Below are 179,077 nucleotides of genomic sequence, written 5' to 3'. Positions count from 1 at the left end.
GTATTTGGACTTATTTTAAGCTGCTTAGCCTCAAAGTTTGGATTGGTTTTGTGCTGTAAACATCGTATTACAACCTGTATTTTAGTTTCATATGATATCTTGCTTCTTTTAGACACTATAAAAACTCCCATCATGGTAGAAGTAGAATTTTTGTTTTTTCTACTGTCTACTATGATGGGAGCATATCATTAATTCAGTGAACTGCTTCTTTTTCTTTATTAAATAAATCTGCTAGTGTTCTATGTGGCTTATCATTAAGGCTATACAGTAACTGTTCAGCTACTGCTCTACCCAATAAGGGTGGAACTGCATTACCTATCTGTTGATATTGAGAGTCTTTTGTTCCAGTAAAAATATAGTCATCAGGGAACGATTGCAATCGTGCTGCCTCTCTAATACTAATTGCTCTATTTTTCCTAGGATGTATCCACATTGATTTTCTTACATTTACAACGGTATTGCAAACATCAGTATAATCTAATCTTTTATATATTGTATTTTGAGTTCTTTTAGTATCAGTATAGGTTGATTTTAATGAATCATCTAAATCATGAAAATTTTGACCAGGTGTAAGACTTTTAAACCTTTTGAGAGCAGTTTTTGTTGATTGTGTGACAACATGATTTGAAAGAAACTCAACACCTGCGTTTAAATAGTTACTTAATGGATGGTCTAACCATTTGTTTTTTCTAATTTGTGTATCATCTGATGCACTAAAACTAGGGTGGAGTTCTTCAAGATCCTCAATAGCGTATCCAATAGTAAAAAAATCATCTTCAGATAAAATTGATGAAGGAAGTGATGGTTGTGAATTCAGATGTCCAATAATAAAGTATCGATTTCTTTCTTGTGGTACACCATATTGAGCAGAATTTAATACACCATAATCTAATAGATAACCAAGTGATTCAAAAGTTTTTAGTAAATAATCGATAACAGTAAAGGTAAAACCTTTAATGAAAATCCCCTTATCTTTTTTAATGAATGTTGTAGAGTACTCTATTTTTTTCTCAATAATTTCTTTGAATATTAAGGTTATGTTGTGTATTTCTATAATTTGTTTTGCTTGAGCAATTAAATTTGAATTAAATTCTTTGTATTTCTTTTTATATTCAAGACTTATTTTAAAATTTCTGATTAGATCTCTAAGTTCTTTGTAATCGTAATTATTAAAATGTTGATTCCAGTCTGGAAGATACCTATTAAAGAAATTGGAGTTTTTATCAATAAAGTCTTTAACATCTTTGTGTTTATTAGTGTATCTAATAAGGGATTTGAGTTTAGTAATTATTTTATTATCTGCAAACGGACTTAATATTTTTTTTTCATTAAATAAATTTATAAGCTGTTCATTAAAGAAATCTGTGTTGCCAATAAAGATATCTTCTTCTTTAATTTGAACACCTATTGAAGCTATATCCTCAAGTTCACCATTAGTTACGAAGAACTTATGTTTATCTGAACTAATAGCTTTTACATTTTCCATTACAAAAGCAACTGGCTGGATTTCTTTTATTGATCTTACAAACTCTTTAACTAGAAGGTTGTTATTTGAGAACAATTCGCTTTTTTGTCGGTTTGCATTTGAGAACCCCTGACATGGGGGACCTCCAATAATTAAGGAAACATCTTTAAGTTTAGGATATTTTTTATAATTCTTAAAATCAATATTTTTAATATCTTGAGTATTAACTTCTATTCTATGGTTTCGAGCATATGTTCTAGCCGCATTTTCATTAATTTCTACAGCCATTACAGTTTCAAACCTACCAGTTTGGTGAAATCCAAGACTTAATCCTCCGGCTCCAGCAAATAAGTCTAAAACCTTATACTTTTCCATATACTCCACCTTCAGCTTTAATAAAATTGATATTATATAATTATAAATCAATTATGTATAAATGTGCAGCTGTTATTTTATGAGATTCTAAACTAATCTAATTCGTTCATTGTAAAATGAAATGCAACCAGAAGGTATAACAAAAGCCAAGGTAATGCCGATGTAAAGATTAGGTCTGCAAACCAATCTAGACAAGGGGATTACCAATGGCTCACACACATCATACCAAGACGAAGAGAAGCTTTACACATCTAAGTGCAATTGACCGAGGTCGGATTGAAATTCTCCGAAAACAAGGCCATACACTCCAAGCCATTGCAGATGAAATTGGTTGCCATAAATCCACCATTTCAAGAGAACTTAAGCGTGGCAGTGTGTTGCAACGTCGTTCTAATTTAAGAGAACATTACGTGTATTCCCCGATCGGGGTCAGACTGTGTATGAAAAGAATCGTGTCGTTGTGGTGCGAAAATTAAGCTTTTACGTGTCTGTGCCTTCCTCACCTATGCCATAAAGTAAATCAAAAAGGAAGGTTGGTCGCCAGATGCGATTTGTAGCTATGCCAAGGCACAAAAGAAGTTTCATCAGGCTAGCGTTTGCACAAAAACGTTTTACCACTATATTGACCTAGGCTTACTTCCTATTCGAATATTGATTTACCTGTCAAGGTATCACGGAATACAAAAAAACCACGTCTTCGTCAGCACAAAAGAAGCTAGGAGCCAGTATGGAAATACTATTATTTAAACTAATTCCTTATTATAGTAACTAATGATATAATTAACAAAACACCTAAGTTCACTACCCATAAGCTCTTTGTTATAGATGCTGCGGATGTTAATATAGGTGTTTTTATTTTTATCTAAAGGGAGGCTAATTAATGAAATCAGTTTTTGAACCTAGTGAATTGGGATTACTATTAAAAAAGGTTATGTCGCTATTAATCGCATTTTTTCTTATCGCTCCTTACACAGGCAATGTTGCTTCTGCTAATACTGATCTTTCACTTAATAATGCTAAATTTCTTGAGAAAGAAGAAGTTTTACAGATTGTTCAAAATAATTTAGATGGGTATCTGAGTACAGATATTCAAACCTACGGGAAAAAGTTAATAGCTTCTAAAGATTTTTTACCATTGTACGATCTAGATCACAATATATTTGCATATATGGTGCCTATAATTGAGCAAGATCAAGAAGTAGGATACATTACTGTTGGTGCAATCGTAGATGGATATGCAACTTACGAAATTAACATTCAACCTCAGAAGACACTTAGTAACATAAGGGCTATGATGCAGAAAAATGAGGATGATATGAAGGGGAATAATGTTGAAATTGTCTTCATTCCACCTTTTGACTATCTTCTAAAAGTTTCAGATTCAGATGGTAATGATCGATATTTTGATCTAGCCATAGATGATCAAGATGTTACAGAAAAAGTAATTCAAAGAAAAGCTGATCTAGTTGAGGGTTATGCGCGTATTCGAAAACCACAAAACGAAGAGCATATTCAAAGTCTGCTAGAATCGACTTCCTTTACTACTACTGCAGTTCCAGTAGAAAATGTGGCACTAACTATTGAGAATAATTATGGAATGTTCATTCCAGTAGAATACTCCTCTGGCAATTACAGTTATGGTGGAGATCAAGGATGGTACAGCACCTCCACTAAGCGTGAAAGGGGCTGTGGTCCAGTTGCTGCTGCGAATATTACAAATTACCTAGCAAAGATTAAGAATTCTAGCCTATATGGAAATTTGTATGTTGGTAATACATCATCAAAAACCGATTTTGTCTCTCACATGGATAAACTATATTCTTATATTAATCCCGGTTTATTTGGGGAGATTTCAGTAAATAGCTTCAAATCAAGTGTAGAAAAATTTGCAAGTGACCGTGGTGTTTCTTTAAATGGTGTTACAAACTCTTCTTCCTTCACTCTAGATAATGTAGCTAATTATATAAAAGCTGGTCTCAATATTAACTCACCTGTAGCCACACTTAATACAAAGAAGTGGTCAGACTATGAATATGAATGGCATTGGATGACGATTACTAAATATTATCGGGATGGGAACGATAACCGTTGGATTGCTGTTTCTACCTGGGGACAGCGTCGAAGCATTGATTATCGAGTTCACTTTGATGCTATGAAATATGGATATTGGATGGGTGGGGTAATGTATTTTAATTAAGGCGGGACTAGTAAGTACTCTCTAAACAAAGAGCTATCCATTGTTAACAGGAGGTCGGCATCATTGAATAAAGGTATTCCCTTCCTATTTATTTTCCTATTCCTTATAATCGGCTGTACACCCTCCAAGAGTATCTCATCAGAACAACTAACCGATTTTAAACAAAGTATAAGGTCTCAATATAAAGAAATCACTGATTTACAAATTCAAATGGCTCCCACTCGAATAGAGTTTAACTATTTTATTGATAACAATGCAGATAGAGAGAAAGACAAGCAAATTTTCACATTGACAAAAGAGCTTGTTCTTACTGAGGAGTTTCAGAAAACTATAATCGAAGATACTTATTTTAAAAAATATCCTAAGGGTGACCAGCAGTCTTATCCTAAAATCATCATTCGTTTTCACACAGAACAAAAAGAAGAGGCTGATTATGAATATACCTCTTCTTATTATGGACCTGGAATCGAGGGAGAAAAAGATCGACCTATTGATAGCTATCAGACATGGTTTTTTAATGACTTTAAGAAAACGCCAGCCCCTGTAAAACCTTAGTTTAATGTTTATCTGCCCCATGATTGTATGTGATCATGGTTTTTTTTATATCTATAAACTCTTTTATTTTGATCTTAATTAGCATAGCCAGTTCAATTTCACTCCATAAATCCATTGATTTTTAAAATTAAAAGCCTTATCATACTATATGACTATAAATGAATTTTTAGTCATAAAATACCGAGGTGATAATATGGCGAAACGATTTAGCGAAAATGAAAAGAAGGTTATACAGGATAGGCTCCTAAATATAGCTGAAATATGTTGGGGGAAGTACGGAATAAAAAAAACAAGTGTGGACGAGCTTGTCCAAATGGCAGGTATTTCAAAAGGTGCATTTTATTTATTTTATGAATCAAAGGAGCTTTTATTTTTAGATGTTCTTGTACGTATTGACAAACGCATAAAAGATTCATTGCTTGAAGCATTAAAAACATCAAAGGAGTCGAAAAAGCAGGGCTTTATCAATGGAATCAAAAAAATGTTTTTAGAAGTCCAAAAAACGCCATGGATGCTAAACTTGCAAAACGGAGATTATGATCTTCTCATACAAAAGCTACCGGAAGAAACAGTTAAAGAGCACCTAACAGATGATGAATCTGACATCTCATTGATTCTAAAATCCGTTGATATTAATTGTGACACTAGTTTTGTATCCTCCGTGATGAAATCCATTTTTTTTACACAGCTACACAAAAAAGAAATCGGTGAAGAACAGTATGAGGAAGTGACACAGTTCTTTATCGAGAGCCTTGCAAATAGAATATTTGATCGGAGCTGAACCCATGAAATCAATATATAAAATGCCAGCAGGTAAAGAAAAAATACTTGCTATGTATGATAAGCTCCAATCTTCATTAGACGCAAAATTTGAAAGCCAATATATAAATACTCGATTTGGGAAAACACATATTTTAGTTGGAGGTAACGAAGCTGCTCCGCCATTGATTTGCTTTCACGGTGGAAATGTAGTAAATCCAATAACCCTTAAATGGTTTGAACCTCTTTCAAAGGAATACCGAATTTATGCACCAGATACTATCGGACATCCAGGAAAAAGTGATGAAATTCGTCTTAATCCTAGAACAGATGAGTATGCTGAGTGGGTTTGTGACTTTATGGATGGTCTGCAATTACAGAAAGCAAAGTTTATTGGGCCTTCATATGGGGGAGGAATACTTATAAGATTAGCCGCCTATGCACCTGAGCGTATTGAAAAAGCAGTGTTTCTTGTACCATCAGGTATTGCAGGAGGTAGAATGGTGGATATGATTGGAAAAATACTTTTACCCCTTGCTGTATATAAATTATTCCCCACTAATAAAAACTTGTACAAGGCTTGTGAAGCGATGTTTGATGAAGGAATAAATGATGATTTATTATTGCAGATAAAATATGTGTATGATTATGTCCGATTGGAAACTACATTTCCAAAGTTTGCAAATAAAGAGGAGCTAAGCGCTTTTACATCCCCAGCCTTATTAATTGCTGCCGAAAATGATGTGTTTTTTCCTGCAAAACATGTCATCCCAAGAGCACAAAAGATTTTTAATAATCTGAAAAAAGTTATTCATTTAGAAAATGCAAGTCATTTTCAAAATAACAGAAACCTCGAACTTATAATCAAAGAAATAAAAGATTTTTTAACAAATGATATATAACACAAACCAAAAAGAAGAGGCTAATTAAGATTACACCTCTTCTTATTATAAATTTTGACGAGGGAGCAAAAAATCGACCTACTGATCCCTATCAGAGACGGTTTTTTAATGACTTTAAGAAAATTTTCTAAGCTATCGACGTAACCGGATGCTTCACCTTTGCAGGGTACACGTTGTCACCAGTTGCTCTTACAAACAAACCATCATTAATAATCTGGCTTTTGAGTTCAATACCCTTATAATCAGGCGTGAAATGGAAGGTGGCTTTTACCGTATCATTACCGCCAATTAGAGCTAAAATATGTTGAATGGTGTTTTCATTCATTTCATTAATGCTAATAATATCAAAGATGTCCATGTGGTTATTTTCCTTGCTAAAAATCGCAATGACGTCTTCGTTTTCTAGGTAATAAATATGATCACAAAACACGTTTAGGCAATAATACATGAGAATACCCTTGGTGTTATTTGTTCCGAAACGCTGAGAGACAGGTAATCTTTGTGATGCAAATTTAGTAATTAAACGTAAGTCCTCTGGTTGGCTCACGTCTAGTTTTCTAATGCCAGTCTGCTCATGTGGGTTTGGTGTAAGGTTCGTAATGTTTTTAAAGTTCTTTGTAGAATCCAATGGGAAGTTGATTGAGAATATATGCTCTTCTACAGCTTCAAATCCAAATTTTGGATAAAACTCCAGCACGGTTTCATTGGCAAAGAGATACATAAAATCAACCTGATTCTCAAATTCCTCTATCACCTTGTTCATTAAATATGCAGACAACCCTCTTTTTTGATAGTCGGGATGAGTCATGACGGTTCCAATTTGGATTGCTTTTTTCTTCTCTCCATTAATCACTAACTCCAGCACGTTAACTGAAGCATTTGCTATAACCTTATCTCCCTCAACAAATGAAAAAGGTATGTATCCTTCACCCCAAAAACCTTGCTCATACCAGTCCTCAAAGCTTATATCAAAAGTACTCTTAGCGAGCTCAAAGAAACTTTTTCTAAGTACCTCATTGTTTTTATAATTCGTTACAAATGAAAATTCCTGCACGATTTTTGCCCCCTTAATTTTCTGTTTTGTTTTCTGTTTGGTTTTGGTATTACCTTCTGTATATTAACTAGTTTATCTCATACTTACTAGGTAAAGTATGATTATATTTAACAATTTTGATTATTGTAGCCAATCAGATGATCGATTTGCATCACGAAATATTATAATGTGAGCTATGTGTTAGCTAGCTCAATCTCCTTCTGGCGAAGCTTTTTTATATCGTTTATACTTGTAAAGTCAGTTTAATTGAGGAGTTGTCTAATTAATTATGAATAAAAAAGAAGTAGCACATATACGCAAGCAGTTTAAGTTGGATCACGATTTATTGCATATTTACGATATTCTTAACGTGTATATTATGAAGGAAACAAACGAGGTCTATCACTGGGAGCGCCATCCGTTTGAACTGGTAGATCGCGAGAAGCAAGAGCTATACATGGGTAATTTTAAAAAATTGCTGATGGGTGAATTGGATCAGAAATTGTTTGAACTGAAATTCCAGGAAGCGGCTGAGGAACCAGCTCAGGTGTTGCTTCACCAGGCACTGGCAACAGGAGATCCGGAAGAATGGCAGGATTTAATGATGCTACTAGTAGAACGAATGTTGGTGGATGCTAAATTTGAACGGGATATGGTGGTTACATTCATACGTGGACAATATTATTTGCCTACCCATGCTAGAAATGAAGCGACAGAAGAAAGCGAGAAAAATGAAGTGTTTGCCCATCCGTTTATTTTGTGCAGCGTGAATTCCACGGAGAAGCAGCGGAAAACGCTTTTGTTTGATTACGTGGAGAGAGAATTCAAATACAACGTAATTGTAGATCCTATTATCAAATTAAGCACTCCAGAGCAAGGGTTTCTGTACCCTAGCGTGACGGACAACTACTCCGATGTGAATCGTGTTTTATATTGTACAGGAAAATCGAATTTCCCAGACCCACATTTTGTTGAAAATGTATTGAATGGAGAAAGATCCGTGACCGCACTGGAAGAACGGGCGATCTTCGAAGATATTGTGAAGGAAGTAGCTGGTGAACAACTCGACTCGTCTACCATTGCACATGTGTATGAGGAGATCAACCGTGTTATCGAAATTAATGAAGAGTCCAAGGAGGAAGAACCTGCGAAGCTGGATTATAGAGATGTGGAACGTGTTTTGACAGCAAGCGGCGTGGACAATGTGACAACAGAGAAAGTCGAACGTGCATTCGAAACCATCGTTGACAACAAAAATTATGAGATGAAAGCGACCAGTGTTTTGCCGAAGTTTACGTCTAAATCTATTAAAATTGAAACCAAGGTGGCTACAATTTCGGTTAGCCCACAAGACCTGAGACATGTGAAACAGGTGAATTATCAAGGTAGACGTTGCATCATGATTGAAGTGGACGAAGATGTCGTGATCGAAGGTTTTACGCTCAATACAGAAACTTTGTGAGCTGATTTTTTTAGATGTGTGTTTCTCAATGACAACATATGAGTGGATTCAAAATTGTTTGATGGATAGCAAAATCAATCGCACAATAAGCAGAGTACTCTGACATTCAGGGTACTCCTTTTTGTACTGTGACACTGTTTCAAACTCAAATAAGTAGGATGTTACCCCAAAAAGTATATTCCATTCCTGCACTTGCCCGTTATAATGGTGTTAATAGAGGGGACGGGGGAAGGGGAACACAACCGACATGGGATTAAAATCGATATGTAAGCGCATTCAGAGAATTGGGCAAATTCATCATATTCACTTTCAGGATGATTGGAGTTTAAAAACAAAGCTGTACTTACTATTTATTTTTTGTGTGTTGATCCCTGTGCTGGCTACAAATGCTGTGTTTTATCAAAGTATTAAAGGGCAGATTGAGGCAAAGGAGCAAAGCCGGATCAATGAAATGCAGCAACGGATTCGCTTTAATCTACGCAACAGTCTAGACAATAGCTTATATGTATCGAATTTTTTATATACGGATGCAACACTAAATCGGTTTATGGAGTCTACCTATCGTAATCAGGAAGATTACTATCTTGCCTATTACGATATGCTGGGTGGCAACAATCTAGTTCGCTATTATTATAGCTATCAGCAAGTGAATCAGGTGACGTTTTATGTTGATAACGAAACTTTTGTGAATGGTGGCAACTTCATCAAGCTAAATGATGAAATAAGAAACAGTGAATGGTATCAAGCGCTGATGAACAGTGATAATCATATGATGATCTATTCTTATTTTGACAAACAGCAAGCAGAGATGTCACAAAGCCAAGGTGGGCGGAAGGTCAGCATCATTCGCAAATTAAATTATTTTGGGAAGCAGAAGGTAGAGAAGGTATTAAAGGTTGACCTCGACTACGCCTTTATTAACAAATCGCTAAAAAATGAGGGCGCAGGCGGGAAAATTTACATCGTTTCAAATGATCGCATTATTTTTTCGAATGATACAAGAATGAATGAGGCAAGAAAGCCGTATAACTTCATGTCCAGCATTGGGATGGATACGGAGCAATCCATAGAATCTATGCCTATCGTATCTGAGGACTGGCAAATTATTTTGCGCGGGGAGAAGCTGGATTTCTTGTCCGAAATTATGGACTCCAAGTTTAATCTAATGTTGCTTATTATACTTAATTTACTAGTGCCCACCCTGCTCATTTGGCTCATTTCCAGATCACTTGTGCATAGAGTAGATCGAATAGCGAAGCATCTGGATCAAGTGAAGCAGGAGAAATTCGAGGTCATCACAGGACCAGTAGGTAAGGATGAAATTGGGAGTCTAACTCATAGCTACAATATGATGGTGCTCAAAATTAAAAATCTAATCGAGATTGTATTTAAAGGACAGGTTGAACGACAAGCACTTGAGCTTTCCAAGAAACAAGCTGAATTAAAGGCGCTACAGAGTCAGGTTAATCCACACTTTATGTTTAATACGCTGGAAACGATTCGTATGCGGAGTCTGATCAAGGAGGAGCATGAGACCTCTGACATTATTCAGAAGCTGGCGCTACTGATGCGGCAGACGATCAATTGGGGCAACGATCTCGTTACGATTCAGGATGAGATTACGTTTGTAGAAAGTTATTTGGTGATTCAGCAATATCGCTTTGGTGAGAAGCTACAATTTGTGATTGATGTTGCAGAAACGGACATTTTGAAAATGAAAATTCCAAAGCTAACCGTATTAACCTTTGTAGAAAATGCCTGTATTCATGGCATTGAGGGTAGTATGAACGATGGTGTGGTGGAGGTTAGTTTTCATAAGCAAAACGACCAACTGCATATCATGATACGAGATACTGGGGTTGGCATGGAGGAAGACAAGCTAGTTTTGCTCCGCAATCTGATGCTTGATCCAAGTCTGGAGCGACTTAGCGAACTAAGTAGTATCGGTTTTATGAATGCGTATATTCGGCTTCGCATGTATTTTGATGACAGTATACAGGTGAACATAACTAGTGAGAGGTACAAAGGAACAACGATTATGATACAGATACCTCTTATACAAGCATCTTAGGGATAAGGAGTAATAATATGGAAATGATCAACGTGTTGATTGTGGATGATGAGCCATTTATTCGCCAAGGACTTGTTTTGTTAATCGATTGGAACGCGCTTGGATTTCAGATTTGTGGTCAAGCTTCTAATGGAATACAGGCACTGGAGTGTATTGAGAAAGTTCAACCAGATCTCATAATTTCAGATATTAAAATGCCAGAAATGGACGGCTTACAGCTCGCTAAGGTTTTATATGAAAAGTATGACGGCGAGATGAAGCTAGTGTTACTTAGTGGGTTTTATGAGTTTAAGTATGCCAAACAAGCAATTAAGTATAAGGTCAATGATTATATTCTTAAGCCAATTGTTAAAGACGAGTTACTTCAAGTGCTGACAACATTTAAAAAGGTTTTTCGAGAGAGAGCAGAAGAAAAGCGACAGCAGAAAAAACAGGAGCAACTGGTGTTGGCTCAGCATGTACAATCGCTCCTGCTTGGAACGGGAAATCGTGATAACGTCGCCAGTGTACAAAGCCAGTTCGGTCATGCGAATAAGTTCCGATGTATCATGATCGAAACGGAGTCAGGAAGTGAGCAACAGCAAGCGCAGTGGTGTCTACAGGTAGAGGCATTAGTGAATCAAAATGCTAGAGGACATGGACTTAAATCGTTCACTGGCGAGAAAAACAGGGTGTACCATATTGTAACCGATCTGTTGCTAAAGCGTGAGGGGGGATCGCTCCAGCAATACGTTGCCCAATTGTATACCGAGTTGAATGTGATCGAGGGATCAATGGAACCAACGGAACGGATGGAAGCAACGGGATCAAGGGGACCAGAAAAATCGAGGTCAGGGGTTGCCATGTATGTGGGTAAGGAGGTCAGTCGACTGGAGGAGCTACACGAGTCTTATTATTCTTGTAATAAGATCAAAAGCTTGCGTTTCTTTAGTGCATATGGACCGATCTACTATTTTGAGCAAATGGATACGACCGTTTTTAGTCATCAGCCTTCGGGAAAAGAAAAACAGCTTTTTGATGAACTCATTAAGGCAATTGAGGAATATCGTACAGGGAATATTCGCAGTCATGCGCAGGCCATCTTTCAATTTTTTTTAGAGGAACGAATCGAGCCGGGTATTGTGGGCATCCATCTTCATTATTTGGCGTACTCATTACTTGGGCTTGTTAATACGGACGAAGCCTCTGATCTAAACCCAGATGTAGAATGGATGCAATCCACGTTTCTTCAGGAAAATTATGCGATGCTGTCTATGGAAGAGAACATCAATAATCTGTGTCAATTTTCATACAAATGTGCTGAAAAGCTTAAGGAACGGCAGAAGTGGAATGCGATGGGGGTGCTTGCCCAGGTTGAGGCTTATATTCGCGAGCATTACATGGAGAGTATTAGCTTAAAGCTGCTAGGAGAGCAATTTTACATGAACAGCTCGTATCTAGGGCAGATTTTTAAAAAGCATTATGTTAAAAGCTTCAGTGATTATTTGAATGAGATCCGTATTGAGGAAGCCTCTAGACTACTCCGTAGAACAGATTACAGGGTATATGAAATTGCCACCATGGTAGGGTATCGGGATTCTGATTATTTTATTAATCGATTCGAGAAAATCAGGGGAGAGACGCCAGCCCAATATCGCAAAAGGGCACAAGCGTTATATACTTCAGATTCATCAACCTGCACTCCATAAGGGGGAGCAGGATTTTTATATAATTAGGTTGTGTCTGAAAAGTCATTACTACCTAGAATTATTGGGATTGTGTCTATAATTTGTCCTGTTGAGGAGTGTGCGTAACAATGATAATTTTAAATCAGCCTTTAGAAAGCGCTTTCTAAGGAGCTTCTGATCACATACTTGGCTGGAGGGGTCATGATGAAAAAGGATGTCAGAAAAAGATTTAGGCAGTTAATTTTATTGACTTTAATGCTTACGATCGTGCTTGCTGGATGTTCGTCGGGAACAAAACCAGCGGCTGAGAAAAGTGCTGATGGCAAGGAATTGAAGCAATTTTCCGCATTTTTTGCTGTACCAGGTAAGATTGCACCTGATGATAATCGGGTGATGAAAGCGATTGAAGAAAAAACGGGTGTGCGTGTAACGATGGATTGGCTTACGGGGCAAACTGCAAAAGAAAGAATTGGGGTTTTAATCGCAGGTGGCGAATATCCAGACTTTATCGATGGTAGTGATGGCACGCAGCAATTAGTGTCTGCTGGCGCACTCGTGCCACTTGAAGACTATATCGATAAATATCCTAATATCAAAAACTATTTAGGTGAAGACTGGAAAAAAATGAAAAACTCGACCGATGGTCATATTTACTTCATTCCACAATTCGGAAACATTCAGGGTGAATCGATGGAAGTGACGCATGGTGGAGAAGCGTTTTGGATTCAGAAAGCAGTGTTAGAATGGGACAATTTTCCGACGATCAAAACGTTGGACCAATATTTTGACTTGATTGAACGTTATAAGGAAGCACATCCAACGATGAACGGTCAGCCAACGATTGGCTTTGAAATTATTTCTTACGACTGGCGTTACTTCGCACTGGAGAATCCACCGTTATTCCTAGCTGGACATCCAAATGAAGGTGCCGCTATCGTTGATAAGGAAACGTTAACTGCGAAAAACTACAATACAATTCCAGAGGCGAAAGCTTATTTTAAAAAGATCAATGAAGTATATAGTAAAGGGCTAGTGGATACGGAGACATTTACAGCGAACTATGATCAGTACATTTCTAAAATTTCAACAGGACGTGTATTAGGCATGGTCGATCAAGGATGGCAGTTCCTTGATGCAGAGGCCTCCCTTGTGAAGCAAAAGCTGTTTGACAAAACGTATGTACCATTGTCCATTACTTTATCTGAAGATGTGAAGGGGCGTTACCGTCATAAGCCGATCCTGAACGTGAACGGTGGGCTTGCAATTACGAAGAGCTGTAAAGATGTTGAGGGAGCACTTCAATACATTAACGATCTGCTTGACCCAGAGATTGAAGTTCTAAGAACATGGGGACAAAAGGATGTAGATTATCAAGTGGATGATAAAGGTATATTCTCTCGTAACGAAGAGCAACGTGCGAATGCGAAGGATCCTGACTGGGTACTTGCGAATATGGGCAGTCCACTTGTCTATTTCCCACACCATGAAGGGATGACAGCAGACGGTAAAAACGCATTAGATCCAAAAGAGCAACCCGAAGAATACCTTGCAACATTAAATGATATTGACAAAAAAGTACTCAAGGCTTACGGCTATACCAAGTTTACTGATTTCCTAGAGCCTCCTACAGATAATGAACCTTGGTTCCCGATTTATACGTTCAACTTTGAACCTAATAAACCAGAGACGATTGCTAGACAAAAGATGGATGATGTAAAACGCAAATGGCTACCTAAAGTCATTATGACGGCACCTGCCCAATTTGATCAGGCATGGGAAGAATATCAATCCACATTGAAGCAAAGCGTAGATATTAAAGCTTATGAGGATGCGCTTACTGAAGAGGTTCGTAGACGTGTAGATTTATGGGGTTAATCAGTTGAAGGTCAGAGTAAAGGCTATGGGATATCCTATAGCCTTTCTTATTCACTGATATGACATATAGATAAAACTAGTAATTAAGGAGAGAGAAAGCATGGCCAAAAAGGAGTTGCAGCCTGCGGTAAATACCAGCCATATTCCTTCAGGGAAAAGCTGGTTACGATATAACTTGTTAAGGATGAAAGGTCAACGTCAATTGTTATGGATGTCTTTTCCCTTCATTATATTTATCGCCATTTTTGCGTACGGTCCTTTATGGGGTTGGCTGATGGCCTTTCAGAATTTTAGACCGGGCATTGGCTTTATGGAGCAGCAGTGGGTAGGGTTAGATCATTTTATGACGTTATTTACGGACCCTACATTTTTACGTGTCATTCGAAACACATTAGCGATGAGTTTAATCAGTTTGTTTTTAGGGTTTGTGGGTTCGATTGGGCTTGCGCTCTTATTAAATGAACTACGTTTCGTATTATTTAAACGTGTGGTGCAGACCGTTTCCTATCTTCCGCACTTTTTATCATGGATTATCGTGACAGGAATTGTGGCGAATGTATTATCAACAGAAACTGGAATTGTAAATATATTACTGATGAAATTTGGTTTAATCGATACACCCATCAATTTTTTTGCCGAACCTAAATACTTCTGGGGTATTGTAGGCCTGTCGAGCATGTGGAAGGAGATCGGTTGGGGGACAATTATTTATTTAGCTTCAATGGCGGCGATTAATCCGAGTCTATATGAGGCGGCTTCCATTGACGGAGCGGGTCGTTTCCGTAAAATGTTTAACGTTACGCTTCCAAGCATCAAACCAACGATTATTATCCTACTCATTATCAACGTGGGTAACGTACTGAATGCAGGCTTTGAGATTCAATATTTGCTGGGGAATGGACTTGTGCAGGATGTATCCGAGACGATCGACATCTTTGTTTTAAAATACGGGATTAATCTTGGTAACTACTCACTTGCCACCGCAGCAGGGATTTTCAAAAGTGTAGTCAGTCTGGTGCTCATCTTTATCGCCAATGGGATTGCGAAGTCTCTTGGTGAAGAGCGGTTGATATGATAAGGAGGTGGAGCTGTGAAGGTTTATAGTAGAAAACGAATAAAACGAAGTCTAGGGGATACGATTTTTTCGGTCACTAATGGCATTTTGATGTTACTTGTGATGGTGGTTACGTTATATCCATTTTTAAACACGATTGCCGTCTCTTTTAATAATGGTCTGGATACGATTCGCGGGGGAATCTATTTATGGCCAAGAGAATGGACGCTACAAAACTATGTTTCGGTGTTCCAAAATCCGCATTTGACGCAAGCGGCATTTATTTCTGTTGCTAGAACCGTAGTGGGGACGGTCGTGCAGCTCTTTTGTACAGCGATGTTGGCTTACGTGCTAAGCCGAAAGGAATATATGTTTAACAAGTTTGCCACAACGATGTTTGTAATAACGATGTATTTTAGCGGTGGACTAATTCCAGGTTATATGTTGATTAAACAAGTGGGACTTTTGAACAGCTTTTGGGTGTACATTATTCCAGGCTTAATTGGTGTGTTTAATATGATTGTTATTCGTACTTACATTCAGGGGTTATCTGAAGGGCTAATTGAATCGGCAAAAATGGACGGCGCTGGAGATTTTCGTATTTTCATGCAAATTGTATTTCCACTATCCAAGCCCGTATTAGCTACGGTCGCCTTATTTATTGCCGTAGGTCAGTGGAACTCTTGGTTTGACTCTATGCTTTATACGGCAGGTAACCGCAACTTGACCACCCTACAATATGAGCTGATGAAGCTATTATCCTCAGCAACTTCACAAGGGGGAACGGTCAATGTGGATCAATATAAAAATGTCACGAGCATGGTCACTCCTGTATCGATTCGAGCAGCGATCACCATCGTGACAGCGATGCCAATTATTTTGCTCTATCCGTTCTTGCAAAAATATTTTGTTACTGGACTTACGATTGGTGGGGTGAAGGAGTAACGTAAAGCATAGGCATAAGCGTAAGCATAAGCAATACAGTCAATTTAATTATGTGAATATTTAAACGTAGAACGTCTCTTAAATATTGAGTCTTTCCCTACTGTAGCCAGTAGCTATCGGTGGATGGAGTGATCTATTTGGGGGCGTTCTTTTTTATGAAAAAAATTATGGACTGCTCGAAGTTATTATTTTTGGATATATAGTAACAAACCATAATTTGATAAGTTAGTAATATTCATATAGAACAGAGGTAATTTCTTTTATTCTTTTAATCACCATGGTGTAGAAAGTAGGGAATGTCATGAGCAATTTAGTTGAAGAAAATCTTAGCACAATAAGACAACAGATGAAGATAGCTTGTCAGGCATCAGGCCGTGATCCGCAGGAAGTACAGCTATTATTAGCAACCAAAACAGTACCCCTTGAAAAGCTACAAATGGCGATGCAAGCAGGTGAGGTATTGTTTGGAGAAAACAAAGCGCAGGAGCTTCGAGATAAATTCCCGCTGATGGAGCAATACAATAAGGTAGAATGGCATTTTATTGGGCATCTACAGACCAATAAGGTCAAGGACGTCGTTAAATATGTGACGTTAATCCATTCTGTTGATCGTTTGAAGCTTGGTCAAGTGTTACATCAACAGCTCCTGAAGGAAAATCGAACCATGGATATATTGGTACAGGTGAATACGTCGTACGAAGAAAGTAAGTTTGGTATTGCGCCTGAAGCAGCGGTGGAATTAGTAGAGCAATTGTCACAGCTTGAAACCTTAAATATTAAAGGACTAATGACAATAGGAAAATTAGGGGCTACCAATGAGGAAACAAGAGGATGCTTCCGCTTATTAAAATCGATTCAATCTCAAATTAAACAAAAAAACATCCCACGTGTAGAGATGGATGTACTCTCCATGGGGATGTCAGGTGATTTTATGGTGGCCATTGAGGAAGGCGCAACGATTATTCGCGTTGGGACTAAAGTGTTTGGCGAGCGTTATTTGCCTGATAGTTATTATTGGAATGAGAATGTACATCTAAAATAATTTCTGCTAGTGAGGTAATTCCCGCTTCGATGGCGTCTTCATCTACTTTGGCAAAACCAAGCACCCAGCCCTTTCGTGTGCTTTCTAATCCATATTGGCTAAGTGGATAAATACGGATACCTCTTTCTAATGCTAGCTTTGTCACTTTTGCTTCATCAAAGGTTGAACTAGCTTCAAGTAACATATGGAGCCCAGTTTCAGCACCAGTAAGTGTAAAGTGCTCGCTTAAGCCGGTTGAAATGATCGCTTTGGTCATGGCAGCATGTCTACGGCGGTAAATATTACGTACTTTCCTCATGTGCCGCATGAACAGGCCACGCTCCATAAAATGGGTTAACGTTAGCTGCTCCATAATTGGTAGGTGGCGGTACGTTAATCCCTGAACACGGGCGAGCTGAGCAATCGCTTCTTTGGAGCCAACTAAAGCAGACATCCGAATGCCAGGAGCAATCATTTTGGAAAAGCTTAGCATGTACAACGTGTTTTGTGGGCGTTGACTAAATAAAGTAGGTAATGGATCACCACGATAGCGAAATTCGCTGTCATAATCATCCTCTACTATCCATAAGCCTTTTTCTGCCGCTAAATGTAGAAGCTGCTGCCTACGCGGCTCCGACATAATTACACCAACAGCACATTGATGTGAAGGCGTGACATAGACAAGCTCAGATTGAGGGTCAATGTGATCTACACACAATCCATGCTCGTCCACGGGCACAGGTACTACGTTCATATTACGGTATTTCATCGCCATCCATGCCGCAGGGAAGCCTGGGTCTTCAACTGAGACGGTCGCTCCTTCATGCAATAAGGCTTGGGCAATGAGATCGAGGCTATGCTGTGCACCTGAGGTTAGTAGGATTTGATCTACGCTAACATGAACCCCTCTTTCAAGGGATAAGTAACGAGCGATTTGCTCTCGTAAGGGCAAAAATCCATACGCATCACCATAAGCCCAGCTATCTATAGTTGAATCTGTGGACGCATGTAAAAAAGAACGTCGCCAATCCTTGAGAAAGTGTTCATCTAAATAGGGCTCGTGGGGGGTAAAGTCAATTTGAATTTCAGCTTGCTCACTAGTATTACTATCGCTATCATTGCCAAACCAGTTGCTTAAATGGCTAAGGGCAGAGTCTAATAACGGTAAAGGGGGCAAGGTAGGTCCTTTGTGGGATAGCTCTTCAGCTAGGTTGGCGTGATACGTCCATTCACTTACTCTTGTTCCACCACGACGAGAGGTTACAGTATACCCTCGACTATATAGCTCCTCATATACCGTTTGAATCGTGGAACGGGAAACACCAATTCGTTGAGCTAGCTCACGTGTGGGGAGAAGCAACTCACCTGGGGGCCATTTTCCAGTCGTAATATTAGAAATCGCTTGATCCAGTAGCTGCTGCCAAATCGGCCGAGGATCGTGACGGTTTACTGTAAGCAAGGCATTTCCCTCCAAATCAATCAATCCATTTCTAACTATATTATCGTGCAAAAATGTTGTAATTACAACGCATTAGAGAAAGGAAGATCACTATGAAAAGGTTAGCTCAGCAAGACAAAACGATATTTAATGCAATTACCCAAGAACTGTCGAGACAGCAGGATAAAATAGAGCTGATCGCCTCAGAAAACTTTGTGAGTGAGGCGGTGATGGAAGCAACAGGATCAGTTTTGACTAACAAGTATGCAGAGGGGTACCCCGGAAGAAGGTATTATGGTGGGTGCGAATATGTGGATCAAGCGGAGGATCTAGCCATTCAACGTGCAAAGGAGCTTTTTGGCGCAGCGCATGTAAATGTACAGCCTTATGCTGGGGCGCAGGCGAATATGGCGGTTTATTTCGCTGCTGTTGAAGTAGGCGACACCATCTTAGGCATGAATTTAGCGCATGGTGGACATTTGACACACGGAAGTCCAGTTAATTTTTCTGGTAGGCTGTATAACTTTGTGCCTTACGGTGTGGATGAGCAGACGGGACGGATTGATTTTGATCAGGTACGACGGCTTGCTCATAAGCATCGCCCACGTATGATTGTGGCAGGAGCTAGTGCTTACCCACGTACGATTGATTTTGAGCTATTTTCTCAAATTGCAGCTGAGGTTGGTGCGCTTTTATTTGTAGATATGGCGCATATTGCTGGAATTGTGGCGGCGGGGTTACATCCAAGCCCAATTCCTTATGCTCATTTTGTTACGACAACGACTCATAAAACCTTGCGTGGGCCAAGAGGGGCAATCATTATGTGCAATAGTGCATGGGGACAAGCCATCGATAAAGCGATTTTCCCTACTATTCAAGGGGGGCCATTTATGCATACTATTGCTGCCAAAGCTGTTGCTTTTGGAGAGGCGCTCCAGCCTGATTTTAATTTTTATATACAAAATGTACTGGAAAATGCTAAGGTGCTTGCTGAGAGCTTATTAAATGAGGGATTCACTTTGGTATCTGGAGGAACAGATAATCATATTGTGCTTGTGGACTTACGTTCTATTGGAAGTACTGGGAAGGAAGCTGAACGTCTATTAGATGAGGTTGGTATTACTGCTAACAAAAATACGATTCCACATGATACACAAAGTCCATTAATTACAAGTGGCATTCGCTTAGGTACACCTGCAATGACAACGCGTGGCTTAGGCGGGGGAGAAATGAAGGAAATTGCCAAGTTAATTGGGTTAGTCCTTAAAAATCCTGAGAGCAGTGCCATTAAGGAAAAGGTATCAAAAAGCGTGCAGGAAATGACGGCGCAATTCCCTTTATATGAACAATTACGGAGGAATTACAGCACACTATTTTAGAGAAATGGAAGTGAATTAGATGAGAGTTCATTATTTACAGCATGTTCCGTTTGAAACACCTGAAAAAATGGCGGATTGGGTACAGGATAATGGATTTACGCTAAGTGGGACTTTGTTATATGAGCATAATCAAATTCCGCTTCAATCGGAATTTGATTTGCTGATTGTGTTAGGGGGGCCGATGAGCGTACATGATGAAGTGGATTTTCCGTGGCTCATTCAAGAAAAGACATTTATTAAAGAGACGATAGCTCAAAAAAAATTAGTGCTTGGTATCTGCTTAGGAGCGCAATTAATTGCAGAGGTGCTTGGAGGGAAGGTCTACAAAAATTCATATACGGAAATAGGTTGGTTTGCTGTAAAAATGACAGCAGAGGCACAAGACACAAAGTTTTTGCGGAATCTCCCTCAGGAGTATACCCCTTTTCATTGGCATGGGGAAACATTTCAGTTGCCTGACACAATAAAAAGCGCCGCACAGAGTTTTGGTTGTGGCAACCAAGCATTTGAATATCAGGGTCATGTTGTTGGACTTCAATTTCACTTAGAGAGCAGTAATGCCAGTATTGAAAGGTTAATTAACCATTGTGGAGATGAAATGACGGCTGGAGAATACATTCAGCAGGCGCCTCAAATGTTGGATCAGACATCATTACTTCGTCAATCTAATGCTATTTTAGTGAAGCTACTTGACGCAATGTTGGAAAGCTATCGGCTATCGAAGTAACCAATATCAGCACCAACTTTCGTCAATTTGTATATTTTGTATCAGACGAAATTGAAAAAACACCAGATTTTAATGTCTGGTGCTTTTCACTCCTTGACTGCTTAGAATAATGCTAAAAATTACATGAAACATGTGTAAACTTGTCTTCTGTTTTATAAAATAATCCTTCGCTTACTTATTATAATAAGAAGTAGTCATTGGGATAAAGAAGCCGCCTTCTACAGGCTGATTAATATCAAACGAAATATTTTTTACACCCGTAATATTTACTTCAATCGTTTGTAGTCCTGAAGCAGGTGTGATACCTTCTACCTTTTTGAGCAAGGCGTTAGTGTCGATATCTCTAATTTCAAGTGTCTTCACATCCTGACCGATTGCGGCAAACTGCACGACAAGCTTTGAATATTTTCCGTTTGGACTAAGCGCTGTGTACTTAAATTGAGAGTTTGGTGCGCTATAGAGCACCTCGCTATAATCCTTGTCACCTAGCTTAGTAAGCTTAGGGTCCTTTGTATAAAGTGTGTTATTGTAGTCCTCTTTACTAATTGGAACGTTGGTTTGTTGTTGACCAGCATCATCACCACCGATAATAACTTCTTTCGCTGCTGCATCGTAGCCTACTGGCACATCAAGTAGAGAAGCTACTGATCTTACAGGTAAGTAAGTAACGCCCTTGTAAGTAATCGGAAGAATAGGTTGACCGTTGATGTCCTTTAACTGAACAATTTCTCCATGAGCACGAACCTTCAGATCCCCATTTAAAAAGGCCTTAATCTCTTGCAGATTGCCACTAGCGAGCGCACCCGCTGTAATCCCAATCAATAGAAGTAGTGAACCTCCGAGTGCAGTTAGCAGTTTTTTCTTCATAATTATCTCCTCTCTATGCAATGCTTTTTTTTTGAAGAGTATAACAAAGTTCGTATTTCTAATCAATACATAGTATAAATATCCAGAAGTGTAAATGTATCTTACTTCATATCGATCAGGGACGAAGACGATGTATATAATTTTTAGGCGTAAGTTGGCTGAATTGTTTAAAATCCTTGATGAAATGATTTTGATCGCAATAACCAAGCTCATAAATATGATCTAGGATATGGGGGTATTCGCTAACCTCTAGCGCTTGTACCACATGCTGAAACCGTATGATTCGGCTGAATAGCTTGGGAGACAACCCTACATACTTTTCAAAAATTTTGACCATATAACGAGTGGAATATCCACAGTCATTGGATAAATCTGCAATGTTGAGGTTTCCATTGGACTCAATAATTCTCTCCGTTGCATATTGTATCAATGGATTAATTTTTAGTTCATCCTTAATATAATCGATGTAATAGCTTTCAAATGCAGTAATCCGTTCCTCAAAATTAGTTGCTTCAGCTACTCTTGATAAGAGAATATCTGCATATGGCAATACATCCTGCACAGGAAACTCCTGACCACTAAACATACCAATAGGATGCTTGAAGAAATGCTCGGCATATCCTGGTAAAAAGCAGATCGAAAAATAATTGCACCCCTGACGAATAAAAAGTCCTTCGGTCCCTTGGTACAAATTACCGCAAAGGTTAGCGGAGGGATGTTCCGGATGACAGCAAATGACCAGATGGACACAGCCATCAGGGATAATCGTAGCTTGATTAATATAATTTGTATCTACATAATGTTCAGTAAAAATGAGGCCTCCGTTAAATAAAGGTGAGCCTTTGGAGCGTGCTTCAGAATAAGAACTTACCACATTCTCTAGCAGGGGTTGAGAAGGCTGATAAATCTTTGATTGGTGTGTAGGTGTCATGAAACATAGGCTCCTTTCTTCTGACGATCGTTCAACAATTAAATTAAACCAACTTAATCTATTGGAAATATAGATTTTATACTATTTTACTGGTTTCAAATTTGTTGTCAATGTCTTTAGTGATATAAACCAGTTCTTATTTTTACTATATTTCTGTGGGCTCGTATTTTAAAATCATTAAAACCACATGTGTTTACTGTATTTTATGAGTAAAAGGGAGGAATTAGAATGAGCAAGCCAAGTACAGCGCCATTTCGTTTTGATGTTGTAGGTAGTTTTTTAAGGCCCCAGGAGTTGAAGACGGCAAGAGAAAAGTTTGCTAAAGGGGAATTTACAGCAGAGGAATTAAAAGCTGTAGAGGACCAAGCGATTACTGATTTGGTGAAAAAGCAAAGGGAAGCGGGCTTAAAGGTAGCAACGGATGGGGAATTTCGTAGAAGCTGGTGGCATCTTGACTTCTTCTGGGGTTTACAAGGTGTTGGTAAAACAACTAATAATTCCACTAGTGTATTCAAAAGTGCAGCGACTCGGTCAGATTCTGCGGAGCTTACAGGCAAGATCAGCGGAGAAAACCATCCCTTTCTGGAGCATTTCAAATTTGTAAAACGTATTGCCGGTGAAGATATTGTAGTACGTCAGACAATCCCCTCGCCAACGCAGTTTTTTCATCTTTTAATTTCACCTAAAAATATAAACAATACGAAGCAATTTTATCCTGATCGAGAAGAGTTAATCCAAGATATTGTAAAGGCGTTTAAGAACGTCATCGGAGATCTGTATGATGCGGGTTGCCGTAATGTACAATTTGATGATTGCTCATGGGGGCAATTTTTTGAAGGTCGCTCTAATGCATTTGATCAGGATAGAAGCACGGATGAACAGCGTAAAGAAGAAAAGCTCAGAATTAACAACCTAGTGTTGGCAGATCGACCTGACGATCTGATTATTACCACGCATGTATGCCGCGGTAATTTCCGTTCATCTTGGGCAACCTCGGGCGGATACGAGCCAGTTGCAGAGGCTTTATTCGCTAAACAAAACGTGGATGCTTATTATTTGGAATACGATTCTGATCGTGCTGGTGGATTTGAGCCATTACGTTATGTCGGCAATGACAAAAAGGTGGTATTGGGCTTAATCACGTCCAAAACTCCAGAGCTTGAGGACAAAGCCGAGATTATTCAGCGTATTCGTGAAGCTGCTCAATATGTTGAACTAGATCGACTTTATTTAAGTCCACAATGTGGCTTTGCTTCCACGGAAGAAGGCAATATTTTGACAGAGGAAGAGCAATGGGCGAAGCTTCGACTCATTAAGGAGATTACGGAAGAGGTCTGGGGCAATAACTAGTACGCATTGAATAGTTAAATTTAATTGTCTGGACAATCTCTATCTGAGAGGGGGATTTTTTTGCAGGAAGTAAGAGTAAGCAGTACCTGGCAAAGAGCGGCTGTCTATTATGTGCGTATTCATACTATGGTCAAAGGCATGAATATTCCTCTGGAGATGGAATTTGATCAGCATGATGGAGAACAGGCAAAATATATGCTGTTGCTAGATGGAAGCGAACCTGTTGCCGCGGCTAGATTGAATATTATAGATAGCGATACAGCTAAAATTGAACGTGTCTGTGTTTTAGCTAAATATCAGGGTAACGGCTATGGACGTATCTTAATTGAAGCAACGGAGCGCTGGGCAAAGGAATTTCAAGCCAAGAAGATCATTATCACAAGCCAAGATCGAGCGGTAGGCTTTTATGAAAAACTGGGTTATCGTGCGGATTGGGATATTAGTTATGAGCCCTCCTTTATTAAGATTGTTTATATGGATAAATGGATATAACGGAAAGAGAAAATATAAGCCGGTACAGCCGAGGTATTAGTTCATGGGCTGTACCGGCTTTTTAATACTTCTTTTTATTTGGAAAATATAGAAAAATATATATTTTATCGCCGCTGAGGGCAGTTGTCAATAGCGAAAATCATAATTCGGTTGTTCTGATTTTTACTATCTTTGCAGGTCACATTGGTTTAAAATCTCTTAAAACACACATGAATACTTGGAATTGATAGGGGAGGTAATTTAATGACAAAAGAGATAAAAGCTACAGAAGGACAAAACCTGTTGTGTTGTACTGAGCCCTGTGGAGGGGAAACGTTGGGATGAGTCACGATATTGAGCAACGTGTATATCCAGAGAGCGGGGATGCTACTTCTAACCATAATAGCAAGAGTGATGGGAATGTTAGTGTGCCTAACTTGGTCATTTGCAATAACTGCAAGGATCGGGAATGGAGTCGTGTAGCTGAATTAATGAGTCATTTTGGTTTATCCAATGCCACACCAGAGATTCATCGGCAAGCATTTGAAAGCAGCTATGCCGTTACATTTATTTATGATAGTGGTACATTGATTGGTTTTGGGCGAGCATTGTCTGACGGAGTATCTCAAGCGGCCATATACAACATCGTTGTCGATGAGCGGTATCATGGCAAAGGATTGGGACGACTGATTATAAACAATTTATTGACCTTTGTTGGGCATTGCAACGTTGTTTTATATACGCACCCTAATACGGTGGACTTCTATCGTCGTCTTGGCTTCAAGTCGATGAAGACGGGGTTAGCACTGTATCGGAACGAACCACTTTTGAAGGAAATGGGATTTATAGAATAGAGGAGGAATATGAAATGGCAGAGGCAGAAATCCGAGTTAGACCTAAAGAAATTGAGCACGAAATTGATGAACGTGGATTTTTTGTACGGCAAAAAAATCGGTTTGATACTCCGTTTGGCGAAGGTGAAGATAAATTACCAGTAGAAGCGGGACGTTATCGCCTCATTTGGGCAAAAGGTTGCCATTGGTCAAACCGTGCTTCTATCGTACGTGAGCTGTTAGGATTAGAAGATGCTATTGGCATCAATCTAGTGGGAAGAGGCAAGCATGAAGTGGATTTGGGCTGGGAATTTGTTTACGACGAGAATGGCAAGGACCCTGTTTTAGATGTACAGTTTCTATCTGAGCTTTATGCGAATGCAGATCCAGAATATACAGGTAGAGCAACTGTACCCGCTGTGATTGACATTAAAACAAAAAAAGTAGTGAATAACGATTATGTGTGGCTAACTAATTACCTTGAAAATGAGTTTGCATCACTGCATAAACCAGGTGCACCTGATCTCTATCCAGAGCATTTAAGACTTGAGATTGACAAGTATAATGATTTCTTATTCGACAACGTTAACAATGGCGTTTATAAGGCGATGTTTGCTCAGACCATTGAGGCGTACAACCTTGCGTTCCACCATTTATACAAGGCATTGGATGAAATTGAGGAGCGTCTGGAAAATAATCGTTTCTTGTTTGGCGATTACGTAACGGATTCCGATGTTCGGTTGTTTGTAACTTTGGCTCGGTTTGATACCTATTATTTTAAAAATCTAGGGCCAATTCGCAATCGCATTGTCGACTTTAAAAATATCTGGGGTTACGCTCGTGATCTATATGAAATTCCTGCGTTCAAAAATAATTCTTATCTTCGTGATATGGCACAAAGTAATAAAAAGAGGGTTGGCATCTTTATCGATTATAACACTCGCTTTTGGGATCAGATCGATTATGAGGGAATTTGGTCCGAGCCGCAAAACCGCAAGGAAAAAAGTAGTGATCCAGAACATAAGTTTTTGACAAAAGAATAGGGGGATATAGAGATGAAAAAGTGGGGGAAAATCGGACTGGGCATTGTAGCAGCAACATTAACGTTGGCACTTGTGGCTTGCGGAAATGAGAAAGTAGCTGAAAAAGGTAATACAACAGCAAATAACACTCAAAAAACTAAAATCACGATTGCAACAGGAGGAAATCCTAAGCCGTTTTCTTATTTAAATGATAACAATGAATTGGATGGTTACGATATTCAAGTAGTGAAAAAGATATTTGAAGGTTTACCACAATATGATGCCACGATTGAAGCAACAGAGTTTGCTTCCGTATTTGCAGGACTAGATTCAGACCGTTACCAGATTGGTGCCAATAACTTTGCTAAAAATGCAAAACGAGCAGAGAAATATTACTTCTCAGACCCTATTTTCAAAAATCAGTATGTAATCGCTGTGGCTGAAAACCGTGACGATATTAAATCCTTTGCTGATCTTGAAGGGAAGTCAACTGAGGTTAGCTCAGGTGTTAACTATACTGTGGCGCTGGAGGAGTACAACGAATCACTTGCTAAAACCCCTGTGAAGCTAAAGTATACGGAAGCGGAAATGGTACCTATTCTTCAAAATGTGGAAAGTGGAGCCAGTGATTTTAACCTGATCGACAATTCAATGCTTCAATTATATATCAATGAATATGGGTTGAAGCTGAAAGCTATACCTTTGTCTCAGGAGGATTCAGACCGAATCGGCGTGCCTTACAGCTATTTGCTCCTCAGCAAAGGTAGCAACAGCGAACAACTACTGAAGGATGTCAACGCTCGAATCAAAGAATTGATCAAAGATGGCAGCATTACAGAAATCAGCCAAAAGTATCTGCATGGCGACTTTGCTCCAGAAGTGCAATAAGGGATCGTAGAGATGCCTAACATATTTGATGTAGAGCTTGTTTTTACGCTGATTCCAAAGCTGTTAAAATATTTGCCGGTTACGTTGTATTTGACCGCAATATCCATGCTAGCAGGGCTATTGCTGGGGCTCCTGCTCGCCATAATAAAAATGAAAAAAATACCTGTATTGTACCAATTGGGTACGGTGTTTATTTCCTTCACACGAGGAACGCCAATACTAGTTCAGCTTTACCTGACCTATGCTGGTATTCCGATTGTACTTAAGTACATCAACTATTATTATGAAACAAGCTATAATGTAAATTCAATTCCTGCACTTTTTTATGTACTATTGGCATTATCATTAAATGAAGCAGCCTACAGCTCTGAAATTATTCGCGGAGCACTACAATCTGTAGACAAAGGGCAAATCGAAGCCGCTCATTCACTGGGGATGTCCCCGTGGCAGGTGCTAAGACGAGTTATTTTGCCAGAAGCCTTTGTGGTGGCACTTCCGACACTTGGGAATGCACTAATCGGTCTGATGAAGGGGACCTCATTAGCGTTTGTCTGCTCCGTGGTGGAAATGACGGCTTATTCCAAAATTTTGGCTGGCAACAACCTGCGTTACTTTGAATCCTATTGTGCGTTGGCATTGATCTATTGGGGACTTACCATTATTATTGAACAAATTATTTCCTACTTGGAAAAGCGACTGGATATAGACTTAAGAAGCGCAAGAAAAAGAAAGGGGGATGTGATCCTTGATTGAAATTAGCGGTTTAACAAAATCCTTTCATGGACACATCGTTCTCAAAGAGCTAGATTTAACGATTAGAAGAGGGGATGTTGTAGCTATAATCGGCTCATCCGGTTCTGGGAAATCTACTTTTCTTCGCTCCATTAATTTATTGGAAACACCAGATTCAGGAAGCATTTCAATTGATGATTTCAAGGTGAATGTCGCTAAAGCATCCCGATCGGAAACACAACGGCTTCGCAAAAGTACAGCGATGGTATTCCAGCAATTTAATCTATTTCGTCAGAAAACGGCGCTTGAAAATGTGATGGAGGGTTTAGTTATTGTTAAAAAAATAGCGAAGGAGGAAGCGCGTAAAATTGCCCATCAGCAGTTGGCAAGAGTGGGATTGTCTGACCGGATTAATCATTTCCCTAAGCAACTTTCAGGTGGACAACAGCAACGTGTAGCCATTGCCCGCGCACTTGCGATGCAGCCAGAGCTATTGTTATTTGATGAGCCTACCTCAGCGCTTGATCCAGAATTGGTGGGAGAGGTACTGGATACGATTAAGCAGACGGCGGAGGAAGGCTATACGATGTTGCTTGTTTCTCATGAGATGAACTTTGTTCGCAAGGTAGCGACAAGGGTGTTATTTCTTGATAAAGGTGTCATTGTAGAGGACGGAACACCAGATGAGGTGTTTGGCTCGCCCAAAAGTGATCGGACGAAGCAATTTCTTGCCAATTACTATCGGGATTTTGAGCCAGAGTTTTCGATATAATAGATTTCATTAGAAAACCGATGGACATTTACGTTAAGTAAATATTCATCGGTTTTCTTTAGCTTTAAAATAAGAAAGGATTGATTATTGATTTGTAACTAAGTAAAGCAATGGATCATCAATGGATCGGAATTTCTACTGAAAATGGCGCGTGTACTTTCATTGGATAGGAGGAGAGCTGTATTTTAATTTCATCCTTTAATGCTGCACCATTTTCGATTGTATATGACATTCTAGGATAGTTTTTATCAGTTGATTCAGCGTGATCCATACGAGAACTTATTACTTCATAAGAATGATCTGCAGAATCTTTTACTTCAGTAAAATAAGGAATATAGCTATTTTTCATGTCGTCCAGAATATCAAGCTGGAGAATTAAATCTTTACCATCTACCGTACTTGTAACAAATTTAAGACCATTTGGGGCACCAATCAATTCTTTTGAATTTAAGTTAAGACGAAAATCTAATTCAGATCTGTCCATACCCGAGAAGCCAGAGCCTTTCAAAGTAAGCTTTTTAGGCATGGAAAAATACATGCTTTCGAAATGAATCGATCGAGTTCCCTCACCACTTGGAGAATTTGTCCTCCATATATGACCTTGTTCATCAATAAGCTGTAGCTCACTGAGACCAAATATTTCTTTGGTATTGCGTGGATCAAATTGCACATCCAGCACCAAATGAGTTGGATATATAGTTGCTTGTTTGATATGAATATTTTGTCCATCTAACGTTAACGTTTCATTTATATTAATATTTTTCTCCATACCTTTGGTTAAATTTTTATCAATTGGCGTCGTCACCTTCCACTGTGCTGAAAGCGTTTTGTCTTCTGGCGTGAGTACAACTGTGAGCTTGTCAGGAGGATCGATGTCACTTGGGAATTTAGCATCTAACACATCACTAAAAACTTGACCCTCTATAACAGAATTAGGAAGAGAACGAATAAATCCCACAGGTAATATTTTTCCGTTTTCATCAAGTAAATCGATTGAGTAGCTACTTTTAGGAGCGTCTTTTAACCCCTTAATCTTGTAGAAAATGACCATACGTGATTTGTCAGTAACAATGCCCTCGACAGTGAGAGAAATTCCGTCATGCTCGTCAGTAATACCTACCTTCTGTGTGAGAGCATGATTCATAGCCGTCATAACTCCTTTGTCCGGAATAATAATATTAACGATGCCCTCCATGCCTGGGAACTGCTTTACAAAGCCTGCAAATGTAGGAGAAATACGAATATATCCAGTAAATATCAAAACAAATACAGCAACTGAGATCGAGCTCATAACCCAGCGCATACGAATTTTATGTTTTCGTGTAGCTTGCTTAATTCCAGTATGGACAGCCAAGGATGTCGAAATACTGGGTACTGAAATTGTGTCATATTCTGTTTTGCGAGTCAGCAGTCTGGTTTCCAATAACTCATATGGATTGTGTTCATCAGTCATAGCTATTTTGCTCCTTTCGGTTCAAGTTGGTCACGTAGCTTGCCAAGGGCGCGGTGCAATCGTGATTTTACCGTACCAGATGGGATTTCGAGAATGTCTGCAACTTCAGTGAGTGAAAAACCTTCGAAGTAGCTAAGAATGATAATTTGCTTGTAATGTGGTTCTAAGTCGGCTACAGCTGTTGCGAGATCAGGGTCCTGTGGGCAATCCCAACTGCTAGGCTCCTCCATACCCGTATGAACATTCGTAATGGGTCTAAACCGATTTTGCCGTTTGCGTTCGTCTGCACAACAATTTAATAAAATACGGATCATCCACGTCCCAAAGTAGTTGGGTTCTTTTAATTTTTTAAGATTGCGGTATGCTCTGTAGGTTGATTCTTGTATGACTTCTAGTGCATCATCCTCGTTATGTAAATAAGCATAAGCAATTCGGTACAGACGGCTCTGATGCATTTCCATTAAGGCAGCAAAAGCTTCTGCATCCCCTTTTTGTGCCGCTAAGGTAAGTTGAGAAGGGGTCACATGGCGCCTCCTTTCATAGAGTAATTTAAAATAAGTAATTTAAACATTAGACAGTGAAAGTAGTCGAACGGTTCTTGTAATTATAAAATATTTATTCTTACTTCTTGGTGGAGTTAAGATTACAAATAAGGCTCTATTTAGAAATTAGTACTTAACAATGATAGAAGTCTGAAAGCTACGCTCCAGAGCGTTCTTGCGATTGTTGTTAAAATCATATTCCTTTTTATTAAAGTCTATTTATGGTTGGAATTTGATTTTAAGAGACACTCTTCAGAATCGCTCTGTCTCTTCGCTAGTTCGGGTCCCGTCAAGCACTAATTTTAAGATTGAGCCATACGTAATTTTTAAAAATTAAGATTACAAATAATTGTTTTTATATACGTAATTTAATAGAGTTAAAACAGAATAAATAAATTTAATTTCAAAAGTCACAGACATATGATGACTAGATCATATCGCTCAATAAGTGGCTCTGCAACGGATGTTCTATAAGACTACATGCTCAAGGGATTACAAAAAGTGAATTTCCACCAACGCAGACTAGAACACTTCCAACAACAAAAGAAAGCACTGCTTCAACAAATGTGTGTATAATTGCATGCTGGATACATTAGAAGTTGGCACATTTAAGGCGTTATCCCAAATTCACAATTATCTGTTTGAAGATATTTATGATTTTGCCGGAAAAGTGCGTGAGGTCAACATAGCTAAGGGGAATTTTCGATTTGCACCTGTGATGTACCTTGAAGCTGCACTTGAGAATGTTTCAAAAATGCCACAATCCACCTTTGAGGAAATCATTGAAAAATATGTTGAGATGAATGTGGCCCATCCTTTTCGTGAGGGGAATGGGAGAAATGCAAGAATATGGCTAGATTGCATATTGAAAAAGAAAATTAGACAAGTTGTTGACTGGAGTAAGGTGGATAAAGAAGATTATTTGCTCGCCATGGAAAGAAGCCCTATTAAAGACGTTGAAATTAAAATTCTCCTTCAAGCAGCACTTACGGATAAGATCAATGATCTTGAAATTTATATGAAAGGTATTGACGCAAGCTATCAATACGAAGGTTATTACATGTATAAGACAGGAGATCTGTACAACGAGTAGTAAACCAATGGTGAGTACCTGAGCTGTTAGAGCAAGACTAGAAGAAATTGCTAAATTAGAGGTTAAAATTAATGAAAAAGAGTCAAGATAGTGTTTCTTGGCTCTTTTTTGATTCTTACAGGTTTACTCCCAATAAGGTATACCATGAAAAAGAAACGATTCATTTTTTAAATAGGCTTTAACTTCTCGGTTAGCTAATTTATGAATATGATTTGGTAACCATTCATGAGCATCAGGAAGACCTAACCAGAAATTCATGGTTTCCAGTTGTCCAGCAATATAAAAACCTTCTAATTGTTCAATATAATTTTCAGGTAACGAATAGTACATCGAATAAGATTTAAGTAAATGTTCTCTAAGAACAGGGTGAATATAAGAAAATGTCCAGCCAAGATCAAATAAATAAAAACCAAAGCCACAAGCACCAAAATCGATAGGTCTACATTCTTGATTCTGAAATACAAAATTACTTGGAATCAAATCCGCATGAATCATACCCCAATTGCTAGTGGTTTTCTCAATCGAGTTCATCATTTGAATGATGCGTTGACCTGCATTTAATAGAGGTTCAACATCACCTGCATGAAGGAATCCTAACTTAGCTTGCTCCTTAAGCTTAATAAGAGAATTGAATATTCGATCGCTATCAAAGGTAGGACGTTCAAACAAAATGGGAGTATCCCATTGAGATGAATGTTTATGTAATTTACCTATCATTTCACCTATGTACCCAGCATCTTCTATTGTAGTAATGAACGGTTTTTGCTCGCCTTCCACCCATTCTACTATGGTGCATTTTGTATTGTTCGCATTTGTAATGAATTCGCCATAATTATTTTTAAGTGGTGAAGGTAGCGTGACATTGGTTTCCAAAGTTAAGGCGTGAAGCCATACCATTTCTGACCGAATCACCTTTTGTTCGGTCCATATATTTTCAAGTATTTCATTTTTTGATCTATGTAAACGAAGACTATAGACATTGTTTTCTAGGTCAGTTATTTTGTAGATCGTATTTGCGCTTTGCCCAATAAATTCAATTAATTTATATGTTATTGGATAGTGATGTAAGGCTTCCTGTGCGATGTTCAAATGATTGTCCAAATCCCAATCACTCCTTATAGAGTAATAACAATATAGTAACACCACTTATTTATTGAATATATGTAGTGTTTGATTATATTTGTTTTTAACCACGTTTTTGTTGTTTAAGGCTGTGTCCAAATATATACAATTAGTAGGGCATATGGTATATTACATGTGTTGTATCGTAGTTTTATAAATGTGTAGAGGAGCTGTTTCGTAATGAAAAACACAAAAACCGTTGAGGTATCCCATACTTAAAACTGAATAAGGGCGCATGACTGAATTTTTGTGGGGATTGTATCCCTTTTATTTAGCATGCCCAAAAAAGTAACCTTTCGTGAATATTGAAGCTTTGGTCAAAAGCAACGGTGCACACTTCTAGGTGTGTTATTTTTATGCTCATTTTTGTTTTATAATCAGACCGCAGCAGACAGCCATGAATGGCTGCTTGCTGCGGTTTTTTTGCATTGCGCCCTAGACAGTAATAAAAGTATGGAACGTAATTTAGTTTCTCGGACATGGTTTTACATTACAAAAAACAGGGAGGCATCCATGAACACTTTTACACGACGTGACTATGGCTTCACGCCACAACATGATTCACTATACACAGATGGAACCTATGCAAGGGTTACCGCTGTGCATAAACAACACTATAGCCTTATTACTGAGCAAGGAGAATGTCTTGCGCGATTGAAGGCAGGTATTTACTTCAACAATTGTACCGAAGAATTTCCTACCACAGGGGACTTCGTGCAAATTCAATATAATCCTGATGGTGAAAGCCTGATTATTAGAACGTTACCACGCAAATCGAAATTTGCTCGAAATGACTTATCGGGTCATACGGCTGACTTTGCAAAAACGATAAAAGAGCAGACGGTGGCTGCTAATTTTGATTATGTATTTATTATGCAATCACTAAACCATGACTTTAATCCCCGTCGGATTGAACGGTATCTGGCTTTATCATGGCAGACTGGGGCTATTCCCGTTATCATTCTGACTAAAGCGGATTTGGTTACCGATACTTCACAATATGTTGCTAAGGTGAATCAAATCGCAATCGGAGTTGAGGTTCATGTCGTTAGCGCTAAAACCGGTTATGGCATAGATGGACTTTCAGACTACCTTATAAAAGGGAACACAATTGTATTTCTTGGATCTTCCGGTGTAGGAAAATCAAGTCTTGTTAATAAGCTTGCAGGAAAGGAATTAATGAAGGTGAGCGACATCCGAGAGGATGACAGTAAAGGAAAGCATACCACTACCCATCGCCAACTTGTTCTTCTAAACAGTGGTGTAATGATCATTGATACACCGGGGATGCGGGAGCTTGGGATGTGGGAGGCCTCCGCAGGTATCCGTGAAGGATTTTCCGATGTAGAACATTACTTTGGGAACTGCAAATTTCACGATTGCAGGCACGTAAGTGAGCCGGGATGTGCCGTCAAAATTGCCATACAAAATGGGGAATTGCCACAGGAGCGTTGGGATAGCTATCTCGCACTCAGAAGGGAAGCGGCATTCGTAGAGGATAAAGCTGCATATATGCGAAATAAAGAAGCTCAGATGGTAGCTTTTAAAGTATTGGAGAGACAGCAAAAAAGAGGGGGAAAGCGTAAATGAATATAACCTATCAAGCAGCTGTAGCAACAGCACAAAGTGTTTTATTGCCTGAAATTAAAATATTATATAACTTAGAGGACTACTCCTTTTCCCAAATTGAACCCCATGAAGGCGGTAGAAATCTGGTCTACACCTGCTATAAAGCAGAAGCAAGAGATATGGTGATAAGAATCTCTTTTCTCGACGATCGCAGTAAAAAAGACTTTCTGGGCGAACTCGAATATATCCGTTATTTACACGAACATGGAGCAAGTGTATCCAATGTCATTCCATCCAAGAATGAGCGGCTTTTAGAAGAAATTCAGCATGAGGATCAGGTGTTCTTTATCTGTTTGTTCGAGTGGGCTACAGGAGAACAGCTTGCAGATAACCACTACCGTTATCGTGAGGGAGTACCACTGACAGAATACTTCTACAATTGCGGACAAACGCTTGGGAAGCTGCACCAATTATCTAAAGCTTACAAGCCCACCCATCGGAGATATGATTTCTTTGATAAATACAATAAAAACTATATTGAACAAATAGCTCCTAATTTTTTGTCGCCAGTGGTCAAGGAGAAGATGTTCCATATTCTTGAGCAATTGCAGGGACTTAATCGGCATTCTGATCATTATGGCATGGTACATTTTGATTACAGTGACGGAAACTACAACATTGATTATAGTAATGGGCAGATCACAGTATTTGACTTCGACAACTCCTGTTTTTGCTGGTATATGTACGATTTGGCGAGTGTGTGGGGACATGGTGTTGGCTGGATTCAATTCGAAAGTGATGTAAACAAACGAATTAAGTTTATGGAGAACTATTTTGAGACTGTGCTAGACGGCTATCGCTCTGAAACTGATCTTGATGATGTTATGCTAGAACAGTTACCTTTATTTCTTCAAACGACTATTTTAGAAAACCTGATCGACACATTTGAAGTAGCACAACAAAGTGGTGAACAAGTAGAGTGTGACGAAGAATTAATGTATCTTATAAAATGTTTGGAGGAAGACATTCCGTATAGAGGCTTTTTCCACAATATTTATTCAAGTGAAGCCCCTTTTCAATACGTTGAGAATAAAAGATAAGTAACAGATATGATCAGTGATGTATTGAATTAGGAAAAAAACCATCGGTTTTCTCTTAGTGTTGAAAGTAACATTGTGGAGGAACCGATGGTTTATAGCATTGAGGTTAATTTCTAGAGATATGCACCAAGTAGATAATAGGTGATATACTTTTAAGTAGATTAGTCCAAATTTTGGAGGAGAGCTGGGAGTGATGTTGCAATGAATATAGAAGCGGTTTTTGCACAGTTTCCTATCTTAAAATCAAAGGATGTTATATTGAAGAAAGTTGAAGATGATTATCTAGACGAAGTTTTTGAGATCTATAATAATGACAACGTATTTAAATACTGTGGCATAATACCTAAACATAATAAAGATACAGTGAAAAACATGATCGGCCATTTTGAAAGAGACTATAATAAAAGGACAAGAGTGAAGTGGGGGATATTTGCCAACTCTGAACCTGATCAGTTGCTGGGCATTATAGAAGCTATAGATTTTAATCAAAAAGTTAATAGCGTGACGATCGGCTACTATTTAGCAGAACCACATTGGGGAAAAGGGATTGCTACAGAGGCAGTAAAAATATTAGTTGATTTTTTGTTTACTGATGCTAACCTTAACAGAATTCAGGCTGAGGTTATGCCGGTAAATGAGAATTCAAAAAAGGTATTATTGAAGAATGGCTTCATTAAAGAAGGAACCTTAAGACAAGCAACAATTTGGGCAGGTAAAGGAGTTATTGATTTAGAAATATACAGTATTTTAAAACAAGACTATGTAAAAAATAAATAGATAGCTCTTGAATTTTGAGGTTAGAATTAAAATTATAGAGAAACTAAGAAAGCGTTCATTTTTAAATGAACGTTTTTCTGTATTTTCTATTTTTTTACACACTTTATTTACTAACATATGTTGTATTTATACGACATTTTTCGTACAATTTGATGAAGTAATTCTGCGCCACGTTAATGTGATTTATCTAATTAGATGTTAACAGGAAATTGTAGACACAAAAAGGGGAGAATCATGTGGAATCAAAGGAACTATCAAGAGGGCTTAAGCCCCGCCATGTTGAGCTAATTGCGCTCGGCGGTACAATTGGTGTTGGTTTGTTTATGGGCTCAGCGAGTACGATTAAATGGGCAGGTCCATCGGTGTTGCTGGCTTATTTGCTGGCAGGGATTATTATCTTTTTTGTTATGCGGATTATGGGTGAGATGCTGATTCAGGAGCCAGTTACGGGTTCATTTGCCACATTTGCTCACAAATATATTAGCCCTCTTGCTGGTTTCCTTACCGCATGGAGCTATTGGTTCTTATGGGTGACAGTGGGGATGGCAGAGGTTACAGCGATCGGCATTTATGTTGGTTACTGGTTCCCCGATATTCCACAGTGGTTACCAGCACTGATTGGTGTGCTGATTATTGCCGCGGCGAATCTGGCGGCTGTAAAGTTTTATGGCGAATTTGAGTTTTGGTTTGCCTTGATTAAAGTATCAGCAATTATCGTCATGATTGTAATTGGAACAGGACTTATTTTCTTCGGCTGGGGTAATGGTGGACAACCTATCGGTTTATCTAATCTGGTGACCCATGGTGGCTTTTTCCCTGGTGGGATTAAAGGTTTTTTGTTTGCATTATGTATCGTTACCGCGGCGTATCAAGGCGTAGAGATGGTTGGGATTACGGCAGGTGAAGCTGAAAATCCCAAATACACATTACGAAAAGCGATCAAAAACATCGTATGGCGTATTCTTATTTTTTATGTAGGGGCTATTTTTGTGATCGTTACGTTGTACCCTTGGAATGAGGTGGGCGAGACGGGAAGCCCATTTGTACTTACCTTTGCCAAAGTAGGGATCGTTGCTGCGGCGGGCATTATTAACTTTGTTGTACTAACGGCGGCGATGTCGGGATGTAACAGTGGGATTTACAGTGCAGGGCGCATGTTGTATACACTAGCGGAAAATGGACAAGCACCTGCCTTTTTTAAGAAGTTGTCTAAAGGCGGGGTGCCGCGCAATAGTATTGTGGTGACGATATCCTTATTACTGATCGGCGTTATTTTGAACTACCTGATGCCGGATTCCAAGCTGTTTCTGTATATTTACAGTGCAAGTGTGCTTCCAGGTATGGTGCCTTGGTTTGCTTTAGCATTTAGTCAGTTCAAATTTCGCAAGCGTTGGGGGAATGAGTTAGCAGAAAATAATTTTAAGTCGAAATGGTTTCCGATCAGTAACTATATTATTATCGTTTATTTAATTCTAGTTATTATCGGAATGGGCTTTAACCCTGATACTCGTTTGCCTTTGATTGTAGGTGCCACGTTTATGGGGATTGTGGTGATAAGTTATTTTGTATTTGGGTTAGGGAGTAAAAAGAGAACTTAGATTTAGCAATAATTAATAGTCAGGTGGCTAGAAGTCAACCCCCAAGAATGCTGTAATATCAACATTCTCGAGGGTTGTTTTTGTCTTTGCTTCACAAATGCGTAGTTTACTTCTGATCAGGTTTTGAATTGAGAACTGCATAGCTTCCAAGAGTAGCTAATTGAGCAGTATCCAAGAGGGTTTCATCCACTTGAGTCAAGACTTCTTTAGTTGCTGTCATGAGTTCATCTGAATTTACAGGAGAAGCGAAGCGAAGGGTCACCTGATATTCTCCTTTTTTTAATTCAGATTCTGTTTTTGTTTTATATTCACTAATGGATGACACTTCAAGTTGGTGTTGTACATAATAATCGTTTGAATTACTATCTCCTCTGAATTGATCTAGTTCTGAATCGATCCAGTAGTCTTTGTCAGCAATAGTATTCAGATTTCTAGCTGTTTCATCGTTAGTATTATACAAGTAATAAGGAATACCAGAGTTAGTTAGATTGTTGGTAGCATCTACATTTAACCATTCACTTCCAATTTTTACTTTATTCCATGCATGAGGTACACCGCTTGCGGTACCAGTTACTACGATACTTTCCAATCCCGCTAAATCAGAGAGTAACTTGTAAGTTGACGCATAACTAGCGCAAACACCAATTCCTTTAACCATAATACCGTATGTTGTGAATGAGTCATTAAATTGCGGATCTGTCTTTTTAAAATCATTTTTCTCAGCATTTTCCAAAGCAGCATCGTCATATTTGGCATTATCGTTCAAATAATCATATATCGCTTTTCGTTTCTCATCGTCACTCATACCTTGCTTGATGATTGAACCTACAATTTGCTTCGCTTTAGAAATGATTTCTTCTTGTTTTCTTTTAATCTCGTTAGCTGATTCACTATATTCAACAATTAGCGTTAAGGTTTCATAGTTATATTGATAACGCTCTACTCCTAGAATTAATGGGTTTTGGTATATGACCTTCTTAAATGCATCTTCAAGAGTTGTGAAATTTTGGGCCTCTGGAAATGCTTTTAATGATATTTCTCTCTGTCCAGCAATCAAATTTTTAGCTAAAACTTCTTCAAAGGCAGAATCCGCGTTAATCATCGAATCACCAGTAGCGGGTTCTGGTACAATCTCCTGATTACCTTGCTCTACATTATATTTTGTATTGGATTTTTGCTCATCAACAAGACTAGGTTCCGTATCTGAAATTGAATCTTGTTTTTCCTTCGTTGTATCTTCATTTAAAGTGTTATTATTACTTTCGGTTGAACTATTGCTTGAATCTTCTGATTTCGCTGGTTCCTGTTCCCCTGCTGAAGCTGCTGGCTCAGAGGAGGACTTTTCAGGTTGTGCTGATTCCATCTCTGATTTTTGTGTTTCTGGTTGTGCAGGTGCTTCTTGTTCTTCTGTTGGCTCTATAGCAGGTGCATTTCCATCATTAATTATTGTTGGTACATCAGGTGAAGGCACATAAGGTGTATTATTTTCTGGTAAAACGTTACCGCTATTGGCTGCAGCTATCGACTGCTTGGCAAGTTGATCTAAATCATCTTGTGTCACTCTTTCACTTTCCACATTTACATAACTTCTAAGTGCCGTATCTTTGATGTGAAATGGAATAACCGTTACGCCATAATCCTTAAGCTCTACCTCTGCTGTATCATAAATGACAGGTTCAGAAGAAATAGAACCGTCTATAAATTTAACATTTAACGTGCTTGGTAGCATGCTAGTATCACTATAGTTACTTAAATACGTCTTGTTATCTTCTTGCTTATCTATACTCTGAGGCAATTGTTTAGATAATGGGGCTGTTGCTATGCCTTTACTGAAGTTAGATTCCTTGTCTCCGTTAACGGCAGTAACATAGTATTCACCCTCTAACCCAAAGTTTTGATGTGAGGTAATATATTTGTCACTATAACCAAGCCCACCTTTACCTGGTTCAAGAAAGTCATTAAAGGTGGTTTCAGTTGTTGTTGCCTGTAATCTGGGAAGATTGCCTTCAAAAGCCTCCTCCGCCCCTTGCAAAGGAATGTTGCTTGTCTCTCTAAGAATTATTTTGGAGCGTTGATAAATCTTGTATTCAGTTGCTCCTTCAACCTTATCCCAGACTAGTGACAGACGTCTGTCCTTGTCGATGACATAATTTAAGTTAGGAACAGGAAGCTCTGATTTGACCGTGAACGGAATGATAATAGGCTTGTCTAGTAGTGTTAATTGCTCTGCATCTGGATCGTAGTTTAGGCGAATGTAATAGATTGGGGCGCCTCCCCAACTGCTTTCACCTCTTTTTTTCATAGACTCAGATGCTAATACACCCCAGCTCATTGGACGAACCGTAACAGTGTTATCAATATTGTCCGAAAAGGCATACACTTTACTAGCTTTATACGCTTTAATATCGGTATGTACAGAAATAATATCGTAGGACGTTAAATTTGATTTTCTTAAATCAGCTTTAAACTTAAATTTAAATTCCTCATCTTGTGCTATGTTATACATTGGCATAACTTCTTTGGTATCAACTGTACCGTATTTCTGTTTTAAAGTTAAAATAGTGGAACCTTTTTTGACATCGTCAGCTTTTTCAGGGGCTTTAGTTAAATTATTGCTTTGACATCCTGTAAGTACTAAAGTAACGGTAAGTATAATTGCAAATAGTCGTTTCATGCTGCACCACTTTCTCATTTTTTGAAATTGTTAGCTTGCTATACCTAAAACAATTAACACCTCCTAGTATTTTCCTGATAACATTTGCTAGTGTATGATCATATAGATGGATTGTCAAGATAAGAGAATAGGTACTCAGTGCTATGAAATGGAAGGAAAAGGGTGAAATATATTTTTAAGGTGGATAAAACATTTGAAGAGATCATTTGATACAATTGAAGAGCTAAAAAGAAGATATGAAGATGGAGGCAACCATGTCCTGGAGTAAATTAAAGCAACAGCTGGAGGAGTTTCTTAGTCCTTCATTAAGTGAGAGAGTGAAATACAGCGCCACAAGTTATCGCTATTTACCTGACAAGTCGGGCACTTGTTATTTAGTTGTAGATAAAAAGAACATACTTAATTTTAATGATACAGCCAACACAATAAAATGGTATCAGACCGAGCAGGATGTTAAAACTGATCCAGATATTCAAATTCCGATTAGTAATGAAGAAATCGAAGTGATTCGTAAAGATATGAACGGTTCTGTGCCTGAGGATCGTCTTGTTGTTATAGCCAAAGGGAGGAAGCTGTCCAAGCTTGCTAAAGACCTTTTGTTAGCCCAGTCCGCATTAAGTAAATCTAACTTTACCGCAGTAGCTACTAAGTTTCTATCTACTTCGATTGAGGACAGTCTAGAAAGCGACCATATTTTATTAAATGTGTTAGCATTGGTAGACCGACGTGTTGGGAAAAAACGTATTCAAAATATGGCTGACAGTATAAAGCTAAAGCATCCGATTGTGCAGTATTTTTATGAGTTAAGACTGGGTAAGTTATAAAATAAAGCTGGGCGGAACAACACTGAAGTGCATCATGTTCTCCGTCCAACTTTTCTTCACTTTTCGTCTATTTGGTTTATCCTATAGTTATTTTTTACTTGTATTAGGTAAGCACTTATTTAATATTATAGCCGCCATTGCTGCAGCCAAGATTGGTGAACCTAATAAATATTGCACAAAGGTAGGCAAGGAATACAAGTAATCCTTCGGAATTAGCACTAAAGCTAACGTTAAAATCATTGGAATAGAAATGACGTACATTTCTTTTTCTCCGATGTGCGTATTTTTCATGACCTGTATTCCGTTAATCGCGATAATGCCACACACGATCGCAAACACACCACCAATGACAGCCGTAGGAATCGATGCAATTAAAGCGGCAAGCTTACTGGAAAAACCAAATACAACAAACCATCCACCTACAGCAAGAAAAACACGTCGGCTAGCAATCCCCGTTATGGAAATAATACCTGCATTAGTTGAATACCCTGTAACTGGAGTTGAACCAAGTAATGAAGCGATAAGACAACCGATGCCTTCTCCGATGACCCCACGATTAATATGTTTATCCGTCAAAGGCTTATCAATCACATTACTAACCGCAAACCATGTTCCTGTCGTTTCTGCGAGTAATACAAGGTAAATAATGATCATCGTTATGATTGCAGAAAAATTAAAGGAGAAACCAAAGTCGGCAAAAGGAATTTGCGGCAGGCTAAACCATTTTGCATCCCCAACCGCAGAAAAGTTCAATACCCCCATAAAATTAGCAGAGATACATCCTGCAACTAAGGCAAACATAACAGACATAATACGAAAAATAGATCCTTTTTTACCTAATACTGAGCCTAAAACAACGAATAAAAGCAATACACCTGCAGAGATGAGTGCTAACATCACATTTTGATTAATATTTGCCCCAGAGGCTTGATATATGTTGTCTCGGATCGCGACAGGTAATAGGGATAAACCTACAATAAATATAATGGTACCGCCAACGATCGGGGGAATAAACGATTTTACGATTTTATTAAATAGACCTGTCATCCCTAACAAAATAACAAGACCCGCTCCAATTAAGCTCGCGCCTAAAACGGAATTCCAACCTAATTGTCCGCCACCACTAGCGGCATAAATACCTACAATCGCACCAAGTGGAACATAGGAAGGCCCTTGAGCAACAGGAAGCTTCATACAAAAATAGCTTTGAATTACGGTTGCGAGCCCTGCCGCGATAAAGGTGGATTGAATTAATGCACCTGATTGATCTGCTTGTAAGCCAATTAACATAGCAATGAGGAAGGGAACAACATAGACATCCATTGCTAACACATGCTGAAGACCTAAAAGGGTAGACTTACCAAACGATAGCTTTTCATCTGGTAATACTGTCAGTTGACTTGTATTATTTTCATTTGCTTGTTGCGTAGCTGACTGTGTTTTCACTGAGATGTACACCTCTGATTTTTATTTTGTAAGCTAAGAAGCTGAGAGATAGAACAAAAAATGAACGAGAAAATCTGATCTAATTTAAGAGATAAGTCTGTTTATAGAGTCTTTGAGTCGCGAGAGTGTACCTTTTCACCTTGTACCCATACCTCACGGATATTTTCAGGTCTACTTAAATACATGATTTTCTGGAAAATGCCATGCAAATCTTCTCTATTCGTATTTATATCCCTATTTTCTCCATTCTTGGCATTATTATTGTCCGTATTAAAAATAGGTAACTTAGCAGAAGGTAACGTAGTGTCAATGATCTGCACATCCCATGCATAGCTTGGCTGAATCCGACCAATCGGTAAGCTTAAACTTTCACCGCCACCCGCAGTAGCTAAATAAAAAGCCTCATCAACTGTCAGTCTTGAATTTGGAACCCCACGTTCCTCAGGGGATATTGCAGGGTTTACACCATCCTCCAGCATTCTCGATGAAATTACCGCTTGTCTTACATTATCAAATAAGCTAGGTGAAAATCCGCCTGAAATATCTGTCCCTAAACCAATGTCGATGCCTTTCGCTTGAAAGCGGGCAGTAGGAATGACACTATTAGAAAAATAAGCATTAGAAATTGGACAATGTGCAATAGCAGTTCCTGTTTCTGCAAAGAGATCAGCGTCTGCATCATCAAGGAAGTTGCAATGTGCCATCACTGCCTTGTCTCGTAGTAGTCCAAAGTCATGCAAGGCAAAGGCGTCATTTTTATGACAACGATCTTGCACAAAACGGTGAGCCCAATCGCTTTCACTACAATGAGATTGTACATGGGCATCATATTTAGCAGCGAGCTTGCCTAGTCCCTCTAGTGCTTCATCTGTACAACTTGGAATAAAACGTGGTGTTACAACAGGATACACACCTTGCTTCACATTTTTAGCAAGCTCCTGCACCGCAACTATAAAGTCCTCTGTATCTTGCAAAGCCGTTGCTGTGCTGGCGTCTCGATAGTAATGGGGTGTTTGCTCAGCATCATCCATAACAACCTTGCCAACGAGTGCCCGTTGCCCTTGTCGTGCACAGATTTCAGCGAGTAGCAAACTAGCTTCTTTATGCACTGTAGCAAAATACAACACTGTCGTGGTTCCATTGGCAAGCAATGTGCTGACTAAATCCTCATAAACTAGCTTTGCAAAATCTAAATCTGCAAATTTAGATTCCAATGGGAACGTGTACGTGTTCAACCAGTCATAAAGCGGAATATCTAAAGCTGTACCCGATTGTGCCCACTGTGGCGCATGTACATGTAAATCGATAAACCCAGGGAGTAAATATTGACCTTCATCTAAGCGATGAAAGCGGTCTGTGCCTTGATAGGCTTCTATTAAAGCTTGATATTCCTCATCCTGTGGTGCAACGACCTTTTCAATGATTCCATCCGCATTAATCGCAAATAAATAATCCGCTAAAATTTCGATTTCTTTGGGAGACTTACTGGAAAAAGCAGTTCCTTGAAACAATAACATATATTTATCCATAGATATCTCCTTAATGTTCGTATTTTTATGGTTTTTTGTTATTATAAATCTCTAATAGTGATTAGTCTATAGAAAAAGGCGAATATATAAATGATTGAACTATCAACTAGGGGATAATTTTAGGCTATCTGATCTAAATATTGGATACAAACAGGGGCTATATACCTAATCGGAATAATATTGTAAAATATCAGTTAAATGCTGGAAATATGATTTGAAGATGATAGAGACTTTCTAGGCGGTGGGAAAATGAGAGTAGCACATAATATCTCGGCGATAAATACATTAAATTCATTAAATAAAAACAATAAAGCTTCAGATAAAGCTGTAGGGAAGCTATCTTCTGGATTGCGTATTAACAAAGCGGGGGATGATGCGGCAGGGCTAGCTATATCTGAGAAAATGAGAGGACAAATTCGTGGATTAGCGCAGGCAGAAAGAAATACACGTGATGGTATTTCTCTAATTCAAACAGCCGAAAGTGGAATGCAAGAAATAACAAACATTTTACAACGACAACGAGAACTGATTGTGCAAGGCTTAAACGACACAGCAACCGACGAAGATAGAAAAAAGATTGACGAAGAAATTCATGCTCTTACAGCTGAGATTGATAGCATATCTACCAAAACAGAGTATAATACCATGAACTTATTAGGGAGAAATAATTATCAAATATTAGAGGATCGATCCAGTAATAATGTAGCTGTTTCTATTAGTGATCCTCCTACAACTAGCTCCACAGCTATTAATGTAGAATATAAACCACGAGGAACAAGTGAAGAACCTCGCCATTTAATAAGCGATACAGACACATCCAAGACGACAGATACATATTCGAATACGAACAATATTACCCCTATCTCTCTACCAGATGGAAGAACGGGTTATAACGAATATGAGGTTGATATACATACTTCAATACAAAGTGATACAAATACTAAAGTGTATGAATCGTTACTTGCCTCTGATGATCCCAAATATACTACATCAGCTTATTGGTATTCTGCGGGATCAAATGAAACATTGTTTGGTCCCAAAAATTTAGGCAGGGCTTATGGAACAATGTTTGAAAATATGGAAGCTAATGGAGTGAAAAGAAGTGTAGAATATACGGCAAGTAGTGGTGTTGGTTCTGTGCCTGCTGTTGATTATATGAGATTTTCTAATACGAATGTAACAATTACAAGATACAGAACAGTATTAGCGGATAATTCAATGGAAATTAAATATGTGATTAACAATACAGACTCATCTGATTCTAACATTAAGCTCAGTAATAAAATTGACCCACCAGTAAACTCAGTAATTATGGATGCGGACGGTAATCCTTTACCAGTTGGAAACAACAATTTCAATCCACCATCTGGAAACACATTTAGCATGACGGGAAGAGACGCAAATGCAGGTCTAATATTTGATGATGCGCTTGGTTTCACCTCGCCGACAACGCTTACAATCAATAATCCAGCTGGTGGTCAACCACAGATTGATTTTGAATGGGATTTAACGATCCCTCAAGGAACAAGTGTAACGCTTGGCTTTAAGTATGGCCCATTTTCGCTAAATTTAGATGTGTATGAACGAACACGAGAAACCGAAGTCACTAAACATATTGAAACGACTGTAACGACAAAAATTAAGGATATTGATTTTATCTCGCCAAAGTTAGATATCCAGACAGGAGCTAATAGCGGACAGACCATTTCTATTCCGTTATTTACTGTAGATGCTAAGGGATTAGGGATTTCAAACCTAGGATTGTTACCACCTTCTATCCCTGAGCAAGCGTTAGCCAAAACCGATGGAGCAGTAGCAAAGGTATCACATTATCGAGGGATTTATGGAGCGCTACAAAATCGAATGGAGCATTCTTTAAATAATGTAGGGAATTCGCTTGAAAACTTAACCTCCGCCGAATCCCGCATTCGTGATGCCGATATTGCTAAGGAGATGTTAGATTATACAAAGTCAAATATTTTAACGCAAGCGGCACAAGCGATGTTAGCACAATCTAATCAAAGCTCCCAAGCGGTGTTGCAGTTATTAAAATAAAATGATTTGTGTTCATACTTCAAAAAATAGTACAATCAAATAAGAATATTTGTTCCCTTTTTTTGAAGGAGTTGACGTCTATATGATTCAGTTGACGAAACAACAAGCACGACAATTTTTATTATTAAAGCATGGTCTAATGGATTCATATCGATTTCTTGGAAAACAAGGCGTTGTTGATTTTGTGCGACAGGTTGGATGTATTCAGTATGATCCTATTGATGTATGTGGAAAAAATGCTGAACTGGTATTGCAGTCACGAGTTAAAGGCTTTAATAAGGAAATGTTGGAGGAATTATTATATCAAGATAGACTGCTAGTCGATTATCCAGATAAAAATTTAGCGATTATACCGCTAGAGGACTGGCCCTATTTTGAGCGTTATAGACAAGCTGCCCGCCAACATGAACAGTCTTTTCCACAAATGAAGGAATTGAAGAGGCAAGTTTTGACTTCTCTCCAGAACAATGGCCCGTTAAGCTCACATGAATTGAAAGTAGATGGAGACTTTACTTGGCAATCCGCGATTCATTGGAGTGGTGGCACTAATGTATCTCGATCGATGCTTGAGCAGATGTATTCGGCAGGGGAGTTAATTATCCATCATAAAAAAGGCACACGTAAATATTATGATGTTGCCAAAAACTACATCCCATCCAATTTGTTAAATGCAGCGGAGCCGTTGGAGGATGAGCTTGAGCATTACAAATGGCGTGTACTCCGTCGAATCGGTGGTGTTGGCCTCTTATGGAACCGAGCTTCAGATGCTTGGCTTCATATTTGGGGATTAAAAGCGACACAACGGAACGAGGTTTTTCGTCAATTGCTAATCGAAGATGAGATTGTTGAAATAAATGTAGAGCCTATAAAGGATACACTTTATTGTCTTAAGGCAGACCTACCACTTGTAGAAGCGGTTATACAAAATACAAAATCAACAACCAAACAACGTTGTGAGTTAATTGCTCCGCTAGATAACTTAATTTGGGACCGAAAGCTGATCCATATGTTGTTTGACTTTGACTATACCTGGGAGATATATACCCCTGCATCTAAACGGAAATTTGGCCATTATGTGTTGCCTTTATTATATGGCGATAAATTTGTGGGAAGGGCTGAAATTGTTGCCTTGCGAAAAGAGGGCATCCTTGTTGTTAAAGGAATATGGTTGGAGAGTGGCATTAAGTTAACGAATAAATTACGGACATCCTTGAACCATTGTTTCCATAGATTTGCTCTGTTTAATGACTGTCAAGTTCTAAAGATAGAGTCTGAGTTTTAATCGTATAGAAGGAAGGCGCTCACAAGCTGAGCGTCTTTTTTTTCTCTGTTAAAATAAAAGGCTCAACTTAAGAATCGGTAATTGACAATAAGCTAACGAAGCGAAGGAGCAGGGAGATGGTGGAGAAGCGAACGCGCCCGCCTTTAAGGTCACAATTTCATCAATTCAATACATGTTATAAAGAAAATGGGGCCTTAACAGCGGTTGAAGCCACTCCCTGCTACGTAGCCTCTTACTTCATAATTGTCAAGGACTGATTATTGTATTGAGCCAAATAAAAGACTTCATAAAAAACATAAAACATGCAACAATACTAAACAAAGCTGCAAGAATTATAATCTCGATAACTTTTGCATCAGTGGTTAAGTCAGTTGTTATATCAATGGTTGCAAAGGTAAGCATTTGGCACTAGAATCCCAATATTCATGATGAGGGGAACATAATTATGCGCAAGAAATCTTTAGTATTTAAAATTAGTGCGGGGACTTCAGTCGTCATGATTGTTCTTCTTGCTGTCATCATTACAAGCAATCTCTATTCTCTCCATGTAATTAGAACCAATACGGTCAATTCAGCCATGAATGAAATGAATATTCATATCCGTGATATTAACCATTCTTTAAATAATGCAGTGAAGGATTTAAACGATGTCGCTTTGGATGGTGTAAATGACATTACGAGCCTGAATAATGGAAGTGAGTCAGAAAGATATTTTGCTGCGATGAGATTGTCTAGTATTTTGGCGGAAAGAATTAGCTCCAGTGCAACAACAGATGCACTTGCTGTGTACAACAAACAAAATGATAGCTTAATTCTATATAGTAGTGGGCGACTAACAGCACAAGATAAGGTAGCTACCTCCGATATGATTAGGAACAAGCTGAGTCAACAGAAATATACGCTTCAAGATTTATGGAGTACGATCTCCATTAATGGAAAGGTCTATTTTGTTAAAGGTTATGATTTCTCAGGTACTTTAATCGTATCTTTGGTTAATGCGGAGACCTTGCTGTCATTTATTAATGTGATGGATAATAATGCGGATCAGCAAGTTGTTTTAACGGATATGGCGGGCAATTTTTTATTTACAGCAGGAAATATGAATCTTTCAGACATCACCTATCCACTACCCAATGAAAGTCAAGTTGTAAATAAGCTCAACGGAAAATATTTAATGATTTCAAGTGATCAAGAGACAAGCTCTACGCGGCTGTCCATCATAATTAAAGAAAAAAGTATCCTGCTTGGACTTGGATATATTCAGTGGATTATCGTCTTTTTAGGTATCATATCCTTAGTGTTAATGCCCTTGACTATTAATTATTTGAGAAAAGAAATCATAATCCCGATTCGTGCACTTGTGGTTGGAACAAAACGATTAGAGCAGGGCAATTTAGATTATCAAGTCGAAGGAAACGGGAAATCACTTGAATTTCAAATTTTGAATCAATCGTTTAATTCGATGGTGATGGAGATCAAGAGCTTAAAAATAAGTCAATATGAAGAAAAAATTGAACTTCAGAAGGCAGAGCTAAAATACCTGCAAATGCAGATTAGACCTCACTTTTTCTTGAATGCACTTACAACCATTCACAGCTTAACGTACAAAGACAAAAATGAAGATATTCGGAAATTTATCGATGCGTTATCAAACCACCTTAGATATATGTTCAAGGGCGGTTTAAATAAAGTCCCGATTAGTGAAGAAATTGAGTATATTAAAAACTATTTTTATATGCAGGAAATTCGCTTTCCGAACAGCATTTTTTACGTATTTGATGTAGAACCTACAATTATGCAGGAGGCGATACCTCAGTTTATTATCCATACATTTATTGAAAATTCGTTTAAACATGCCATGACGTTGGATGAACCCCTTTCGATTTTTGTTAAAATTAATCAGATTAGTTTTGAGGGTAAAGCAGGTATTTTAATTGTTATTGAAGATTCTGGAGAGGGATTTCCAGAGGATATTTTGGAACAGGTAAACCATTCTGATGTGGTTGGCTCAATGGATGGCTATCAAATTGGCATCTCGAACATTAAACGAACATTATCGTTATTGTATGGGAAAAATAACCTGTTAAAAATATCTAATGTGGACGCATTAGGAGGAAAAGTTGAAATCATGATTCCGATGGAACAGGAGGACTAGCTGTGAAACTGCTTATCGTGGAAGATGACCTGCTTACTGCTGAGGTTGTTCGTGATTCGATTGATTGGAGCAAGCTTGGTATTCAAGATGTGAGGATTGCACATCATGTTGCTGGCGCACAAAAACGCTTTGAGGAGGAGCCACCTGATCTCGTTTTATGTGATATTGAAATGCCTAAGGAATCTGGTCTAGATTTATTAAAATGGGTGCGTTCACATCAATATAAAAGTGAATTTATCTTTTTAACGAACCATGAAAATTTTCATTTTGCCTCCACCGCCTTGGAATATAAAGCGAGCAGTTATTTAACCAAACCGTTTAACATTGAGAAAACAGAAATGGCTGTTTTAAAAGCGATCGAAAAAATTAATGAAGAAAATCGGCTTCAGCAGTATAGCGAGTATGGGCAATATTGGCTAGAAAATAAAAAAATAATTTTAAGGAATTTTTGGAGAGATCTTTTATTTTCTAAAATTCCATCTGAAAAATCAGCGATACAACATGAAATAACAAAAAGAAATTTGTCTTTGGACCCTGATGGTAACTATCATTTAGTGCTAGTGAGTGTATTAAAATCAGAAAATCCAACCGGTTCGTCCTTGGATGATCCTAGCTTTGAATATATTTTGAAAAAGATGTCTTCAGAAGTCATTGTTAGTGAAATGGATTTTCAAAATGTGATTTATTATTCAACGGACCGTAACCATTATGTTGCTGTTATTATCCATGACAAGGTGACGGACAAGCAGGTAAAAGAGAAGTGTGAGGAGTTTATTGAAATCTGCAAACAATATTTAAAGCGTATGGTCGCTTGTTATATATGTAGTAATGCTACGCACCAGTCACTCGCTAAGGATCGAAAGCGATTAGAGGAAATAGATCAAAATAACTTCACATTTCGCAGTAAAGTGTTTTATGAAAATGATGCGGAGGTTGTGAATTTTACAGGTCAATATGAGCTTGATGCTACAGCGCTAGAAGAAATGTTTGCAAAAGGTGAAAAGGTAAACATCATCAATTTTATTAAAGATAAGCTTGAGCTGTTGGCGGCTAAAAATAGCTTGGATGCATCAACGATGTATTCCATTCATCAAGATTTTATGCAAATTGTATATACGTTTTTATACAAAAAGGAGATTCAAGCACACAAGCTATTTTCAGATAAAATGTCACAGAAATTAAACGTAAGTGCCAACAATTCTGTTTTTGACATGATGAAATGGGTTCACTTTATTTCGACAAGAACATTAGATTACGTAGAGGAAGTAAAAAAATCAGAGAGCATTATTGATAAGGCGAAGCAATTTATTTTGGAGCATTATATGGAGGACATTTCTAGAAATGATGTCGCGGCAAGTGTTTTCTTAACGCCCGAATATCTTGCTAAATTGTTTAAAGCCGAGACAGGAATTGTGATCAAGGATTTTATTCACCAATACCGAATTGAAAAAGCGAAGGAATTGCTAAGAAACGGGGATACTAGTATTAGCATGATTGCGTCTCAGGTTGGGTTTGATAACTTTTCGTATTTTTCTACCGTTTTTAAAAAGCTAACAGGGGTGAGTCCCCAGACTTATCGCAAGGAGGATGGAGCCTAAGCTACCATCTTCTTTTTATAATCGCTTAAAAGCAAAAATGTTCCCCTTGTTTTTGAAAGCGTTTAATCTAGGGGAACCACTATAATTACATTATATAAAAAAAGCTTAACTTTAATTTATAACTGCTGAGGGGGATTCAGATGAAAAAATTTAAAAAGCTTTTGAGTGGGTTAGCTATTGTTGCACTTTCCACTTCATTATTATCGGCGTGTAGCAGCGGCAATTCCAAAAATTCCGCAGAGGATAAGCAAAGTAATCCGGATGAGATTGTCTATTCCTTTGTTACATTCAATAAAGTCCCTGAGGATACCAGTAAGGTAGAGAAAGCCATCAATGACATTACAATTCCCAAAATTAATGTAAAAGTAAAACTGAAACCAATGGGGGTTTCAAATTATGCACAGCAAGTCAATCTTGCAATTCAGAGTGGCGAAAAACTTGATATTTTCCATACTTTGGGCGACTTGAATCAATATATTTCTAAAAATATGGTGATGCCACTAGATGATTTGCTTGATAAAGATGGGAAAGAGACCAAGCAGATTGTAGGCGAGGATTTCTTGAAGTCCACACAATCCAATGGTAAAACCTATGCGATTCCAGCCTACAAAGGTTATGCGCTTGCTCCGAACCTAGTGTATCGCGAAGATATTATGAAGGAATTAGGCGTTTCACCAGATAATATCAAAAGTATTGATGATCTAGATGCCCTTTTTGCAAAGGTAAAAGCTAAATATCCAAATATGGTTCCAATTGCTCCTGCAAATCAGGGCGTATCTGGTGTTTTGAATACAATGGATAACATTGATTATTTGACGGATGACATCTTTAAGCCAACTGCGGTTTTAGTTGGGGATAGCACAAAAGTTGTGAGCTTCTATGAAACAGAACAGTTTAAAGAAAAAATCAAAATCGCGAGAGATTGGTTTAACAAAGGCTATATCTCTAAGGACGCAGCAACCTCTAACGTTTTAGCAACAGAACTAATGTCGTCTGATCGTGGTTTCTCTTATATTGCAAGTTATGCAGGACTTGAATCAGGTGCTCAAATTGCTGCTATGACCGGTAAACCTGTAAATATGGTAAGACTAGCTCAACCTTATCTATCCACGACAAGTGTGAATGCAGTGAGCTGGGCGATTTCTGCAAACAGTGAAAAACCAGAAGCAGCAATGAAGTTTATGAATTTAACGTTCTCAGATAAAGATATTGTTAATTTGATCGTGTTTGGCCTAGAAGGAGAAGACTACACTAAAATTGATGCAGATCATGTAAATTTCCCTGAAGGTAAAGATGCAAATACTGTCCCTTATACAGCGCAACTTAGCTCTGGGATTGTAGGTAACATGTTTAATCAGTTTGCATTGGAAGGCCAAAGTATCGAGGATATGAAGCTGATGGAGAGTGAAAATAGCTCCTCTGCAAAATCAAAAGCATTTGGCTTCACCTTCGATAGCTCTAGTCTAAAAGCGGAATATTCCTCCGTTATGAATATTATTAATCAATATTTACCTGGATTAAATACGGGTAGTCTTGACCCTGACAAAGAGCTTCCAAACATTATTAGAGCACTCAAGGATGCAGGTATGGATCGGATCGTGGCTGAGAAACAAAAACAGCTTGATGCATGGCTTGCCCAAAACAATAAATAAGAACAAGTCGAATGGAGTGAAGATTATTTAATCTTCACTTCATTTATCACAAGGAAGTGTTTTATTAACCACAGGAAAGGGATAAAAGATATGGCACAAAAAATTAGACGTAAAAGCGCCAAAAGCTCATTACCGTTACTGTTGCTTACCATTCCGGGAATGATCTACTTACTCATAAATAACTATATCCCGATGGCAGGCGTAGTCATTGCGTTTAAGAGCCAAAACTTCGCGAAAGGGATTTTTGGTGGAGATTGGATAGGTCTTGATAACTTCGCATTTTTATTTAAAACCAAAGATGCGTGGATCATGACGAGAAATACGATTTTATACAATTTAGCCTTTATCGTGATTGGTACGATCTGTGCGATCATCGTTGCACTTTTAATGACAGAGTTAACTAAAAAGTTTCTATCGAAGTTTTATCAAAATGCACTCATTATTCCTAGTGTTATTTCGACCGTTGTTATCTCCTATATCGTATTTTCATTTTTAAATTCGGATTCGGGTTTAATTAATAAAACAATTCTCAGTTTATTTAATCTACCTGAAATCTCATGGTATTCAGAAGCTAAATATTGGCCCGTCATTATCGTACTTGTTTTCATTTGGAAAACGGCGGGGTATTCCTCCATCGTCTACATGGCTAGCATTGCTGGGATGGATAAAAGTATTTACGAAGCAGCTAAAATCGATGGCGCAGGCAAGTTTAGACAAATTAAGGACATCACCCTTCCATTGTTGAAGCCAACCATTATTATTATGACCTTGCTGGCTGTAGGAAGAATTATGAATTCAGATTTTGGTCTATTTTATCAGGTGCCTATGAATTCAGGGGCGTTGTACAATACGACGCAGACGATTGATACCTTTGTTTATCGGGCGATGATGCAGCTGAATGATACAGGTATGGCTGCTGCTTCCGGATTATATCAGTCACTGGTCGGATTTGTATTAGTGATGGTAGCAAACGGGATTGTGCGAAAAATAGATTCGGATAACTCTTTGTTTTAGGAGGCAAAGCAGATGACAGAACTTCAAACGCGTGGGGAGAAAAGGTTTACGATTTTTGCCGAAGTCACAATTATAATTCTAGTTATTTTAAGTATCGCCCCCATTTTATTAATTTTTATTGCTTCATTTACACAAGAAAATGAATTGATTGCTAATGGGTATAGCTTTTTTCCAAAAGCTTTAAGCTTGGATGCCTACTCTTACCTAGTTTCAGAATCTAAAACGATTTTTAAAGCATATGGTGTATCTATCTTCGTAACGGCAGTAGGTACTTTGCTAGGTGTGCTTATCACAGCAATGCTTGCCTATCCGCTTTCCAGAAGTGATTTTAAATATGGAAAAATCATTTCGTTCCTAGTGTTATTTACAATGTTATTCAGCGGTGGTATTGCACCTGCATATATTATGTGGACAAGAATATTCCATATTAAAGATTCATTATTTGCACTCATGATACCCAATTATTTAATGAATGCATTTAACGTGTTTTTAATGACAAACTATTATCGTAATAATGTGCCAGGGGCTTTAATAGAGTCGGCTCAAATTGACGGAGCAAAGGAACTAAAAATCTTTTTCAAAATTATACTTCCTTTATCTACACCTGCGATTGCCACGATTGGTATTTTTACAGGAATCGCATATTGGAACGATTGGATTAACGGCTTATATTACATTACTAAACCACAATATTATGGAATTCAAAATTTACTAGTTAGAATGATGGACAATATCCAATACCTCAAATCTGGGGCGGCGGGTTCTGCGATTGGCGCTGTAGCAGTGCAACTGCCAAGTAATGCGGTACGGATGGCTTTAGCTGTAATTGGTGTACTTCCAATCGTCATTATTTTCCCATTCATGCAAAAGTATTTTATTAAAGGTGTCGTGGTGGGTGCGGTAAAAGGATAATAGGAGCATAATAGAAGAGTGTAATAATTTGTAAAATAATAGGAGGAGAAAATGTGATGAAGGTACAACAGGTGATTGATGAAATTTTAAATCAATTTGGTGGTATTAAGTTTGAACAAACGTGTGATCAGTTGATGAGCGGAAGTCCTGACACAGAGGTAACTGGCATTGCCACGACGTTTATGGCAACAGTGGAAGTGATTAATCAGGCGATTGAACAGGGAGCGAACTTGATTATTACGCATGAACCTACGTATTATACTGGACGTGATACGACAGAGTGGCTTAGTGATGATCCTGTATATTTACAGAAAAAACAGCTGATAGATGATCACAATATTGCGATTTGGCGTTTCCATGATCATATGCACGCAGCACCTACAGACTTAATTTATGATGGCTTGATCAAAGAAATCGGATGGAAGGATTATTTAATTGAAGGGCAACAATATCCCCATAGTTATGAAATTCCTGAAATGTCGTTAGTGGAGCTAAGTAACTTTTTTAAAGAAAAGCTAGACATGCAGGTCATTCAAATCGTGGGATCGCCAGAGACGAAGTGTAGACGAGTAGGCATTTTAGTGGGTGGCGGAAGTCTTGGACTTGGCACAGAAGAGATGCCGATGACGTTAATGCGGGAGAAAAATTTGGACGTGATGGTCTGTGGAGACATCATTGAATGGACGTTAACACCATATGTACGTGATGCTGCCGCACTTGGGATGAACAAAGCGATGCTGGTCTTAGGACATGAGCGTAGTGAGGAAGCAGGAATGAAATATATGGCGGAATGGTTAGCACCGATGCTTGATGGCGTACCCGTCCATTTTATAGACTGCAAAGAGCCGTTTACTTACTTGTAAGCAAAGGAGTTTTGGGGAATGTCGTATGAGGAAAAGGTGTTACCTGAACTACGGGATATATTGAATAATGCGCCAAGGTTTGATCTGTCTAAGGATTTAGATAAAATGAGAAGCTTTCAGCCGCCCAAACTGGAGGGCTCGCCAGATGTAAACATCACTACTCGTCATTTTCAAGGTTCAGAATGTGAGCTAAGGGTGAAAATTTATGAGCCAAAGAACAGAACCACTTCAGTTCTACCCGCCGTTTACTGGATTCATGGGGGTGGTTATGTATTAGGTAGCCCTGATGGCGATGATGGATTTTGTGAATACATGGTAAATGAGGTTCATTGTGTTGTGATATCGATTGACTACCGTCTAGCACCGGAACATCCTTATCCTGCGGCGATTGAAGATTGTTATGCTGGTCTGAAATGGGCTGCGGAGCATGCCGATGAATTGCAGATTGACGCTACAAGGCTTGCCATTGCAGGTGCAAGTGCTGGTGGTGGATTAACTGCCGCGTTGGCATTACTGGCTCGTGATCGTGGGGGACCAGAGATTACTTTTCAAATGCCTTTATATCCAATGTTAGATGATCGCAATGAAACGCCATCTAGTTATGAGATCAATGAAGAAAACATGCCGTTAGCTTGGAATCGTGAAAGTAATATTATCGCATGGAACATGTATTTAGGTACCCATGATCAGGTCGCACAGGATAATCATAGTGTTAGATTAGACGAGGTTTCCCCTTATGCGGCGCCGAGCAGAGCTACAGATTTGAGTAAGCTTCCACCTGCCTATACGTTTATCGGTCAGCTTGATCCTTTTAGGGACGAAACGATAGATTATGTTGCTAGACTTGCGCAGGCTGGCGTTGCTGTTGAGTTTCATTTATATCCAGGCTGTTTCCATGGCTTTGATGCGATTTTCAATGAGGTAGATATTAGCAAACGAGCTAGAAGCGAATGTATATATGCATTAAAAAAGGCTTTTAATTGTGGAGAAAAGGAGTAGATTTTGATGGCATTTTTTCAAGTGAACTTTTTTTCTAAGTCATTAAAAAGACAGGTTCCGTTTACTGCGTTTGTTCCCGTGGATACTTTTGACATTCCAGGCCAAGAGCCAGTAGAGCGGGGACCGATAAAATCCCTTTATCTATTGCATGGCTATGCAGGCAACCACATGGATTGGTCATTAGGAGCTAAAATTCAGGAATTATCACTGATTCATAATACCGCAGTATTTATGCCAAGCGGAGAAAATAACTTTTATTTAGACGATAGTGATAAAGGGGAGCTTCATGCTGAATTTATCGGCAATGAGCTAGTTGAATTTACGAGAAAAACCTTTCCGATTTCTTCAAATAGAGAAGATACATTTATCGGTGGATTATCAATGGGGGGATTTGGAGCATTACGTAATGGCTTAAAATATTCCCAGCACTTCAGTAAAATTATTGCTTTATCCTCCGCCTTGATCACACGAAATATCGCAGGTATTCCCGAGGATTTCAAAGACCCTATTGCAGACTATAACTACTATCGAAGAGTGTTTGGCGACTTAAATGAGCTACTTGGGAGCGATAAGGATCCAGAGGCCTTAATCCTTAATTTGAAAAAGGACAATGCAGATAATCCTGAGAATCCTGAGAAAGCAGTGATCCCTCATATCTATATGGCGTGTGGAACAGAGGACTTTTTGTTGAAGGAAAATAGAGCGTATCATGAATTTCTTGAGAATGAAGGTGTAGAGCATACCTACATTGAAGCGCCAGGGGTGCATGATTGGAAATTCTGGAATGAGTATATTGAAAAAGCGATGAAGTGGGCAACAGTATGATGCTAGAAGCAGAATTGGTGCTTGAGCTCGAAGTAGAATTAGGACAAACGCAAGAGGTAGGGGAGACGCCAAAAGGATTTTTAAGGCTAATTCCGATCACAGGTGGGACTTTTTCTGGGCCTAATATCAAGGGCAACATTTTATCAGGTGGGTATGACTGGAATACGACACGTCATGATCAAACAGCACATGCATTTGCTAAATATGCACTTCAAACTGATGATGGGGTTGTTATCTCTGTTGAAAATGAAGGTATATTGCCATCTGAGTCTGAACTTAGTCAAACCAGTCAAACTAATCAAACCAGTCAATCTGTTCACTCTAGTATGATTAAGACGACAACTCGTTTTGAAGTCGCGGATGGAAAATACGAGTGGCTGCGTAGTGGGGTTTTTGTGGGAAGCTTGGAAGCAGGAGCAGGTATAAGTGGAAGTGCAAGTGCAACGGAAAAACCTAGTGTATGCATAAAAATATATAAATTGAAATAGGTGTTGTGATGATTACATTTGACGAGCGTTTTACTTTTGCCAACAAAGAAAATGATCTGTTGTCCATCGGTGAGCTTTTAATCGATATGATCTCGGATGATTACGGTGACAATTTTGAATCTAGCACCTATCACAAATATTTTGGTGGATCACCCGCAAATATTGCAATGAACACACACAGGCTAGGTATAGATGCTAAGCTTGCTGCGGCTGTAGGTAAAGATGGGCTAGGGAGCTTTTTGATCGATCAGGTTCAGGGTGCTGGTGTTGATCCTTCCCTTATACAGCAAGTACAATCTGCCACAAGTATGGTGATGGTCACGAAAAGCATGGACACACCTGTCCCAATCTTTTACAGGGGAGCTGACTACCAACTAAGCTATACCAACGAGCTTGACCAAGCGATCAAAAACTCTAAAATTGTTCACTTCTCAAGCTGGCCTATTTCCAAAAGCCCTGCACGACATACGATAGAAAATGTGATTACAACAGCAAAGGAGCATGGTTCCTTAATTGGCTTTGATCCTAATTATCATCCCATGCTGTGGGACAATGGGGAGGATGGGCTTGCCTATATTAAGTCTATCGTTGGTAAGGTGGATATCGTAAAGCCTTCCGAAGATGATGCAGAACGATTGTTTGGAAAGGACACTCATTTAAATCAAATTGAAAAGTTTCTTACGCTAGGTGCCAAACTGGTCATCATGACCTTAGGCAAAGATGGCGCTATCGTCTCTAATGGTAAGGAAACTGTGGAATTTTCTACACTTGCTAATGAAATTGTGGATACTACCGGTGCTGGAGATGCATTTTGGTCAGGATTTTATGCTGGTATCGTAAAAGGATATACGTTAAGAGAAGCTTTGATGCTTGGTTTTGCAGTCAGCGCATATAAACTGAAGTTTATGGGGGCTGTCGTAGCTATGCCAGAGCTTGAGGAAATAAAGAAAATATATAGCTTATAGTGAAATAACAACTGAGCTGCGCTAATCAGGAGGAGAAATGTGACATGGCAGTAAAAAATAAAGTACAGCTTATTACTTATCCTGACTCTATGGGTGGAGACTTAAAAACGCTACATGAACTATTAAAAAAGCACTTTTCGGACATATTTAAAGGCGGCATTCATATTCTTCCTCCTTTCCCATCCTCGGGAGATCGTGGGTTTGCTCCACTTACGTACCTAGAGATTGATCCTGCTTTTGGAAGCTGGGAGGATGTTAGCGCTATTGGCGAAAGCTTTGATGTGTTGGTTGATTTAATGGTCAATCATATCTCTAGGCAGTCTAAGTATTTCCAAGATTTTTTGGAAAAGGGTAGACAATCGGAATATGTCGATCTGTTTATTACGTTAGATAAAATTTGGGAGGATGGACAACCGGTTGATGAGGACATCAGTAAAATGTTTTTACGTAGACCACTTCCGTATTCTACCTTCCAGATTACTAATACAGGTGAAGAAGAGAAGGTATGGACAACCTTTGGCAAAACCGATCCATCTGAGCAAATTGATTTAGATATTCATTCAGAGCAGGTAAAAGCGCTTTTTAGACAGTTTTTTGAAAACTTCAGTAAGCATAACGTCAAAATCGTGAGATTGGATGCAGTGGGTTATATTATTAAGAAGCTAGGGACAAGCTGCTTTTTCGTAGAACCTGAAATTTATGAATTTCTAGATTGGATTAACGAGCTTGCAAGCTCACTTGGTATTGAACTATTACCAGAGGTTCATTCCCACTATTCCATTCAGTATAAGCTAGCTGAGCATGGCTTTTGGATTTATGATTTTATTTTACCCTATACGATATTGGACACTTTAATCGGGCAATCGAACGAAAAGCTTTATCAATATTTGGAGAACAGACCTGCTAAGCAGTTTACGATGCTGGATTGTCATGACGGTATCCCTGTGAAGCCCGATATGGATGAGTTGATTGACCCAAAGGAAGCGAGAAAGCTTGTGGATGTTTGTCTGGAAAGAGGAGCAAACCTTAGCTTAATTTTATCTGATGAGCATAAGTCGGAGGATGGCTTTGATGTTCACCAAATTCGTTGCTCTTATTATTCCGTTTTGAATCATGATGATGATGCTTATTTGGCTGCCAGAGCCATTCAATTTTTTGTGCCAGGCATACCTCAGGTTTATTATGTAGGACTTCTTGCGGGTGAAAATGATACAGAAGCGGTTGAAAAATCAGGTGAAGGACGTGAAATCAATCGACATAACTTTACTGTAGAAGAAGTTGAGGACGCGGTACAAAAAAGTGTCGTTCAAAGGCTTATGCAGTTGATCCGCTTTAGAAATGAATATGATGCATTTAATGGGGAGTTTAGTATTGTTCCTTGCGCCCAAGATGAAATCATGTTTACGTGGAAAAAGGATACATTATGGTGTAGCTTGTTCATCAACTTGAAAAGCAATCATACTGTCATTAAATATATTGACGATAACGGGCAAGAAGTTGAGTATTTGGTTTAAATTTGTATATAAAGCGAGCGTCTCTTAAATGGGATGCTCTTTTTGTACTTAATGGAATTGCGGAGAGCATTGATCTTGATGATTAAACAATGTTACACTGTCATAGATTATTTATGTCAATTTTAAAGGTTTTAAAGAGTTATTTAACACAATTTTTGGACAACGGTCCTGTAGCTATAGAGGAGATTTGAAATGTTGAAGGAAAATTTTTGGCGTGATTTACCACGACCCTTTTTTATATTAGCACCGATGGAAGATGTGACGGATGTTGTTTTTCGTCATGTTGTAAGCAAAGCGGGGAAACCTGATGTGTTTTTTACGGAGTTTGCGAATACGGAAAGCTATTGTCATCCAGAGGGACATAAAAGTGTGCGTGGACGTTTAGCTTTTACCGAGGATGAACAACCGATTGTTGCTCATATTTGGGGAGATAAGCCTGAATTTTTTCGTGAGATGAGCATTGGGATGGCGAAAGAAGGCTTTAAGGGCATTGATATTAATATGGGTTGTCCTGTCGTCAACGTCGCAGAAAATGGAAAGGGAAGTGGCTTAATTTGCCGTCCTACGGTTGCCGCAGACATTATCCAAGCAGCTAAAGCTGGAGGCTTGCCTGTAAGTGTGAAAACGAGATTAGGCTTTACTGCAGTTGAAGAATGGCGTGATTGGTTAACTCACATTTTACAGCAAGATATTGTAAACCTATCGATTCATTTACGGACGAGAGAAGAAATGAGTAAGGTAGATGCGCATTGGGAATTGATTCCTGAGATTAAAAAGCTTCGTGATGAGATTGCACCGCACACGTTGCTAACGATTAACGGAGATATCCCTGACCGTCAGACAGGACTTAAGCTGGCAGAGCAATACGGTGTAGATGGAATTATGATTGGACGAGGTATATTCCAAAATCCATTTGCATTTGAGGTCGAACCAAAGGAGCATAGCAGCGAGGAGTTGCTTGATTTGCTTCGCTTGCACCTTGATCTTCATGATTATTATTCAGCCGAGATTCCACGATCCTTTAGTGCACTTGCTCGTTTCTTCAAAATATATGTGCGTGGATTCCGAGGGGCAAGCGAGCTTAGAAATAATTTGATGAATGCTAAATTGACAGATGGGGCGAGAGCGTTGCTGGATGAGTTTGGGAGAGAGAGTGGTATGGAGTAGTGATTAAAAGTATTGTGAATTTTCGCACAAAGAAGCCCGTCGTTAAAGCATAACGAGGGGCTTCTCCTACTTCTGTTTATGCTTATTTACCTATATACATCCAATTTCCCCCAGAGTACATTATATTACCAACCGACTGTACTTTAGTGTAACCAACTGAAAAGGTAATTTCCTCTGTATAAGTCTTTCCTCCTGCTGAAACTTTTATCACTGTTGGATACAGATAATTTGTCCCTGTAGATGAAGAGCGGATGTATTTTGTATAAACATCTGAAATGTCACCTACAGCTCTATAGTCATAAATTCCATTAGTTAAGTAACCTGTATCAAACCAGAATTGATCTGTTTTTGGTTGATATGAGAAATAACCATTGCTATCTGTTAGTATAGTTTGGTATATTCCACAGCCCCTTGTTAATGGCATATTAATTGTTACGCTTGTATTAGCAATTGGATTTCCTGAATCTGAAATTAATCTACCAGAAACTTTAAAGTCAACCCCAGTTACTATTTTATCTGGTAATGAGGAGGGGAAATTGTGAGAACCAAAGTGTTCGAATAAATATTCTGCGCCAGCTTGGCTTGCCTCTACATCTGTACTAATTGCTCGCTGATTATCTACCCACCAAGCTGAGGTGCTGGTTGGTTCATATATACCATTTATCGTTACATCAGTCATAGAGGCACTTTCTACTGCAACTGTAAGAATAGTCCAATCTGACCATGCGTTATTTTTATCTCCAACTCTGAACCATATTTCGTAATTACCAACTTCATTGAAAGATAGAACACAATTTGTTTGATCCATTTGTTTAACAAAATCAGTTAGTGGCGTGGTTACACCATCCTTAATTACCATTCCGCCAATATTGGCTATCTTATCAAGATTGTCAGATCCCGCCCAAGAGATCATCATTAATTGATTAGGGATTAGCTTGTTAGAAGAAAAGCTAATTTTGGCTGTTGGTCTTGCGCTTCCATCAGCTGGTTCTATATTAAATACATATTTTGCTGTATTTGACCATGCACCTCGTGAATCTTTCACCTTGAATGTAAGCTGATATTGTGCTGCGGTATTAAATTGAGTTGCAAATCCGATATTTCCACTTATTGATCCTATAATATCACTATTAGAAATACCTCCAACCTGCATATCTACAATATTATCCCCATCAGGGTCATAGGAATAGTTTTCACCATTGTATGACCATAACCATGCAATTTGTGTTTTAGTTGTAAGCTTACCATTTATCATTGACGCTGGATTAAGCACAACCATTCTCAAACCTGCAACTGGTGGTTGGTTTTCTTGGGCTTGAATATTTGAAAGTACTTTTGAATCATTAATAATGCTTTCTTGTATTTTAACATTTGAGAGTAGTTCATTGTTATTCAATGGAATTTCATTTAATTGATGCTGTATTTCAGTAATGCTAAGAGATGAGGGGACTTCATCTTTTGCAATTTCTGATGCAGATGCATTACTAATACTGTATACCAAGGAAAGACATAATATAGTACTTAAGAAAGTAGTTGTTACTTTAAAAAATAACTTTTTCATACTTATCCTCCTCTTATTTTAAACTTATCTACTACAGTAAAATAGAGTTATTCCTAGCCACTTTTAAAAATACTAAAAAATGAAATTCGCATTTTATCACCTGCTTTCTTTTTTGACATCTGTTTATTATATCGGCTATAAATTGGATTTTATTAGCATTAATAAATAATTATTGTATTTTAATTGATTATTATGGAAAATAGTAACTGGGTTACCAAAATAAAAAAAACGGCATTTCTGCCGGTTTTTTTATGTTAATGCACGCCTTTATCCTATCTCATATTTCCCTGCATCACATCAACCCAATTCCCATTATGCATCATCTCAGCATCCTCGCCATAAAATGCCTTCTTAGCTTCTTGATCACCAAGCAGATGATAACTCATCCACGCAGTTAAGTAGCCTCGATGATTACCACCATCACCTTCAATTGCAGTATGTGCTGCACCTTTTGCGATTCCCATCATAACCGGTGTGTTTTTGCTAGTGTGTTTTAAAGCTAGTTGATTGCTTGATCGTGGTGAAATAAGAAAATCTCGTGTTCCGCCCATAATGAGAAAAGGAACCTGAATACGTGCTGTATCGTACACATCCTCTGGATCACAATATTTCAAATCAGGCAGGGCAATCGATACGATCGTTTTAATTAACGATCCATTTTTAAAGTTAGTATGTGCATTAATAACCCCAGTTGAGCCTTGCGAATGTCCAGCTACGCCAATCTGATCTATATTTACTTTTTTATAAAATAAACTGTCTGCTTGTTGGTTTTGACCTACCAAGTATTCAATTCCCTCCATAATTTCCTTGCCTGTTCCTGTTGTTTTGCTATAGGAATCAATCACGATGAAGCCCCAGCTAGCAAGATGAGTAAGAATTTCGTTGTATCGATCAGGTGTAGCGTCCGTTCCATTCCCCCAAGAAATAATAGGGTACGTTTCGCCCACTTGAAATGCGGGATAATAAATTCTAAGTAAATCCTCACCATTAGTGCTCTTTACCTCTTCTATTTTTACATCATAGTTACCCTGTTGTGAATAATGCTGCTCAATACTTCCTTCCGCAAGTGCTGGCACGTTGGAATGGATAATTATTTGCAAGAAAATCGTGAGTGGGACTACAACGATAAGTAATACAGCGACTAACCATAAAATCCACTTTCGGTTCTTAAAGAAAGACATAGGTGTGACCTCTCGATCGTCTTATTATGTTTACTATTTTCTCTATTAATATACTTCTGAAAATGTATACGTGAAAATAATAGGTTATGATTCGAAAAAGAATAATATATTTTAGTTAACAGGAAAAAATTTTCATTTAATGGGTTTTAATGTATAATTGAAATATATTGAATTACAAATTAATACATATTTTATAAAAAGATGATATTTTAATAGAATTCTCCGGCATAATTTTTCCTATCAGATAGTTAAGCTCTAATTAGAATTGATTTGATGCAGAGCATTTAATCCGAAAGAAGGTGAAAAAATGAAGAGGGCTATTTTTTTAAGATTAATAGCTTTTAAATTTGAAGGTGGGTAGTAGATTAAAGTATGAATTAAGAGTTAAATAAAATCTGAAAAAAAATAATATTAAGGAAGGTGTGTTGGTATATGTTTAGATTAAAAAAGTTATTACCATTGATGGTAGCACTTATCATGATTTTTGGAATGAATTCTAATGTTTTTGCAACAGATGATGTACCAAATGTTAATGATGAATCAGAGGGAATAGTGCAAAAAATAAGCAATTCTGATTTTGATCAAGCAGAAAAAATGGAAGCACAGGATATACAAAAAATCACTGTAGATGATAGTAGCTTCCCACAACTAAATGTTAATACAAATTTTAAAATAGATACTCTAAAAAATTACAATAATATTGAAAATAATACTACACAAGGGATATCAACAAATAGCACCTGGCAGATTAATGACCCCGTTTTTGTTGGCGATGGAAAATTAACAGGGGCCTATGACATTTATTTAGTTAATGCTTCTAGTAATAGAACGGCAGCTTTAAAACTAGCTGCTAGCAGTTCTGAATTAATAGCTCAAATATTTATAGTTGACGCCCAAGGTAATTTGCAACCTTCTAATTTTATTGTTAATGCGAATAGCAGTGATAAATTTGGGGCTTTACCTTCTGGTACTTATGCCATTGTGATAGGATCATCCAGTGGTAAAGTTACTGGGACATACACCTTAATGTGGAATTGCTCTAATCCTTCTGGAGCCAAAAGTATCATTAATCGTACATCAGATCTTGCCCGAGTCGTTTTATTTTATAGTAACAATGAAATTCGCAGTAATGGTGATAATATCATAACCAATTTAAAATGGGAGGAACATGAAACATGGTATCTTCCTCTTGGGTATAGTGCAAGAGATATGTCAATTAGCGCGATAACCTCTAAGGGAACTTATTTAGCTTCATTTAATAGCAGTAAGCCGTATACGGCAAATAATGCCTTATTAATCGATGTGTCAAAAGGATCGTACCTCTACTTTAATAGTTATTATAGTAATGATAAAGGTGATGTAGTACATGTTATGAATTATATAGATCCTTCTGGCTTAAAGACACCAAGAACATTAGGTAATTCATCTACAGATTTTGACTGGGGTAATCACTATATTGTTATTAATCTTGATACGTTCGAGGTAGCTGAATTTTTAAGTCCATTTAATTATCATTATACAAAAGACGGCGGCAGAACATATTCATTAAATAACGTGACTAGAGTAGAATAAACACTTAATAAAATAGTGAAGATTGCTAATTAAAAAATAAACGAGGTTACTCTGTCATTTAGAGTAACCCCGTCTTACAATATAAAATCCTTCATATCAACTTGCATTACTTTTTACACATTTTGCTTTAGTTGATTTAGTTCTCGCCGTAGCTTCCTACGAAATCCTAAATTCGCTGTGTCTACAGCGTGATCAGCACTTTTTGCAGTTGCTGAACTACATCTTTTACATACTGTTACTGGTTTACCTTCCGAATTTGTCGCAGAATAAAGCAGCTTGATGCGAGTGGAGAGGCAGATTGGGCAAGTTCCTCTTCCTCTTGACGTTGTGTTCCATAAGCCTTTACCACGTTTTGTTTTAGCCATTAGGGCCTCCTATAACTGAATTATAATGTTATCATACTATTCAGCAATATCCAGTTAAAGGTAAACAATGATTATAGTCAAAGTATCCTGTTAAGGTCTTGGCTATTTATTATTTCTTATTATGCTCCGCTAATTGCACCTCAAAGCCGTCTGGGTCAAGTATATAGAAGAAACTTAAATGAGGATTAGGTGTAATGGGGCCACGAGCTACTTCGATGCCTTGGGTTTTTAAATAAATCATAGCTTCATCTAATGACTCCACCTCAAAGCCAAGGGAGATCCCACACTCTGGCTTCACCACTTGCTCACTTCCTTGAATCAGCTCTAGCTTCGCTTGCCCATCCATAATTAACATCGCGATTTGCTTTCCTCTGCTCTCGAATTTACGCTCAATAGGAAGTCCTAATACTTGGTTATAAAAATGTAATGAAGTCTCAAGATCTTGTACCCTAAGCGTAATCCAATTTAGACGTAAATTCATAGACTCAACACTTCCTTCTATAGCGCTCTTCAAATGTATACGCTAAATTCATGCTATTTTGATTCCATCAATGGCAATAAATATCCATAATTTTCTTCTCTCATTTTATCTAGCGGAATAAACTTAATGGAGGCACTGTTGATACAATAACGTTTACCACCACGATCGGCAGGCCCGTCGTCAAACACATGACCAAGATGGATGTCACCTGCTCGACTCCTAACCTCTGTACGCTCCATCCCGAAGCTAGTATCGGTTTTATACGTGACTACCTCAGGTGCAATTGGCTTCGTAAAACTCGGCCAGCCACAGCCAGAATCATATTTATCTACGCTAGTAAATAAAGGTTCACCCGTTGTAACATCCACATACAAGCCTGGTTCATAATTGTCCCAATATTCGTTACTAAAGGCGCGTTCCGTATTATTATTTACAGCGACGGCATACTGGGCATTGGTTAATCGATCCTTTAATACTTCGTTTGTTGGACGTGGATACATCGTAGGGTCAATCACGATTTCTTGTTTATCCAAAATACTTAAATCAATATGGCAATAACCATTTGGATTTTTTTCTAAATAATCCTGATGATATTCCTCAGCTAAATAATAGTTTTGTAGCGGTTTAACTTCTGTTACGATCGGTTTGTCATATTTCTTTTGCTCTTCGGCTACGGCCTGTTGAATGATTTTAGCGTCTTCATCTGACGTATAATAAATACCTGACCGATATTGAATACCTTGATCGTTTCCTTGCTTATTTAGACTAGTAGGATCAACCACTCTGAAGTAATACTCAAGCAATTTCTCTAGATTTACTTGTTTTGGGTCGTATTTTACATGAACGGTTTCAGCAAAACCACGGTCACCCCGAATAACATCTTCATAGGTAGGTTGCTCACCTTCTCCATTGGCATAACCAGAGGTTACATCTTGAACCCCATGAATTCGTGCCATATATGCTTCGACTCCCCAAAAACAGCCACCAGCTAAATACACCTCTTTTAACTCATCCTCAGAGACGGTTACTATTGGTTTTTGAGGCGAGGGGGCAGCAGCAATTTTGCTCTCAGCTTTACTACCGCATGCAGACAAAACGATAATCATTGTAAGAAGACATAGACCCAGCACACTACTTTTCATCAACTTCATATCGTTACTCCTTCCTCACTTCATTCCGTTCAAAGTCTCAACAATTTGCTCATTGTCAGCATGACCTGGTTGTGATTTAGCCAAAATACCGTCTGAGCCAATGTAAAATGAACTTGGATAAGCTCTGAGTCCAAACTGTTTAGCCCATTCCCCATCCTCATCTAACAAGACAGTCAAGTTACTGTAAGGTTGTCTGTTAAACCATTCAGCAAACTCCTTAGCGGATTTTTCCCCTTTGTAGTTAGGCGTTACGATCGTTATAACTTTAAAATCCTTTTCTTGACCGGCTAATGTATTGAGGTCTTCAAGACCTGCAAGGCAAATCGAACACCAAGAAGCCCAATATTTCACATATACTTTTTTACCTTGAGCATCCTTTAGTTGAAAGGAGTTGCCTTTTAAATCATTTAATACAAACTGTGGAGCGGCTTCCCCCTTGTTCATAGTAGCTTGTGCTCCCATATTATTGCTTTGTGAGGGCTGTTTGGTGCCACAGGCGGTTAAGGTGGCTAATAAGCTACCTATGATAAGCACGTAACCAAGCCATTTCCATGTACGTTTCATCTGTTGTTCCCCCTATTGTTCTCATCATTATTGAAACCAGCTTACAATCATATTAAGCCGATCAGTCATCAGCAAGACGCCCATCACAATAAGCATAAGGCCTGAGCCTACTTTGATTACACCCATATATTTATACAAACGACGCACCCGTTTAATAAAAAATTGTGAAGATAGTGACATGATCAAAAAAGGAATCGCTAAGCCTAATGTATAAAGGAGCATGAGTAATCCGCCATAAGTAGGGGAGCCCTCGCCCGCGGCAATACCAAGTATGGCAGCTAATATAGGTCCGATACACGGCGTCCATCCGAAACTAAATGTTAAGCCAAGTAGGAATGCGCCAACATAACTCCCTTTGTTAGCATGGTTACTAGATAGCTTTCGCTCTCGCTCTAACCAAGGAAATTTAATCCATCCTGTTTGGTAAATCCCAAATAAGATAACGATAGCCCCACAAATCGCAATAAACTTAGAGCTTGTAATTAAATTGCCAAGTACACCAGAACCAAAGCCAAGTATAATAAACACGACGGACAACCCGAGCACAAACAACAAGGTTCTTACAAAAAATCCAGCTCGAATCGTAACCGAGTCATGATTTATATTGCTGTCCTCATTTACGATATTTCCCGACAAATAGGATACATACACTGGCAGTAATGGCAAAATACAAGGGGAGAAAAACGAGAGTACCCCTGCTCCAAATACACCAAACAGGTATACAAAGTCGATACCCATACCTATCACCACCTAACTATGCTTAGTAATTGCTAAGGATCAACGACTGAAATAAATCGGAAGTGTAAACCAGAAGCAACTACCGTTTCCTATAGTGCTGTTCACCCCGATTTCACCACCATGGAGCTGGACGATGGATTCAGCAATGGCAAGACCAAGTCCTGCGCCACCATTATTTTTGCTACGTGCTTTATCAATTCGATAAAAACGTTCAAATATACGTGAAGTTTCTGCTTCTTCGATGCCTTCTCCTTCATCTATAACCGAAATTATTAAAAATTTACCCTTCTCTGTAGCGGATAAAACGATTTTCCCTTCAACTGGAGAGTACTGTATGGCATTTTGTAGTAAATTAGATAATACTCGCTTGATTTGTGCAGGCATCATCAGTGCAGCAGGTAATTTATGCGGTAAATCAATGTCGACATCCAGCTTTTTCTCAGCGAGGTGGAAAGAGAAGCTTTCCAGCGTACTTAGTAACAACTCATCTGCATGATATGGAATAGGCTCGAACACATCGCCTTTTGCTTCTATACTTGATAATTCAAATAAGTCCTGAATAAGCCCTGCTAATCGCTTTGTTTCTAACCGAATCGTTTTGAGGTAACGCTCAAACGTATCCTTGTCTTTAATGACATCATCCTCTAGAGCTTCTACAAAGGATTGGATGGAGGCTAACGGTGTTCGCAAATCGTGAGAGACGTTTGCAATTAACTCCCGTCTAGCAGATTCAGAGTGATGCAGATCGTTAAAGCTTTCCTCTAATTTGGAGCTCATCGTGTTAAATTGTGCTGCGAGAAGCTTGAACTCTTGGGGGCCGATTAAGGGGACTTTGCTATCGAAATCCCCCTCGGCAATTTGGATCGTTTGTTCTGTAATTTGCTGTATCGATTTCTCTAAAGGTTTTGTCATCAAATACTGAAGGATAAAGGAGAGGACGCCCACCCCAACGGTTACACTAGACAACCAATACAATTGCTCAATAGAAAGAAACATTCTATTATAGCTAACAAATAAACATACTAATAAGACACCAATCCCTGACAGGCTCGATAATAATAAGTAAGTACGTAGCTTCATGAGTTCCCATCACCTGCAAACTTATAGCCTATACCCCAGACTGTTTTAATATACTTTGGCTCAGAAGGAGTGGGTTCAATCTTTTCCCGTAATCTCCGAATATGCACGGTCACAGTCGTTGTGTCTCCCTCATAGCTAAAATCCCATATTTTACTCAAAATCTGTGTTCTAGAAAATACTTGACCTGGATGGCTTGCTAGTAGAAATAGCATATCAAATTCTGTTACAGTCAAATCGATTTCATGCCCGTTGATCTCTACTGTACGCTTACCAACGTCTATAGTAAGTCCTTCATATTTAATGGTATGTTCAGATGCCTTAGTTGGCGAGGAATTTACATAGCGCATTCGACGTAAAATTGCTTGTACGCGTAACACGAGTTCTCTTGGACTAAATGGTTTGGTCAAATAGTCATCTGCACCCATCGTCAGTCCCATCAATCGATCCTGCTCTTCGCCACGGGCGGTCAACATTACAATGGGGATATCTTCCGTTTGGCGAATCTCGTTGCAAACCTCCCAACCACTTTTACCCGGCATCATCAGGTCTAATACAATCAAGCTTGGACTTTGACTTTGCCATAACTCGATGGCTTCTACGCCGTCTTTAGCAGTAATAACTAAATAACCTTCTCTTTCCAAATATCTGCGACAAACATCCGTAATATTTGCATCGTCATCAGCGACTAATATTGTTTCCTTCACACTGAATCACCCCATTATTGAGAAAATTAAATTTGACTTCATCATACCATGGGCTGACGATGCTGCGCAGTCTGTTTACCTCTATTTCATTGAAGCTGTAGGCTTCATATACTGATTAACCAACTTTTTAGTTACATAAGTGCTACCCTTAGAAACTGTAGGGGCAGTATCCAGTTTAATTTGCTTCCCATTAACTGTTACTTTTTTTGATCCGATCCAAAGCTTAATACTTTGGCCCACAGGCTTCATGTCATCTTTCATGCCCATGTCATCCTTCATCATCATGTCGTCTTTCATGCCCATGTCATCCTTCGCCATCATGTCGTCTTTCATGCCCATGTTGTCATCTTTCATCATTCCATCCATCTTACCTTTGTAAACTAAAGTGACGGATCTTTCTTTACTGTTCCACTGTACACTATAGCCATACATTTCTGATGCCTGTCTTAAATTAAGTAGCTCCATTCCATTCTTTTTCATCATTTTGATTCCTGCGGCATTGGTTAATCCAGAAAATGTAAGTGAGAGGATTAATACCGCCATCATCAATAATGTTTTTCCACGATTTCTTTTCATCATTTTATTCAACCTCCAATATTGGTTTTCTTTCATGGTTAGATTAAATAACAGAGCTTACGATTCTCTAAGCTAAGTCTTACAATTTTATTACGATCATTTTTGGACTGCTCATTTTTGTGTTCTTTGGATAGATATAACCAATCCAATTGTTGATATACTAGCAAAAAAGAGAGATAGATGAAGAGGAGGTAGGAGAACGATGAGAAAACATACATCTCCTTTACTACGTGGGCGTGATTTAATATCACCAACGATTGCGGCTTTAATATCGGTTATTGTGAATTACGGAGGAACTTTTATTCTTGTATTTCAGGCGGCGAAAGTTGCGGGCTTAAGCCCTGAAATGACTGCATCATGGATTTGGTCGATTTCCATTGGGGTTGGTATAACTGGGATATGGCTAAGCTATCGATATCGGGAACCGATTATTACAGCGTGGTCTACACCAGGTGTTGCATTTCTAGTGTCAGCGCTGGCCGTCACTCCTTATCCAGAAGCTATTGGCGCTTACATGATTTCCGCAGTAGGTTTCATTATTTTAGGTTTAACAGGGATGTTTGAACGTTTTGTTCAGCTTATACCTTCCGGGATTGCTTCAGGATTACTAGCTGGAATTTTGTTGCAGTTTGGTATTTCTGCATTTGCGGGCGCAAAGATAGATCCGATCCTTGTCGTTATATTGTTTGCCTCTTATATTTTACTAAGGCGATTTACGTCACGTTATGCGATTGTAGGTATTTTAGTCATCGGATTGATTTATTTAATGAGTACAGGTAAGGCTGATTTCAGTGCCATTACTTTAACCATTGCATCACCGGTGTTTGTTGCTCCACAGTTTTCATTACATGCTTTATTAGGAGTTGCACTGCCGTTATTTATTATTACATTAACTGGGCAATACATGCCGGGTATGCTTGTCTTACGGAATGACGGTTTCAAAACGAGTGCAAATCCAATTTTAATTGCAACAGGCTTGGGCTCTCTGATCACAGCACCTTTTGGTTCACATGCCTTTAATGTAGCTGCGATTACAGCGGCGATTTGTACAGGGAAGGATGCACATGAAGATGCATCAAAACGCTATATTGCAGGCATTGCATGTGGAGTTTTTTATATTACTGTGGGCATTTTTGGGGTAACGTTAGCAGCTTTATTTCTAATTCTTCCTGCTACATTTATTGCAACATTAGCAGGACTCGCTCTAATTGGCACGATTGGTGGGAGCCTTGCTAATGCTTTGATAGAACCAAAGGGTCGTGAGACCGCATTAATTACGTTTTTAGCAACAGCAGCAAATGTAACCTTGCTTGGTGTTGGTGGTGCATTTTGGGGACTTGTTGCAGGGTTGTTAGCGCATCTACTGATTAATGGCAAAACTCCATCCTTTACTAGCTTTTTAAGAAGGTAAATTGTGATGAAGTTGTAAAATCAATAGTTTATTAAAGTTTTGATGTAAGCTCAAGCCATTCCCTCTTTAAGATGGCATATTGAAATGTATTTTCATATTTTGGTGTGCCATCTTCATTTTTAGTAAATGAAATGTACTCAATAAAGCAACCTTCCTTACGCATGCCTAACTTTTCGAGCAGTTTTTGTGACCGCAAGTTATCATCCTCAACATAGGCATACACCCTTCTGGCGTCTTTCTCCATAAAGAGATACCTCAAAAGTGCGTGAGCACTTTCAGTTGCATATCCTTTTCCTTCGTATTTCTCATTAAAGTGCCATCCAACACTATAAGTATCAGGATCTTCCTTCATCAAAAATAACTCGCCAATAAGCTGATTATTTTCCTTTAATGCAACTGCGAGATAAGTATCATCCCAACTTCTTTTTTTTACCTTTAGCAATGCTTCCTCAAAGGATGAATTTTTATCAATCAAGAAGCAGTTTACTCTAGGGTTTTCCGTATATTCAAACAATCCTTGTGCATCTTCTGTAGCAAAGTTTCTTAATATTAAACGATTGGTTTCAAATTTAAGCATAGGTAATGCCTCCTAATTATTTTCCCGTCTCATTTTCTGTTTTCGAAAAAATTTGGACTAACTTATCCTTATAAATATAACCGAAGATGAAAGCGACCACAGAGATGACAGAAATAATGATCGCTGATCCGTATTGTTCTAAATGAATCGTGGAGCCAACGGCGACTGAGCCGATAATCCATGGTAAACGTGCAACAAGCAAAATGATGAAGAAACGCAAGGAGCTTATTGACGTTAAAGCAGCTACGTATACGAGAAAGTCCTTTGGTAACCCAGGAATAACGAAAAAGATAAATAAAAATACGGAAAATTTCTTTTCATCCTTGATAAGTGCCATCCACTTGTAATCTTTTTTTTGTAGTAGCTTTTCAATGTAAGAGCGACCAATAAAACGAGTAAAATAAAAAGCCATCGCTGAACCTAACACCATGCCTACCGTATTATATAACGTCCCAAGACCAATACCATAAATGTAACCCCCTGCAATTTGGACGACTTCTCCTGGAATAGGTGCAATTACAATCTGAAGAACTTGAAAGAGAATAAACATAATCGGTCCCCAGCTTCCTGTAGAACGAATATATTCTCTAAAATTATCCATGGAGGATAATATTCTTAAAATTTCAGGCGAATAATAAATAAAAATGATGATTGAAATGGCTGTTAATATGAGCAAAGCTATTTTTAATATATTACTTTTTGATAAATGTCGCATCGCACTGCTCCTTACATGACGGTGATTATATTTTAAGTATAATTTGATTTCATTAAGAGTTATCTATATGATTTCTGAAGAATTCTTAAGTTTGATGTATTGACTGGTGAGGATCAAGACCAAACATTATACTGAACATGAACGGAGGGATCTTATGGGCAAGCAAATTTTAATTGCTGATGATAATAGTGAAATTAGAGAAATCGTTAAAATATTATTGGAAAGTGAAAATTATATCGTCATTGAGGCAGTGGATGGTCAAGATGCAATAGATAAAGTTAATGAAGAAATTGATCTTATCATTTTAGATATTATGATGCCTAATAAATCTGGTCTAAAAGCATGTGTTGAGATTCGTGAAAAAACGAGCGCACCCATTTTATTTTTAACGGCTAAAACACAAGATTCAGATAAACAGCTCGCATTTTCGTCTGGCAGTGATGATTTTTTATCTAAGCCTTTTTCCTATACTGAACTGGTAGCTAGAGTCAAAGCTTTGTTACGTAGATATTATGTTTATCGTGGAAAGGAGAAGGCAGAGGAATTTGATAAAATTATGATTAAGGACCTCATTGTGGAGCAAGAATCTAAAATGGTAACTGTGGGTGGAAAGGAAATTGCGCTCACGGAGATAGAATTTAACATTTTGCTCTTATTAGCTAAAAAAAGAAGAAAGGTATTTTCAGCAGAAAATATTTATGAGAGTGTATGGGGACAACCTTATTTTTATACGTGCAATAATACAGTTATGGTGCATATTCGTAATCTTAGAAGCAAGCTAGAGGATGATCCACAAAACCCTAAATATATTAAAACGGTTTGGGGGAAGGGGTATAAGGTTGAATAAATTACTTATTGGCAAAAAGCTGAAGCTTAAATTAGTATTTGCTGTACTATTTTCACTTCTTATTTTTGTAGGTTCATTCCTTGTTTTGGAAAGTGCAAGTGAAAGTATAATCAACAATTATATAAGCAAGTCGACCTTTGTAGAGAAAAGACAACAAGATGCATTAGACCGCTTTAGCACCTTTGTTCGTGATGAGCATATTTCAACCGGAGATCATGAGCGATTATCCGCATGGATCCGTAAGGAGAGATATTTAAATTTATATCTTTTTGTCGATAAAAAGTTAATTTACTCCTCAAATAATACCGAGCTAACTCCAGCTATGAATGAGCAACTTTTAACACAGCTTATTCCATCTAAAATACCCATCATAACCATTTCATTTGTGGATCAAAATGCGGAAGTGTACTTGGTTGGTTACTATGAATACCAGTATTATAACCTCATTCTTCTATTGTGCTTCTCTGTAGCGGGTATTTTATTTGTAGGCTCGTTTTTATTCATGATCAATAAAAAAACATCCTATATCGGTGTACTGGAGCGCGAGATCAAAATATTAGAGGGTGGCAATTTAGATTACTCCATTACTGTTTCAGGCAATGATGAGTTATCCTCGTTAGCACAAAGTATAAATGAGATGCGGCAATCGTTTAGGGACCGACTGGGCAGTGAAGAGAATATAAGGCAAGCCAATCGAGAATTAATTACAACGATCTCTCATGATTTGCGTACCCCACTTACCATTTTATTAGGCTACATGGACATTATTCAGCTTAATAAATATAAGACGCAAGAGGACTTATTACAATACATCCATAATAGTAGAGAAAAGGCGTATCAGATTAAAGCACTAACAGATAAGCTGTTCGAATACTTTACTGTTGCTTCTAACTCTGAGGAAGAGGAGATTGAGTTTGAAACGTATGAGGCATGTGCATTGATGGATCAACTCATCGAGGAGCAGCTATTTGTATTAAGTAATATGGATTTTGACTTTGAGATGGATACAAAACCTGAGGAAGGTTGGCTTGAAGTCAATTTGGTTTCTATTCGTCGTGTGTTTGATAACATATTTTCCAACATTCAAAAATATGCAAATCCGTCTCAGCCTATAAAAATTAGCTACTATATGGAGCAGTCGATGTTCCACTTACTTGTGCAAAATGCCGTTAAAAAAGTAGATAAGAAAAATGATAGTAATGAAATTGGCTTGGTTAGCTGCCAAAAAATGATACAACAGCTTAATGGGACACTAAATGTTGTTAATGATGAGGAATTATTCACATTACACATCACATTGCCTATTATTATGAAAAAATAAGATGGGAAATTAAAATATTTCCCTCTCTTTAACCATTCACTGGTTTTTCGATATGCACCATCACTTTAACCAAATATTCATCTGGATTTTGGATTGAGACCTCATCCTGTAAATATTCCTCGTAAGCATCCCCAATGATAACGTAATTATTTTTTTCAATATGATCAAAAATTTGTGGATAAATTTTATCTGTATCTCCATAGTCTGCTCTGCTATAAGAAACTAAGTAAAATCCCTTTGGCATATATGCCTGCTTGTGGAATTGGGTATTCATATAGCAATACATATAAGACATCTGATCCCCATGTTTCTTAAGCAAGCTTTCCTGCGGAATAATAACCCCAATTGGATATCCGAGCGGTGCATTTTCCTTCTGGAGACGGAATTGAAAATCATTCCATAGCTCTTCTGGAAATTGTTGTTTGTTGGTGTCTATACGAGTGCTTAAAAGGATCGGTGTTTTATTTTGCCAAATGATATTCATCTCATTAATATCCACATTCAGCGAATGCTCAATATTCTCAGCGCGTTTAACAATCATTTGCTGTGCTCGTTCCAGCTTTGCAATTTGCAATTGGATCAGTTTCTCCTGTTTATGAAAAAGTTCAAGTGTACTGGCGGGTGTACGTTTGCCTAAATGGACTTGAATCTCATCCAGCGACATGCCAAGCTCCTTAAAAATATAAATGACACCAATGGTATCTATTTGGCTACGGTGGTAGTAACGGTAACCATTGTCTGCTACCCATGCAGGCTTAAATAACCCAATTTGATCATAATAAATGAGTGTTTTACGTGGTGTTTCTACCATTTTTGAAAATGCACTTATCGATAATAAGTCGTTTTGATGCATAACTAAACTAACCTCCTAAAAGGAAAAAATAAAATTGACTGTATAGTAACTATACAGTTTATAATACCATTTATCCATTACAGATATGATGTAGGCAGCAGTAGAGAAAAAGTGTGACTATGTTGTGGGCTATCAAAAGGAGAGAGAAAAGTATGCTTAAAAAATTGCTGCAAAGTTTGAGGGAATATAAGAAGGATACATGGTTAACCCCTTTATTTTTACTTGGTGAGGTTGCAATGGAGGTTATTATTCCTTTATTGATGGCAGACCTAATCGACCAAGGGATTACGGGTGGAAATATGAATATGATCGTTAAATACGGTTTGATTCTTGTTTTATTTGCACTGGTGTCACTTTTATTTGGTGCCCTTGCAGGGAAATATTCCGCAATCGCCATGTCGGGTTTTGGGAAAAATCTACGTTATGATCTGTTTCGTCATGTCCAGCAATTATCCTATTCCAATATGGATAAATTTTCAACGTCGGGTATCGTAACACGCTTAACCACAGATATTTCGCATGTGCAAAACGCCTTTTTAATGATTATCCGCATTGCGTTTCGTAGTCCTGTGATGATGATTTTTGCAACGATCATGACTTATCGAATTAGCCCTACAATTGCGGGCTGGTTCCTAGTTGTCATTCCATTTCTAGCGATTGGTATTTTGTTGATTATGAAATATTCCTTCCCTGTCTTCGAACGTGCCTTTGATGGTTATGATGATTTAAATAAAGTCGTTCAGGAAAACGTACGGGGAATTCGTGTGGTGAAGTCCTATGTGCGAGAAGACCATGAAATTTCAAAATTTGAGGCTGTATCTCAAAAAATATTTACACTCATGACCAAAGCGGAACGCATCTTGTCCTATGAACTGCCGTTAATGAATGTCATTCTGTATGGTGTGATGCTCTTAATTTCTTGGATTGGCGCAAAGCTAGTTGTAGGTGGAACGATGACAACGGGTCAGCTTACGAGTGTATTCGCCTACTCCATGCAAATTTTGATGAGCTTGATGACACTCGGGATCGTCGTTATTTTTATCGCGATTGCCCGAGCTTCTGCTGGACGGATTAACGATTTATTAAAGGAGCAACCTGAGATTACAAGTCCTGCTTCACCAGTAACACAGCTTACAACAGGGGATGTAGAGTTTCGTAACGTGTCCTTTAGCTATTCAAGTAAAGCAGACAAATATGCATTATCCAATATCAATATTAACATTAAGTCTGGTCAAACGATTGGGATTATTGGAGGCGCAGGCAGTGCAAAATCTACACTGGTGCAGTTAATTCCACGTCTCTATGATGCAAGCGAAGGAGAAGTGCTGGTTAGCGGTATAAATGTGAAGGAATATGATCTTGGTGTGCTCCGAAGTCAAGTTGCGATGGTGCTGCAAAAAAACATTTTATTTGAGGGCTCGATAAAGGAAAATCTTCGTTGGGGCAACGAGTTGGCTACAGATGAGGAGCTAATTGAAGCATGTAAGGCTGCTCAAGCACATGATTTTATTTCGACCTTTCCGAATGGCTATGACACGCATTTAGCACAAGGAGGAAGCAACGTTTCTGGAGGTCAGAAGCAGCGGCTTTGTATTGCAAGAGCATTACTAAAACGACCTAAAATTCTTATTTTAGATGACTCCACTAGTGCTGTTGATACGCGAACAGATGCGATGATTCGTAAAGTGTTCAAGGAAAGTATTCCTGATACGACAAAAATCATTATTGCACAGCGACTCGCTTCCGTAGAGGATGCTGACCAAATTATTTTGCTAGATGAAGGGAAAATGGTAGATATCGGTACACATGAGGAGCTATTGGCCAGAAATGAAATTTATCAAGAGGCTTATTATACACAAATAAAGGGAGGTGAGGAGCATGTCGGATAACAAGAAGCTGGATAATACGGGAACAGAAAGTACAAAAACGGGAGCAGAGAGTACAAAAGCTGAAACTATCGAAACAGAGAATATAAGCTATATGAAGACGATGAAGCGGCTCTTATCCTATTTTAAATATTATAAGTTTAAGTCCTTTCTCGTGTTGGTGTTTGTATTAATCAGTGGTGCAGTCTCCGTCGCCTCCGCAACCTTTTTAAGGCTGCTTATTGATGACTATATCGTGCCGTTACTTGGGGATCAAAATCCAGTATTTAATGCCTTGTTCCAAGCGTTAAGTATTCTTGCCTTGATTTATGCAGCGGGTGTAATTAGCACGTTTGCGGCTAAAAGGCTTATGATTACAATTTCCCAACAGATTATGAAAAAAATTCGTGATCATTTGTTTGCGCATATGCAAAAGCTCCCTATTAAGTACTTTGACCGCAAGGCACATGGCGATATTATGAGCCATTATACCAATGATGTGGATACACTTAACATGATGTTAACGGACGGATTACCCCAATTGCTATCTACCTTTATTACGGTTTTAGTGGTGCTTGGCACGATGCTTTATTTAGATATCCCATTAACGATCGTTGTATTATTAGGTGCAGCACTTATGTTATGGGTTACCAAAAAAGTTGGCTCAAAAGCAACCGAACACTTTTTCAAGCAGCAGGAATCAATTGGTGTGGTAGATGGTTATATTGAGGAAATGATTCATGGTCAAAAGGTGGTTCAAGTATTTAGCCGAGAAAATAAAACGATTGAACAATTTGCGAAATTAAATGATGAATTGTTTGAAAGCTCTGCTACAGCTAATAAATATTCCAACATCTTGATGCCTGTTAATGCCAATATTGCGACCTTAATTTATGTGCTCGTGGCGATTGTTGGAGGCGCGCTGGCGATCTCTGGCTGGGATAAAGGATTGACGTTAGGAAGCATTGCTGCCTTTCTAAGCTTGTCCCGTAACTTTACGATGCCAATTGCCGAAATATCCTCACAGGTAAATATGTTTGTGGTGGCATTAGCAGGGGCACAGCGTATTTTTAATATGATGGATGAAAATCCTGAAGAGGATGAGGGGCGTGTCACACTTCAACAAGAAGGAAATGGTCGTGGGTGGTCATGGAAGCTGGAAGATGGCTCGCTCGTGCCATTAATGGGAAAAGTGGAGCTAAAGCAGGTATCCTTTTCTTATGATGGAAAGAAGCAAGTGCTTCATGACATTACGTTATATGCTAAGTCTGGACAAAAGCTTGCTTTTGTGGGGGCTACTGGGGCTGGGAAGACGACCGTCGCTAATCTATTGAACAGATTTTATGATATTACCGATGGTGAAATTATTTATGATGGAATCAATATTAAGGATATTAAAAAGGCGGATTTGCGCCGTTCATTAGGAATTGTTTTGCAGGATACGCATCTCTTCTCTGGAACGGTAGCGGATAATATTCGGTATGGCCGTCTAGATGCCAGTGACGAGGAAGTGAAGGAAGCGGCGAAGTTATCTTATGCTGCGAGCTTTATTGAACGTTTGCCAGAGGGATATCAGACAAAATTAGACGGAAGTGGAAACGGACTTTCTCAAGGGCAAAGTCAATTGCTGGCGATTGCTAGAGCGGCAATCGCGAACCCGCCAGTGATGATCTTGGACGAAGCCACCTCGTCGATTGATACTCGAACAGAAGCGTTAGTTCAATTAGGGATGGATAATTTGATGGAGGGCAGGACGGTATTTGTTATCGCCCACCGTCTATCTACAGTACGCAATTCTAATGCCATTATGGTGATGGAGCATGGACAGATTAAGGAACGTGGCGATCATACGCAATTGATTAGTGAGAAAGGAATATATTATCAGCTTTATACAGGCGCTTTTGAGTGGGAGTAAAATTGACTATACAAACGAAGAAAAGGGGAGAGCCAACATCATGTGGCTCTCCCTTTTACACGAAATTATGGCTCCAAGCCGGAAATTAATTGACCATTAACATATCCAGTTACTTTGTCATAGCTTGCAAATTGATTGCCTGTTGCTTTAAATGAATAATCGTTGGTTTGATCATAAGCAGACCAGTTTGCCTTAGAGAATCTGCTATGCACTTCTGCACTTTGTCCAGGCTGGAGTACCCCAGCGGCGCTCGTAAAGCCAACTTCCACATAATAATCTGCCCCTGTTACAGGCGTTTCCAATTTAACAAATGTGCTTGTTACATTTTCATTCCCAATCGTAGCCCAATCTGTCCAGAAGTTTTGCGCTTGCTCCCCATCGATTGTGTAATAATAACGAAGCTTGACATCCTTGAGCTGAATTGGCTCATCCCCTGTATTCACTAGCTTAAATTTAGGAGAGATTCCAGAGGTAGAGCTGCTTGTATCCCCGTTATAAAATTGTACGTCTAATTCTCCGCTCGGAATAGGAATGCTACTGTCAGTTACCGTAATGGTCAAGATTGCAGGTGTTCCGCCGCTAAATTGGAACGTAATGGCATGCTCCCCAACAGGTAATGAGGCAACATAATCCTTACTTAAGGTAACAGAACTCTCATTAGCTACATAATCTTGGCCTGCTACTAGTGCTACAGTTCCATTTGTAAGCTTCGTTAGTTCATGTCCATTTAGAGAGAGGCTGATGACAACATCCAATGGATCGGTTGCCCCTTTGTCAAAGGTTACTTGTTGTGGTGAGATTGTTGCGCTTGGTGAACTATCTGTCACCTTAACTTTAAGCGCAGGATCACTACCTTGGTTAAAGTCAAAAATAATGGAATGCTCACCAACAGAAAGTCTCTTTAGAAACTCCTTTTTGAGTAACACTGTATTTTGGTCCACAGTATAGTCAGTATTTTCGGTTAATGCTTGGTTACCAAGTTTGAGTCCATTCAAGGTGTTACCGTTAAAGTTGATCGTGATGACTTGATCCTCTTGATTGGTTGCATATTTATCAAATTCAATACTTTTTGGTGAGATCGTTGCACTTGGAATTGGGTTTTCAGCGTTTAAATCAGGCAACTCATCTAATGTAATGACATAGTCGCTTTGATAAAGCTCTTTTAAAGTCGCTTTGAAGTTATAAGCTTCATCCATTAGGAATTCACCATACCAAGGGCAGAAATATAACCAAGCTGCTTTTTCATCTAGCAAGTTTTGTAGGCTTGGAACGGTATCGTTTTCCGTCATTGCTACCATTTTTGTTCCCTTAGTCAAATCGACAAGCTGATAAAAGATCGAGCTAATTGCATCTTCATTAGGCACACCTGATAAGCCATCATCTCTGTTGTAGATCGTATTATATTTGTCAAAGCCTACAAGATCGACCTTATCATCACCAGGATACCATGCAGGAGAGGTGCTATAGACATAACTGTTATATGTCCAAATTAAGTTATGCAAGCCATAGGTTTCTGTCAGCTCTGTATAGAGCATATTCCACATATCCTTATAAACCTCGGCACCACCTGATGCCCACCAGAACCATGCCCCTTCACCATTTAATCCACCGTTGCCTTCTGCTTCATGATAAGGACGGAAGATAACAGGCACGTTATTTTCCTGCAAAATTTGCAGCTGCTCTGCGAGGTCGCTGATCGCCAATTGTAGATATTGATATTCCTTTGTACCTGGAATAACTGCATTTTTTGTATTAAAGTTTGTTTCTGTAGGCTTGTATGTGGCTTCCTTCCAGTCTACAGCTTCTCCAAGCTTATAGGTTGTAAAGTTCCTTGGTACATTAATATGCCAAGAAGCAGTTGCGATCCCACCACGGTTTTTAACCCAGTCGATCATACGCTCTGTTGTACCATCATCCCACCCATATAGTGGGTTATAGTTCATTAGATCAAAGCCACGGATTGCAGGATACTTACCACTTAAATTATAAATCCAGTCAAATTCAAGCTCATAATTACCATCATTCCCGCTACCGTATATTTCCTGTTGTCCTGAAAGCATATTTTTACCATAAACTTCGGTTAAGTAGTCCATCAGTCGTTGTGTTGAAGGTGTTGCCTGCTTGTCAGATAAAATAGGCTCTACGTTGAGCGGATCAAGGTCTGCGACATCCACTGTGAAACTGTCAAAGTACGCAAAGCCCCAACCGGCTTTCACTTGAATGGTGTTTATTCCTTTATTGAGCTTATGATAGCCAAAATTAAAGTTAGTCCATGATGTCGTGTAGGGGAGCATATAAGACCCTTTAGATTTGCCGTTAATATTTAAATATTGGAGTCGGCCTTCCTTGCTTAATTCTTGCATAAAGGAAGTGGAGATCGTATACATCCCTGTTTCAGGCACAGTAACATCAAAAGAGATCGTACCTGAGCTTTGCATCCACACAAATCCAGTTCCAGTGTAGCCAGGCTTAGGTACTCCATAAATATCTGTGGTGACTTTAAGATCTGGGGTAAGCTGCGCATCTTCCGCTTCTACCTTAATTAGGGGGTTGTCTGCATGCGCAGAAGGGGGTGAAATAAAGCCAACAACGCCAAATACAAGAGTCACTGCCAACATCACTGCACTTGCTTTCTTGAACCAATTCTTCATCGTCAAAACTCCTTTTCATTAAAATATGAAAATAGTTTCACTTTTGTTGATTCATGGAAGCGATTTCAATCTAAACATAGCATAAAGACCAATTTTTGTAAATATAGCAAATTAGTAATGGTTTTAAGGAAAGAAGCATGGAATTTAACAAGGGTAATTTAAGGAAAATGTATGATAATTCCATGCTATGTCATAGGAAGGTGATGTACGATGGTAGGAGCTTCGGACTATTTGCTAAAGAAGGTGGATGTCAATAAAACATCCTAATACAAGCTAAGTTAATTTCTAAGTTAATTGAAAAAAATGTGTTGAGCATTGATGCCAGTTTCACTAATATCAAGTAATCCAAATGAATATCTTTTCTCACGACGCTTATCGGTTGGTGAACCCGGGTTAAACAACAAAATGCCGTTTTCATTACGCATCAAGGGTTGGTGTGAATGACCAAACAAAATTACATCTACTTTTTGTCCTTCAAAGGCGAGTAACGCATTCCCATCGGTTCCTTTGCGAGAATAAGGGGTATGACCATGGATTAATCCAATCTTCTTTCCTTCCAAGGTTAACAGCTTTTGTTCCCCAAACCGTTCAATGATTTCATACCCATCATTATTACCCGCAATACCATCTACAGGGGCTAACTGGGCTAATTGATCATACACATCCATCACAACCCAATCTCCCAAATGCAAAATTAGATCAACCTTACTAAATTCCTCAATTAGTAGCTGAGGTAACTTTTTACCCGCGCGAAATATATGTGTATCTGATACGACGCCTATTCTCATCACTATCATCTCCTGTATGTTAAAATTAATAATATCTCAAGCTATGTAGCTATTATACCCATAATGAACTGTAAAGTTAAAATATACATATGAGGGGAACCAAATGAGAACTTCTTGTCTACGCTAATTGGAGTTGGAAGATTGATTCGGTAGAGGTTCTGAAAGAGATGGGGAAATGAAAATATTAAAATTAAATAGACTTGGGAATCGTATTGAACTCCGTATATCCCACATATCACCTTCATGATCAGAAGCTTAACATTAGTTAGGGTAACTTTTTTGAAGGTGTTATTTTTTTTAATCCGAATTTCGCATCAAAATAAGAATAAGTTTATGTACAATAATGAAAAAATCCATAACCATATTAAGATTGAGGTGGATAGGAAATGGAATTGCCGTTTTGGCTAAGTCAAGCAATACTAAATAGGTTAGATGAAGTCACGGCTAAAATTGAGAATGACTCCAAATTACGAGAGATACGACGGGAAGAGCGTAGGATGTTTTATGCAATGTTTGATAATGAAAATATAGTACAAACCCCTGAATTCAGAGCATGGGAAGATCAGCATCATTATAGACAGTCGTTAATTCAAGAAAAACTCTACAAGCAAGGCATGGAGGATGGGATACAGCTTGCTTATTCTTTATGGAAGAATGTAATAGAATTGTAAGTTTAAATAATTGATGACTGATATTATATTGGAATTAATGACAAATAGATGTATGATCAGGGCTCAACTTAGAAATCAGGACTTGACAATAAGCTAACGAAGCGAAGGAGCAGGGAGATGGTGGAAAAGCGGTAGCGTCCGCCTTTAAGGCCACACTTTTATCAATTGAACAAATGTTTAAAAAAAGTGGGACCTTAACAGCGGTTGAAATCACTCTCTGCTACGTAGCCTCTTACTTCTTATATTGTCTAGTTCTGAATTATTGTATTGAGCCTATATTAAATCTATTAGGTATGTATGAGGAGGGCAAAACATAATGACAGATATCCTTTTTAAGACAGAAGATTATATTTTTAGCTACAGAGTTGCGGGCATTCTGATTCATAATGGTAAAATACTATTGCAAAGACCTATTAATGATACTGGCTACTCCTTTCCTGGCGGACATGTCAGCTTTGGTGAAACCAATGAACAGACTCTTATTCGAGAATTTTTGGAAGAGATAAATGCGGATATTACTGTGAACGGACTGAGATGGGTAGGGGAGAACTTTTTTCCTTGGGGGGACAAGCCCTGCCACCAAATCTGTTTATTTTTCGATGTTTCTCTTAAAGATGAATCACAAATTCCACTGGATCGTAGCTTTTTTGCGATTGATGAATGGGGGAATGAGCAGGCTAAACTGGAGTTTTCTTGGATTTCACTAGATAAAATTGCGGAGATAGAACTTTATCCGTTGAATACAAAGAAGTTGTTACAGGCTTACAGCTCTGAAATAAAGCATTTTATATACAAGCAGCATTAAGCAAAAAAGTGAAAATTAAAATTCAGGAGGTTTTATTAGTGCTAGTAGAACATTTTTTGGGTAAAGCGGTGTGTACTACCTACGAGGAACTAGAGAGTATTTTGGAAGTTCGTACAGAGAAAGGTGTTAATGAATTTATAATATCTAGTAAAGAATATTATCCTTTTATTATGATGTCAGTAAAAGATGATTACGCTACAATAAGCTATTTTGATAAAGAAGATGAATCTAGCTTTGTATCCATTGGTTTTAATACCGATTTGGAGCAAGATGGAATTACTATATTTTATACTAATACGGATAAGGAAGAAATCGCCGTTGAGAATGGCTTCATACTTCCTTATTCTAAAGCAACGATGGTTATTAAAGAGTTTTTTGAAACGATAAGATTACCTAAATGTATTGAATGGGAAGAGTTATAGAACAAAATAAAAGAAACTGAGAAAAGTTGGGAATTCCTCAGTTTCCTCGTGACAATTGTTATTACTATTGAAATATATTAAGCACTTTTTTTCTCAGTTAAGCTATCTGTCTTTTTACGAATCGGGGAAATAAACCAATAGGTCATACCTACAAATAGTGATCCACCGACGATATTACCTAATGTAACAGGGATCATATTGTGTAGCCAACCAGCAAATGTGATCGTTTCTGGATGTTTTGGCAACATTAGTGCCAAGCTCAGCAAGGTCATGTTGGCAACACTATGCTCGTAACCACTCGCGATAAACGCATATAGACACCACCAGATAAGAACAAGCTTAGCGATATCCTCTTTGGTACGATTACTCATCCAGATCGCAAGGCACACAAGCCAGTTACACAAAATTCCGCGGAAAAACAACTCCATAATTGGGGCACTCATCTTTTTAGCTGTAGCCGCATAAATGAGATGCTCTGCACCAGCGGCGCTAAACAACCCTGAGCCTACAACAAGGAGGGAAAGCACACATGCACCAGCTAAATTAGCAAAAAATACGACGGTCCAATTCGTAAGCATATCGCCTACCGTAGTTTTTCTAGCTAATGTGCTTGCGGTGAAAAACATGTTGTTGCCTGTAAATAGCTCTGAGCCTGCAAAAATAACTAACGTGAGTGCTAGACCAAAGGACATTCCCATAACCATCGGTTGCAATGGTGATTTAACAGCAGCTAAGGGAGCACCAACGCTAAAAATAAGAATGATACCAAGTCCTACATAAGCCCCTGCAAGCATTGCCAATACAAAATAGCGGGAAAAGCTCGCCTTCATCATTTCTTTTTTCTTTACTGCAGCATCCGTAATTGCTTCTAAATTTTGCGTAAACATGATATCCCCTCCATAGTTGGACAGCTAAAAAAACGTAATTGTGCATTTTTTCACAATCTAATTTATATTTCATAGTTTGCTTGATATAAAAAGAATACGCTGTGCGTAGGATCACAAAAAATATAACAAAATTAAGACAAATAGACACTCGATATTAATACTAGTAAAATAAAAGAGCAAATTAAACTGAATATTATTATGTAAAAAATATTAAATCATAGCTTTGAAAGGAGCATCTATGGCTAAAAAGAGAAAAACATTACCCAAAGATTTTCCCGAATTGCTAGAAACCACTAATATAGAAACGTTAATGGCTATTTATGAAAAATGTGAGCTAGATGCCTATGATGGCTCTAATAAGGAGAGCGCATTATTTTTACGTCATATTCCAGATGAGCTTGTAAAGTGGCTTGTTGAACAAGGCGCAGATATAAACCATCGAGATACGTATGGCAAAACAGCACTTCATGCCAAGGTAGGACGTGGAGAGGATATCGCTTTGCTAGTTGAGCTTGGGGCAGATATTAATGCAACGAGTAGATGGGGGGATACCCCGCTACATATCGCCGCAGGTTATTTTAAAGCAGAACCAACTCAACAACTCATTAACTTAGGTGCCGACATTACAATTAAAAATGGAAACAATCACACGCCACTTGAGAGTGCATTAGCACGCTGTTCAAATATCGATATTGTGAATATGGTAAAGGTTGCACAGGTATTTCTAGGCGCTAATACACCAATGACTAAGTCTATGCAGGAGTCAGTTACGGCAATCGGAGAACGTTTTGAGTTTCATCGAGATAACTTTAATAAAGAATATTTACAAGAAACAGAGCAAGCACTAAATGAGCTGTATGCAATATTTGGTGTAACCCCAGTAGGCAAAATCAATAAGCATGATGGAGTTTCGCCAATTGTAGCGATTAGTGAGACATGGCAGCAACAGCACCATGAATTATGGGAATACCTTGTTCCGGGAAGTGGACATGCAGAGACGATTCAAGGCGAAGTCATTCGAATTACTGGTCGTGTCTCCAATGAAATTATGAATAATGGTGCCATCAACTGGGACAAAGAGTATAAAAAGATGCTAAAAGCCTTGCTTAATTATTTAGAGTTAGGGACACCTTTAAGCGCTGAGGATCTAGTATCAGCTACTCAAGCAGTTGCAGAACTGCAATCAGGAAACGGTGATGATGAACCCGCTTTATTATGCCATTTAGCGGTCAAATGGGTGCTAGATAATCCACAGCCGCTAAAGATACGTGAAGTGGACTATCGTCGGTAGTATATTAATCTAAAATCCAATACGGATATTTCAGTAAGTTGCGGACGACAGTATTCCATTTACTTAAATGATAAGTGGGTACTTGCCGTCCTTTTTATACTCCTAGAGTACATGAATGTCTGTTAAATATACTAAATACCCCTCATTACCTTTTATAAAATCGAACATAATTGTAAAATCGTTTAATTCCCCGCCACTTGTTAAATCGTATTCCGTACCGTATCCACTCTCATCCTTATATTCGTACAAATCAAACCGATGGTTGGAAGGAAGCGTAACCTCATTTGGATTATCAATCGTTAAGTAAGGCTCATCCTCCATATTAAGCTCTAGAAAAAGCGCTAAATCTTGCTTGCTCCAAGCATTGCTATGGTTAGAAGCATCGTCAAGCATCAGGTATGCCTCATCTACTTTTTTTGCGGATAATCGTGCTAGAAAGTCCTTGATAAAGCTTAAAAATACCTTTTCGTGTGCATGTTGTCCTTCGTTATTGTAAGGAATCATTAGAAAGCCTCCTGACCCTGATCTTTGTGTAACTTTCCTTGGATGATACCAGCTTTAAAGGAAAAAACCAATATGCCAATAAGAGTTGTATTATATTAATTCAGATTAGAGATAACAAGTAAAAAGTAGAAGCTAATAAATTATAAATTTTAAAAAAAGAAAGGATAAATTTCCCTAAATGTATGCTATTATTTTCCTATAAATATAAATTTAATAGGTCTTTCATGCTTTTTAGGAGGTTATTTTAGAGCTGAATATGTGAAATTATCCTTTTTTTTACTTAAATCACCTTGAGTAGTTAATAGGATGGGAATAGGAACATAGTTTCATATAGGTGAAAATTCCTAGATATGCGGACAGGAAATACATAGTAAGAGATGAGGGGAAATAGACATGCAAATTGAATTAAGAGTTTCTGATCTAGAGGAGCTAGGTTCAAAATTGCGAAGATCAGGAAATGAGATTGAGGGGATTCGCTCTGAATTACGGCGAGCAATGAGCGGGTTAAGCTTAAGAAGTCAAGGGCGAGCAGAAGTAGATTCCTCCTATCAAAGGATTGAAAGTATGCTCAAAGAACTAGAGCAAAGCTTGGATCGATATAGCCGAGGCGTCACGTTAAAAGGGAAAAATTTTGATGAAGCAGATGGTAAAGCACCTCCGTTTGAGTGGGGGAAGGTGTGGGATGTCTTCAAGGTGATAACTAGCATTGTCTTAGACTTTACTCCGATTGTGAGCAATATTAAAGCGGTGGTCGAAGCGTTAACTGGGCGTGACCTCATTACTGGAGCCGAACTGACTTGGTATGAACGTGCTTTAGGCTTACTGGGTCCACTAGGAAAAGGACTCAATAAGGGAGCAAAGCTACTTAAAGCTACTGATGAAGTCGTATCTGGTATTAACAAATTTACAAAAGCAACCCATGTAGTTGCAGAAACTGTGGATAATGGCAAAGGAATTGTGGAAGCCATCACTGGCGTAGATATGATCACAGGGGAAAAACTACAGCCTTGGCAACGTGCTTTAGCTGCCGCTGGAGTTACGGTTAGCGTAGGTGTAAATAAATGGGCGAATCAGAAAAACAATAAGTTCATGCAAGCCGCCAACGAGGTCACTGATGATTCAAAACGGATAACCAAGTCGCAAAATGGGTCACAAGGGGACATGGGATCAGGAAATAAGAAGGATGCTGGAGGGAATTCATCACATCAGAAGGACGGTTCACATACGGAAACCACTGCCCAAAATCAAGTTTCTAATCCTAATGAAACTCATGTACAACAAGGGACAGAAGTTACCCAAATAAGTGACCCGAAGAAAACCGAACAGAAGTGCATGAACGGGGACCCGGTGCATGTGGGTACAGGTCAGCAATTTATGATTCATTCCGCTTTAAAGCTGTATGGGGCGGCTACTTGGGACCTACAGCTCTTTTACAACTCTAACTTATTGCAAAAAAGTGAGCTTGGCTTAGCATGGACACATAACTATGCAATGCGTTTAGATTTTGAGAATGGACAACAAGTCAATCAAGAGGCAGAGTTAGATCCTAATCGTATGGACACAGGAGAGGAATTTAACCAAAAGGCGGAGGTGGATCCACCAGATGAAGCCAGTATGCCAAGACAATCCAGTGGATTAAGCGAATCCAGTATGCCAAGCGAAGCCATCACCATCTGGTGGACAGCAGGACGAAGAAACGTCTTTACGCGTCAAGAGGATGGGGTATACCGTTCAATGGATACCGATGTCCTTCTAGATGAGCTTACGCCAGTGGCAGAAGGATATGAATTAAAGTTAGGCTCTACAAGGGAACGCTACTATTTTAATAAAAATGGAATTTTACAGCGACACGTCAACCGAGTAGGAATGGCGTTACAAGCTACCCATGATGAACAAGGGGTATTGCAGTCACTACAGGATGAGTTAAGTGGGCGTGCTCTACAATTTAAATATGATCAAGGTTTACTTACTGGGGTCATCGATGGCCATCGTCAGATTTCCTTTGCTTATAATGAAGCAGGTTGGTTAGAAGAACTCACCGATACAGAAAACCTAGTGACAAGCTTTACCTGTGATGAAGCAGGGCGCATTTTAACGATGGCTACCAATGGTAAACGTGACTTTACGAACGTCTTTGATGCATTCCATCGGATTGTTAAGCAGATTGATGGTAAAGACAGTGTCACTACATTTGAATATGATGCACATAGTCGTCCAGGGTACTTTCTAACCACCGTCACGAATCGGGCTGGGGAAGTGGAGCATCATGTCTATAATGAGCGTCACCTTTTGCTCGAAATTAGTGGAGAAGAAGGAGTACTGCATCGTTACACCTACAATGAGCGTGGTCAGAAGCTAACAGAAAGTAATGCATTAGGGGAAACGGTCTGCTACACCTATGATGAAAAGGGACAACTCATAAGCTTCCAAGATGCACTTGGACAAGCAACAACGTATATGTACGACAATAGGGGCTTGCTAATCGAAGAGCAAAATGCACTTGGTGCAGTGACAAGATATACTTATGATGAGCAGGAGCGACTCACTCAGATTACACGCCCTGACGGAGTAAGCTGTCATTGGGAATATCATGAAAGTGGTGCACTGTTAGCTTATCACAACTTTGCAGGTGAAACAGTCCGTTATCAGTATGATGACACGGGGTACATCCAAGCGATGCAAGATGGAGAAGGTCGCCAAACCACAATATTGATTGACGAAGTAGGACGGATGGCAGGCGCACAGGATGTCTATGGGGGAACGCTACTTCGGAAATATAATGACGATGATAAGCTTGTTGAGGTCAAGGATGCATTAGGACGAACTTGGCGTTATCAATATAATTTGGATGGTAAAGTTACTGAAATCTCTGATCCTACTGGTGGGACAATCTCATATACGTATACTGCAATGGGGAAAGTCGAAACCACCACCGATCCACTAGGTAATACTCACCATTACACGTATGACGGAGAAGATCGACTGATCGCAGAAGAAGATGCTCGTGGTGGGATCACTCGGCTGCGGTATGATGGACGTGGACGTGTCGCTTCGGTGACGGATGCGTTAGATCGCATGATCACCTACAAATACGATGCAACTGGCCGCCTAGAATCTGTATTTGATGCGCTAGGTCAACCCGTCCAAACGTTAACCAATGATGCCAACGGTCAGCCGATTGCAATCAGTAACGCGCTTGGACATACAACAGAGCGTCGTTTTAATGCATTGTATCAACCTGTAGAGCAGGTTGCAGCAGATGGGATTAAAACAGAATATCACTATGATGAGCTTGCACGTTTGCAGGAGGTCATTGAAGATAGTGAGCAATGGCGAGCACGGTATACACAAAGCTATGATTTCGAGCATCGTCTAACGAAGTATCAAGATGCTAACGGCAACGAAACGACGCTAACGTATAATCGGACTGGACAGATAGTTGAAGAAAAAAATAGCACAGGACATGGGTTAAGTTATACCTATGATGACCGTGGCTGGCTTGCATCGAAGCAAAATGCACGTGGTCAACAAGAAGGCTACACGTATGATGCCGCAGGTCAACTAATCAGCATGACAGATGAAGTCGGTCAGCTTGAAATCCAGTATGATGAAGCTGGTCGCTGGGTGGAAGGGAAGGAAACACTCAGCCAAGCTTCACTCCAAACTAGGAATCAAGGGAAAGAACTTACACAAACGATCCGTCGTAGCTATGATGCTTTAGGTAGATTGATTGAGCAATGGGATGTATGGGGACAACGGATTGGTTATGCGTATGATGAAGTCGGCAACCTTACCCATCTGACGTATCCCGATGGCAAAGTGGTGGAATACCGTTATAACCTTGGTGGTGAGCTGACCGAGGTTAAGGACTGGGCAGGTAGATTAACACGGTATCGGTATGATGCGAACGGACATCTCATTGAAACGAATCGTTCTAATGGAACGAAAGAACGCCGTAGCTACGATGCGTTAGGACAGCTTTTACGTCAGCAGGATGCAACCCCACAAGGCATTTTGCTACAGGATTTAAAATACGAATATAATGAAGTCGGTCAAATTGTCCGAGAACAAAACAAGCAATATACGTACGACCAGCTTCGCCGTTTGATCAGTGGAGCTGACCAAGGTAAAATTACGTATTATCGTTATGATCTTGGTGGGAACCTGACGGAGCAAAATGAAGTAGATGCACAGACAGGGCTTGGAATTGAAGGAACAAGAGGGTTAACAGGAACAGGAGCCATAACAGGAACAAGAGAAACAAACATAGGCGACAAACTAGGTGGATTGGATCAAGGTTCATCTAACACAACGAATACAATGTCTGTATTCAGCTATAGCGCAGATAATCGCCTACGTCGTATTGGCAACTACCCAACAGAGCATGATGCCGATGGGAACCTGTTATACTTCACAGATGGTGAAAAAATGGCAGCGTATGAATACGACGCTCGTAACCGCCTAATCCAAACTGGTCGTATGAAATATCGGTACAACTGGCGAAATGAACGCATTGAAAGCATTTGGCGTGGTAAGGTAACACGCTATGTAGTAGATGATTTAAGCACATTTAGTCGTGTGTTAATGGAGTTAGATGGTGACGGGAATGTCCTTACCCGTTATGTATATGGGCTTGGTTTAATAGGTCGAGAAGACGCAGCGACAGGCACTTACCTAAGCTACCACAGTGATCTACGAGGAAGCACCACCATCCTAACCAATGAGCACGGCTTAGTCACGGATCGTTATGCTTATGGAATTTATGGTGAAGTAGACCATTTTGAAGGCAACACGTCCCAACCGTTCCAATATAACGGTAGAGATGGTGTCATGCACGATATCAATGGACTATACTATATGCGAGCACGGTATTACCATACAGAGCTGAAGCGGTTTTTAAATCGGGACGTAGTCCGAGGCGATATTACTGATGGGCAGACATTTAACCGCTATGCGTATGTAAATGGTGATCCAGTGAGGTATGTGGATCCGTTGGGATTAGCAAGGTTAGGGTGTGAGTTTTTTGAAGAAGCGAAGATAGCTAGAACCGGAGAAGATTGGAATGAGTATTTTAAGAAGCAATATGGCGATGGAAATGTTGCATGGGGAATAGAGGGAACGGGGAAAACCGGAGCATATAATCCTTATTTCTCAGGTGGGACTGGTCAAGGATTAGGAAAACTTGAAGGGATGGAGATAAACGTATCTCAAAAAGGGATCGACATCGTTAAAAACCATATTTCCACATTCGATTCATATGCTCCTAATCAAGCAATGATTCAACGACTAGAAAATGCTTTACAAAGTGGTAAACCATTGACGGGGGCAGATGCAAGTTTTTATATGCATGAAGTTTCTGAGTTTACAAAAATGAGAAAAGGTATGGATTACGATACTGCTCACGCATCTGCAATACAAAAGTATAACGTATCACCGTTTAGTGTGTATCATCCTGATGTTATTAAATCCATGCCGGGAGAATTTAATTCTTCATGGTTTAATTTTTGGGGGTTAGAAAAATGAAAGTAGAGTATGATTTGGGTAAATATAGAAAGGCAGTATTATGGAAAGATGAATTTCCAATACCGCCTAAAGAAGTGGATCATGAGTTGGAAACTTCATTACTATTAAGTAAACCCATAATTTCTGAAAATAAGAAACTAGCATTGGAGTTGAAGTTGCCAAGGAATAGTTCGTATTATGGATTACTGGGGGTAGAATATATACCTAATCATACCTCAGAAGTGAAAATTATTGTTAAACATAGTAACAAAAATAATATATTGTATAATTCTGAGTTAGGGCTAAACGAAGAAGTATATGAAGGTATCTCTACCGAATATGCTAAATCAATTATTAGCAGTACGAGGGATGGAATAATGGATTCCAATTGGCAATATGCAGGTAGCATTACTTTTGTTATAGGTGCCCATAGTATTGTTGGTTCTAGTGAAGCAGTTTTTTCAAAGGTTGTAAAGATTATATTAGCTTTATTGTCAAATGAACTCACTCTAGATTCTTCTTTAAGTGATGATTTTTTAATAAATGAAGAGTTAAACAACTAAAATCGTTGTTAATCTGTTTAAACCTTGATTGGCTAAATGCCTTTCAAGGTTTCTATTGTTGATCTTACCCAGTGACGAATGAAGATAAACTTCAATCAATAACACCAATATCCAATGAATTAATTAGATGAAGACTTTTTCATTTTAAATGTATGTACATTTAAGGCTTTATTTTTATAGCCGAAATAGCGGTATTCCGTTTTGTTGAACAGGTTAATTATGGTCAGATACTACCATGATTGATCTGTTCTTTACTATCTTTTTTATTATCTAACAGAGCATGATGCCGATGGGAACCTGTTATACTTCACAGATGGTGAAAAAATGGCAGCGTATGAATACGACGCTCGTAACCGCCTAATCCAAACTGGTCGTATGAAATATCGGTACAACTGGCGAAATGAACGTATTGAAAGCATTTGGCGTGGTAAGATAACACGCTATGTAGTAGATGATTTAAGCGCATTTAGTCGTGTGTTAATGGAGTTAGATGGTGACGGGAATGTCCTTACCCGTTATGTATATGGGCTTGGTTTGATTGGTCGAGAAGACGCAGCGACAGGCACTTACCTAAGCTACCACAGTGATCTACGAGGAAGCACCACCATCCTAACCAATGAGCACGTCTTAGTCACGGATCGTTATGCTTATGGAATTTATGGTGAAGTAGACCATTTTGAAGGCAACACGTCCCAACCGTTCCAATATAACGGTAGAGATGGTGTCATGCACGATATCAATGGGCTATACTATATGCGAGCACGGTATTACCATACAGAGCTGAAGCGGTTTTTAAATCGTGACGTAGTCCGAGGCGATATTACTGATGGGCAGACATTTAACCGCTATGCGTATGTAAATGGTGATCCAGTGAGGTATGTGGATCCGTTGGGTTTGAGTGCGGTAGATAGTTGTTTTACTGAGGGAACGGGCAGTCCTGTTTCATCAAAAACCATAATGTCGTTTGAGGAAGCGCTAGAAGCTCTCAATAAATCTAATCTAAGGCCAGGACAATCTGTAATCTCAAGAAGACGAGTGATGGAGATAATTGAAAATTACGACCCAGTAAAAGCAAATAGTAGTGTTTATAGCAATGGTACAACCTCTTTTGTTATTGAAGGACATCACACGACAGTGGCAAATACAATGCTTGGACGAGGTGGTAGTTTTAACATGAATACTCCTACAACACAGCTACCTTCAGCTACAAATGTATACTGGACCAAAAGATGGTATCAAATTTGGAGGAAGTCTATTAAAGTATTAGACTAATAAAAGAGAATGTAAATGTTTTGAAAGAAGTGATATATTTTGAGAAAAAATAATATCTATGGTGAAATATTATATATCGGACTTGTAGCAGAAAAAGGTCGGGTCTTTAATGAAATATGGAAATATAATTATAGAAAAACATTAAAATTGCATGTTTCTATGTGGCAAAAAATACTCATGAGAATGTGTGACACAGCATACAACAATGAGGATGAGCAATTACTAAGAGAATTTTTTGAATTATGTAAGAAAAGAAAGGATATAGGAAAATATTATAATACGCTAATTGAATCATTTTCTGAAATTGAACAAATAATAACTACTTGCACTGAAAACGTCGATAATACCCACGAGGAAACAGTGATCATTAGCTTAATGAATGATTTATTCTTGGAATTAACAGAGTTATTGAAGCCAAAACTAATAGTGGATAGAAAAAAAATTCATCTAGTGATAAGAGTGCTTCATAATCTTCCGAGATTCTTTTTACAAAATCCACAAACGTATATTTATGGGTTAAAAAATGTTGCTTCAAGTTTTTATGATGTCATAGAATATTCATTTGGAAACATGGATCAAGATATGAAAGATCGTTATTTTAAATACAAAATTACTTAATTATATAAGTTGTTTTAAAATATTTCTAAAAATAAATAAAAAATCTCCAACAATACTATTTGAAAAGGAAAATAAACTTCTTAAAAGATGATCTCTGTATTTTCAGGGTCATCTTTTTAACGTTCCACTGGTATGAATTGTGATGAGTATTCGGAGTAGAATTCCAAAATATTTTGAATAGTTTGAGTAATATACTAAAAATGGTAGGATAATAGCAGATGAAGATGATTACGCTTAGTATAAGTTGAATAGCAGGTGATCTATTGAAAATCCAAATAGAGTATGGTGAAAATATTATCGTTGCTGTGGTAGTTCGTAAAAAATGGAGCTGGTATGTCACTGAAAAAGAATATTGGTTCTTAGATTTAATAAAATTAGAAAAAGCATTTTTAATTAAAGGGTATCAACTTCCTAATCTAGGAGACTATTCCGATCGTTTTGATATTGGAGTACTAGATGAAAATTCCGCAGACAAATTTTTAAATGAAATAAGCGAATCCAAGGTAAGCTTGGTTGAATTGAGAGAATTAGTATTAAAACTAGCATGTGGTAGCAAAGAAAGTGAAAACTTTCCTACTGAGTTAACTCCATCATTATTAGTTGATTTTGATAATAAATTGTTGATGTCCTATTTCCCTGAACCTGCATCTTTTGAAAACTACATACCTGATGGTTGGGATGGAGTATATGAAAACTTCTTAGATAAAGTACCGATGCAAGAAAGATACTGGGTAATAGATGGAATAGATTATTTTTGTGGTAAATTGTAATAACTAGTGAAGAAAGATAGGATTACAAACCCCACCCCCAAGGAGCGATACACTTGAACAGATCAACCATACTAGAGCAGCTTCAATCCCAACTACATAGTGGCAACCACATTATTGGCGTAGGAACGGGGGCTGGCATTACAGCCAAATACGTAGCGCAAGGTGGAGCAGACTTTATTTTAACGTTGAATTCCGGCAGGTTCCGTCAAATGGGACGGAGTTCACTGGCTGGTTTTTTGCCCTATTGCAATAGTAATGACATGGTGATGGAGTTTGCTTCAAGGGAAATCATTCCTTTAGTAAGAAATGTGCCTGTACTATTTGGTCTAAATGCGAACGATCAAACTAAAAAAATGCCGGCCTACATCAGCAAAATTAAAGAGGGCGGTTTTGCTGGCATCAACAATTATCCCACTGTTGGTTTAATAGACGGAGTGTTCCGCGAAGCACTAGAGGAAGATGGTATCAGCTATGAGCGTGAAGTGGAGGCAATTGCGTTAGCCCATAAGCAAGGATTGTTTACGGTGGCTTTTGTATTTGATGAGCTTCAAGCTACGGCTATGTTAGAGGCGGGCGCAGACGTTATTTGTGTTCATTTAGGACTCACAGTGGGTGGATTACTTGGGGCTAAGAAGGTCGTTTCCTTAGAGACTGCTAAAAAGAAGGCATTACGGATATTTGACGTGTGTGACAAAATTAAGCCTGACATTATTAAAATGATTTATGGCGGCCCTGTAAAGACGCCGATTGATGTTCAATATATGTATAGCAACAATACGCAGATTATGGGGTACATTGGGGGATCAGCCTTTGAGCGCATTCCTTCAGAAAAGTCGATTACCTCGATAACACGCGATTTTAAAGCGTTGGGTAAGCTAGATGAAGACGATTTTATGGTTAAAATGTTAAATGGAATCACGAAGCATTATGACTATGTCGATTTTGTCAAAGAATATGTAGCACAAAACTACAATAATGAAATTGTGTTTTCCGATTTAGCTCAAGTTGCTCATGTTTCACGCAGTTATTTAAGTAGTTTGTTTAAAAAAGAGGTCGGCTGTAGCTTCCAATCGTATCTCGTAAATTTTCGCATTAACAAAGCAGTGACGTTACTTCAAGCACCACAGCTTCAATTATCTGAAGTAGCTGCAATGGTTGGGTATTCGGATTATGCCCAGTTTAGTGCCATGTTTAAAAAGCTTAAAGGTTGCTCACCTCGGCAATATCGCGCTAAACTACTTAAGGACTCTAAGTAACTCGATCTAACTTGAATTTAACTGACACCCTTAAAATTCTAATCTAACCTAATCACAAGTTTATCACACATGAAAGCATTTTCATGAATAGAAGGAGCCAGTATGATAAAGCTATAGCGATCGTACTGGTTTTTGTTTTTCCTTTTGTTTTTCCTCAAAACCAGCATCCTATATTCTAATTTTTTAGTTCAATCTCATTATAAAATTAATATAAGGAGGCAACAGGATGAAAACCATTGCAATTGCAGGCACATTTGACACAAAGGGTGAAGAATATCTCTACATCAAAGGGATCGCGGAGGAGCTTGGACTTCGTACCTTTATGATTCATACTGGTGTATTTGAGCCCGTTTTTATACCGGATGTGTCCAATGAGGAAATTGCTCAAGCTGCGGGCATGGACATGAAAACCCTTGCAAAGAAAAAGGATCGTGCTTTAGCGACAGAGGTATTGTCCAAAGGCTTAGAAAAATTAGTGCCAGAGCTGTACAAGCAAGGTAAATTTGATGGCATTATTTCCTTTGGAGGAACCGGTGGGACTTCCTTAATTACACCTGCGATGCGTGCTCTGCCGATTGGTGTGCCAAAGGTGATGGTGTCCACAGTTGCCTCAGGAAATACAGCGCCATATGTAGGAACTAGTGATATTATGATGATTCCTTCTGTTGTGGATGTAGCAGGGTTAAATTCAATTTCTACTAAAATATTTACCAATGCTGTGTTTGCTATCGCAGGTATGCTGAAATTTGAGCATAGTCACGAGATTGAGAAAAAAACCTTAATTGGAGCTACCATGTTTGGGGTAACGACACCTTGTGTGACCGCTGCCAGAAAATATATGGAGGATCGTGGCTACGAGGTGCTTGTGTTCCATGCAACAGGCGTGGGTGGACAGTCGATGGAGGCTTTGATTGACGCAGGTTTCATAGAAGGTGTGTTAGATTTAACGACAACGGAATGGGTCGATGAAATTGTTGGGGGCGTATTAAACGCAGGACCACATCGCTTAGAGGCGGCTAGTCGCAATCGGATTCCACAAGTGGTATCCGTTGGTGCGCTGGATATGTGTAATTTTGGACCGATGGATACAGTGCCAGAAAAATTCAAGGATCATACATTTTACAAGCACAATCCAACGGTTACGTTAATGAGGACAACTGTAGCGGAAAATGAGCAGGTAGGCAAAAAGATCGCTGAAAAGCTCAACATGGCAAAGGAACGTACCGTTTTAATATTACCACTAAAGGGAATCTCAGGCATTGATGTAGAGGGACAACCTTTCTACGATGTAGAAGCAGATCAGATGTTATTTGACACATTACGTAAACATGTTGACCCTTCTGTTGTTCAAATCATTGAGATGGATTGTGATATTAATGATCCAAGCTTTGCGGAAGCCGCGGCACAAAAACTAATTGATCTAATGAACGTTTAGGAGGAGCTATATATGAACAAATTAACTAGAACTGAAATTATGGCGAAATTTAAAGAAGAAGTGAAGCAAGGAAAAATTTTGCTTGGTGTGGGTGCGGGGACTGGAATTACTGCGAAAAGTAGTGAAGCAGGCGGCGCAGATATGCTTATTGTGTACAATTCTGGACGGTACAGAATGGCAGGACGTGGCTCTTTAGCAGGCTTGTTGTCTTATGGCGATGCCAATCAAATTGTAGTGGAAATGGGTTCAGAAGTATTACCTGTCGTCAAGCATACACCTGTATTAGCGGGTGTGTGTGGGACTGATCCTTTCCGCGTGATGGAAGTGTATTTAAAGCAACTAAAGGAGCAAGGGTTTAGTGGCGTGCAAAACTTCCCTACTGTTGGCTTGATTGATGGTGTATTCCGTCAAAATCTAGAGGAAACAGGCATGGGCTATGATCTTGAGGTAGAAATGATCCGCATTGCACATGAGTTGGATATGCTGACCACACCTTACGTGTTTGACCCTGAGCAAGCAAAAGCGATGGCAGAGGCAGGAGCGGACATTTTAGTCGCGCATATGGGCTTAACAACTAAGGGAACGATCGGCGCAAAAACAGCACTAACACTAGATGATTGTGTAGAGCGAATTGAAGCAATTATTGAAGCAGGACGAGCTGTAAATCCAGAGATTATGATTATATGTCACGGTGGGCCAATTGCGGAGCCTGAGGATGCAGCATACGTTATGCAAAAAACAAAAGGAATTGATGGATTTTTTGGTGCTTCGAGCATTGAGCGTTTTGCGGCAGAGAAGGGGATTAGAGAGCAAGCGGCGGCGTTTAAAGGAATTACAAAGTAATAGTTAAAGCAGGAGGGGCAAATTGCTCCTCTTTTTTCGTTGTGATCAGTTGTTGTGTCGAACGATTCAATCTTTTCCCAACTGTGATAAAGCAGGTTGAAGTATGCTTGAACTAAGCTCAAAATAGACTATAAATGAAGGAAGAAGAGTAACGAAGCTAACGCTGTACAAAGAACGAAACTAATAATTCTTGAAAAAATGGGGGGATAAGATTGGGGAATTACACCAGTAAAATCGGAAATCATGTATATGTAAAAGGTGGTTTAGAAGCGGTCAAGTTGTATAAAGAAGCATTTTTAGTCGAAGAAGAGGGAGAGCCTTGGTTAGATGATGAAGGTTTAATTATACATCAAACTCTTGTGCGGAATGGAGAACTTTTTTTAAGTGTCAGTGAGAACAAGTATTTACCTGAAGGATTTATGGAAAGTTATTCTACTGACGTGTGCCCAACCATGTTATTTTGTGTTTACTACCGTAATGAAGAAGACTTGCGTAGGACTTTTGAACTTTTATGCAAAGATGCAAAGAGATACACAGAGATACAAGCTGAAGGGAAGGACATGATTTGCGAAGTGATTGATAAATTCGGGGTATTTTGGCATCTTCGTTTTCCAAAAGATCAAAACGTATCTTTTATTCCCCAATAGCAGATGTGGAGACATGTTGACACCCTTGTTATTCACATTATTAGCAGAATTAAGCAGAATGAAAAGTATAAAGTAAGATTGAGGTGATCAAATGTTTCAAATTGGGCAATTCTCTAAACTGACGCAAGTGACGATCAGAATGCTTCGTTATTATGATGAAATGGGGCTATTGAAGCCAGCAACGATCAATCAACAGTCTGGATACCGATTGTATGCCGCAGCGCAAATCCCTACTTTAAATAAAATTGTTTATCTTAGAGACTGTGGCTTTAATGTATCAGAAATTGCTACAGCTTTAAGCTTAAATAATATCACTAAAGATGAATCGCTAGATCAGTCACTAGAGCAACCAGTGGATCAATCACTTATAGAGCATCTTGAAAGGAAAAGGCTAGAGGTAGAGCAAATAATTGAAGTGGAGCAGGAAAAACTGAGAAAAATAGAGATGGCCAAAAAAGAAATTTTTAATTCAAATGGCAACATGCATTATCAAGTTTCAATGAAGTCTATCCCTAGCTATTCAGTCCTTTCATTGCGTAAAACAATGCCAGATTACTATGCAGAGGGACAAATGTGGGAAGAGTTATCCAGCTTTGCAGCAAAAGAAAACCTTCAATTTTCTCAAAACACCGCTACTTTTTCTATTTATCACGATTTGGAGTATAAGGAACAGAATGTGGATATTGAATTATGTGTACCTGTCAAAAATTTCGGATTACACAAGGATAAAGGAGACTTTACATATCGAACTACAGAACCCATTCCTAATATGGCAAGTACGATGGTATACGGTGATTTTTCAAACGTAGCAGGGGCTTATATTAGTTTTGCACAGTGGTTGGAGCAAAATAGCCAATATCTAATGTTAGGCCCAACAAGGCAAATTGTACACTATGGACCATGGAATGAAAGCAACCCCGAAAACTACGTAACTGAAATTCAAATCCCGCTCTTGACCCTCACATGATGTGAGGGCTTATGTTGAAATTGGCAATCAACAAAAGGAGGAAAAAATATGAGTGAATTTGTAGTTCGACCTATAGGTACTGTTGGTAGTGATGGCAAAGGGACATGGCTAGAGGTGAAAAAGGAATATATTCCGGCTTTACAAGCTTTAGAAGGATTCAGCCATATTCAAGTATTGTGGTGGTTTAGTGATTTAGATGGTGAGCAATATCGATCTACATTACAAATGGATCAACCATATAAGGGTGCGCCTGAAACGATGGGAACCTTTGCAACAAGATCGCCCTTACGTCCCAATCCCATTGCGTTAACAACAGCGAAGATACTTCATATTGATAGTGACAACGGATTGATCCATATCACCTTTATCGATGCAAATGATAACACACCAATTCTTGATATTAAGCCATACACACCAAGCTTGGATCGTGTAGAGGCCCCACAGGTTCCCGCATGGTGTAGACATTGGCCTCAAAGCATGGAGAAGTCTGCTGATTTTGCATGGGAAGAAGAGTTTAATTTTTAAGCCATATAAGTTGTAGCATATTATTCAATATGTTAAGATAATAATAGAAATAAGGACGGTTGACAGGCCGTCCTCAGTACAAACAACTTGAGTGGGGAATCCTCCATAAGGTGTTAATTTAGGAAGAAGTGGCCCACAGGTTTGTCGACCTTGCAGTGGGTCACTTCTTTTTTCGTTCGATGTATGTTAAGAGCGCAATAATGAATGCTGCAAACATAATAACATCTGAAAAAGAGAAGTTCATACGGTACACCTCCTTTCTGGAGGAGCCGCACCCACTCAAGGTGTGTTGTACAAGTTAAATTATACCATAAGGGTCTGCTTAATAAGCAGGCTCTTTTTGTCATTCATTTGAAAAGAAAGTACTATATAATAAAGCAGAACAAAGCAGCAAGACACACATGGAGGTGGAATGATGAGTAAACCAGAAATGAATGTAGCTATCGTATGTGGACCAAATTGTGATTTGGAGGTACAAGCCATTCGCTCAACGTTGGAGTACTTAGGAGCAAGAGTGTTTGTGTATTGGGTAGGCAGACCTCTTGATTTTATTTCTGTATTGTCGGGAGACGATTTGTATCCAGATACAGATTTTATTTTACTCTGTTTCCATGGGGTGGATGGTCAATTTGTAATGCCAGAGTTAGCAGAGGAGATTTACGAAACAGATGAACCACGTGGAGACTTCGGTGTAGATCAGGTGGTTCGGTATGCAAACTTAGAAGGAAAAGTGGTATTGGCTAATGGATGCACATTAGGACTTCCAGAGACAGCAAAAGCGTTTTTACAAGCGGGTTGTAAAACATACATAGGTCCAGATGATTATCCAGATGGTAACATGGCTTTGATGTTTGCACTTCGATTGTTTTATGAGTTGATCCAAAATAAAAAGAGCGTACAACAAGCCTTTCATTTGACTCAAGCCATGGATGAAGAGATGAAGATGTACCGTTTATATGAATAACTGCCCCCAACCTTATAAGGTTGGGCTTTTTTTTGTATGTGCTTCAAAATTTTAATTTTAAAATTGACATAAATAAAATATTTAAAGTATGATGCATTATAGCGATAATGATTATCATTTTTAGTGAGAATAGGATGGGTCATATGTTGAAGTCAATGAGAAAAAAACTGCTGTTAAGCTTGTGTTTACTAGTTGGAATGACAGCGGTGTTAGCAGGCTGTACTACAGAGAAACAAGAAAATGCGCCTAGCGCTGGAATAGCATCAAACGAAAAGGTCGTTACGATGTCGTGGCCACGCGATATTGGACCGATGAACCCACATTTGTACAACCCTTCTCAAATGTTTGCGCAATCCATGCTTTTTGAGTCCCTTGTAGCCTATAAGGATGGAAAAATAGAACCTAATTTAGCGGAATCTTGGACAGTTTCGCCGGATGGAAAGGTATATACCTTTAAGCTTCGTCCAAACGTTCAATTTTCAGATGGAACCCCTTTTACAGCAAAAAATGTAAAGCGAAATTTTGATGCTTTTATGAACAATAAAAATATGCATACTTGGCTAGGCATGGTTAATAGGTTGGACAAGACGGAAGCTGTAGATGATACTACCTTTAAATTAACGTTAAAGGAAGCTTATTATCCAACTCTTTATGATCTTGCTGTTGTTCGTCCTGTTCGTTTCCTTGCGGATGCGGGTTTCCCTGACAACGGGGACACTTCTAAAGAAGTCAAAAAACCGATTGGTACTGGACCTTGGGTATTAAGTGAATATAAAAGAGATGAATATGCTGTATTCACGCCTAATGAGCATTACTGGGGAGATAAGCCTAAGGTTGAAAAAATTATAGTTAAAGTCATTCCTGATGGAGAAACCCGTGCACTTGCGTTTGAGAAAGGCGACTTGGATCTTATTTACGGTGAGGGTGTAATTAGCTTTGACGCTTATCAGCAGCTTCAGCAAACTGGCAATTACGTTACTAAACTATCAGAGCCTATTGGTGCAAGAGATTTAGTGTTAAATACGATGAATCCTAAGCTTTCAGACATTCGCGTTAGACAAGCGCTTCATCATGGCTTTAATAAGCAAGCGATGGTAGAAGGTGTTACGCTTGGAATGGAGGAGAAGGCAGATAACATTTTGCCACCTAATTTACCGTATGCTGATGTGGCTCCAATGTCAGTGAATTACAATGTAGAGCAGGCAAAAGCTTTGCTGGATCAAGCAGGCTGGACATTACCTGCAGGCAAAACAATACGTGAAAAAGAGGGACAGCCCTTACAGCTAGAGCTTATTTATGATAAAGCGGATCTAGTTCAGAAATCATTTGCGGAAACGTTACAAGCAGAATGGGCAAATATCGGTGTGAAGCTGGACATTACGGGTGTGGAATTAACTGTATACATTCAGCGAAGAAAAGCGAATGACTTTGATATGAATTTTTATTCTACCTTTGGAGCGCCGTATGATCCACATTCCTTTATGACGGCAGTCATTCAGAATGGGTATGGTGTATCAGACACATTAGTGGCTTTACCGATGAAGGCCGAGCTTGATAAAGAAGTCAAGGAAGGTATGTCTACAACAGATGAACAGCTCCGTACGAAGTTATTTGGTTCCGTGCTTACGACTTTACAGGAGCAGTCATCGATTATCCCGATTTCTTATATTAAGAAAATAGCACTTTATCAAAAACGTGTGGCACAATTTAATTTCCCGTCCAATCGTGACGAGCATCCTTTTTACGGGATTGATACTAAGTAGTCAAATAGGAGTTATGTCATGGGGCGTTATATTTTAAAAAGAATTAGTTCGATTATTCCGATTGTCTTGATCGCATCCTTTATCACCTTTTTGATGATTCATCTATCCCCTGTGGACCCAGCCGAAGCTTATTTAGCAGCAGCACATGTGTATCCCGATGATGAGGTGCTTGCACAAAAAAGACATGAGTTAGGATTAGACCAGCCAATACCTGTTCAATATGTACAGTTCTTATCCAAGATGGTACGTCTTGATTTTGGCTTGTCATATACATCGAATCAGCCGGTATGGCAGGAGGTTGCCTTAAGAATGCCGGCAACGATCCAGCTTGCCTTTAGTAGTATTATTCTGGCCATTTTGATAAGTATACCGCTTGGCTTTTTGTCGGCGGTATACAAAAATGGTGTGATCGACTATATCAGCAGGATGATTTCTTATATCGGCGCGTCCATTCCAAGCTTCTGGCTTGGATATTTGTTAGTTTTCTTGTTTGCCGTTAAATTAGATTGGTTTCCTGTCGAGGGAAGAGGAGGATGGGAGCATCTAGTGCTTCCCTCCATTACGTTAGCGATTTCCTTTGTTGCCGTCTATACTCGATTGTTACGTACAACAGTATTAGAACAATTACAAGAAGCCTATGTTAGATATGCACGAGCAAGAGGAATAAAAGAAAAGGTTATTATGCTGAAATATGTATTAAGGCTGGCGATTTTACCAGTCATTACAGGCTTAGGGATGAATATGGGGAAATTATTGACAGGAGCAGTCATTGTAGAGCAGGTATTTTCATGGCCTGGGTTTGGTCGCTTTTTTGTAGAAGCGATTATTGATCGTAATATTCCTGTTATTCAATGTTATGTATTTATGTCCGCGTGTCTAGTGATTGGATTTAACCTGATCACAGATCTTATTCACTTATACCTTGATCCTAGAATTGCGCGGAAAGGTAGGGCTGCACAGTGATTAGAAATTTATTTGATATTGCCAAGCGTTATAAAATCGCAACCGCCTGTGTTATCATTTTATTTTTGTTTGTGATAATAAGCATTTTTGCACCATGGCTTGCACCTAACGATCCTGTTTCCGTTGATTTAATTCATAGATTGCAGCGGCCTTCTTGGAAATACCCGCTCGGGACGGATCAGCTGGGACGTTGTACTTTATCGCGATTATTATATGGTGCACGTACCTCGTTAGGGTTTGCTTCCATGATCTTTGTATCCTCGCTTGGAATTGGTATAGTGGTGGGGATTATTGCGGGATACAAGGGAGGTTGGCTTGACGCGATATTAATGCGTTTTTGCGAAAGTGTGATGGCTTTTCCTAATCTAGTGCTTGTACTTGGGATTGTGGGCGTATTTGGTCAAGGAATGCTTCAGCTTGTCGTCGCCCTAATGATGGTGCAGTGGGTATATTATGCACGTATGATCCGGAATATGGTTGTTAGCTTAAAGGAACGCACCTTTATTGCTGCTGCTAAAATTAATGGCTCCTCCTCTTGGAGTATTATTAGAAGACACATTTTACCTAATATTTTGCCTTCCATTATTGTCATTGGTACGCTTGAAATGGGATGGGCAATTATGGATATCTCTGCATTGTCCTTTCTTGGGCTAGGCATTCAGCCTCCAACACCAGAATGGGGTGCGATGATCCTTGAAGGAAAATCATTTATCCGTAACCAACCGCAATTAATGATTTATCCTGGGCTCATGATTTTTATCGTAGTGATGTCATTTCATACGTTAGGTGAGACCTTATCAGAAAAATTAGGTGTAAAACGCGGATTATAGTGGTTAACAAAAAGGTCATAAAGGATGAGGGACATGGAACAAAAATCCCCTGTATTACAGGTGCAAAATTTGCAGGTCACTGTTCACACCACACAAGGAGAGCAGCCTTTAATAAAATCCCTTCATTTTAAGCTTGAGGCTGGACGTATTCTTGGGCTTGTTGGTGAAAGTGGCTGTGGGAAGACAGTGACGTCCTTAGCGATTCTGCAAATGCTGGATACAAAAGTGACAACGATCCAAGGTAGTATTTGCTTAAATGGGAAAGAGCTAAATGGGCTAAAACCGAAGGAAATGCGGCATATTCGTGGAAAAGAAATTGCACTAATTATGCAAAATCCAATGAATGCCTTTTCCCCTGTATCCACAATTGGTTCTCAATTTATAGAGACGATTCGTACGCATATGTCCGTAAAAAAGACTGTGGCTATGCAAATAGCAATCACCGCATTGGAAGAACTACATTTGCCACATCCACAGGAGCTGTTAAGACGATATCCGTTTGAGCTAAGTGGGGGAATGCTACAACGTGTGATGATTGCGTTAACGATGGTACTCAAGCCCTCTGTTATTATTGCAGATGAACCAACCACTGCACTTGATGTGAAAAATCAACGTCAGGTATTGCTTGAATTGGACCGTTGCCGACAGGAATATGGCGCAGCTATTTTGTTAATCTCTCATGATTTAGGTGTCATTGCTGAACTTGCGGATGAGGTGGCAGTGATGCAGCAGGGCATGATCGTGGAGCAAGGTGATGTTTACGAACTGTTTGACTCTCCAAAGCATCCTTATACTTCGTCTTTATTAGCGGCAAGACCTACCCTATCAATGAAATGACTATAGCAAGGATACTGAACACCAATAACGGCTAAGCATAACAGCTAATTAAAGGAGAAGAGGTGAGTGAATATGGCGATGCTTGAAGTTAAAAATATTACACATAGCTACACTTCCTCCACTTGGTTCAGAAAAAGCTTATCTAATAAAAATGTCATCCATAATGTATCCCTTCAAATTGAAGAAGGTACATGTATGGGACTTCTTGGGTCCAGTGGGGCAGGGAAAAGTACGCTTGGCAAAATTATTTTAGGGATGGAGAAGCCAAAGCAAGGTCAGGTGATTTTTCAAGGACAAGATGTGTATGCCTTAAATTCAAAGTCAAGCCGACAGTGGCGGCGTGATTTACAGGTCGTTTTTCAAGACTGTTATTCTGCTGTAAATCCTAAAATGACGGCAGGACAGATTATCGGTGAGCCTTTACATAACTACGAGACAATGACTACGCAAGAGCAAAAGCGGTATATCGGGGAGCTGTTGGAATGCGTGGGTCTACCCGCTACAGATAGTAGTAAGTATCCTTATCAATTCAGTGGAGGACAACTTCAGCGCATTAATATTGCTAGAGCAATTGCGTTAAAGCCAAAGCTAATTGTGTTAGACGAGGCGGTAAGCAGCTTAGATATGGTCACTCAAAGCCAAATTTTAAATCTACTACAGGATTTACGGATAACGTTTGGCTTGTCCTACTTATTTATCACGCATGATATTAAAGCTGCTTTTACGATCTCTGATAACTTAGCTGTAATGGAGAATGGGCAAATTGTAGAGCATTGTAAGGATAAGGAGCAATTTTTACAATCTACCCAACCTGCGGTAAAAAGCTTGCTAGATTGTATGGTTTTAGAGCATCCACGCGAGCGGTTAAAAAAGAATGTATTTACCTAAATTAGGGTTTTTCTATTCGTTAAGTAACGATGGAAAGCCCTTTTTTTATCTATTCATTTGATATTGCTTCCGATATTCAGAAGGCGTACATTTCATATATTGCAAAAAAGCTCGATTAAAATAGCTAATGTTATAAAAACCACATTGAGTAGCAATCTCTGTAATTTTAGACTCTGAATTAAGCAAGGCTTCACAGCTTTTACGTATACGCTGCTGGACGATATAAGTAAATGGAGACAACCCCGTTAGCTGCTTAAAGTAGCGACAAAAGGTGCTTTTATTTAGGTCAGCTTGGTTGGCAAGTAGCTCTAGCGATAGGTCGGAGTAAATATGATCATGGATATATTCCATTGATAATTTTAACTTGTGATGAAGCTTTATATAAGCGTTAGATAATTCGATATTGCGAATATGGTGATTAAAATACAAATTCCACAGCTGATAAAGTAAGCCATGTAGCTCAAGCTCCCATTTGTCAATATCTTCACGATTATAAAAGGAAATGATTTTTTTCAGAAAAAGTAATGCATCGTTTTGCCATGGTTGAGAACCTGTTAGGTGGCAAATATAGAGAGAGCCGTGGTGCGTCAATGGCTGGACAAAACGAGCATAGGACGCATGAGAGAAGGCTTCTGTAAATAATACAGGACTAAATAAAAAGGCGTAAAAAGAGATTTCCTTGTTATAGGTGTTCAGCGCATAATGAAGCAAGTTTTGAGGGATAAGTACGGCCTCGCCTGCTTGCAGTTGTATGTGTGTATCTTCGATTACTAATTCGAGTTCACCCTGCTCCACATACAGAAATTCTATTTCCTCATGCCAATGCTGATATAACCCTAACATTGTGTTAGCAGGTATATGTGTATAGTGGATGGAATAAGGCCGGTTAAAGGTAACATGGGTTACATTTTCTTTAAGCTCTGAATCGGTATAGCGAGTATCTAGCATGGAATGCCTTCCTCCAATCGCTGTTTAATCACAATGCTGATCTAATAAAGGGAAACTTTAATAACAAGATGCACTGAATATAGCATAGGAGATAGAAATGTCAATATAGTGTTAGTTTGTAAGCGTATAGTTCAAGCGTTTACCCCTTACTGCCAGCTATACTGAAAAAGTAATAATAACAGATATAGCAAATAGGAAATAAAGTATTGTGCATAGTGATTTTAGGCGAGAAAATTCATACAAGCTCAAGGAGGGAAATATGGGGAAAATTACGTTATATGAGGATAAATTAGTGTTTGAGCGTAAGGATGAATTAACGGTCATTGAGGCATATGGTGAAAACTGCTTACGTTGTCGTTCAACGAAAAATGCACGTCTGTCGGATGAGGCTTGGACATTGCTAGCACCACCTTCACAGGCACAATGTGTCGTTACTGGAAATGAGCAGGTAGCAACAATTACTAATGGCTTTATTTCAGCTACGATTGAGTCGGGCAACATCTGGCATGGAGGTATTATTTCTTATTTTAGAGAGGGCAAGCAAATTTTACGAACGAAATTTGAAGGTGATTATACAACAAGAAACATGCACCGTGAAGGTGATCATTATCAGGTTAAGGTGATCTTTGAGGCGAATGAAGGCGAGCATTTTTATGGGTTAGGTCAAGAGCAGGAGGATCAGTTTGATCGTAAAGGTAGCACCTGTAATTTGCTGCATTATAATACGAAGTCTGCGTTACCTGTTGTGTATTCTTCGCTTGGCTACGGATTTTTTTGGAACAATCCATCACCAGGACGTTGTGAATTAACAAACAATCATACGTTATGGTTATCTGAAAGCGCTTATCAGGCGGATTATTTGGTATATGCGGGAGAAACCCCTGCGGATGTCATGAAAATTTATTGTGATTTAACGGGTTATGCATCTGCATTCCCGGCATGGGCAGGCGGATTTTGGCAATGTAAGCTACGTTATGAGACACAAGAGGATTTATTAGAAGTGGCACGAGAGTATAAACGACGTAATATCCCGATTGATGCGATTGTCATCGACTATTTCCATTGGACGGAGCAAGGGGAATGGAGGTTTGATCCGACGTATTGGCCTGATCCTAAGGCGATGTGTGATGAACTGCTAGAAATGAACATTCGTCCGATTGTATCAATATGGCCAACGATTAATCCCAAAAGTGAAAACTATTTGGAAATGAGCGAAGCAAATATGCTTGTCCGCACCGAAAATGGACAATATGGCACGTTTGATTTTTATGGTCAGCAGACGTTTATTGATCCAATGAATCCAAAAACAGCGCAATTTGTATGGGATAAGGTGAAGCAAAATTATTATGATTATGGCATTAAGGATTTTTGGCTAGATGAAGCCGAACCAGAGGTACACCCTCAACAGTTTGGGCATCTGAAATTTTATTTAGGTAATGGTGCGCAGACCGCAATGCTTTATCCTTATTATTATTCGAAAATGTTTTATGAGGGCTTGCAGTCAGAAGGGGAAACTGAAATTATTTCCTTAACAAGAGCCGCTTATCCGGGAAGTCAGAAATATGGGGCAGCAGTTTGGAATGGCGACATTATGTCTACCTTTGAGGCATTAAGAATGAGTGTTAAAAGTGGGCTGTCGATGGCGATGAGTGGTATTCCTTGGTGGAACTCTGATATTGGTGGTTTTTTCTCAGGGGATATTGAAAGTAGCTATTTTAGAGAGCTGATCGTTCGTTGGTTCCAGTTTGGTTTGTTTAGTCCCATTATGCGACTGCATGGTGCTCGGACACGATCGGAAAATCATGTTCCGAAACACCCTGGCATTATTGAGCAAAGTGGTGGTGATAATGAAATTTGGGCCTTTGGTGATGATAACTATCCTATTTTAAAAAAGTTAATTGAGTTGCGCGAACGTATGAAACCGTATACAAAAAAATATATGGATATTGCAGAGCAGACTGGTAAACCGATCATGCGGCCAATGTTTTTTGACTTTTATGCAGATGAGGTTTGCTACACCTTAGAAGATCAATACATGTATGGTGAGGACATTTTGTTTGCACCCATCGTAAATCAAGGACAAACAGACCGTGATGTTTATTTACCTGAGGGACGTTGGGTGAATGTGTATGATCGTAATGTTTATGAAGGTCAGCAATATCTGAAATGTCATGCAGAGCTAGATCAGTTTATTGCTTTTGTTAAAGAAGGTAGTGAAGCGCTTCAAATCTTTGATGATTTGCTTTATTAATGTACTAGTTTGGTCTGAGATATTGGTATAATATTGAAAAGGAGACACTACCCTATGACAGTCAATTTACAGCATAATATATTCGTTTATACTAGGGAACCTCAAGATGACTATACAACTTCATTAGCGAATAGTATTCACTTCGCTATACGGCAAGGTGAAGAAGAGTTTCAGCCTTTAAATCGCAATTATGGTATTTTATTTGGCGAGGCGACAGTGAATGCACACAATGTGATTCAGGAAAAAGGACTTATTCAACCTTATCTGTTCCATTTGAAATCAGGTGGTTTTGGAATTATAGCTATACGCGTGGATTTGGAAGGGAATGAGGATGAGGAGAGTAAAGGGCAGATTGTTCTTTGGACTTCTGAAGATTTAATTCATTTTAATTCCGTCGGCTTAATCAAGCTACATGATCACTTATTTGTGAAGCAAGTGACGTGTGAATACAATGAAGCTGAGCAAAGCTATCAATTTTGTTGGTTGGGTAGTGATGATCAATATTATAGCAACACGATGACTAGTTTGGCACAACTAGATAGTATTGGCATAGCAAAACCCACATCGATACATCAAGAAGGTGCTCTAAAGCAATTATCTATTTCTTCTTTAGCGGATGCTCCGATTCACTCGGGGAATATGATTGCGGTTGATGATCGTATTTGGAATGCTGTTCAGGCGTATTGGATGCCCGTTCATCATATTGGAACGCAAGTGCCGATGAAGCTACAAATATCATCTAGCTCAGAACTCGATGAGATCAAAGCAACAGCGGTGTATTCAGATGGTTCCACTGCGCTAAAAAAAGTGAAATGGAGCTATGATCATGTTGATTTTTCTAAGTCAGGAACCTACACCATCACGGGTCAGGCTGTTCAACCAAGCTATTCGTTCCCGCTAGCTTCAGGATATGCCGATCCTGTCATTTTGCTCTGGAAGGATAAATATTATTTTATAGCTACGAATGATAACAAGGGTGATATAGGCATTTATGTAAGAGAAGCTGATACGATTGAGGACTTATTTGCAGCAGGCTATAATGAAAAATTAATTTTAGATCTAGATGAAGAAAAAGATTTTATACAAACGTTTTGGGCGCCTGAATTTCACTTTATTGGTGAAGAGTTATATATCTTATTTGCTGTAAGTGGAAAGCAATGGGGACCGCAATGCCATATGATGAAGCTCAAAAAGGAAGGGAATATTTTAAGTGCAAACGACTGGGAAACACCCATTCGCGTAAAAAAGGCAGAGGGTACCTTTCTTACAGAGTCAGGCATTACATTAGATATGACCTATTTTAAAGCGGATGGCTTAAGTTATGTAGTCTGGTCCTATCGTGAGCACATTGGGACACCACTGGATAGCGGATCTATGATTTATATTGCAACAGTGGATGAACAACAGCCTTATATTCTTACTAGTGATCCAGTCCTGATGACAAGGCCACTACTTAGTTGGGAAAATACACAAGGGACAATTAACAATGAAGGCCCTTACCCCCTTATTACGAACGATACAGTTTATATCACGTATTCAGGTGCGAATGCTTGCGGTTATACGTACGCATTGGGACTACTAAGCATTCCACGCGGAAGTAATTTACTTGATGCAAGGGCATGGAGAAAGGCAACAACACCAGTCCTCTCCTATTATTCTGCTGGTAGTGTATACGGACCGGGCCATAATTCCTTTTTTACAGATAAGGAAGGCAATACGATGATTATGTATCATGGGGAAACTGAAATTACGAAGCATGGAACACGTTGCTCTGCCATGCACAGAGTCCATTTTAATCAACATGGTGTACCACGATTTGATGTGGTAAGGGAAGCGGATCTCAAGGCAGAGTTAAGTCATGTGGAGCTTCAGGTTGAGGTAGTGAGTTAAAAGCTTTAAAAATTAAGGCTAGACAATAAGGAAGGTGGAGGCTATGGGACAGAGAGTTCTTCCGATCGTTGTTAAAACCAGATTTCTTTTAAGTTTTTTAGCATTTGTTGATGAAATCTAGTTTTAAATACGAACGTTCCACTTCTCCAGAATCTATCTGTCCCTTCGCTCACTGGGGTTGTTTGCCTAACATTTATTTAATTAATAAACCTTTTTAAATAATAGATATATTAAAGGAGATAAAAAAATGAAAAAGCAAGGTGTTAACCCGTATTTACCTTCTTGGGAGTATATTCCCGATGGGGAGCCGTATGTATTTAATGATAGAGTGTATGTGTATGGTTCTCATGATCGTGCGAATGGATACGCTTACTGCTTAAATGATTATGTAGGCTGGTCTGCATCAGTGGATGATTTATCTGATTGGTGTTATGAAGGTGTGTTACTTGAAGCAACAGATGTTGAGGATAATGCTGACCGCGATAGCTGTCTATATGCTCCTGATGTCGCGGTAGGTCCAGATGGTCGTTATTATTTGTATTATGTAGATAGTAAGCGCTCTATCGTGTCTGTGGCTGTCTGTGATACTCCAGCTGGTAGATATCAATTCTATGGTTATGTGCAATATGCAGATGGAACCTATCTTGGTAATCGAGAAGGGGACGAACCACAATTTGATCCGGGTGTGCTGAGAGAAGGCGATTGGACTTACTTGTATACTGGTTTTTGTGGAAAAGGGGATCGTTCACGTAGCGGCGCCATGGCGACAGTGCTTGGACCAGATATGCTAACCATTATTGAAGCGCCTGTCATTGTTGTGCCAAGTGAGCCGTATAGTGCGGGTTCTGGTTTTGAAGGCTTTGAGTTTTTTGAAGCGCCATCGATTCGTAAGCACGGGGATACGTATTATTTCGTGTATTCCTCCATCTCTATGCATGAGTTATGTTATGCGACAAGCAAACATCCAACAAAGGATTTTAAATATGGTGGCGTAATCATCAGTAACTGTGATATGCATATTAGCTCTTACAAGCCTGCTAATAAGCCCATGTTTTATGGCGGGAACAATCATGGTAGCATCGTTGAAATTAAAGGGCAATGGTACATTTTTTATCACCGTCATACCAATGGCACGAACTTTAGTCGCCAAGCTTGTCTGGAGAAAATACAAATTTTACCTGATGGCACAATACCGCAGGTGGAATTAACCTCATGTGGTCCCAATGATGGGCCTTTACAAGGGGTTGGTGAATATCCAACCTATATTGCTTGTAATTTATTTTGTGATGAGGAATCCGTATATACAGACTTTTCAGCTTCATGGATGAATAACCAATTCCCGAAAATTACACAAGATGGTAGAGATGGCGATGAGGAAATCGGATATATTGCGAATATGAAAAATTCGGCTACCGCTGGATTTAAATATTTTGATTGTAAAGGAATTAATAAAGTAAAAATCAAAGCTCGTGGCTATGCAACAGGGAATTTTGAGGTGAAAACGGCATGGGATGGTGACGTGCTTGGCTCAATTCCGATTGGCTTCTCTAATGTATGGAAGGAATATAGTGCAGACATTACGATTCCAGACGGAGTCCATGCGTTATACTTTACGTTTAAAGGCGATGGAAGCTGTCACTTTGCTTCGTTTACGTTAGAATAATTGCAGAACAGGAATTGGAAGATAACCTAATGGCTGAGTGTGATAAGTCATTGGGTTATTTTTACACTCTGATGTCATTTACTAATGAAGACGGGGGAAGAGCACAGTGAAAACTAACAACGTAAAAATAGAAAATATTCCTGCGGTCATATGGGGAAATCAATCGGAGCATATAATTATAGCTATTCACGGAAATATGTCGAATAAAAGTGATGTTCCCATTGAAATTTTTGCTCAGTTTGCGCTAGCAAAGGGATATCAGGTTTTAAGCTTTGACCTGCCTGAGCATGGGGATCGAACAAATGAAGGTACACCTTGCAAGGTACAGAATTGCGTTCAAGATTTAAAGAAAATAATGAGCTACGCTAAAGAGAATTGGAAGCAGATTAGTTTGTTTGCTAATAGTATTGGGGCATATTTTAGCTTGTTAGCCTATAAGGATGAGACGATCGAGCAAGCTTGGTTTTTATCTCCAGTCGTTGATATGCAGCGTATTATTAACAATATGATGTTGTGGTTTAATGTATCAGAAGAGCAACTTCAACGTGAACAGAGCATTGGTACTCCTATCGGGCAAAAGCTGTATTGGGACTACTATTGCTACGTGAAAGAACATCCAATTGTAAAATGGAATGTCCCTACTACCATTTTGTATGGTAGTAAAGATGATATGTGTGAACGGGATACGATTAACCAGTTTGTGAAGCATTTTAAATGTGAGCTATCTATCGTCCCAGAAGCAGAGCATTACTTTCATACCACTGAGCAGTTGGAAGCTCTTAAGGAATGGCTTAGAATGACGATGTGATGAGATGAACTTATAATTATGACAAAGTTATTTGGGTTCAATCTTGAAATTAGTGCTTGACCGCTAACCTAAGCTAGCGAAGAGACAGAGCGATTCTGAAGAATGTCTCTTAAAATCAAATTCCATCCATAAATAGACTTTAGTAAAAAGGAATATGATTTTAACAACAGTCGCAAGAACGCTCTGGAGCGTAGCTACCAGACTCCTAACGTAGTCAAGTACTAATTCCTAAATAGAGCCGTTATTTGTATATATAAATTACGATTAAAATATAAAGGAGCTCACACAGATGATCAAATCCCTTCTGTTTTCAATGCTATTATATCCTTCACCAACGATTACCTTTACAACAGAGGAAACACGACAATATGACCAATTGCTAGCAGCGATGCAAGAAAACGAAATCCTCATTGACTACAATCTTCCTTATCCTAAATATCGCTTTTTGCACTATTTATCCTTACAGGGTAATTACATATTTCATGGCTCAAATCATCTTAACATTGCTAGCTTTGAGCCTAGACAACAAACGTTGTATAACAACGAAATCACGTCTGCTATTTTTGCAACAACAGAGCCCTTATGGTCGATGTTTTATGCTGTATTTAATAAGGAAAAGATGATTGGTAATTTTAGAAATGGATGTATTATAGGACGCAACAAAAAATACCACTTTTATTCTTTAAGCAAATCCACCTTTGATACCGATCCTTGGACAGAAGGTATGCTGTATGTGCTTCCCCGCGGAGCCTTTCATAGATCTGGAGAATCATCAGGCGAAGCTGTAGCGGAAAAATTACAATTTGATGAGTGGATTTCACTTGCTCCTGTCTCACCAAAATGGAAGCTAAAAATAGCACCTGCTGATTTTTATTTTTTGGATAAGGTTGCTATCCATCCTGATAATGAGGCTTTATGGAAAAGCTGGCTACTCTATAAGGTAAGGGTAAGGACTAGATTGCGATCTCAATAGAGACTAGATTAGTTATTCGCTTATTTACGGTTATTTTTATACTCCAGTGGAGATAACCCAACCTTATTTTTAAATACACGACTAAAATAATACTGATTTTTATATCCAACCTTGATGGCTAGGCTACTTATTTTAATATTTGAGGCAACGTCATCCAATACTTCCTTTGCTTTATTAATTCTTAGCTCTGTTACGTAGTCAAGGAAGGAAAGTCCAATCTCCTGCTTCATCCGTTTACTTAGGTAGGTTGGGTTAATATGAAATAAGGAGCCTATCCGACTAATTGATAGTTCAGGGTCTTGATAATGAGCTTGAATATATTCGGTTACTTTATCAATAAATACTGTTCCATTTCCCGTAAAAGTGGTTGGAGTTGAGGTCTCAACTGGCTCATCAAGGACAGCATCAGGGTATAAATTTCGTAAATGCTTATCTAGTCTAGCTAGCAATTGGTTGAGATCACTTTTGGGAATGGGCTTGAGTACATAATCGAAGGCCTGTAGCTGCACAGCTTGACGTGCATATTCAAAATTATCATATCCGCTAATGACCACCACCACGATGGAGGGACACCGCTCCTTGAGCAATGAGATTAAGTCCAAACCATTCATATTTGGCATATTAATATCAACGAGGCAGACATGGACAAGTGGTAACGTCTCTAGATACTGTAAGCTTTCATTTGCATTTTTAGCCTCAGCAACAACTTCAAAAGGATAACCACTATCTCTAACAAAATGTGTTAGCCCCTGACGAATAATTTTTTCATCATCTACAATCATTAAACGCCATAATTTCATGTTGTATCACTCCCATTCTAGTGGCAATATGATTTTCATTGTTGTTATTCCATTATTACAGGTGACTTGAAGTCCATATTGTAGCCCACATGCTAATCTAATCCGATGGTTAACACTATATAACCCAAATCCAGTCGCAGTGTTATTTTGCTGATCCGCCAGCAAAGCCTCATTAATCTGAACCACTTTAGTTTGGGGAATCCCAAGTCCATCATTTTCGACTGTAATAATCATATTTTGTCCTTCTCTAAATGCATGAATAGATATCGTACACTTTTGATTTTCCAATGGCTTAATACTATGATAAATCGCGTTTTCTACTAGGGGCTGTAGCATGAATCGAATCACATTACACGATAGTAGCTCTTCATCATATTGTAGCTCGTAATCCAATATCTCTTCATAACGCACACATTGAATGTGAAGATAGCTTTCGACATGATAGAGCTCCTGCTCCAGTGGAATATATGGATCTCCCTTTCCTAATCCAAGCCGAAAGTAAGTGCTCAGAGCTTCGATCATCTCCACAATGTTATCTGCGCCATAATCGATCGCCATCCATTGAATTGTATCTAACGTGTTATATAAAAAATGGGGCTTGATTTGCTCATGTACAAGTCGCAGCTCCATTTCCTTCTTTTCCTGCTCAGATTGATAGAGTTGAACTAACATTTCGTTAAAGCTACGTCCTAAATCTCCAATCTCATCATTGTGGGATTCATCGGCACGAATCACCCGATTGCCCTTTTGTACATCCTTCATAATTTGCTGTAGCGCTTGAACGGGCCGCACAATCGAAGAGACAAGTAGGGTCAGCAGGATTAGAAATACCCCGCCAATGAGCAACCCAACAAGCAAAGCAGTTCGCTGCGTTTTAAAGACCGCAAGGGACAACTCAGAATTGGGAACCTCAAGGACAAGCTTCCAGCCAGGAACACTAGTAATGGTAGACTCAAATGAACTTACATTTTTGCTAGCTTCATTTTTAACATTTGCGAGTCTTTTATCATGAATACTTCCGTCTTGCTTGTCATCCGTATCTACAATTAATAATCCAAGCTGATCGTGTAACGAAATATCCTTGGCAATCTCTTTCATTTTATTTAAGGGTACCCCTGCGGCGATATAAGCAAGATCTTCATTGTCAGATGGATGGATACGGTACAAAATGACAACAATCTCTAACCCGTTTGCCTTGGAGACGATGGGATGACTAACAACATATTCGGCCTTGGATTCAATGATATGCTGGTAATATGGGCGGTTTAAAATTGAGAAGGGATGTCCATCTGCACCCCAAGAATAGCCTTTAAGATCCACGACACGAATGGATTCGTATTCCTCTCTTTTACGTAATTCAAGCTTATGTGTCTCGGCAAGTAGCTGTTCTCTTGACCAACGATGATCGATTGCTAAAGAGGCAAGTGTATTGATCTCTCCAATCCGTTGATTAAACCAATAGTTAATTTGCTCACTTCGCGCATTAACAACTTGTTGGGTTAAGCTTTTATTGAGGGGGACAACGGTATGATTCATTTCCATATATATAGTCATTAGTAGTGCTAGAAACAGTAGGACAAAACATGCCCCAGTATATAAAACAAGCTTTTTTTGGATCGAGTTCATTTCCTGTTGCCATCTCCTTAGTAGTAGGATCCATTTGTATAATTAAATATTTTTATATGAAGTCCGAAAAAGATAAAAAAAATCTAAATTGTGCAAATACATCCCTAAAGAACAATTTTATAATGGTCTTGTGCATATTTTCACATGAAACACGATTCATGTCTAGCTCAAAGTAAAAGCAGTCGTTTTGCTTATTGAGAATTCATTGTGAACTGCAAAATTAAATGAAGTTAAGGAGACATCGGGGAAATGAAGCAGAATTACACTCAAAAATTGTTATGCGTGTTACTAGCGGTTTGTTTGTTACTTGCATTATCTGCATGTGGTGGAAAGGATAATTCCTCTTCAGATGCAAATGGGGCTAAGGTAGTTGAAGGTATAGGAACAGGAAAACATGGCGAAATCAAGGTTAAGGTTACATTTAAGGATAACAAAATTACAGATATTGAAGTTGTTAACCATAAGGAAAATGAAGTGTTGGCTGAACCGGTATTTACTCAACTTAAACAAACGGTGATTAATGCGAACAGTTCAGAAGTAGATGCAATAAGTGGTTCCACGGTAACTAGTGATGGTTACTTAGCTGCAATTCAGGATGCAATTGCTAAATCAGGTCTCACTTTAGCTGTATCTGGTGCTGCGAGCAACACAGGCCAAGCTAAAGAGGAAGTAGACCAAACCTTTGATGTTGTCGTTATTGGTGCAGGAGGTGCAGGCTTTAGTGCTGCGATTGAAGCGAAGCAAGCTGGAGCAAGCGTCGTCTTGTTGGAGAAAATGCCAGCAGTAGGCGGTAACACGTTGATCTCTGGTGGGGAAATGAATGCACCAAACAACTGGGTACAGCAAAAGCTAGGCATCAAGGACGATTCAGCAGATTTATTTTACGAGGATACGTTAAAGGGTGGCGATAATTTAGGTACGCCTAATATGGTTCGTATTCTTGCTGACAATGCGTTAAAATCCGCTGAATGGTTACGTGATGAAATTAAGGTTGAATTTTTGCCTGATCACCTATTCCAATTTGGAGGTCATTCAAGAAAACGTGCACTTATTCCAGTTGGTCACACAGGTGCTGAACTAATTACTAAGCTTAAGGTGAAGACAGAAGCAGACGGAATTGTCATTAAAACAAATATGAAAGCAGAAGCTTTGCTTACTAATGATCAAGGGAAAGTAAATGGGGTTACAGCAACTTCAGCAAGTGGAGATAAAATTACTTTTCATGCTAACAAGGGAGTTATTTTAGCTACAGGTGGTTTTGGCTCTAATATTGAAATGCGTAAGAAATATAATTCTGAAATGGACGAAAAATATATGTCCACAGATTCACCTGGTACAACAGGGGATGGGATTACAATGGCAGAAGCGCTTGGTGCTAAGCTCACGAATATGAAATATATTCAGACTTATCCAGTATGTAACCCTGTTACCGGTGTGATTTCACTTGTTGCTGATTCTCGCTTTGATGGTGCAATTTTGATTAACCAAGAGGGTGAGCGTTTTGTCGAGGAGTTAGAGCGTCGTGATGTAATCTCCAAAGCAATTTTGGCGCAAAGTGGTGGATATGCTTATCAGCTATGGAATCAAAAAATTGGTGATATCGGTAAAACCGTTGAAGCGCACCAAGATGAATACGATATGCTTGTGAAGCAAGGTATGCTTCATAAGGCAGATACACTTGAGGAAGTGGCTGCATTCTTTAAAGTAGATATTGAGAAGCTAAAAGCTACGGTTGCAAAGGTGAATAAGTATGCCGAGACCAAAGATGATTTAGATTTTCATCATCGCGGGGGACTTGTATCATTAGAAACAGGACCATATTACATTCAAAAAGCGATTCCTTCTGTGCACCATACAATGGGCGGGATCGTGATTGATGAAAAAACACATGTTATGAATGAAGATGGAAAAGTCATTCCAGGTTTATACGCGGCAGGGGAAGTAACAGGCGTGATCCATGGTGCTAACCGTCTTGGTGGTAATGCGATTGCCGATGTCTTTACATTTGGGCGGATTGCAGGTCAACAGGTTGTTGCAGAAAATTAAGATTAGGATCTGAAATACCATCTATATATTTGCTATGAAAGGGGAGCAGTCCCTAAGCGAATATATAGGTGGTTTTTATTTTTTATAAGCTAAAGTATAAATTATCCAAAGGTTAGTCTTGAAGGGATGACATATTTGATCTATGATTACGATGGGATTTGGTTTGTGATCGTTTTTAGAGTTTGCAGAATTGGAGAGATTACAGTTGAAACTTGATGCAACAACAGGGAAAGTGACCAAAGATAAGCAAATGCTAGTATTGCGTGGACTTAATTTTTGGCAATATGCGATTCTCGCTGTATTAGCGCCTTTTTTACCATTGTATTTTGCAGGTCAAGGCTACACCTCCTCACAGGTTGGTTTTTTAATGATGATTGGTCCTTTTGTGGCTAGTCTTGTCCAGCCTATTTGGGGTTATATTAGTGACCGTCTGCGTACCGTTAAAGTGATCATTTTTATTTTATGGCTGATTGCAATTTTGTGTAGTGTGGGACTTTTTTATGTGTCTTCTGGTTATGTGGGGACGTTGTGCTTTGTGTTAGGCTTATATTTTTTCTTCCAGCCCTCCATGCCACTCATGGACAGTATTTCGGTACAATCTGCAACGAAGCGTGGCTCCTCCTATGGCTCTCTTCGCTTATTTGGATCGATTGGCTATACGCTTATTTCTTTAACAGGGGGTACTTTACTAGTCTTGTTTGGAGGTATTAATAAGCTTCCCTACTTGCTGTGGGCAGTATGGTTAGTGCCTTTACTGTTATTGTTTTTCCTTAAGGATGAACCCGCAGAGGGTGCAGGTATTACCTTTGGTGCATTACGTAAGCTGTTTATGGATAAAAGCTTTCTTTGGTTTTTGCTGCTTGTATTTTTAATGGCAGTACCACATCGTATGAATGATGTCATGTTAGGTCTGTATATGAAGGATTTAGGTGCCTCAGATGCGATGGTAGGTTGGGCTTGGGCGTTAGCGGCGATCGTAGAGGTGCCTGTGTTTGCGCTGTTAGGCAAACATCTGCATAAGGTGCATGAATTTACCTTGATTGGTCTTGTTGGTTTAGTGTATACCTTGCGATGGTTTATGTATTATGTCACGGATGAGCCTTGGGTGCTACTTGGGCTACAAGCAGGTGCAGCAGTGACTTTTGCTGTGTTTTGGCTTGTGTCGATGCATTACGTTGCTCGTATTCTTCCCCCAGAGCTAGGGGCCACAGGCTTCTCCTTGCTAAGTATGGTGTATCTAGGACTGGCAGGCATGGCAGGTGGGTTGATCGGCGGAACGATCTCGGATTCTTATGGTGGAGCAAGTATGTATTTATTTGCCGCGTTTGCTTCGTTGCTTGCAGGTGTGTTATTTCTAGCAACAGAAGTAAGGCGAAGACGTAAAGCTTAAAAAAGACAAGGAGTGGTGGAGTGAGGCGATTTGTAGTTTCATTATCTGTTCTTTCATTAAGTATCATAGTTCTTTTTACGCTAGCAGCTTGTCAGAATGATAAAGAAAAGGAGACTGATCCAGTTAAACCTTCCTCTAAGCTAATATGGAATGAAACCGTGAAATATCCGGAAAATGACCCCCCTTTTATTAACGTGAAACGAGAGGATAAGTGGCAGGAAATTAGTACTATCGATGATTATCCCTCTAAGCCTAATATAAATGAGGCGGGGACAAGTATGGTGTTCGTCTCTCCTTATGAGTTTGAATTGGCAGGGGATGCATGGCTTTATAACATTGAGAAAAATGAAAAAAAACAGATCTTTACTCATCAACAGGCTGGGGAGCAAAAGTCCGTTAAAAGTGTATTATGGTTTAATAATGAACTTGTATTGATTTTAACAGGGAATACGTACGGCACAGTACCTTCAAGCAGAACTTTATATTTATTAAATGTGAACAACGATAAAATAGAGAAAATCGTTCAGCTAGAATCGAATCAAAATATGCGTGAGATTGAGGTCAAGAATGAGGACTCTTTAACGTTTACGGTAGATACTTATGATGATGAAATGCTGAATTTTACATCTGCAAAGGAAACAGTAAAAATAGATGCTTTTCTTAAAGCGGTAAAAGGTGGAGAATAGATGTATTCAAGAACGTGGCATGGTATGGTTCCAATTGAAATGAAGGAAGCATTTGAGAAATATGAGTTTGAAACAGGGATTAAGGATACAACCGCAATTCCAGGTAATCGAGGGGCATTTTTAAAAATAGTAGAACAAGGGCAATATGCACATTTCTTTTTATGTACGAAGTGGGACTCGATGGAAAGCATCATTGCTTATGCAGGGAATGAACCTACGATTGCAGTGACGTATCCCGAGGATGAGAAGTATGGTTTAATATCAGATCCGGTAGTCATTATACAAGAAGTATTGGACGACTCTAACCCGTTTGCGTAATAGGCATTTTGACTATGTTCAAAAGTGTTCATTAGTTCTCATAAATTCTCGCTAATATAATAGTAATCTAGTTATCCTATTTATTAGTAGAGAATCTATTTCACTATTTGTAACCGTTATCAATAGTATGAAAAAATAATTAGGAGGAATTTCTATGCCAGTTTTAGCTGCTAACAATCCAATCATTTGGGCGGACTATCCAGATCCTGATATTATACGTGTGAACGATAACTATTATTTTATATCAACAAGTATGCATACGATGCCAGGTTGTCCAATTCTTAAATCAAAGGACTTAGTACACTGGGAGATAGCGAGTTATGTGTACGACACCTTTGAAAATAATGATGGACATAATCTAATGGATGGCAAGGGGATTTACGGAAAAGGGGCTTGGGCAACAAGCTTAAAATATAATCAGGGTAAATTTTATGTGTGCTTTAACTGTAATGATACAGGTCAGTTTTACATTTATCAGACTAATGATATCGAAAAAGGGGATTGGCAACGTCACGTTATTAATAAGTTTATGCATGATCCTGCATTATTTTTTGATGAGGGTCGTGTATTTGTAATTTATGGCTCAGGGGATATTCAGATTACCGAATTAACCGCAGATGCAACTGCGATTAAGGAGGGGGGATTAAATCAATTACTACTATCTACCCCTAAGGAAAACTATTATGTGCCATGCGAAGGTAGTCATGCTTATAAAATAGATGGCATGTATTATTTGCTTTTTTGTGATTGGCCCCACAATGAACGTAAACGGCAATTATGCTACCGTTCATCCCATCTGCTAGGACCCTATGAGTCCAAAATCATCTTGGATGATGATATGGGCTTTACGAGTGTGGGGGCTTCCCAAGGCTCAATTGGTGTGGCACAAGGTGGCATTGTAGATACCCCTGACGGAAAGTGGTACAGCATAATGATGCAGGATCATGGTGCAGTAGGCAGAATTCCTAGCTTAATGCCTGTGACATGGGAAGAGGGATGGCCGATATTAGGTCATAATGGAAAAGCACCTGCACAGGTAGAGATAGAGATCGAGCTTAAGGCTAATGCAAATACAGATGCAAATATAGAGATCAAGCTTGGGACTGATGTTCCATTAACGCATAGTGATGAATTTGAATATGAGGAAAATAAGCTGAAATTAGGCTGGCAATGGAATCATAATCCGAATCATCAATATTGGTCTGTTACAAAAAGACATAGCTTTTTACGATTAGAAACGAGTCATGTGGTTAATAGTGTGTTGCAGGCTCGTAATACGTTAACCCAACGTACAGAAGGTCCTAAGTGTGAAGCGGAAATAAAGATCGATTTAACACATATGCAGGAAGGCGATCATGCTGGCTTGGTGGCTTTATTAGGTGGGTACAGCTCAGTTGGGGTTCAGGTAATGGATGGAGTTCGGTATGTAGTTGTGATGCAGCGTGATGAGCAGGGGCTTGAGCACGTATTAGCTAAGCAACAAATTGAGGCATCCGAAGTTAAACTCAAGGCTAGCTTCCAGTTTATTGACGCTAACGATGATACGCAGGATGTTGTGCAATTTTATTATGCTACTACACCTAATGAATGGGTGGCTATCGGCGATCGCTGTAAGCTGAAATGGACGATGGAGCATTTTATGGGCTGTCGAATCGGTATTTTTAATTATGCTACGTTACAAAGTGGTGGATATGTGGATATCGATTATTTTCGCTTTGAAAAATAAGTAAAGGAGGGTGTTAGCGTATGCAGAGTATTGTTGTAAAGTTAGATCCTGTGTTATTAGCTAATCCCGATTTAGATTTGCGATATGAGATTCCTGAGGCGATTGAGCTGTATACAAATGGTAAAATTGTTGAGCGAGGTTACGATTATTTAGAAGATGAAAACAATAGTATGACAATCTGGTTAGGTTGTGATGATGCAAATACAGCGTACTTAGATGTGCTGGAATGCTTTAAGCAACAAAAAATTTTGGAAAATGATTTAACCCATGCTGTAGAGATATATACCAGTATAGAAGAAGACGCTGATTTTGATAAGTGTAAGCTAGTTTATCGTCATGCTTAAGAGAAGTAATCAAACAGGATAGGTGAAACGATTTGAAAGAAAAAATTAGAGAATTAACCTTAACCGATTTACAACCCGATCTTTTAAAGTATTTTAATCGCTATCAGGAAGTAAAGCGGTGTGTACGTAAGGTAGATGGAGAATGGGCTTTACAAGATATCGCCTTCATAGAGCAATGGGATGAACAATTGAAAGAAGAAATCATTACAGATGATCTTGCTCCTTGTATTCAAAGTGGGGGAGCAGTGTTTGGGGCATTTAATGAGGAAGATCAATTGATTGGTTTTGCAAGTTTGTTAGCTTCCCCTATGGGGAGTCAGGGTCAATATCGAAAGTTGATGCAAATGCATATTTCCTATGAGTATAGAGGGAAAAGGCTTGGTAAAGCACTATTTCTAGCCTGTGCACAAAAGGCAAAGGAGATGGGCGCACACAAATTATATATGTCTACGCATTCTGCCGAAGAATCGCAAGCTTTTTATAACAAGCTAGGTTGTGTAGACGCTGAGGAGCTAGACGAATGGTCCGTTAGCCATGAACCGTACGATCGCCAGATGGAATATGTTTTATAAATAAGACAAAGCGTATTCAATATCCATACGAGCGGGAAATTTCTATCTAAGTTCTCCGCTGAAGGATAAAGAATACGCTTTTTATGTGTAGGTACATTTAATGTTACGTTACAAGTCACTTTTACTCTTTAAAATATTGTTCAACCAAAAACTCCATTAATGGGCTTGGATTTTCCTTCACAAATTGTGCTTCATTTGCAAATAACATACCATATGGTTCATCCGCTGTGCATGGTGCCCAATGTGGCATAATTACCCCTGTTGAATCGGCGCCATTTGGATTGCCTGTTGCAATGAAATTACATAAATAATTACACATGTGACGCGCCAAATCATAATGCTTGCCCACAAATGGCCGCCAGCATTTTGCCAATGTCTCAAAGAAAAACCACAAATCAACAGAGTGGAACGTGCCTGGGTTATCCCAGCCCGGAATTTCAGCGTCAAACTTATAATAATAAAGTGGTGTTCCACCAGAAGGGTGTCCACTATTAGCATGGACAACAAGACGAATGGCATGTTCAATCATAAGTACACTTGCTTTCTTTAAAGTATGTTCTAAATCGTTGGTATCACTTTGACATAATTGTAGAAACGTGGGTGCATCTTTGCCAAATAACTGACTTGCCATTTGTTCTAGTTCCTCTAATGTTCCAGCTATAGGACGAGTGGGGAATTCAGTGGACGTATGTCCAAGCATGACAGGTACCATTTCTCTTTGGAACCTAATCATTTGTTCGAATGGGTCACCTACACAAAATTGATGATCGATGACGCTTAGCCACATTTTTCCGTATTCCACCATTTTATCTCGAATATATACTGCGTCTAACTTTCTTGCTTCAGCAAGTGAGGATACCCCAAGGTAGTTAAAAAAACGTATTCCCTCTTTTTCAGCCTCCTCTAAAGTACCCTTCACAGAAGGGACCGGAACATTGGGATATAATTCTGTTGCGATTCCACTCATAACAACTGCGCGTTGAAATAAGCCTTTATTTTGAGGTGAAGTCATATGACTAACAACACTACCTCCACCTGCGGATTGACCACCAATCGTTATATTGTTAGGATTACCACCAAAGGCAGCGATGTTTCGTTTCACCCACTGTGTTCCAGCTTGCTGATCTAAATGTCCAAAATTAGCAGGGGCATGTGGAGCTTCAGCCGTAATTTCAGGATGACATAAAAAACCAAAGGCATTAATACGATAATTTACAGTGACAACAACAATTCCTCGGCGTGCAATTCGCTCACCATCAAACTCCATTTCTGACGTGCGCCCCCATTGTAGACCACCACCAAAATACCAAACAAAGACAGGCAAATTTTCATCCGTACGTTTTGCAGGTGTCCATACATTTAAGTATAAGCAGTCTTCACTCATAGGGTAATCAGGGTCGACATCCCATTCTCTTGTATAAATGTTGTTGTCATCAATAACCGTCTTGGATTGCATTGAGGAGGGGGCAAAATCCCAGGCTTGGAGTACACCGTCCCAATCCTGAGCTGGTTGAGGTGCGCGCCAGCGATTTTCACCTACAGGTGGTGCGGCAAAGGGGATTCCTTTAAAGCTCGTAATACGAGGATCTGCTGCGGGCAACCCTCGGACCTTTCCATTTTCAACAGTAACCGTTCTTAGCAATGTAACTCACTCCTTTCATGGCTTAGCAATTGATTCAATCTCTAGTGATTCAAAATAGATTAAAAAGAATGCGCTTACAAAAAAGTATTAGAGTAATATGCTATGTATGTTCATCTTAAATAAAAAATAGGTAGTGTGCTACTACCAAACTAAAGCTTAAGGATTGTTTTTTACATAATTAGGAACTGAATTTAAATTGATTCTCTTTAACAGTATAAACAAAGGGGATGCGAGGTTAGAACCCTCACGCCCCTAATTTAGCCTCTCTTCTGTTCCAATATAGTCCAAGTGCAAACCTAGCGCACAATATGGAAAAGGCTACAAAAAATAATGCCCAGAATACAGCCGGAATTCCTGTTAAGTTTGCCAGATTGGTCGCATCGCCCGCTTGATTTGGAGAAGTAATGGCAAGGATGAGCAAAGTCAGAGGTGCCGTTACGGACTCCTCTAAACATAGGAAGGCTAGGAGTAAATAATAAAAGCTTCGTAGCCGATCATCTATGACTAGGAATAATACATTAATTAAAATAAAAATAAATAACCAAAGTAGCCCATAACTATTACGTACAAATAAAAGCGCTGATAATAAAGCGATCGTTGTAATGGTGATTAAGCCTGCTGTATGCTTCCATTTTGAATAACTAAAAAATAAGGCGATCGCAAACACGGAGGCACTAGTATAACCTGCGATAGATACAATAAACCGACTCCAGCCCACCGCCAATAATGAAGAATAAGTGACACCACTATGATTAGGATATAATTCAATGCGATTGACTTTTCCTGAAGTAAGTAACGTCGCTACAGCATGACCAAATTCATGAATCATCGTATCTAGCATCCGGAACCAGTTGGAAAAGGGTATAAATCTTGTTAAGATTGCCGCGCCTACTAGATAAAGTAATGCTTTAAGCCACTTGTTCATGACATCCCTTCTTTCTAAGCTATCATGTTGCATATGTTCCATTATATCAAAGTTGGTGAATAAAGAAGTCCAAAAGGAATTACCCGAATCATCAAGTAAATATGTCTCCAATTAGCCGAAACCTTATGTGAACAAAGCTTATGCTACTTATTAAGCAACGATGAATAACTCACACTTTGAGATCAAATGAAAGGCCGCTCTTAAATGAATCAGAGCGACCTTATTATAAGGATTAATTTTGGATTGCTTTGATTACTCTACTCGTTCTGACTGTACTGAGCGATCTAATAAGGGTTGTATAGGTCGATGGTTATCTGGGAATATTTCAGCAAACTTAGCTATTTGTGCTTGGGACATTTCAATGGGATGATCAAGTACAACCCAGCTAACCTCCTCACTACATGGTGGAGTGGTTAGTGATCCTGTATATCGAATAGAATGCAGATCAGTGGGGAGGAGACTTGGAATATCTATTGGCTGCTCTAATGAGATCGGTTCTTTTGTTTCTTGTTGCGGCAATTGATTCCAAATAGATTCAAATGCTTCATTTTCTTGTTCAGATATAATCGGCACACCTAAAACTGCAGTTTGCCCCGTTTCACTTTTATGCACAAGATGTAGCTCCATTTCAGTATGTTTTCCATCTATTTGATGCTCACTAGGGTGATGGAAATGAAACTGGTTTAAGGTGTATTTGGTATCTTCTAATATCATTTGATTACTATTATTATCTATATTCAATTGAATCGTATGACCATTGTTTACAATGTGCGCTTTTGATGTGTGATAGTTCAGCTTAAGTGGCTGTAAGTCGTTAACCGTAGTAAGCTTATTATGTTCGATATTGATCGGGGATTGCAGTTGACCACGTTTGCAGGTGGAGTAGTCATCCTCTAAAGCGCCCCAATACTCTGGACCAGTCTCTCCTTCGTAAGACCAATGCATAGTATGAGCCTGAGCAGGTACTGCTGAGTCTATACTAGAATTGACATTACTTGTATTTGTATTATGCTGATTTACATGATTGACCTGCGAATTTTGTGGTTCATTTACTTGTTGTAACTGCTCATTAGAGCAAGCAGTCGTTAATGTGATTAGTACAGCGATAAAAGTAAGTCTGCAACGATGGATTACTGTTTTCTTTCTCCCATTCTCCTGCATATAATCCTTCCCTCTCTTGGATTGTAATTATATTCACAATAATATTCTAGTTTTTACCAGTTCGTGTCTCAAGTGTCTTAAGACCTTGTTTTCTGATTTTTTTGTGGTTTTTAGTTGGATGTATGATATCGAATGATTCAAGTTATGGATTCAATTAAAAGAGATTTGAATAAAAAATTAACGATTATCATTAATTTTTTTATATTTATCATAATTATTGTGGTATGCTTTAATAAATCACCTTACTGGGGGGAGTTTTGGTATGCGTAAATTTATGACAGCAAAGCGAGCAAATGAATTAGCACGTTTTTTACAACGAACATGTGTGTTGATGGTTGGTCTTGCTGTGATCGTGTTTCTATTAGTCCTATTTGGCAGAATGCAGCTTACACTTATAACGCCGCAAGGACATTTTGCAGATGCGATGTTAGCAGAGAAGAATCATAATTCAGATTCACGGTTCGGATTTACCAATCTATCTGATTTGCAGATTTATTTGAGAGCAATTGCAACAGGTGGAGAGGTACAAGTACTGACTTATATTGGGATTGTTATCATGGGCTTTATGGTCATCATCCCAGGAGCGTATGCTTTCTTCCTCATGGCGATATTTTTTGGAAATATTGCAAAAGGGAACGTGTTTACTTCTTCTAACGCTTCGCTACTGCTACAGGGGGGAATTGTCCTCGTTGCCTGTTCAATAATAACGCCAATACTGAATGCTTATATTATTCCACCTATCATTAATAAGTTTACATCTAATGTAATTTCAACCGCTGTTGGAATTGATTTTACACAGTTATTTGCAGGTGCCATTTTACTCATTATGGCTTATGTGTTTCACTACGGAATTTATTTACAGGATGAGGCGGATCATACATTATGATCGTTATTCGGCTTGATCGTATGTTAGCGGATCGTAAAATGCGCCTAAACGAGCTTGCAGATGCGGTAGGTATTTCAAATGTAAATTTATCGATGATGAAGACAGGGAAAATTAAAGCGATACGCTTCTCCACACTGAATGCGATATGTAAGGTGCTGAAATGCCAGCCTGGTGACATTCTTGAATATATTGAAGATGAGGAAGAGGAAAAAGAAAATGAAATAGATGAACTATTCATAGAATAGTTTCCTTAAGTCTTAATATTCTAGGGGGAAACATGATTAAAGTTGATGATTTTCATAGATTGAAGGACATAACTAATGTTACAAGTGTGTATAGCCCGAGTTTTTCAGGAATTGTAAGTGGTGAATGTAAGGGGAATGTCTGGGTAGATAATTTGGAATGTCCTAATCTTGCACTTGTAGAATCAATTCCAGTTGGGGGCTTTGCTTTTTTAGGAGCGATTCATACAAAAGAACAGGGTGAACATCTTGAGAACTATTCTTAAAGGAAGAACTGTTTCCCATGCTGAAATCCAGAGGGTTAGGTAGCTTTGAATTTTCGGCAGAACAGGAGCATGTGGAAAAATTTATAATAAACATGTTTCAGCATAAAGAAATAGGACATGAACAAGAATTTAGTCACCAAGCGAGGGAACTCGTGGCTGCGAGTAGAGAGAGCTTGCCGCAACAATATGTAATGCACCAAGTAGATGATGAATTTTGGGAGAGCCTGAGCCAGAATGGGGACGGGAACCGACATGAATTCAAGAATAGACATTTGTTAAAGAATAAAATAGAAGAGTCATGGTATAGCTTTAGTGACTTTATGAATCGGAGTTTAGCATTCTGTGTAGCTTATGAGAATCATATTGCCGCAGTTATTATAGGAACAGCAAGATTTAATGATACACTTGCGATTGATATTGAAACCGATAAAGCACATCAAAATAAGGGTTTAGCATTTGCATTAACTAAGGAATTTGTAAATCAATGTGTAGCTAGAGGGTTGTCTGCTCAGTGGGATTGTGTAGAATCTAATATTAAATCTAAAAGGCTAGTAGAAAAATTGGGATTCAAGTTGATTAGACAACAAACAGTGTATTGGTTTGAGATATAAATTTTCATTTTATAGTGCAATGGAATGGATAAGAACTGGAGCTGTCCCAGTTGTAACCAGTTCATATGATTATAGAATTTAACTTAGTTAAATTTTGAATATATGCAGATTAATTTTAAATTTTAGGGTAATGTTAGTTAATAGATATAGGAGACTGACATAGTGGAGTGATCAAGATGGACAATCCAATAACTAACCCTAAAGTAGATGCATTTATGAGTAGGGAGTCGAAGTGGCGTGAGGAATTTGAACAGCTTAGAAGGATGATGCTAACTTTAGAATTAACTGAAGAATTAAAATGGGGCGTTCCTTGCTATACAGTTAACGGTAAAAATGTTGTCCTTATTCATGGATTTAAAGAGTATTGTGGTATTTTTTTTGTAAAAGGTGCGTTGCTTAAGGATGATGAGGGCGTGCTGATTCAGCAGACAGAAAATGTACAGGCAGCTCGCCAAATTCGTTTCACGAAAGTAGAGCAGGTTATTTCATTGGAATCTACAATAAAGAGATATGTTCAAGAAGCGATTGAGAATGAAAAAGCGGGTTTGGCAGTGGTGCTGAAGGAAGTGCAGGATATTCCGGTTCCAGAGGAATTTAAGCAGGTGTTAGACCAAAATCCAGAGTTGAAGACTGCATTTGCAGCTCTAACACCAGGGCGACAAAAAGCCTACAATCGTTATTTCACCGAACCAAAGCAGGTCAAAACTAGACTAGCTAGAATTGAAAAATATACGAATTCTATTTTGAATGGCAAAGGGTTAAATGATTAAATGCTAAGATGATTAAATGTTTATTAATTAAAATAGAATAAATGTAGCTAGGGAGAGAGAAGCTTGGAAATCAAAGAAATGAAGCTAAGAAGTCAAGAGTTAATACATCAGCTAGTACATATATGGCGGAAATCGGTAGTTGCAAGCCATACATTTCTAACTTCTGATGATATTGATCAGATCCAAAAATATGTTCCAATGGCTTTGGAACATATTAAAATATTACTTATTGTGGAGGAACAAGGGAAACCTGTTGGATTTGCGGGAGCAGATGGTAGTAAGTTAGAGATGCTCTTTATTGACCCAGATCTACGTGGCAAAGGGATTGGAAAGCAAATCGTACAGAACCTCGTTGCTAACTACCAAGTGAAAGAAGTAGCAGTTAATGAGCAAAATCCCCTTGCAAAAGGGTTTTATGAGCATATGGGTTTTAAGGTTTACAGACGTGAGCCAATTGACGAGCAGGGGAATCCATTTCCTATTTTGTTTATGAAATTATAACAACATCCTTTATTCACCAAAATAACATATATGTCCCTCTCTATCCATGCTAAAATAAACATCGTGTAACCTTGTTACATCTTAATAGAGGGGGAGAAAAATGAAGAAATTAATAGTTGGATTGCTAGTGAGTCTGTTGGTGCTGAGTGGGTTTCAGACTACGACTTATGCTGATTACGTTAAAGCTTTTGAGTCTGGGTGGGAGTGGTCAGCAGATAGTGTGATGCTTGACGGGAACATTGTTTCTTTGGAAGGCCATCATCAGGTGGGGGACAATGAACCTAGCTATTATGCGTTAAGAGATGTAGCAGAGATTTTAAATGGAACAAGCAGTCAATTTCAAGTAACTTGGAATAAAAAGCAGCGTAAGATCGAAATTCTGATTGGACAAGCTTATGTATCAGATAGAGATAGTAATAAACAATACTTTCAAATTATGAATGAGGCAAAATTAATCAATTCTGAATTTCTTGTTAATGGGGAATTAATTAAGCTTCAGGGCTATGATGTAAAAGGTAATACATTCTTTCAATTACCTGATCTCGGGAAGCTTGTAGGATTTGATTATGCTTATGATAAAAATAATAGTATCGTTTTTCTATCATCTAAGCCTCCTGAAGGAGCTATTCGTGTAAAAAGTGATTTTCTAGCAGAGTTTAATGGAGTAGAATCCGAATTCCAACGTTGGAAGCATCCAGTTCATTCCAACCTAGTAGCTAATTCAGATCAATCCATAAGTGCGATTAATGGAAATGATGATTTGGCAAGTCTTACGATTGAAACCTATGAGGCAGGTACATACAAACTGCGTGAGAGTCAAAAAATCGCCTATGAACTACCGTTATATGGCGGTTTCTATAGTGGAAAGCAATATAACTATGTTGTCTTCGGTCAGAGTAACGAAGAAGAGAACGATGGTAAAGAAGTAATTCGTATCGTTCGCTACGATAAACAATTTAAGCGAGTAGACAGTGTGTCAATCACTGGTGGTGCTAGTTATACAACCATACCATTTGATGCTGGAAGTCTCAGAATGGCAGAGAATGATAACCAATTAGTCGTACACACTTCGCGTCAACGGTATACAACACCAGATGGTCTTAACCACCAATCTCAGCTTACAATTATTGTGAATACAGCGAATATGACTGTGACTAATGATCTTGGGCGTTTTCAAGAAAATCATGTAAGTCATTCCTTTGATCAGTATGTTGCTTTTGACGGAAACGATCATGTGCTTGTGGATCATGGAGATGCCTATCCTCGTGCCCTTGTCCTTCAAAAAGGCAATGGAATGAAGTATCAGGAAGTTAATTTCTTTCATATTCCAGGTTCAATAGGTGCTAATATGACTGGAGTTTCTATTGGTGGGTTTGAGGTGACACCAAATTATTATCTGTTAGCATGGAATTCAGTAGATCATTCCAAGGTGAAGAATTATACAAGTTATGAAATGGTTGGGCTGGAAATTGATCAGCGAGATGTATTGTTAAGTGTTCTACCCAAAAATGCACTATCTAATTCTTCTGCTCAGAAAGTAAAATTGGCAACCTATATTGGTACAGGTAAGCTTGCTTCAATTCCAAATTTGGTTAAGCTATCTACAGATAGATGGATGGTATTATGGCAGGAGTACGATTTAGAGAAACGTAAGGGTGATCTGAAATATGTTCGTGTTAATGAACAAGGACAGCCTGTAGAGGATATTCATACAAGAAGCAATTATTCCTTGTCTGAGGTTCAACCTCTAGTTCTAGGAGATCAAGTGGTGTGGTATAGTGATGAAGGAAATAGAACCCTATACACATTACCTGTTACAGAGTAGAATCAAAGTATTATTATGAGGGTACAATAAAATGAGGGACAGCACAGAACGGAGCTATTTAATCATAGTTCCATTCTAGCTGTCCCTTTCTCATTTTAGCCACGTAAATAATTTGACCTGTATGATAATGAACTTCTCTCACCATGGCAATCATTAAATTGAGAGCAGTAGTTTCATTATTCACTTGGCTGTAAGTCAGTGGTGGTAAATGAAGAAAAGGTTGTGATAATAGTAGTTCAGGGTTGGAACCAAGGTGTTCAAGGTATTGAATGATGGTATCAAACGCATTTGTGGTGAGTGTAATTGCCTGTTCCTTTGACATTTGAAGTCTTGGATCAAACTCTGCATCGCGATCGCGAGTATCCGGAATATTGAGAAAAATAGTTTCAATTCGTGAATGAACAGCACCACTAATATGAGCAATTAGATTGGCAATACTGTTACTTCCCTCAGTGGGAATCCATGTAATATCTTCTTCAGACAATTGTTCAACCGCTTGAAGCGTCCATTTCTTCTCAGATTTAAACTTAACTAGCATACTCTCAATTAGCTCAGAAGCTATATCCATTTAAATACCACCTTAATCGTCCTTTATTCATACGAGTTATTCCTTTACGAGTAGGTTTGATTTCTTCTCTACAAGTATACTTGCTAATCCAATTTGATAAAACACTGTTACTGGAAATATGGTAGTGTTTTATCGCTTCTCGTATTGAATAATTTCCTGATAACACAGATTGAATCGCAGCCTCCTTGAGCTCTCGTGAGTATGCTTTGCAGACTCTGGATTCTTTTAATCTCTCACTCCCCTCTGCTTCATATTTCCTGATCCAATCTTTCACGGTTTCTTTATCTACACCCAGTTGATTTGCTTCATAATGCGGATTCGAATCCTGCCTAAGACATTTTCTTACCACTTCTAATTTTATTTCTATTGAAATCGGACTTCTTTTCGATATGACAAAAACCCCCATCCTTGTAGTAGTAGTTTTTGTTTTTTCTACTGTCTACTATGATGGGAGCATATCACTTTTGCGGGGGACGGTCTATTTTTTTGATTGTGGAAGTATAAAAGCATCTTTAATTTCCACAGGCATCACCTTCCTTCTGGGAAGTTAGCTGACGCCTTTGCAAGCCGTTTCTAATTTCTTCTATCTTGAATAGCAGCTTCATCATGAAATGTGAAAAATCGTTTAGGCGAATATATTATCCTCCCACACACCCCCATGGTTATATCTACTGGATAGTCACTTTTCTCAATACCTCATCCTATTACATAGAAGGTCGATATACCATTAAATTAGTTAGAATTTTATATATAGCATTGTAATTTGTGAGTTTCTTGTGAGACTGGAGATGTATAATAGATATATTCGCTTTGATATGAATGAGGGGTAAATAATGAGGAGATGGGATAAGTTTCTAATCATTTCAGTGGTGTTACTTATTGTTACGCTGCTGTATATCTATATGAGCTCAAATCAACCTTCAATGGCACCTATTGCGAAGCAAGGGGTACTTGATTTGAGGGAAGTTGGTCTCCCGCATGAAGGACTCGTGAATTTGAATGGCGAGTGGATCTTTCATGAAGGAGAGTTGCTGACGCCAGCAGAGCTGACAGGAAAAGAGAAGGGAGAAAATATTTATCAATCTGTACCGCAAGCATGGAATGGCAGAGGGAAGGAGGATAGAACCCTTGGAAAAGGTGTTGGAACCCTTCATCTCGAGCTCTTAGTTCCGAAGGCGGATACTGTCTACGGACTTAAAATAAACAATATTCGAATGTCTCATAAGTTGTTTATTAATGGAAATCTGGTAGGTGAGAGCGGGTCTCCAGCAGATTCTAGAGCACAGAGTCGTCCAGGGAATACACCCTATACTATTTTTTTTCATTCTAACTCGCAGATCATTGATATTGTTGTTCAGGTTGCGAATCACGAATTTATTATTGGGGGAATTATTCGTCCCATTCAGTTTGGCACTCAGCAGGAGATATTCAAGTTAAGCAGTCTTGCCATAGGTGCTGATCTGGCATGTATTCTTATATTTATTATGTTTGGAGCCCACCAATTAATAATGTATTTTCCTGAGCGCTTGGATAGAAGTAACCTATACTGCGGATTATTTCTGCTGTTTTTTTCGATGGGTCAGATGCTACAGGATGAGAAGATTTTCCTGCGTCTATTTCCGAATATGCCATTTCACATATCATACAAGCTATTAGATTTGAGTGTCTTCATTCTGCCTATTATGGGCATACTTTTCTTTTCTTCTCTTCATACTGGACTTTTTAAGAGATGGGTCAAGCTGTTGTTTCTTGCACCATTAGTGGCATACATTGTAGCCATCATTGTATTACCCTATCGGATGTATACCGAGATTAAGCCTGAGTTTTTGATATATATGGTCTTTATAGATTTTTATATAGTGCTAAGACTAACAATTTTATATTTTAGGAGCAGGAAGGACACGGAAGAAAAGAAGGAACTATTCCTGTTTTTGCTCGCAATGGTCACATTGATGATTTATCTGGTTGTTGATTATTTGTCCTCAGAAAATATACTTGCTTCCGATATTCTTAGTAAATTGTCTGCTTTAAGTTTTGTTATGTTGATGAATACGCTGATGGCAGTCCGCTTCTCAATAGCTTATAAGAAAACCGAAGCCTTAACGCATGAACTGATGTTATCAAATCAGGTGAAAGATGAGTTTCTTATGCACACCTCACATGAATTCAGAACGCCATTGCATGGAATTATGAATATTACCTCCTCACTGTTAGAGGATGATGAAGGAACAATGTCTGTCGGACAGATGGAAAATCTGTGGCTCGTAAAAGACACAGCAATGAAGCTAAACATGCTGATGCAGGATTTGATCGATGTGACAAAGCTGAAGCATGGTGACCTGCAAATGCACATAACTATAGTTAATGCCAGAGCAGCAGTGCAGATCGTGCTGGATGTACTACAATTTGAGTTGCTTGATAAGGATATTGCCCTTGAGAATCGTGTGCCTCCTTACTTATGGGTTTATGCGGATGAAAATCGTTTCAGACAAATATTATATAATTTAGTTCATAATTCTATCAAACATACGAAACAAGGAATTATCTCTGTGGACAGTTCTGTTCGGGATAGCATGGTACATTTATTTGTTCAAGATACAGGAGAGGGAATTCCCCTTGATAGACAGGCCCACCTACTCTCGGATAATGATCCCTTTGGTTCGGTTGCATCTGAAGGGCGTTATTCCGGCATGGGACTTGGGTTATATATTAGCCGTAAGCTTGTGGAGGGAATGGATGGAGAGGTTCGCCTCGATTGGACAGAGATCGGACAGGGGACATGTATGGCTTTTACACTGCCATTTGCGAAAGAGTCGGAAGTCGCAATAGAAAATGGGACGATGGAATCCAAGATGCGAACTCCACGAGGTTCGAGATCTCTGGAGATCGAGGAGCAATATGACTTCACAATCTTAATTGTAGATGACGAAGCCTCCAATCTCCATACACTGCATACTATTTTAAGGAAACATCCCTACAATGTACTTACTGCACTATCTGGACGAGAGGCATTAGCCAAAATAAGTCGGTATCCGCATATTGATCTCGTTATTCTCGATGTGATGATGCCTGAAATGTCTGGTATTGAGCTATGCCGAATACTGAGAGAGAAGTATACGATTCTTGATTTGCCTATATTATTTGCCACTGCTAAGGATCGTGCGCAGGATATTGCACTGGGTTTTGCGGTGGGAGCAAATGATTATTTGACAAAGCCATTTGATGGTGAGACTCTAATTGCTAGAATTCAAACGTTATTACTTATGAAGACATCTACCCATCAAGCCATTCAGAACGAGTTGGCATTTTACCAGACCCAGATCAAACCTCATTTCTTGTATAATGCGCTGAGTAGTGTAATTTCCTTTTGCTATACAGATGGAGAAAAAGCTGCTTCTCTACTATCGAGCCTTAGCCAGTATTTACGTTATATTCTGGATGTCGATCATAAAGATATATTCGTTCCATTAGGTAGGGAGTTGGAACTGATAGATGCATATGTAGAGATTGAAAAAGCGCGGTTCGATGGTCGTTTTGAGTATATAAGTTATGTGGATGAAAAACTAAAAAACCTGCTAATTCCTTCTTTAAGTATCCAACCCTTTGTTGAAAATGCGATTCGCCACGGTCTTTTTGATAAGGATGGACAAGGCAGTGTGATCCTCACTGTTTCAGAAGGAGACCATTATCTACTAATTACTGTAGAGGATGATGGTGCTGGGATTTCAGACGATATACTGTATCTCATATCTAGTGGAGGTAAACCGCAGGAAGGAAAAGGTGGGATAGGAATCTTCAATATTCGACGTAGATTGGAAACTATACCAGGAGCTTCTCTAGCTGTGAGTTCAAAGCTAGGCAGAGGTACCAAGGTAACTGTGTATCTGCCTATGAAGGAAGCTGAAGGGTAAAGGGGGGAAGCATTTGTTTAGGGTAGTTATTGTTGAGGACGAAAAACCGATCCTTGAGTTAATGAAGGTAGTGGTAGGAAGGAACCCTTATTGCGAGGTTGTAGGTGCGTACAGCAATCCATTTCAAGCTTTGGAGGCTATACCGCTCCTTAAGCCTGACATTGCATTTTTGGATGTTGAGATGCCTAAATTGTCGGGATTGGAATTGGCGCAAGAAATAAATGACTGCTGTGAGCAGACACGTATTGTATTTACCACAGCTCATAAAGAATATGCTTTGGAAGCCTTTAATGTGTTTGCTTTTGATTATATTCTTAAGCCAATTACTCCAGCCAGTGTACAGCGGATTACGGATCGGATCATTAAGACGATAGATAGATCGGTTGATTTGGTTGATAGTCACCCCCGAAATAAAGTAACCATCCGCTGTTTTGGCAGTTTCGAGGTTCGTAATTCAATGGGTAGTCTTATACGTTGGCCAACTCGTAAGACAGAGGAACTTTTTGCGTATTTGCTGTGTTACCCTAATCAGGAGGCGGAAAAGTGGCAATTAATTGATGCCTTATGGTCTGACATGGATGAGGAGCGTGCGGTTCACAATTTGCATAATACAGTTTATCGCTTGAAGAAGATTTTGAAAGAGCATGAACTTGGTCTGGATGTGAGAAAAACTGGCCGAGGATACCAACTGGAGACATTTTCGAATTCCTACGATTTATTAGAGTTTCAAGGTTACCCACCAACTTTGTCTGATTCTCAAGAAGATATATCACGTCTGGAGAACTTGTGTTCAATGTATCAAGGTCATTTGTTCGATAGGAAGGATTACTTGTGGAAGCACCGATTGGAAGAAGAATATAGCAAGCGGTTTATGTCTATGGTCCAAAATTTAGGAAGGTTATACCTTGTACTTAAAGATTGGGAACGTGCAGAGCAACGATTGAATTCGTTCCTGATGATTTACCCATTCGATGAAAATATCAATCTTTTATTGATGAAAGTATATGTATCTAGCGGTAGACTAGAACAAATGAACAGACATTATACAGATTTTGCAAGCCGATATAGTAGAGAGTTTGGAATTGCTCCACCTCAGGAAGTGAAGAGTTTAGTAGATGTATTTTTTAGTAAAGGACAAGGTTAAGTGAGGCTTGATTACATTAATTAGCGGAGAACACCGAACTATATAAAACAAAGAACCATCAACCAGATCATGGCTGATGGTTCTTTGTTTTTGTCGAAATAGCAAGAAATTTGAGAGTTTTTTGAGAGATTCACTAGATATAATTTGTAAATGAAAAGAGCAGGACACAACAATATGTGGAGGGACTATATGAGTGAAACTAAAAAAAATGGAAAATTGACGCGAAGAATTTGTTGTCTCACGCTTGTAATTATGATGATACTAACAGCATTGCTACCTACATGGAAGGCAGAAGCCTCTCCAGGGACTTGGGAGTTGCAGAGTCCATTACCAACCGGAAATATGCTTAAGAAAGTTATATATAAAAATGGCAAGTATGTTGTGGTTGGAAGCAAGGGAACAATTATGACCTCTACGGATGGCGCTAATTGGGAAAAGGTATCTCTAGATTATGAATATGTTGATGATTATCCAATTAATAGTGTGGATTATGGAAATGGTAAATATGTGGCAGTGGGCTCGCTTGGTGTTTTTAATTCCGTTGACGCAGAGAACTGGACAAAGATTGAGGGGGTTCGAAGCTTTACAGATGTGAAGTTTGGCAATGGAAAGTTTGTGGGTGTTGATGTTAATGGGATTATAATGACATCTACGGATGGAGTCAAATGGTCATCCGTTTCCTCTGGAACAACAACAATACCCTTTTATGGACTTTCATATACAAATAATAAGTTTTTTTCAGTAGGATATGGTGGATTCATGGTTTCTTCTACCGATGGTACAAATTGGTCAAAAGTAACTACGAACACACAGGATAATCTTTTTAGCGTAGCCTACGGAAATGGTAAATATATGGCAGTGGGAGGTAATGGTGCAATACTATCTTCTACGGATGGGACAACCTGGACAAAGGAAAATTCACAGACTACTAACGTTCTCTACTCCGTCAAAGTTATCAATAGTAAATTCTATGCGGTAGGACAAAATGGAACGATTCTAACTTCAAATTATGGTGATATCTGGGAAAAACAAACTTCTGGTGCTATGTTTGAGATTTACGATATTACCTTTGTTAATGGGAAATATTTAGCTGTTGGTGCTAGTGGAGGCATTCTTACTTCGACCAATGGTTCCAATTGGACTAATGTTTCCAAAGGAACTCCGTATCAGTTAAATGATGTTGTTTATGGCAATGGGAAGTTTGTAGCGGTAGGTGCTAATATTCTATCTTCCTCTAATGGCGAGGATTGGACAACACATTCACCAGAAACCCTAAAGAGTTTCTTGGATATAACTTATGGTAAAGGGAAGTATGTTGCTGTTGGTTATGCTGGGAAAATTGTAACTTCTGACAATGGATCAGATTGGAATGTTATTTCTTCAGGAATAACGGACGATTTGAATAGTATTGTGTATGGAGATGACGGGAAGTTTGTGGCAGTAGGCTCATCTGGAGTGATTTTGACCTCTACTGATACGGTTAGCTGGACAAAGGAAACGAGTGGAATCAACAAAAATATGTATTTTTATGGTGTTGCCTATGGGGATGGAAAATACGTAGCGGTAGGCAACAATGGAATTATTTTGGTATCTAATGATGGTACAAGCTGGACTCAAAAGCCAACAGATATAAAAGCATATCTTTTTGGAGTAGGGTATGGCAATGGTTTATTTGTCGCAGTAGGCTCTAGCGGAACTCTGTATACATCAACAGATGCAGACCAATGGAAAAAAATTGAACTTGGAATATATAATCAATTAAATAATGTTATCTATCAATCTGGTAAGTATTATGTTGTGGGCAACAGCGGAATTACTATGATTTCTCTTGATGGGGAGAATTGGATTAAAAAACCTTCTGGTAAAACCAATGAGTTGAAAGCAATGGCATATGGTGCTAATACCTATGTCGTAGTAGGTGCAGGTGGATTGATATTGTCTTCCAAGGAATCAACGGATGCAGAGCTACCTTCTATTACGACACAACCTGCTGATTTGAAGGTGGATCAGGACAATAGTGCCGATCTGAGCGTAACAGCTTCAGTTAGTGATGGTGGAGAGCTTAGCTACCAATGGTACAAAAATACATCCAACAGCAATAACGGTGGAACTGCTATTGAGGGAGCCAATCAAGCTGGGTATACTGCTCCGACAAACAGAGGAGGAATCACCTATTATTATGTTACCGTGACTAACACCAATAAACAGGTAGAAGGACTACAAGAGATTTCAACTAAAAGTAATGCGGTCTCAGTGACAGTTCAAATGCTTAATGCTGTACCCTCAGCAGAAGAGGTTAGTATAACAGGTACTCCTAAAATATATAAGACACTAATAGCTAGCTATGAATACGTAGATGAGGAGAATGATGCTGAGGGCACATCCTTATTCCAATGGTATATGGCAGATGATAGTACGGGGACTAATCGGACAATGATTCCAAATGTTGTTGGTAAAAGCTTGGTTTTGACCGCTGAGATGAACAAGAAATATATTCAGCTCGAGGTTACACCAGTGGCGGTAGAGGGAGGAAAGATCGGGGATCCTGTGACTAGCGCCTACATTGGCCCCGTGACCGTGCTCAAGGGAGATGCGAATGGTGACGGAAAGGTAACTTCTGCTGATGCACTTCTGCTAAAAAGATACCTAAAAGGTATTATTACGCTGACAGAGGAGCAAAAGCTGGCGCTGGATGTAGATGGAGATGGAGAATTAACAGAGGCAGACAGCATTCTAATTCTACAGATGTATACCACTAAAGGGGAGTGAAGGAGTTATGTCATTGAGTTATAAGCACTACAAACAAATGATGATGCGACTTGGAGCATGTATGTTAATATTCAGCTTGCTAGTCGGATTATTTCCGAGTATTGGATTAGCTGAAAATGGCAATGAAAAACTAGTTATGAAAGTAGCTGATACCAAAGTAAGCAGTACTCAAAATATTGAAGTGCCAATTTATATCGTACCTGGAACTACTGTTTATGAAGGTGATGCGTTTAATAGTTATGAGATGACATTGAATTATGATGCTGATGCACTTGTTCTCAAAGATGTTCAGGATCACTTGGATTCAGGGATCTTTGATTACACTAATGATTCCCCTGGTACGGTACACATTAAGGCTGATAATTTTAATGGGTCTAATGAATTTGTGATGGATGAACAAAATGTATTTACACTAATTTTTGAGGTAGCTGAAGGCGCATCGCCGGGAGAACTACCGATTACACTAACTAGTGGTAAATATACAAATATGGATGAATCTGAAATACTTACTTCATTTGATGTTGGGCAGGAGCAACTTATTTCTGGATTATTAACGTTTGAGCAGCAGAATACACCAACAGCTAGCGAAGTATCTATAAGTGGTACATCGCAGGTCGGAAACGTATTGACTGGAAATTATAATTATGAAGATAACGAAAAAGGTAGTGAAGGGCAGTCAACCTTTAAGTGGTACTCAGCTGCAGAAGCAACGGGAGTGGACAAAATAGTTGTAGGTTCAGAAAAGTCATTGACGATAACAGAAGATTTGCTTGGCAAATATTTGTTTTTTGAGGTGACTCCAGTAGCATCTGAAGGTGGAATCATGGGCGAGCCTGTTCTAAGCGCCCCGCTTGGACCAGTAGTTTCTTCCTCCTTAGAGGTAGCTGTCAACGTAAAGACAGTGAATGGTGTAAAAGGGGAGACTGTAGACATTCCTGTCATCCTGAGTTCTGCTTCCGAGGGAGTGGCATCTTTTGGATTAGAATTAAAATTTGATCCATCTGTTCTAGAAATATCAGGTATAGCTGGTCCGGGTAAAGATGACTTCGCCAGCTTCTATAATAATGATGAAGGTTGGCTACGAGTTGGTTGGGCGGATAAGGCTGCTGGAGAACAGCCTATTCATGAAGGGCAAGTATTATTCACGCTTTCCGTCAAGGTAAAGGAAGATGCACAAGCAGGATTACACTTGCTGAATATATCGGATTTAGCGGATATAGAACAATTCTCACTGACGAATGCGAACAATAGTGAAATGGATAAATCGTTCCTAGCCGGTGGTGTGAAGATAATTGGTGAGTACACTGTGAGCATCGGCAATGTTAGTGGTGGGAAAATTATAGCATCACCTGTCGTGGCGGAAGCAGGACAAACCGTAACGTTGGTGATTCAGCCTGAAAGTGGTAAGCAATTGAAGGCGGGAACACTTAAATATACAACAGGTGAAATGGTGACAGAAATCAAGGGCAACAGCTTTATCATGCCGGAGAGTTCCGTCAAAGTAACAGCAGAATTTGAGGATGTAGCCACTAGCGCTCCTGGTAACACGTCTACTACTTCCACACCTTCTACTGAAACAGCTACTGAGCCCAATAAACAAGGGGTACCTATTTTAGTTAATGGAAAAATGGAAAATATTGCAAAATCCCAGACGACGACTGTAAATAAACGAACGGTAACTACAATTACACCAAATGTAGCTAAGCTTCAGCAAATGATGGAGAAAGAGAAGGATGGACTAGTAGTCACCATTCCTGCTTCAGAAGCTTCGGATGTTGTTATTGGGAAGCTCACTGGTGACATGGTGAAATTGATGGAAGACAAGTCTGCTGTATTAGAATTAACTACACCAATCGCTTCTTACAAGCTCAAGGCAAGCGAGCTTGCAATACAGAAAATTGCAACTGACTTGGATGCAAAAGCCAATCTGGGAGAAGTGATAGTGGAAGTAAACATTACCAAGGCAGACACAGATGTAGTTAGTAGGGTGAATCATGCTGCTAGTAAAAACGGATTCTCTGTTATGGTTCAACCGATAGAGTTTACGATTGATGCCAAGTACGATGGAAAAAGTGTAGAGATTAAGCAATTCCAGAACTTCGTTGAACGGACATTAGCGCTTCCAGAGGACATTGATCCTAACAAGATCACTACAGGTATAGTAGTGAAAGAGGATGGAAGCACGTATCATGTGCCAACCTATGTGAAGAAAACTGGAGAACGGTATTATGCTGTGATCAACAGTTTAACAAATAGTACGTATACTGTGGTCTTTAATAATCAACAGTTTGCTGACACGAACAATCACTGGGCTTCAGGCATCGTTAATGATATGGCCTCACGAATGATTATCAATGGCCTAACCGCTACAGCCTTCCAACCAGATCAGGCGATTACTCGTGCAGAATTCGCCGCGTTAATTGTACGAGCAATGGGACTGGCACCAGAAGGTGGAGCTTCATCCTTTGCTGACGTGCCGGAATCTACATGGTATGCAGGCTACGTGAAGACGGCTTACAATTATAATCTTATTAATGGTTATGCTGAAGACAGGTTTGGACCACAGAAGCTAATTACTCGGGAACAAGCGATGACAATACTGGCAAAAGCAATGAAATGGACAGGAATTTCTCCTGCATTAAGCGAAAGTCAGAGTCAAGCTGTGCTCAGTGCTTTTACAGACAGTTCAAGTATTTCTAAATATGCAGAAGCTAGCATTGCGGCATGTCTGGAAACTGGATTGGCTCAGGGACGGAGTGCAACGAAATTAGCACCTGATAGCAACATCACTCGTGCTGAGGCAACTGCCTTAGTACAGCGTTTACTGGAGAAGTCTAGCTTGATAGATAAAAAATAGAAGTTAAATAATATTATGATGAAATAGACCGATACCTTCGCAGATATGCTTTACGTTAGGATCGGTCTATTTCTTTTATTTTGTCTTTAAAATCTTACTATAAAAATCAAACTCTCCGTCTAATGGGATCATTCTAAACGGTTCTATCATGAACATATTGCTCACTGTTTCCTGAATGATAGCTTCATCATGAAATGAGAAAAATCGTTTAGGTGAATATGTATCTTCTTTCCATACACCCTCATGATTCTTGCCACCATACACACCCATATAAAATATTGCCTCTGGCTTCATGACTCTTTAAATTAAATCAAATCTGCTACCTATCATCAAAAGCTCCTCATAAGGATCACCCGTTAATCCTAACACCTTGGCAAAGGCAGGTTCAGTCTTTAAGCCTTGCTTCTTCAAATGTATAATCTCATCTCTAATATGAGGGAGCGTCATTAATAAATGGTGCTCGATAATCATATGTCTATAAGCATTTTGCTTCACAACGGGGATAGGCTGGGAAAACAGTTCAAAGTCCATATTCTCAAATGTAAAATTACAAAGCACAGTAGGTATTTCCTGCACGATCAATTCGTTTAACGTAAATCCGTTTAATTTTCCATATCGTGATTGTACTTCATCTTTATAGTGTTCAAAGTTGTGTACTTCCATGATGATATCTAAGTCCGATCCCTCAACATCAATAGCGAGGGGAATGGTTCCACATAAGAGAGGAGTATAGGAGGCGAAATCCTGGATAATATTTAATTGCTGTATGACGTGAAAAGCATGGCGTTGCACTTCATTTCCTAATTTTAAGTAAGAAATTGATTTAAAGATGGTGCTTCTCCTCCTTACATGGGTAATGAATATTAATTAGGTAGGAAAATTAGGGGATAACTTACTTTTCCCCTTGTATGCTTTATAGTATTGTAATATAAACATTGCTTAACGAAAAAGGTGGGGACGTATGAATATAGAAGAAACTATTCTTGATTATTGTAATGCAGCAGTACAAATAGGTAAAGACTCGTATCATGTTGACTTAGACTTTACACCAGATACGGTCAAACAAGTAAATGAAATATTAGATCATTATCATGAAATTTATGCCGAAGAAGATAGTGATGGTGAGATGCACCAACGCATCAACACCTATGCAGGAATTTTTGGTATTTACGTAGGAGAGGTGCTTCGGAGAAACTATGCTAGTGATTATAACTGGGAAAGTACCGAACATGGATTTGGATTAACCAAGGACAATAGTGCGGTCTATCCAATTTCCAAAGCATATAAACACATTGAAAATGGTGCAGATGGTGGAGATCAGATAGATTCCTTTTTTAAAGTTGCGGTATTTATTGTACAAGGGAAGTTCCCTAGTAAAGGGTAGAATGTGAGTCTCACCTAAAAAAAGCTGTATCCCTCTAGACTGCAACAATGCCAGCCAACGAGGAATACAGCTTTTTGCTTTTTATTGCAGAAACTATTAGCGTGATACTAACGCTTCGACGGATCGTAAGGTGTCCCCAGTGCCGCAGGAGCATGAGAGCGTCCAACTGCACTAACAAGTACGATAATTGTTAATACATAAGGAATCATAAAGATAAATTCCTGTGGAATGTGGCTGGACCATTCGAACATCTGTACATAATTTCGAATGGCTTGAGAGAAGCCAAAGAACATCGCAGCTCCAAACGCACCAACTGGATTCCATTTACCAAAAATCATCGCAGCAATGGCAATAAAACCTTGCCCTGAAACAGTATTATGCGAGAATATACTCGTTGTTGTAAGGGTAAGTGTTGCACCGCCAAGCCCAGCTAACGCACCGGAAATCATAACACCGATATAACGCATCCGAGATACATTGATTCCAAGTGTATCTGCGGCTCCAGGGTATTCACCAACAGAACGCAATCGTAACCCAAATGGTGTTTTATATAAAACATAAAAGGCTACACCAACCATAATTAAGGCTAAATAAGAGGTTGGATAAGCATTGAAGAAGCCTTCACCTAAGATTGGGATATCACGTAAAACTGGAATCGCATATTTATGAAACGGACTAATTAATGGTGTTTCTGCAGAGCCATTAAACAACAGCTTCACCATATATACGGTCAGACCGGCAGCAAGGAAGTTAATAACTACACCACTGATCGTCTGATCTGCTTTAAATGTTACTGAAGCTAAGGCATGAATTAATGAACCTACGATACCAAAAATAACAGCACACAAAATACCAATCCAAGGTGCGGCGCTACCCATTCCTGCATCCTGAGCGTAATACGTTCCTACACCTGCGGCAAAAGCACCAAAAATCATCATTCCCTCAAGCCCAATGTTAACAACACCAGCACGTTCAGAGAATATGCCACCAAGTGATGTGAAGATTAAAGCGGTAGAAAACACAAGTGTCGAACCTAGCAATTGGCCTAATAGCGTAATTATATCCATATCACTGCACCTTCTCTTTCTTGCGCTTTAGGTAAAATGGCTTCAATATAAAACGAACAATACCTTGCGCCGCAATGAAGAAAATAATTGAACCAATAATAATTTTAATCAGTTCAGGAGGAACTCCAACCGCAAAACTCATTCCCGCAGAACCGTAAGTTAGTGATCCGTATAATATGGATGCAAGAACGACACCTAATGGGTGATTCATACCAAGCAATGCAACGGAGATACCATCAAATCCGTAACCTGGAGAAGCGGCAAAAATGGATTGATAATGGAATACGCCAAGTACTTCAAAGGTTCCAGCAAGTCCTGCAAATACACCACTAATAAACATAGCTTTAACCACGTTTTTTCCTACACTCATCCCTGCATATTCTGCAGCATGCTTATTAAAGCCAACAGCTCTCATTTCATAGCCGTGCTTGGTTTTCCATAAATAAATGTAGAAAAATAATGCAGCAACTAGAGCGACAATCGTTCCCCAGTGAAGACGAGCGCCTCCAAATAGCTGAGAAAGTAAACTAAAGGAAGCCGATGCCTCGATATTTTCAGAGCGATTTTGTCCTTTAAGCAAGAAAAAGTTTCGAATAATATAATTAGAGAAATAAAGAGCAATCCAATTGAGCATGATCGTGGTAATAACTTCATTAATTCCTCTTTTTGCTTTTAGGAAGCCCGCAATGCCGGCCCAGAGTCCACCTGCTAGTCCACCCGCAATAGCAGCTAGAGGAACAGTTACAATCGAGGGTACACCCTCAAGTGATAATGCTACAACTGATGCTGTAGTCATCCCCATGAGCACTTGACCATCTGCCCCGATATTAAACATACCTGAACGGAAGGCGAAGGCAACAGCAAGCCCTGTAAAGATTAAAGGGGTGATTTGACGAATAGTTTCACCTAAGTCGTAAGGTTTCCCCACAACACGTTGAATCAATGCATCGTAAGCTTCTATTGGATTATATCCCCCAAATAACATCACGATGGCTCCTACCAATAGACCCAGCACGATAGCTACTAAAGGTACGATAAGGCTGTCCAGTGTAAAAATTTTACGCAACTTATTCAACCTGTTGTCCTCCTTTTTCCTTCAATCCAGCCATCATAAGTCCTAGTTCTTGATCATTTGTATCCTTAGGATATACTTCGCCGATAATTTTACCACCATAAATGACAGCAATTCGATCCGCTACGTTGATGATCTCATCAAGCTCAAAGGAAATGAGGAGAACAGCTTTACCCTCATCACGTTGTTTAATGAGCTGTTGATGGACAAATTCAATTGCCCCAACATCAAGACCTCTCGTAGGCTGGGCAGCAATAAGGAGATCAGGATTTTTATCAATTTCTCTCGCAATGATTGCTTTCTGCTGGTTACCACCAGACAAAGAGCGAGCTTTAGTTTCAATACTTGGTGTTCTAACATCAAACGCTTTAACAAGCTTTTCAGCATGTTCAGTAATGACATCTTGCTCAAGAAGTACACCTTTACTAAAAGGTCGCTTGTAATAAGTCTCTAGTATCATATTTTCTCTAATTGAAAAGTCTAATACAAGACCATGCTTATGGCGATCCTCAGGAATATGAGAAACCCCATTTTCAATAATTTTTCTTGCGCTTAGATTTGTAATATTTGTACCAGATAACGTAATTGTTCCTGAGTTAACTTTACGTAAACCAGTTAGGGCTTCAATCAGCTCGGTTTGTCCATTGCCATCCACACCGGCAATCCCAACAATCTCACCAGCTCGTACAGTAAGATCAACCCCATTAAGTAAGGGAACATTATCTTTGCTCGTTAGCTTAACTTGATTCATGTTTAGAACAGGCTCACCAATTTGAGGTTCTGCTTTATCAATCTTAAAGGAGACGCGTCGCCCCACCATTTTTTCAGCCAAATCATTTGGATTTGTCTGATGTGTATCCACCGTATCAATGACTTTACCCCGACGAATAATCGTTACGCGATCAGAGATCTCCATAATTTCCTTTAGCTTATGCGTAATGAGAATGATGGATTTACCTTCCGCAACTAGGCGGCGCATAATAGCCATGAGTTCCACAATTTCCTGCGGAGTTAATACTGCCGTAGGCTCATCAAATATAAGAATATCTGCTCCACGATACAATGTTTTCAAAATTTCAACACGTTGCTGCATTCCAACTGAAATGTCTTGAATCTTTGAGTTTGGATTAACTTGCAGACCATATTGTTCTGATAGCTTTGCTACTTTGGCAGATGCAGATTTATAGTCAATATTAGCACCTTTTTTGGGCTCCATCCCTAAAATAATGTTTTCAGTCACCGTAAAAGGTTGAACAAGCTTAAAGTGCTGATGCACCATACCGATGCCATATTTAATTGCTGTATTTGGATTGTCGATGGTAACAGGTTTACCATCCATTTCAATGGAACCTTCATCAGGCTGATATAAACCAAACAAAATATTCATCAAGGTTGACTTACCAGCACCATTTTCGCCGAGCAACGCATGAATTTCACCTTTGCGGAGGGTTAGACTTATAGAATCGTTGGCAACAATGCCAGGGAAACGTTTTGTGATTTGTTTTAACTCGACCACAGGAGGCGTAGTGCTCATGAAATCACCCTTATCTTATGGGATTTAATCAAACAACAAGACCAGTTGATTGATCACACTGGCCTTGCTGTTATTGGATTTTAATTTTAGTAAATCTATCTTTAATTACTCAGCAGGAACTGTGATTTCACCGCTAATAATTTTTTGCTTGTATTCTTCAACTTTATCAAGGATGTCTTTAGGTACATTCACACTTGAAGTATCAGAGATACCTACACCATCATCTTTAAGAGTTAAGTTAGTAATTGTACCACCTTTGAATGTACCATCAATAACTTGTTGAGATACATTTTTAACAGCAACGTCAACACGTTTAATCATAGAAGTAAGGGTAACATCTGTACCAAACTCGATGGATTGGTCTTTATCTACACCGATAACCCATACTTTGTTAGCACCACCAGCAGCATTACGAGTAGTTGCTTCGTTAAATACACCATTACCTGTTTGTCCAGCAGCAGGGAAGATGATGTCAGCGCCATCGTTGTACAATTGGCTTGCAAGGGATTTACCAGAGTCTGGTTTGTCATAACCACCTGCATAAGTAACAGTTAGCTTCGCATTTGGATTAACCGCTTCGATCCCAGCTTTGAAACCAACTTCAAAACGTTTAATAACAGGGCTTTCCATACCACCGATAAAGCCAATTTTATTTGTTTTCGTAGTTAAACCAGCTACAACACCTACTAAGAAGGAACCTTCGTTTTCAGCGAAAGTAACAGATTGTACGTTTGGACCTTCTACGACGTTATCGATAATCGCAAAATTTCCATTTGGATTAGCAGTTGCAACTTCTTTAAGTGGATCACCTAAGTCAAAACCGATCGCCCATGTTAATGCATAACCACCTTGAACAAATTGAGTCAAGTTAGGAATGTAATCAGCACTAGATGCACTTTGAAGATATTGAATATCAATTCCTTGTTCCTTTTTTAACGCTTCTAGAGCTTCCCAAGAAGATTCGTTAAAGGATTTGTCATTAACGCCACCGATGTCGGTTACAAGACCAATCTTAATTTTAGAAGCCTTGTCTTTGTTTTCTCCAGCTTCACTTTTTGTTCCGGAATTAGCACCTTTGTCATTTGCTGACTTGTCACTTTTACTACCGCATCCTGTCAAAATCATTGTCAAAGCCAACACCATCACGAGTGAATACTTAAAGACCTTGTTCATTAATGTAAAATCCCCCTTAAAAATTTTGTCTAATTCTGTTCAGTCAGATTATACCCTGAAAAATACTTTAAATCCATACTTTTAATGACCTGAGGTTAAATAATTTCCGCCTTTTTTAGAGTTGAAACGCTTACTTTGAATAAAGTTTACATGGAATGTTCCATATTACTTAACCTTTAAAAGGTGGAAGCCCTTTCACAACTACAACTTGCATATACTTATGTTGCTCTGTATTTTGTTTTTTACGCATTTTCATACAAATTTCTACATAATAAAACACAAGGCTGAAAAAACATTTTTATGCGATTTAAAGTTGTATTTAGGTTAATAAGAGAAGTATTCAGGTTATGTTAAAGTATAATTACATATACATTGGAGGATTGATACGATGAAGATACATATACCTGTATTTGATGAACAGCAGTTAAATGAAGTGAAGCTACTCATTGATCAAGCAGCGAATCTAATGGAAGAGAACAGTCAACACAATTTTGAAGAGATTAATGAGCTTGCTAAACGTCTTGAGATTTTAGTAGGGAAGCCAATTGATATTTTTCAATTTAATCATTATTGGTCACACAGTAGTCTGGATGATGTTGCAAAACTATTGCTTATGCCGGAGCCCCCACAATGTGAATTAAGTGATGAGGACATTACGAATACTTTAATTCATTTTTTTGATTATCTCAAAGAGTATGGCGAAGCGGGTTCAGAGTATGTCATTACCTATTTAGCTAAAAATACAGGTTTAAACAATATGATTGACTATATTTATCACCCTTCTGAAGTGGGATTGATTTTAGATGAAGAATTGGATGAGGAACAATTCATGAGAGCAATCGCAAATAAAATTATTGAAGATCGGGATAATCCGGATCAGCGTCAGAGGCCAAATGTTATTTTACTATAATACAATAAAAGAGGTGATAATACCGTTACTTAAATGAAAGCGTTATTTTGAAGCTTTAGCTAAATGAACATCTATGCTATTCTGTATACGACAATCCAATAAAAAATACACTTCTTCAAGGAGGATCACAGCGTGGATCTGCACATTCAGCAATCTTCATTTGCAATTCGTGAACAGTTTTACCTGAATGACAAGCCCTTTAAAATTATATCAGGAGCGATTCATTATTTTCGTGTTGTCCCACAGTATTGGCGGGATCGATTAGAAAAGCTGAAGGCGTTAGGCTGTAATACAGTAGAAACGTATGTGCCATGGAATATGCACGAGCCTCAAGAAGGTGAGTTTTGCTTTACAGGCATGTATGATTTGCGTAAATTCATTCAAACTGCGGCAGAGCTTGGTTTATATGTCATTGTAAGGCCATCCCCATACATTTGTGCCGAGTGGGAATTTGGCGGTTTACCGTATTGGTTGTTACTTGATGGAGAGATGAAGCTACGCTTTAGTTATCCACCTTATTTAAATAAAGTAGATGCGTATTTTAAGCGTTTATTTATGGAAATTAAAGACCTACAGATCGACCAAGGTGGTCCCATAATTTTAATGCAGGTTGAAAATGAATACGGTGGGTATGCCAACGACAAAGCGTATATGAATGCGTTAGCTGATATGATGAAAAAGCATGGTACCACTGTGCCATTAGTTACTTCTGATGGCCCTTGGCATGATATGTTAGACAATGGATCTATACAGGATCAGGCATTAGCTACAATTAATTGTGGTTCAAATATTAAGGAGCATTATGCTAGACTAAAACAATTTCATGGTGAAGAAAAGCCACTTATGGTTATGGAGTTTTGGATCGGATGGTTTGACGCATGGGGAGATGAAGAGCATCATACGCGTGATGCGGAAAGCGCTTCCGTAGAATTGGGACATGCATTAGAAGAAGGTAGTGTCAATATTTATATGTTCCATGGTGGAACAAACTTTGGTTTTACAAGTGGGGCAAATTATTATGAGAAGCTAGCTCCAGATACCACATCGTATGATTATGATGCACTTTTAACGGAGTGGGGCGAGATTACACCTAAATATAAGGCTTTCCAGGAAGTGATCAGCCGCTTTACTACTTTACCTGAGGTGAAGTTATCTACCGTTATTCAAAGAAAGGCGTTTGGGGAAATTAAAGTAAAGGACAAGGTTTCCTTATTTTCTGTCATGGACGAGCTTGCAAATCCCGTAACCTCTCCGTACCCACTAACCATGGAAGCCTTACATCAATCGACAGGATACATTTTATATAAATCTAATTTAGGCAAAAACAGACCTATCGAGGATTTTAGATTAATCCAATGTACAGATCGTGCAAATGTGTTTATTAATAAAAAGCTAAAGTTCACAAAATACGATTTAGACATGGAAGAAAAAGAAGTGTTTGATTTAGTTGACCCTGACAATGAGTTAATGGTACTCGTAGAAAATATGGGTAGAGTAAATTACTCTGTAAAAATGAATAGTCAAGTGAAGGGAATAAAAGGTGGCGTTATTGTTAATGGTGCTTTCCAAAGTGACTGGGAGCATTATTCGTTACCCCTAGACAATTTGGAACAACTTGATTTCACGAAAAAATATGAACAGGGCACACCTGCTTTTTATCGATTTGAGCTTGATATTGAAGAACCAGCAGATACGTTCCTTGATTTCAGTGGATGGGGCAAGGGAGTCGCGTTTGTAAATGGATTTAATCTAGGACGCTTCTGGGAAATTGGTCCCCAACGCAGATTGTATATTCCTGCTCCATTATTGAAGGTAGGAAGGAATGAAATTATTTTGTTTGAAACAGAAGGCAAAGTGAAAGACAGTATTACGTTAGAGGCTGATGCTGGGTTCTAGAAAATAGGAGAGTTAATTTAAGAAGTATGTATAAGCATATATAAATATATAAAAGGAAGGGTAGTATTTAGCTATCCTTCTTTCTCTTTTTTATAAGCGTGATTATTATCTCTTACAATAACGCTGAAATTGTTTATCATACTTGTTAAATCTAATCTCAAGGGTGATGAAGGGAGCTCAAAAGTGATGGAATCTCGACACTTTACAATCGAAGAAGTAACCTCAGGTGTGTATGCATGTATTGCGACCGAAAGAGGTGGGGCAATGAGTAATGCAGGAATTATCGATATGGGCGAGTTTGGTCTTATTTTTGATACCTTTAACACCCCACAAGCTGGGGAGGATTTAAGAGCCGTAGCAATGGAGTTGCTTGGTAAGCCAATTAAATATGTCATAAATAGTCATTGGCACGGCGATCATATGAGAGGAAATCAGAGCTTTAAGGATGCTGTTATTATTTCTTCTAGCAATACAAGAGACATGATGATTAACACACAAGATAGTTGGTTAAGCCGTATGAAACCATTATTGCCTAATCTGGAGCAGGATATAGAGCAAGCTTCGTTCGATATTTTAGCTGAGCAAGATGAAATTAAAAAAAATCAACTCATCACACATCAATGTTTTTTAGAGGAGTTAAAACAATCCATATGTACCCTCAGTATTACATTACCTACAATTACGTATGATAAAAAAATGTGTATTCATGGCACCCCTCATACTGTAGAAGTAATTTCGATGGGGCAAGCACATACTTTATGTGACTCTATCCTTTATATCCCAGAGAAATCAATTATTTTTGCAGGCGATATCGTCTCTAGCTATAATCATCCTCTTTTTAGTGATGGCAATCATTTAGATTGGTTACAGGTATTAAATGAGTTAGAAACTATGGGGGAGCATACGATTGTTCCAGGTCATGGTACTGTTGTGAACACGTCTTATTTAATCCATTTAAAGAAATACATTCAAGAACTCATTGAGATCAGTAAACAGGAGATAGAGCATCATGGAGACGATTTTGACTGTAAGCAAGTGGAGATGCCTAATGCTTATGCAGGATGGGGAGCCCCAGATGTCTTTTATAGGAACTTAGAATTTCTAAAACAATTTTATCAAGCGCATTAAACCATATCAAATGAAACCTTAACGGTACAAGCTCCGTAATATTGTGATAAGGTATGTAAATAATACCAAATGTTTTTATATTTTGAGGGAGGTTTTGTTTTGAAAAAGTTATTAGCATTTTTATTGTCCTCATCCTTGATACTAACCTCGTTAGCACCACATGCGTTAGCTAAAGATGAGAAGTCGGCAATGACAAGAGGCGAGGTTGCTTCTTATTTACTCAATGTGGCTGACGACTACAACCCTGGTGTAAAGAAAGAGGATATTTTAAAAGGGGATGCCAAAGGGCACACAAATGAAGAGAGTAATGTTTCGCGTCTAGAAGCACTCATTATGATTAGTCGTGCCTTCTCTGATTTACCAAAGCCACAAGGTAATGATGCACGTAGCTTAAATGCCAATGCTACCTTTACAGATATTCCTGCATGGGCACAAGCCGAAATTAATAAAATTGCTGAGACGGGAATTGTAAACGGCACAGGAAATGGCAAGCTTGGAGGAAAAGAAGCAGTTACACAGGAGCAATTGACTGCATTAGTCAAACGGCTGGTTGCTATAAAAGGAACAAATCCACGTGATGACTATTATGAATTTGTAAATAAGAAGTGGTTAAATGAATCAAAAATTGATGCTGGAGAATTAAGCAATGCAGTGTTTAATGAACTAAACAAGCAAAATCAAAAACGGATTGAAGCTATCATCCAAGAGGTTGTAAAGGGTGAACAAACTAAAGGCTCGATCGAGCAAAAAATTGCAGATTTTTATAGCAATGCACGGGATGTAAAGCATCGTAATGAATTGGGCATTAAGCCAATTATTCCATATCTTTCGGCTATCAATGAAGCCACAACCATTAAGGACCTGATGAATGTCGGCTTAAAGATGGAAAAGGAGATTGGTTATGGCTCTGTTTTATCTTTTGCGGTCATGAATGATGCTAAAGATAGTAAAGCAAATGCTTTGTATTATGCTGGCATAGCTATCGGATTGGATAAAAATAGTTATGTTTCAGGTAATGCAAACGTCAAACAAGCTTATATATCCTTTTTAAGCAAGATGTATCAAATTGCAGGAGATAATAAGGAGACTGCTGAGAAAAAGGCAAATTCCGTCTATGAGTTTGAAAAGGAAATTGCATCGGCTACAATGGATCCTCAAGATCAAGGTGATGTGAATAAATATTATAATCCAGTTACTCTACAGGAATTTGATGATTTATTCCCTACATTAGATATGAAGGATTATTTAAAGCAGGTACAGCTTGATTCAGTAAAGAAGCTTATTGTAATGGATAAGGGACAAGTTGCCCAATTGGCAAAACTCTTGACAGACCAACATGTCAATGACTTTAAAAACTATATGCAAGCGATGTTACTGATGAATTCCAGCAATCTATTAAATCCAGATTTACAACAAGCAGCTAGTGATTTTCAAGCTACTTTCCTTGGCATTCAAGGTCAAAAAACACAAGATGAAATTGCTCTTAGCTTAACTCAAAGTGTAATGAGTGAGTATTTAGGACAAATGTTTGTGGAACGCCATTTTTCAGCAGAAGCAAAAAAAGATGTTGAGAATACTGTGAAGGAATTTATAGCTGTTTATAAAGAGCGGATCAAAGCCCTTGACTGGATGTCTGAGGCAACTAAGGAAAAGGCAATGCTGAAGCTGGATAAAATGACCGTTAAAATTGGATATCCGGATAAATGGAATGATACTCTAAAGGACGTTAATATCGTCTCCATTAAAGATGGTGGCTCTTTATTTGATAATTTCGTGGCTCTTCGCAAAGCAAATCAAAAAGCATCTGTTGAATTATTAAACAAGCCCGTCGATAAAAGTGCATGGGCAATGAGTGTGTATACTGTAAATGCCTATTACAACCCACTCAACAATGAAATTGTGTTCCCAGCAGGAATTTTACAAGCTCCATTTTATGATATAAATGCTAAGCATGAGACTAATTTAGGTGCAATTGGCATGGTTATTGCGCATGAAATTAGCCACGCTTTTGATAATAAGGGTTCCGCGTATGATGAGAACGGAAATGCCGTAAACTGGTGGACGCCTGAAGATTTCAAAAAATTCCAAGAAAAAACCGATAAGGTTATTGCCTATTATAACGGAATCGAGGTTATTCCTGGTGTGTATAACAATGGTCAACTTACTGTAAGTGAAAATATTGCGGATCTAGGTGGAATGGCTACCTCATTACAGGTTTTATCTAAAATGAAAAATCCAGATTACAAAGCTTATTTTGAAGGTTATGCGACAATTTGGCGTACAACGATGAGTAAGGAAGCAGTAGCGTATTATATTAACAATGACACCCATTCAGCGAGTAAAATTCGCGTAAATCGTACTGTTTCCAGCTTTAAAGAGTTTTATGACACCTATGGCATCACAGAAAAGGATATGATGTATGTTGCACCAGAAAATCGTGTGAGCATCTGGTAATGATGAGTAACTGATAATTAAGAGTATCTGATTATCAACGGTAGACTATAAAGGAATGCTGCTTTGTTAGTTTAGGGAAGCCCCTAGCTACAAAGCAGTATTCTTTTTTTTTGGATTATATACAATTATTTGCCAAAATACTCACTTTCTTTTTAAAATAGATTGAGTTACACTAAGTACGGTACTTACAAAATTATATGGAATTTAGTGTTAATTCATGGGAGGGATTAAAGTGTTAAGCCCAGATTATAGTCCACTGTTAGAGCCATTTCAATTCAATAACGGAGTTTCATTAAAGAATCGCTTTGTTATGGCTCCGATGACCAATTTCTCTTCAAATGAGGAAGGGGAAGTTACAGAATCTGAACTAAATTATTATATTCGCCGCTCTAAAGGCGTTGGGATGGTAGTTACTGCTTGTGTTTACGTGTCGAGGGGAGGAAAGGGATTCCCAGGGCAATTTGGTAGTGACGATGATAAATTGATCCCTAGCTTAAAACAACTAGCGGATGCAATTAAGAACGAAGGTGCAAAAGCAGTGATACAAATTTATCATGGCGGCAGTCAAAGTGGACCTGAATTGTTGCTTGATGGACAACCTGTGAGTGCCAGCAATGTGCCACCTACGTTAATGAATGGTAGCTTTGGCCCTACTCCACGCCCACTAACTCATGAAGAAATTGAAGGCATTATTGCTGATTTTGCTGCGACTACACGACGTGCGATTGAAGCTGGATTTGATGGAGTAGAAATTCATGGAGCTAACGGTTACCTGCTACAACAATTTTTCTCTCCTCACTCCAATACACGTGATGATCAATGGGGAGGGGATTTACAGCGCCGATTAGCATTCCCTATTAGGGTTTTACGTGCTGTAAAAGAAGCAGTGAAACAGCATGCAACATCGCCATTTCTAGTTGGTTATCGCTTTTCTCCTGAGGAACCGGAAGAAAATGGGATTACGATGGCTGAAACCTTTGCACTCATTGATGCACTGAAAGAAGAAGGACTTGATTATCTTCATGTCTCGTTGCAAGAGCTGTGGTCGCTTCCTCGTCGTGGTACAGAAGACCCTCGCCCGCGGATTGAACAAATTGTTGAGCGTGCTGGTAGTGCGTTACCTGTCATCGGTGTGGGTTCTTTAAATACGGCTGACGAAGCACTTAAGAGTTTAGATAGTGGAATTAGCCTTGCGGCGCTTGGGCGTCCACTTTTGATCGAACCGGATTTTGTACAAAAAATTGCCGAAGGACGCGCGCAGGAAATTGAAACTAAACTCGACCTGTCTGCACAAAAAGAGCTAGTCATTCCCGATCCACTATGGACGATTATGAAAAATACTCCAGGTTGGATACCTGTTAAAGATTAAGTTAATGTAGATAAATATGTATAATAACCTTGGATTCCTCCTAGTAAGAGTGATTCAAGGTTATTCTTTTAGTATAAAACTATATATAAATATTGTAGGATACAATCAATACATAAGGGGGGAAACTCCATGAAGAAACAAACAGAAGATGTGAAGCTAAGCAAAATCATGTCTAAAATGCTCCGACATAAGCCAGAGCAGTCTGGGCTTGAATTGGATGCTAGCGACGGCTCTTGTCATGTTGATGACCTCCTGCGAGTGATTCAAAGCTTACCAGGTTGGGAAAAGGTTAAGCTAACGGATATAGAACGGGTAGTTCGTAATTCAGATAAGCAACGCTTTGAAATCAAAAATGGTAGAATTAGAGCTAGGTATGGGCATAGCTATCAAAAAATAGAGTACATTGCCGATAATCCACCAGATACACTCTATCATGGTACAAACGAGCAAGCCTTACCTTTTATTATGGCAGAAGGGTTAGACCCAGTAGGTAGACAATATGTGCATTTGTCTGAAAGCACTGAGTTTGCAGCGTTAGCAGGAAGTCGTCGAGGGAAGCTAGTTATACTTAAAATTGATACCATGAAGGCTAGAGCGGAAGGAATTCCGTTTTATTATGCAGGAAATGAGGTCTGGCTAGCTGAATGGATTCCTTGGGAGCTATGTACAATCGTAGAAAGTGAGCTAGAGTCATAAACATTTTGTTTCGATAGATTTAAAATAGGAGGGTTTAAAGGATGAGAAATTATATCATTTTTGGCGCAAGCAAAGGGCTTGGGGATGCCTTTGTAAAGGGGGCTCCTGAGCAAGGCGATCAGGTATGGATCGTGTCTAGAAGTAAACCTGCAAGTATATTATTAGATGATGGTGTTTCACGACATTGGATTTCGGCAGATTTAGCACAGCCCAATGCTTATCAGCAAGTGGTTGAGGCAGTGAAAGATTTACCAATTGATGTGGTTATATATAATGTAGGCATTTGGGAAAAAGAAGGGTTTGAGGCGCATTATAGTTTTGACTTAGATGAGCCTGCTGACATTGCAAACCTTATTCATGTTAACATGACATCTACCATTACATGTATTCAAGCCTTATTACCAAACGTTCGCAAATCAGAGGCAGGGAAAATTATTTTAATCGGCTCAACCGCCGCTTTAGATAATACAAATAACCCTCAAGTATCCTTTGTGGCATCGAAATTTGGCTTACGGGGGATTGCTCATGCCTTGCGTGAGCATGTGCGTAAGGATAGAATCGCGGTGACTTGTATTCACCCTGGTGAGCTAGCAGCTGAAATTCCTTATGAAGAGGGCATCGATAAAGCAATTGCACAATATGATGGCACACGTATTCCAGTACAGGATATTGTGGCAATCGTGAAGTGTATTGTAAGCTTGTCACCTGTTGCTTGTGTGAAGGAAATCAGCATTCCAGCGATAACAGATTTAAATGCTTAAGTTTGATCTAGAAAAGAATTAGTGGTTTTATCGAGTTAAAAAGGATGTCCCAAACCAAGTGACAGCTTGGGTAGGTGACACCCTTTTTTTATACTAATTAAGTTCCTTATTTTACTTGAGGTGTCATCAAAATGGAAGCCCAAAAAAACTAAAGCGAATGGTATCAACAAGTCCGTGGCCAATCATTGCTGAGGTAACATCACGTTTTCTTTGCAGGATCGCAAAGGGCAAACCAAAAATAACAATATATAGCAGTGTTGTAATGATTCCTCCAATCGGTCCGCCCTGTAAAAAACTACTTGGAGTGTGGGGCATTACATGAGGGACAACCATCATAAACCAACAGGTGAATTGTTGCCATTTTGTTGGTGATTGCCCCTGAAGTAAATGTAAACAAAACACAAAATATAAAGTTCTACATACCAGTTCCTCATAAATCGCGGGGCTTAATGATAATAAAAAGTGATTAATTGAAAGATGAAATTCAGGTTGTTGATTTGAAAGCATTAAAATATAATTAACGCCTCCCCACACCGCTCCAAACAAAATTCCAATGGAAATACTAACTCCAATCTCTTTTTTATTGCGATTTCGTAGTATAAATAGTTTGTTTTTTGACATGTTAGACAACGTACTGAAAATAGATAAAGAAACAATAAATGTAAGTATAAAACCTTTAACCCCAGAAAATAAGGCCGTTGGAGTATTTATGTAAGCAAATGACACAAGTAAAGCTAAAATAGCGGAAGTACAAATTTGCTTTGTTGGTGGTAATTTATATTTTATTAGCAATATCGTAGCAAGTAAGATAGACCATAGATCTAATAAGATCCAAACTCTTTGAGATGGATTAAGATTCGAGGTGACAAATAAGCTCACTATAAAAATAATTATAAATATAGAAAACATAATCCAAATACTAGTCATAGCTCTTTTTTTCATATGAACTCCTTGTGTATAAACGAATTTTATAAGTAATTATATATTAAGAAAAACAGTTTTACAGCGATAAAAATTATAGTAAGTTCATCTTGATAACAAAGTAGAATTATGTTATTTTATCAATAGACAGACAGTCGGTCTATTAGCATGAATTATTATATAGTCTATAGATATGGAATAGTATATCTGTACGTTTGGAGGAAAAACAAATGAGAGTAGTTAAACAAGCCGAAGAACGAAGAAATGAAATTTTAGATGCAGCGGATGAGCTATTTAGTGAAAAAGGTTTTGATGGTACGAGTACAAACGATATTTTAGCCAAGGTTGGGATTGCACGAGGGACATTGTATTACCATTTTAAATCCAAAGAAGATATTATGGATGCGCTTATTGAACGTTATAACACCCTATTACTTCAAGCAGCTAAAAAGGCGGCTTCAAATAAAAGTATTCCTGTGTATGAACGCATCATGTCCGTTGTGATGGCGCTAAATATAAGTGATCATGGTGCAGGGCAAATTATGGAGCATATTCATCAGCCTCAAAATGCACTTATGCATCAAAAAATACAAAAAGTGATCATACGAGATGTTCCACCCATTTTAAGTGAAATTATTGAAGAAGGGATTGAACAGCAATTATTTTCAACCCCGTATCCCTATGAATGTATGGAAATGTTACTTATATATTTAAATACGATTTTTGATCTCCACATGATTGAAATGAATGATGAAATCCGTTTATCACGTCTAGAGGCCTTTGCTTTTAATACTGAGCGATTGCTAGGAGCACCGAGTGGGAGCTTACTGTCCGTCATTTCTGTTATGGCTGCAGAGGAACATTAATGAAGGTTTTTAAATCTTAAATTCTATAGATAATTTTACTAATTTAAATCGGTTGTGAAGCTGGGGCAGGGGGTTCTGATGTATCGAAAAATAGTCCAAAATGATATCGTCAAAAATAAATGGATGTCATTGATCCTGATTTTGTTTATTGCGGCTGCGGCAATGCTGGTTTCATTGGCATCTATGCTTACCGTTCATTTATCAAGCTCTATTGATGTCCTAATGTCTAAGGCGAAGACGCCACATTTTTTACAAATGCATACTGGGAACTTAGAGTCACAGCGACTTGAACAATTCGCAAAAAGCCAAGCTGAGGTTGATGAATATCAAATACTAGAGTTTTTACAGATCGATAATACGGCAATTATGATGGGCGGAAAGTCACTTGCAGATAGTGTTCAGGACCATGGCTTTGTTACACAAAGCAAGCATTTTGATTTTCTTCTCAATTTAGATGGTGAAGTGATCCATGCTAAGGATGGGGAAATCTACGTTCCAGTGAACTATATGAAGGATAACAGCGCTCAAATTGGTGAAAGTATAGTTGTAAATGGGCAGTCATTCAATATTGCTGGGTTTTTACGAGATTCTCAAATGAACTCCTTATTAGCATCTTCTAAACGCTTCCTAATTAGTGAAAATGATTATGCTCAACTAAAAACAAAAGCCGAAGGCACGCTGCAATATTTGATTGAATTTAGATTAAATGATCTATCTAAGCTAGGTTCATTTCAGACTGCATATACGACAGCAGGACTTGAAGCGAATGGACCAACGCTCACCTACTCACTTTTTAAAATGCTAAATGCGATTTCGGATGGGCTGATGATTGCGGTTATTTTACTTGTTAGTTTGCTCGTGGTGATCATCGCAATGATGTGTATTCGTTTTACGTTGCTAGCAAAAATGGAGGATGAATATCGCGATATTGGTGTGATGAAGGCGATTGGATTTCGAGCCGCTAGCATTAAAAAAATATACTTGATTCCCTATACTGTAATGGCAGGAATAGGATGTATGCTTGGTTTCACCATTTCGTATTTATGTAAGGGATTATTGCTGCAAAATATACGTTTGTATATGGGTGAAGTCGAGGATTCCATTTTCAGCGTAGTTATAGGTTTAATTGGAATTTTGATCATTTTTATTTTGGTTACGATGTATGTAAGTTTTGTCCTGAGACGCTTCCGTCAAATATCGGCAACAGAGGCATTACGTTACGGGGCAGCACAGGGTGCTGGAGCAGGGAGCAAACGATTTAATTTGGGCAGCAGCAAGTGGCTTAATACGAATCTATTTTTAGGCTTTAAGGATGTTTTATTAAGGAAAAAGATGTATATCACCATGCTCATTGTTTTAATGATGTCTACCTTTATAATGCTTGTTCCTCATCACTTATATCATACAATTTCATCAGATAACTTTATACGTTATATGGGAATTGGGAAAAGTGATCTGCGTATAGATATTCCTCAGGGTGATCAAACACGTAGTCAAGAGATGCAGCTTGAACAAACACTAAGAAATGATTCTGACATCCAAAAGTATGCTATTTTTCATACGAAATCATTTATGATAAAGCGTGAAAATGGGTCAGAGGAATTGATCAAGATTGAATTAGGCAATCATCATATCTTCCCTTTAAGCTACAGTGAAGGCGCGGCGCCTAAGCTCGAAGATGAGATTGCCCTTTCATTATTACTGTCACAAGAGCTTGGAAAAAAAGTTGGAGATTCAATGACGATAAAACAGCAAGGGATATTTAAATCCTTTAAGGTTAGTGGAATTTATTCTGATATAACAAATGGTGGGAAAACAGCAAAGGCGACCTTTACCGATGAGTCAGCAAGTACAATCTGGAGCATTATGTATGCTCAGCTCAAAGATTCTATAGTTGTTGCTGATAAGGTAAATCAATATTCTGAACCCTTTCCTTTTGCCAAAATGACAGGTATAGATGATTTTAAAGCACAAACCTTTGGTTCAACGATAACCTCTATCAAGTTAGCATCTTATGTAGCAGCGGGAATTGCTCTAATTTTAACCATGCTAATTACATTGCTGTTCACTAAAATGCTAGTGGCAAAAGATCGGTTTTCCATTGGCGTGATGAAAGCACTTGGCTTTAGAAATGATGATGTTATGAAGCAATATTTTTCTCGTTCCATCCTTGTTGCATTGATCGCATTAATCCTTGGCGTATTTCTTGCTAATTATGTAGGCGCATTTGTGGTGGGAGGGATTTTATCTTCATTTGGAGCTAGCTCATTTCAATTTGAAGTTTCGCCTTTTATCGCTTATGTGATAAGTCCGTTACTCCTCATTATTGCAGTGTTTATTGCAACGTTGCTTGGCGCTTCAGATGTTAACAAAATCAAAATCTATGAAAATATAAAGGAGTAGCTTATGGAAAAGCTGTTGGCTGCAAATGGGATCGTAAAGTATTTAGGTGTAGGCAATGAAAGAAGCAGGGTGCTGGATCATATTTCAGTTGATATTTATGAGGGTGAATTTGTAGCGATTATGGGGCCTTCAGGTTCAGGAAAGTCTACCTTGATGTATGCGTTAAGTGGAATGGATCACATAGATGAGGGCGCTGTTATTTTTAATGGTAAAGACTTGGCGTCCTTTCATGAGGATGAGCGAGCGGATTTACGTCGGACCAAGATGGGGTTTGTGTTTCAGCAACCCACCTTATTAAAAAATTTGAATGTATTTGACAATATTATTTTGCCCTCGATGCTTAATAATCGAAAGCAGCTTGAGCAGTTAACAAAGCGAGCAAGAAATCTTATGCACAAAACAGGAATAGAAGCTTTAGCTAAACGTGCAGTGACAGAGGTTTCAGGAGGGCAACTTCAACGTGTAGGTATTTGTCGTGCATTGATGAGTGAGCCTAAAGTAATTTTTGGGGACGAACCTACAGGGGCATTAAACTCTAAATCAGCAAATGAAATTATGGATCTTTTTAATGATATTCATGCAGAAGGAACAACAATTGTGCTTGTTACTCATGACATTAAGGTGGCGGCTCGTACAGAGCGAGTTTTATTTATGTTGGATGGTCGTATTGTTGATGAGCTTCGTTTGCCTAAAGCTAGTAAGGGAACTGTAGAGAAACATATTGATCTTGTTACAGCTAAAATGAGAGAGTTAGAAATCTGATATAAATATTTCTTATAGAAGCATTCCTGTATTCCCTTAAATTTGATATTTGAAATAAAATGAGCACTCCCTTAAGATGAAGCTGTCGCCTAAAACAGCAATCATCTAAGGAAGGTGCTCTTACCATCATTGCAGAATGGAAGAAGGACATGAAACGAGCTGGTAGCTATTTTTTCAAATAAATGCTTGTATAAAATGAAAATCTCCTTTACAATACAATTGATAATGAGATTCAATATCAATTAGAAAAAAGAGGAGCTAAGTTTAATGCTTAAGTTTAAGAAAAATATACATATTTATGCAGCGTTAATTTTGATGATTTCGCTGCTGGCCGGTTGTGCTTCAGGAGGAAGTTCGGGCACCACAAATACCGCTACAAAAGCAGCAGATGAGGCACGAGTGATCAAACATGCTATGGGCGAAACCAAAATTACAGGAACTCCACAGAAGATCGTAACTTTGTTCCAGGGTGCGAATGATATTGTCGTAGCCCTTGGCGTGAAACCGGCGGGTGTCGTTGAATCATGGGTTCAGCAGCCGGTCTATGAATATCTCCGTAAAGACTTGGACGGTGTGCCGCAAGTAGGCCAGGAATCACAGCCAAATCTGGAGGAGATCAACAAACTCAAGCCTGATTTGATTATCGCAACCAAGATCAGACACGAAGAAATCTATGATCAGCTGTCCCAGATCGCACCAACGGTAGTAACCGAAACGCTGTTTGATTGGAAAGAAACGTTGAAGCTTTCTGGGGAAGCGATGAACAAGATGGAGGAATCCGACAAGCTGCTCACGAATTGGGAAACGCGCGTAGCGGATTTCAAAGAAAAGATGGGTGACCGCCTGCCAATTGAAGCGACCATTACTAACTTCAGAGCGGATCAGGTTCGTATTTTTTACATGGGTTACGCAGGGAAAATTCTGAAGGAGCTTGGCTTTACAAGACCGACGGGACATGATGCAGATACCTGGGGTGTTGAACTGACATCCAAAGAGGCCATTCCAGATATGAATGCAGACACGATCTTTAATTTTAATTCGGGAACCGATACAGCCGCAATTGAGAAAAACTATCAAGATTGGACCAGCAGTCCATTGTGGAAAAACCTCGATGCTGTGAAAAACAAACAGATGTACCAGGTGGATGAGGTTGCCTGGAATATGGCGGGTGGATACACGTCGGCTAATATGATGCTGGACGATCTATACCAGCTGTTCAATTTGAATAAATAATAACAGGAGCAGGACCTGCCATGCACCAAGACATTCGTGAACGAAGTGTATGGGCGTGCAGGTCCTTTTTTATTTTACAGATGAAAGAGTGAGTTTATGCTTCCCCTTTTTACCAAGGCGAGTGCCAAAATATATGGGCTGATCGGTTTATTCATACTTATGCTTCTCGCAGCGATCGCCAGTATGATTCTGGGCCGCACACCTATCACGTTTCACATGGCGTGGGATGCCTGGCTGTCCTACGATGAAACCTCGGTAAAACATGTGGTACTTCTGTCGGAACGATTACCACGTACCATTATTGCTGCTGTTGTGGGCGCAAGCCTTGCTGTGGCAGGCGGACTGATGCAGGCGCTGACACGTAATCCACTGGCATCTCCGAGTGTATTCGGGATTAATTCAGGTGCCATTTTCTTTATTGTTATTGCTGTCGTTGTACTATCTGTGTCTTCCTTGACAGCGATGATGTGGTTTGGGTTCGCGGGAGCAGCCATTTCCGCAGCGATTGTATATGGCCTTGGTTCCCTAGGGCGTGATGGACTTACACCAATCAAGATTGTATTGGCAGGCACCGCCATCTCAGCCTTGTTTGCCTCCTTTACACAAGCGATTCTGGTGCTGGACAGCACAGGATTGCAGGATGTATTGTTCTGGCTTGCCGGTTCGGTAAGTGGACGAACACTTGATATGTTATATCCAGTACTGCCATACATGGCAGCGGCTGCACTGGTTTCACTTTTTATGGGCCGAGCAATCAATCTTCTGTTAACGGGAGATGACATCGCCAAAGGTATGGGACAGAATGTGCTATTGGTCAAAGTGCTGATGGGAGTGATTACTGTACTACTCGCAGGTGGTTCTGTTGCAGTAGCCGGTTCCATTGGTCTGGTGGGTCTGGTTGTGCCCCATATTATGCGTGCATTTGTTGGCAATGACTATCGCTGGCTTGTACCGTATTGCTTCGTCGGGGGAGCCACTCTGCTAATGTCTGCTGATGTGGTAGCCAGGCTGGTTATTATGCCGCAGGAAGTTCCGCTTGGTGTGATGACTGCATTGATCGGCGGACCCTTCTTCGTATACATTGCCCGCAAGGGGGTGAGGAAGATATGAAGAAGCTGCTGACGTATCGCAATAAAAGAGATACGATTTCCATGCAAATTGAACGTAAATCAATGCTTGTCATCGCTATATGTATAATTCTATTTCTGGCAACCGGGGTGGTCGGAACAAGTCTGGGCAGTGACTTTATTTCTCCACTGGATGTCATTAGAACCATATTTGGATGGAATGGAGGGGAGCATGACTTCGTGGTGCTGACACTCCGGCTTCCGCGTGTATTGTTATCCCTGCTTGTTGGGGCGGCACTTGGCATGTCGGGTGCACTGCTGCAAGGTATTATTCGTAATCCGCTGGCTTCACCAGATGTCATTGGCATAACGGGTGGTGCTGCGGTAGCTGCTGTAGGCTTTGTAACGTTATTGGGTGGAGCCGTAAGTATTAAGATGCTGCCACTGTTTGCTGTCATCGGTGCGATGGTAACAGCATTAATTATTTATGTGCTTGCCTGGAAAAAAGGAGTCAGCCCGATCCGGCTTGTGCTCATCGGTATCGGGGTATCGGCCATTACGGGGGCGGGTACGACCTTTATGCTCATCTTGAGTCCGTTCTATACGGCAAGTCAGGCCTATATCTGGCTGACAGGCAGCATCTACGGGGCAACATGGACAGATATTCAAACGATATTGCCGGTCATTGTCATCGTTATGCCTCTCGCCATATTGCTCGCCCGGAGTCTAAATGCTCAGGAATTTGGGGATGACCTTGCCACGGGGCTTGGCGTGACTGTAGAAAGACATCGTTCGGCTCTGCTGTTATGTAGTGTGCTGCTTGCGGGTATCGCTGTATCCGTGGCGGGTACGATCGGGTTTGTAGGTCTGATCGCTCCGCATATTGCAAGGAAGCTGGTGGGGAGGATGTTTGGCAGTTTGTTGCTGGTGTCAGGATTTGTTGGTGCTTTGCTGGTATGTGCAGCCGATCTGATCGCCCGAACAGCATTTCTACCGCTTGATGTTCCTGCCGGAGTATTTACCGCAGGTATAGGCGCTCCGTTTTTTCTGTATCTGCTGTTTAAGAATCGGAACCAATATTAAAGGAGGAGAGAGACGTGAGTATTCTGGAAGCCAAGGAGCTTACAATCTCCTATGGAGCAGATCCCATTATTGAAAACCTGAACCTGAACATCCCCAAGGGAGAAATTACGGTTCTGATCGGTAGCAATGGCTGCGGCAAATCCACACTGCTGCGAACGATGGCAAGACTGCTGAAATCCAACGCGGGTACAGTGCTGCTAGATGGAGAAGAGATTGCGAAGCTACCCACCAAAGAAATTTCAAGACGCATGTCCATTTTGCCGCAAGGGCCGACAGCACCTGAAGGTCTGACGGTGAGCCAGCTAGTTCGCCAAGGCCGCTATCCACATCAGACCTGGCTTAAACAGTGGTCGCGTAAGGATGAGCGTATGGTAGAGCTGGCTCTGGAGTCTACACATCTTACGGCACTAGCTGATCGGCCGATAGATGCTCTGTCCGGAGGTCAGCGTCAGCGTGCATGGATCGCGATGACACTAGCGCAGGGTACGGAAACGTTGTTGCTGGATGAGCCTACGACATATTTGGATATGACCCATCAGATCGAAATTCTTGATCTGTTGTTTGAACTGAACGAACGCGAAGGCCGTACCATTGTTATGGTATTGCACGACCTGAATCTGGCGTGCCGCTACGCACATCATATCGTGGCGGTGCACAACAAGTCGATCTATGCAGAAGGTAAGCCGGAGGATATTATTACTCGTGACCTCGTACGAAAGGTTTTTCAGATGGAGTGTGATATTGCTGTAGACCCGTTATTTGGCACACCCACCTGCATACCGCATGGAAGAGGAAGGAAGCTGAATAGAGAACAGTAGCGTTATACACAGCTGTCTTGAATAACAGGAGTTAAATTTAAAATGCAAAAAAATAAAGGGAGTCGCATTAGCGCTCCTATTTTTTATAACATTTTAATTAAAAACACACCTGATAACATGATAATCAGCCCCAAAATCTGAATTGGTCTCACTTTAATTCGATTCGATCTCAGTAGTCCAAATTGTTCTACGAGCAAGCTACCTGTAATTTGTCCAAATAAAGCAAGCATCACAGTTTGCCCTGTTCCAATTTCACCAACAAGAAAGGCATTGCCAAGTACATAAACCGCGCCTAAAATGCCGCCAATCCATACCCACCATGGAGCGGATAGCTTAATAGGCTGTACCAAATTAGTCATTGATCGATCCTTGATCAATACAATAAAGATGAGTATCACGAGTCCTACAAAAAAGGAAATAAAGGCGGCGTGAATGGGCGAGTGGAGCACCTTTCCTAATTGTCCATTAATCGCAGCTTGAGTTGCCATGAGCATGCCAGAGCCTATACCGATAAACCGCCATAACCATTGACCTGATTCAGATCTAGAATTTATACTAGTTTTTTCTGGTTTAGTAGCTTGTTCCTTCACTAGCTGTTTGTAACGGCGATACTGCAAAATTTCCCCGAGGGCAACTGCCAGAAACACACCTAATAGTACTAAAATTACACCCCATACTCGATTCATACTAAATGGTTGTTTGGGGGAACGGAAAAATCCAAAATGATCGATAACCATACTCATCATAATCATACCTAATATAGGCATAACTGACGTTTGTACACTACCTAGCTTTGGAAATAAAAGAATGTTTGTCGTTAAGGCAACAACACCAAGTAAGCCGCCTATCCAGATCCATAGTGGTTCATCTGTGAATACATGAAGGGGGACACCCAAGGAAGAGCCATTAAGAAGGGTAGCAGCGGTGAGAAATATACAACCAATGGCAAACGAAATCATGGAGGCTAAAAATGGTGAGATGACAAATTTTCTAAGCTGAGAATTCACCGCTGTCTGCATGGCCAAGCCAATCCCGATAGCGATCCCAAAAAGCGCAAAAAACATCACTGTTCACTCCTATAAGTAAGTAGTTTAATTTTACTATGTTTTAAGTAGATTACAATGCTGATGTTGAATTTATAAAAAGCATTCAGTATATTAACAGAGATATACATAATGCTAGAAATTAATTTTTTAAGGAGCTAATGGTTTTGTCCAAGCTAAAAAAAAATCAATTTATAAAAATAACGGGTATTATTGTACTCTTTCTTATTATACTTACAGGGGCACGTTTACTGTGGTTTAATATTTTTAATCATACGGAGCAGCCCTACGCTGTTGATGGACAACTAGATTTGCGACAATGGACGAAATGGAATGAACAAACAATTGGGCTTGATGGAGACTGGGAGTTTTATGCGAATACATGGCTAATAGATAGAGAAAATAATAAGCAATCTAAGGAATCCAAGAAAGAGCAAATAAAGTCCGAACTTATTCCCGTACCGGGGGGATGGAACTCATATTTAGAACAAGGAAAAACAACTCCTTATGGGTATGGCTCTTATCGTCTCAAAATAGTAGTAGATCCAGATCAAGACATAACCTATCGGTTACGTATAACGAGTATTCGAAGTGCTTCTGAACTATATGCAAATGGGGTTCTATTATTTAAATTGGGCAATCCAGCAACAAGCTTAAATGCATACACTGCGGAAAATACACCAGTCACTGTTTCTTTAAGACCTAATCAAGAGGGTGTCATTGATCTTGTTATTCAAGTCGCTAACTTTAAGGACCCTAGGTCTGGTGGGATTGTTCGTTCTATGAAGTTTGGGTCAGAGTCGCAGGTAGATAAAGAGATTCATCTGTCTGTAACAATGCAGCAGCTTGTTTCATTCGTCTTTCTTATTCATGCAATCTATGCAATAGTTATTTATCTTGTTGGCGAAAGGGATAAGCGTCTACTGTATCTCTCCTTGTTAGCACTAACGAGCATATTTACCACATTAATTAGTAGTGAAGATAAATTGCTGAATTATTGGTTTCCAATTAACTATGATTTGAGCTTTAGGCTTACACAGCTTTCAATTTGCATGTTTTCGTTTATTTTGCTGAAATGTGTTGAAGATCGAATTCTAGCAAAGTGGCGTAAATGGTATTTCGTCTGTATTGGATGTTGTTTCATATATGGATTCATTGTTTTATTTGCTCCCATAGCCTGGGGGGTAATTTTTCAACCTTATTTCTTAGTACTTGGTATTGTTGTTGTAACCTCAGTTATAATCATTATGTTTCAAATTAAATTTAACGATGTTTATCATATCTTGTTGATGGTATTATCCTTGCTTGCATTAGTAAACAATACAATATGGTACGGAATCTTTCTTTTCAATGGAGTTAAAATACTTTATTATCCGTTTGATCTCATTATTTCGACCATGTGTCTTTCCAGTGTATGGTTTAGAAACTATTTTAAGGTAAGTTTAGAGGCGAGAAAGTTGAATATCAAGCTTCAAAAGGCCAATAAGCTTAAAGATCAATTTTTAGCGAACACCTCACATGAATTGCGTAATCCATTACACGGAATATTAAATATTTCTCAAACGGTTTTAGAGCGGGAAAGTGAAGTTTTAAATGAAAAAAGTATAAAAGAGCTAGAAATGGTGTTGAGTGTAGGACGCAGAATGTCCTTAATGTTAAACGATTTGTTATTTGCTGTATCATTAAAAGAAAGTACACCACGTCTACATTTTAGTCCCACCTCGATTCAATCTGTTACAACAGGTGTAATAGATATGCTTTTATATATGAAAGCTGGAAAAGAGATTAAGCTTGTCAACGCAATCGCTGACGACTTTCCGCTCGTGTACGCAGATGAAAATCGGGTGACGCAAATCGTATTTAATTTATTGCAAAATGCATTAAAGTACACTGATGCTGGTGAGATTTCGATTCAAGCAGTAGTGCGAGAAGGGAAAGCTCACATCACTATACAGGATACAGGGATTGGGATGGACTTTTATACGCTACAACGAGTCTTTGAGCCGTATGAGCAAGCAAGCTCAGAGCGGGCTAAGCTTGAAGGTGGCTTTGGATTGGGCCTAGGAATCAGCAAGCAGTTGGTGGAGCTGCATGGAGGAACATTGGAGGTTCATTCTACAGTTGGAGAGGGGTCCACATTTACATTTACTTTAGATTTGGCACAAAATAGAGAGGTCCAGACCCAAGAAGTAATGAAGCTAGCTGCTGTTGCAAGCGACCTAGATACTAATCAATTTTTAGTCGGAAATTTAGAAGAGAAATCAGATGAAGGCTCACAAACTAACTTTCAAGAAGATACAGCTATATCTAGAATATTGATTGTAGATGATGATGTCATTAATTTAAAGGTACTAGAAGCCATCTTATCGTTAGAGAATTACTCTATTACCTCTGTTACCAGTGGTGAGCAGGCGTTAGAATATATGGATCAACAGGAATGGGATCTAGTTATTTCAGATGTGATGATGCCTAAAATGTCAGGTTATACATTAACCCGTAAAATACGCGAGCGTTTTACTTTAGCAGAGCTTCCCATTTTATTATTAACCGCGAGAAGTCATCCTGATGATATTGAGAAAGGGTTTAAGTCAGGGGCCAATGATTATGTAACCAAGCCCGTTGAATCCTTGGAGCTAAGGTCTAGAGTTCGAGCCTTAACTGAGGTGCGACGATCAGCAAGGGAGCGACTAAAAATGGAGTCAGCATGGCTACAAGCACAAATTCAACCCCACTTTTTATTTAATACGTTAAATGCAGTGGCGGCTTTAAGTGAAATTGATCTAGATCGTATGCGAGATTTATTAGAGGTATTTAGCGAATTTTTGCATGATCGTTTTAAAATTCAAAATATTGATCAATTAAGTAATGTTGAAGATGAATTAAATATTGTGCGTTCCTATTTGTATATTGAAGCGGAGCGCTTTGGAGAACGACTTCATGTCGAGTGGGATATAGACAGTGTTCCTAATTTGCAGCTGCCTCTTTTCACGATACAACCTTTAGTTGAAAATGCGATTCGCCACGGCATTATGAAACGAGTAGAAGGGGGCACCATTATGATTTCAATTCAACGTTTTCCAGCCTATACTAAAATTTCAGTCATTGATGATGGTGTGGGCATGTCTGAGGAGATACTGATGCGGCTTCAACAAAAAAGGGTGGATACGAGTTCAGGTGTTGGTTTGCTTAATACAGATCTAAGGTTGAAGCGTCAATTTGGCTCTGGTCTAGAAATCCGCAGTACGCTTGGTGAAGGTACCGAAGTTTCATTTGTGGTGAAAAACTAAATATATAGCTAGAAAAAAATCATCCTACTCGTTCAACCGAAAGGATGATTTTTTTATTTAGGCTTAGAGGTAGGATATGTATAAGGAGATGATAGACATGACAAAGTTACTTGAAGTGAAACAGCTGAAGAAGTCGTTTAAAGAAAAAGAAGTTTTAAAGGGGATTAGCTTTGAAATAGAGCAAGGTGAAATTTTGTGTTTTCTGGGTCCCAATGGTGCAGGGAAAAGTACAACGATCAACATTCTAACCGCCTCCTTACAAAAGGATCAAGGTGAGATTCAATATGAAGGACAACCGATTGAGAAGACATTACGTAGCTATAAACAGCAATTAGGGGTTGTTCCGCAGGAGATTGCATTATATGAGCAGCTATCTGCCGAACGCAATGTGCGTTTTTTTGCTTCATTATATGGTTTAAAAGGAAAACAATTATCTAATGCAGTTGAAAAGGCATTGGAATTCGCAGGACTGGTAGACCGGAGGAAGGATAAAGTGAAGACTTTTTCTGGTGGGATGAAAAGAAGATTAAACATCGCTTGTGCAATTGCCCATTCACCTAAGCTTGTTATTATGGATGAACCGACCGTTGGGATTGATCCTCAATCACGTAATCACATTTTAGATACGATTAAGCAGCTGAGAGATAAAGGTATGACAGTCATTTACACCACGCACTATATGGAGGAAGTTGAAGCGATTTCCACTCGAATTATTATTATGGATCATGGTGCAATGATCGCAGAAGGTACTAAAGAAGCATTAAAAGAAAGCATTCAACATGAAAAAAGCTATTATATTGAAGCGGAAAATATTCAAAATTTAAATGAAGCATCACTTTTCCACATCGAAGGCGTGAAGTCTATCCAGGTTGATGAGGGATACATTAAAGTTGTGACACTTAGAGATGTTGAGAATTTAGATCGCATTATCTCTTTGCTGGTTGATCAGAAGGTGCGAATTGTTAATATTGCAAGTGAGGTAGCAAGCCTTGAGACTGTATTCCTTAAGTTAACTGGACGTAAGCTACGTGATTAAAAGTTAATTCATGTAGATACAGTTGGTAGCTGTCGTAATTATTCATGATGATAAAGGATAAGTGTAAGGAGGGAAAATAGATGTATAGTTTTGCACAAATTTTCAAAATGGATTTAAGCAATAATAGTAAAAATGTTGTGCTGATTGGCTTCAATACGATCTTTTTTTTACTGATTGTTTTAATTTTTGGTTTTTTATCTGAGGGGGCTTATGCAGATCCGATCGCTTCTTATAACTATTATGGGATTAGTATACTTGTATTTTCGATTTTTAATGGGGCAATGACAGCAACAAACAGCTTTATGGAGCGGGATATTAAAAGACCTAATTTACGCATTATTCACTCACCAGTGGGAAAATCAGCAATTTATTTTTCTAAAATTTTATCTTCGTTTGTATTCAATTATATTTGTCATTTACTTGTTGTATTGTTGCTTATGTTTACAATGAATTTGAATTTTGGAGGACAGTATTTTGGGTATGTTTTGTTACTCATGGTGCCCCTCGAATTTGCAACAAGTGCTTTAGGAATTTTTTTCTGCTGTGTGTTTAGAACAGAGGAAATTGCAAGTACGTTACTGAGTAATGTGCTTAGTATTCTCGCCTTTTTAGGTGGAGTATTTTTTTCATTGGAAAGTATGGGACCTTCCATTGCTTGGGTATCTAAATTATCACCGATAAAGTGGATTGTTGATGCTTTTTTTATGGTTATATTTGATGCTGATTTTAACTTGTTTTGGCCTGTTTTTGGGATAAGTATTTTAATTTCTGCTGTGCTGGTATATGGCTGTGAGAAATGTTTTAGAACGGAGGATTATGTATGCTGACAGTAATTAAAAATAATTACAT

At 38.9% G+C, this 179,077-nt stretch carries 153 protein-coding genes and 1 pseudogene (1 of these 154 only partly in view); 110 read left to right on the top strand and 44 right to left on the bottom strand.

Features of this window, described 5'->3' with window-relative positions; all coding sequences use genetic code 11:
• Nucleotides 1-193: 193 nt before the first annotated feature.
• Complete coding sequence (locus J2Z32_RS02380) at nt 194-1,840, bottom strand: DNA cytosine methyltransferase (protein WP_210087518.1); 1,647 nt, start codon at nt 1,838-1,840, stop codon at nt 194-196.
• Nucleotides 1,841-2,046: 206 nt separating this feature from the next.
• Between J2Z32_RS02380 and J2Z32_RS22685 the strand changes: the two are divergent.
• From J2Z32_RS22685 to J2Z32_RS02355, 5 genes and pseudogenes are all read left to right on the top strand, one after another.
• Nucleotides 2,047-2,553, top strand: a pseudogene (locus J2Z32_RS22685) (transposase); the annotation flags it as partial.
• A gap of 167 nt (nt 2,554-2,720) precedes the next feature.
• Entirely contained in the window at nt 2,721-4,037 is a 1,317-nt protein-coding gene (locus J2Z32_RS02370) for a hypothetical protein (protein WP_210087516.1), read from the top strand.
• Between the two features lie 63 nt (nt 4,038-4,100).
• Nucleotides 4,101-4,592 (top strand): hypothetical protein, encoded by a 492-nt coding sequence (locus J2Z32_RS02365; protein WP_210087515.1) that lies wholly within the window; start codon nt 4,101-4,103, stop codon nt 4,590-4,592.
• A gap of 148 nt (nt 4,593-4,740) precedes the next feature.
• Nucleotides 4,741-5,373, top strand: a complete 633-nt coding sequence (locus J2Z32_RS02360; RefSeq protein ID WP_210087514.1) for a TetR/AcrR family transcriptional regulator — start codon at nt 4,741-4,743, stop codon at nt 5,371-5,373.
• A 4-nt stretch (nt 5,374-5,377) separates the two neighbouring features.
• Nucleotides 5,378-6,253 (top strand): alpha/beta fold hydrolase, encoded by an 876-nt coding sequence (locus tag J2Z32_RS02355; RefSeq protein WP_210087513.1) that lies wholly within the window; start codon nt 5,378-5,380, stop codon nt 6,251-6,253.
• A gap of 127 nt (nt 6,254-6,380) precedes the next feature.
• Here J2Z32_RS02355 and J2Z32_RS02350 read toward each other — a convergent pair whose 3' ends face one another.
• Nucleotides 6,381-7,307: a GNAT family N-acetyltransferase gene (locus tag J2Z32_RS02350; protein WP_210087512.1), complete on the bottom strand. Its 927-nt coding sequence runs from the start codon at nt 7,305-7,307 to the stop codon at nt 6,381-6,383.
• A 268-nt stretch (nt 7,308-7,575) separates the two neighbouring features.
• On the opposite strand from J2Z32_RS02350, the gene J2Z32_RS02345 reads away from it, so the two are divergent.
• From J2Z32_RS02345 to J2Z32_RS02315, 7 genes are all read left to right on the top strand, one after another.
• Nucleotides 7,576-8,748: a DUF4317 domain-containing protein gene (locus tag J2Z32_RS02345; RefSeq protein WP_210087511.1), complete on the top strand. Its 1,173-nt coding sequence runs from the start codon at nt 7,576-7,578 to the stop codon at nt 8,746-8,748.
• Nucleotides 8,749-8,995: 247 nt separating this feature from the next.
• Entirely contained in the window at nt 8,996-10,819 is a 1,824-nt protein-coding gene (locus J2Z32_RS02340) for a sensor histidine kinase (protein ID WP_210087510.1), read from the top strand.
• Between the two features lie 17 nt (nt 10,820-10,836).
• A complete protein-coding gene (locus tag J2Z32_RS02335; protein ID WP_210087509.1) occupies nt 10,837-12,507 on the top strand; it encodes a response regulator transcription factor in 1,671 nt (556 codons plus the stop codon).
• A gap of 183 nt (nt 12,508-12,690) precedes the next feature.
• Complete coding sequence (locus J2Z32_RS02330) at nt 12,691-14,361, top strand: extracellular solute-binding protein (RefSeq protein WP_210087508.1); 1,671 nt, start codon at nt 12,691-12,693, stop codon at nt 14,359-14,361.
• Between the two features lie 100 nt (nt 14,362-14,461).
• Nucleotides 14,462-15,436 carry an ABC transporter permease gene (locus tag J2Z32_RS02325; RefSeq protein WP_210087507.1) on the top strand — a complete coding sequence of 325 codons (975 nt, stop codon included), beginning with the start codon at nt 14,462-14,464 and terminating at the stop codon, nt 15,434-15,436.
• 90 nt (nt 15,437-15,526) lie between these two features.
• Complete coding sequence (locus tag J2Z32_RS02320) at nt 15,527-16,360, top strand: carbohydrate ABC transporter permease (RefSeq protein ID WP_245251105.1); 834 nt, start codon at nt 15,527-15,529, stop codon at nt 16,358-16,360.
• A 301-nt stretch (nt 16,361-16,661) separates the two neighbouring features.
• The gene (locus J2Z32_RS02315; protein WP_210087505.1) at nt 16,662-17,402 is read left to right on the top strand and encodes a YggS family pyridoxal phosphate-dependent enzyme; all 741 of its coding nucleotides are present in this window, start codon (nt 16,662-16,664) and stop codon (nt 17,400-17,402) included.
• Here J2Z32_RS02315 and pdxR read toward each other — a convergent pair.
• Complete coding sequence (gene pdxR / locus J2Z32_RS02310) at nt 17,335-18,840, bottom strand: MocR-like pyridoxine biosynthesis transcription factor PdxR (RefSeq protein ID WP_210087504.1); 1,506 nt, start codon at nt 18,838-18,840, stop codon at nt 17,335-17,337. The genes J2Z32_RS02315 and pdxR overlap by 68 nt on opposite strands.
• A gap of 92 nt (nt 18,841-18,932) precedes the next feature.
• Between pdxR and glyA the strand changes: the two genes are divergently transcribed.
• Both glyA and J2Z32_RS02300 read left to right on the top strand, forming a co-directional pair.
• Nucleotides 18,933-20,198, top strand: coding sequence for a serine hydroxymethyltransferase (gene glyA, locus J2Z32_RS02305; protein ID WP_210087503.1), 1,266 nt, complete (start codon nt 18,933-18,935; stop codon nt 20,196-20,198).
• Nucleotides 20,199-20,217: 19 nt separating this feature from the next.
• Complete coding sequence (locus tag J2Z32_RS02300) at nt 20,218-20,925, top strand: type 1 glutamine amidotransferase (RefSeq protein ID WP_210087502.1); 708 nt, start codon at nt 20,218-20,220, stop codon at nt 20,923-20,925.
• 171 nt (nt 20,926-21,096) lie between these two features.
• Here the strand turns inward: J2Z32_RS02300 and J2Z32_RS02295 are convergent, their stop codons facing one another.
• Both J2Z32_RS02295 and J2Z32_RS02290 read right to left on the bottom strand, forming a co-directional pair.
• Nucleotides 21,097-21,792 carry a stalk domain-containing protein gene (locus J2Z32_RS02295; RefSeq protein ID WP_210087501.1) on the bottom strand — a complete coding sequence of 232 codons (696 nt, stop codon included), beginning with the start codon at nt 21,790-21,792 and terminating at the stop codon, nt 21,097-21,099.
• A gap of 115 nt (nt 21,793-21,907) precedes the next feature.
• Nucleotides 21,908-22,723, bottom strand: coding sequence for a helix-turn-helix domain-containing protein (locus tag J2Z32_RS02290; protein ID WP_210087500.1), 816 nt, complete (start codon nt 22,721-22,723; stop codon nt 21,908-21,910).
• 228 nt (nt 22,724-22,951) lie between these two features.
• Here J2Z32_RS02290 and J2Z32_RS02285 point away from each other — a divergent pair, with 228 nt between their 5' ends.
• The 7 genes from J2Z32_RS02285 to J2Z32_RS02255 all read left to right on the top strand — a co-directional run bounded on the left by J2Z32_RS02285 (nt 22,952) and on the right by J2Z32_RS02255 (nt 28,791).
• On the top strand, nt 22,952-24,073 hold the full coding sequence (locus tag J2Z32_RS02285) for a 5-methyltetrahydropteroyltriglutamate--homocysteine S-methyltransferase (protein WP_210087499.1): 1,122 nt from the start codon (nt 22,952-22,954) through the stop codon (nt 24,071-24,073).
• 60 nt (nt 24,074-24,133) lie between these two features.
• Nucleotides 24,134-24,565 (top strand): GNAT family N-acetyltransferase, encoded by a 432-nt coding sequence (locus J2Z32_RS02280; protein WP_245251051.1) that lies wholly within the window; start codon nt 24,134-24,136, stop codon nt 24,563-24,565.
• Between the two features lie 320 nt (nt 24,566-24,885).
• Nucleotides 24,886-25,398: a GNAT family N-acetyltransferase gene (locus tag J2Z32_RS02275; RefSeq protein WP_210087498.1), complete on the top strand. Its 513-nt coding sequence runs from the start codon at nt 24,886-24,888 to the stop codon at nt 25,396-25,398.
• 14 nt (nt 25,399-25,412) lie between these two features.
• Nucleotides 25,413-26,420 carry a glutathione S-transferase C-terminal domain-containing protein gene (locus J2Z32_RS02270; protein ID WP_210087497.1) on the top strand — a complete coding sequence of 336 codons (1,008 nt, stop codon included), beginning with the start codon at nt 25,413-25,415 and terminating at the stop codon, nt 26,418-26,420.
• A 12-nt stretch (nt 26,421-26,432) separates the two neighbouring features.
• Nucleotides 26,433-27,287 carry a transporter substrate-binding domain-containing protein gene (locus tag J2Z32_RS02265; RefSeq protein WP_210087496.1) on the top strand — a complete coding sequence of 285 codons (855 nt, stop codon included), beginning with the start codon at nt 26,433-26,435 and terminating at the stop codon, nt 27,285-27,287.
• A 12-nt stretch (nt 27,288-27,299) separates the two neighbouring features.
• Complete coding sequence (locus J2Z32_RS02260; protein ID WP_210087495.1) at nt 27,300-28,040, top strand: amino acid ABC transporter permease; 741 nt, start codon at nt 27,300-27,302, stop codon at nt 28,038-28,040.
• Nucleotides 28,033-28,791 carry an amino acid ABC transporter ATP-binding protein gene (locus tag J2Z32_RS02255; protein ID WP_210087494.1) on the top strand — a complete coding sequence of 253 codons (759 nt, stop codon included), beginning with the start codon at nt 28,033-28,035 and terminating at the stop codon, nt 28,789-28,791. The genes J2Z32_RS02260 and J2Z32_RS02255 overlap by 8 nt, the downstream gene beginning before the upstream one ends.
• Nucleotides 28,792-28,909: 118 nt before the next feature.
• Here J2Z32_RS02255 and J2Z32_RS02250 read toward each other — a convergent pair whose 3' ends face one another.
• Together J2Z32_RS02250 and J2Z32_RS02245 are read right to left on the bottom strand one after the other, a co-directional pair.
• On the bottom strand, nt 28,910-30,244 hold the full coding sequence (locus J2Z32_RS02250; RefSeq protein WP_210087493.1) for a DUF4179 domain-containing protein: 1,335 nt from the start codon (nt 30,242-30,244) through the stop codon (nt 28,910-28,912).
• A gap of 2 nt (nt 30,245-30,246) precedes the next feature.
• On the bottom strand, nt 30,247-30,768 hold the full coding sequence (locus J2Z32_RS02245; RefSeq protein ID WP_210087492.1) for a sigma-70 family RNA polymerase sigma factor: 522 nt from the start codon (nt 30,766-30,768) through the stop codon (nt 30,247-30,249).
• 598 nt (nt 30,769-31,366) lie between these two features.
• Here J2Z32_RS02245 and fic point away from each other — a divergent pair.
• Nucleotides 31,367-31,879, top strand: a complete 513-nt coding sequence (fic, locus tag J2Z32_RS02240) for a protein adenylyltransferase Fic (protein ID WP_210087491.1) — start codon at nt 31,367-31,369, stop codon at nt 31,877-31,879.
• A 123-nt stretch (nt 31,880-32,002) separates the two neighbouring features.
• Here the strand turns inward: fic and J2Z32_RS02235 are convergent, their stop codons facing one another.
• Nucleotides 32,003-32,980, bottom strand: coding sequence for a phosphotransferase enzyme family protein (locus tag J2Z32_RS02235; protein WP_210087490.1), 978 nt, complete (start codon nt 32,978-32,980; stop codon nt 32,003-32,005).
• A gap of 534 nt (nt 32,981-33,514) precedes the next feature.
• On the opposite strand from J2Z32_RS02235, the gene rsgA reads away from it, so the two are divergent.
• The 4 genes from rsgA to J2Z32_RS02215 all read left to right on the top strand — a co-directional run bounded on the left by rsgA (nt 33,515) and on the right by J2Z32_RS02215 (nt 38,045).
• Nucleotides 33,515-34,591, top strand: a complete 1,077-nt coding sequence (gene rsgA, locus J2Z32_RS02230) for a ribosome small subunit-dependent GTPase A (protein WP_210087489.1) — start codon at nt 33,515-33,517, stop codon at nt 34,589-34,591.
• A complete protein-coding gene (locus tag J2Z32_RS02225; RefSeq protein ID WP_210087488.1) occupies nt 34,588-35,670 on the top strand; it encodes a phosphotransferase enzyme family protein in 1,083 nt (360 codons plus the stop codon). Before rsgA ends, J2Z32_RS02225 begins: the two co-directional genes overlap by 4 nt.
• A gap of 201 nt (nt 35,671-35,871) precedes the next feature.
• Nucleotides 35,872-36,447: a GNAT family N-acetyltransferase gene (locus tag J2Z32_RS02220; protein ID WP_210087487.1), complete on the top strand. Its 576-nt coding sequence runs from the start codon at nt 35,872-35,874 to the stop codon at nt 36,445-36,447.
• Nucleotides 36,448-36,683: 236 nt separating this feature from the next.
• Nucleotides 36,684-38,045, top strand: coding sequence for an amino acid permease (locus J2Z32_RS02215; RefSeq protein ID WP_210087486.1), 1,362 nt, complete (start codon nt 36,684-36,686; stop codon nt 38,043-38,045).
• Between the two features lie 106 nt (nt 38,046-38,151).
• Here J2Z32_RS02215 and J2Z32_RS02210 read toward each other — a convergent pair whose 3' ends face one another.
• Nucleotides 38,152-40,719 carry a transglutaminase domain-containing protein gene (locus J2Z32_RS02210; RefSeq protein ID WP_210087485.1) on the bottom strand — a complete coding sequence of 856 codons (2,568 nt, stop codon included), beginning with the start codon at nt 40,717-40,719 and terminating at the stop codon, nt 38,152-38,154.
• A 254-nt stretch (nt 40,720-40,973) separates the two neighbouring features.
• On the opposite strand from J2Z32_RS02210, the gene J2Z32_RS02205 reads away from it, so the two are divergent.
• On the top strand, nt 40,974-41,543 hold the full coding sequence (locus J2Z32_RS02205; protein WP_210087484.1) for an SF0329 family protein: 570 nt from the start codon (nt 40,974-40,976) through the stop codon (nt 41,541-41,543).
• An 87-nt stretch (nt 41,544-41,630) separates the two neighbouring features.
• On the opposite strand, the gene J2Z32_RS02200 is transcribed toward J2Z32_RS02205, so the two are convergent.
• Together J2Z32_RS02200 and guaD are read right to left on the bottom strand one after the other, a co-directional pair.
• Nucleotides 41,631-42,989 (bottom strand): uracil-xanthine permease family protein, encoded by a 1,359-nt coding sequence (locus J2Z32_RS02200; protein WP_210087483.1) that lies wholly within the window; start codon nt 42,987-42,989, stop codon nt 41,631-41,633.
• 101 nt (nt 42,990-43,090) lie between these two features.
• Nucleotides 43,091-44,518 (bottom strand): guanine deaminase, encoded by a 1,428-nt coding sequence (guaD, locus tag J2Z32_RS02195; RefSeq protein WP_210087482.1) that lies wholly within the window; start codon nt 44,516-44,518, stop codon nt 43,091-43,093.
• Between the two features lie 249 nt (nt 44,519-44,767).
• Between guaD and J2Z32_RS22480 the strand changes: the two genes are divergently transcribed.
• The 14 genes from J2Z32_RS22480 (at nt 44,768) to J2Z32_RS02125 (ending at nt 62,007) form a co-directional block, all read left to right on the top strand.
• Entirely contained in the window at nt 44,768-46,573 is a 1,806-nt protein-coding gene (locus J2Z32_RS22480) for a flagellin N-terminal helical domain-containing protein (protein ID WP_210087481.1), read from the top strand.
• An 82-nt stretch (nt 46,574-46,655) separates the two neighbouring features.
• Nucleotides 46,656-47,855 (top strand): winged helix-turn-helix domain-containing protein, encoded by a 1,200-nt coding sequence (locus tag J2Z32_RS02185; RefSeq protein ID WP_210087480.1) that lies wholly within the window; start codon nt 46,656-46,658, stop codon nt 47,853-47,855.
• 445 nt (nt 47,856-48,300) lie between these two features.
• Nucleotides 48,301-50,010, top strand: a complete 1,710-nt coding sequence (locus J2Z32_RS02180; protein WP_210087479.1) for a sensor histidine kinase — start codon at nt 48,301-48,303, stop codon at nt 50,008-50,010.
• Between the two features lie 2 nt (nt 50,011-50,012).
• Entirely contained in the window at nt 50,013-51,608 is a 1,596-nt protein-coding gene (locus J2Z32_RS02175) for a helix-turn-helix domain-containing protein (protein ID WP_210087478.1), read from the top strand.
• Between the two features lie 140 nt (nt 51,609-51,748).
• The gene (locus tag J2Z32_RS02170) at nt 51,749-53,260 is read left to right on the top strand and encodes an ABC transporter substrate-binding protein (RefSeq protein WP_210087477.1); all 1,512 of its coding nucleotides are present in this window, start codon (nt 51,749-51,751) and stop codon (nt 53,258-53,260) included.
• A 90-nt stretch (nt 53,261-53,350) separates the two neighbouring features.
• A complete protein-coding gene (locus J2Z32_RS02165; protein WP_210087476.1) occupies nt 53,351-54,274 on the top strand; it encodes an ABC transporter permease in 924 nt (307 codons plus the stop codon).
• A gap of 12 nt (nt 54,275-54,286) precedes the next feature.
• Complete coding sequence (locus J2Z32_RS02160) at nt 54,287-55,186, top strand: carbohydrate ABC transporter permease (RefSeq protein WP_210087475.1); 900 nt, start codon at nt 54,287-54,289, stop codon at nt 55,184-55,186.
• A 56-nt stretch (nt 55,187-55,242) separates the two neighbouring features.
• Nucleotides 55,243-56,049 (top strand): Nif3-like dinuclear metal center hexameric protein, encoded by an 807-nt coding sequence (locus J2Z32_RS02155; protein WP_210087564.1) that lies wholly within the window; start codon nt 55,243-55,245, stop codon nt 56,047-56,049.
• A gap of 18 nt (nt 56,050-56,067) precedes the next feature.
• Nucleotides 56,068-57,048 (top strand): alpha/beta hydrolase, encoded by a 981-nt coding sequence (locus tag J2Z32_RS02150; protein ID WP_210087474.1) that lies wholly within the window; start codon nt 56,068-56,070, stop codon nt 57,046-57,048.
• Between the two features lie 6 nt (nt 57,049-57,054).
• Nucleotides 57,055-57,873, top strand: coding sequence for an alpha/beta hydrolase (locus J2Z32_RS02145; protein ID WP_210087473.1), 819 nt, complete (start codon nt 57,055-57,057; stop codon nt 57,871-57,873).
• Nucleotides 57,858-58,361 (top strand): DUF3237 domain-containing protein, encoded by a 504-nt coding sequence (locus J2Z32_RS02140; RefSeq protein WP_210087472.1) that lies wholly within the window; start codon nt 57,858-57,860, stop codon nt 58,359-58,361. The genes J2Z32_RS02145 and J2Z32_RS02140 overlap by 16 nt, the downstream gene beginning before the upstream one ends.
• 8 nt (nt 58,362-58,369) lie before the next feature.
• Nucleotides 58,370-59,326: a carbohydrate kinase family protein gene (locus J2Z32_RS02135; RefSeq protein WP_210087471.1), complete on the top strand. Its 957-nt coding sequence runs from the start codon at nt 58,370-58,372 to the stop codon at nt 59,324-59,326.
• A gap of 44 nt (nt 59,327-59,370) precedes the next feature.
• Complete coding sequence (gene gtfA, locus J2Z32_RS02130; protein WP_210087470.1) at nt 59,371-60,840, top strand: sucrose phosphorylase; 1,470 nt, start codon at nt 59,371-59,373, stop codon at nt 60,838-60,840.
• 195 nt (nt 60,841-61,035) lie between these two features.
• Entirely contained in the window at nt 61,036-62,007 is a 972-nt protein-coding gene (locus J2Z32_RS02125) for a tRNA dihydrouridine synthase (protein ID WP_210087563.1), read from the top strand.
• 82 nt (nt 62,008-62,089) lie between these two features.
• Here J2Z32_RS02125 and J2Z32_RS02120 read toward each other — a convergent pair whose 3' ends face one another.
• Nucleotides 62,090-63,568 (bottom strand): carboxypeptidase-like regulatory domain-containing protein, encoded by a 1,479-nt coding sequence (locus J2Z32_RS02120; protein ID WP_210087469.1) that lies wholly within the window; start codon nt 63,566-63,568, stop codon nt 62,090-62,092.
• 272 nt (nt 63,569-63,840) lie between these two features.
• A complete protein-coding gene (locus tag J2Z32_RS02115; RefSeq protein ID WP_210087468.1) occupies nt 63,841-64,749 on the bottom strand; it encodes an alpha/beta hydrolase family protein in 909 nt (302 codons plus the stop codon).
• Between the two features lie 432 nt (nt 64,750-65,181).
• On the opposite strand from J2Z32_RS02115, the gene J2Z32_RS02110 reads away from it, so the two are divergent.
• Entirely contained in the window at nt 65,182-66,321 is a 1,140-nt protein-coding gene (locus tag J2Z32_RS02110; protein WP_210087467.1) for a hypothetical protein, read from the top strand.
• Nucleotides 66,322-66,434: 113 nt separating this feature from the next.
• Here the strand turns inward: J2Z32_RS02110 and J2Z32_RS02105 are convergent, their stop codons facing one another.
• The 8 genes from J2Z32_RS02105 to J2Z32_RS02070 form a co-directional block, all read right to left on the bottom strand.
• A complete protein-coding gene (locus tag J2Z32_RS02105; protein ID WP_210087567.1) occupies nt 66,435-66,686 on the bottom strand; it encodes a hypothetical protein in 252 nt (83 codons plus the stop codon).
• Between the two features lie 109 nt (nt 66,687-66,795).
• Nucleotides 66,796-67,167, bottom strand: a complete 372-nt coding sequence (locus J2Z32_RS02100; RefSeq protein ID WP_210087466.1) for a VOC family protein — start codon at nt 67,165-67,167, stop codon at nt 66,796-66,798.
• Between the two features lie 53 nt (nt 67,168-67,220).
• The gene (msrB, locus tag J2Z32_RS02095) at nt 67,221-68,318 is read right to left on the bottom strand and encodes a peptide-methionine (R)-S-oxide reductase MsrB (RefSeq protein WP_245251050.1); all 1,098 of its coding nucleotides are present in this window, start codon (nt 68,316-68,318) and stop codon (nt 67,221-67,223) included.
• A 15-nt stretch (nt 68,319-68,333) separates the two neighbouring features.
• Nucleotides 68,334-68,882, bottom strand: a complete 549-nt coding sequence (locus J2Z32_RS02090; RefSeq protein WP_210087465.1) for a redoxin family protein — start codon at nt 68,880-68,882, stop codon at nt 68,334-68,336.
• Nucleotides 68,883-68,909: 27 nt separating this feature from the next.
• Nucleotides 68,910-69,620, bottom strand: a complete 711-nt coding sequence (locus J2Z32_RS02085; RefSeq protein WP_210087464.1) for a cytochrome c biogenesis CcdA family protein — start codon at nt 69,618-69,620, stop codon at nt 68,910-68,912.
• 39 nt (nt 69,621-69,659) lie between these two features.
• Nucleotides 69,660-70,532, bottom strand: coding sequence for a HAMP domain-containing sensor histidine kinase (locus J2Z32_RS02080; RefSeq protein ID WP_425342978.1), 873 nt, complete (start codon nt 70,530-70,532; stop codon nt 69,660-69,662).
• 164 nt (nt 70,533-70,696) lie between these two features.
• The gene (locus J2Z32_RS02075) at nt 70,697-71,404 is read right to left on the bottom strand and encodes a response regulator transcription factor (protein ID WP_210087462.1); all 708 of its coding nucleotides are present in this window, start codon (nt 71,402-71,404) and stop codon (nt 70,697-70,699) included.
• 81 nt (nt 71,405-71,485) lie between these two features.
• Complete coding sequence (locus J2Z32_RS02070; RefSeq protein ID WP_210087461.1) at nt 71,486-71,983, bottom strand: stalk domain-containing protein; 498 nt, start codon at nt 71,981-71,983, stop codon at nt 71,486-71,488.
• A 199-nt stretch (nt 71,984-72,182) separates the two neighbouring features.
• On the opposite strand from J2Z32_RS02070, the gene J2Z32_RS02065 reads away from it, so the two are divergent.
• On the top strand, nt 72,183-73,391 hold the full coding sequence (locus J2Z32_RS02065) for a benzoate/H(+) symporter BenE family transporter (RefSeq protein WP_210087460.1): 1,209 nt from the start codon (nt 72,183-72,185) through the stop codon (nt 73,389-73,391).
• A 31-nt stretch (nt 73,392-73,422) separates the two neighbouring features.
• Here the strand turns inward: J2Z32_RS02065 and J2Z32_RS02060 are convergent, their stop codons facing one another.
• A complete protein-coding gene (locus J2Z32_RS02060) occupies nt 73,423-73,968 on the bottom strand; it encodes a GNAT family N-acetyltransferase (protein ID WP_210087459.1) in 546 nt (181 codons plus the stop codon).
• 16 nt (nt 73,969-73,984) lie between these two features.
• Entirely contained in the window at nt 73,985-74,683 is a 699-nt protein-coding gene (locus J2Z32_RS02055; protein ID WP_210087458.1) for a TVP38/TMEM64 family protein, read from the bottom strand.
• A 154-nt stretch (nt 74,684-74,837) separates the two neighbouring features.
• On the opposite strand from J2Z32_RS02055, the gene J2Z32_RS02050 reads away from it, so the two are divergent.
• Nucleotides 74,838-75,530, top strand: a complete 693-nt coding sequence (locus J2Z32_RS02050) for a response regulator transcription factor (RefSeq protein WP_210087457.1) — start codon at nt 74,838-74,840, stop codon at nt 75,528-75,530.
• Nucleotides 75,523-76,851, top strand: coding sequence for a HAMP domain-containing sensor histidine kinase (locus J2Z32_RS02045; protein ID WP_210087456.1), 1,329 nt, complete (start codon nt 75,523-75,525; stop codon nt 76,849-76,851). The genes J2Z32_RS02050 and J2Z32_RS02045 overlap by 8 nt, the downstream gene beginning before the upstream one ends.
• 28 nt (nt 76,852-76,879) lie before the next feature.
• On the opposite strand, the gene J2Z32_RS02040 is transcribed toward J2Z32_RS02045, so the two are convergent.
• The gene (locus tag J2Z32_RS02040; RefSeq protein ID WP_210087455.1) at nt 76,880-77,704 is read right to left on the bottom strand and encodes a MerR family transcriptional regulator; all 825 of its coding nucleotides are present in this window, start codon (nt 77,702-77,704) and stop codon (nt 76,880-76,882) included.
• 152 nt (nt 77,705-77,856) lie between these two features.
• Between J2Z32_RS02040 and J2Z32_RS02035 the strand changes: the two genes are divergently transcribed.
• Both J2Z32_RS02035 and J2Z32_RS02030 read left to right on the top strand, forming a co-directional pair.
• A complete protein-coding gene (locus J2Z32_RS02035) occupies nt 77,857-79,593 on the top strand; it encodes an ABC transporter ATP-binding protein (RefSeq protein WP_210087454.1) in 1,737 nt (578 codons plus the stop codon).
• The gene (locus tag J2Z32_RS02030) at nt 79,583-81,484 is read left to right on the top strand and encodes an ABC transporter ATP-binding protein (protein ID WP_210087453.1); all 1,902 of its coding nucleotides are present in this window, start codon (nt 79,583-79,585) and stop codon (nt 81,482-81,484) included. The genes J2Z32_RS02035 and J2Z32_RS02030 overlap by 11 nt, the downstream gene beginning before the upstream one ends.
• Before the next feature lie 65 nt (nt 81,485-81,549).
• Here the strand turns inward: J2Z32_RS02030 and J2Z32_RS02025 are convergent, their stop codons facing one another.
• Nucleotides 81,550-84,135, bottom strand: a complete 2,586-nt coding sequence (locus J2Z32_RS02025; RefSeq protein WP_210087452.1) for a glycosyl hydrolase — start codon at nt 84,133-84,135, stop codon at nt 81,550-81,552.
• A gap of 290 nt (nt 84,136-84,425) precedes the next feature.
• Entirely contained in the window at nt 84,426-84,923 is a 498-nt protein-coding gene (locus tag J2Z32_RS02020) for a metallophosphoesterase family protein (protein ID WP_210087451.1), read from the bottom strand.
• A gap of 386 nt (nt 84,924-85,309) precedes the next feature.
• On the opposite strand from J2Z32_RS02020, the gene J2Z32_RS02015 reads away from it, so the two are divergent.
• The 3 genes from J2Z32_RS02015 (at nt 85,310) to J2Z32_RS02005 (ending at nt 86,821) form a co-directional block, all read left to right on the top strand.
• Complete coding sequence (locus J2Z32_RS02015) at nt 85,310-85,594, top strand: hypothetical protein (protein ID WP_210087566.1); 285 nt, start codon at nt 85,310-85,312, stop codon at nt 85,592-85,594.
• A gap of 316 nt (nt 85,595-85,910) precedes the next feature.
• On the top strand, nt 85,911-86,399 hold the full coding sequence (locus J2Z32_RS02010) for an NUDIX hydrolase (RefSeq protein WP_210087450.1): 489 nt from the start codon (nt 85,911-85,913) through the stop codon (nt 86,397-86,399).
• A 38-nt stretch (nt 86,400-86,437) separates the two neighbouring features.
• The gene (locus tag J2Z32_RS02005) at nt 86,438-86,821 is read left to right on the top strand and encodes a hypothetical protein (protein ID WP_210087449.1); all 384 of its coding nucleotides are present in this window, start codon (nt 86,438-86,440) and stop codon (nt 86,819-86,821) included.
• A gap of 77 nt (nt 86,822-86,898) precedes the next feature.
• Here J2Z32_RS02005 and J2Z32_RS02000 read toward each other — a convergent pair whose 3' ends face one another.
• The gene (locus J2Z32_RS02000) at nt 86,899-87,708 is read right to left on the bottom strand and encodes a formate/nitrite transporter family protein (RefSeq protein ID WP_210087448.1); all 810 of its coding nucleotides are present in this window, start codon (nt 87,706-87,708) and stop codon (nt 86,899-86,901) included.
• A gap of 238 nt (nt 87,709-87,946) precedes the next feature.
• Between J2Z32_RS02000 and J2Z32_RS01995 the strand changes: the two genes are divergently transcribed.
• Entirely contained in the window at nt 87,947-88,999 is a 1,053-nt protein-coding gene (locus tag J2Z32_RS01995; protein WP_210087447.1) for an ankyrin repeat domain-containing protein, read from the top strand.
• Nucleotides 89,000-89,101: 102 nt separating this feature from the next.
• On the opposite strand, the gene J2Z32_RS01990 is transcribed toward J2Z32_RS01995, so the two are convergent.
• Nucleotides 89,102-89,503 carry a DUF7668 domain-containing protein gene (locus J2Z32_RS01990; protein ID WP_210087446.1) on the bottom strand — a complete coding sequence of 134 codons (402 nt, stop codon included), beginning with the start codon at nt 89,501-89,503 and terminating at the stop codon, nt 89,102-89,104.
• A gap of 393 nt (nt 89,504-89,896) precedes the next feature.
• Between J2Z32_RS01990 and J2Z32_RS01985 the strand changes: the two genes are divergently transcribed.
• From J2Z32_RS01985 to nikE, 17 genes are all read left to right on the top strand, one after another.
• Nucleotides 89,897-95,026 (top strand): pre-toxin TG domain-containing protein, encoded by a 5,130-nt coding sequence (locus tag J2Z32_RS01985; RefSeq protein ID WP_210087445.1) that lies wholly within the window; start codon nt 89,897-89,899, stop codon nt 95,024-95,026.
• Nucleotides 95,023-95,568 carry a hypothetical protein gene (locus tag J2Z32_RS01980; RefSeq protein ID WP_210087444.1) on the top strand — a complete coding sequence of 182 codons (546 nt, stop codon included), beginning with the start codon at nt 95,023-95,025 and terminating at the stop codon, nt 95,566-95,568. The genes J2Z32_RS01985 and J2Z32_RS01980 overlap by 4 nt, the downstream gene beginning before the upstream one ends.
• A 324-nt stretch (nt 95,569-95,892) precedes the next feature.
• Complete coding sequence (locus tag J2Z32_RS01975) at nt 95,893-96,840, top strand: RHS repeat-associated core domain-containing protein (protein ID WP_210087443.1); 948 nt, start codon at nt 95,893-95,895, stop codon at nt 96,838-96,840.
• A 39-nt stretch (nt 96,841-96,879) separates the two neighbouring features.
• On the top strand, nt 96,880-97,458 hold the full coding sequence (locus J2Z32_RS01970) for a hypothetical protein (RefSeq protein WP_210087442.1): 579 nt from the start codon (nt 96,880-96,882) through the stop codon (nt 97,456-97,458).
• Between the two features lie 263 nt (nt 97,459-97,721).
• Nucleotides 97,722-98,228: a hypothetical protein gene (locus J2Z32_RS01965; protein WP_210087441.1), complete on the top strand. Its 507-nt coding sequence runs from the start codon at nt 97,722-97,724 to the stop codon at nt 98,226-98,228.
• Between the two features lie 53 nt (nt 98,229-98,281).
• A complete protein-coding gene (locus tag J2Z32_RS01960; protein WP_245251049.1) occupies nt 98,282-99,484 on the top strand; it encodes a phosphoenolpyruvate hydrolase family protein in 1,203 nt (400 codons plus the stop codon).
• Between the two features lie 226 nt (nt 99,485-99,710).
• On the top strand, nt 99,711-100,919 hold the full coding sequence (locus tag J2Z32_RS01955; RefSeq protein WP_210087440.1) for a Tm-1-like ATP-binding domain-containing protein: 1,209 nt from the start codon (nt 99,711-99,713) through the stop codon (nt 100,917-100,919).
• 12 nt (nt 100,920-100,931) lie between these two features.
• Complete coding sequence (locus J2Z32_RS01950) at nt 100,932-101,762, top strand: phosphoenolpyruvate hydrolase family protein (protein ID WP_210087439.1); 831 nt, start codon at nt 100,932-100,934, stop codon at nt 101,760-101,762.
• Nucleotides 101,763-101,974: 212 nt separating this feature from the next.
• Nucleotides 101,975-102,409 carry a VOC family protein gene (locus J2Z32_RS01945; RefSeq protein ID WP_210087438.1) on the top strand — a complete coding sequence of 145 codons (435 nt, stop codon included), beginning with the start codon at nt 101,975-101,977 and terminating at the stop codon, nt 102,407-102,409.
• 91 nt (nt 102,410-102,500) lie between these two features.
• Nucleotides 102,501-103,376 carry a MerR family transcriptional regulator gene (locus tag J2Z32_RS01940; protein WP_210087437.1) on the top strand — a complete coding sequence of 292 codons (876 nt, stop codon included), beginning with the start codon at nt 102,501-102,503 and terminating at the stop codon, nt 103,374-103,376.
• Between the two features lie 48 nt (nt 103,377-103,424).
• Entirely contained in the window at nt 103,425-103,901 is a 477-nt protein-coding gene (locus tag J2Z32_RS01935; RefSeq protein WP_210087436.1) for an SAM-dependent methyltransferase, read from the top strand.
• A gap of 415 nt (nt 103,902-104,316) precedes the next feature.
• Nucleotides 104,317-104,865, top strand: coding sequence for a delta-aminolevulinic acid dehydratase (locus J2Z32_RS01930; RefSeq protein ID WP_210087435.1), 549 nt, complete (start codon nt 104,317-104,319; stop codon nt 104,863-104,865).
• Between the two features lie 143 nt (nt 104,866-105,008).
• Nucleotides 105,009-106,628 (top strand): nickel ABC transporter substrate-binding protein, encoded by a 1,620-nt coding sequence (gene nikA / locus J2Z32_RS01925; RefSeq protein ID WP_210087434.1) that lies wholly within the window; start codon nt 105,009-105,011, stop codon nt 106,626-106,628.
• 18 nt (nt 106,629-106,646) lie between these two features.
• Nucleotides 106,647-107,591: a nickel ABC transporter permease subunit NikB gene (nikB, locus tag J2Z32_RS01920; protein WP_210087433.1), complete on the top strand. Its 945-nt coding sequence runs from the start codon at nt 106,647-106,649 to the stop codon at nt 107,589-107,591.
• Nucleotides 107,588-108,421: a nickel ABC transporter permease subunit NikC gene (nikC, locus tag J2Z32_RS01915; protein ID WP_210087432.1), complete on the top strand. Its 834-nt coding sequence runs from the start codon at nt 107,588-107,590 to the stop codon at nt 108,419-108,421. The genes nikB and nikC overlap by 4 nt, the downstream gene beginning before the upstream one ends.
• A 33-nt stretch (nt 108,422-108,454) precedes the next feature.
• Nucleotides 108,455-109,258, top strand: coding sequence for an ABC transporter ATP-binding protein (locus tag J2Z32_RS01910; protein ID WP_210087431.1), 804 nt, complete (start codon nt 108,455-108,457; stop codon nt 109,256-109,258).
• Nucleotides 109,259-109,330: 72 nt separating this feature from the next.
• Complete coding sequence (gene nikE, locus J2Z32_RS01905) at nt 109,331-110,146, top strand: nickel import ATP-binding protein NikE (RefSeq protein WP_210087560.1); 816 nt, start codon at nt 109,331-109,333, stop codon at nt 110,144-110,146.
• Between the two features lie 45 nt (nt 110,147-110,191).
• Here nikE and J2Z32_RS01900 read toward each other — a convergent pair whose 3' ends face one another.
• Nucleotides 110,192-111,094, bottom strand: a complete 903-nt coding sequence (locus tag J2Z32_RS01900; RefSeq protein ID WP_210087430.1) for an AraC family transcriptional regulator — start codon at nt 111,092-111,094, stop codon at nt 110,192-110,194.
• Nucleotides 111,095-111,353: 259 nt separating this feature from the next.
• On the opposite strand from J2Z32_RS01900, the gene J2Z32_RS01895 reads away from it, so the two are divergent.
• The 5 genes from J2Z32_RS01895 (at nt 111,354) to J2Z32_RS01875 (ending at nt 118,679) form a co-directional block, all read left to right on the top strand.
• On the top strand, nt 111,354-113,345 hold the full coding sequence (locus J2Z32_RS01895; protein ID WP_210087429.1) for a glycoside hydrolase family 31 protein: 1,992 nt from the start codon (nt 111,354-111,356) through the stop codon (nt 113,343-113,345).
• Between the two features lie 54 nt (nt 113,346-113,399).
• The gene (locus J2Z32_RS01890) at nt 113,400-115,235 is read left to right on the top strand and encodes a family 43 glycosylhydrolase (protein ID WP_210087428.1); all 1,836 of its coding nucleotides are present in this window, start codon (nt 113,400-113,402) and stop codon (nt 115,233-115,235) included.
• A 247-nt stretch (nt 115,236-115,482) separates the two neighbouring features.
• Nucleotides 115,483-116,898 carry a family 43 glycosylhydrolase gene (locus J2Z32_RS01885; protein WP_210087427.1) on the top strand — a complete coding sequence of 472 codons (1,416 nt, stop codon included), beginning with the start codon at nt 115,483-115,485 and terminating at the stop codon, nt 116,896-116,898.
• Nucleotides 116,899-117,004: 106 nt separating this feature from the next.
• Nucleotides 117,005-117,706, top strand: a complete 702-nt coding sequence (locus tag J2Z32_RS01880; protein ID WP_210087426.1) for an alpha/beta hydrolase — start codon at nt 117,005-117,007, stop codon at nt 117,704-117,706.
• Between the two features lie 289 nt (nt 117,707-117,995).
• Nucleotides 117,996-118,679: a hypothetical protein gene (locus J2Z32_RS01875; RefSeq protein ID WP_210087425.1), complete on the top strand. Its 684-nt coding sequence runs from the start codon at nt 117,996-117,998 to the stop codon at nt 118,677-118,679.
• Between the two features lie 20 nt (nt 118,680-118,699).
• On the opposite strand, the gene J2Z32_RS01870 is transcribed toward J2Z32_RS01875, so the two are convergent.
• Both J2Z32_RS01870 and J2Z32_RS01865 read right to left on the bottom strand, forming a co-directional pair.
• Nucleotides 118,700-119,479: a response regulator transcription factor gene (locus tag J2Z32_RS01870; RefSeq protein WP_210087424.1), complete on the bottom strand. Its 780-nt coding sequence runs from the start codon at nt 119,477-119,479 to the stop codon at nt 118,700-118,702.
• A 6-nt stretch (nt 119,480-119,485) separates the two neighbouring features.
• Nucleotides 119,486-121,105, bottom strand: a complete 1,620-nt coding sequence (locus J2Z32_RS01865) for a histidine kinase (RefSeq protein ID WP_210087423.1) — start codon at nt 121,103-121,105, stop codon at nt 119,486-119,488.
• Nucleotides 121,106-121,354: 249 nt separating this feature from the next.
• On the opposite strand from J2Z32_RS01865, the gene J2Z32_RS01860 reads away from it, so the two are divergent.
• The 7 genes from J2Z32_RS01860 (at nt 121,355) to J2Z32_RS01830 (ending at nt 128,187) form a co-directional block, all read left to right on the top strand.
• Nucleotides 121,355-123,151, top strand: a complete 1,797-nt coding sequence (locus J2Z32_RS01860; RefSeq protein WP_210087422.1) for a flavocytochrome c — start codon at nt 121,355-121,357, stop codon at nt 123,149-123,151.
• Nucleotides 123,152-123,356: 205 nt separating this feature from the next.
• A complete protein-coding gene (locus tag J2Z32_RS01855) occupies nt 123,357-124,541 on the top strand; it encodes an MFS transporter (protein ID WP_245251047.1) in 1,185 nt (394 codons plus the stop codon).
• 20 nt (nt 124,542-124,561) lie between these two features.
• Nucleotides 124,562-125,227 carry a DUF4652 domain-containing protein gene (locus J2Z32_RS22625; protein WP_210087421.1) on the top strand — a complete coding sequence of 222 codons (666 nt, stop codon included), beginning with the start codon at nt 124,562-124,564 and terminating at the stop codon, nt 125,225-125,227.
• The gene (locus tag J2Z32_RS01845) at nt 125,228-125,545 is read left to right on the top strand and encodes a hypothetical protein (RefSeq protein ID WP_210087420.1); all 318 of its coding nucleotides are present in this window, start codon (nt 125,228-125,230) and stop codon (nt 125,543-125,545) included.
• Nucleotides 125,546-125,699: 154 nt separating this feature from the next.
• Nucleotides 125,700-127,271: a glycoside hydrolase family 43 protein gene (locus J2Z32_RS01840; RefSeq protein ID WP_210087419.1), complete on the top strand. Its 1,572-nt coding sequence runs from the start codon at nt 125,700-125,702 to the stop codon at nt 127,269-127,271.
• 20 nt (nt 127,272-127,291) lie between these two features.
• Complete coding sequence (locus J2Z32_RS01835) at nt 127,292-127,615, top strand: hypothetical protein (protein ID WP_210087418.1); 324 nt, start codon at nt 127,292-127,294, stop codon at nt 127,613-127,615.
• A gap of 32 nt (nt 127,616-127,647) precedes the next feature.
• Nucleotides 127,648-128,187: a GNAT family N-acetyltransferase gene (locus J2Z32_RS01830; protein ID WP_210087417.1), complete on the top strand. Its 540-nt coding sequence runs from the start codon at nt 127,648-127,650 to the stop codon at nt 128,185-128,187.
• Between the two features lie 121 nt (nt 128,188-128,308).
• Here the strand turns inward: J2Z32_RS01830 and J2Z32_RS01825 are convergent, their stop codons facing one another.
• The 3 genes from J2Z32_RS01825 to J2Z32_RS01815 form a co-directional block, all read right to left on the bottom strand.
• Complete coding sequence (locus J2Z32_RS01825; RefSeq protein WP_210087416.1) at nt 128,309-129,829, bottom strand: carboxylesterase/lipase family protein; 1,521 nt, start codon at nt 129,827-129,829, stop codon at nt 128,309-128,311.
• Nucleotides 129,830-130,073: 244 nt separating this feature from the next.
• Nucleotides 130,074-130,754: a M50 family metallopeptidase gene (locus J2Z32_RS01820; RefSeq protein WP_210087415.1), complete on the bottom strand. Its 681-nt coding sequence runs from the start codon at nt 130,752-130,754 to the stop codon at nt 130,074-130,076.
• Between the two features lie 252 nt (nt 130,755-131,006).
• Nucleotides 131,007-131,915, bottom strand: a complete 909-nt coding sequence (locus J2Z32_RS01815) for a carbonic anhydrase (RefSeq protein WP_210087414.1) — start codon at nt 131,913-131,915, stop codon at nt 131,007-131,009.
• A gap of 262 nt (nt 131,916-132,177) precedes the next feature.
• On the opposite strand from J2Z32_RS01815, the gene J2Z32_RS01810 reads away from it, so the two are divergent.
• The 7 genes from J2Z32_RS01810 to J2Z32_RS01780 all read left to right on the top strand — a co-directional run bounded on the left by J2Z32_RS01810 (nt 132,178) and on the right by J2Z32_RS01780 (nt 137,016).
• Nucleotides 132,178-132,801: a DUF2975 domain-containing protein gene (locus J2Z32_RS01810; protein ID WP_210087413.1), complete on the top strand. Its 624-nt coding sequence runs from the start codon at nt 132,178-132,180 to the stop codon at nt 132,799-132,801.
• On the top strand, nt 132,795-133,046 hold the full coding sequence (locus tag J2Z32_RS01805) for a helix-turn-helix domain-containing protein (protein ID WP_210087558.1): 252 nt from the start codon (nt 132,795-132,797) through the stop codon (nt 133,044-133,046). Before J2Z32_RS01810 ends, J2Z32_RS01805 begins: the two co-directional genes overlap by 7 nt.
• A gap of 32 nt (nt 133,047-133,078) precedes the next feature.
• Nucleotides 133,079-133,309 carry a hypothetical protein gene (locus J2Z32_RS01800; RefSeq protein ID WP_210087412.1) on the top strand — a complete coding sequence of 77 codons (231 nt, stop codon included), beginning with the start codon at nt 133,079-133,081 and terminating at the stop codon, nt 133,307-133,309.
• 17 nt (nt 133,310-133,326) lie between these two features.
• Complete coding sequence (locus tag J2Z32_RS01795; RefSeq protein WP_210087411.1) at nt 133,327-133,920, top strand: GNAT family N-acetyltransferase; 594 nt, start codon at nt 133,327-133,329, stop codon at nt 133,918-133,920.
• A gap of 176 nt (nt 133,921-134,096) precedes the next feature.
• A complete protein-coding gene (locus tag J2Z32_RS01790; protein WP_210087410.1) occupies nt 134,097-134,690 on the top strand; it encodes a YdeI/OmpD-associated family protein in 594 nt (197 codons plus the stop codon).
• 63 nt (nt 134,691-134,753) lie between these two features.
• Nucleotides 134,754-135,191: a GNAT family N-acetyltransferase gene (locus tag J2Z32_RS01785; RefSeq protein ID WP_210087409.1), complete on the top strand. Its 438-nt coding sequence runs from the start codon at nt 134,754-134,756 to the stop codon at nt 135,189-135,191.
• Nucleotides 135,192-135,291: 100 nt separating this feature from the next.
• Entirely contained in the window at nt 135,292-137,016 is a 1,725-nt protein-coding gene (locus J2Z32_RS01780) for a hypothetical protein (RefSeq protein WP_210087408.1), read from the top strand.
• A 58-nt stretch (nt 137,017-137,074) separates the two neighbouring features.
• On the opposite strand, the gene J2Z32_RS01775 is transcribed toward J2Z32_RS01780, so the two are convergent.
• Nucleotides 137,075-137,584 carry a DUF1572 family protein gene (locus tag J2Z32_RS01775; RefSeq protein ID WP_210087407.1) on the bottom strand — a complete coding sequence of 170 codons (510 nt, stop codon included), beginning with the start codon at nt 137,582-137,584 and terminating at the stop codon, nt 137,075-137,077.
• Nucleotides 137,568-137,990, bottom strand: a complete 423-nt coding sequence (locus J2Z32_RS22680; protein ID WP_425342975.1) for a helix-turn-helix domain-containing protein — start codon at nt 137,988-137,990, stop codon at nt 137,568-137,570. The genes J2Z32_RS01775 and J2Z32_RS22680 overlap by 17 nt, the downstream gene beginning before the upstream one ends.
• A gap of 427 nt (nt 137,991-138,417) precedes the next feature.
• On the opposite strand from J2Z32_RS22680, the gene J2Z32_RS01770 reads away from it, so the two are divergent.
• The 4 genes from J2Z32_RS01770 (at nt 138,418) to J2Z32_RS01755 (ending at nt 148,265) form a co-directional block, all read left to right on the top strand.
• Entirely contained in the window at nt 138,418-141,495 is a 3,078-nt protein-coding gene (locus tag J2Z32_RS01770) for a hybrid sensor histidine kinase/response regulator (RefSeq protein WP_210087406.1), read from the top strand.
• A 13-nt stretch (nt 141,496-141,508) separates the two neighbouring features.
• Nucleotides 141,509-142,639 carry a response regulator gene (locus tag J2Z32_RS01765; protein ID WP_210087405.1) on the top strand — a complete coding sequence of 377 codons (1,131 nt, stop codon included), beginning with the start codon at nt 141,509-141,511 and terminating at the stop codon, nt 142,637-142,639.
• 189 nt (nt 142,640-142,828) lie between these two features.
• Nucleotides 142,829-145,408, top strand: coding sequence for a DUF6242 domain-containing protein (locus tag J2Z32_RS01760; protein WP_210087404.1), 2,580 nt, complete (start codon nt 142,829-142,831; stop codon nt 145,406-145,408).
• A 13-nt stretch (nt 145,409-145,421) separates the two neighbouring features.
• Complete coding sequence (locus tag J2Z32_RS01755; RefSeq protein WP_210087403.1) at nt 145,422-148,265, top strand: S-layer homology domain-containing protein; 2,844 nt, start codon at nt 145,422-145,424, stop codon at nt 148,263-148,265.
• A 75-nt stretch (nt 148,266-148,340) separates the two neighbouring features.
• Here J2Z32_RS01755 and J2Z32_RS01750 read toward each other — a convergent pair whose 3' ends face one another.
• Entirely contained in the window at nt 148,341-148,559 is a 219-nt protein-coding gene (locus J2Z32_RS01750) for a hypothetical protein (RefSeq protein ID WP_210087402.1), read from the bottom strand.
• Between the two features lie 6 nt (nt 148,560-148,565).
• Nucleotides 148,566-149,096, bottom strand: coding sequence for a DUF4269 domain-containing protein (locus tag J2Z32_RS01745; protein ID WP_210087557.1), 531 nt, complete (start codon nt 149,094-149,096; stop codon nt 148,566-148,568).
• Nucleotides 149,097-149,226: 130 nt separating this feature from the next.
• Between J2Z32_RS01745 and J2Z32_RS01740 the strand changes: the two genes are divergently transcribed.
• Nucleotides 149,227-149,649 carry a hypothetical protein gene (locus tag J2Z32_RS01740; RefSeq protein WP_210087401.1) on the top strand — a complete coding sequence of 141 codons (423 nt, stop codon included), beginning with the start codon at nt 149,227-149,229 and terminating at the stop codon, nt 149,647-149,649.
• Between the two features lie 107 nt (nt 149,650-149,756).
• Here the strand turns inward: J2Z32_RS01740 and J2Z32_RS01735 are convergent, their stop codons facing one another.
• From J2Z32_RS01735 to J2Z32_RS01720, 4 genes are all read right to left on the bottom strand, one after another.
• On the bottom strand, nt 149,757-150,716 hold the full coding sequence (locus tag J2Z32_RS01735; RefSeq protein WP_210087400.1) for an ABC transporter permease: 960 nt from the start codon (nt 150,714-150,716) through the stop codon (nt 149,757-149,759).
• A gap of 1 nt (nt 150,717) precedes the next feature.
• Nucleotides 150,718-151,791: an ABC transporter permease gene (locus tag J2Z32_RS01730; RefSeq protein ID WP_210087399.1), complete on the bottom strand. Its 1,074-nt coding sequence runs from the start codon at nt 151,789-151,791 to the stop codon at nt 150,718-150,720.
• Complete coding sequence (locus tag J2Z32_RS01725) at nt 151,784-153,322, bottom strand: ABC transporter ATP-binding protein (RefSeq protein ID WP_210087398.1); 1,539 nt, start codon at nt 153,320-153,322, stop codon at nt 151,784-151,786. The genes J2Z32_RS01730 and J2Z32_RS01725 overlap by 8 nt, the downstream gene beginning before the upstream one ends.
• Before the next feature lie 105 nt (nt 153,323-153,427).
• The gene (locus J2Z32_RS01720; RefSeq protein WP_210087397.1) at nt 153,428-154,495 is read right to left on the bottom strand and encodes a BMP family lipoprotein; all 1,068 of its coding nucleotides are present in this window, start codon (nt 154,493-154,495) and stop codon (nt 153,428-153,430) included.
• Nucleotides 154,496-154,883: 388 nt separating this feature from the next.
• On the opposite strand from J2Z32_RS01720, the gene J2Z32_RS01715 reads away from it, so the two are divergent.
• From J2Z32_RS01715 to J2Z32_RS01685, 7 genes are all read left to right on the top strand, one after another.
• A complete protein-coding gene (locus tag J2Z32_RS01715) occupies nt 154,884-155,405 on the top strand; it encodes a hypothetical protein (protein ID WP_210087396.1) in 522 nt (173 codons plus the stop codon).
• A gap of 132 nt (nt 155,406-155,537) precedes the next feature.
• A complete protein-coding gene (locus tag J2Z32_RS01710; RefSeq protein WP_342453898.1) occupies nt 155,538-157,301 on the top strand; it encodes a glycoside hydrolase family 35 protein in 1,764 nt (587 codons plus the stop codon).
• 186 nt (nt 157,302-157,487) lie between these two features.
• Nucleotides 157,488-158,429: an MBL fold metallo-hydrolase gene (locus J2Z32_RS01705; protein ID WP_210087395.1), complete on the top strand. Its 942-nt coding sequence runs from the start codon at nt 157,488-157,490 to the stop codon at nt 158,427-158,429.
• A 99-nt stretch (nt 158,430-158,528) separates the two neighbouring features.
• Nucleotides 158,529-160,883, top strand: coding sequence for a M13-type metalloendopeptidase (locus J2Z32_RS01700; protein ID WP_245251045.1), 2,355 nt, complete (start codon nt 158,529-158,531; stop codon nt 160,881-160,883).
• A gap of 232 nt (nt 160,884-161,115) precedes the next feature.
• On the top strand, nt 161,116-162,252 hold the full coding sequence (locus tag J2Z32_RS01695; RefSeq protein ID WP_210087393.1) for an NADH-dependent flavin oxidoreductase: 1,137 nt from the start codon (nt 161,116-161,118) through the stop codon (nt 162,250-162,252).
• A 129-nt stretch (nt 162,253-162,381) separates the two neighbouring features.
• On the top strand, nt 162,382-162,948 hold the full coding sequence (locus J2Z32_RS01690) for an RNA 2'-phosphotransferase (RefSeq protein ID WP_210087392.1): 567 nt from the start codon (nt 162,382-162,384) through the stop codon (nt 162,946-162,948).
• Between the two features lie 41 nt (nt 162,949-162,989).
• Nucleotides 162,990-163,709 (top strand): SDR family NAD(P)-dependent oxidoreductase, encoded by a 720-nt coding sequence (locus J2Z32_RS01685; RefSeq protein WP_210087391.1) that lies wholly within the window; start codon nt 162,990-162,992, stop codon nt 163,707-163,709.
• A 126-nt stretch (nt 163,710-163,835) separates the two neighbouring features.
• Here the strand turns inward: J2Z32_RS01685 and J2Z32_RS22255 are convergent, their stop codons facing one another.
• Nucleotides 163,836-164,651, bottom strand: a complete 816-nt coding sequence (locus tag J2Z32_RS22255; RefSeq protein ID WP_245251041.1) for a hypothetical protein — start codon at nt 164,649-164,651, stop codon at nt 163,836-163,838.
• Nucleotides 164,652-164,860: 209 nt separating this feature from the next.
• On the opposite strand from J2Z32_RS22255, the gene J2Z32_RS01675 reads away from it, so the two are divergent.
• The 7 genes from J2Z32_RS01675 to J2Z32_RS01645 all read left to right on the top strand — a co-directional run bounded on the left by J2Z32_RS01675 (nt 164,861) and on the right by J2Z32_RS01645 (nt 172,862).
• Complete coding sequence (locus tag J2Z32_RS01675; protein WP_210087390.1) at nt 164,861-165,496, top strand: TetR/AcrR family transcriptional regulator; 636 nt, start codon at nt 164,861-164,863, stop codon at nt 165,494-165,496.
• A gap of 78 nt (nt 165,497-165,574) precedes the next feature.
• A complete protein-coding gene (locus J2Z32_RS01670; protein WP_210087389.1) occupies nt 165,575-167,899 on the top strand; it encodes an ABC transporter permease in 2,325 nt (774 codons plus the stop codon).
• Nucleotides 167,900-167,902: 3 nt separating this feature from the next.
• On the top strand, nt 167,903-168,661 hold the full coding sequence (locus J2Z32_RS01665; protein ID WP_210087388.1) for an ABC transporter ATP-binding protein: 759 nt from the start codon (nt 167,903-167,905) through the stop codon (nt 168,659-168,661).
• Between the two features lie 267 nt (nt 168,662-168,928).
• On the top strand, nt 168,929-169,894 hold the full coding sequence (locus tag J2Z32_RS01660; protein ID WP_210087387.1) for an ABC transporter substrate-binding protein: 966 nt from the start codon (nt 168,929-168,931) through the stop codon (nt 169,892-169,894).
• A 96-nt stretch (nt 169,895-169,990) separates the two neighbouring features.
• Nucleotides 169,991-171,004, top strand: a complete 1,014-nt coding sequence (locus J2Z32_RS01655; RefSeq protein WP_210087386.1) for a FecCD family ABC transporter permease — start codon at nt 169,991-169,993, stop codon at nt 171,002-171,004.
• Complete coding sequence (locus tag J2Z32_RS01650; RefSeq protein ID WP_210087385.1) at nt 171,001-172,044, top strand: FecCD family ABC transporter permease; 1,044 nt, start codon at nt 171,001-171,003, stop codon at nt 172,042-172,044. The genes J2Z32_RS01655 and J2Z32_RS01650 overlap by 4 nt, the downstream gene beginning before the upstream one ends.
• A 14-nt stretch (nt 172,045-172,058) precedes the next feature.
• Nucleotides 172,059-172,862: an ABC transporter ATP-binding protein gene (locus J2Z32_RS01645; protein ID WP_210087384.1), complete on the top strand. Its 804-nt coding sequence runs from the start codon at nt 172,059-172,061 to the stop codon at nt 172,860-172,862.
• Between the two features lie 83 nt (nt 172,863-172,945).
• Here the strand turns inward: J2Z32_RS01645 and J2Z32_RS01640 are convergent, their stop codons facing one another.
• Nucleotides 172,946-173,926 carry a DMT family transporter gene (locus tag J2Z32_RS01640; protein ID WP_210087383.1) on the bottom strand — a complete coding sequence of 327 codons (981 nt, stop codon included), beginning with the start codon at nt 173,924-173,926 and terminating at the stop codon, nt 172,946-172,948.
• Between the two features lie 146 nt (nt 173,927-174,072).
• On the opposite strand from J2Z32_RS01640, the gene J2Z32_RS01635 reads away from it, so the two are divergent.
• The 4 genes from J2Z32_RS01635 to J2Z32_RS01620 form a co-directional block, all read left to right on the top strand.
• Nucleotides 174,073-177,192, top strand: a complete 3,120-nt coding sequence (locus tag J2Z32_RS01635) for an ATP-binding protein (RefSeq protein WP_245251040.1) — start codon at nt 174,073-174,075, stop codon at nt 177,190-177,192.
• A 97-nt stretch (nt 177,193-177,289) separates the two neighbouring features.
• Nucleotides 177,290-178,228 carry an ABC transporter ATP-binding protein gene (locus tag J2Z32_RS01630; RefSeq protein ID WP_210087381.1) on the top strand — a complete coding sequence of 313 codons (939 nt, stop codon included), beginning with the start codon at nt 177,290-177,292 and terminating at the stop codon, nt 178,226-178,228.
• A gap of 80 nt (nt 178,229-178,308) precedes the next feature.
• Entirely contained in the window at nt 178,309-179,055 is a 747-nt protein-coding gene (locus J2Z32_RS01625; protein WP_210087380.1) for an ABC transporter permease, read from the top strand.
• A protein-coding gene (locus J2Z32_RS01620; protein ID WP_210087379.1) for an ABC transporter permease crosses the window boundary here: on the top strand, nt 179,049-179,077 show its 5' portion. The gene runs 943 nt beyond the window's last position; the window shows 29 of its 972 coding nt (coding positions 1-29); the start codon lies at nt 179,049-179,051; the stop codon falls past the right edge of the window. Before J2Z32_RS01625 ends, J2Z32_RS01620 begins: the two co-directional genes overlap by 7 nt.

This window comes from Paenibacillus turicensis, assembly GCF_017873435.1.
GTDB classification, from domain to species: Bacteria; Bacillota; Bacilli; order Paenibacillales; family Paenibacillaceae; genus Fontibacillus; species Fontibacillus turicensis.
The sequence above is the reverse complement of the archived record's forward strand: the minus strand, read 5'-3'. Positions and strand labels throughout refer to the sequence as shown.

Coding starts and splice junctions, on each gene's coding strand:
- J2Z32_RS02380 (WP_210087518.1), bottom strand. CDS start 1,840: ATGGAAAAGTATAAGGTTTTAGACTTATTTGCTGGAGCCGGAGGATTA.
- J2Z32_RS02370 (WP_210087516.1), top strand. CDS start 2,721: ATGAAATCAGTTTTTGAACCTAGTGAATTGGGATTACTATTAAAAAAG.
- J2Z32_RS02360 (WP_210087514.1), top strand. CDS start 4,741: ATGACTATAAATGAATTTTTAGTCATAAAATACCGAGGTGATAATATG.
- J2Z32_RS02355 (WP_210087513.1), top strand. CDS start 5,378: ATGAAATCAATATATAAAATGCCAGCAGGTAAAGAAAAAATACTTGCT.
- J2Z32_RS02345 (WP_210087511.1), top strand. CDS start 7,576: ATGAATAAAAAAGAAGTAGCACATATACGCAAGCAGTTTAAGTTGGAT.
- J2Z32_RS02340 (WP_210087510.1), top strand. CDS start 8,996: ATGGGATTAAAATCGATATGTAAGCGCATTCAGAGAATTGGGCAAATT.
- J2Z32_RS02335 (WP_210087509.1), top strand. CDS start 10,837: ATGGAAATGATCAACGTGTTGATTGTGGATGATGAGCCATTTATTCGC.
- J2Z32_RS02330 (WP_210087508.1), top strand. CDS start 12,691: ATGAAAAAGGATGTCAGAAAAAGATTTAGGCAGTTAATTTTATTGACT.
- J2Z32_RS02325 (WP_210087507.1), top strand. CDS start 14,462: ATGGCCAAAAAGGAGTTGCAGCCTGCGGTAAATACCAGCCATATTCCT.
- J2Z32_RS02320 (WP_245251105.1), top strand. CDS start 15,527: ATGTTACTTGTGATGGTGGTTACGTTATATCCATTTTTAAACACGATT.
- J2Z32_RS02315 (WP_210087505.1), top strand. CDS start 16,662: ATGAGCAATTTAGTTGAAGAAAATCTTAGCACAATAAGACAACAGATG.
- glyA (WP_210087503.1), top strand. CDS start 18,933: ATGAAAAGGTTAGCTCAGCAAGACAAAACGATATTTAATGCAATTACC.
- J2Z32_RS02300 (WP_210087502.1), top strand. CDS start 20,218: ATGAGAGTTCATTATTTACAGCATGTTCCGTTTGAAACACCTGAAAAA.
- J2Z32_RS02295 (WP_210087501.1), bottom strand. CDS start 21,792: ATGAAGAAAAAACTGCTAACTGCACTCGGAGGTTCACTACTTCTATTG.
- J2Z32_RS02290 (WP_210087500.1), bottom strand. CDS start 22,723: ATGACACCTACACACCAATCAAAGATTTATCAGCCTTCTCAACCCCTG.
- J2Z32_RS02285 (WP_210087499.1), top strand. CDS start 22,952: ATGAGCAAGCCAAGTACAGCGCCATTTCGTTTTGATGTTGTAGGTAGT.
- J2Z32_RS02275 (WP_210087498.1), top strand. CDS start 24,886: ATGAGTCACGATATTGAGCAACGTGTATATCCAGAGAGCGGGGATGCT.
- J2Z32_RS02270 (WP_210087497.1), top strand. CDS start 25,413: ATGGCAGAGGCAGAAATCCGAGTTAGACCTAAAGAAATTGAGCACGAA.
- J2Z32_RS02265 (WP_210087496.1), top strand. CDS start 26,433: ATGAAAAAGTGGGGGAAAATCGGACTGGGCATTGTAGCAGCAACATTA.
- J2Z32_RS02260 (WP_210087495.1), top strand. CDS start 27,300: ATGCCTAACATATTTGATGTAGAGCTTGTTTTTACGCTGATTCCAAAG.
- J2Z32_RS02250 (WP_210087493.1), bottom strand. CDS start 30,244: ATGACTGATGAACACAATCCATATGAGTTATTGGAAACCAGACTGCTG.
- fic (WP_210087491.1), top strand. CDS start 31,367: ATGCTGGATACATTAGAAGTTGGCACATTTAAGGCGTTATCCCAAATT.
- rsgA (WP_210087489.1), top strand. CDS start 33,515: ATGAACACTTTTACACGACGTGACTATGGCTTCACGCCACAACATGAT.
- J2Z32_RS02225 (WP_210087488.1), top strand. CDS start 34,588: ATGAATATAACCTATCAAGCAGCTGTAGCAACAGCACAAAGTGTTTTA.
- J2Z32_RS02220 (WP_210087487.1), top strand. CDS start 35,872: ATGAATATAGAAGCGGTTTTTGCACAGTTTCCTATCTTAAAATCAAAG.
- J2Z32_RS02210 (WP_210087485.1), bottom strand. CDS start 40,719: ATGAAACGACTATTTGCAATTATACTTACCGTTACTTTAGTACTTACA.
- J2Z32_RS02205 (WP_210087484.1), top strand. CDS start 40,974: ATGTCCTGGAGTAAATTAAAGCAACAGCTGGAGGAGTTTCTTAGTCCT.
- guaD (WP_210087482.1), bottom strand. CDS start 44,518: ATGGATAAATATATGTTATTGTTTCAAGGAACTGCTTTTTCCAGTAAG.
- J2Z32_RS22480 (WP_210087481.1), top strand. CDS start 44,768: ATGAGAGTAGCACATAATATCTCGGCGATAAATACATTAAATTCATTA.
- J2Z32_RS02185 (WP_210087480.1), top strand. CDS start 46,656: ATGATTCAGTTGACGAAACAACAAGCACGACAATTTTTATTATTAAAG.
- J2Z32_RS02180 (WP_210087479.1), top strand. CDS start 48,301: ATGCGCAAGAAATCTTTAGTATTTAAAATTAGTGCGGGGACTTCAGTC.
- J2Z32_RS02170 (WP_210087477.1), top strand. CDS start 51,749: ATGAAAAAATTTAAAAAGCTTTTGAGTGGGTTAGCTATTGTTGCACTT.
- J2Z32_RS02165 (WP_210087476.1), top strand. CDS start 53,351: ATGGCACAAAAAATTAGACGTAAAAGCGCCAAAAGCTCATTACCGTTA.
- J2Z32_RS02160 (WP_210087475.1), top strand. CDS start 54,287: ATGACAGAACTTCAAACGCGTGGGGAGAAAAGGTTTACGATTTTTGCC.
- J2Z32_RS02155 (WP_210087564.1), top strand. CDS start 55,243: ATGAAGGTACAACAGGTGATTGATGAAATTTTAAATCAATTTGGTGGT.
- J2Z32_RS02150 (WP_210087474.1), top strand. CDS start 56,068: ATGTCGTATGAGGAAAAGGTGTTACCTGAACTACGGGATATATTGAAT.
- J2Z32_RS02145 (WP_210087473.1), top strand. CDS start 57,055: ATGGCATTTTTTCAAGTGAACTTTTTTTCTAAGTCATTAAAAAGACAG.
- J2Z32_RS02135 (WP_210087471.1), top strand. CDS start 58,370: ATGATTACATTTGACGAGCGTTTTACTTTTGCCAACAAAGAAAATGAT.
- gtfA (WP_210087470.1), top strand. CDS start 59,371: ATGGCAGTAAAAAATAAAGTACAGCTTATTACTTATCCTGACTCTATG.
- J2Z32_RS02120 (WP_210087469.1), bottom strand. CDS start 63,568: ATGAAAAAGTTATTTTTTAAAGTAACAACTACTTTCTTAAGTACTATA.
- J2Z32_RS02115 (WP_210087468.1), bottom strand. CDS start 64,749: ATGTCTTTCTTTAAGAACCGAAAGTGGATTTTATGGTTAGTCGCTGTA.
- J2Z32_RS02110 (WP_210087467.1), top strand. CDS start 65,182: ATGTTTAGATTAAAAAAGTTATTACCATTGATGGTAGCACTTATCATG.
- J2Z32_RS02105 (WP_210087567.1), bottom strand. CDS start 66,686: ATGGCTAAAACAAAACGTGGTAAAGGCTTATGGAACACAACGTCAAGA.
- J2Z32_RS02100 (WP_210087466.1), bottom strand. CDS start 67,167: ATGAATTTACGTCTAAATTGGATTACGCTTAGGGTACAAGATCTTGAG.
- msrB (WP_245251050.1), bottom strand. CDS start 68,318: ATGAAGTTGATGAAAAGTAGTGTGCTGGGTCTATGTCTTCTTACAATG.
- J2Z32_RS02090 (WP_210087465.1), bottom strand. CDS start 68,882: ATGAAACGTACATGGAAATGGCTTGGTTACGTGCTTATCATAGGTAGC.
- J2Z32_RS02085 (WP_210087464.1), bottom strand. CDS start 69,620: ATGGGTATCGACTTTGTATACCTGTTTGGTGTATTTGGAGCAGGGGTA.
- J2Z32_RS02080 (WP_425342978.1), bottom strand. CDS start 70,532: ATGACAAAACCTTTAGAGAAATCGATACAGCAAATTACAGAACAAACG.
- J2Z32_RS02070 (WP_210087461.1), bottom strand. CDS start 71,983: ATGATGAAAAGAAATCGTGGAAAAACATTATTGATGATGGCGGTATTA.
- J2Z32_RS02065 (WP_210087460.1), top strand. CDS start 72,183: ATGAGAAAACATACATCTCCTTTACTACGTGGGCGTGATTTAATATCA.
- J2Z32_RS02060 (WP_210087459.1), bottom strand. CDS start 73,968: ATGCTTAAATTTGAAACCAATCGTTTAATATTAAGAAACTTTGCTACA.
- J2Z32_RS02055 (WP_210087458.1), bottom strand. CDS start 74,683: ATGCGACATTTATCAAAAAGTAATATATTAAAAATAGCTTTGCTCATA.
- J2Z32_RS02050 (WP_210087457.1), top strand. CDS start 74,838: ATGGGCAAGCAAATTTTAATTGCTGATGATAATAGTGAAATTAGAGAA.
- J2Z32_RS02040 (WP_210087455.1), bottom strand. CDS start 77,704: ATGCATCAAAACGACTTATTATCGATAAGTGCATTTTCAAAAATGGTA.
- J2Z32_RS02035 (WP_210087454.1), top strand. CDS start 77,857: ATGCTTAAAAAATTGCTGCAAAGTTTGAGGGAATATAAGAAGGATACA.
- J2Z32_RS02030 (WP_210087453.1), top strand. CDS start 79,583: ATGTCGGATAACAAGAAGCTGGATAATACGGGAACAGAAAGTACAAAA.
- J2Z32_RS02025 (WP_210087452.1), bottom strand. CDS start 84,135: ATGAAGAATTGGTTCAAGAAAGCAAGTGCAGTGATGTTGGCAGTGACT.
- J2Z32_RS02020 (WP_210087451.1), bottom strand. CDS start 84,923: ATGAGAATAGGCGTCGTATCAGATACACATATATTTCGCGCGGGTAAA.
- J2Z32_RS02015 (WP_210087566.1), top strand. CDS start 85,310: ATGGAATTGCCGTTTTGGCTAAGTCAAGCAATACTAAATAGGTTAGAT.
- J2Z32_RS02010 (WP_210087450.1), top strand. CDS start 85,911: ATGACAGATATCCTTTTTAAGACAGAAGATTATATTTTTAGCTACAGA.
- J2Z32_RS02000 (WP_210087448.1), bottom strand. CDS start 87,708: ATGTTTACGCAAAATTTAGAAGCAATTACGGATGCTGCAGTAAAGAAA.
- J2Z32_RS01995 (WP_210087447.1), top strand. CDS start 87,947: ATGGCTAAAAAGAGAAAAACATTACCCAAAGATTTTCCCGAATTGCTA.
- J2Z32_RS01990 (WP_210087446.1), bottom strand. CDS start 89,503: ATGATTCCTTACAATAACGAAGGACAACATGCACACGAAAAGGTATTT.
- J2Z32_RS01985 (WP_210087445.1), top strand. CDS start 89,897: ATGCAAATTGAATTAAGAGTTTCTGATCTAGAGGAGCTAGGTTCAAAA.
- J2Z32_RS01980 (WP_210087444.1), top strand. CDS start 95,023: ATGAAAGTAGAGTATGATTTGGGTAAATATAGAAAGGCAGTATTATGG.
- J2Z32_RS01975 (WP_210087443.1), top strand. CDS start 95,893: ATGGCAGCGTATGAATACGACGCTCGTAACCGCCTAATCCAAACTGGT.
- J2Z32_RS01955 (WP_210087440.1), top strand. CDS start 99,711: ATGAAAACCATTGCAATTGCAGGCACATTTGACACAAAGGGTGAAGAA.
- J2Z32_RS01950 (WP_210087439.1), top strand. CDS start 100,932: ATGAACAAATTAACTAGAACTGAAATTATGGCGAAATTTAAAGAAGAA.
- J2Z32_RS01940 (WP_210087437.1), top strand. CDS start 102,501: ATGTTTCAAATTGGGCAATTCTCTAAACTGACGCAAGTGACGATCAGA.
- J2Z32_RS01935 (WP_210087436.1), top strand. CDS start 103,425: ATGAGTGAATTTGTAGTTCGACCTATAGGTACTGTTGGTAGTGATGGC.
- J2Z32_RS01930 (WP_210087435.1), top strand. CDS start 104,317: ATGAGTAAACCAGAAATGAATGTAGCTATCGTATGTGGACCAAATTGT.
- nikA (WP_210087434.1), top strand. CDS start 105,009: ATGTTGAAGTCAATGAGAAAAAAACTGCTGTTAAGCTTGTGTTTACTA.
- nikB (WP_210087433.1), top strand. CDS start 106,647: ATGGGGCGTTATATTTTAAAAAGAATTAGTTCGATTATTCCGATTGTC.
- J2Z32_RS01910 (WP_210087431.1), top strand. CDS start 108,455: ATGGAACAAAAATCCCCTGTATTACAGGTGCAAAATTTGCAGGTCACT.
- nikE (WP_210087560.1), top strand. CDS start 109,331: ATGGCGATGCTTGAAGTTAAAAATATTACACATAGCTACACTTCCTCC.
- J2Z32_RS01900 (WP_210087430.1), bottom strand. CDS start 111,094: ATGCTAGATACTCGCTATACCGATTCAGAGCTTAAAGAAAATGTAACC.
- J2Z32_RS01895 (WP_210087429.1), top strand. CDS start 111,354: ATGGGGAAAATTACGTTATATGAGGATAAATTAGTGTTTGAGCGTAAG.
- J2Z32_RS01890 (WP_210087428.1), top strand. CDS start 113,400: ATGACAGTCAATTTACAGCATAATATATTCGTTTATACTAGGGAACCT.
- J2Z32_RS01885 (WP_210087427.1), top strand. CDS start 115,483: ATGAAAAAGCAAGGTGTTAACCCGTATTTACCTTCTTGGGAGTATATT.
- J2Z32_RS01875 (WP_210087425.1), top strand. CDS start 117,996: ATGATCAAATCCCTTCTGTTTTCAATGCTATTATATCCTTCACCAACG.
- J2Z32_RS01870 (WP_210087424.1), bottom strand. CDS start 119,479: ATGAAATTATGGCGTTTAATGATTGTAGATGATGAAAAAATTATTCGT.
- J2Z32_RS01865 (WP_210087423.1), bottom strand. CDS start 121,105: ATGAACTCGATCCAAAAAAAGCTTGTTTTATATACTGGGGCATGTTTT.
- J2Z32_RS01860 (WP_210087422.1), top strand. CDS start 121,355: ATGAAGCAGAATTACACTCAAAAATTGTTATGCGTGTTACTAGCGGTT.
- J2Z32_RS01845 (WP_210087420.1), top strand. CDS start 125,228: ATGTATTCAAGAACGTGGCATGGTATGGTTCCAATTGAAATGAAGGAA.
- J2Z32_RS01840 (WP_210087419.1), top strand. CDS start 125,700: ATGCCAGTTTTAGCTGCTAACAATCCAATCATTTGGGCGGACTATCCA.
- J2Z32_RS01835 (WP_210087418.1), top strand. CDS start 127,292: ATGCAGAGTATTGTTGTAAAGTTAGATCCTGTGTTATTAGCTAATCCC.
- J2Z32_RS01820 (WP_210087415.1), bottom strand. CDS start 130,754: ATGAACAAGTGGCTTAAAGCATTACTTTATCTAGTAGGCGCGGCAATC.
- J2Z32_RS01815 (WP_210087414.1), bottom strand. CDS start 131,915: ATGCAGGAGAATGGGAGAAAGAAAACAGTAATCCATCGTTGCAGACTT.
- J2Z32_RS01810 (WP_210087413.1), top strand. CDS start 132,178: ATGCGTAAATTTATGACAGCAAAGCGAGCAAATGAATTAGCACGTTTT.
- J2Z32_RS01800 (WP_210087412.1), top strand. CDS start 133,079: ATGATTAAAGTTGATGATTTTCATAGATTGAAGGACATAACTAATGTT.
- J2Z32_RS01795 (WP_210087411.1), top strand. CDS start 133,327: ATGCTGAAATCCAGAGGGTTAGGTAGCTTTGAATTTTCGGCAGAACAG.
- J2Z32_RS01790 (WP_210087410.1), top strand. CDS start 134,097: ATGGACAATCCAATAACTAACCCTAAAGTAGATGCATTTATGAGTAGG.
- J2Z32_RS01780 (WP_210087408.1), top strand. CDS start 135,292: ATGAAGAAATTAATAGTTGGATTGCTAGTGAGTCTGTTGGTGCTGAGT.
- J2Z32_RS01775 (WP_210087407.1), bottom strand. CDS start 137,584: ATGGATATAGCTTCTGAGCTAATTGAGAGTATGCTAGTTAAGTTTAAA.
- J2Z32_RS22680 (WP_425342975.1), bottom strand. CDS start 137,990: ATGGGGGTTTTTGTCATATCGAAAAGAAGTCCGATTTCAATAGAAATA.
- J2Z32_RS01770 (WP_210087406.1), top strand. CDS start 138,418: ATGAGGAGATGGGATAAGTTTCTAATCATTTCAGTGGTGTTACTTATT.
- J2Z32_RS01760 (WP_210087404.1), top strand. CDS start 142,829: ATGAGTGAAACTAAAAAAAATGGAAAATTGACGCGAAGAATTTGTTGT.
- J2Z32_RS01750 (WP_210087402.1), bottom strand. CDS start 148,559: ATGAAGCCAGAGGCAATATTTTATATGGGTGTGTATGGTGGCAAGAAT.
- J2Z32_RS01740 (WP_210087401.1), top strand. CDS start 149,227: ATGAATATAGAAGAAACTATTCTTGATTATTGTAATGCAGCAGTACAA.
- J2Z32_RS01735 (WP_210087400.1), bottom strand. CDS start 150,716: ATGGATATAATTACGCTATTAGGCCAATTGCTAGGTTCGACACTTGTG.
- J2Z32_RS01725 (WP_210087398.1), bottom strand. CDS start 153,322: ATGAGCACTACGCCTCCTGTGGTCGAGTTAAAACAAATCACAAAACGT.
- J2Z32_RS01720 (WP_210087397.1), bottom strand. CDS start 154,495: ATGAACAAGGTCTTTAAGTATTCACTCGTGATGGTGTTGGCTTTGACA.
- J2Z32_RS01715 (WP_210087396.1), top strand. CDS start 154,884: ATGAAGATACATATACCTGTATTTGATGAACAGCAGTTAAATGAAGTG.
- J2Z32_RS01705 (WP_210087395.1), top strand. CDS start 157,488: ATGGAATCTCGACACTTTACAATCGAAGAAGTAACCTCAGGTGTGTAT.
- J2Z32_RS01690 (WP_210087392.1), top strand. CDS start 162,382: ATGAAGAAACAAACAGAAGATGTGAAGCTAAGCAAAATCATGTCTAAA.
- J2Z32_RS01685 (WP_210087391.1), top strand. CDS start 162,990: ATGAGAAATTATATCATTTTTGGCGCAAGCAAAGGGCTTGGGGATGCC.
- J2Z32_RS22255 (WP_245251041.1), bottom strand. CDS start 164,651: ATGAAAAAAAGAGCTATGACTAGTATTTGGATTATGTTTTCTATATTT.
- J2Z32_RS01675 (WP_210087390.1), top strand. CDS start 164,861: ATGAGAGTAGTTAAACAAGCCGAAGAACGAAGAAATGAAATTTTAGAT.
- J2Z32_RS01670 (WP_210087389.1), top strand. CDS start 165,575: ATGTATCGAAAAATAGTCCAAAATGATATCGTCAAAAATAAATGGATG.
- J2Z32_RS01665 (WP_210087388.1), top strand. CDS start 167,903: ATGGAAAAGCTGTTGGCTGCAAATGGGATCGTAAAGTATTTAGGTGTA.
- J2Z32_RS01660 (WP_210087387.1), top strand. CDS start 168,929: ATGCTTAAGTTTAAGAAAAATATACATATTTATGCAGCGTTAATTTTG.
- J2Z32_RS01655 (WP_210087386.1), top strand. CDS start 169,991: ATGCTTCCCCTTTTTACCAAGGCGAGTGCCAAAATATATGGGCTGATC.
- J2Z32_RS01650 (WP_210087385.1), top strand. CDS start 171,001: ATGAAGAAGCTGCTGACGTATCGCAATAAAAGAGATACGATTTCCATG.
- J2Z32_RS01640 (WP_210087383.1), bottom strand. CDS start 173,926: ATGTTTTTTGCGCTTTTTGGGATCGCTATCGGGATTGGCTTGGCCATG.
- J2Z32_RS01630 (WP_210087381.1), top strand. CDS start 177,290: ATGACAAAGTTACTTGAAGTGAAACAGCTGAAGAAGTCGTTTAAAGAA.
- J2Z32_RS01625 (WP_210087380.1), top strand. CDS start 178,309: ATGTATAGTTTTGCACAAATTTTCAAAATGGATTTAAGCAATAATAGT.